Origin of the sequence: Ornithinibacter aureus (assembly GCF_009858245.1) — a bacterium.
GTDB lineage: Bacteria > Actinomycetota > Actinomycetes > Actinomycetales > Dermatophilaceae > Fodinibacter > Fodinibacter aureus.
Genome location: NZ_VMSB01000001.1, coordinates 2,795,516 through 3,023,013, shown reverse-complemented (window position 1 = coordinate 3,023,013; position 227,498 = coordinate 2,795,516). Strand labels below are relative to the sequence as shown.

Genomic DNA, 227,498 nt, shown 5'->3' with positions numbered 1-227,498 from the left:
TCACGGCGAAGTGCAGTGCTGTCATGGGATACACGTCATGCTCCTTCTGGTCACTCGGACAGGCGCTTGTGGCTGAAGCGGAAGACCACGAACTCGGCCGGTTTGGCCGGGGCGATGGCCACTTCGGTGATGACCAGGCCGACGTCGATGTCGGTCTCGGTCATCGTCTCCCCGAGCCCGACCCGCACCCGGTAGGCCTCCTCGGGCCGGGTGCCGGCGAGCGCTCCGGCCCGCCACTGCTGGTCCAGGAAGTTCTCGACGGAGACCTTGATGCGGATCCACGTCGACGCCGTGTTCGGCTCGAAGACCACCCACTGCGTCGAGCGGTCGACGCTCGTCTCGATCATCGAGAACAGCCGGCGCACGTTGACGTAGCGCCAGGTGACGTCGTCGGTGGCGTTGCGCGCCCCCCAGATCCGCGTGCCGCGGCCGGGGAAGGAGCGGATGAGGTTGACGGCGTTCGGGTTGAGCAGGTCCTGGCGACGCTGGCTGTACTGCTCGGACAACCCGACGATGCCGTTGACGCGCTCGTTGCCGGGCGCCTTGTGGACCCCGCGCTCGCGGTCGGTGCGGGCGAAGACCCCGGCGACGAACCCGGAGGGCGGCACCATGGTGAACCGGTCGGGCGCGTCGGGGTCGATCGTCACGATCTTCAGGAACGGCGCGTAGGCAGCCGCGTAGGTCGAGCTGAGGGTGGCGTTGCGCCAGTCGACGAGGGCCTTGTCGCGCTGGAAGTCGGCCACGCTCGACAGGTCGGGGCCGTCGATGATGGCGAAGCGCCGGAACTGCTCGCAGTGGCGCACGACCTTGCCGATGAGGTCCGCCTGCAGCAGCGGGTCCTCGACCTTCACCGAGTCCGGGGCGATGACCATGGCCGGCTCGTCGACGGTCTCGAGCTTCTCGAGCGCACTGACGTAGTGCTGGTTGGTCGCCGGCTGGTCGACGCCGTCCTGGGTGCGGGTGGCACCCGACGGCATGGTCGCGAGGCTGATGGCCGGTGCCCCGGCCTCCCGGGGCGCGAGCCGGACGTGACCGGAGATGCCGTTCACGACCCCGTCCTTGGCGAAGTACCGCGGGTGCGACGGGTGCAGGGCCAGACCGGCGAAGGTCTCGACGGTGGCCCCGTCGTCGTCGACGGTCAGGGTGAAGCGGGCCGGGAAGGCGGTCGTGGGGGCGACGCCGATGAGGGCGAACCTGCCGGCGTCACCACCGGTCTCGCCGGCCAGGGTCGTGGTCTCGGCGAAGTCGAGCACGTACACGTCGCCGTCGACCGGGGACACCGCGGTGATCCGGAAGGTCTTCGTCCCGGAGAAGGCGACGAAGTCACCGACCTCGGGGGCGACCGGGCAGCGGACGACGACCCCGAGCGAGGCGTCACTGGGCAGCACGAACGTCGCGCTCGTGTACGTCGGCCCGAAGGCGTCACCGCCGCGGGTGCCGTCGGCGTTGGTCACCCCGGCGCCGGTTCGGGCGACGGTCGTCGTCGCCGTGCCGTTGGTCAGGCTGAGCGTCGTGCCGACGGGCAGGAAGGAGTAGCGCGCGAGCACCTCGGCCACGTCGGCCGGGGCGAACGACGTGGATGCCGTGTACGTCGCCACCCGCACCTGCGCCTCCGCCGTGATCGGGCCCGGGGCCACGTCACCGCCTCCGGCCACCGCGAAGGTCGTGCCGGTCCACGTCGCCGTGCCCCCACCGGGGAGGGTGACGCGGGCGTTGTCGAGCTGGCTGTCGGCGTTGCGCGGCCCGGCGTCGGCGACGTCCCACTGGATCCTGCTGAGCGGCAACGTCCCCCCGGTGTTGCCGGTGGTGCGCCCGGTGAAGGTCGTGCGCCGCCTGGCGAAGCCTGCGGCGGTGACGGCGGCGCCGAGCGGTGCGGCCAGGGTCACCGTCATCGCCGGGCCGTCCTGGGCGACCGATGCGACCAGGGCGCTGACCTTCGACCCGTCCGGCCGCTGGATGACCAACAGGTCGTGGGCACGAACCCCGGACCCCGCGGCGAAGACGAGCGTGGAGGGGGCGGCCACGGTCGTGAGGGCGACGGCATCCCCGGCGGCGAGGGTGATGCTCGCCCCGGTGTTGTTCACGCCGATCGAGGTCGCGGACACGGCGGTGACCGTCGCGGGGCTCGTCGCGGCGCGGGAGGTGAGGAGCACGGCATCCCCGACCGCGAGCCCGCCGCTCGCCACGACCGGGATCGTGGCGGCGCCGACGGCTGCCGTGACCGGGCCGGACACGGTCGCGCGGGCCATCGTCCCGAGACCGCCCGAGCCGTCGGGCGAGATGCGCAGGGACACGGTGTTGGCCCACGAGCCGGGGCTGGCCGCCGTGGCGAGGAAGCTCGTCGCGGGGGCTCCCTGGCCGTCGCGCACGGTCCACTCGGCGGCGATCGAGGGGTCGACGCGCACGATCCACGCCGCGGGGCCGCCGTTCTCGAAGAAGCCGAACACCGACTCGGCGCACACCCCCCTCGAGGTGGCCGGGCCGAACACGCGGACGTAGTCCGACCAGCTCGTGACCCTGGTCGGGCTGAGCACAGGGCCCTTGCGGGTCGTGCCGAGCACGGCGACGACACTGGTCGATGCGGCGGCGATCGGTTGCGGCCCCGACGGGACCTCCTCGATGTACACCCCGGGTGACTGGTAGCTCACGGTTGCCTCCTTGGCGATCAGGTCGGGTCGACCACGTGGATTCGGGTGTCGGCGCGCGTGACGTCCACGGCGACCTTGCGCACGCTCTGTCCGTCGACCCGCAGGTCGCCGGGGTGGTGGTCGGCGGTCCAGGTGCGGGCCGTCGAGCGGTAGGTGCCGGGGGTGGCGGTCTCCGGCAGGGCGATGGTGGTTCCTGAGGTGCCGCGCACGGCGACGGTGCGGCCGGTGCCGGGCGTGGTGCCGCCCTGACCGGTGAGGACGACGGTGAGGGTCATCGGCACGGGGGCGACGGGCACCTCGATCTCGGGTGGCCCGGGTGCGCCGAGGGCGACGCGGATGGAGTTCGGGGGCTGGTCTGGTGCCGGTGCAGGCAGGGCCAGGACGTCGGCGAGCGCCCCGTCGACGATGACCACGTCGACGGTGGTGGGGGCAGGGCGCGCCGCGCTCCCGGCATCCGAGGTCGTCGCGGTGATGATGACGTCGGGGCCGACCACCCGCGCGAACCACCCGAGTGCCAGCGGTGCGGGGGCCACGGCGACGGGGGTGATCGGCTGGCCGGTGGTGGCGTGGACGAGCCGGATGCGGTGGCGCAGCTCGGTGGTCGTGGTGCCCAGGGTGATGGTCATGCGAGCACCTCGTAGCCGACCCGGTGGGTGCGCACCCGGCCGGCCCCCTCGCGCTCGATGACCTCGACAGGGGCGACGTCGACCTCGTAGAACAGGGCCAGTCGCCCGGGGCGGCCGAGGGTCGACCAGATCTGGTTGCGTTCCTCCGCGCTCGGGCTGAGCAGTCGCACGGCGATGCTGTCGACCGCCGTGGACAGCGGGGGTTGGAGCATCGAGCGGTCGATGATCGGGGTCGTGTGGAAGACCTGCACGATGCGGGCGATCTTGGTCTGCGCCTCGTCGTGGGCGCCGAACACCGTCACGAGGTAGTGCAGGCGCAGCGCCAGGGGTGCTCGCACGAGGCCCGCGGCCCGTTCGACGAGGGGACGGTTCACCAGGTGCGGGTGGGGGGCGACGGCGAGCAGGGCCAGGGCGGCCTTGGTGGTGTCGGGGCCGGAGTCGGCCGAGTTGAGCGAGTGCAGCGCCACCCAGTCGCCGAGGTCGGGCGTGTTCTGGTGGATGACGTCGACCAGGGCCTCGCTCACCGCGCGGATCATGACCGCTCCCACCGGCGGGGCGTGATGCCGCCGTCGTCGAGGCTGCGGTCGAGCACGGCCTCGATCTCGGCGATCGAGCCGACGAAGGTCGTGTCGTCGGTGCTCATGTCACGAACCCGGGCCCGCAGGATGCGCGGCAGCCCATCGACCGCTCGCGGCTCGGCCCAGACGTCGAGCAGGAACCTGCGTCGCCATGCGCTCACCGCCATCCGCGTCTCCCTCTGTGTGGCGGCCCACGCTGCCGTGTCGGTGTCACGGGGGCGTCGTGGCCGCGCGCGGGGGCGGTCACGGGGGCGTCACGGTCGGCACGGCGCCCGCGAACGCAGAAGTGCCGTCGCGTCAGCGGGCGGATGCCGTCGCGTTGCGGCGGTTGAGCGCCCGCCGGCGCGCCTCGCGGATGCGGCGGGCCACCTCGGCGGGCTGATTGAGGTCTGACCAGACGAGGCGCACCACCTCGTAGCCGCAGTCGACGATGCGTGACTCCCGCGCCTTCTCGGCAGCCAGTGCGGCCCGGCCGTCCTGACCGCCGTACTTGACCAGCCCGTCGAACTCGACGACGACCAGGTCCTCGACGAGGAAGTCGACCCGGCCCACGAAGCCCTGTGCGTTGGTGATCGGGTGCTGGCTGACCACGCTGAAACCGAGGTCGTGCAAAAGGAAGCGGGTCCTGGTCTCTCCGACCGATTCACACGTCTCGTCGGTGAGCTCGATCGCCCGGTTCACGGCGTCGCGGCTCTGCTTTGGCAGCAGGTCGACGGCTGCCCGGAGCTGTTCCGTGGTGACCCGCTGGTCGTGCAGGGCGTCGTCCATCGAGCACACGGCCGCGATCGTCCCGGAGCCAGCCACCATCTGGCACAGGGCAATCGGCAGCTGCACGACCCTGTGGATGCCGGTGGTCGCCGCCGCCAACCCCACGCCGGGGTGGGTGCGAAGGCCGCTGCGGACGCGTGGTGACTTCACCGTGGCGATGACGTCGACGACGGTGAGGTCGACGCCGTGGGTGTCGACGCCGCACATGAGTACCGATGCGTGGTGGCTCGCGGCATCGACGGTCGGCCGGGTCCGCAGGATGGCCATGGTGCGCAGGCGGTAGCGCTCCTCGGGGTTACCGGCATCGTGGAGCTCGCGCAGGACGTAGGCACCGCGGCGCACGCGCACCAGTTCGCCGGACCGCACGAGTGCGTCGAGCGCGACGGCCGAGACCTGCACCCGGGCAGCATCCCGTGAAGAGACCACTCCCCCCCTGGGCTGCCAGAACCACCGCCAGTCGTTCATCCATCGGTCCACCGTGCCGCGGTTGGAGACCTCCCGCCACGGCAAACCCGTCACCTGTGGACAACTCGAACGCAGCAGTTCAGATCGCACGCAGAAGTTCGACTCCGACGCACCACTTCGGATCCGACGCAGAAGTTCAGATCCCACGCGGTAATTGCCGGACGGCATCCGAACTTCTGCGTTCCCCGCAAGGTACCTGACGGCATCCGAACTTCTGCGTCCCCGACGAGGCGCGAGCGCAGCTCAGGTCAGGTGGCCGAGGTGATCCAGCGCGCGGTCGATGACGAGCGAGAGCCGACCGAGGTCGCGCCGAGCCGCCTCGAGGTCGCCGACCAGCGCCAGGACGGTCAGGTCGGTCGAGGGGGCCCGACCCCGGCGCAACCGCGCGTAGAGCGCCACCGTCTCGGGCATGGGGTCCGCTCCCAGCTCCTCGACGAGCAGCCTGCGACACCGTTCGAACTGCCGCTCCACGAGGTCCTCGCGCCCGGCCGCGCCGTAGGCGGCCATGAGGTGACGGTGCAGGTCCTCGCGCAGCGGCTCGATCGCGAGCGCCAGCTCGCCGTACTTGCCGACCGCACCGAGCTCGCCCCGTGCACCGTAGTGGATCAGCAGGTAGTCCAGCGCCGTGAGGTAGAGGTTCTCGAGCCGGGTGCGGTCACCGAGGACCCACTCGTCGTGGCAGGACTCCACCAGCAGGCCACGGTGCAGGCTGACCGCCCGCTCGAGGCGTGCCACGGCGTCGTCGTCCAGGCTTTCGGCACGGGTGTCCAGCACGGGCCGCACCAGCGCCTCGAACTCGACCGAGTCGATGGTCAGGCCGACCTGCGGGCTGAGCGTCAGTCGCTCCGTGCCGGCCTCCACGAGGTCGTGCCCGGTGACGGCCCGCACCTCGGTGCGCAACCGCCACACCGCGGTGCTCAGTCGACGCCTGCCGACACCGACCGGCGAATCGGCGAAGAGCTGGGTCGCGGCGACCTCGCGGTTGCGCCCCTCCGCGGGGCCGAGAGCCAGGTACGCGGCGACCATGGCCGCACCGGGCGAGATGGCGACGGGGCCCGCGGTGCACGAGAGCGCAGGAGTCCCGAAGAGGTTGAGAGACAGCAGGTCACGACTCATCGCGGACCTCTCGAACAGGCCGGGGAAACCACAACCGACGCCAGGGCACACCGGTGAGGCTGCCAAGGGCCGAACGGGCCACTCCCGAGCATCGCCGTGCCTCCTCGTTGCCGCGAACGGGTGTCCGCGGTCGTCGCTCCCTGCAGGGGGGAGGAGCAGCCCGGGCCCGCCCTGATACCGCCACGTCCCGATACCCACGGGCCTCGATACCCGGGTGCCTCGCGATCGGCCTCGGCCACGCGTTCCCCCGTCACGGGTGACGCGCGCAGCAAGCACCGGGGGTCGACTGTGACGGTGACCAATCCACCGCAGTCGCACGCGCCCGCGCCCGGCCACGACCCGACCCACCCAGTCGGTTCGGTGTCGACAGGGGGTGACGCATGGACGTGAAGGCCCTCGTGGTCGTCAGCGCGGTGCTGTTCGGGTGGGGGCTGGTCTCCGCCCGCGCCCGCCGTGCCGGTCTCACGCCACCGATCGTGTTCGTGGGCGTCGGTGGCCGCCTGGTTCTTCCCTGACCTCGGCATCTGGCTCGCCCTGTTCATCGGTGCCGCGCTGGCACCGACGGATGCCGCGCTCGGCGTTCCGGTGGTGACCAACCCCGCCGTCCCGCGTCGGATCCGCGAGCTGATCACCGTCGAGAGCGGGCTCAACGACGGCATCGCCACGCCCGTGGTGATGTTCGCCATCGCCGGCGCTGCCGCCGCCTTCGGCCTCGAAGCGCACCACAGCAGCCTCACGCCCCGTCGTCCAGCTGCTCCTCGGGGCGGTCGTCGGGTCTGCCGTGGGTGCCCTCGGCGGGTGGTTGATCCGCAGCGCCCGCCGGCAGGGCGGCGCGGCCGAGGAGTACGTCGGGATCGCGGTGCTGGCCCTGGCACTGCTGGGTTATGCCGCAGCGGTGGCGATCGGCGCCAACGGGTTCGTTGCGGCATTCTGCGCGGGCCTGGCCTTCGGTGCCTGCGCCGGCCGCCGAGGGCCCCGAAGAGCCGGGTCGAGCCCTGACCGATCAGGCCAGGGCACGCCTCAGGGCATCCATCCGCAGCGCGCGGATGCGGCGCGACAGGGCGGCCTCGGGCGCGAACGTCTCGCTCGCGTGGTACGCGCCGGGGTGCACGTGGAACTCACACGGCGCGCCGGCCTGCATGAGTCGCTGCGCGAAGGCGATGTCCTCGTCGCGGAAGAGGTCGGCCGTCCCGACGTCGATGAAGGCCGGCGGCAGCCCGGACAGGTCCTGCGCCCTGGTCGGTGCGGCGTACTGGTCGGGCTCGTTCCCGGCGAGGTACCAGCCCCAGGCCTCGAGGTTCGCGTCACGGTCCCAGATGCCCACGTCGGTGATCTCCATCGAGGATGCCGTGGTGTTCGTGTCGTCGATCATCGGGTAGATCGGCATCATGAAGCTCAGGCGCGGCCCGCTGCGGTCGCGCGCGAGCAGCGCGGTGCCGATGGCCAGCCCGCCGCCGGCGCTGTGGCCGTGGATGGCGATCCGCTCGGGGTCGATGCCGAGCTCGTCGGCGTGCTCGGTCATCCAGACCAGCCCGGCGTAGCAGTCCTCGACCGGGGCGGGGTGGGGGTGCTCGGGCGCGAGCCGGTACTCCACGGACACCACGACGGCCTTGACCTCGTCGCAGACCAGGGTGGCGGTCGCGTCCTCCCCGGCGACGGTGCCGAGCACCATGCCGCCACCGTGGATGAAGTAGATCCCCGGCAGCGTCCCGTCGACCCCGACGGGTCGGTAGATCCGCACCGAGATGTCCGGCTCACCCTCCGGCCCGGGGACGGCGCGGTCCTCCGACACCACGTTCGGGTTCTCCGGCGCCGGCATCGACGCGAGCATCTGCTCCACCGTGGCCCGACGGGCGACGATGTCCGGAACCGCGTTGAATCCGCCGGGCAGGAACTGGAGCAACTGGTCGAGCGGGGCCTGCGACTCGGGGTCGAGCCTGACGGAGCTGGACATAGGGATCCCTTTCCTCAACGGTCGACACTGACCCCGCCGGGGCGGGAGGTGACCATCGTGGACCGCGGGTGCCGCTCACGTCGAGGGTTGGCCGGCCGTGAGCTGCGCTAGGTTGCCTGTCGTGAGCGAGGTGGACCCGGCCGGAGCATCGTCCGTGGACATGGCCCGGGCTGAGCGCGCCCTCGACGACCTGCTCGACCGGGGCGGGGCCGCAGCACCCCACCAGCTCCCCCGTCTCGTCGACGACGCCGCGCTCGCCCTGGGCGCTGTCGCGGCCGTCATCCACCTCGTCGACCTCCAGCAGGTCGCCCTCACCCCCCTCCCCGGCCCCCGGCAGCCACCTGCGACGCAGCGACCCACCCCGCTCGCCATCGACTCCACGATCGCCGGTCGGGTCTACCAGCACGACGAGGTCATCGCACAGGCGACGTCGGATGCCGGTGCACCGGTCACCGTGTGGCTCCCGTTGCGCGACGGCGCGGATCGTCTGGGGGTGCTGGCCGTGGCCCTGCCCGAGCCGTCGCTCGTCGAGGATGCCGACTCCCCCACCTCCCGCCTGCTGCGCAGACTCGCCGCCATCACGGGCGACCTCATCGCCCAGCGCTCGCGGTACGGCGACAGCATCATCGCCGCGACCCGCACCACCGAGGTCACGCTCGCGGCCGAGATCCAGTGGGGGCTGCTCCCGCCGCTGACGTTCGAGTCCACCCAGGTGGCGGTTGCGGGGTTGCTCGAGCCGGCCTACGACGTCGCGGGCGACTCGATCGACTACGCGGTCGACCCCGGGGTCGTCCACCTCGCCATCTTCGACGGCATGGGCCACGGGCTGCGCAGCGCGCAGCTGGCCATCCTCGCGATGTCCGCCTACCGCAACGCCCGCCGCAGCGGGCGCTCCCTGACGACAACGGCATCCGACGTCGACCAGGCCGTCGAGGCGGGGTTCGGTGGCGAGGCGTACACCACCTCGGTCCTGGCTCAGCTCGACACCGACACCGGCTACCTCAGATGGGTCAACGCCGGTCACCCCGAGCCGCTGCTGCTGCGCGGCGGTGCGCTCGTGCGCAGCCTGCACACCGGCCCCGACCTGCCGTTCGGCATCGGCCTGCGCGAGAGCGACGCCCCCTACGAGGTCGGGTCCGAGCAGCTCCAGCCCGGCGACCACGTGCTCTTCTACACCGACGGTGTGGTCGAGGGGCACGCCCCCGGCGGCGAGCAGTTCGGCGTCGAGCGGCTCGTCGACCTGCTCGCACGCAACGTGGCGGACAACCTGTCCGCGGCAGAGTCGATGCGCCGCGTCGGGCGGGCCCTGGTCGCCCACCACTCGGCCCACCTCGCCGACGACGCGTCGATCCTGCTCGTGCACTGGCCGGGCCCGGGCGACGGCCAGTGACCTCGGCGAACCCCCGGCGACCAGCAGAGCGAATCTTCCCGAAAGTTTGTTGTACGGAGAACCCTTTTGCGCACCATCAGGCAATAGTGTTCGCGCACCGTCCCACACCCAGGACGGTTCCCTCTCGCTGGCCCTGGTGACCATCGAGAACTTCACCTCCACGTGTGAGACCGACGGGCGCCTGCTCATCGTCGACCTCGCGGACAGCCGGGAAGGACAGGCCTGGAGCTCCACTCCCGAGGACCCGTACCGCCTTCCGGTCGTCTCGGAGTGGAGCCCGTTCGGCAAGCCCGGCAGCCTGCCCAACGCCGGCTGCTCGGCGCACTACTTCCAGCTGCGTGACGGAGTGCTCGCCCAGTCCTACTACGGTCAGGGCACCCACTTCATCGACGTGAGCGACCCCGCGAACCCCGAGCAGGTCGGCTACTTCCGTGCCGACGGCGGGTCGAACTGGGCGCCGTACTGGAACGGCGACGTCATGTACATCGCCGACGGCCGCCGTGGCGTGGACATCGTTCGTCCGATCATCCCCGCGAAGGGCTGATCGATGACCCGAGCCGAGAGGCCGTCCCGACTGCTTGCGGCTCGGGTCGCCGCCGTCGTTCTCGCGGTGGGGGTGTCGGTGTCAGCGTGCACCGACACCCCCACCGCGGGCGACGCGGTATCCGGCGATCATGCCGCGGCCGACCACGGCGCGTCAGCGAGCCCGTCGCCCGGGGAGTCCGCGGGGCACGAGCACGGTGCGGAGGAAGAACCCGCAGCCGCTATGACCGGCCCGCCACGCCCTGCCGACCCGGCGTTGGGCTGCGGCACGACCGTGGAGCCCAACGGCGAGCAGGTGACGCGCTACTGCAACGAGGGGTTGGCGACGTTCATCGTCGCCGACGGTGAGGGCACCGACGTCAAGGGCGCCTCGTGCGAGCAGCGTGGCGTGATCTTCCTCGCCCACTTCGGTGCGAACTACTCCGACGAGGCCTCGGGTCGCGGGGAGTACCTCGGTCTGGCCCTCGAGGACATGCCTGCCAAGGAGGGCCGCGCCTCCATCTACGCGCTGGAGATGACGTTGGCCGGCTACCGGCAGTCGCTGTCCAAGGCCACCGTGGACGTGACCCGCAAGGGCGACGTCGTCGACTTCCACCTCGTCGGCGCCCTCGCCGATGGTCGCGACGTCACCGTGACCGCGAGCTGCCACACTCACGAGGCATGACCCCCCTACCCCCGCCGACGATCGCGTAGCTCGAGCAGGAGGAGCGCGACCTCGTCCTGCCACGGTTCACCCACGACGAGGTGTGGCTGCTCGGCTCGCGCCTGGCCGAGCGCGCCCGCCGGGAGCGCCTTGCGGTGATGATCGACATCCGCCGCCCCGGGAGCATCCTGTTCAGGGCAGCGATGTCGGGCACGACCGGCGACCAGGACTGCTGGGTCGAGCGCAAGTCCGCGACGGCCTTGCGCTTCGAGGCGAGCACCCTGCTCGTCGGGCTGCGCCTCGAGGCCGACGGGCGCGATCCGTTCGCGGACGGGTGGTTGGATGCCGTGCGCTACACCCTCGCCGGCGGCGCGGTCCCGATCCGGGTCGGCGGCGCCGGGGTCGTCGCGGTCGCCACGGTCTGTGGGCTGGCCTCGCAGGACGACCACGCGCTCGTCGTCGACGGGTTGCGGGGACTGGTCACCGGCTGAGGAGCCGTGCCTGCCCGAAGGGGGCGACGGCGAATCCGCGGCTAGGGTGACGGGCATGCGCGGAGAACTCCTCACCAAGTCAGAGCGGTCGGGCGAGCCCGGCCGCTTCATGCTCCAGAACGAGCGGATGCTCAAGGTCGACCTGGCCGGCACGGGCGGGTTCTTCTACGCCCGTCAGGGCTCGATGGTGGCCTACCAGGGCGATGTCGACTTCGCCTACGAGGGCGCCGGCGGGCTCGGGAAGATGTTCAAGAAGGCCCTGACCGGGGAGGGCATGTCGCTGATGAAGGTCTCCGGCAGTGGCGACGTCTTCCTGGCCCAAGACGCCGACGAGATCTTCATCCTCGAGCTCGAGGACGAAGCCGTCACGGTCAACGGCCGAGCGGTCCTCGCGTTCGAGAGCAGCCTGACGTGGGACATCAACCGCGTCGAGGGTGCCTCGATGATGAGCGGCGGCCTGTTCAACACCACCTTCACCGGCCGCGGGATGATCGCCGTGGTCACCCACGGCACGCCGGTGGTGCTCCAGGTCGACGAGCCGACCCACGTCGACATGCAGGCCGCGGTGCTGTGGTCGGCCGGTCTCCAGTCCTCGATCCGCAAGACCGCCAAGCTCGGAGCCGTCATCGGCCGCGGCTCGGGCGAGGCCTACCAGCTTGCGCTGCAGGGTCACGGCATCGTCGTCGTCCAGGCCTCCGAGGGCCACCCGATCCCCCAGGGGTAGCACGGGGCCTCCGGCTGGCGCCCGGTGCCCGGTGCACGAGGGGCGCCGGGTCAGGTCAGGGCGAGGTGGGCCAGGAATCCCCGCACGAGGAGGTAGACGCCGACCAGGGCAAGGATCCAGCGCACCCCGACCTTGGCGTACCGCTCGACAGCGGTTCCGAGGGGCAGCAGCAGCCGCTCCCCCGCCCCGCCGGGGAGGAGGGAGAGCATCAGGGGAATGGTTGCGGGAAGCGTGGCGAGCGCCAGGAGCACCGCCACGGCCAGGACCTGCTCGGGGCGTGGTGCACCCGTGGCGATGACGTCCTTGACGGCCACGAGCAGGACCGGCCACGTCGTCGCGTTCGTGCACATCGACACCATCCCGAACCCCGACGACCGAGCCGCGCCCAGGCCGTCGGCGCCGAGTGACGGCATCCTGATGGTGCCCGCCTCAGGGGTCGGGCCGCCGCGCGCGCACCGTGAGGGTGACGGCGGCTGCGAGGAGGACGAGCCCGACGAGGATGTCGAGTCGGGCGTCGAGGTGGGGAAGCCGCGGAAGGTTCACCGACTGGCCGATCACCGCGACCGCGCTCACGAGCCCGAGCAGCACCAGGCCGGTTCCGGCGGCGTACCGGGCTCCGTCGCGGCGGCCTCCCGGGCCAGCGACGACGATGGCTTCACTTCCTCACCGTCGTGACCAACTCTGCGCCGGGTGGGGTGCCCGTCGGACACGGCACCCCACCCGATCGCGAGGCTCAGAAGCGGCCGTACCCGCTGACGCCGGAGAACACCGGACGCTCGGAGGTGGACTTGCCCGGCTTGGGCGAGTCGATCATCATGCCGTTGCCGGTGTAGATGCCCACGTGCCAGGCCGGGGAACCGAAGAACACCAGGTCACCGGGCTTGGGGTTGCTGACCCTGGTGGCCGCGCGCTGCTGGGCCGAGGCCGTGCGCGGAATGGAGATGCCGGCCTTGCCGAAGACGTACTTGGTGAACCCGGAGCAGTCGAAGCCGGACGGGGTCGAGCCGCCGTAGACGTAGGGGATGCCGAGCAGGCCGCGGGCGATGTTCACCACGCCACTGGCGGACTGCGGGACGTTGCTGGACGTCGCCGTCTTCGCGGTCGAGGCCTTCTTGGTGCTCGTGGTCGAGCGGGCGGGGGTGCTGCGGGAGGCGGAGGTGTTGCTGCGGCGAGTGGCGACCTCGTCGGCATCCGCCTGCGCCTGCACCACGACGGGGCGCGGCTTGGGCTTGGGCTTGGCGACGGCGGTGACGCCGACGACACCCACGACCTCGGTCGCCACCGGGGCTGCGACGGCCGGCGCGACGACCGACGGTGCCAGCGCCACCGGGGCTGCGACTGCGGCGGGGGCTGCGGCGGCCTCAGCGGCTGCGGCGGCGTCGGCACGCGGCTCGGCCTGGGCCGGGAGGGCGAAGGTCGCGACCAGGCCGCCGGAGGCAGCGAGGACGGCCGTGGCCTTGACGCCGTTCTGGCCAGCGCTCCTGACGATGGTCGAGAGTTCGGACCAGGGGTTGTACCGGGCGGCGCCGCGGTGGCGCCCCGAAGTGGCAGTGTCGAGAACAGTGAGCCTCTCAGTGCCTACGGGGTGAGCTGTCGGGTTCGGGCTGAGGTTGCCCGGCCGGGTCCGACCCGCAGGTCGTCACCGGCTTCACCCCAAGGAGTCGCGATGGTGCCGGACTCCGAAAGTGGTTCCCCCGCTCCTGCCGGCGGTGATGCGTGGTGCCTCACGGTGACTGACAGGACTCGGCGGTGACTCCGTGAGCACCTTCCACGGATGGGAAGGCCACACGAACGTAGCACCGCCGGGCAAAAGTCACAAAACGATCACGGGCGAGTCGCGTCACACCCCGCCCAGGCCGCCGTACACAGCGAGAAGCCGGGCCAAGACCGTGGGGACGGCGTGTTGCCCGGCTTCTCGCGAAACGGTCAGGACGGCGTCAGTTGACGGTGACGTGCACGTGGTCGTAGTGGTTCGCGGTGATCGAACCGCGATCCTCCATCATCCGCCAGGACTTGCCGGGCGCCCAGTAGCGCTGACGCCAGATGACGTACTTGACGTCGTAGGCACCGGCGTTGGCCTGGACGAACGCGGCCACCGCGTCACCCTTGCTGCGCGAGACCATGAAGTCGATCGCCTCACCCGTGCTGTGCTCGCCGGCGTTGGGTCGGTAGCCACCGATCGAGGAGACCCCGAAGGTCTTCTGCACGGCGGTGCACAGGCGGGCTGCGTTGCTGTCCAGACCGATGCTGCCGCACTTGGAGGAAATGGCCCCCGAGCTGACGTTGACCTTGCGGGCCGACGACGAGGACGACGACGAGGCCGACGACGAGGACGATGAGGATGAGGAGGACGACGAGTCCTTCTCGGCAACCGGCTTGGGCTTCGGCTTCGGCTTCGGCTTGGCGACGGCCTTCACGCCAGCGACGCCGACGGCCTCGGGCGCAGCCGGGGCGGCATCTGCGGGAGCCTCGACGGCGGGTGCGGCCGGCGCGGCGGCGCGGGCCTCGGAGCGCGACGCCGTCAGGGCGGCCGTGCGGCTCTGGCCGTCGCTGCTCGCGACGGTGGGCAGCGCCAAGGTGCTCGGGCTCGCCGAGACCGGAAGGGACACCGCGAGGGCGGCTCCGCCCACGACTCCGACCGTTGCGACGGTCTTGGCGGCCCAGGTCGCGCCAAGGCGCGGGAAGCCGTCGGGCAGACGCCGGACGGCGCCGGGGGCGCGGCGGCGCCCGGGCATGGTGTGGCGTGACACGAGGGTGGAGGACCTTCCGAGGGGGGTACGAATTCCCTCCACGGTAACGGGGACGTCAGGAAAAGTCACATTCTGGTAACGAGACGACCGTCACCAGATGTCAGAAACAGCCACCCGACACACCGCTGACCTGCACGGACGCCGGCGCCGCTGCGAACTGAGCGAAGCTCAGGTCACCTGCACGAAGACGTGGGAGGCGATGTCCCCGGGCAGCGAGACTCCGGTCGACTCCTGCGACCCGTCGCGCCACGCGACCACCCGCACCCCGTCGCGCCGCACCCGGGCGGGCTGCCCCGGCACCAGACCGACGGTGGTCAGCAGGCCGAGCGCCTCGGAGTCGACCTGCACCGGCTCGCCGATCCGCCGAACCACCACGGTCGCAGGCTCGTCACCGGCCACCTCCTTGAGCGTGGACAGGCCGCTGCGGAAGTCGATGCGCTCGCCGAAGTCCCCGAGCTCCTCCAGCCCCGGGATCGGGTTGCCGTAGGGCGAGAGCGCGTGATCGGGCAGCATCGCGAGGATCTTGCGCTCGACCCGGTCGGACATGACGTGCTCCCAGCGACAGGCCTCGTCGTGGACGTACTCCCACTCCAGACCGATGATGTCGACGAGCAGGCGCTCGGCGATGCGGTGCTTGCGCATGACGCGGGTCGCGAGCGTGCGCCCCTCCTCGCTCAGCTCGAGGTGCCGGTCGCCGGCCACGGCGAGCAGCCCGTCGCGCTCCATCCGTGCCACGGTCTGCGAGACGGTGGGGCCGGAGTGCCCGAGACGTTCGGCGATGCGGGCGCGCAGGGGCGTGATGCCCTCCTCCTCGAGCTCGAAGATCGTGCGGAGGTACATCTCCGTGGTGTCGATGAGGTCGGTCACACAGGTAAGCCTAACGGGACGGCAGCCCGGCACCTTCTACGTCGCCCGCCGACGGCGCCTCGGGTCGTACTCGGGCAGCCATCGCGCGAGCCATGCGCCCCCGACCAGTGTCAGGGCGCCGACGGCCACGCTGGCGGCCGCGATGGACGCCACGGCAGCCACGCCCGCGACCACGATCGCGGCCCCGTTCGTGCCCACGAGGGAGAGCAGCCGCCACACACCGAGGAAGGGTGCCCGCCCGACCGTCGGCGCGGCATCCGCCCCCAGGGTCATGACGATGCCCGAGCCGATCCCGTTGCCGACGCCCATGACCAGTGCGACCACGGCCACTCCCACGAGCGTGGCCGTCAGGGGCAGCACGAGCAGACCCCCACCGAGGAGCAGCGCAACCGGCACGGCCACCCACACCCGTCCGTACCGGTCCATGACGCTGCCGGCCGGCCAGAACAACAGCACCTCGATGAATGCGGCCGCAGCGAACACGAGAGAGGTCTGCGCGGCATCCAGACCGATGCTCTCGGCCCACAGCGGCACGACGACCACCCGTGAGGCGCGCGCCAGGCCGATCGCGAGCACCCCGAGCCCGACCGTGAGCAGCACCCGCCGGTGCTCCGCCACGACCCGGGCCACCGGCACCCGGGCCCGCCCACCCTGCGCGCTCTCCTCGTGCGCGGTGAGATCGGTTGTCCGCCAGGCGAGGAGCGACGCGAGCGACCCTGCGGCGACGGCGACGCCGAACGCGGCCTGTGGCCCCCACACCGCCACGACGGGCGCTCCGACGACAGGCCCGATGAACAGCCCGATCCGGGTGACCCCTCCCAGGGTCGACATGGCCCGGGCCCTCAGGTGCACCGGGGCGGCCGCCGTGAGGTAGCTCTGTCGGGCCAGCAGGAAGATCGCCGCCGACGGCCCCATGAGCAGCACCGCCAGACCGAGGACCCACAGCGAGGGCGCGACGAGCGCCAGCAGGCACGCGACGGCATCCACCACGCCCGCGAGCACGATGGCCCGCCGCTCGCCGATCCGCTCCACCAACACCCCGGCGGGCACGGCGGCCGCGATCTCCGCGAGGCCGGTCAGCCCGACGAACAGGGCCGCCACGGCGATCGAGGCCCCGAGCCCACGGGCGCTCAGCGCGACGACCGGCAGCACGGCCCCCACCCCGATCGACCAGATCGCCGACGGGCCGAAGGCCGGAACCGCGATCTGGCGCAGGGAGAAGCCCTCTGCCATCGCGATCCACCTCCGAAAGTCTCTCGATGTCAAGATATCTCGCGAGGTGCGCTCCTGGGGGTTTTGAGCCCCGCTCCTCAGGTCGCTCTCGGCCGCGTGAGTAGGTTGACCCCGTGGAGATCACGATCGCCCGACGCTTCTGCGGCCCACCCGAGTCTGGCAACGGCGGCTGGGTCAGCGGCACCCTCGCCACCCACGTCGCGACCACCGACGAGCACCCCACCGTCACGGTTCGCCTGGCCGCACCTCCACCGCTTGACCGGCCCCTCACGCTCGTCGTCGAGTCCCCCGTCTCGGATGCCGTCGCACCCGTTCCACCGTCGGCCCACCTCCTCGACGGCGACCACCTCGTCGCGAGCGCCACGGCATCCGCGCCGTTGTCCCGGGAGGCACCGGCCCCGGTCACCGTGGAGGCCGCTCGCGCCGCCGAGGAGCGCTACGAGGGCCTCGCCGACCACCCGTTCCCGACGTGTTTCTCCTGCGGCACGGCGCGCGACCCCGCCGACGCGCTCTGCCTGCGCCCGGGGCCGCTCGATGACGGCACCGGGCGCTACGCCACCACCTGGGAGCCGCGCGAGGCGTCTGTGCCGCTGGTGTGGGCCGCGCTCGACTGCCCCGGCGGATGGTCCGCGGGCATCGCCGGGCGCCCGATGGTGCTCGCAACGTTGACCACCGAGGTGCTGGCCCTTCCTGCACCCGGCGTCGCCCACACGGTTCTCGCGTGGCAGCGCGGGTCGCAGGGTCGCAAGCACTTCTCCGGCAGCGCCCTCTTCGCACCCGACGGGCGGGTGTTGGCCCGTGCCGAGGCCACGTGGATCGCCGTCGACCCCACCACGATCCGCCCGAGGGAGATCTCATGACCGACACCACCCGCACCGCCGTCGTCACCGGAGCGAGCAGCGGCATCGGCGCCGCCACCGCCCGGACATTGGCGGCCGAGGGCTTCCGGGTGGTCTGCGCGGCCCGACGGGCCGAACGGCTCGAGTCACTCGTCGCCGAACTCGGCGACGCAGCCGTTGCCGTCGCGTGCGACGTGACCAGCGACGAGGACGTCGCCCGTCTGGCCGAGGTCGCGGGCGGCCGGGTGCACGTGCTCGTCAACAACGCCGGCGGGGCGCTGGGGCTCGAGCCGGTGGCCCAGGGCGACGTCGCCCTCTGGCAGCAGATGTACGACACCAACGTGCTCGGCACGCTGCGCGTGACCAAGGCCCTGCTCCCGGCGCTCGTCGCCGCCGACGGTGAGGGCGTCATCGTCAACGTCGGATCGGTGGCGGGCTTCACCGCCTACGAGGGCGGCGGCGGCTACACCGTGGCCAAGCACGGCGTGCACGTCATGAGCGAGACCCTGCGTCTCGAGCTCGTCGACCAGCCGGTGCGGATCACGGTCGTGGCACCGGGCATGGTGCAGACCGAGGAGTTCTCGCTGACCCGCTTCGGCGGGGACAAGGAACGCGCGGATGCCGTGTACGCCGGCGTCCCCGGACCTCTCGTCGCGCAGGACGTCGCCGACGCGATCGTGTGGATGGCGACCCGGCCGGCCCATGTGAACGTCGACCTGCTCGTCATCAAGCCGCGGGCCCAGGCGGCGGCCCACAAGGTCCAGCGCCTCCCCTGAACCGACTCATTGCATTTCAGCCACCCCCACACCCCACCGACTTCGTGCGACTTGCGTGCGCCCAAACCCCGATTTCGGGCCTTTCAGCGCACCGAAACCGCACGAAGTCGCAGGAGGGGACGAGTCAGGGTTGGCGGCGGCTGACCGACCAGGATGCCGCGTCGCCGAGATCGCCGTCGCCGACCCGGGTGAAGACGAGGCGGTCGTGCAGGCGGTTGCGGCGACCCGCCCAGAACTCGACCTCGTCGGGCACGACCCGGTAGCCGCCCCAGAAGTCGGGCACGGGCACGTCCGACTCGGAGCCGGTGTCGGGGAACTCGGCGGCCCGGCGGGCGTAGGCCTCCTCGAGGTCGGTGCGCGTGCCCACCGGCTCGGACTGCTGCGAGGTCCACGCCGAGATCCGCGACGCCCACGGCCGGGACTGCCAGTACTCGAGCACCTCGGCACGGTCGACCATCACGGCCCGGCCGCGGAAGCGGATGGCCCGGTACATCGGTGGCCAGGTCAGGGCCACGGCCATGACGGGGTTGGCCGCGATCTCCCGCCCCTTGGCAGACGTGAGCGCGGTGACGAACCCGGGCCCACGTTCGTCGAGGAAGCGCATCAGGACGGTGCGCACGTTCGGTACCCCGGCGGCATCCACCGTGGCGACGGACATGGCGAGCGGTTCGAAGACGTCCTGCTCCACCTGTGAGCGCGCGACCGCGTCGTCGACCCAGCGGCGCGCCTGGGCGTAGGGCGTCGCGAGCAGCTGCTCCTCGGCCAGGCCATCACCGTCGTAGTCGAAGCGTGCCGCCGCGATGCGCCCGGCGTCGTCGTCGCCGCGTCCCTGGTTCATGGCCCGATCGTAGGCCGCAGCCGTCCGGCGCCCCAGCTCTGCACCACAAGGTTCACCTCGACACCACAACGGTTCCCCTGCGAACGTGAACCGTCGCGCACCGGGCGAGAACGTTCCGCTCAGGGGGTCGGATGCCGTGCGTCGTACCGCAGGAAGTGGCGGTGCCGCAGCGACAGCGCCCCGATCGCGACGATGCAGGCCACACCGCCCCACACCGCCATCCATCCCTCACCGATCCGCTCCGCGACGACGCCGCCGAGCATCTCCCCCAGCCTCGGCCCACCAGCCACGACGACGATGAAGACGCCCTGCAGGCGCCCGCGCATCCGGTCGGGTGCCGCCGACTGGAGGATCGTCGTGCGAAAGACCGCGCTCACGGCATCCGACGCCCCCGCGAACGCCATCGCGACGAGCGCACCCCACAGTGCCTGCTCGCGCGTCAGCCACTCCCCTGCACCGAGCAGCGCGACCCCCAACCCGCTGATGCCGACGCCCCACCCGACGATGCTCACCATGATCGCGACGCCCTGCCGCCGCACCGACCCCAGCCGCCCGGAGACCAGGGTCGCTAGCACCGCGCCCACCGCGGATGCCGCGTACAGGTAGCCCACCGTGCGCGCCCCGCCCCCGAGGATCACGGCCCCCGCCGCCGGGAAGATGACCCGGGGCTGCGCCAACAGCATCGCCGCGATGTCGGCCACGAACGTCATCCGCACGTTCGGTGCCGAGCGCAGGAACCGGAACCCGTCCACCACCGAGGCGAACCCCGCCCGCGTCGCGCCTGCCTCGGTGTGCGCCTCGGGTGGCAGCGACTGCAACCGCCACAACCCCCACAGCGCCGCCATCGTGATGAGCGCGTCGACCGTGTAGGCGGTGCGGAACCCGCCCCAGTCGACGAGCAGGCCGGCCAGCAATGGACCCACCATCATCGCCGTCGACATGGCGAACACCCCCAGCGCGTTGGCCGCCGGCAGTTGCTCGCGCGGCAGGATCCGCGGGTAGATGCTCGAGCGTGCAGGCGAGCTGACCCCGAAGGCCCCGTTCCACACCGCGACGATCGCGTACAGCACCCACACGTTCTCGTTGCCGAGCCAGGCCTGCGCCGCGCACGCGATCGACGTCACCCAGGCGACGGCGTTCGCCACCAGCGCCACCGTGCGCCGGTCGTGGTGGTCCGACAACGACCCGCCGTACAGGCCCATGACGACGAGCGGCACGAGCGCGAACAGCCCCACGAGCCCGACCGAGGCCGTCGACCCGGTGATGTCGTACACCTGGAGGCCGATGGCCACGACCGCCATCTGCGACCCGACGTTGGACAGCGTGAACCCCGCGTACAGGCGCCGGTACGCGGCGTTCTCGCGCAACGGCGTCAGGTCCGGCAGGTGGGAGCGCAGCACCGGCCGATCATGCCCGACCGGCGTCTGCGGGTGGCGGACGGGCACTTCGCACCGCAACCTTCAGCTCGACACCACAAAGGAAGTGGGGCGGACCTGAACCTTGCAGCATCGGGCGAGAAAGTTCACGGGGCCGGGCATAGGGTCCGGGCATGGACAAGCCCGACCAGATCGCCCTGCTCATCGACGCTGACAACGCGACGGCAGCGCGCATCGACGTCATCCTCGACGAGCTCTCGCGGCACGGGGAGACCAACATCCGGCGGGCGTACGGCAACTGGACCAAGACCGGCCTGAAGTCGTGGCAGGAGGTGTTGCACGACAACGCGATCCGCCCCGTGCAGCAGTTCGACCCCAGCAAGGGCAAGAACGCCAGCGACATCGCCCTGGCCGTCGACGCCGTCGAGATCCTGCACACCCAGCGGCCCGACTGGTTCGCCATCGCCTCCTCCGACGCCGACTTCACGCCGCTCGTCATGCACCTGCGCGAGCACGGCGCCAAGGTCTACGGGTTCGGCGACGCCAAGACGCCGCAGCCGTTCCAGAGCGCCTGCACGCGCTTCCTCGTGCTCAACCGCCTCGCAGCGGCGAGCCCACTGCCGGATGCCGTGGCACCGGTCGCGCCCGAGCCGGCACCTGGGGAGCCCGCGGCGTCCGCGGCATCCGCCACTGCGCCCGCGAAGAAGACGACGGCGCGCAAGAAGGCAGCCACCCTCGCAGCCGCGGAGAAGGCCGCGGAGAAGGCCGCCGAAACCGCCGCGGAGAAGGCGACCGAACGGGCCGCCACCCCCGAGACACCCGCCCGACTCACGCGCAACCAGCTGCGCAGCGACGCCAAGCTGGTCGCCCTCCTGCGCCGCACCGTCGAAGGTGCCGCAGACGACGCCGGCTGGGCCCGGGTCAGCACGGTCGGGCAGCGCATCTCCAACCAGAGCTCGTTCGACCCGCGCAACTACGGCTACGCCAAGCTGAGCAAGTTGCTCGAAGCGACCGACCTGTTCGAGCTGCGCGACGTCGGCGCTCCAGCCATGTCCGTCAGGGACCGACGGATGTCCACCCACGGGACGGCCGGTGGGGCCAACTGACGCGCGGCGTGCACAATGGGGCCGCCCGACAACGGCGACCGGCACACGATTGGGGATCCCCATGAGCACTGCAGCAACGACCGACCCCGACTTCCGTCCCGGGCTCGAAGGCGTCATCGCGTTCGAGTCCGAGATCGCCGAACCCGACAAGGAGGGCGGGGCGCTGCGCTATCGCGGCGTCGACCTCAAGGACCTCGTCGGCCGGGTCTCCTTCGGCCAGGTCTGGGGGCTGCTCGTCGACAACGAGTTCGACCCGGGCCTGCCGCCCGCCGAGCCGTTCCCGCTGCCGGTGCACTCCGGCGACATCCGGGTCGACGTGCAGTCGGCGCTGGCCCAGCTGGCCCCGGTGTGGGGGTTCAAGCCGCTCCTGGACATCGACGACGCCGAGGTGCGCGACAACCTGGCCCGGGCCTCGGTCATGGCCATCTCGTTCATCGGCCAGTCGGCTCATGGCCAGGCCACCCCGATGGTGCCCCAGAGCGAGGTCGACAAGGGCCGCACGATCGCCGAGCGCTTCATGATCCGCTGGCGCGGCGAGCCCGACCCCAAGCACGTCGAGGCCATCGACGCGTACTTCATCTCCGCGGCCGAGCACGGCATGAACGCCTCGACGTTCACCGCCCGCGTCATCGCCTCGACCGGCGCGGATGCCGCGGCGTGCCTCTCGGGCGCGATCGGCGCCCTCTCGGGCCCCCTCCACGGCGGGGCCCCGAGCCGGGCCCAGCACATGATCGAGGGCGTCGAGCAGATGGGCGACGCGCGCCGCTACGTCAAGGAGGTGCTCGACCGCAAGGAACGCCTCATGGGCTTCGGGCACCGGGTCTACCGGGCGTACGACCCGCGGGCCGCGGTGCTGCGTGACACCTGTCAGCGCCTGGGCGCCCCCCGCTACGAGGTCGCCCTCGAGCTCGAGAAGGCGGCCATCGCCGAGCTGGCCGAGCGCTACCCCGAGCGGCGCATGGAGACCAACGTCGACTACTGGGCCGCGGTGCTGCTCGACTTCGCCGACGTCCCCGGCACGATGATGACCCCGCTCTTCGCAGCGGCCCGCACGGCCGGCTGGTCGGCCCACGTGCTCGAGCAGAAGCGCACCGGGCGGCTCATCCGGCCGAGCTCGCGCTACGTCGGTCCCGGTCCGCGCCCCCTCGAGGACGTCTCCGGGTTCGACCCGCAGCGCTGAGGACCGCTGAGGAGTTCCACGTGCTGGAACTCACGTCCGGCATCCGGGCATCGTGGGTGAAGATGGATGCCGGTCACGGGTCGCCGACGACGTCGGCCCGCAGTCACCGTGTCCCGCTTCCTCACCGCAGCGGATGACCGCAACCACGACTCACCCCACGCCGATCTGGAGAACCCTCGTGAGCGACGCCCCGATCACCATCCCCGCCGACCTGCTTCCGGCTGACGGCCGTTTCGGCTCGGGCCCCTCGAAGGTCCGCCCGGCCCAGATCGAGGCCCTCAGCGCGATCGCCACCACGGTCATGGGCACTTCCCACCGGCAGAAGCCGGTGCGCGACATCGTCGCCCAGGTCCGCTCGGGCCTGGCTGACTTCTTCTCGCTGCCCGAGGGCTACGAGGTCGTCCTGGGCAACGGCGGCGCGACGGCGTTCTGGGACGTCGCCGCGTTCGGCCTCGTGCGCGAGCGCGCCCAGCACCTGACCTTCGGTGAGTTCTCGAGCAAGTTCGCCACCGTGACGAAGAACGCCCCGTTCCTCGGTGAGCCGACGGTGATCTCCAGCGAGCCGGGCACCCGCCCGCAGCCGCGCGCCGAGGCCGGCGTCGACGTCTATGCCTGGGCGCACAACGAGACCAGCACCGGTGTCATGGCTCCCGTGCACCGGGTCGAGGGTGCGGATGCCGACGCCCTCGTGCTCATCGACGCCACCTCGGGTGCCGGTGGGCTCCCCGTCGACGTGGCCCAGAGCGACGTCTACTACTTCGCCCCGCAGAAGTCCTTCGGCTCCGACGGTGGCCTGTGGATCGCCCTGTTCTCGCCCGCCGCGCTCGCCCGCGTGGAGGAGATCACGGCATCCGGCCGGTGGGTCCCCGACTTCTTCAGCCTGCCGACGGCGATCAGCAACAGCCGACTCGAGCAGACGTACAACACCCCGGCGCTGGCGACCCTGGCCATGCTCGCCAACCAGGTGCAGTGGCTCAACGGGCAGGGCGGTCTGGAGTGGGCGAGCGCTCGCACCAAGGACTCCTCGGGCCGGCTCTACGACTGGGCCGACGCGAGCAGCTACGCCACGCCGTACGTCACCGACCCCGCGAACCGCTCGCAGGTCGTCGCGACCATCGACTTCGACGACGCGATCGACGCCTCGGCCATCGCCAAGACGCTGCGCGCCAACGGTGTCGTGGACGTCGAGCCCTACCGCAAGCTCGGCCGCAACCAGCTGCGGGTGGCCTGCTTCCCGGCGGTCGAGCCCGACGACATCAGCAAGCTCATCGGCTGCATCGAGCACGTCGTCGAGCACCTGGGCTGAGCCGCCCCCATCCCGCGTGGGTCAGCGGGTGAGCGCGTAGACGGCGGCCACGGCGATCAGCACGCCGAGCACACCGAGAGTCATCCGCCGCCGGAACAGCGGGGTCATCGAGCCGGCTCCGGTACCGGGGCGATCGACGCTGCCGGCGTCGCCAGGCTGGTGACGGCGACCCGCACCCTCGGACGTCGTTGCGACTCGTAGCTCACGCGCACATTCTGCGACCTCGCGAGCCACACGGACACACCGACCAGCGTGATCCCCATCGCCACCGCCCCGATGCCGATGGTCCAGCGGGGCCCGAACGTCTCGGAGATCCACCCGATGAGCGGTGCCCCCGCGGGGGTCCCACCCATGAAGATCGCCATGTAGAGCGCCATGACGCGACCGCGCATCTCGGGCGCCACCCGGGTCTGGACCATGGCGTTCGCCGTCGTCAGCGCCGTGAGCGCCGAGAACCCGACGGGCACCAGGGCCAGGGCGAACGTCCAGTACGTCGGGGCCATCGCCGCCACCGTCGCGGCCACGGCGAACGCCACGAGGGAGACGAGCAGCACCCGCAGGCGCGGCGTCTTGCGGCGCGCCGAGCCCAGAGCGGCGGCCAGCGAACCGATGGCCATGATCGAGCCGAGCAGCCCGAACTCACCGGCCCCCTTGTCGAACACCTTGGTCGCCATCAGCGCCATGGTGATCTGGAAGTTCATCCCGAACGTGCCGAGCACGAAGACGAGCAGCATGACGAGCTGGAGGTCGCCACGGTCCCGGACGTAGGCGAAACCCTCTCGGATGCCGCCACGCGCCTTCGCGAGCGGCGCGGGCCTGAGCTCGTTGGCACGCAGCAGGAGCAGGGCTGCGATGACGAACACGAAGGTCACGGTGTTGAGCAGCAGCGCCTGACCGGTGCCCCACGCGGCGATGACGAGTCCGGCGACGCCCGGCCCGATGAGGCGACCGAGGTTGAAGGATGCCGAGTTGAGCGACACGGCATTCGCGAGCTTGTCGTTCGGCACCATCTCGGAGACGAAGGCCTGACGGGCGGGGTTGTCGATGGCCGTCGTCACGCCTTGGAGCAGGGCGATCACGTAGACGTGCCAGAGCTGGGCGAGGCCGGTGACGGCGAGCACCCCGAGCAGCAGACTCGAGACGGCCAGCATGGTCTGGGTCAGCAACAGCGTGCGGCGCTTGGGAAAGCGGTCGGCGATCAACCCGGCCCACGGGGCCAGCAGCAGGAACGGCAGGAACTGCAGCCCGGTGACGACACCGAGGGCGGTCGCCGAGCCTGCGGTGAGCACGGTGAGCACGAGCCAGTCCTGGCCGACCCGCCCCATCCAGGTGCCGACGTTCGACACGAGGGCACCGGCGAACCAGATGCGGTAGTTGCGGACCTCGAACGAGGTGAAGGTCGGACTCATTCGGCAGCCACCCGTTCCAGCAGCGCGGTGGCCTGCACCAACAGGGCGCGCTCGTCGTCGGTGAGGGTCTCGAGCCGGCTGGCGAACCACTGGTGGCGCCTGCGGCGGGTCTCCTTGATGGTCTCCAGACCGGCCGGGGTCAGCGACAGGATGACCTGGCGACCGTCGGTGGGGTCGTCGGCGCGGGCGACGAGCCCGAGGTCGACGAGGGCGTTGACGGTGCGGGTCATGCTCGGGGCGCTGACCTTCTCGATGGTGGCGAGGTCCTTGGGGGTGCTGGGCCGCTCCTCGAGCCGGACGAGTACGGAGAACTGGTGCGGCGCCACGAGGGCGTCGCTCTCGAAGCGCACCCGACGGGCGATCCGCATGCAGGCCATCCGCAGGTCACTGGTGAGCCGGTCGCGCTGGGCGCGGGTCATCGGCCGGGGTGCCGCGGTCGGGGAGGTCTGCGTCGACGAGGGTGCCACCGGAGCGGTGATGGGGCTCATGGAGGTCTCCTCAGACAGGGAAGTCAGATACTTACCCAAACTCATTACCTGCGCTAACCATTCCCTCCGTACCCACACCGACCAATAGGTCACTCGGGGTACACCCTCCTCCGTACCTACATCGACCTATTGGTCGATCTCGGTACACACGCGGGACCGCGGTTACAGTGGGCGGGTGACCCCGACGGACCCGGCTCCCGAGCAGCGCGCGACCCCTCTCGGGAAGTCCGCGCCGGTTGACCCGCTCATCGTGCCGACCCGCACGATCGTCCTCGTCGGCACCGCGATCTGGGCGGTTGCCCTCGTCGTCACCCTGCTCGTCCCGGATCTGCACACGGGCGAGCGCTCGTGGTGGCCCTGGGCCTGTGTCAGCGGGCTGGGGCTCGGCGCCTTCGCCTGGTGGTACGTCAGCCGCACCCAGGGCGTCGACGACCCCACGTGACCGAGAGCGGATGCCGTGGCACGGCATCCGCTCACCCCTCCCGTCGCGCCCACCCCTCCCGTCGCGCCCACCCCTCCCGTCGAGAGTAGGCGAATCGCCGCGCGCCCCACAGGGCTCGCGGCGATTCGCCTACTCTCGACTGTTTGAGTGGCCGTCAGACGGGGTCGAGCTCGAAGTCATCGAGGATCGGCGCAGTGACCCGCTCGGGCTCGGGAGCGTCCATGTCGACCTCGGAGTGTGCGCCACAGCCGTGGTCCAGGCTGACGACACGACCGTCCGAGGGGGACCACTCGCTCGCGCAGACCCCGAAGACCGAACGCAGGGCGCCGGCCATCGGCACGAAGAACCCGCACGACGAACACGGCGCCGGTGCTTTGACGGCGATCGGCGCGCTCGGCCCCGACTCCCCCTCGTACCAGCGGCGCGCCGCCGCCTCACGCCCTTCGGCGGACAGCACACGAGCACGACCGAGACCGAGCTCCCAGATCGCGACCTGGTCGACGTCGTCGTCGCCCGTGGCCTCGAACCCGGCAACGAGCATCGGGTCATCGGCAATGAGCGGGGTGACGTCACCGGGGCCGACGTCACCCGGGGCCAGCCGCTCGGCGTAGGGCAGCCACTGCGGAGACAGCAGCGACTCCTCGCCGGGCACGAGGTTGGTCTCGCTGACCGTCACGGTCTTCGAGCGGGGCACCCGGGCAACGGTGATCGCCCAGCGCCACCCGCGGTAGGCCAGGGCGGCACACTCGAAGTAGTGAGTGGCGACCCGGTCCTGCACCATCTCCATGCCGAGGTGGGCGCCGACGGCATCTGCCTCGGCGATCGACACGGCCGCCTCGCGCGCGGTCTCGACCGCCGCCGCGAGCGTCGCGTCCGTCTTCACGGCCGACTTCACCGCGGTGCTCACAGCTCGAGGTCGCCCGCCACCGCGTGCAGCACCTGGGCGATCTTGTTGCCGTGGGCCTTGTCGGGGTAGTGGCCGCGGCGCAGCCCCTCGGAGACCGAGTCGAGCAGCTTGATGACGTCCTCGACGATGACGACCATCTCGTCGGCGGGCTTGCGCCCGGCCACTCGACGGTTGTCCGCCACCGAGGGCGTGGGGTCGAGCAGCCGCACGGACAGGGCCTGGGCGCCGCGCCGGCCCTCGGCGATGCTGAACTCGATGCGTTGACCGCCCTTGAGGCCGGTCACGCCCTGGGGCAGTGCGCTCGACGGGACGAACACGTCACCCTCGCCGGAGTCGCCGGCGACGAAGCCGAAACCCTTGTCGGCGTCGTAGAACTTCACCTTGCCAGTCGGCACGGTCCACCTCATTGTCCAGATCGCGGAGAACGCCCGAGCGGGCGCAACCTCAAGGCTAACCGGTCCCCACCCTCCCGCGCGCCTGCGTTGATCGAACGCCCGGATGCCGTGTGCGTCGCGTGGTTTCGCGGGGCCTTGTGTGGTCGCTCAGGAAACCCGGTCGCCGCTGTCACCGCGTCATGGCACGGTGTGCGCCATGGACACCACCGCCTCGCGCCTCACCCTGCGGGGCTTCTGGGAGTCGCTCCCGACTCCCGGGCGGTGGCTGCTCTCGACCACCGCGATCTCGACGCTCGGCCGGGGGATGACCCTGCCGTTCACGATCATCTACGTGCACGAGGTGCGCGGCATCGAGCTCGATGTGGCCGGGCTGCTGATGAGCCTCATCGCCGGGGTCGCACTCGTCGTGACCGGCCCGGTCGGTGCCCTGATCGACCGTCTGGGCTCTCGCGTCATGGTGATCTGGGGCAACCTCGCCCAGCTGGTCGGGGCGGTGATCCTGGCCTTCGCGACCTCGGTGCCGGCCTTCGTCGCCGCGTTCACCCTGATCGGCATCAGCTTCGGCATCGGCTGGCCCGGCTTCAACGCCCTGACCTCGAGCATCGTCTCCGGTCCCCTGCGCACCCAGTTCTTCGGCATCAACTTCGCCCTGGTCAACCTCGGGATCGGCATCGGTGGGGTGCTCAGCGGCTTCCTCACCGACGTCGACCGCCCTGCGACCTTCACGGCGATCTTCCTTGCCGACGCTGCCTGCATGCTGATCCCCATCGCCCTGCTCCTCGGGCCGTTGCGACGAACCGGCGGCCCACCCCCGGCCGGCGCGCACAGCGGCCCACAGGACACGGCATCCGACGCGCCCGGCGTCAGCTATCTGACGATCCTGCGCAACCCCGCGGTCGTGTGGATCACCGCACTGACGTTCCTGTCGAGCTTCGTCGGTTACGGCCAGATGGAGGCTGGGTTCCCGGCCTTCGCCCGCGAGGTCAGCGAGGTGTCGACGCGCACCATCGGCCTGGCGTTCGCGGCGAACACCGCAGTGATCGTGGGCATGCAGTTCCTCGTGCTGCGGATCATCGACGGCCGTCGCCGCACGCGGGTCTTCCTGGGGTTGGTGGCGCTGTGGGCGGCGGCGTGGCTCATCCTCGGCGCCACCGGCCTGGTCGCCGGAACGCTCGCAGCGGCTGCCGGGGTCATCGTGTTCCACGTCTTCTTCGGCCTCGGCGAGACGATGCTGCAACCCACCGTGCCTGCGATCGTCAACGACCTCGCCAGCGACCGGGATCGCGGACGGTTCAACGCGGTGTCATCGGGGGCGTTCCAGGGCGGGGCCATCACGGCGCCCATCGTCGCCGGGGTGCTGCTGGACCGCGAGCTCGCCGGGGTGTTCATCGGCCTGCTCATCGCCTGCCTCGCGGTCGTCGCCCTGCTGGCGCTGGCGCTCGAGCGCCGCATCACCCCCGAGGTCAACGGCCTCACTCCACCGACAGGCGAGTGACCTTCATCCCCTCCTTGGCTGCGATGACCTGCACCTGGGCTCCCGCCGCGAGGTCGGCCGCGCCACGCATCGAGGCGACGGCCTCGTCCAGGGCGTAGGTGGCCTCGAAGCCGTCCGAACTCCTGACCGTGAGGCTCTTGCCGGCGGTGTACGCCGTGACCTGACCCGACTGCACGACCATGACGGTCGGGGTGCCGGTGACGTTCGTCGTGAACTCCCCGTGCAGCACGTCCGGCGCGCCCAGGCCCTGCCGCCCCATCCCCATGCCGTTGCCCATGCCGGGCGCTCCACGGCCGTTGCCCTGACCCTGCCCGGCGCCGGGGCCACCCTTGCCGTTGCCGTTCCCGCGACCCGGTGCGCCCTCGGCCTCGCCCCGGCCCTGGCCCTGGTCGTCCCCGCGACCCATCCCCCGCTGCTTGTCGTGACCGAGCGCCAGCCCCTTGCCCTGACCGGGTCCACGATCAGACACCGGCATCCGCCCATCGTCGCCGTGGGCGTACAGGACGCCGCCGACGACCGCCGCGGTCGCCAGACCAACCCCCGTCACCAGCAGCAGGGTCGTGAACACGGCACCCAGCACGAGGGCGACCTGGCCCCCGGTCGTGGACGCCGCCCGGGCGAACCACCCGTGCGAGCTCGGGTCGGGCGCAGGTGCTGGCGGACTCACAGGTGCAGAGCCGGGCTGGGGGGCGGGGGCGGCCGGGTCACTCATACCGCCATGAACCACCCGCAGGCAGCGAAAGTCCCGACCTCAGCACAGACTCACAGGCAGTTCACATCACAGTCGAGGCCGTGCACCGGGACACCTCAGCAGGTCAGGCGCCGGTGAGGGCACGCACGACCCGCGAGGGCGACGGCCGGCCGAGGTGTCCGGCCATCCACGCACTGGTGGCCACCAGTGCATCGAGGTCGACGCCGGTGTGTACCCCAGCGCCATCGAGCGCCCACACGAGGTCCTCCGTGGCGAGGTTGCCCGTCGCGGACTTGGCGTACGGGCAGCCCCCGAGCCCCCCCGCGGCGGCGTCGACGACGGTGACCCCCTCCCGCAGTGCCGCCAGCGTGTTCGACAGCGCCTGCCCGTAGGTGTCGTGGAAGTGCACCCCGACGCGGTCAACGGTGATGCCCACGGCATCCAACCCCGCCAGCAGCCGGTGCACATGGCCCACCGTGCCGACCCCGATCGTGTCGCCGAGCGAGAGCTGGTCGCAGCCCAGGTCCATCAGTCGCCGGCACACCTCGACGACCTGCTCCACCGGCACGGGGCCCTCCCACGGGTCGCCGAAACACATCGAGACGTAGCCGCGAACCCACAGCCCCTCGGCCCGAGCACGCTCGACGACCGGCGCGAACATGGCCAGCGACTCCTCGACGCTGCGGTTGAGGTTCTTGCGGGCGAACGTCTCGGTGGCGCTGCCGAACACCGCGACCGCCCCCACACCCGCGGCCAGCGCCCGGTCCAGCCCACGCTCGTTGGGCACGAGCACGGGTCGCTGCGCACCGCGCCCCTGCTCGTCGAGCAGGCCGAGCACCTCCTCGGCATCAGCCAGCTGCGGCACCCAGCGGGGGTCGACGAACGACGTGGTCTCGATCGTGCCCAGACCCGCGCCGGCCAGGCGGCGCACGAACTCGGCCTTCACCTCCGCGGGCACCACCGACGACTCGTTCTGGAGGCCGTCTCGTGGCCCGACCTCGTAGATCGTCACGGAGTCGGGCAGGGTTGCGTCGGGCTCGACCTGCGGCAGCGGAAGTCTCACCCGCCGATCCTGACACGCCGCACGCTTCGTGGCGACGCCCGCACGCTCTACCCTCGTCTCGGCGCGCCATCCGGTGTCGCTGGGGGACGACGCAGGACTCGAGGGACAACGATGAGCGACAGCACGGATCGGCCGCAGGACACTCCGATGGACCCGACGGCACCCTCGGATGCCGGGTGGTCGGCACCCGCACCCGAGTCACCGTCCAGCGACCCGGCGCCCGACGCACCGGCCCCCCAGGTGGCGCAGCCCTCACCGTACGAGGCTCCCCCTGCGTCGGCCGAGGCTCCGCCCTCGCCGTACGACGCTCAGCAGCCACCCGCCTACGGGCAGCCCCCGGCTTACGGTCCGCCTCCCGCCTACGGTCAGCAGACCGATCCGTACGCGCAGCCCCCTGCCTACGGCGCGCAGGCCAACCCCTACGCCCAACCCCCTGCCTACGGGAGCCAGCCCACCCCGTACGGCCAGCCGGCATCCCCGTACGGGCAGCAGCCGGACCCGTACGGTGCTCCCCCGGCCTACGGGAAGCCCCAGCCGGGCTATGGCCCGGGGCCGTACGCAGCGGCTCCTCAGACCAACGGCAGCGCGTTGGCCCTGACGATCATCTCCGCGATCGGCGCCCTGTCCTGCTGCCTGATCACCCTCCCTTCGCTGATCTTCGGCATCATCGCGCTGTCCAAGCAGTCGAGCGACCCGGTGCAATCGGCGAAGATGGCCAAGTACGGCTGGATCGCCTTCGGCATCTGCGTGGCGCTTGCCGTCCTGGCGGCGATCGGCTTCTTCGCGGCCGGCTCAGCAGGCTGGTTCGACGACGGCGGCTACTCCGACTACGAGTACGACAGCTCGTACTGACGATCAGGCGCATCTGAACGCAGAAGTTCAGATCGCACGCAGCAATTACCGGTCGCGCTCCGAACTCCTGCGTCCGAATCGAAGTGCTGCGTCCGAATCGAAGTGCTGCGTCTGGATCGAACTCCTGCGCTCGCCGGGCCGGGCTCGGCGGCAAGCACCCCATCGCGGCCATCGAGTTCAGCCGATGTCCAGCGAACTCACAGGATCACGCGCCAGACTGACCCCGTGACCAGCACCCCGACGCCCGAGGCCCGCCTGCTCGTCGTCGAGGACGAGCCCAACATCCGCGAACTGCTCGCGACGTCGCTGCGCTACGCCGGGTTCGACGTCGCCACCGCGGCCAGCGGCACCGAGGCGCTGCGCGTGGCCGACTCCCACGACCCCGACCTGTGCGTCCTCGACGTCATGCTCCCCGACATGGACGGGTTCACCGTCACCCGCCGGCTGCGCGAACAGGGCCGCCAGCTGCCCATCGTGTTCGTCACGGCCCGCGACTCCGTCGACGACAAGATCAAGGGCCTGACCGTCGGCGGCGACGACTACGTCACGAAGCCGTTCAGCCTCGAGGAGGTCGTCGCGCGCATCCGAGCCGTCCTGCGCCGCACCCGGGGCGATGCCGAGCAGGACAGCCTCGTGCTGACCTTCGAGGACCTCGAACTCGACGAGGACTCGCACGAGGTTCGTCGCGCCGGTCGCGTCATCGAGACCAGCCCCACCGAGTTCAAGCTGCTGCGCTACCTCATGCTCAACCCCAACCGGGTCCTGTCGAAGTCACAGATCCTCGACCACGTCTGGGACTACGACTTCCGCGGCGAGGCCGGGATCGTCGAGTCCTACATCTCCTACCTGCGCCGCAAGATCGACATCGAGGGTCTGCCCCCGCTCATCCACACCAAGCGGGGCGTCGGCTACGTGCTGCGCCTGCCACCCCAGGCCTGACCGTGTCGAGCGCCTCCCCGGCGACCACCCCACCGGCATCCGACCAACCCGTACCCGGCCAACCGGCGACCACTCCACCGGCATCCGACCAGCGCACCCCCAAGGACGGCCCGGTCGCCCGCGTGGTGCGCCACCTCGAGGCGGTCCCCCTGCGGCGCCGCCTCGTGGCGATCGTCGGGACCCTCGTCGGGGCCGCGCTCATCCTCACGAGCCTCGCGACGGCCTACCTCATGCGCTCGGACCTGCTCGACCGGGTCGATTCCGAACTGCGCTCGGTCGCTCGCCCCGTGGCCACTCAGGTGTTCGACGACCTGCGCAGCACCGGCTCGGCGCTGCCCACGGGGTATGCGTTCCACCTCCAGGGTGCCCGCGGCACGATCACCCGCCTGCCCACCGGGGAGACGGCGCGGCCGGTCCTTCCCGTGCTCACCGTCGACGACCCGCGCGTGACGAGCGGCGAGCCGTTCACCGTGCCGTCGGAGGGGGGCCGCCCGCAGTGGCGCTTCATCGCGGGCCGGGTCGTCGGCGAGGACTCCACCTTCGCCGTCGGCGTCCCCCTCGACACCGTCAACGACACCGTGACCCAGCTCGTCATCACGACGGGACTGATCAGCACGCTCGTCCTGCTCGCCTCGCTGGCGATGGCCCGGTATGCCGTGCGGCGCGCCTTCCGGCCGCTCACCCGCATCGAGGACACCGCCGCGGCCATCGCCGCCGGCGACCTCACGCAACGCATCCCGGTCCGCCAGGCCGACGACGAGGTGACCTCGCTGTCGCGCAGCCTCAACACGATGCTCGCGCGCATCGAGTCCTCGTTCGCCGTGCGAGAGGCCAGCGAGGAGCGGATGCGCCAGTTCGTCGCCGACGCCTCCCACGAGCTGCGCACCCCGCTGGCGACGGTCCGCGGCTACGCCGAGCTCTACCGTCAGGGCGCGGTGCGTGACCCCGAGGCGGTCGGCGGCGCGATGGAGCGGATCGAGGCCGAATCCGAGCGGATGAGCGGTCTCGTCGAGGACCTCCTCATGCTCGCCCGCATCGACGACGCCCCCGAGGTCGAGCTGGCTCCCGTGGACCTCACCGTGCTCGCCGCGGATGCCGTGGCCGACGCGCGCGTGCGCGCCCCCGAGCGTCGGATCAGCCTCCTGGGGCTCAACGGCCCGGTCGCGCCGACGGTCGTCGTGGGGTCCGAGCCGAAGCTGCGCCAGGTCGTCACCAACCTCGTCGCCAACGCGCTGCGGCACACCCCGGCGGGCACCCCTGTCGAGGTCGCCGTCGGCCTCGACGCGCACGGCGCGACCCTCGAGGTGCGCGACCACGGGCCGGGGGTCCCGCCCGAGGTGGCGACGAAGGTCTTCGAACGGTTCTACCGGGCCGACCCCTCGCGTGGCCGAACGGCTGGCGGCGGAAGCGGTCTGGGGCTGGCGATCGTCGCCGCGATCGTGGCCCGTCACCAGGGCCAGGTCGGGGTGGCGCGCACCCCCGGGGGCGGTGCCACCTTCGTCGTGCGCCTGCCCCAGCGGCCGTCATCGCCCCATCAGCGCCCCATCGCACAGCGCACTCCCAGCAACTGATCAGAGTGCTCGCAAGTCGGCGGGCTTGACTGGAGTCAAGCCAGTCACCCCCGCCCGAAGGAGCGTTCGCCATGACCGACCAGAACCCCACCCCCCAGTGGTACGCCCCCCGAGGCGGCACCACCACCGACCCTCGCCCCGTGGGGACGTTCGGCCAGCCGACCGAGCCCGTGCCGACGTGGCCCCCGGCCCCGCCGGCCCCTCCGGGCCCCCCCTCGGTGCCGGCGATTACCACTCCCCCGGCGCCCAAGCGAGGCCGTCGCCTGGCTGAGCTGACCGCCGTCGCGGTGATCACCGGCCTCATCGCCTCGGGCAGCACGCTCGCCGTCACCGGCGCCTACGACGGCACCGACGCCGCGACGACCACGGGCACCTCGCAGTCCCTCGGCCGCGACACCGACACCGCGCCGGTCATCCAGGCCGACGGCTCGGCACCCAACTGGACCGCGACCGCGAGCGCCGTCGCCCCGAGCGTCGTCGCCATCACCGCGACATCTGCGCAGGGCGGCGGCCAGGGCTCCGGGGTCATCATCGACTCCTCCGGCCACGTGCTGACCAACAACCACGTGGTGGCCGGCGCCCAGGAACTGACCGTGACGACCTCGGACGGTCGCACCTTCGCGGCCGAGATCCGCGGCACCGACCCGTCGACCGACCTGGCCGTCATCACCATCACGGGCAACCCCAGCAACCTCACGCCCATCGCCGTCGGCGACTCCGACGCCCTCGCGGTCGGAGACCCGGTCATGGCCGTCGGCAACCCGCTGGGCCTGGCCGGCACCGTCACCACCGGCATCGTGAGCGCGCTGAACCGTCCCGTCACCACCCAGGGTGAGAGCAGCGGCCAGGACCAGTTCGGCCAGGGCCAGTCGCAGGCCGAGCCCGTCGTCACCAACGCCATCCAGACCTCTGCGGCGATCAACCCCGGCAACAGTGGTGGAGCGCTCGTCAACGCCGGGGGCCAGCTCATCGGCATCAACTCCTCCATCGCCTCGCTCGGGTCGTCCTCGGGCCAGTCGGGCAACATCGGCATCGGCTTCGCGATCCCGGTCAACGAGGCCACCTCGATCGCCGAGCAGCTCATCGCCAAGGGCACGGCCGTGCACGCCTACCTCGGGGTGACCCCGCAGGACGGCTCGGCCTCCGACGGCTCGGCCACGCGCACCGGCGCCGAGATCACCTCGGTCGGTGCCGACACCCCCGCCTCCGAGGCCGGGCTCCAGGTCGGCGACGTCGTGACGGCCGTGGGTGGCGAGCGGGTCGAGTCGGCCCTCTCCCTCGTCGCCCACATCCGCGAGCGCAACGCCGGTGACGAGGTCACCCTCACCGTCCTGCGCGACGGCAGGACGATCGACGTCAAGACCACCCTCGCCGCCAAGCCGACCTCCACCACCCCCTGACCCGGACGTCCGGCAGGTTGGTGGCTTCACCAGCCTGCCTGACGGACGTCGTGACAGGTTGGGCGCGACTCTGAGTGCCAAGGCTCAGGTGTGGAGCCTCGTCGCGCGCGAGACTGTGCCCATGAGCACCCGCGCCCAGATCCAGCAGCTCGAAACAGAGTTCGCCGAGGCGATGACCCGCATGTACACCGTCGGCAACGGCCTGGCCCGCCTGCGCAGCCAGCTCGAGCGCGAGGAGGGGTACGGCATCCCGGATGCCGCCCGCCCGGCTCCCGTTCCCCCTCCCGTCGCCCGCCCGGCAGGTTCCCCGGCGGCACCCGCCGCGCCGCCACTCACTGCGCCGCCGCTCACCGCGCCGTCGCTCACCGCGCAGGCGCCGGCGCCGCAGCCCCCGGCGATGCGCCAACCGCCCGCCGCCACACCGGCACCGGCCGCGCCGCCCCAGGGTCCGTGGCAGCAGCCCGCCCCGGCGGTGCCGTGGTACCGCCGCGAGGGAGCCGTGACGCGGGTGCTGGCCATCGCCGGCGCCGTCATCACCATGGCCGGGGTCGCGATGTTCCTCGTCCTGGCCGCCCAGCGCGGCTGGTTCGGCCCGGAGGCACGCGTCGCCGCCGGAGCCCTGCTCGCCGCGGTGCTCATCGGGCTGGGCGTGCGAAGTGGTCGCGCCGACCTGCGTGAACGCGCCGCGGCCGCAGGCGCCCCCGACACGACTGCAGCCACACCCGCAGGGGTCGAGGGCGCACCCGCAGCGGTCGGGGCCGCCCCCGTCGCCCTGGTGGCCACCGGTGTCGCCACCGCCTACCTCGTCGTCGTCGCCATGACCACCGGCTACGGCTGGGTGCCGACCGCGCCGGGCCTGGCCCTCGCCGGTGCGGTGGCGCTCGCCGGGTTGCACCTGGCCCGCAGCTGGCGCAGCGAGCTGCTCGCGGTGCTCGTCGTGCTCGGTGCGGCCGTGCTGGCTCCCGTGGTCGCCCAGGGCGGTGGCTGGGTGGTCACCGGCTACCTCGCCATCCTCTGCCTCGCCGGCTGGTGGGCCTCGGGCGACCGGACCACCCAGGTGCTCACCCTGGCCCGGGTGCTTCCGCTGACGCTGGCGCTGCTCGTGAGCTCGGTGTCAGGAGGTGGCACGGCAGACGACGTGGGCAACCTCGCGATCGCCGGCCTCGCGCTCGGCGCCACCCTGCTCACCTCGACCCTGTCGGTGCGCCGAGACCGCGGCGACGTGGCCGCCTCCATCGCGGTCGCGCTGCTCTCCGTCGGGCTGTTCGCCGCGACGACGACCTTCGACAACCCGGCGCGCACGCTCGCCCTCGCCACGGCATCCGCCGCGCTGCTCCTCACGGCAACCACGCTGGGTCGCGGCCCGGTCGGCCCCGTGGCAGGCCACCTGGTCGTCACCACGGGCGCAGCGGGCACGGTGTTCGCCGTGCTGGCGGTCGTCGCGGGCGCACCGACCCGGTTCATCACGACCGGGCTGCTGCTGCTCGCGATCGTGGGCCTGGCCGTCGCAGGCATCACGCGTTCCCGGGTGAACCTCGCGCTGGCGGCAGGTGTGACCCTCCTGGGCGTCGTCGGGTGGCTGCAGTACCCGCTGACCGTCGCGGCGTCTGCGCGCACCCTGCGCGGCGACATGGCGGCGGCACTGCTGGACAGCATCGTGCTCGCCGGGGTGCTCGCCATGGTCGTCTGGGCGATGGGCCAGCAACGCGGTCTGGGGCGTGAGCTGCGCGTGATGGTGCGGATCGCCGTCTGGGTGCTGGGGCTGGCCGCCTCCGCGACGGCCCTGGCCGCGGCTGGCACGCTCGTCGGCGCGCGACTGGGCGACCCGACCCTGGGGTTCACCATCGGGCAGGCCGTCGCCACGATCACCTGGATGCTGGGAGCCGCATGGTTGCTGCTGCACGGCCTCGAGCGTTCGCCTGACGCCGACCTGACGCTGCGCACGGGCCTCCTGCTCGCCGCCGTCAGCGTGGCGAAGCTGTTCCTCTACGACCTGTCGTCGCTGAGCGGCATCGTTCGCTCGGTCGCCTTCATCGCCGTGGGTCTGCTGCTGCTGGCGATGGGCAGCCGCTACGCCAAGGCGTACGAGCGGTCGCGTCCAGCCTCGTGACGCGAGCCCGTGGTGGGTGGCACAGTGGCCCGATGCGTGCGCTCCAACGCCGGTGGGTGGCCGACTGCGCCGCGGCCGCTCCCCGGGCGCCACGGGAGGTCGTCGACGACGTGGGGCACGACCTGCTCAATCGCTGGAGCGAGAAGCACCGGCGCTACCACGGCCTCACCCACCTCAGCGAGGTGCTCGCAGCGCTCGACCGGCTGTGCGCCACCCGCGCGGTCTCCGCCGAGGACGCAACGGTCGCCGTTTTGGCCGCCTGGTTCCACGACGCTGTCTACTCGGTCATCCGTGAGACGCCAGACCGTCCCGGCACGTCGGGGGCAGCCGCGGCCGCAGGGGCAGCCACCGTGAGCAACGAGGCCGCGAGCGCAGACCTGGCCGAGCACCACCTGAGCGCGCTGAGGGTGGCGGCGACGACGCGACGGCGCGTCACGGCATCCGTGCTCGACACCGAGCACCACGATCTGGGCAGCACCGCCGGTGAGGACCCTGCCCGGGTGCTGCTGCATGACGCGGACCTGTGGATCCTCGCGGCTCCGGTGGTTCGGTTCGACGAGTACTGCGCCCAGGTGCGCGCCGAGTACGCGCACGTGCCCGCGGCGGTCTACGCCCGTGAGCGCTCTGCCGTGCTGCGACCGTTCCTCGCGCGGGACAACGTGTACCGCACCCAGTACGCGCGGTCGACGTGGGGGCCGGCGGCGCGTGAGAACCTCGCCCGCGAACTCACCCGGCTGGCGGGCTGAGGGTCGCCTCGGCGAGCGCCCACCAGAACTGGCGGGAGCACAGGGCCTCGAGCTCGTCCCAGGTGACCCACTGGTGGTGTGACGTGTCGTCGAGTCCAGGGGTGAGGGCGGGTCGGATGCCGGGGACGCTCACCTCGTAGACCTGGAGCAGGTCCTGCCCCTCGCGCCACAGGCCGCCGGAGGATCGGTGGTGGAAGCGCTCGTAACCGATCGGGATGAGGTCGTGGGGGGCCACGCACAGGCCGGTCTCCTCACGGACCTCACGAACGGCGTTCTGACGCACCGACTCCCCCGGCTCGCGCCAGCCACCCGGTGCACCCCACTCGCTGCGGCGCACGGAGTGCACGAGCACGAAGTCGCTGGTGTCGTCGCGGACGAAGGCCATCGCCGCGAACACTCGTGCCTCGTCGGCCTCGCGAGGGGAGGCGATGAGGTCGACGTCGGCGCTCGTGCCGTCGACGAAGCGGATGCCGGTGACCTTGGCGACGCCGGTGTCGCCGCGGCGCTTCTGCAGGCGCAGCCCGCTGCGCTGGAGCCGTCGGACGAGGTCACGTGCCGGGATCGGCTCTGCCCCGGCTGCGACCACGGCGGCGTAGCGCTCCTCGGGGATGTCGTAGTGGTCGCCCTCGAACGCCCTGCGGGGGATGCCGGCCGCGCGGGCGAAGGCGTGCAGCTCCTCGGTGCTGGTGTCGCTGATCAGGTGCGACCACCGGCGGCCGTGCGCCTCGGGGCGCGGCGGGTCGATGAGGATGGCCACGCCCCGATCGTAGGCCGGGGCGACGCGAGTGCCGGACGTGACCAATAGGTCAGTTCCGGCACAGGTCCGACCCCCTCTCGGCCGGCTCGGTACCCGGTGAGGTGTCGACGGCGGGGCCCAACTCCCGATGTGCGCCCTTGCTCCCGATGTGCGCTGCTGCAACGACGCACATCGGGAGTAAGGATCTGCGACGGGAGTAAGGCCCAGCCATCGAGCCGGCCGCCCGCCACCACCGATACGCAGCGCACCCGGATGCGCAAGGGCACGCCCCTCGACCCAGCCCTGTGGATAAGTCTCGGGGCCGTGTCGCGAATCGTCCTAGTGTCGTCAGCAGCGGGTGCGCCACTCGGGTGCAGCCCTGAACGAGGGGGATTCCCATGGCAGCACAGTTCACCGTCGACACCGAGCGCATCGCGGGTGCAGCCGGCGACATCGCGCGCATCTCCGCCGAGATCGAGGGCCAGGTCGCCACGATGATGGCCCGGCTCAACGGCCTTCAGGACGCGTGGACCGGCACGGCGTCGGCGCAGTTCCAGGGTGTCGTCTCGCAGTGGCGGGGCACGCAGCAGCAGGTGCGCACCTCGCTGGACTCCATCGGCCAGGTGCTCGGCGCCGCGGGCACCCAGTACGCCGACGCCGAGGCCGCAGCCACGCGGATGTTCACTCCCTGACCGCGCTCATCAGCCGAGCTCGGCCCCCCGCCAGCTCGGCTGAGCCGGTCAGTCGCTGGCGATGGCGCGCAGGATGTCGAGCTTGGCGGCGCGGCGGCCCGGCCACAGGGCAGCGAGCACCCCGACCACGGCGGCCACCGCGACGAACAGCGCCAACTGCCCGACGGGGATGGCGAGCACGTCGATGCCGTCGTCGATGAGCGAGCGCTGCAGCGCCAGGGCAAACGCGAGGCCGAGCGCGATGCCGAGCACCGCCCCGAGCAGTGCGATCGCCACCGACTCCAACCGCAGCATCGTGCGCAACTGGGTGCGGCTGAGGCCCACCGCCCGCAGCAGCCCGATCTCACGCACCCGCTCGATGACCGACAGGGCCAGCGTGTTGACGATGCCGAGCACGGCGATGACCACGGCCAGACCAAGGAGTGCGTAGACGATGAACAGCAGCTGGTCGATCGGCGCGCGCTGCTCCTGCGCGAAGGTCTCCTGGTCGTTGACCGTGACGGTCGGCAGGTCGACCACGACGTCCTTCAGCGCAGCGCCCAGCACCGCCCGGTCGACACCGGGGGCTGCCACGACGTAGACCGTGCGATCGGTCGGCGGCACCCCGATCGCATCGAAGCCCTCCAGCGACATCGTGACGTCCGACTGCAGCACGGCACCCTCGACATAGGTCGCGACGACCGTGGCGTCCGACGTCGTCCCGGCATACCCGATCTTGACGGTCGACCCGACCGCCCACCCCCGATCCGCAGCGAGCTCGCTGGAGATCGCCACCGAGGTCGCGTCGAGATCAGCCAGGGCGCCGGTGACGATCTCCGGCCGTGCCACGGCATCCACGGCCGACGGGTCGACCGCCGACGCGAAGTCGCGGTCGCCGTCGACCTGGAGCACCGCACTGCGTACCCGGGCGAGCGCGGCAACCCCGTCGACCTGCTCGATCTCGTCGGCGACCGTCGAGGAGAAGGCCTGCCCCACGGCATTGGACACGACGAAGTCGGCCACGATGTCCTCGGAGAGCGACTGGTCCAGGCTGGCCTTGGCCGACGCACCGAGCACGGACATCATCGTCACCAGGGCGACGCCGATCATCAGGGCGGATGCCGTGGCCGCCGTGCGTCGCGGGTTGCGGCGGGCGTTCTGCTCGGCCATCAGCCCCACGGCTCCGAAGGAGCGGCGGTAGAACCACCCCAGGGCGGCCAGCACCGGCCGGCCGAGCACGGGGCTCAGCAGCGCCGTGCCGACGAGGACACCGAACGCACCCGCACCGAGGACGTACGTCGGCTGCGACCCGAGGCCGGCGAGCCCGGCCGCCATGGCCGCGATCCCGGCGGCGAGGAGCGCCGCACCCACGACGAGGCGCCAGCGCAGCCCGCTCTCGGCGAGGGCGACGTCGTCCCGCATCGCCGCGACCGGGGGAACCCGGCCAGCCCGACGAGCCGGCAGGTACGCGGCGGCCAGGGTGACGAGGATGCCGACCACGAGTGCGACGACGACCGTGCGCGGCCGCAGCACGAGCTCGTTGGCGCTGAGGTCGAGCCCGATCCGACTGAAGAGCAACTTGATCCCGACGGCGAGCACGAAGCCCATCGCGATACCCACGGCGGATCCGACGAGGCCCACGACGCCGGCCTCCGCAAGCACCGACCGCGCCACCTGGCGTCGGCTGGCACCGATGGCCCGCAGCAGCGCCAGTTCACGGCTGCGCTGGGCGACGAGGATCGAGAAGGTGTTGACGATGAGGAAGGCGCCGACGGTCAGGGCGACCCCGGCGAAGACGAGGAGGAACGTCGTGACGAAGGACAGTGCCTCGTCGATGCGGGTCGAGGCGCGCTCGGAGGTCGCGTCGCCGGTCGCGGCCCGGAACCCCTCGGGCAGCGCCTCCTTGACCGAGGCGAGCAACTGCTCCTGGCTCGTGCCCGGCGCCGCGGTCACCCACACCGCGGAGAAGGCGTCCTCACCACCGAGGTACACCTCCTGGGCCTTCGAGGTCTCGAGCATGACGACGCTCGCACCCACCAGGGCCGACCCGCCGAAGCTCGCGGTCCCGACATAGGTCAGCTCGATCCGCGGCACCTCACTCGTCGTGACGAGCGGGATCCGCTCCCCCAGCAGGTAGCCGGCCTTGCGTGCCGTCGACGGGTCGAGCACGACCTCGTCGGGCGCCTCGGGCCAGCGTCCGCTCTCCAGCGTGGCCAACGGGATGCCGTTCGCGGCCGGCCCCTCGCTGCGGTTGACGGCGATCCCGGGCGGGCCCTGGCCACCGATGAGCTTGCCGTCCTTGCCGACGACGAACGTGCCGAAGTTCGACACCCGCCCGTCCGCGCGGGCCGCCCCGGGAACTGCGCCCAGTTCCTCGACCAAGGATGCCGGGACGGTGCGGCTTCCGAGGGCGCCCAGACCGGACGCCTCCTCGCCATCGCTCGACCCGGGCTGCACGATGACGTCCCCGACGGCCCCGCTCGTAAGGCCGGTGAAGGCCCGGTCGAGGGTGTCGGTGAAGATGTAGGAGCCGGCCACGAACGCCACACCGAGGATGACGGCGAAGGCGCTGAGGAACAGCCGCACCTTGTGCGCGAAGACATTGCGCCAGGTGGCCTTGAGCACGGGTCAGGCCCCGACCGGCCGACCGAGGGCGGCCATCTTCTCCAGGACCAGCTCGGGGGTCGGCTCGCGCAGCTCGTCGACCACCTTGCCGTCGGCGAGGAAGACGACCCGGTCGGTCCAGCTGGCCGCGCCGGGGTCGTGCGTCACCATGACCACGGTCTGGCCGTGGGTGTCGACGACCCGCCGCAGGAAGCCCAGGACCTCGGCGCCCGACGTGGAGTCGAGGTTGCCGGTGGGCTCGTCGGCAAAGACGATGTCGGGCCGCCCGACGAGCGCGCGGGCGCAGGCGACGCGCTGCTGCTGGCCCCCGGACATCTCGCTCGGGCGGTGCCCGAGTCGGTCGCGCAACCCGACGGTGTCGACGACCTCGTCGAACCACGCGGCATCCGGCTCGCGTCCGGCGATGGCCGCCGGGAGCACGATGTTCTCGCGGGCGGTGAGCGTGGGCACGAGGTTGAAGGCCTGGAACACGAACCCGATGCGGTCGCGCCGCAGCTCGGTGAGCGCCCGCTCCTTGAGCGTCGTGAGGTCGACGTCCCCGACGAAGACGTGCCCGGCGCTCGCCTCGTCCAACCCTGCCGCACAGTGCATCAGCGTGGACTTCCCCGACCCCGACTTGCCCATGATCGCGGTGAACTCCCCCGCGTACAGGTCCAGGGTCACGTCATCGAGCGCGACGACCCGGGTCTCCCCCGAGCCGTACACCTTGCTCAGCCCCTCGACCCGGGCGGCGGCCAGGCGCGGCGTCGTCTCGCGGGCGGTGGTTTCGGCGAGGGTCATGGCAGTCCTTGTCAGCGTGGCCGGCACGAAACCCGGCAGGGGATCAGGAGGGCGCACACGCGCACCCACTGCCCGCCCAACGGTAGGCGAGGCCCACCGTGTTCCGCGCTGGCTGTCAAACCTTAGACAGACCCTCGACCAACCGTGGTGACGGCACCAACGGCGTGATGCGGGCGGCATACACGGTCTGCAACGCCGGATGGTCCACGTCATCAGCGACGACCCCGGTCACCCACGACAGCTCCAGCGCCCCCTCGCCGACGGTCACGAGGGCGAGGTTGTTGTCGAACCACGGCCCGTCGGTGATCGTCCACGGGTACGCCGGGTTGGGCACCCGCCGCGACCGGGCGGCGATGAACCGCATCGGGCGCACGAGCGAGCGGGCGAACAGCGACATGACGACTCGCACACCCCGCGGCATGGGGTTGCGGATCGGGGAGCACACCGCCTGCACGATCCGCGACGAGGCGCCAAGACGCCGCGGGTCGCTCACCTGGGCCAGGTAGGAGTTGTGCACGTCCCCCGACAGGAAGGTCACGGTCTGCGGCGCCGCGCCCCGCTCACCACGGGCGACCGCCATGACCATCTCGAACACCTCGTCGAACCCCTCGTTGAAGGCCGCCCAGTGCTCGAGGTCGATGCGTCGGCGAACGCGCTCGGCAGCCCTGGCCACCCGTCGCCCGTGCGACCCCTGCGCCATCGCCTCGTTCATCGCCTCGAAGTCGTGCAGACCGGGCGGCAGGAGGAACGGCAGCGAGGTGCCGATGAACAGGTGGCGCACCCCACCGCGCATCACCCCGTCGAGCCAGCGCATCTCGTCGGCGTCGAGCATCGAGCGGCCGTCGGGGCGCAGTTCACGAGCCGCGCGCGAGTCGACGACGACGAGGGCGCAGTCCCCGAGGGCTCGGGCGTAGCTCCAGCGGTAGGTCGACGGTTCCTCGTCCGCCCGGGCGGCCACGGCATCCAGCACGTCCGAGAGGTCGAGCTCACCGGCCTCCCCGGATGCCGCGTGCGCGCTCACGTGGCGCCACACCTCCTCGTCGGCGAGCTCGGCCGGCGAGAGGTTGCCGATGTGCTGGTGCACCCAGTAGGCCCCGAGCCCGGCGACGATGCGTTCCTGCCACCACGTCGTGGCCCGGATCTCGCGGCGCCAGGACCACGAGGTGTTCCAGTCGTCGCGGATGTCGTGGTCGTCGAACATCATCGCCGAGGGCACCGTCGACAGCACCCAGCGCACGACGTCGTCGCTCCACGCGAGCCGGTACAGCTCGGCGTACTCGACGAAGTCCTTGATCTCGTCCCCGGGTGGCAGCGACAGGTCGCGCCGCGACGCCATGAACTCCTCGAGCTCGGGGTGCGGGGTGGTGTCCGCGTACACCTGGTCACCGAGCAGCAGGAGCAGGTCGGGCCAGTGCGTCGTCGGGTCGTCCCTCAGGGCGATCGCGAAGGAACGCAGCGCATCGACCCCGTGGGCCCGGTTGCCCACCTCGTCGTGGCTCCCGGTCGTGCGGCAGGTGCCGAAGGCCAGCCGCGGTTCGCGGGCCGGGTCCAGCGTGCGAACCCGGCTCGGCGGCATCCCCTCGCGTGGCCAGACGGGGATGCCGTCGAGGCGCACCTCGTACGCGTCGTCGCTGCCGGGCTCGAGCCCGTCGAGCACGACGAGCGCGAAGTGAGAGCCGTGGACGGCGAAGGTCGGGGCACTCCAGACGTGCCCGGCCCGCTCGACGGTGACCAGCGCGGGATCCGCCGTGCGAACCCAGATCGTCGCCGACGACTCGTCGACGTAGCGCAGCAGGGGTCCGAGGACGAGCGGGTCAGTGGCGGTGGCCGTGGTCATGGGTCGATCCTGCCTCGCCTTTCCCACCAGATGCTGGGCACCCCCTGAATGGTTGCTGAGCGCACGGCGTCTACGTGGCGACTACCGTGTTCGCCATGGCAGGCGCGCGGACATGACGACCCCGAACCACCCGGCGGTCGACGAGTGGCTCGCCCGACTCGACACCGAGGCGTCGGCGCTGCCGGCGGAGCGGCGGGCCGAGCTGCGCACGAGCATCGACGAGTACCTCGCGGATGCCGTCGGCACCACCCCCCGCTCGGAGGCCGCGGTTCGCCAGGTGCTCGCCGACCTCGGGGATCCTGCCGACCTCGTCGCCGAGGCCAGCGGCCAGGCGGTGGCTCCCGAGATCGAGTACCTCGCACCCGACCCGTTCGGCGCCCCGGTGACCGGGCCCCCGTGGCTGGAGGTCGTGACGATCACGCTGCTCGCGGCATCGGTCGTCCTGGCGCTCGTGCCGGCGACCTCGGCGTTCGCACCGCTGCCGTGGCTGATCGGCTGTGTGCTCGTGCTGCTCTCGCGGCGCTGGGGCGCCGCCGACAGGGCGCTGGCCGTGGTCTCCTTCGGCGTGCTGGGCGTGCCCCTGCTCCTCCTCGGCCGTGACGAGCTGCCGACGACCTCGAGCCTGGTGGTCGCGGTGGCCCTGGCCGCCCTGTGGCTGGGCACTGCGGTGCGGTTGCTGCTGCGGGCGCGGACCCCGGTCGACCAGGGCCGCGGCCTGCGCATGACCTGACGGACATGCCACGAGGGCGGCCCCGCTGTGGGGACCGCCCTCGTGCGGTGAGACCTGGGTGGCTCGGGTCAGAAACCCATGCCGCCCATGTCGTCGCCGCCGGGCATGGCCGGCGGGTTCTTCTCCGGCTTGTCAGCGATGACGGCCTCGGTGGTGAGGAACAGCGCGGCGATCGACGCAGCGTTCATCAGCGCCGAGCGCGTGACCTTGGCCGGGTCGATGATGCCCGCGGCGATGAGGTCGACGTACTCGCCGGTCGCGGCGTTCAGGCCCCAACCGGAGTCGAGGTTGCCGACCTTCTCCGCGACGACTCCACCCTCGAGACCGGCGTTGATCGCGATCTGCTTGAGCGGGGCCTCGATGGCGACGCGCACGATGTTCGCACCGGTCGCCTCCTCACCTTCGAGCGCGAGCTTGGCGAAGGCGGCCTTGCCGGCCTGGATGAGGGCGACGCCACCACCGGCGACGATGCCCTCCTCGACGGCGGCCTTGGCGTTGCGCACGGCATCCTCGATGCGGTGCTTGCGCTCCTTGAGCTCGACCTCGGTGGCCGCGCCCGCCTTGATGACGGCGACGCCGCCGGCGAGCTTGGCGAGGCGCTCCTGGAGCTTCTCGCGGTCGTAGTCGGAGTCCGACTTCTCGATCTCGGCACGGATCTGGTTGACCCGACCGGCGATCTGCTCCTCGTCCCCGGCACCCTCGACGATGGTCGTCTCGTCCTTGGTGACGACGACCTTGCGGGCGCGACCGAGCAGGTCGAGCTCGGCGGTGTCGAGCTTGAGGCCGACCTCCTCGGAGATGACCTGGCCACCGGTGAGGATGGCGATGTCGCCGAGCATGGCCTTGCGGCGGTCACCGAAGCCGGGGGCCTTGACGGCGACCGACTTGAAGGTGCCACGGATCTTGTTCACGACGAGCGTGGACAGGGCCTCGCCCTCGACGTCCTCGGAGATGATGAGCAGCGGCTTGCCCGACTGCATGACCTTCTCCAGGAGCGGGAGCAGGTCCTTGATCGACCCGATCTTGGAGTTCGCGATGAGGACGTAGGGGTCCTCGAGCACGGCCTCCATGCGCTCGGTGTCGGTGACGAAGTAGTGGCTGATGTAGCCCTTGTCGAAGCGCATGCCCTCGGTGAGCTCGAGCTCGAGGCCGAAGGTGTTGCTCTCCTCGACGGTGATGACGCCTTCCTTGCCGACCTTGTCCATGGCCTCGGCGATCATCTCGCCGATCAGGGGGTCAGCGGCGCTGATCGACGCGGTCGCGGCGATCTGCTCCTTGGTCTCGACGTCCTTGGCGGCGGCGAGCAGCTCGTCGGAGACGGCCGCGACGGCCTTCTCGATGCCGCGCTTGAGCGCCATCGGGTTGGCCCCGGCGGCGACGTTGCGCAGGCCCTCGCGCACGAGCGCCTGGGCGAGGACGGTCGCCGTCGTCGTGCCGTCACCGGCGACGTCGTCGGTCTTCTTGGCGACCTCCTTGACGAGCTCGGCGCCGATCTTCTCGTACGGGTCGTCGAGCTCGATCTCCTTGGCGATCGAGACGCCGTCGTTGGTGATCGTGGGGGCGCCCCACTTCTTCTCGAGCACGACGTTGCGGCCCTTGGGCCCCAGGGTGACCCTGACGGCGTCGGCGAGCACGTTCATGCCCCGCTCGAGACCGCGGCGCGCCTCTTCATCAAAAGCGATGATCTTGGCCATTCGGGTGGTTCCTCCACGCGAATCGAAGGTGGAGACCGGGCGGTGCCCGCGACGGACGAGTCGGATGCCGTCAGCTCACGCGCCGGGGCACCCCACCCTCACCGGACCGGTCAGGATTGTCACTCTCATGGTGAGAGTGCTAACGCCATTATTGGCACTCTCCCCATGAGAGTGCAAACGCCGGGCCGCCCTCAGGCGGGCCACGGTGACCGACACCCTCCCTGCCGGGCGACCCGGGAGGTCAGGTGCGCGCGACGACCGCGGACGGCATCCGGCCCCACCCGCTGGCGCGCCGGGCGACCCGGTCGATGCCGAGGCCGAGCAGCAGGGCCGCCACCACGCCCAGGACCGATCCGAGCAGCGGGTTGCCCTCGAGCCAGTGGCCGGCCAGGGCACCCACCCCGACCGACCAGGCGGCCCAGGTCGTCGCGGCCACTGCCGCCAAGCCGACGAAACGACGGGGCGGGAACCCGGTCGCCCCCGCGGTGAGGTTCACGGCCACCCGGCCGAGCGGGACGTAGCGCGCCGAGAGGATGACGACGGCACCGCGCCGGTCGAGCGTGTCCGAAGCCCGGCTCAGGGCTCGCTGAGCGGAAGGCCGGGTGATCCGGTGCAGACGCTGCGGACCGAACCGCCGACCGACGACGTAGGTCAGGGAGTCACCGAGGAAGGCCCCGACGCCGGCTGCCACCGCGAGCGCCATCAGGTTCGGCCCGTCACCGGCGACGGCGACAGCCGCCAGGGCGACGACGATCCCCTCACTCGGCACCGGCGGGACCAGGGCGTCGAACACGGCCACGAGCAGCACCACGGGCAGCACCCACGCCGCGGCGGCACCAGCCTCGACGAGCGCGGTGAGCGTGTCGAGCACGGGCTACCTCCGACGTCCACGGGCCCGTCGATCACGCGCGGGAGCTCCGCACGCATCCGGCCGGGAGTCCCAACGACCGAGGATGCCGTTTCGTCCCCTGCCGCGTCGGCGTTCAGAGCGCGGGGGCGTGGCCTTCGAACGTCGCACGCATCGACCCGTCGGCCTCGGAGGTCACCGGGTCGTCGAGGTCGGCCACGAAGACGGCCACCGCCTCCCGAGCCGGATTGCCCTCGAGGTCGGCCAGCGCCGCGCGCCAGGCCGCGAGGTTGGGGTGCTCGACCTCCGTGCAGGCCTGCGCGGGGGCCAGCGACTCGACGGCCGCGGCCAGCTGGTGCGCCGTCACCGGGAGCGAGGCGGTCGAGCCGTCGTGACCGAGGATCGTCGCGAGCACCACCGCGGGCAGCCCGTGCCGCCCGCCAGGGGTGTTGACGTGGGCGAAGTCCCACTCCGGCGAGGACGACGCGGGGCTCAGACCGACGGCGTACGCCACCGGCTGGCGCCACCCCTCGATCCGGGCCGCGAGGTGCTCGCGGATGGCGGCGAGCCCGTCCACCGTGCTCCAGTCCAGGTCACTCATCGGCGCATCCTGTCACCGCGTGCGACGGCAGGTGCCACGAGCGATGATGAACGAGAGGTGAACAACACCCCTCCGCTTGGCGAACTCGAGGTTTCAGGACCAGACTGAAGGATCGTGGACGCTGCGACCCTCACTCTCGTGCTCGTCATCGTGACAGCACTGGCCTTCGACTTCACGAACGGCTTTCATGACACGGCCAATGCCATGGCCGCCTCCATCTCGACCGGGGCGCTGAAGCCGAAGGTGGCGGTGGCCCTGGCGGCCATCCTCAACCTCGTCGGTGCCTTTCTCTCCGTCGAGGTGGCGCTGACGGTGTCCAACGCCGTCATCAACATCCAGGACAAGTCCGGCGCACCCAAGGAGGAGTTCCTCTCCGACGGCGGCCAGGGGCTGCTGCTCGTCATCCTGTGCGGTCTCGTGGGCGGCATCATCTGGAACCTGTTCACCTGGCTGCTGGGCTTGCCGTCGAGTTCGTCGCACGCCCTGCTGGGTGGGCTCACGGGAGCCGCGGCGGCCGCCTACGGGCTGTCCGGGGTGAAGTGGACCGGCGACGGCACCAAGCTCGACGGCGTCGTCGGCAAGGTCCTGCTGCCGAGCTTCCTGTCCCCCGTGATCGCCCTGATCGTCGCCTTCATCGGGTGCTGGCTCGTCCACCGCATCACCAACTCGATCGTGCACAAGCTCGGTGAAGGCACCTTCCGCTGGGGCCAGATCGGCAGCGCGTCGCTGGTCTCCCTCGCGCACGGCACCAACGACGCGCAGAAGACCATGGGCGTCATGACCCTGGCCCTGCTCGCGAGCGGCCACTGGACCGACACCTCCTCGGTCCCGTGGTGGGTCAAGGTGAGCGCCGCCCTGGCAATCGCCGCCGGCACCTACCTGGGCGGCTGGCGCATCATCCGCACCCTCGGCAAGGGTCTGGTCGACATCACTCCTCGCCAGGGCATGGCCAGCGACGGCGCCACCGCAGCCACCCTGCTCGCTGCGAGCCACCTCGGCTTCGCCCTCTCCACGACCCACGTCGCCACCGGATCCGTCCTCGGCGGAGGGCTCGGCCGAGGCACCCACGTGCGCTGGAACACCGCCGGGCGCATGGTCACCGCGTGGGCGACCACCTTCCCCCTGGCAGCCCTGGGCGGAGCACTCACGTGGTGGCTCGGGCACAGCATCGGTGGAGCGCTCGGCTCGGTCGTCGTGTTCATCGTGCTCTGCATGGCCTCGGCGTACATGTTCTGGCGGTCCAAGCAGGACGACGTCGGCGCCCACAACGTCAACGACGAGTGGGACACCCCCGACGACCTGCTCGACAAGTTCCCGCCGGCACCCGAGACGCCCGAGGACCCCGCCGGCACCACGACCCACCGCACCAAGAGCCACTGACCGAAAGGACCCAGCAATGCGCAGCATCGAACTTGCACTCCAGGGCGCGGCCAGTGTCCTCATGGCCGGCCTGATCTTCGGCGCCGGCCTCCCCGTGGTCTACGCGCTCGCGATGCGCGCCCTCGTCACCGGAAGCACGGTGACCGAGGACGCCAGCGGCCACACCACCGTCCACCACACCGTGCTCGGCCGAGCCGTCGCCGGCGTGCTGTTGGCCGTGATCGTCGGGGCCGTCGCGCTCGGCATCACCATGATCGCCGCCTCCGGCTTCGGCAAGACGGTGAGCTTCAGCGGCGACGGCATCCTGCCGACGATCGTCGACAAGTAACGAAAGCGGAGTCCACCCACGCCATGGTCGACACGAACAGCCAAGCCCTCCGGTACCTCGCCGAGGCCTACCCCGACGGCGTCCCGGAAGAGGATGCCGCCCCCCTGCTCGCGCTGCTGCGTCAGCGCATCGGGTCCGCCCGCACGCTGTCGGTCGCGCTGGCGCTGGTCGCCGGCGGGGCACTGAGCGCCGACCACGCGGCATCCGGGAGCGCCCCGAAGGCGCCACTGCCGCAGAGCGACCTGCGCAGGGTCGCCGCCCGACTGGTCATGGGCGGGTGGCCGCTCGGCAACCCGCCCGGTGACGACCTCGACGACGAGGACGACACCGAGCCCGGCTCCTACCTGGGCCGCATCGTCGCGTGGCTGCGTGAGGGCTACCCCTCCGGGGTGCCCGAGCACGACTACGTCCCCCTGTTCGCCCTGCTCGAGCGACGCCTGACACGGGGCGAGGTCAAGAAGGTCGCCAAGGCCCTGCGCCGGGCGTCCATCGCCCCGGCCAGCCCGGACGACATCGCGGCGGCCATCGCGGACCTCACCCACTCCGAGGCCACGCCGGACGACCTGCGGCGCGTGCGCGACCGGTTGGCCGCCAAGGGATGGCCGGTGGACTTCCCGGACCCGGGCGAGGACTGACCTCAACTCGGGCCCAGACCCTGGCCCAGGCCCACACCCAACCCCAGACCCAACCTGCCGCAACGTCACGTATCCACATCGACCAATGGGTCACCACAGGTACAGCTCGCCCACCAGAGGCGTACCCACATCGACCAATAGGTCACCGCAGGTACAGCAACGCCCGTCCGGCTTCCCTCACGGACGGGCGTCGCTGGTTCTTGGGGCTGGGGCTCAGGGCTCCATGCCGAGGCGCCGGGCAGAGCGCGCGCGCTGGCGGCTGGCGCGCAGGCGACGAAGCCGCTTGATGAGCATCGGGTCGTGCTCGAGGGCGCCGGGGTGGTCGATGAGGGAGTTGAGCACCTGGTAGTACCGGGTGGAGCTCATGTCGAACAGCTCCTTGATGGCGGTCTCCTTCGAGCCCGCGTACTTCCACCACTGACGTTCAAAGGCGATGATCTCGCGGTCGCGCTCGGTGAGCCCGGCCGCGGGCGCGTCGGTGCTGAGCTGTTCGGAGGCGGCGCTCACGTGTGTTCCTCGACCCTTCGTTGCTGACCGTGCGTGAGCGCCCACTGTAGCCGGGAAATCACACGCCTGTCATTCGCTCGGGCCGCCGTTCCGCGCGTCGGGCCACCGGGCACGGGCCCGGTCACGACACCCCAGCCGCACCCGTCACACGAGCCACACGAACCCCGCCAGGGCGCCACCAGACCGGCAACCAGCAGGCGTGTGCGGATCCTCGCACCGGAAGGTTCTGCTCCGTTTGGGAATGTTCTGGTGCGAACCTGAACCTTCCGGCATCGGGCGAGAAAGTTGCGGGACGGGCGGGCGGGGGAAGCAGTCCAGTCAGGCTCGGTCGGCTACACCATGGTGTCGAGGATCGCGGTGATGTCGTCCTCGCTGGTCTCCGGGTTGACGATCGCGAAGCGCGCCAAGGTCTCCCCGTCGTGGCTCGTCGGCACCACGAAGGCGAACTCCTCGGCCAGCATCCGGTCCGACCACGCGGCGTAGTCCGCGGGCTCCCAGCCGAGCCGGCGGAAGACGACGACGGACAGGTCGCGCTTGCGCACCAGCTCGAGGTCGGGGCGGCGCAGCACCTCCGCCTCGGCGAACCGCGCGACATCCAGGGTGTGCTCGATGGCCGCCTCGTAGGCGTCGCTGCCGTTGACGACCAGCGAGAACCAGAACGGCAGGCCACGGGCCCGACGGGTCAGGCCCACCGAGTAGTCCGTGGGGTTCCAGTCGGGGGCGTCGGTGAGGACGTCGAGGTACCCCGCCTTCTGGGTATGGGCCGCCCGCGCCAGCGACGGCTCCCGATACAGCAGGGCGCAGCAGTCGAACGGTGCGAACAGCCACTTGTGCGGGTCGACGATGAAGGAATCGCAGTGCTCGATCCCGGCGTACAGGCCCCGCACCGAGGGCGCGGCCAGGCCGGCCCCGCCGTAGGCACCGTCGACATGGAACCAGATGCCGTACTCGCGACACACCTCGGCCACCGATGCCAGGTCGTCGATGACCCCGAAGTTCGTCGTGCCGCACGTCGCGACGACGGCGAAGAACGTCTCCGGGCCGTTCTCCTCGAGCACCGCCCGCAGGTTCCCGCCGGTCAGGCGCCACGCGTCGTCGGCGGGGACGCCGACGAACTGGGCGTCCATGACGTCGCAGGCCGACGCGATCGACGAGTGCGCCCCGGCCGTGGCCGCCACCCGGTACGGCCGGTCGCCCGGCTTCGCGCAGGCGCGCGCGGCGTGCCGAGCAGTCACCAGCGCCGAGAGGTTGCCGATCGTCCCACCGGGGGTGAACACGCCGCCGGAGCGCGACGGCATCCCGACGAGGTCGGCGATCCAGCGCAACGCCTGGTTCTCGGCGTACACCGCGCCCGAGCCCTCGAGCCAGGACCCCGCATAGATCGAGGAGGCACCGACGACCAGGTCGAACATCACGGCGGCGTCACTCGGCGCGCACGGGATGAAGGACAGGTAGCGCGGGTGGTCGGTGGACAGGCAGGTGGGGGCGAGGTCCTGCGCGAAAAGGCGCATGGCGTCGACGCCGCCGATCCCACCGGGGGTGATCGTCTCCCCGACCCGCGAGCGCAGTTCGGCCTCGGACACCGGGCGGTCCAGCGGCGGGGCCATGCGCACCCGCTCCTCGGCGTAGGCCATGACCGCGTCGGCCAGCGCTGCCAGCTCGACGTGCTTGTTCTCCTGGTAGGTCTTTCCGCGCACGGCGGCGACTCTAGCCCTCGGGGTGGCCCAGCAGATACGCCGTGAGGTCCCCCACGGTGTCGACCAGGGCATCGGGTCCGGTGGCCTCGAGGGCGGCGCGCTCGGCTGCGCCCCAGCTCACGGCGACCGCGGCCATACCGGCGGCCCGGGCCGCGAGGACGTCGACCGTGGCGTCGCCCACGTAGACGCATTCGGCGGGCTGGGCACGCAGGGAGGCCGCGGCGTGCAGCAGCGGGTCGGGTTCCGGCTTGTGCCGGGTCGTGTCCTCCAGCCCGGCCGCGACCTCGATGAGGTGGTCGATGCCGACGCCCTCCAGTGCCAGGCGTGCGGTCTTGCGCCGCTTCGACGTCGCGACCGCCATGCGCACACCGGCGGCGGTCAGGGCGTCGAGCATCTCGGGGACACCGTCGTAGCGCTGGATGAGGCGGGCGGTGTTGGCAAGGTTCCACTCGCGGTAGGACGCGTCGAGCACGTGCCCGTGCTCGGGCGACTCCTCGAGCAGCGCGGCCAGCAGCGGGCGGCCGATCCACGCGCGGGCCGTGGCCTCGTCGATCTCCTCGCCGAGCACGGTGCGGAAGGCGTGCTGGTACGAGGCGACGATGAGGGGAATGGTGTCGGCCAGGGTGCCGTCGAGGTCAAAAAGGACGGTGTTGAAGCGGGGGCGCATCGGGACAGTCTGTCAACCCCTCGCAGGGTTCAGGCGACGGGTTGGACACCCAGGCTCTCGAGCAGGCCGAGCACGCGGACCCGGATCTCGTCGCGAATCGGACGCACGGCATCCACGCCCTGGCCTGCGGGGTCCTCCAGGGCCCAGTCCTCGTAGCGCTTACCCGGGAAGACCGGACAGGTGTCGCCACAGCCCATGGTGATGACGACGTCGGACTCGCGCACGGCATCCGTGGTCAGGATCTTCGGCACCTCCGCGCTCATGTCGATGCCCTCCTCGAGCATCGCCTCGACGGCAGCCGGGTTGACCGACCCGGCCGGGGCGCTGCCGGCCGAGCGCACCTCCACGGCGCCACCGGACAGGTGCTGCACCCACGCCGCCGCCATCTGCGAGCGGCCGGCGTTGTGGACGCAGACGAAAAGCACCGACGGGCGGGTGGTGGTGGACGGGTCGAACGACAGGTCAGACATGGCGGAACCTCTTTCGCAGGGCAAGGGAGACGTAGACGAGGCCGACGAGCACCGGCACCTCGATCAGGGGCCCGACGACCCCCGCGAGGGCCTGCCCGGACGTCACCCCGAAGGTGGCGATCGCGACGGCGATGGCGAGCTCGAAGTTGTTGCCGGCGGCCGTGAAGGCCAGGGTCGTGGTGCGCTCGTACGTCATGCCGAGCGCGGCCCCGAGGGCGAAACCGCCACCCCACATGAGGGCGAAGTACGCGAGGAGCGGCAGCGCGATCCGCGCGACGTCGAGCGGGCTGGTCGTGATCTGGTCGCCCTGGAGGGCGAACAGGATGACGATGGTGAACAGCAGGCCGTACAGCGCCCACGGGCCGATGCGCGGGAGGAACGACGTCTCGTATGCCGTTCGCCCCCACCGCTTCTCACCCACCGTGCGCGACAGGTAGCCGGCGAGCAGCGGCAGGCCGAGGAAGACGAGCACCGACCCGGCGATCTGCCACGGCGAGACGTCGAGGTCCGCCTGCGGCAGGCCGAGCCAGCCGGGCAGCACCGAGAGGTAGAACCAGCCGAGCAGCCCGAACATGAGCACCTGGAAGACCGAGTTGAGCGCCACGAGAACGGCCGCGGCCTCGCGGTCACCGCAGGCGAGGTCGTTCCAGATGATGACCATGGCGATGCATCGGGCCAACCCGACGATGATCAGGCCGGTGCGGTACTCGGGCAGGTCGGGCAGCAGGAGCCAGGCCAGGGCGAACATGAGCGCGGGCCCGATCACCCAGTTCAGGGCCAGGCTGGCGCCGAGCATGCGGTGGTCGGCCGTGACGGTGTCGAGCCGGTCGTAGCGCACCTTGGCCAGCACCGGGTACATCATGACGAGCAGGCCGATGGCGATGGGGAGCGAGACCCCCTCCACCTCGACCGCGGACAGGGCCTTCCCGAGCCCCGGTACCAGCCGGCCGAGCACGAGCCCCACGAGCATCGCGAGGCCGATCCACACCGGCAGGAAGCGGTCGAGGGTGGACAGGTGCCTCGGCTGGTCGGGAGTGGCGGATGCCGTGTCGCGCGCGGGGGATGCGGTGGTCACGATCAGCAGGCCTGAGCCTTCTCGGGGGCCGGCTCGACCGGTGTGGCGTCGGCACTCGGGGAGCAGCAGGCACCGGCCGTCGGCCCGCCGAGGATCTCCAGGCTCGCCGTGGCGGGACGGGCGTCGAGCGGGTTCTCGTCCTTGACGGTGTAGACCTCCCACGGCGCCCCGGCCGGGTCGTGCACCCAGACCTTGTCCTGGAGGGCGTAGCAGCAGGTGGTGTCGTTCTCGTCGAAGGAGGCCAGACCGGCATCCGAGAAGCGGGTGCGCGCGGCGGTGACGTCGTCGGTCGAGGGCACCTCGACGCCGAGGTGGTTCAGGGCGCCCGCCGTGCCGGTTCCGCGGGCGGCCTCGCTCGTCTCGATGAGCACGAGCTTCAGGGGAGGCTCGGTGATCGCGAAGTTGGCGTACCCGGGGCGGCGCTTGTGCGGCTCGACCCCGAACATGGCGGAGTAGAACGCGATGCTGGCCTCCAGGTCGCTGACGTTGAGGGCTAGCTGCACCCGGCTCGTGGTGGCGCTGGTGGTGTTCACGACGGACCTCCTAAATATCGACTACCATCGATGTGTTGCCTCACAGTCGATCACAAGATATCGACGTTCGTCAATATTTCATGCGAGGAGCTCCCGTGCCGACCACCACCACCGCTCCCCCGGTCACGGCCGGGTCGGTCACCGACGACTGTTGTGGCATCGGTGTCGACGGGGGCCTGACCCGCGAGGCCGCGGAGACCAGCGCAGCGCTGCTCAAGGCCGTTGCCGACCCCGTGCGGCTCCAGCTGCTGAGCGCCATCCGGGCCACGGCCGACGGCGAGGCCTGCGTCTGCGACCTCACCCCCGTCGTCGGGCTGTCCCAGCCCACCGTGTCGCACCACCTCAAGGTGCTCGTCGAGGCCGGCCTGCTCGAGCGCGAGAAGCGCGGCACGTGGGCATGGTTCCGATTGGTGCCCGCGCGACTCGACGACGTGACCGCGATCTTCCGCTGACGGCATCCGACATCGCCTTCCCCGACTTCTTGCACTCCAGCCACCCGCGGCCACTTGGCTCAGGTGGCTGGGGTGCAATCAGTCGTGGGTGCGCGGGGCGGGATACGGTGGCATCGATGACACCGACGGATGCCGCACGCCCCCTTCGTGACCTCGTCCACCCGTCGTGGGCGCGGGCCCTGGCACCCGTCGAGCCGGTCGTCGCGAGGCTGGGTGACTTCCTGCGGGCCGAGGTGGCCAGCGGGCGCGGTTACCTGCCGAGCGGCTCCAACGTGCTGCGCGCCTTCCAGCAACCCCTGGATGCCGTGCGCGTGCTCGTCGTCGGCCAGGACCCGTACCCGACGCCCGGGCACGCGGTGGGACTGTCGTTCTCGGTCGCCCCCGACACCCGGCCGGTGCCCCGCAGCCTGGCCAACATCTTCACCGAGCTCGAGGCCGACCTCGGCCTGCCCCGGCCAAGCAGCGGCGACCTCACGCCGTGGGCCGACCAGGGCGTGCTGCTGCTCAACCGCGTCCTCACCGTCACCCCGGGCGCCCCCGGCAGCCACCGCGGGCGCGGCTGGGAAGAGGTCACCGCCTGTGCGATCTCGGCCCTGGTCGAGCGCGGCGGCCCGCTCGTCGCCATCCTGTGGGGCCGCGACGCTCGTGGCCTGGCGCCCCACCTGCCGGGGGTTGCCCTCATCGAGTCAGCGCACCCGAGCCCGCTGTCGGCGCGCAACGGCTTCTTCGGCTCGCGCCCCTTCAGCCGCACCAACGACCTGCTCGCCCGTCAGGGCGCCGACCCCGTGAAGTGGAGCCTGCCGTGACCGCCCCCGTCTGGACCCGCTACGTCGCGATCGGTGACTCCTTCACCGAGGGGATGTCCGACCCCGACCCCGTGACCTCCGACGCCTACGTCGGGTGGGCCGACCGGCTGGCGGTGCAGCTCGACGCCGTGGCCGAGGAGGCCCACGTGCCCTTCGCGTACGCGAACCTGGCAGTGCGCGGCCGCAAGCTCGACGACGTCGTCGGCCCGCAGCTCGACAAAGCCCTGTCGCTGGCGCCCGACCTCGTGTCGATGGTCGGTGGCGGCAACGATCTCCTTCGCCCCAGCGTCGACCTCGACTCGCTGGCCAGTCGCATCGAGGATGCCGTGGTGCGCCTTCGTCGAGCCGGCGCCGACGTGTTGCTCGCCACCCCGGCCGACCCCCGCGACGCCGGGCTGTTCAAGGCCCTGCGCCCCCGCCACGCGGTGCACTCGGCCAACATCTTCACCATTGCGCAGCGTCACGACTGCTTCGTGCTGAACCTCTGGGGCATCGCGGCACTGCGTGACTGGCGGATGTGGGGCGAGGACCGCATCCACCTCAGCACCGAGGGTCACAGCCGGGTCGCCCTGGCAGCGCTCACCGCGCTCGGGCACGGCACCGACGCGGCGGAGTGGGCCACGCCGCTGCCGCCCGCTGCGCGGGGAGCTCGGCGCGACGAGTTCCGCGAGCACGCCCAGTGGGCCAGGACCCACGCCGCCCCGTGGGTGCAGCGCCGGCTGCGCGGCGAGTCGTCAGGAGACCGCCTCGCAGCCAAGCGCCCGACCCTCACGTCCCTGCGCGACCCTGAACTGGAGCCGGCCCACGGGTCACTGCCCGAGGGGTGACCGCTCCTCCTCGCAGATCCTTACTCCCGATGTGCGCTCTTGCTCCCGATGTGCGCTGCTGCAAGGGCGCACATCGGGAGTTGCGATCTGCGGCGGGAGCAAGGCCCAGCAATCCGGAGCAAGGACGCCCAACCGGCCTGTACCCCGAGTGACCTATTGGTCGATCTGGGCACAGCCCGTCCCCGAATCACCTGTACCCCGAGTGACCTATTGGTCGATTTGGGTACGCCTCGCCCCCTCCCAGGCGTCCCACCACGTGCCGCTACCCTCGCAGGTCCGCAGATGCGGAGGTAGGGTCAGCTCCATGTCGCAGATTCGGATCTTGGATGCCGCCGCCCTCCTTGGCGTGTCCGATGACACGGTGCGCCGCATGATCGACGCGCAGCGCCTGCCCAGCACCCATGACGGCTCCGGGCGCATCGTCGTCGACGGTGCCGACCTCGCCGAGGTGGCCCAGGAGCTCGCCCGGCCGGCCCCCGTGGGCGTCGTCGCCGACGAATCGGCCCGCAACCGGATGCGCGGCATCGTCACCCGGGTGCTCAAGGACACCGTCATGGCCCAGGTCGAGCTCCAGTGCGGCCCGTTCCGCGTCGTCTCTCTCATGTCCCGTGAAGCCGTCGACGACCTCGGCCTCGAGGTCGGTTCGGTGGCCGTCGCCTCGATCAAGTCCACGAACGTCGTCGTAGGAGTCCCCCGATGAAGGCCAAGTGCCTCTCCCTGGCCGCCGCGACCGCTCTGGCCGCGCTGCTCGCCGCAGGGTGCAGCTCGAGCGACTCCGGCACCACTGACGCCGGCAGCACCGACTCCGCGAGCCGCGGGTCGTCCGGCACGCAGTCGGCCTCGGGCGGCCTCTCCGGCACCGTCACCGTGTTCGCAGCGGCGTCGCTCCAGGAGTCGTTCACGACGTTCGAGGAGCAGTTCGAGCAGGCGAATCCCGAGGTCGACGTCATCCTGAACCTCGGGGCGAGCTCGGCCCTGGCCACCGGCATCACGCAGGGCCAACCAGCCGACGTGTTCGCCTCCGCGAGCCAGTCGACGATGGACACCGTCATCGCCGCCGGAGCCGCGGAATCGGCGACGGCCTTCGCGAAGAACACGATGCAGATCGCGGTCCCACCGGCCAACCCGGCGGGGATCACCGCGTTGTCCGACCTCACGAGGTCGGGCGTCAAGGTGGCCCTGTGCCAGACCCAGGTGCCGTGCGGCAAGGCCGCCGCAACGGTGTTCGACAACGCCTCGCTCACGGTGGTGCCCGTGAGCGAGGAGTCGGACGTCAAGGCGGTGCTCACCAAGGTCAGGCTGGGCGAGGTGGACGCCGGCATCGTCTACGTCACTGACGTCCGGGCCGCCGGCGGCGAGGTCACGGACATCGACATCCCGGCCGACGTCAACGCCAGCACGACCTACCCCATCACCACGCTCACCGAGTCGGAGCACCCCGCCGCTGCCCGCGCCTTCGTCGAGCACGTCCTCTCCGACGAGGGAGCCGAGGTGCTCGCGTCAGCAGGGTTCTCCACCCCGTGACGCGATCGGTACGCCAGCCGATTCGCCGATCGACGGCGCCGTGGCCACTCGCCGTTCCGGCTGCCGTCGGCGTCACCTTCCTCCTCGTCCCGCTCGCGGCCATGCTGCTGCGCACGCCCTGGAGCAGCCTGCCCGACGTCCTTCGCGACCCAGCGGTGCTCGATGCCCTGCGACTGTCCCTGGTCACCGCGACCAGTTCGACAGCCGTCGCCGTCGTGCTCGGGGTGCCGCTGGCCTGGGTCCTCGCCCGAACCCACTTCCGAGGCCTGTCGCTGCTGCGGGCCCTGGTGACCCTGCCCCTCGTGCTGCCCCCGGTCGTCGGTGGCGTCGCGCTGCTCCTCGCGTTCGGGCGCCTCGGGGTGGTGGGCCGCTGGCTCGACGAGTGGTTCGGGTTCACCCTGCCCTTCACGACCCTCGGGGTGGTCCTCGCACAGTGCTTCGTGGCGATGCCGTTCCTGGTCGTCACCGTCGAGGGCGCCTTCCGGGGTCTGGACCGCGGCTTCGAGGAGGCCGCCTCCACCCTGGGGGCATCGCGGCTGGCCACCTTCCGGAGGGTGACGCTGCCCCTGATCGCGCCGTCGCTGGCTGCGGGGACCGTGCTGTGCTGGGCACGAGCCCTGGGCGAGTTCGGCGCCACCATCACCTTCGCCGGCAACTCCCCCGGCATCACCCAGACGATGCCGCTCGCGGTCTACCTCGCGATGGAGAGCGACCCGGAGGCGGCGATCGCCCTGTCCCTCGTGCTGCTCACCGTCTCGGTCGCGGTGCTCGCGCTGCTGCGCGACCGCTGGCTGCGGCCCGGGAGCACCTTGTGACCGGGGGCGCCGCAGGCTTGGTCGTCGACGGCCTCATCGAACGCGGCTCGTTCTCCCTGCGCCTGCGGGCGGCCGTGGAGCCGGGAGAGGTCGTGGCCGTCCTGGGCCCCAACGGCGCCGGCAAGTCGACCCTGTTGCGCGCGCTCGCGGGTCTCGTCGAGCTCACGGACGGCTCGATCCGGCTCGACGGGGCGGTGCTCGATGACGCCGCGACCGACACATGGGTCCCGCCGGAGCAGCGACCGGTCGGCATCGTGTTCCAGGACTACCGGCTGTTCCCGCACCTCGACGTCCTCGACAACATCGCCTTCGCCCCCCGATCCACGGGCGCGAGCCGGGCGGCATCTCGCGCCACCGCCCGGGAGTGGGTGGGCCGGCTGGGCCTCACCGACCTCGCCCACCACCGGCCGGGGCAGCTGTCCGGGGGGCAGGCCCAGCGGGTCGCCCTGGCACGGTCCCTGGCCGCCGATCCCCGCCTGCTCCTGCTCGACGAACCGCTCGCGGCCCTCGACGCCCGGACGCGGCTCGACGTCCGCACGGCGTTGCGGGCCCACCTCGAGCAGTTCACCGGCCCCGTGGTCGTCGTCACCCACGACCCGATCGACGCCATGGTCATCGCCGACCGGATCATCGTCATCGAACAGGGGCGGGTCGTGCAGGAAGGCACCCCCGCGCAGGTCGCCCGCCACCCTGCGACGGACTACGTCGCCCGCCTCGTCGGACTCAACCTCTACGCGGGGACGCGTGACACGGCATCCGCGGTGGTGAACCTCGACGGTGGCGGAACCCTCACGGTGTCCCCGACGCCGGGCACCGATGCCGAGGCGCGGCGCCTGCTCGTGGCGCTGCCTCCGGCAGCGGTCAGCCTGTTCACCACGCCCGTCGAGAACACCAGCGCGCGCAACGTGTGGACCGGCGCCGTGACCGGCATCGAGCTCCTCGGTGACCGCGTTCGCGTCGAGGTGACCGGCGCCCCGTCCTGCCTGGTCGACATCACGCCTGCGGCGCTCGCCGACCTCGGCCTCGAACGCGGCACCCGGGTGTGGTTGACGGCGAAGGCGACCGAGACCATCGCCTACCCGGCCTGACCGCAGGACGACCCCGGTAGGGTCGGGCCATGGCAGCGACGCGGCTGATGCCCACCGAGGAGGGTCAGGACCTCATCGATCTGACCCGCGAGATCTGCGACAAGGAACTGCGGCCCAAGGTCGACGACGCCGAACGGGCCGCGGCCACCGACGAGTCCTTCCCCACCGAGGTCTTCCGCACGCTGGGCGCCGCGGGCCTGCTCTCCCTCCCCCACCCCGAGGAGTTCGGCGGCTACGGGCAGCCCTACGAGGTCTACCTCCAGGTCGTCGAGGAGATCGCCTCCGCGTGGATGAGCGTGGCCGTCGGAGTCTCGGTGCACTCCCTGACCGCCTACCCGGTCACGACGTTCGGCACCCCCGAGCAGCAGAGCACCCTCCTGCCCGACATGCTCTCGGGCGAGCAGCTCGGCGCCTACTGCCTCTCCGAGCAGCAGGCCGGCAGCGACATCGGCTCGATGACCACCCGAGCCACCACCGACGACGCCTCCGGCGAGTACGTGCTGCGCGGTCGCAAGGCCTGGATCAGCCACGCCGGGCACGCCGACTACTACACGACCTTCGCGCGCACCTCCGATGACGGCGGCAAGGGCCTGTCCTGCCTCATCGTCCCCGGCGACGCCACCGGCCTGTCCTTCGGCACCCCCGAACGCAAGATGGGCCTGCACTGCGACACCGTGCGCGAGGTGATGTACGACGACGTGCGCGTCGACGCCTTCCGCCGCATCGGGGCGCAGGGGCAGGGCATGGCCATCGCCCTGTCGGCGTTGGATGCCGGTCGCCTGGGTATCGCTGCCGCCGCCACCGGGCTGGCCCAGTCGGCCCTGGACCTCGCGGCGTCGTACGCGAAGGAGCGCCAGCAGTTCGGCCGCGCCATCGGTGCCAACCAAGGCCTGGCCTTCCTCATCGCCGACATGGAGGCCGCGGTGACCAGCGCCCGCGCGACCTACCTGCACGCCGCCCGCCTCAAGGACGCCGGCCGCCCGTTCTCCAAGGAGGCTGCGGTCGCGAAGCTGACGGCGACGGATGCCGCGATGCGGGTCACGACGGATGCCGTCCAGGTTCTCGGTGGGGCCGGGTACACGCAGGACTTCCCCGCGGAGCGATTCATGCGCGAGGCCAAGGTCACCCAGATCTTCGAGGGCACCAACCAGATCCAGCGCCTCGTCATCAGCCGACACGTCCTGCGCTGATCGCGTGTCCACCATGAACCTGCGACTGGCTGCCGCACTCGTCACCGCCCTCGTGGCGACGGGCGGGTGCGCCGCATCGACGCAGGAAGGCACCGACGCCACGACCTCGCCAAACCCCGCGAGCACGACGCCCGCGGCATCCACGACACCCGGTTCGACGGCATCCGAGAGCCCTTCTCCCGGAACGGGTGGCACCCTGCCAGCCGACATCCGCACCCGCCCCGAGGTGGCCGCGGCCATCGCGGACACCGCCCAACGCGCGCAGGTCGACCCCGACCAGGTGCTCGTCGCGGCGTGGTCGCCGGTCACGTGGAACGACGGTTCGCTGGGCTGCCCCCAGAAGGACATGCTCTACACGCAGGCCCTCGTCGACGGTGAACTGCTCATGCTGCGCGTCGAGCAGGCCCTGTTCCAGTACCACTCCGCCCGCGGCGGCCCGTTCACGTACTGCGCCGCCCCGGACGCCAGCTATACGGTCACCGGCTGACCCTCGCGCGGCTCCTACACTCGGGTGGTGACCCGACCCGTGCTGCGCCAGGTGCACAACATCGGCCGTCGCCGGGCCTGGGTGATCTGGCTGGTCGCGCTGTCGGTCTACATCCTGGCCGTCTTCCACCGCACCTCGCTCGGCGTCGCGGGGCTGCTCGCGGCCGACCGCTTCGGCATCACGGCCGCGCAGCTCGCGACGTTTACGGTGCTCCAGCTCGCGGTGTACGCGGCGATGCAGATCCCCGTCGGGGTGCTGATCGACCGGTACGGCTCGAAACGCCTCATGGTCACCGGGCTCACCCTGATGACCGGCGGCCAGATGTGGTTCGCCTTCGCGGGGACCTTCGAGGCCGGGATGGCCGCCCGCGTCCTGCTCGGCGCGGGCGACGCGATGATCTTCACCTCGCTGCTGCGCCTGGTCGCGGTGTGGTTCCGGGTCAAGCAGGCCCCGTTCATCACCCAGCTGACCGGGATGGCCGGGCAGCTCGGGGCCATCGCGGCGGCCACCCCGCTGGCAGCCGCCCTGGCCACCTGGGGCTGGACCCGCTCGTTCGCGACCGCGGCCGGCATCGGAATCGTCCTCGGCGTGCTGCTCCTCGCCGTCGTCAAGGACTCCCCGTACCGGGGCGAGTCGGTCGAGCGGATCAAGGTCCGCGCCCTGGCTCGGACCCTGGCCGAGGTGTGGGGCAACCCCGGCACCCAGCTCGGCCTGTGGGTGCACTTCACCTCGCAGTTCGGCGCCACCGTGTTCGTGATGCTGTGGGGGTTCCCGTTCCTGGTCAGCGGTGAGGGGGTCGACGAGGACGTCGCGTCGTGGCTGCTCATCGTCATGACCGTCACCGGCATGGCTGCCGGCCCGGCCGTGGCGGCCTTCACCGCGCGCATCCCCTACCGTCGCTCGCAACTGGTGCTCGGCATCGTCGGGTCGATCATGGCCGTCTGGGCGGTCGTGCTGCTGTGGCCGGGGCCGGCGCCCTTGTGGCTGCTCGTCGTGCTCGTCGTCGTGACCGCCCTCGGCGGCCCCGGGTCGATGGTCGGCTTCGACCTCGCGCGCACCTTCCACCCCTCCTCGCACCTGGGGCGCGCCACCGGCGTCGTCAACATCGGCGGCTTCGTCGCCTCGCTCGCGACGATCGCGCTGATCGGCATCGTCCTCGACCAGCTGGCTCCGGGTGGGCCCTCGACCTACACCCTCGAGCACTTCCGCATCGCGATGTCGGTGCAGTTCCTGTTCTGGGGCGTCGGCGTCATCCAGCTCGTGCGGTACCGCCGCAAGAGCCTGCGCCACCTCGAGGAGGTGCACCCCGCCGCACTCGACGCGCTGCGCTCGGGTGAGACCCTGCTCCCCGGCATCTCACGCCCCGAGGACCCGCGTCCCTGACCTCGCGGGAACTGCTCGTCGGGCGTTCACGCGGATGCCGCGTGTCGGTCACCTGATCGCGCGCTCGCCTCGCCCAGACTTGTCCTGACCGGGCCAAGTATGAGTTGGCCCGGTCCATTCACGTCCGGGGTGAACGCTCCTCGTTGATGCTGTTCCCGCCGTCGACGACGAGAACCTGGCCGGTGACGTACCCGGATCCGGGGGAGGCGAGGAAGAGCACGGATGCCGCGACCTCCTCGGCGGTCCCCGAGCGACCCAGCGGGGTGCTCAGTCCCTCACGGGCTTCGGATGCCGTCTGCGAACCCGTCGCGATCCACCCGGGGGCGACGGCGTTGACCGTCACCCCGTGGGCGCCTTCGTCGACCGCCAGGGCCCGGGTGAGCCCGGCCAGCCCCGCCTTTGCCGCGGCGTACGCGACGTCCGAGCGCATCGCCATGACCGGCCCGGTCACCGACGTCACCATGACCACTCGTCCGGACCCGCTCGCCCACAGGTGCGGCAGGGCGGCCCGAGTCATGAGGTAGGCCGTGTCGAGGTTGCGCGCGAGCGACGCCGACCACCGCTCGGGTGGTGTGCCGAGCAGGTCGCCCTCGAGGTAGTCGCCGCCACCGGCCACCGAGACCATGCCGGCGTTGTTGACCAGCACGTCGAGTGAACCCCCGAGCGCGAGAGCGGCATCGACGACCGCATCCGCACCCTCTGGGGTCGTGAGGTCCGCGATGACGACGGCGACACCGGGCAGGCTGGACGCGCCGGGGGCCCCGGACGCCCCGGAGGTGGTGTGCCCGGCATCCCGAAGCTCGGCGACCCGCTCGTGCACCCGATCGGTCGTCGCGCAGACGACGACCGAGGCACCACAGGCCATGAGCAGTCTGGCGCAGGCCATCCCGATCCCGCTCGGCGACCCGGCGCCCGTCACGACCGCGGTGCGGCCGCCCAGGTCGAAGGCGGCCGGAAGGGTCGCTGTCACCGTCAGCCGACGGCTGCGGTGAAGGACTCCTCGAGGACGTCCATGCCCTCGTGGAGCAGGTCGTCGGAGATCGACAGCGGCGGCAGGAAGCGGAAGACGTTGCCGTAGGTGCCGCAGGTCAGGGTGACCAGACCCCGCTCGTGGCACCCCTTGTTGACGGCGCTGGTCAGTGCGGCAGCCGGCTCCTTGCTCCCGGCGTCGGTGACGAGTTCCATCGCGATCATCGCGCCGCGACCGCGGACCTCGCCGACCTCGTCGTACTTCTCCGCGAGGCGGCCGAGACGGTCGGTGAGGATGTCGCCGATCTCGCGAGCCCGCGCAGCAAGGTTGTCGGCCTCCATCGATTCGATGGCCGCGAGCGCGGCGGCGCAGGCCACCGGGTTGCCGCCGTAGGTGCCGCCCAGACCACCCGGGTGCACGGCATCCATCAGCTCCGCGCGCCCCGTGACCGCGGCCAGCGGCATGCCACCGGCGATTCCCTTGGCGGCGGTGATGAGGTCGGGGACGACGCCCTCGTGGTCACAGGCGAACCAGTCGCCGGTGCGGCAGAAGCCGGACTGCACCTCGTCGGCGATGAGCAGGATGCCGTGCTCGCGGCACCAGTCGGCGAGCCCCGGCAGGAACCCCTCGGGGGGCACGATGAAGCCACCCTCGCCCTGGATCGGTTCGATGATCACGGCGGCCGTGTTGCTCTCGCCGACCTGGGCGTGGATCTGGTCGGTGACCGTGCGCAGTGCCTGCTCGGCACAGTGCTCGGCGCCGCCCGGCCAGCGGTAGGGGTAGGCCATCGGCACCCGGTACAGCTCGCTGGCGAACGGGCCGAAGCCGTGCTTGTAGGGCATGTTCTTGGCGGTCAGGCCCATCGTGAGGTTGGTGCGGCCGTGGTAGCCGTGGTCGAAGGCGACGACCGCCTGACGACCGGTGGCGTGGCGGGCGATCTTGACCGCGTTCTCGACGGCCTCGGCCCCGGAGTTGAACAGGGCCGACCGCTTCTCGTGGTCGCCCGGGGTCAGCTCGTTGAGCTTCTCGCAGACCTGCACGTAGCTGTCGTAGGGCGTCACCATGAAGCAGGTGTGGGTGAACGCGGTGATCTGCTTGGTGACGGCGTCAATGATGCGCTGGTTGCCGTTGCCGACGGTGGTCACGGCGATGCCGGAGCCGAAGTCGATGAGCTGGTTGCCGTCCGCATCCCGCAGGATGCCACCCGACGCCTCGGTGACGTAGACGGGCAGGCCGGTGCTCACGCCGGCCGCGACCGCGGAGACCTTGCGCTGCTGCAGCGCCTGACTGGCGGGGCCAGGGATGGACGTTGCGAGGATGCGCTTCTGCTCGATCATGTGGCCGATACTATCCGCGCCGAAGGGGCGCCGAAACTACGAAATCCGTTGCCTCGCCAGCCGTCTGCGGCACGCTCCCGTGACCGGCCACTGACTGGTCACCTTGGTAAACGCCTCGGTATCGCACCGTCACTGACTCAGGATCGGACTGACCCGTTGAGACTGTTGCTGGTCGAGGACGAACGGTCCCTGGCTGCCGCTCTCGGTGACGCCCTGCGCGATGACGGCTGGGTCGTCGACCACACCGTCGACGGGCGCGAGGGGCTGCGACTCGGCTTGCACGGGCAGTACGACGCGATCGTCCTGGACATCATGCTGGCGTCCATGAACGGCTACGACGTGCTGAAGAACCTGCGCGCCGGCAAGGTGTGGGCCCCCGTGCTCATGCTCACGGCCAAGGACGGCGACTACGACCAGACCGACGCCGTCGACCTCGGCGCCGACGACTACGTCACCAAACCGTTCAGCACCCCGGTGCTCCTGGCGCGCCTTCAGGCCCTGGCCCGGCGCGGTGCACCAGAACGACCTGCCGCCCTGTCGGCCGGGGGGCTGTCGCTGGACCCCCGCACCCGCACCGTCGTGCGTGAAGGCCGTGAGATCCAACTGACCGCGCGCGAGTACGCCCTGCTGCACCACCTCATGCGCAAGGTCAGGCAGGTGCAGAGCAAGGCCGAGATCCTCGAGAACGTGTGGGACTCGGACTACCCCGGAGCGGACAACGTCGTCGAGGTCTACATCGGCTACCTGCGACGCAAGATCGACGCACCGTTTCGGACCCGGTCCCTGGAAACCGGGCGCGGCCTCGGCTACCGCCTCAATCCGGTACCGCAACGGTCGGGATCCTGACGACGAAGCGACACCAGCCGTCGGGGGCCTCCTCCGCGACGACCGTGCCGCCGTGGGCTCGCACGATCTCGGAGACGATCGCCAGCCCCAGGCCCGTGCCACCGGCGGCCCGCGTGCGTGAGTCGTCCGGGCGCACGAACCGCTCGAAGATGCGTCGTCGGTCCTCGATCGCGACGGGCGGCCCGTCGTTGTCGACGACGAGGACGGCGTGCGCCCCCTCGCGGCCGAGGCGCACGCGCAACGCATCCCGGCGGTGACGCTCGGCGTTCTCGAGCAGGTTGCGCACCACCCGGCCAAGCCGACGCTCGTCACCGAGCACCCGGACGGGGTGGACGGCCACGTCTATCGCCAGCCCCCGGGCCCGCAGCGCACGGGTCTCGTCGAGCACGACGTCGTCGAGGTCGACCTCCACGGTTGACAGGCTGGGCTCCTGCTGGTCGGCGGAGGCCAGGGTCAGCAGGTCGTCGACCAGCAACGCCAGCCGTTCGACCTCCGCTCGAGCCCGGTTGGCCACGATGCGGCGCTCCTCGGGGGTGCGCTCCTTAGCGAGCCGGTCGACGAGGATCCGAATCGTCGCGAGCGGGCTGCGCAACTCGTGCCCGGCGTCCGCGACGAACGCCCGCCTCGAGGCATCGGTGCGCCGCAGTCGCTCGAGCAGCCCGTTGAGGGTCTGCGCGAGCACGGTCAGTTCGTCGCGGCCCGCAGGCACCTCGAGCACCGGGCCGGGCCGCCAGACCGAGGCCCCTCTATCTGGCGGCGCATCCGTTCCACCGGGCGCAGCGCCTGCCCCACCGCGATCGTCGTCACCGTCGCGAGGATGAGGATGATGCCGATGAGCCCGAGCACCCCGAAGGTCACCGTGGGGCCGATGGCGGAGGCACCCAGGTCGGTGGGCACGGCGACGAGGACGACGCGGCGTTGGCCACCAATCGTCGTCGCTAGCGCGCGTCCCGGCGCAGCAAGCGGACGCCCTCGGCGTAGCCGTGCCACGGCCCGGACGGGGCTGCGGCGTCCGGGACCGCGCGCTGGGTGCGCCCGACGAGGAGCACCGTGGCGAGCATGCCCGCCACGAGCAGCGCCGCGATCGCGGCACCCATGATGAGGTAGCTGCGGTGCTCGCCGCCCGCGGCGTCACGGATGGCGGGGCCGCCGGCACCCATCGCGAGGATCGCCAGCGCGAGCACGGCGATGCGCCAGCTGAGCAGCCGGGTGCGCTCGCGGTAGCCGTCGGTGAGGTCGGCCGGCAGCGCGATGTAGGGCACCTGGAACAGGCTGAACGACGTCGTGGCCAGCACGAATGCCACCGCGATCCACACCGCGGACGCGCCGGGCGCAAGCCCCGTCGGCACGGCGAACATGCCCAGGAAGCCGACCGGCAGCGTCACTGCCCCGAGCGCCACCAGCCGGGTGCGGGTGCTGCGGCGGCGGGCCTCGGCGTCGGAGAGGGCGCCGACGAAGGGGTCGATGGCGACGTCCCAGACCTTGGGGAGCAGCACCACCAGCGCGCCCAACGCGGGCGCCACCCCGAGCGTGTCGGTCAGGTAGTAGGCCAGCACGAGCCCGGGCAGCGTCCCGAACCCCCCGGTGCCCACGCTGCCGGCGGCGTAGCCGATCGTCTCGCCGCGGTGACGGTGCGTGCCATGCCGGACACCGTAACCGTCCGGGCCCGGTGATGGCCCCCCTGATCCGTTGCATCATGCGCACCGCTGCGTAGTGACTTGCGCAACGATTGTACGTACGCTGGGCCTCATGAGTGACGCACCCACCGAGCGCCGCGCGCTCCTGGTCAACTCCACTGTGGCCGCAGTGCTGGGCGCCGGCCTGATGGTGCTGGCCCACGAGCTCAGCCACCTGGTCGCGGGCTTGGCGATGGGCATCCCGGGCACCCTGTACTCCTACGGCGTGGCCCACGAGGGGTCCCCCGTCCAGAACGCGATCATGGCGGGGGCGGGACCGATGTTCAGCCTGCTCACCGGCCTGGTGATGGCACTGTGGCAACCATTGCGCGCCACGCGGTCGTTCTGGCACCTGCTGTGGCTGTGGTTCGCCTACTCCTCGATGATGGAGGGCATCGGCTACCTCGAGATCACCCCGTTCGGGGCCGGCGACACCGCCGCGGTCGCCAGCCACCTCGGCTGGCCGCCCGCGGTCGGTTGGGTGCTGCTCGCCGGGGGCATCGCCGGCCAGTTCGCCCTGGCCTGGGGTTTCGCCCACCCGGTCGGCCGCATGGCGGGCGCGGACCGCGGCGCCCGCCTCGACGCGACCCTGTGGCCGTGGCTGCTCGGCACCGTGGTCAACCTCGGCCTGTCGGGCCTGTCGATGGCGACCCACCGGGCGGCCCTGTCCCCCGGTGAAGTGACGGTGATCCTGGCGGCCGGCTCCGCCACGCTGGTGTTCGCGCCGATGGCCATGATCTTCCAGCGCAAAATGAACGCGCAGCCCTACGAGCCGCTCAAGCTCAAGCCGATCCCCGTCGTGGGCCTCGCCCTCCTCGCCGGACTCATCCTGCTCAACCAGGCCCTCAATCTGGGCGTCCAGATCGGCTGATCACCCCCAGCCGGGGTCACGCTCGGCGAGAGCTGCGTGGCGACTGGCGTTGATCACCGCGTCGGCGTGCCCGGTGGCGGCGGGCCCGAGCAGGGCGAGCACCCGGCCGAGCGCCTCGCCGAGGCGACCGGCGGGCCAGTCCTCGGGCAGTGCCACCCGGGGCAGCGAACCCTCTTCCCCCAGCAGCTGGTACGCCTCCGAGCTCGCCTCGTACAGCGACCGGAAGGCGACCAGCGGGTCGGCCTCCGCGGTCTTGATCGCGTCGAGCCTGCTGATCACGTCGCCGTAGCGTCCGGCGAGGGCCGGAAGGTCCCAGGCGTGCTCGATGAGTCGGGTGGAGGCACTCGCGTCGACGTCGAGCCAGCCCGTGACCGCGGCCGCAGCCGACAGCAGATCACCCAGACCCGCCGACGCGTCCCGCAACGCCACCACCACCCCGGGCCGCAGCTGCCGATAACCGAACCGCGCGGCCGCAGACAGGAACGCCTCGCGCAGCGCACGTCGCGATTCCGGGACGTCGTAGACGAGCACGTGGAAGCGGCCGTCCCAGTCGGCGCTCGCGCCCGCCCCCCGGAGCTGCTCGAAGTTCGCGCGCAACTGCCCCGCCAACCGATAGACGCCGACGCGGCCGTGGCGCGTGAGGTCGAGCAAGCCATACCCGGCGACACGATGCACCAAGGCCTTGGCGGCCGACTGGGTCAGGCCCAGATCGCCGAGCAGCGCGACGAGTACCGGGCCCGGCAGCGCGGACGCCCGGCAGACTCCGAAGATGTAGGGGACGGCGCCGATCATCGATCCCGGCGCTCGTCGCCCCGGCTGGCGAGAACCGGTTGTGGTGACCACCCGGAACCCATCCGCCATGACGCGCACCCCCTCACGTCCGATCCTACGGCGCGGTCGAAGGGAACGAGGACGGTCGCCAAAGGCGTGCCACGCTCAGGGCGTTTGGCCTCCGACTCACGCCGGGGAGTAGCCCTCAGGCCCGCTCCGCCGCCCGGCGGCCGAACCAGTTGGCCAGGAGCTTCGCGACCAGGGCATCCTCACCGAGGACGAGTTCGCCGCCCAGAAGGCCAAGCTGCTCGGCTGACCGGCCCGCACGCCGGATGACGACGAGAGGTGGTGTTCGGCGTGGCCGACCTCAGTCCCGCTGAGCGACGCAAGCACGGAGAGTCGGCCCGCACCCACGCCCCGCTCGAGGGCCAGGCGCAGGTCGGCGAGGCACAGGGCATCAGCCTCGACACCGTGAACACCCACGTGCGCTCGATCTACGCGAAGCTCGGAGCGGGCACGCGGCGCGATGCCATTACCGCTGCCCGCGACCTCGGCCTGCTCTGATCCCCGCACGCTCACCCACTACGCACGAGGCCGGGCCGGGCGCCTGCTGTCAGGCTGACCCGGAAGGAAGGTCCCCATGATGCAGGAAAAGGCACTGATGCGATGCCAGTTCATCGTCAGCGGATCGGTGTCCGACGAGGCCATGGCTGCCACTGACGCGTCAGGCCCGGCTCCCCGCAGGAGCCAGCACGCGGACGTACTCGACGTCCCCGAGGAGCTCCAGTCGCTGCCAGAGCACACTTCCCGGGACCGCTTGGCTGACGTGGCAGTGCACCGCCGTGAACTGGCAGCGACGGTCGACGGCGATGGCGGTGAGGTCGTGGAGCGGATGACCCGCGAAGGCCGCCCCGTCGGTGTCGTTCAGCACCCGGCTCACCTGCTGCGGCAGGGCCCACCCCAGCACCGGGATGCCGTGTCGAGCGGCCACGGCGAGCGCAGCCTCGGACGCAGCCCGGTGGTCGGGGTGGCCCGTGACACCGCCGAGCGGGTCGAACACGAGGATGCCGTCCGGTTGCGTCGCTCGGACCTCGGCCTCGACCTCGGCCTCGATGACGCGCACGTCGAGGTCGGCCAGGGAGCCGTCCGGGTGTGCGAGCAGGGTCGTGCGCGCACACCCCAGCACACGCGCGGCATCCGACAGCTCGGCTGTCCGCTGGGCTGCGAGGTCGCCCGTCCCGGCCCCGAGGCCTCTCCGCGCGTCAGGCACAGCACGCTCACCTCGGCGCCGAGACGGACGGAGCGGTCGATGAGCGCACCGAGTGCGAACGACTCGTCATCGGGGTGAGCGACGACGACGAGCACCCGCGTCCAGTCGGACCCAGGGCCCGTTACCGCCAGGGAAGACACCGGCGAACTCAGGCCTGCGGGCCCTGCACGATGGGAAGACCGGCCGCGATCCAGCCCGCGGTGCCGCCGTCGACGGAGACCGCGTCATAGCCCAGGGCGGTGAGCAGGTCAGCCATGGACCGGCTGCGGTTGCCGCTCTGGCAGATGACGTGCACGGTCTGGTCCTTGGGCACCCCACCGAGCGAGGCCGTGATGCGGCTCATCGGGGCCAGGATCGCGCCGGGGACGTGACCCCCGACGTACTCAGCGGGCTCACGGACGTCGAGGACAACGGCACCGTGGGCGTGCCGGGCCCGGAGGGTGGTGATGTCAATGGTCTTCGTCATGGGACCAGCATACCCCCAGGGGTATGTATGTCGAAAAACTCTTGACTTACTCAAGAAAAGCGGCAGACTCGTCGTTGTGCCGTCCTCCACCGATCTCGAGCAGCTGCTGCGCGAGCACCGACTCCGGGTCACCCGGCCGCGACTGGCCGTCCTCGGCGCAGTCCACGCCTCGCCCCACACGAGCACGGATGCCGTCATCGAGGCCGTCCGCGGCGAGCTCGGCGTGGTGTCCCACCAAGCCGTCTACGACGTGCTGCGCGCGCTCACCACCGCGGGCCTGCTGCGCCGCATCCAACCCGCTGGCTCCGTGGCCCGGTACGAGGCCCGGGTCGGGGACAACCACCACCACGTCGTCTGTCGCACCTGCGGGGCGATCGCCGACGTGGACTGCGCGGTGTCCGCGACGCCGTGCCTCACGGCATCCGACGACCAAGGCTTCGTGATCGACGAGGCCGAAGTCACGTACTGGGGAACCTGTGCGACCTGCGCACAGGTCGCACAGGCGGCACGATGAAACTGACCACCCACGCAGCCTGACCACCACCCTGACCCACCAGGCCACACCGGAAGGAAGAGCATGAGCGAGCAGAACCACGACGCCGTCGTCGGAGACATGAACTCGGAGGAGAGCGAGGGACTGTGTCCCGTCGTCCACACCGCCAACCACCCCACTGAGGGTGCTGGCAACCGCACGTGGTGGCCCGACCAGCTCAACCTGAAGATCCTGCGCAAGCACGCGCCAGCAGCCAACCCGATGGGTGAGGACTTCGACTACGCCGAGGCGTTCGCGAGCCTCGACCTCGACGCCCTGCGCGCCGACCTCACCGCCCTCATGACCGACTCCCAGGACTGGTGGCCGGCCGACTACGGGCACTACGGCCCGCTCTTCATCCGGATGGCCTGGCACAGCGCCGGCACCTACCGGATCAGCGACGGTCGCGGTGGCGCCGGAGCGGGGATGCAGCGTTTTGCGCCCCTCAACAGCTGGCCCGACAACGCCAACCTCGACAAGGCCCGCGCCCTGCTCTGGCCCATCAAGAAGAAGTACGGCAAGCAGATCTCCTGGGCCGACCTGATGGTCCTCACCGGCAACGTCGCACTGGAGTCGATGGGCTTCAAGACCTTCGGCTTCGGCGGCGGTCGCGCCGACGTGTGGGAGCCCGACGAGGACGTCTACTGGGGCCCGGAGGACACCTGGCTCGGCGACGAGCGCTACACCGGTGACCGCGAGCTCGAGAACCCGCTGGCCGCCGTGCAGATGGGTCTGATCTACGTCAACCCCGAAGGCCCCAACGGCACCCCGAGCGCGCTGGCCTCGGCCCGCGACATCCGCGAGACGTTCGCCCGCATGGCGATGAACGACGAGGAGACCGTGGCCCTCATCGCCGGTGGTCACACGTTCGGCAAGACCCACGGTGCCGCCGACCCCAACAAGTACGTCGGCCCCGAGCCCGAGGGCGCCTCGATGGCCGAGGTCGGCCTGGGCTGGAAGAACACCTACGGCACCGGGTCGGGCAATGACACCATCACCAGCGGCCTCGAGGGTCCGTGGACCCCGACGCCGACGACGTGGGACAACAGCTACTTCGAGACGCTGTTCAACTACGAGTGGGACCTCGCCAAGAGCCCGGCCGGCGCGTGGCAGTGGGTGCCCACCGACCCCGCCGCCAAGGATGCCGTCCCCGACCCGCACGACCCGACCAAGCGGACCGCTCCGGTCATGCTCACCACGGACCTCGCCCTGCGGATGGACCCGGCCTACGAGAAGATCTCGCGGCACTTCCTGGAGAACCCCGACGCGTTCGCCGACGCGTTCGCCCGCGCGTGGTTCAAGCTGACCCACCGCGACATGGGCCCGATCGAGCGCTACCTCGGCCCACTGGTGCCGCAGGAGGAGCTCATCTGGCAGGACCCGGTGCCCGCCGTCGACCACGAGCTCGTCGATGCTCACGACGTGGCCGAGCTCAAGGCGCGCATCCTCGCCAGCGACCTCACCATCTCCCAGCTGGTCGCCACCGCCTGGGCGTCGGCCTCGACGTTCCGCGGCAGCGACAAGCGCGGTGGCGCGAACGGTGCCCGCATCCGCCTGGCCCCGCAGAACGGCTGGGACGTCAACGACCCGGCGCAGCTCGCGACGGTCATCAGCGCCCTCGAGGGCATCCAGGCCGAGTTCAACGGCGCCCAGACCGGCGGCAAGAAGATCTCGCTGGCCGACCTCATCGTCCTCGGCGGCACGGCCGCGGTCGAGCAGGCTGCCCGCAACGCCGGCCACGAGGTGCAGGTCCGCTTCACGCCGGGCCGCACCGACGCCACGCAGGAGCAGACCGACGTCGACTCGTTCGCCGTGCTCGAGCCCAGCGCAGACGGCTTCCGCAACTACGCGGGCAAGGGTCACCGCCTCGGCGCGGAGTTCCTGCTCGTCGACCGCGCGAACCTGCTCAACCTCAGCGCCCCGGAGATGACCGTGCTCGTCGGTGGTCTGCGCGTGCTGGGGGCGAACACGCAGGGGTCCTCACTCGGCGTGTTCACCACGAACACGGGGTCGCTCAGCAACGACTTCTTCGTCAACCTGCTCGACCAGAGCACGAAGTGGTCGGCCACGACCGAGGCCGAGGACACCTTCGAGGGACGCGACCGCGCCACCGGCGAGCTGCGCTGGACCGGCACGCGCGCCGACCTCGTCTTCGCCTCCAACTCCGAGCTGCGCGCCGTCTCCGAGGTCTACGCCAGCGACGACGCGTCGACGAAGTTCGTCAACGACTTCGCCGCGGCCTGGGCCAAGGTCATGGAGCTCGACCGCTTCGACCTGAGCTGATGCGGTTGAGCTGAACCAGACCGCCCACACCTCGACTTCGTGCGACTTACCCGCGGTTCCAGCACCAGAAATGGTGCAGAACCGTAGGCAAGTCGCACGAAGTCGTGTGGGGGGTGGTGGGACGCAGCCGTCAGGGGGCGGTCGGCCTCAGCACCGCGAGGGTGTCGTTCCCAGCGTTGCCCAGCACAAGCCGATCGCCGTCCAGCTCGAAGCGCTTGGTCTGCTCGAGCGCCTTGAGGAACGCGGTCTCCTGCGCCATCGCGGCCTCGGGGCCGGCCATCCGCGTGCTCGCCAGCGGCGAGAAGGTGAGCTCGCCGTCAGCGGGCGACTCATAGGAACCACGGAAGGTGTTCACCCCGCCGTTGCCGGACACCTGGCCGTCCTCGAGGACGAGGGTGGACGTCACCGCGGGGTCAGCCGGCGTGAGGTCGGAGACTCCACCGAGAGATTCGAGGGTCCACGACCCGTCGAGTTCGGAGCTGTCCGTGTTCGCGGACGAGCCACCGCACCCCGACAGGGCCGTCAACAGGGCCAACATGGCGGCGAACGCAGCGAACTGCGAGGCGTGACGGGCGAGCTTCACGGACCGACCTCCGGGGTGGCGGCAAGAGATTTCTCGTCACGCTACCCCCGCGGTGTCAGGCCACGGGAACGTTCCTGATGATCACGTGGCGAGCGGGCGGCATCCGGCCGGGTCTGCCACGATGGCGCGATGGCGAAGAACGCGCGACTGAAGAAGGCCGTCTACGAGGCCGAGCTCGTCCGGCTCCAGGCCGAGCTGGTGACGATGCAGGAGTGGGTCAAGCGCGAGGGTGAGCGCGTCGTGATCGTCTTCGAGGGCCGTGACGCCGCCGGTAAGGGATCGGCCATCAAGCGGGTCACCGAGTACCTCAACCCCCGCTCGGCGCGGGTCGTCGCGCTGCCCACACCGACCGAGCGCCAACGCACCCAGTGGTACTTCCAGCGGTACATCGAGCACCTGCCGGCCGCCGGTGAGATCGTGCTGTTCGACCGCAGCTGGTACAACCGCGCCGGCGTCGAGCGCGTGCTCGGGTACTGCACCCCCCAGGAGCACCAGCGCTTCCTGCGCCAGTGCCCCATCGTCGAGCGCATGTTCGTCGAGGACGGCATCCGGCTGCTCAAGTACTGGTTCTCAGTGAGCGATGCCGAGCAGCAGCGCCGCTTCGAGTCCCGCCTCACCGACCCCATGCGCCGCTGGAAGCTGTCGACGACCGACGTCGAGTCGATCACCCACTGGGAGGACTACTCGCGGGCCAAGGACGAGATGATGGTGCACACCGACATCGCGGCCGCGCCTTGGTGGGTCGTCGAGAGCGAGGACAAGCGTCGCTCGCGGCTCAACATGATCGCCCACCTGCTCTCCCAGGTGCCCTACGAGCCCGTCGAGGCGCCGTTGGTCGAGCTCCCGCCGCGGCCACCGTCGAAGGGGTACGTGCGCCCCGACCGCTCGCTCCAGCAGGCGGTGCCCGACTTCTCGGCCACCCTCGAGGGCTGAGCGGGGCCGGCACGCCGAAGGTCGCCAGTCGGTCCTGCACGACCGTGATCCCCGACCCGGGCCCTCGGATCACGTCGGGTTCATCAGCTCGTTTCCACAGCGCAGGATGCCGGGCGCGCACATCGCGCCCACGTCCAGTGAGCCAACCCCCGTCACCCGGAAGGTGGCCGACTCCCCCGGCAGCAGCGTGACCAGCCCACGGTCGACCCGAGCGGAAGGATCGACCTTGTCGATCAGCAGGGTCAGGTCTCGCACGAGCGTCCGTGCGGTCACGGAGACGTCTAACCCGGCATCCGTCGCGGCCACGCTCACCTCGAGAGCCGCGGGAGGAAGCGCACTGTCCCGCGGCTCGCAGAAGAACCAGGAGCCTCGCGTCCCGAGGGCCTCGACGACCACCACCTCGGATGCCGGGTCGGCGGCTTTCGCGACCACCGCGGGGAGGTCGATGGTCACCGACCCACGGGCGGGCACGGTCACCGCAGCCTCGTGCGATCCACACTGCGTGCCGTCGAACCGCAACCGCCGACACGTGAGCGAGCCCTCCCACGGCACGTCCGTGTCGTTGCCGAGCGAGGCCACCAGACGGCCACCCCGGGGCTGGACCGACACCACCCGTGGCGCGAACGCGTTCTGCAGGGCGAAGTACAGCGGCTTCTCACGGCCGCTTCCGTCGATCGCCGCCCACGACGTGACCGGCCAGCAGTCGTTGAGCTGCCAGACGACGGCGCCAGAGCACGAGGGCGCCAGGGAGCGGAACCAGCCGAGGGCACAGGTGATGGCGTTGGCTTGGTTCAGCTGCATGGCCCAGTGCCAGGTCTGCATGTCGTCGGGCACCCGGTGGTGGCGCACGAGCCCTCCGACGAGCTTGGCATTGCCGTCGACGGCCTTCTGGTGGGCGAGCATGCCGGGCGACTCGGGGGTGAGCGGGTCGTCGCTGATCGCGGCGGTGAGGGTCGACCAGGTCGGGGGCCCCTGCCAGCCGAACTCCGCGACGAACCGCGGGGTGACGTCCCGGTAGGTCACCCAGTCCAAGGAGTTCCACTGCTCCCACAGGTGGGTGGTGCCGTGGCTCGGGTCGTTCGGGTGCTGCCCGCCCGGGCTGAAGGGACTGCCCGGGGCGTACGGCACGTGCGGCGCGACCTCGGCGACGACGGCCGGGAGCAGCTCGTCGTAGTAGTGCGCACCCCAGGTGCGGCCGTCGAGCCGCTCCTTCCATCCCCAGTCCTCGTAACCCCACAGGTTCTCATTGTTGCCGGTGAGCAGCGCCAACGAGGTGTGGTGCGCGAGCCGGGCCACGTTCTGCCGCGCCTCGGCCTCGACCTCGGACCGCAGGGGCTCCTCCTCCGGGTAGGCCGCGCACGCGAAGAGGAAGTCCTGCCAGGTCAGCAGGCCCAGCTCGTCGCACAGGTCGTAGAAGCTGTCGGACTCGTAGATCCCGCCGCCCCACACCCGCACGAGGTTGGCGTTCGCTGCCCTGGCCTGGGTGAGGCGCTCGGAATAGCGGGCTCGGTCCACGCGCACCGGGAAGGAGTCGTCCGGGATCCAGTTGACCCCTTTGACCAGGATCGCGCGGTCGTTGACGACGAGCTGGAAGGGGGTGCCCGCGGCATCCGGCGTGGTGTCCCAGCGCAGCGTGCGAAAGCCCACCCGCCGCCGGACGCGGTCGAGCACCGCACCGTCGCCGACCAGCTCGACCTCCACGTCGTACAGGGGCTGGTCGCCGTGCCCCGTCGGCCACCAGCGGTCGACCGTCGCGCACTCCACGGATGCCGTCGCCCCGCTCTCGCCGGCGGCGATCGTTGCCGACGCGCACGCCCCGGCGACGGACACGGTCACCGTGCGAACGGCATCCGAGGTCGACGCGACGCGAGCCACGACCTCGACGCAACCACCGTCGCCCACGGCATCCGCGCGCACGAGCACCTCGTCGAACCGCGCCCCGCTCCACGACTCCAGGTGCACCGGGCGCCAGATGCCGCTCGTGAACGTCGCCGGCCCCCAGTCCCACCCGAAGCTGCACGCCGACTTGCGGATCGCCTCGAACGGCATCGGGTACGGGCCGGGGCGCGCGCCGTAGGTCAGGCTCTGGGCGTTCGCGTACTTCACCGGGCTGCGCAAGCGCACCTCGAGCAGGTTGTCGCCCTCGGTGAGGATGCCGGTGACGTCGAGTCGGTGGGTGCAGTGCTGGTTCGCGACCTCGGCGATGACGTGCCCGTTCAGCACGACCGTGGCGACGGTGTCGAGCCCGGAGAAGACGATCTCGTGGCGCTGCGCCCCGGCGAGCTCGTCGGGACTCACCTCCACCGTCGTCGAGTACGCCCAGTCGACCAGGCCGATCCAGGTGAGCAGCGACTCGTTGAGGTCGAGGTGCGGGTCGGGGATCAACCCGGCCGCGAGCAGGTCGAGGTGGACCACCCCGGGCACGGTGGCCTGCACGCAGCCATCGACGAGTGCACCGGTGAGGTGGGCGGGCACCGGGCCGGCCATCGCACGCACCGTCCACCCGCGGTCGAGCCCCCGCAGCACGCCCATGCCCTCGCCTCCGTCTCCGCCGTGCGATCCCCAGGTCATGGCGGCGACGCTACTCGGCGCTGGCGACAGCGTTCGCGGCGCTCACGTCCCGAAGGGGCGGGCTGGGTGCCGACGGGTCACCAGCTCGAGCGCGCCATCCGGACGGCCCGCCAGATCAACGCCGCGGATGCGGTCAGCGTCGTGGGCCCGCAGGCTCACATCGAGGAGTCGAGACATGCCCGGGATCGCCCGAATTCGTCGGCGTGTTACGACTCCTCGACTGGCCGCCCTGACCGCCGACGGCTGCAACCACTGAGACGAGAGCTGGCGAAGGGACTCGAACCCTCAACCCCCTGTTTACAAGGAGTGTGGGATTTCGTTCCTCCCCCGTCCTGACCTGCGACGATGCGAAATCTTGGCGCCGAAAATGGCCTCGTGCGACAGCCGTGCGACGGTGATGTCCATCAATGTACACCTGTGTCGTGCGACAACGTCCTGGCCCTCTGGGAACTCACTAGGAACTTTCATGCGCCCCGCTCGGCTCCTCCTTCGACGATACGGGACCTGTCCGGCACGCCCAAGGCGTTGTGCCCAGACGGGCGACCTGGCTTCTGACCGCAGGGCGAACCGCCGCGGACGGCACACTGGTGTCCATGGCCGTCGAACCGCTTGACGAGGTACGCAACAACCTCAGCGACGTCATCGCCGCGTGGAGCAACGACGCGAGCGCGTCACCGTCACCCGCGACGGCCGCGCGGTGGCCGTCATCCTCAGCCCCGAAGACCTCGCCGAGCTCGAAGAGACGCTGGCGGTCCTCAGCGACCCTCAAGCCTTACCGGACATACGCGAATCGGATGCCGCGTTCGCAGCCAGTGATGTCGTCCGCGGAGTCGATGCCGTTCGCGCCCTGAGGTCGTGAGCGAAAGCAGCTACGAGCTCAGACGGTGAGAAGGTCGCGCTCGTTGACGAGAACGCCAAGCTTGGCAAGCCCTTGGTGCAGCGGCCGGTCCTCGCGAACCGGCAAGGGCGCCCACGACCGTTCCAACGGAGTTGGGGCGACGAGCCACCTGGGGATCGGTCGCCCGGCACACGCACTGTCCCTCAGCAGTTGGTAGGTGAGCGTCTTCCACGGGCCGGTCAGCCCACGGCTCGGGGACCCAGTGGCCCAGATGGCCTGCCTGGCCGGCGTGTTGAGCGCGAGCGACTGGTCCCGGCCCTGGAGCAGCATCCGCATCGCCAAGATCGGGTCTGTATCGGCGTGGTCCCCGACGGCATCGACCACGTCGGCCGCCCGCATCCAGGTGCGCTTGGACGCCTGCTCTGCGGCTTCCTCGAGATCGAGGAGAACCAGAGCCGAGGGGACCGTGCGCCCGGCGAGGTAGTCCCCGAGCCGGGACGGAGTGCGTCCGATCGCGAAGGCGGCCTGGGTACCTGTCATGCCCGCAGCGTCGATCAGCGACTGCAGTCGCGCACGGCGCTGGTCGGTCGTGGCCATCAAACGAGAGTACCCATATTCGGTGATTTCTAAGTGCCCCGACGAGCACCAGATCCGTCACCGCCTATACGAGAGTTCTACCGGGACGCCGCCAGAGCGGACATGCCCGAGACCACCCGGCTCGCCACCACCACCGAGACCTGGTGCCGGCCATCCACGTCGCACTTGCCCTCAAGGTCACCAACGCCTGGACCGAAGGCTTCAACCGGATCATCAAGAACACCAGGCGCGTCGCCTGCGGCTTCCGCAACCTCGGGAACTACCAGCGCCGAATACTCCCAACCATCTCGCTCACACGAGCACGACAAGACGCAGCATTGCCACGGCCGCCCGCGGAAATTCGAACAGCCAGCTTAGGGCTCCGAGCTCATGTAGCCGTTCCCCCAGGACAACGTATATATGAGCCGCAGCGAGGATTTCGACCTCGCATGGAGCGAACCTACACGAATGTCCGGATTAACGACCCGATACGTTTTGAAGCGGCGTTCCGGCTTAAACGAACCACTTCAGGGAACAAAAGTTGGTCTCGCCACGAACTATCGCGTGATGACCCGAACCCATTGGTAGTGCCCACCGTCAGGAGACCAGCTCCATGTGTCAAAGGCAACGACTTCGCCAAGAGCTTTTACGTCGCTTTGCACTTGATCGTCCGATCGGTGGATGAAGTAGCGCCCGTCCGGGCTGGTCCACTCTCGGTTGCGAAAGTGGCCCCACACCCCAATCTCGACGACGCCGCCACACCGCACCACGCGACCAAGCTCTCGGATCGCCTTTGAGAAGCCATCTCCGGGTAGGTGCATCAAGGTACTCATCGACCACGCAGCATCGAAGGAGTCGTCAGCAAAGGGAACCTCGGTTGCCGATGCCACGACCGCGTTGAGCTTCCTGTCACGGCACGTGCGGACAGCGACTGGCGAGAAATCGACGCCTACGTATGCGCATCCGCTCTGGCGCAAAATGACCCCGTCGCGCCCGGCACCGCACCCGACCTCGAGGACGAGCTGCGCTCGAACTGCGCGCAGTCCCTGCACAAAAGCATCGACCCGAGTCGTGCGTTCGAGACTAAGCATCCGGCCCGCGCGATCCATCATCTCGGCGGCATAAAACGCTTTCAGCCTCTGCTCCAAGACGCTCACCGTAGGAACCCTACCTCTTTGTTGGGATCGGGGCCCTGGCCAAGTAGGTCACGTCGCGGCTACTTGACAATTGAACCGCCCCGGGTTTGGTGGAGGGTCGTGACCTCTTCAGGGAGGCTGGAGCCATGCCTGCACCAAGGAAGTACAGCGAGCCGACCAACCGCAATTACTCGCCGGTGGCGCGGTGCGCCGTGGCCCGTCGGATGAAGGTGCCGGGCCTTCGAGGAGCTGTCGCCGGCGATCACAAGAAGCCGCGTCCCACGACCCCTGCCGTCGACCACCGCCTCGAAGACGCGTTGAGCCGGGGCTTCTCCGCCGCGGCACCCAACACTCGCTGGGTCGCCGACATCACCTACGTCCCCACCTGGGTGGGGTTCGTGTACGTCGCGTTCGTGCTGGACCTGTACTCGCGGCGGATCGCCGGCTGGCGGGTCTCGTCCTCGCTACCCACCGACCTCGCGCTCGACGCCCTCGAGCAGGGCATCTGGACCCGCCAACAGCACGGGCACGACCTCACCGGGCTGATCCATCACTCGGACCGTGGAGTTCAACGCAGGTTCAAGGGTCGTCGCAACACTGCTTGAGTTCTGCTGGGAAAGTGGCGTGCTCATGGCCTCGGCGGGAGTGCGCCATCCCAGGATCTTGCGGGGGCGGTCGTTCAAGGCGGCGGCGACAGCCTCGAGGTCGTCGATTGGGGTGCCGGCACAGGTCGGTGCCTTTGGGGAAGTACTGGCGTAGCACCCCGTTGGTGTTCTCGTCGGTTCCGCGTTGCCACGGGGAGCGCGGGTCACAGAAGAAGACCTTGATGCCGGACTCCAGGGTGAGCTCGGCGTGCTGGGCCATCTCCGCGCCCTGGTCCCAGGTCAGCGTGCGCCGCAGGTGCACGGGCCAGCGCTGCATCGCCGTGGTGATGGCCTGACGGACCGCCTGGGCGCCGTGCCCGGCCACGGGAGGGCCGTTCTTGAAGCGCTGCGCGGTGGCGAACTCCTCCATCCGGGGCAGGTGCAGCAGCATCGTGTACCGGGTGGTCCGCTCCACCAGCGTCCCGATCGCCGACTTGTCCAACCCGATGATCAGATCCCCTTCCCAGTGCCCGGCCTGTTCACGGTCATCGACCTCCACGGGCCGGTTCCCGATCTTCACCTCCTCGGTGATGAAGTGCCTCCCTGCACGGCGGCGACGTGCCCGGGGCACGCGCAGGGCCCGGCCCGTTCGTAGGCACGCGGTCAGTTCCCGGGACAGGCCACCTCGGCCGTGGATGAGCAGCGCCTGATAGATGGCCTCGTGGCGATCCGCATGGTCGGGTCGTCGGGGAAGTCGATCTTGCACCGGTTCGCGATCTGCGTTGGGCTCCACGCCCTGGCGCACCGGCGATCCGCTCGACGTCCGTGGCGGCGTCCCTTCCACCGGACCGTCGGACCAGCAGCCAGGTTCCCGTCGGGGCGGGCGATGGCCCCGCTCAACCGATCCTGGACGTACTGCCGCAGCCGCTCGTTGCACGCCAGCTTGGACTCCTTGGGACGGGCCGAGGACCGTAGCGCTTTACCACTGGGCGGTGGACGCCTTGTACGCCACCGTGCCCGAACGAGTCCCGGCGTTACGGCGCAGCTCGCGCGAGATCGTCGACGGATCCCGACCGATCGCCCGAGCGATCGCGCGCACCCCCTCACCGGCGGCCTGCAGCAAGGAGATCTCCTCACGCTCGGCAAACGACAGGTAGCGGCCCGACACCGGGGACGAAGGCACGTTGCGCATGCCGCCACACTGGCGAAACCACCGCGTCCCCACCGCCGGCGACACACCGACAGCAGCCGCCGCCTCCTCAGTAGAGGCGCCGAGGCCGACCTCATCCCAGAAGGCCGCAAGAACCTCCCGACGCGCGACCCCTGGACGCCCCGGCGACCGCACCGACGGCCTCCCCGTGACCCGCTGCGACCATCCCTGTGAACGACCCATCCCACACCTCCCGATAGAGGTGGTGCGACGACCGATTGAATCCGCCTAATACCTCGCGATTCGCTACACCGAACGCCTCGAGGAGCTCGGGATCGTTGCCTCTGTCGGATCCAAGGGCGACTCGTATGACAGTGCCAGCGCCGAGGCCCTCAACCGGCTCTTCAAGACCGAAGTCATCCGCCACCTCGGGCCCTTGCGATCACTGGAGCACGTCGAGTTCGAAGTCCTCACATGGGTCTGGGCGGCGTGCGAGGAACTCGAATGGGGTCCCCTCTGGGGCGAAATGGAGCATGCCCTACCCGCCCATCCCCAAGCTGCCGCGCGCCGCCTGGGAAGAGTTCGGGCCTTTCTCGCGCACGACGTCGAGATCCGCCGGGCGTTGCTCTGCACGAACGCGATCAAGTGCCTCAACGCCCGCTACCGCAGGGCGGTCGGGGCCTGGGGCCACATCCCGACCGAGCAGCCCTCCCTGAAGACGCTGTACCTGGTCGCCCGCGGGATGGACCCCAAGGGCACCGGGCAGGCACGCTGGACCATGAGGTGAAAGCCCGGCCCTGAACGCGTTCGCCGTCACCCCTCGCCGACCGTCGAGAACCTCTAACAAGATGAACGCCAGAACACCGTTGGTCGGACAGTCCCCAGAGATCAGCCTGTACCCCTGGGGAACTGGACGTGCCGTGAGCTTTGCTCTTGTATGTTCCTGCTATGAGGAACGTTTCGCAGTCAGGCATGCACAGGATCGTTGATGGCGCAGTAAGGCAACTTGCTGAGACTCAAACTCGCGTCGCTGACCCTCTTGGCGATCGCGCAGGCTGGCATGGACGGTTCGAGTCTGGCCGAATTGGCGCACCTGGAACTGCCATCCCGATGACCTTTCTGCGAGAGGTTGGACAGATCGCAGAGTTCAATCAGAACGAACTCGTGAACTCACTGCTAAGGGCCCGGCACGCACAGGCGGGCTGGCATGTGCTCGCCGTTTCCAATGCACCGAGCGTGGAGGGAACCGCTCCAGCCTTGATGGCCCTTCGATACTGTGATCATTCAGGCAGTCTCCAAGCCGTTCTTGAGGCCGAGTCTTGGCTGGCCGCCCAGCAACACCAATCTGGCGGCTGGGGGTCTGACAAGACTAATCAACCCAGGACCTACACGACGGCACTCGCACTCAGAGCACTCGCAGGATCCACAAACGTTTCGGCAGAGACGGTCGCCAAAGGGGCGCTCTGGCTGAAACAGTCCAAGCGGCAAGACGGTTCTTGGGGTGAAACACCCGACAAGGATGGGGGCCTGGCACATACTGCAATGGCCGTTCGTGCACTTTTTGTGGTCGAAGGCCCCAACTCCCATTCGGCTCAAGAGGGCGTCAAATATATCGAAGAGAACTGGAGGCCCGGGCGGGAGGGAATACGGCATGAGAGTTACGACTTCCACATCGGCGACCCGTATCATCGGATCACCAATATCTTTGACACAGAAGCCGAGATTGTGCTCGCTCTCACAGAGGGCGGGACCCTACGGCTACCTCACAAGGTCTTAAGTGTCGCCTCACGATGGGAGAGCGAGGCCTCCCAAAGCTGGTGGACGCGGTCCGACAACGGGAACTCGATGTCCTGCCTATGGACCTTGGTTCCGAGAGCTCAGGCCGCCGCAAGAATCGAGCGCTGGATCGGCACTGGACGGAAGGCGACCTGGAGCCAACGGGCCATCGCCACCTACACCGGGTCGATCACAAGCCTGTGGCTGTTGGCTCTGTCCTCATTGCGACCCGGCAGGCAGTGGAAGAGGCGCCTAATACAGGTTGCGTGTTTCGGATGGATCCTCACCTTCATTCTCCTTTGGCGCCAAGGCAGCATAGACCTACCTCAGACGGTCCTGAGTGTCATCCTGCCGATCCTTCTGCTGGCCATTCAAATTGACTCGTCGCCAGAACGAGGGGACTGAAGGAGAAGATTTTGAGCGTCAACGCAAGAGTTCAATTTGCTCAAAAGGCGATGATATTCCGCGGTCGCCACGAGGTGTTGTTGGTAGAGCGCCTTGACGATTCGGGTGGCACCCTAAGGTGGGAACTTCCCGGCGGTCGACTACAGGAAGGCGAAACTCTTGATGAGGCGTTCAGTCGTGAAATTCTGGAAGAGGTTGGCATAAACGCCATCTCAGGAAAACCTGTACATGTCTGGGCCTTCAGTACCGATGACGGAGAAAGTGTATTGGCTTTGGCGCGAGATGCCATCCAGTGGCATGGGCAATTGTCTCTAAGATACCGGGACGCATCTGAGAGGCTCGGTGAAAATCGATGGTTCCAGATCAGCGCACTTCCTGAATCAATAGACGAGAACTCGCGTGTCGCGATTGCGCGTTCGATGGCCCTTATTCCGAGAGGTGAGAAGGAGCAGAAATTCTCTGAATGTGTCCTATGTCAAGTACTAGATGAGAGCCCTGACGCGCCGATACGAACCTCTATGGATCAAGCCCAGCTACCCTCTGAGGTTCTTTGTGAGAGTGCCTTCTATGTTGCGGTCAGCGACGTCGCCCCCTTGACCCCCGGCCACTTGCTAATTGTGTCACGAGAGCATACGAAGGGACTGTTTTCTGGGCCCCGATCCCACTTAGTGGACCTAGAGGGAATCCTCGAATATTGCAGTGCAAGGCTTCAAGCCATTTATGGAAAGCGAGCGATTGCGTTTGAGCACGGCGCATGTGTCTCCGACCAAGGGTGCGGGATCAGCCATGCGCATCTGCACGTGCTGCCACTCGAGGCATCCCTGATGGGTTTGGCGGAGGATCTCAGCGGCTGGCGTGAATACGACAGCCTCGAATCTGCCAGCGACGCGGTACCTCCCGGAACGGACTACCTCTTAATTGTAGAGGGTCGCGTCAACGTGCGACTCGGCTCCGCTCCGTCTCAGGTTCTGCGGCGGAGAATCTCGGGCTTCTTGGGCACGGAGTTCTGGAACTGGAGCGACACTGTCCTTCTTGGAAGGATTCCCACCGATTCTATAACTGCCCTCCACGCCTCTTGGAAGTTGGGGCATCGCCATGGTGGTCGAGAATGAGCATCAAGAGAAGTGTCCCACAGGTGCTGCTTATGGGCGATTTGGTGCTAGATAGTTCCTTTCTTGTCGATGGTCCACGGATAGTCAGTTGGCCGCGGGACCACAGTCTCAGTTTCGCTTCAACGCGGAAGGATCATGCGGGCGGCACGGCCTTAGCTGCTGCGGTGGCTGCCCTTGAAGTGCCGAATGTTCGGCCCATTCCCTTTAGTGCAGTTGGAGATGATCTAGCGGGGCAGAGGATTGTCGGCTCTTCCCAATCGAGGGTGTAGGGCCTGACTTCGCCGTGGTCGGCGCGTCGGTGCGGGGATAGGCGTCGAGGCCTTCGCAGGATGGAAGTTCTGACGCTGCCCACCTGGAAGACCTCGACGTGCCTGACGCTACCTTCACCAGCCCTGACCTGACCACGTTCGCCCGCCTTGACGAGCTCGGCCTCGAGGCGGTGGGGCAGCGGGTGGAGCGTGACCGTGCGGTGATCGCGTGCCGGGTGGTCGAGCCTGATCAGTGGTGCCGGCGGTGTGGGTGCGAGGGCGCACCGCGGGACACGGTTACCAGGGTGTTGGCGCACGAACCGTTCGGGTGGCGCCCGACCACGCTGGTGGTGACGGTCCGTCGGTACCGGTGTGCGCACTGCGGCCACGTGTGGCGCCAAGACACCACCGCCGCGGCGGAGCCGCGGGCGAAGTTGTCACGTCAGGGGCTGCGGTGGGCACTGGAGGCGATCGTGCTCAAACACCTCACGGTGGCGCGGGTCGCCGAAGGACTCGCGGTCGCGTGGAACACCGCCAACAACGCCGTCCTGGCCGAGGGCAAACGGGCCCTGATCGACGACCCGGGACGCTTCGACGGCGTCACCGCGATCGGCGTCGACGAGCACGTGTGGCGCCACACCCGCACGGGCGACAAGTACGTCACCGTGATCATCGACCTCACCGGGATCCGTGACGGCACCGGTCCAGCCCGGCTGCTCGACATGGTCGAGGGCCGCTCCAAGGCGGCGTTCAAGACCTGGCTCGCGCACCGCCCCCAAGCGTGGCGTGACGCTGTGGAGGTGGTCGCGATGGACGGGTTCACCGGGTTCAAGACCGCCACCGCCGAGGAACTACCCGACGCGGTCACCGTCATGGATCCCTTTCACGTCGTGCGCTTGGCCGGGGACGCCCTGGACACCTGCCGGCGCCGCGTCCAACAAGACCTGCACGGCCACCGCGGCCGCAAGAGCGACCCGCTCTACCGGGCCCGGCGGACCCTGCACACCGGCGCTGACCTGCTCACCGACACACAGGCCGAGCGGCTCACCGCCCTGTTCACGCCAGACGAGCACGTGCAGGTCGAGGCGACCTGGGGCATCTACCAGAGAATGATCGCCGCCTACCGGCACGAAGACCGCGCGACAGGACGTGAGCTGATGGTCAAGCTCATCGACTCCGTCAGCACCGGCGTCCCCACCGCGCTGGTCGAGGTCACCAAACTCGGCCGGACCCTGAAGACCCGAGCCGCTGATGTCCTGGCCTACTTCGACCGCCCCGGCACCAGCAACGGACCCACCGAAGCCATCAACGGTCGCCTCGAGCACCTACGCGGATCAGCCCTCGGGTTCCGCAACCTCACCAACTACATCGCCAGATGCCTCCTCGAATCCGGCGGCTTCAGACCCCAACTCCTACACCCTCGATTGGGATGAGCCGGATTGTCGAGGAACTTGCTCACCTGGGGATTTCTACGGAGTTGGTCTGGACGGTAGAGGATCGAGAGACATTAACTTCGGTCATGATCTATTTCATGCAAGGGGGGGAGCGGCTGTTGCTGCGCCCAAAGGCAGCTGGCGCCGTAGGCTCGACTGATGAACTAATTGCCTCCGCGTGCGAACGAATTGGTGGCGGTGAAGTCCGCGCCGTTTTGTTGTCCGGATATTGGCTGGGGCTCGACCGCCCGACATGTAGGAAGGCCAGTCAAGCCATCTACCGGGAGGCGCGGCGATCTGGTGCATTCTTCATGGTTGACCTGGTGCCCCACGCATTCTTTGAGCAGGTTGGGGATTTCGATTTCGTGGAATCTGCAATCGGCGGGAAGCCGGACCTGGTGATCTCTGAGTATGAAACGCTGCAGGCATCCTTCGCGCTCCCAGAAGTGTGTACTCTCGAAAACCTTGCGGAAGCGGCACGCCGTGTGTCAGCCGAATTTGTTGGGGTTTTAGTGCAGGGTCGAATCGGTTTGAACCAGTATGGCCAGGCGCTTTCTTATGCTGGTGATTATGTGACGTCCGTGACTGGTTTCTCTGACGAGAACCGATGGGGCCTAGGTGATCGCATGGCTTTTGAGATCCTCGTTAATCGAGGGATTTTGTAGCGTACAACCCAAAGGGCCGTTCAGGGTCTTGACTTCCCCGTGTGGCGCCTGCGGGGCTGGACGCTCAAGAGGGTGCCGGGTGGGCGTGCAGTAGGCGCTGGGACGTAGCCCCAAGTGGGCGCAAGCACGCACGCCACTGACGCGGCGGGGTATGAGTCCCGTGGAGGGGCTTAGGGGTAGCGGTGTGGCTCTGAAGTGAGTGGGGTCATCGGCGAGATTCTTGGTGTGTACGGCCAAGCACTCACCGAAGGAGATCTCACCGATGGCCTCGTCTCAGTCTGCCCCGTCGCAGTTGTTGGAGGTGTTCCGCGCTGGGACCTGCGCCCCGACCGAGCCTCCCCGAACGGCCGATGTTCCTACCCCCCGACTCGTGCCACCGGGGTGTGTCACTGACCCGACTCGTGCCACCGGGGTGTGTCACTGAGCGCGGAGGTCGAGTGCGTCGAGGATCGTTTCTGCCGTTGGGGTGAGCGGGTCGTGGGCGAGGTGTTCATGGCCGGCGATGCGGACGGTGACGTGTTGCAGCGGCCGCAGGGTGTTGACGATCTTCTTGATGCTCATCCCCGTGGTGTCCTGCAGGTAGCGGGCGACGGCCAGCGCGGCGAACACGATGGTGAGGTGGGCCTCGATCGCGTCGCGGGTGTGGTGGAAGATCGGGCGGGCGCGTAGGTCGCTCTTGCTCATCCGGAACGACGCTTCGACGTGCCACAGCTCGTGGTAGCTGGCGATGACTTCACCGGCGGGCATCAGCGTCGCGGGGATGTTCGTGACGTAACCCTTGAGCCCGACCACGCGACGCGCTCTGGCCAGTGAGGTCTCGTCCAGGCTGCGTGAGCCGTTCTTGACGGTCACGAACCGCGGGGTGCGGGCGGCCTTCTCCCCGGCGATCACGGCTTTGGCGCGGTTCTCCTGCAGGGTCAGGGTCTTGGCGTCCCTGGCGGCGCGTTTGGCCGAGTACGACCACACCGCCCGCCACGAGCGTTCGTGCACGGCCGGGTCCCACACCGGCTCGGCCCGTTTCTGCTCGTCGTTGACACCGCGGGCGGTGGTGGTGGCCACCCGTGGGGTGATCGTGTCGATGACCTGACCGTCGGTGAACGCGTCCCCGTGCCAGCGAAAGTGCGAGGCCAGGTCAGCCGGGGCCTTGGTGGCCCGGGAGCCGACGATGAACCGCAGCCCCGCCTCGTGCAGGTCCTTGAGGTTGCCCGCGGACAGCATCCCCGCATCAGCGACCACGACCATGGCCTGAATGCTGTGCCGCTCCTGGAACTGGCGGATGATCGGGAGCATCGTGGTCGTCTCAGCCTTGTTGCCCTCCCAGCAGCCGATCTCCAACGGGAACCCGACCCGGTCCACCAGCAGCCCGACAATGATCTGCGGGTCCACGCGGCGTTCCTTGGAGTAGCCGACCTTGCGCAGCTCGTCCTCGTGTTCGGCCTCGAAGTACAACGTGGTCACGTCGTACAGGCACAGCGAGACGTCCCCGCTGGTGGAGGCGTGGGCGAAGCACGCGGACGCGACCGTGTCGCGGTAGCCGCGCTCCTGGGCGCGGGCCAGGGAGCGGAACATCGTGCGCAGCGACCCGTGCACCACCCCGAGCTCGTCGAGCACCCGCAGCGAGTCGGCCTTGCTCGTGGGCTCCACGATACGGGCGAGCACCAGCTGCTTGAACGCCTCGTCGCCCACCACGTCGAACCCCAGCCGCGCGTACACGCTCGACAGGACCTGCCAGAGCACCACGGACCGCTTGCCCGTGATCACTCCGGGCCGCTGCGGCAGGCCTTCCTGCTCCAGGCCCACCCCGTCCAGGTCGAACGCTTCCTGCCCGGGCCGCAGTCGTCGACGGGCCTCAGCCATCAGCACCGCCAACTCGCCCTCGCTGCGGGCCGTGCCCACGTGCTCAAGGACGACATCCCGGCCGGCACGACGCTCCGCGATTTGAACCTTGGTGCTCCCAGTGCGACCCGGGGACTTCCGCACGAACACCACGAGCCCGACACTACCGACCCCGGGGTGTGTCATCCCGACCACGACCGAGGCCCTGACCAGCACCTTTGCCGCTAGCGTCGCGCCCTATCCGTCAAGTGGCACGAGTCGGGCCGAACGGCCGATGTTCCTACCCGACGAATCCGAACGTTGTCGTGGCCCGCACACCTCATGCATCCGCGGCGGGCACCCCAGTCGTTGTGACGACTCATTCACCGGCTGAACACTCCAGCGATGTGGCCCCCAAGAGGCGTCCCGCATGCGTAGGGAAGTAGGGACACCAACCAGGAGGCGACGATGGAACGCAAGCTCAGGAAGCAGGCCAAACGGCAAGCGGCACGCCGCGCCATGCTCGACGGCATCCCCGCGAACCGGCAGGATCCTCGCCGTCGACCCGCGGAGCAGGTACCCACCACGAATCCCAAGTTCGAGCGCCGGCTGCCGCGAGCCCCGGGGGGCACGGTGGAGTGCGGCTGGTGCGGCGCAACGGTCACCGTGCCCAGCCGCGGCCGGATCCCCAAGTGGTGTTCCGTCACTTGCCGTCACCGCGCGTGGGAGCAGCGCCGGGCCGCAGACTCAGGACGTGCAGCCATCGAGGTCGTCGACCGACCGGTGGAGGTCGTGCGGACGATCACGAAGGTGCAGAGGGTCATCGTCGAGGCGCCCATCGCTGTCGCACCGCAGACGGTGGATGAATGGGCTGGCATTCTCGCGGAGCTCAGCGACCGGCTCGACCGCGGCCGCATCTACGACCGGGACGTTCCGGCCCTCCGGCCAGCCGTCGCCGCCCTGGTCGAGGCCTTCAACCGGCGCTGGACCTGACGGACGTCCCAACGCCAAGCGACTGGCACACACTGCGCGGCATAGGACGCAGGTGGACTGCGCTCATTCATGGGGACCGCTGTTGTTGCGAGGTCCCGCTGCGGCTCACGTTCTCTCGATGCGACCTGGGCTTCGAAGTCGGTTCTCGCGACGGATGGTCCTCACCATCGATGGGCCTCGTAAGGGGTGCTCTGACACATCTGGCCCACTTCATGCGTGACCAGCTGAACACCTACGAGGCGCTCTGCGCAGAGCTCGGCGCCACACCAACCCATGTGGCCCTGGCCCGGGTACTCAGCAACCCCGTGACTCCGCCGCCATCGTCGGTCCCGCAAGCATCGGCCAGCTCGACGCCCTCAACCCCACCCTCGAACCAGCAACAATACAAGCGCTCGACGAGATCTTTCCCGGACCAGGAGCAGCCCCACGGACCTACGCCTGGTGACGCCGCCGCGAGCGCCCAGTTCGCCCGAGCGCGCCGCAGTCAGCGGTTCGGGCTACTACCCCCGGGCGCCAATACAAGGAAACAGGAGTCAATGTGAAGGAAGGGCACGTCCTTCATAGATCCCGATAGCTGAGTCCAGAATCGCAACCGCCTCGTGCAGCATCATTGCGACGTTGCTGAGGTCCCCCTCCGAGCGGAAGTGGTAGGTGTCGGGACCGACCTTCAATCGAATGTTGGAACTCAGGACCTGGGTCGCCCAGAAGCGAGCATGGGCCATCCCAGAACAGAGGCGCCACATGGTCACAACTCCTTCGCGCCTCGTTCCTGCGACGGCCTCGGTCAACATCGTGGTCATGGGCACGCGGGCTGGCTTTGACATGCCCGGGTTGCGGTCGAGCACAGGCTGTACGCGACTTCGGCCTTGCGCCCGCATAAGTTCCCGATCCTCGTCTGAAGGGACTGCGACTGCCGCATCGAACGCGTCCTGTTGCGCCAACACAACGCTGCGAGCCACCCGAGTCATCCGATCTGCGGGACGTAGCAGCCAAAGGGCGGTGAGTGAAGCCTCGAGGGCGCCGCGCAGGAGTGTGTAGTCGGCGTAGATGTGCAGATGTCCGGTGATCTGTTCCGGGGCTTCTTGATTGGGTGCCAAAAGGATGCGCACGGCGGTGAGGTGGTCAATCGCCACTAAAAAGAGACGTTGAGCCGTGTGCGAGACCTGAACTGGCGACGACGCTTCGTCGTCCAAGTAGAGACTCGAGCCGGGTTGCACTTTCCAAGGCTCTCGTCGCTTGTCCACCGGAGTTTGCAGCTGGTCAATCCGACGAAATGTAGACGGCAGAAGCGCCACCATTGCCTGGCGTCCTGCGTCACGACGCGACTCGATCACGCGGTCAAGTCTATGGAGCCCACCCACGCTAGGCGTGCGCGAGCATTCAATCGTCGTCATCCAAGAACAGCGAGGCGGATGTGCGGTGGCGGTCTGATCGAGCGTCCACGCGCGCGTACAAGAGCTCCAACTGACCGTCTAGGTCCTGCTCTTCGCGGAAAGGCTCGCCCTCGGTGAGCACTTGCGTGATGATCGTGTCGAACGCGGACTGGCCGGGAGGGCTGAAGCGGAGTCGTACCCGTGCGTGCATGCCTGTACCGATGCGGTCTAGGACCGCGACGGCATTGGGCCGCACGCTTCTGTAGGTGCCGGCTTCCCCAGTTTCCTTCCACTCGATCTTGCCTGCGAGGGTCTGGGCGACAGTGCGTCGAACCAAGTCCAACTGCTCATTCAGGGGAAGATCATTTGACATCCTTGTCCACCAATCTGTTGTCGCCTGCCACGATCATGGCCTCGGCCTCGTCGGCATATGGTTCTAAGACGGATCGGAGCACGTGCCGGTTGTAGGTCCGCCAAGAGCCCGCTTCGTCCAATGCACTTCGAGCCACCAGCATTTCGGCCCGGACGTCCTCCAAGGCATGCATGAAGGGAGTCGCGGCGTGGCCTGTCTCGCCCTTGAGTAGTCCGTGGATCCTGTGGGCAGCCGTCAGCCACGCGCCGAGGTGGAACCTATACGCTGTTCGATTGGTCGTTTGCTCGGCGCTGATCCGACGGCCGACCTCGAGCGATTCCTCCAGTGCCCGCCTAAGCCTCGATCCACCGATGGGCAGGGTGGTAGTGGGCTGAGGAGGCGTGTCGGGACATGAGAATGCCCCTGTGTGGCAACAGAATTGGAGTTCTTCACGCTTCAGTTCGTCACACACGCAAGGGGCATCTCGTAGGTGAAACTCTCTCACACCCTCCCAGCGACCTCGGCGGTCTTCGACGACCCGAATCTTGTGTCGGCCGCCGGGTTGGTTCCGGTCTTGGCCCTGGCTGATCGGGCGGGGCTGCGACGCCTTGCGGATGAGCATCTGAGCGTGCCGGGTGACAAGGGCGCCAACGCCGGGTTGAAGGTCGCCTCGCTGGTCGCGGGGATGGTCGCTGGCGCCGACAGCATCGATGACATGGCGCTGCTGCGGCACGGTGGGATGGGCCGGGTCTTCGCCCGGGCGTACGCGCCGTCGACGTTGGGGTCGTTCCTGCGCTCGTTCACGTTCGGTCACGTCCGCCAGCTCGACGCGCTCGCCTCGAGGTTCCTCACACGCCTGGCAGCTCAAGGCGAGCGAGCCGCGCAGGTCGTCGGCGACGGCACCGGTGGCCGGGTGTTGGTCGATATCGACGACACGATCATTCAGGTGCACGGCCACGCCAAACAGGGTGCCGGGTTCGGCTACTCCGGGGTCCGCGGGCTGAACGCGTTGCTGGCCACGGTCACCACCACTGGGTCGGCACCGGTGGTCGTGGCGCAGCGGCTGCGGAAAGGGTCGTGCGGGTCCCCGCGCGGAGCCAAACGGTTGGTCGCTGACGCGCTCAAGACCGTGCGCACGTTGCACCCCGGTCAGGGCAAGCCGTTGCTGCGGGCGGACTCGGCGTTCTACGGGGCGCCCACCGTCGGTGCCGCGGTTCGCGCCGGGGCGCAGGTGTCGGTCACCGTACGCCTGGACCCCAAGGTCAAGGCCGCGATCACCACCATCAGCGAACACGCGTGGACCCCGATCGAGTACACCGACGCCGTCTTCGACGAGGTCAGCGGCACCTGGGTGTCGCGGGCTGAGGTCGCCGAGGTGCCCTTCACCGCGTTCTCCTCCAAGAAGGCGGCCGATCAGGTTCCCGGGCGCCTGGTGGTGCGCCGCATCCCCGACGTCAACGCCGAGAAGAAGAAGGCAACCGGGCAGGGCACCCTGTTCGACACCTGGCGCTTCCACGCCTTCTTCACCACCACCGACCCCACCGACCTGGACACCGTCGCCGCGGATAAGACCCACCGCGGACACGCGATCATCGAGCAGGTCCACGCCGACCTCAAGAACTCCGCCCTGGCGCACCTGCCCTCAGGCAAGTTCACCGCCAACGCCGCCTGGCTCGTGCTGGCCGTCATCGCGTTCAACCTCACCCGCACCGCAGCCACCATCGCCAGCGCCGACCTCGCCAGAGCCACCACCGCCACCATCCGCCGCAAGCTGATCACCGTCCCCGCCCGGGTGGCGTCCTCGGCCCGACGGGTCACCCTGCACCTACCGACCGCCTGGCCCTGGCAGGAAGCGTGGACCCGCCTGTTCACCCAGAACTGCGGCCCACCAGAACCGGTCAATCCCTGACCACCCAGCCGCCCCGGCCCGACCGAACAACCGACGTGGAACACCCTGACAGCCAGGTCAGGACAACAGCCACGCCCTCAAGCCGGAGCCGCGGCCCAAAGCGAAATCAGCTCACCCCACCCAGGACGTCGGTGGATCGAGGCTAAGGTCGGACGTTCTCAGAACTGTGGTGGTCCCTTCGGCAGCCGATCGGGCCGCCTCGGCCGCCCGACGGGTCCTGAGCAGCTGCCACACAGCGATCATCAAGCCGATCAGCGTAGCTACGCCTCCGGCGATGCTGATAACTCTGTCGGTGGTCCACCACGTGGCGAAACCATCGAGCAGCTCTGCCGAACTCAGCATGAGAGTAATCATGACGACCCCGCACCCCAGGCGGAAGGCCCGACTCGTGCCACCGGGGTACGTCACTGAGCGCTGAGGTCGAGGGCGTCGAGGATCGATTCCGCGGCGGGGGTGAGCGGGTCGTGGGCGAGGTGTTCGTGGCCGGCGATGCGGACGGTGACTTGTTGCAGCGGTCGCAGCGTGTTGACGATCTTCTTGATGCTCATCCCGGTGGCGTCTTGCAGGTAGCGGGCGACGGCCAACGCGGCGAACACGATCGTGAGGTGGGCCTCGATCGCGTCGCGGGTGTGGTGGAAGATCGGCCGGGCTCGCAGGTCGCTCTTGCTCATCCGGAACGACGCTTCGACGTGCCACAGCTCGTGGTAGCTGGCGATGACTTCACCGGCGGGCATCAGCGTCGCGGGGATGTTCGTGACGTACCCCTTGAGCCCGACCACGCGACGCGCCCGCGCCAGCGAGGTCTCGTCCAAGCTGCGTGAGCCGTTCTTGACCGTCACGAACCTCGGCGTGCGGGCAGCCTTCTCCCCGGCGATCACAGCCTTGGCCCGGTTCTCCTGCAACGTCAACGTCTTGGCGTCCCTGGCGGCGCGTTTGGCCGAGTACGCCCACACCGCTCGCCACGACCGCTCGTGCACGCCCGGGTCCCACACCGGCTCCGCCCGCTTCTTCTCGTCGTTGACGCCGCGTGCGGTGGTGGTGGCCACCCGCGGGGTGATGGTGTCGATGACCTGCCCGTCGGTGAATGCGTCGCCGTGCCAGCGAAAGTGCGAGGCCAGGTCGGCCGGGGCCTTGGTGACCCTGGAGCCGACGATGAACCGCAGCCCGGCCTCGTGCAGGTCTTTGAGGTTGCCCGCGGACAGCATCCCCGCGTCGGCGACCACGACCATGGCCTCGATGCTGTGCCGGGCCTGGAACTGGCGGATGATCGGGAGCATCGTCGCCGTCTCGGCCTTGTTGCCCTCCCAGCAGCCGATCTCCAACGGGAACCCGGCCCGGTCCACCAGCAGCCCGACGATGATCTGCGGGTCCACCCTGCGTTCCTTGGAGTAGCCGACCTTGCGCAGCTCGTCCTCGTGCTCGGCCTCGAAGTACAACGTGGTCACGTCGTAAAGGCACAAGGAGACGTCCCCGCTGGTGGAGGCGTGCTCGAAGCACGCAGACGCGACCTGGGATCGATAGTCCTCAACCCCAGCGCGCTTCAGGCAGCGGAACATCGTGCGTAGCGACCCGTGCCCCACCCCGAGCTCGTCGAGCACCCGCAGCGAGTCCGCCTTGCTCGTCGGCTCCACGATCCGGGCCAGCACCAGCTGCTCGAACGCGGCATCACCGATGGTGTCGAACCCCAACCGCGCGTACACGGCCGTAAGGACCTGCCACAGCACCGCGGACCGCTTCCCGGTGATCACCCCAGCCCGCCCCGGCACGGGCTCGTCATCGATCCCCAGGTCGAGCACCTCCTGCCCAGGGCGCAACCGCCGGTTCGCCTCGGCCATCAGCACAGCCAACTCAACCTCCGAGCGAGCCGTCCCGACATGCTCGACGATGTGGTTCCGCCCGCCGCGACGCTCGGCGATCTGCACCTTCGTGGCGCCAGAACGGCCAGCCGACTTCCGGATGAACACCACACAGCCGACCCTACCCACCCCGGGGTACGTCAAATCGCTCCCGCCCACGCCCCTGACCAGCACAAACACCAACAGAATCGACGATCAACCCTCAAGTGGCACGAGTCAGGGCCTCGGCCGCCCGACGGGTCCTGAGCAGCTGCCACACAGCGATCATCAAGCCGATCAGCGTAGCTACGCCTCCGGCGATGCTGATACCTCTGTCGGTGGTCCACCACGTGGCGAAACCATCGAGCAGCTCTGCCGAACTCAGCATGAGAGTAATCATGACGACCCCGCACCCCAGGCGGAAGGGGAAACGGACCCGCTATATGCATCCAGCACAAGTGGTGGCCGTTGCCCACGTGGAGTGCACAGGCGTCGCCGCCCCGCTCTGCAGTTTGGCTCCGGGCAGGAGCGAAGTCTTTCCGTGGCGCTGCCCGTTGCGCCTCTAGGTTGGCCCTGCCTCGGCGGAAAGGCATTCCATTATGGTCGCTGGGGGAGGCTTGTCAGCTCCCGAGCAGCAGCGCGAGCTGCTCGCTTCTGCCTAGTCGCGCACGGCCCCTTCGATTGCTCGATCGACTCCGTAGACGCCGAGTTCGAGCAGGCGATCAAGGATGTCAAGTAGCGCCGTGATGCGCCCTCGGTCGCGAGTCTGCGCCAACCCACGGACCACCAGATCCGAGATGTAGTGAGCATCCCCCGCAGCACCAGTCCTGATGTCGGCCACGTCTTCACCATGGACGTTCAGAAAGCGGTGTGCGGCAAGGTCCACGAGATCGTCGACCTTGCCGGGCGCTTCCTGCAGCGTGATGAGCAGTTGCGGGGTCGCGTGCACGTAGCTTGGTGACTCGATCAAGTCGGCCAAGAACTCGGCGTAAGGGCGCAGGTCGGCTCCACGCAGGTGACCGGCCAGAGTGCCAACTTTCTTCCGAACCTCATCGTCCTCGTCATGCATCAGGCGGCGCAGAGTCGAGAGCACGAGTTCTGAATCAGCGGATCGATCGACTCTCGCGGCGCAGACCTCAGCCAGACCGCCTCGAACTTGAACATCGCTGGTCACGGCGCGGTCCATTAGGGCTGAACGCCCCCATTGCAGCGCGGCGAAAGCCGCCATCCGACCCCCTGCCCTCCGAACCTCGGCATCTGTCGAGCTGAGCATGCGATCGATAACCGGATCGACTACTTCTGGATCGGCGTTGCCGATGTACATCATCAGGTCATCCAACCTATCCGAGGCAAGCAGGAGATCGTCGGCGTCGATGAGGCGTTCGAAGGCCGCGTATGCCCTTGGCCGTGCATGCCGTAGGCAGGCAGCGACGGTGTGGGCAACGCACGCGCGGACACTAAGTACCGGATCGCTCGCCAGCTCCACGAGATGCGGTGCCACGAGTTCCGTGCGCATTCCATCAGGATCATGGACCAGGAGATCGCCGAGCGACTCGGCCAAGCTCCCTCGCGAGGTGTTGTAGCCGTTCTGGAACAAGTCACGTCCGGGTTGGTGGTCGTCTCGGCGTTGGAAGACAGGCAAGTTGTCGACAGGGTCAGGAGCGTGCAGCGCCCGGTCGAGGACCAGCTCAACGATGTCCAAAGGTGCCTCGTCAGAGACGTGACGGACCGCCCAGCCAAGCCAGCGGTCACAGTCGTCGAGGCCGAGGCTCATGACATGACGGATGGCGTCGAAGACGGCGTGCTGCGCTTCCTCCGGGATAGACGCTTCTCCGAAGCCCCCCAAGATCGCGCCGGGATAGACCTCGTTGGTCTCGGGCGTCAACTCCATGGCCAATACAGCGAACCTGAGCGGATCCTCGGCCGTTCGCGCCTTTAGCTGCTGCGCCAACTCGCGAGCACCGCCTACCTCGCTGCCGAAGTCGCGGTCGTCGTTGTCGTGTTTTGCCATGGCCTGCAGCCACTGCGCGTTGCTCATCTTGCTTGTGGCTGGGCCACCAATCGGCGACCCGACCGTGTAGGTGATGATGCCGGTTGGTGGCTCAGGCAAATCGCGGTCGAACTTGCGTTGGTACTCCTGTAGCCGTCGAACTCCCAACGGTGTTAACCGCCCGGCATCGAGCGCTGAGAGGAACTTGAAGGCGGTGTAGCCGAACGACCGAAGCCTATGGTGGAGGTCGGAAGATTGGTATGTCGCGGGAAGGTCGCGAAAGAGCTCTTCGAGTTGCAGGTGGACCTCATCGCTGACAATCGGTGCGATAGCCTCGACGACCTCGCGCGAAAGCCAGTGCGAGTCGGATAGGTAGCCCGCTTTCAGGCGGTTGCCGCCTTGGAGAATCAGTTCAGCTGCCCACGGAGCAAAGGTCACGGCCCCAGCAATCAAGGCGCGATACAACAACGACTGCGCCGCTTCGTGTTCGTTATCGGCCAGGAGTTGCAACATCGACTCGATGGATTCCGGCGACGTCTGTGCCCATTTTCCGAGAGCGTCCGCCGCGCCGTCGTACATCGCGTCATCGACGTCGGAGTGCCTTGGCTCAATTCGAAGCCTCAGGCTGAAGTGCCGGTCACGAAGAAGATCCTGCTCGTGGCGGTCGTAGTGCGTCGCGTCCATGACTGCCAGCAGATGTGGCACGAACGCCTCGGCGAACGCTCGCGGCTCGGCTTTGCACGCTGCCTCGATCATCTGAGTGGCGCCGTACTCATGAATGCCGAGAAGGGCTACTTTGCCATCGCTACCGAGCACCAGAGCGGACGGACTCTCGACAAAGCAGGCCTTGAGCATCTCGATTGCCCAGAGTGGCTGGTGTTCCGCAAGTTCGTGTGCCGAGAGCCAGACGTTCCGATCGGCTGGGTTGATCTCGCCGGCACGGATCGCATCTAGCAACAGCTCGAACAGCCGCCGGTGGTGGTGCAGGTCGACGCGCTGCGTCACCCAACGGAGCCACGTCACGTAGTCGGGTGACTGGTTCCGCGCCGTCAAGAGGCCAGCCACCTCAGCGCCATACTTGGCGCCAGCGTTGCCCATCCAGTTGACGCACCGATCGCGTAGTGCGGCGTCTTCGCTGTCGAGCCACCCTTCCAGGTCGCCATGAGCGTAGAACGCTCCGAACCAGGTAGGGCGTGCGAGCTGCAGCCACAGCTGTTTCGTGAGCGTGGATTCCGTCTCGGCAAGGTGCAGCACAAGTTCGACATCCTCGAGCTTCGCATCACTGACGTTCGCGAAGACGGCGACCACCGTCTCCTTGATGTGAAACCGAACATCTGCGCTGCTTAGGACCGCCTCGATCTCCGAGCGGAACCGATCCGGATCCCGCTCACGGAGAAGCTCAAGGATCTGCCGTACCTGCGCGCGCCGGAATAGTTCCTGCTCCTGAGCACTGAGGAATTCGACCATCGACTGCTGTCGTGACAGCCACTGGCGGGCGAATGTGAAGTCGAAGAACGTCTCGTGGAAAAAGGAGACCCGGTCGTCCTCGATCGCGATGACCTGCTCGGAAGCAAGGACACGCGCATGTTTAGTGAAGTCGCCAGGACCGAGGATCTCGACGGGGACGGACAACGTCTGGTTGTCGCTCGCAGTGTTGGCGATACGGGCCAACACGTCGTTGAACAACGTACCGGGGCGTCGCTCCTCAGAGGTCTGTTCTTTGCGCTGCCAGAAGGCTTCGAAGAGGGAGCCTCGGGAAGTGAAGTTCAGGGCACCTGGCTGGCTCGCGATCGTCTCCAGTAGGACGAGGTTGAGCGGTGACCTGAGCAATGCTCGTTGCGGAGCAGTGAGCAAGTCCGGATCGAGACCCATGGCTGATACAGCGTCCGCCACTGATTCAACAGGTAGCGGCTCCACGGTCAGTCGCTCGACATCGTTTCGCGCATCAAGTTTGCGGATGCGATGATCGTTCTCGACGTCGAACAGTCGGCAGGCCAAGATTACGTACACCCCGTCAACCGCCGTCGCTTCTTGAATGAGATCGGCAATGACGTCGTAGCGCTCCGAGAGGCGCCCGGAAGCTAGCGACACGGCGTCGAGTTGGTCGATGATCAGGAAGGCTTCGCGGCCGTCTGCCGCCAGTCGCAGCGCCGCGACCGGCGAGGTTGGGAGGCCAAGCTGGATGCCCAGTTCGATGGTCGAACTGAAGGCGCCACGACGGTCGAGTCGGAAGGCCAGCACCTCAGCGCCCTGTGCCTCGAACTCGCCCGCCGCCTGGTAGAGAACCGAACTCTTTCCACCACCGCCAGCCCCAACGACAAGGGCAAGGCGGGTCGTAGCCATGAGGTCGACGAGGTCTGCAGCCTCCTGCCTTTCGATCGACGGCGAGAGCAGTTCGCGCTCGATCGTGCCGCGCCAGCTCTGGGTCGTAGCGACCACCTGCTCATGAGACGTTCGCCGTGCCAGGGAGTCGCGCGGTTTGATGCCGTCGCGAGCGAGAGCGTCGAGCAACTCGCGTCGCGTCATACGCGTGCGCAGGTTGTCGAGCAGCACTGCACCTATAGCAATTGCCACGAGTTCGCCAGTCGCTCCCTCCAAGCTAACTTCGGCGAGCATGGCGTTGGTCATGACCAACTGCTCTTCAACTTCAATCTCGATCCACATACCGCGCAGGGTCTGCCAGGCAGACTCAGAGCCTCCGAAGACATTCGCCGCGGTTAGCTCATCGAAGGTTGGCCTCAACTCGCGCGTGAGCAGATGAGCAACGAACTGTTGTTCGTCCGCCGATTGCCGTGACAGGGCAGCCAAGACGCGAAGCGCCCCGCTCGGAGTCATAGAACTGAAGTGGAAATTACGCCCAGCGGCAACGTGGCGAGCAGCTGCCGCTAGGACTCCGCGACCTCGGAGGGCTGCGATCGTCCAGTGATCGGTGATGTTGTTCTGGCGCTTCACCTGGGTCACCGAGATCTCGCCGTGCTCGTTGACGTAGGTGAACTCCGAGCCGTCAGCCAGCTCAGGGTCGATCTCTTCGAGTGTGAGACTACGACGCTCGTCCTGGATGCAGAGCAGAGCGTGACGGATGGCCCAGGCCAACTCGTATCTGTTCCCTAGCTTGTCTGCTACACCACCAGTGGAGCCGGCCATTCGGGTCGGCGCCGGATGCTTTGGTGTGGAAGTTGTCTCGCTGCTCGACTGTTCGGCCTTCACGCTCTTCCCTTCAGATGGATAGGGACAGGGGCGCTGGTCATAGCAACAGGCTAGTTTCGCTCGGCGACATTCGCCGCCGAGAACCGTCAGCGCCGCGCGTCAACTGGGGCAAGGACGCACGCCCCTGACGCGGCGGGACATTCGCCCTTCTCTTGAGCGGGTGCGCGTCGAGTCGAAGTCGAGCCCTCCCGTCAAGTGACCGGGTGGGCCCGGGGGCAGCCCCGTAGATGGCTAGTGGCTCTCGCGGGCGGCCATCGCGGAGAGGGCGGCGGCGATCTCCTTGTCCCGTCCCTGGGCCGCGTGCTGGTATCGCAAGGCCGCGGAGACGGAACTGTGGCCAAGACGCTGCTGGAGCTCGGCGAGGGTCGCCCCCGCCCGCGCCGCCATCGTCGCGCCGGTGTGCCGCAGGTCGTGCACCCGCAAGTCCGGGCGACCGGCAGCCTCGCGCGCCATGCGCCAGTTCCGGTGCAGCGTCGACGGCTGCAGGTGCGACACCCCGTCGCGCCCCGGGAAGAGCAACGCGTCCGGGCTCGCAGCCGTCATCGTCTCGAGGTGATGGGCAACCGCAGGGACCACGTGTGGCGGGATGGACACCACCCTCGTCCCTGCTGCCGACTTCGGTGTCCCCACGATGGGCTGGCCACCAACCCACGACACCGCCCGGACGACCCTCACTGTCTCAGCCGCGACGTCGACGTCCTTGCGCCGCAGCTCGAGGACCTCCCCGCTACGCAGCGCGCACCACGCGCACAGCAGCACCAGGGCACGGTGGCGGCTCGGGATGGCCTCGACGATCACCGCCAGCTCATCGATGGAGGCCGGGCGGATCTCCCTGGCCCGAGGCGTGTTCGCCGCGCCCCGGATACGACACGGGTTGCTGTCGATCACCTCGTCGGCGACGGCCGTGTTCATGACCGCCTTGAGCAGCGCATAGCTACGAGCCCGGACAGTCGGCTTGTCGGCCGGCAGCTGCGACCACCAGGTACGCACGACGCTGGGCGTGATCGTGTCGATGATCTGCGGACCGAGCACGGGGCTGAGGTAGCTGCGCATCAGGTGCTCGTAGCCCTCCCGGGTGCGGGGCTTGAGGTCACGCTCTCGCAACCACTGGGCCGCGTAGGCATCGAAGGTCAGCGGTGCCACCTTGGGCACCTTCACCGGCGGCTGCCACTCCCCCGCCATCACCTCCCCACGACGTCGCCCGAGCCAGCCCTCGGCATCCCCCTTGGTCTCGAACGTCTGCGGAGCGGGCCGCCGGACCAGGTCCGGGCCCACGAAACTTGCCTGCCAGCGCCCCGAAGGCAGCTTCCGAAGGCTCCCGAACCCCCTCCGGGACTTGCCCGCAGTCACCTCGACGCACCTGTCTGATGCCGCTGGCGTGCAACATACGTGCAACAACGGTGGCAATTTCTGTCCATCTGCGTCCACTCCTGTCCCCGTGGCGACGACACTGTCGCCACCTCAATAGCAGCACAGGACAGGGGTTTTCGGCAAGACCGACGTTGAGCTGGCGAAGGGACTCGAACCCTCAACCCCCTGTTTACAAGACAGGTGCGCTACCAATTGCGCCACGCCAGCACGCCCACCCCGCCACAGCGGACCGGACAGCCCCGGAGTCTACGGCCCACACCGGCCACCGCGAGAACGGCGTCAGCCGGCGTCGCTGCCCTTCGGCCGCTCGCCGCGCACCGAGGTGTCCCACCGTGACGTGAGGATCTCGCCGAAGACCGTGCCCGTCGCGATCGCGAGCAGCACGGCCCCGGCCGACAGCAGGGTCGTCAGGCCTGACTGGATCGTCAGCGACCCCGCTGACGCCCCGCCGACGGCCACCAGCTCGTACAGGCCGCGGAAGATCGTCAGACCCGGAAGCAGCGCGAACGAGGCCGGCACGATGATGACCATCGACGGCACCCGCAGTCCTGCCGCCACGACCCGCCCGACGGCACCGAGGGCGATGGCCGCGAACCCGGTGGCCGTGATGACCCCGAACTCCAGGGAGCGCTGCAGGATCGCCCCGATCGTGGCGGCACCCACCGAGAGCAGCCCGGTCGGCAGGATGAGTCGCGCCCGACTCTGCACGGTCACCGCGGCGCTGAGCCCGACGAACAGGGCGCCGAGCAGAGCAGTGACGAGCGCGCCCTGATCCGTGCGCAGTTCGAGCACCGTCGGCGAGACGAACTGGGTGTCGAGCACGGTCGTGATCCACAGCATGACCTTCAGGCCGGCGCCGATGCCGATGATCAGCCCCATGAGCGCGACCAGCACAGACAGCAACCGCCCCGCCCCGGTGAGCGGGAACCCGAACAGCACGTCCTCGATTGCCGCGGCCATCGTTCGCCCGGGCAGCATGGCGACGATGCCGCCCGCGACGATGAACGCGAAGTCCTGCTCCCCGAGCGGGGACCCGACGAGCGTCGCCACGGCATACGCCAGGCCTGCCAACACCGTGGCCACGAGCGCGTTGATCGCGTTGCCGTAGAACTCGGGCAGGTCGAACCCGGAGTGCACCCGGTTCACCCCCGTCACGACGAGCACGACGAGCACCGTGATGACGGCGGCCGCCGGGCTGGCACCGATCATCACCGCGACGGACGACGCCAGCACCGCGCTGGCCACGGATACCGCTGTGACGGAGAAGCGCCGCGGGGTGCGCTTGATCTCGCGCAGCAGACGATCGGCATCCCGGGAGTCGATCGACCCGTCCGCGAGGCCCTCGACGAGTTCGTGCACGGCGGCCAGACGCGCGTAGTCGTGCCGGGTGCGCCGCACGACGCGCAGCAGGGTGTGCGGTCGCCCGCTCGAGCTGCTGGCCTGGACGAGCAGGGACTGCAGGGTGATGTCCACCTCGATCACGTCGACACCCGCTGAGGCCGCGACCGCCGCGACGCTGCCGACGACCTGCGGGGCACCTGCACCACAGCGCAGCATGAGCTCACCGACCCGCGCGGCGAGGTCGAGCGCGCGCCTGACCTGTGCGTCCTCGGCCGCCTCGCCGGGGACGCGGATGTCGCGATACGGCGTCCCGCGCAGCAGGTCGTTCATCGGCATGGGTTCGGTCGGCTCCTCGCCCACCATGAAGCCACCGCGCCGCCAGCCCGGGACCCTGGCCGGATGCCGTTTCGGGGGCGTCGTCATCGCGTCACCGTCGTCGTGGCGGGACTCACGGCGCCGGAACCGTCGTGTCGACCCACGAGGGTGCCGTGGTGCGTGGCCACCAGGTCGCGCCGTCACCCGTCACGGTCACGGCGAGGATGCCGGCCGCGGCCACGAGCAGGAGCGCCGCCAGGACCTGACGCATCGTCTCACCGGGAGAGATGCCGCGCACGATGCTGCGGCTGCCCCGCCGGAGGCTGGCGCCGCCCGGACCCCACCACGCGGTGAGCCCCGCGAAGATGCCGGCCGCCACCAGGGGGATGGTCTGGCCCGTGCTGACATCGGCCCCGCTCGCGATCCCGAGCACGAGCGCGGTTGCGAACAGGGCGCACAGCCCCACGAACAGCGGGAGCACCGCGGTGAGCAGGGCGCCGATCGTGCCGACGACCAGGTGCCACGGGCTGCTCGCGACGGCCACGGCGACGTCGCTGCTGCGGGCTCCACGTTCGTGACGGCGCATGACGAGGGAGGTCACCGACCGGTCGGCCGTGCGCGCGAGGGCGATCCAGCCGAGCAGGGCCATCGCGGCCACCACCGGGGCGGCCGCCGACAGCGACCCGAGCAGCGCCAGCAGGGCGAGCAGCGTGCCCGCCCGGCTCGGTCGGCCGATGCGGGGGTCCGCGTAGGGACCAAGACCCTGACGAGCGGCATCCCAGTCCGACTCCGACTCCGGGACGGGGCCAGCCACCTGCCCCGGCACCGGGGCGGGCGCGGGGAGGTGCTGGTGGTAGCCGGGCGGCGGTTGCACCGGCGCGGGCGCGGACGCCCACTGCGGCGGTGGCGGCACGAGCGCGGGCGCAGCGGGAGGTGCAACCGGAGGTCCAGCAGGCGCGCGCGCAGCGGGAGGTGCAACCGGAGGTCCAGTCGGCGCGACCGCAACCGCAGGTGCCGCCGGGGGTGCTGGCTGCATGACGCTGGTCGGCACGACGGCGAGCACCTGCGTCGGTGGGCGCACGCGGCGCACCTCGATGGCCGCCGTCGCCGGGGCGCCGTGGGCGTAGCTCTCGAGCGCCGCGACGACCTCGTGGTGGTGCGGGCGCTGGGCCGGGTCGGGCGCGAGCGCCGCGTAGAGCAGGGGTTCGATGCGTGGGTCGACCGCGAGCAGGTCGGGCTCGCCCTGGGCGACCCGGGCGAGCACGGCGCTCATGGCCCCGCGACCGAAGGGCGGCACCCCGCCCGCGGCGAACGCGGTCGTCGCGGCCCACCCCCACCAGTCGGTCGCCGGCGTGACGTCCTGACCGCTGATGACCTCCGGGGCGAGGTAACCGGGGGTGCCCATGACCAACCCGGCCATCGTGAGCCGGACGTCGTCGGCGACGTGGGCGATGCCGAAGTCGATGAGCACGGGTTCGCCGTCGACGAGCAGGACGTTGGCCGGCTTGACGTCGCGGTGGATGACGCCCGCGCCGTGGATGGCGTCCAGCGCCTCGGCGAGGCCGTGGGCGACGCGGTACAGCTCGGCCGGTGGCAACAGCCCTCGCTCGGCGACCTGTTCGTCCAGCGAGGGCCCGGGGACGTAGCGCGTCACGATGTAGGGCCGCGGGCCCTCGACGTCGGCGTCGATGATCGGGGCGACGAACGGGCTGCTCACCCGGCTCAGGGAGTTGACCTCGCGAGCGAGGCGGGTGCGCGCATCCGGGTCGAGGGCGATGTGCGGTCGCAGCACCTTGAGGGCGACCGCCCGACCGTGGCGGTCCAGGGCGAGGTGCACCACGCCCATCCCGCCCTCACCGATGCGCTGGACAAGCCGGTACTGCCCGAGGCGCGTGTGTTCGCGGGGTTCCTCGAGCTCTTCGGCATCGTCGGGCACGGGGCCGTCGGCGATCGCGTCGGCGGTCATGGGGACCACGGTAGGCGCTCAGTCTGGGTCTGCGCTGGATGCGCGACCCGGCGCCCCTGCGGCGTCAGGACTGGATGTACGTGCGCAGCTGGTCGCGCTCGGCCTGGAGGTCATCGATCCGGTTCTTCACGACGTCGCCGATGCTGACGATGGCGACGAGCTTGCCGTCCGAGAGCACCGGCACGTGGCGGAACCGCTTCTCGGTCATCGCCGACTCGAGGTCGTCGAGGCTGTCCTCGGGCACGCAGGTGTGCACCTCGGCCGTCATGATCTGGTGCACCGGGGTCTCGAGCAGCGCCGCGCCGTCGGTGTGCAGGTGGCGCACGATGTCGCGCTCGCTGACGATGCCGTGCACCGTCTCTCCGTCGTCACTGACGACCACGGCACCGATTCGGTGCTCCGAGAGCAGCGCCAGCAACTCGGTCACGGAGGCGTCCGAACGCACCGTGACGACGTCTCCACCCTTGAGCCTGACCACGTCCGAGATCCTCATGAGCCGACGATAGGTGCGCGCGGGGGCGGCGCGCCAGTGGTTGACCGTGTGATGGACCACTGATTCCGAAGTGGTGACTCCCGCGAGACCGGACGCGCACAGCGCAACCACGTGAACGGCATCCGGCACGTGAACGGCATCCGGATGCCGTCAGCCGTGCGGCGGTGCCGCCCCCGTCGACCCTCGCACGACGAGCTCGGGGCGGAAGACGTACTCGGCGCGCGGGGGACCCTCACCGGCGATGTCATCGAGCAGCGCCCGCACCGCGGCGTCCCCCATGGCCTCCACCGACTGGCGGATCGTCGTCAGCGGAGGGTCGGTGAACGCCATCATCGTCGAGTCGTCGTAGCCGACCACCGAGAAGTCGGCAGGCACGCTGCGCCCCATGGCTCGCGCCTGACGGATGGCTCCGAGGGCCATGAGGTCGGAGCCGCAGATGACGGCCGTCGCACCGCGGGTGATGAGGCGACCGGCTGCGGCCGCGCCCCCCTCGAGGCTGAAGACCGTGTGGGTGATCAACCGTTCGAGGTGCGCCTGTTCGACGCCTAGGTGCTGGTGCATGGCGGCGGTGAACCCCTGCACCTTGCGGATCACGGGGGTGTAGCGCTCGGGCCCCAGGGCCAGGCCGATCTCGGTGTGCCCGAGCTGGGCGAGGTGGCTGACGGCGAGGTCCATCGAGGCGACGTCGTCGTTGGAGACGAAGGGGGCGTCGATGCCCTGGAGCCACCCGTTGACGAGCACGATCGGCAGGCCACGCTCGCGCAGGGCCTGGTAGCGGGCGGGGTCCGAGGTCGCGTCGGCGTGCTGCCCGGACAGGAAGATGATGCCGGAGACGCCACGGTCGATGAGCATCTGCACGTAGTCGTCCTCGTGTACCCCGCCGGGGGTCTGGGTGCACAGCACCGGGGTGAACCCCGCGGCGGCGAGCGCGGTCTCGATGACCTGGGCGAACGCGGGGAAGATGGGGTTGACCAGTTCGGGCATGACGAGCCCGACGAGCAGCGCCGACTTCGGCCGCAACCTGGCCGGGCGGTCGTAGCCGAGCACGTCGATGGCGGTGAGCACGGCGCGGCGCGTGGCGTCGGCCACCCCGGGCCGGTCGTTCAGCACACGGCTGACCGTCGCCTCGCTGACGTCGGCCTGGGCGGCGATGTCGGCGAGTCGCGCAGAGCGGATCTCGGCCACCCCTCGAATCTAACAAGCGCATCACTGGCGTCCCCGGAGTGACCTGTTGGTCGGTGTGGGGACGGGCCGCAGTGCGGACATGGGTGGCGCCGCCAGCACGGTCACGGCATACTGGCGAAACCGCTTACACCGATGTGGGCGGGAGCAACACCTTTACAACGGATCGTCCGGCACGTTCCTGCCGGTGAAGGAAAGGCAAAGACGCCCATGGCAACCGTGAAGTTCGACAACGCCACCCGGATCTACCCCGGCAACGACACCCCCTCCGTCGACAAGCTGAACATCGACGTCGAGGACGGCGAGTTCCTGGTTCTCGTCGGCCCCTCCGGGTGTGGCAAGTCCACCTCGCTGCGCATGCTCGCCGGCCTCGAAGAGGTCAACGGCGGCAAGATCTGGATCGGTGACCGTGACGTCACCGACCTGTCGCCCAAGGACCGCGACGTCGCAATGGTCTTCCAGAACTACGCGCTGTACCCGCACATGACGGTCGCCGACAACATGGGCTTCGCCCTGAAGATCGCCGGCGTCGACAAGGGCGAGATCCGCAAGCGCGTCGAGGAGGCAGCCGCCATCCTCGACCTCACCACCTACCTCGAGCGCAAGCCGAAGGCCCTCTCCGGTGGCCAGCGCCAGCGCGTCGCCATGGGCCGGGCCATCGTCCGCTCCCCCCAGGTCTTCCTCATGGACGAGCCGCTGTCCAACCTCGACGCCAAGCTGCGCGTGCAGACCCGCACCCAGATCGCCTCGCTCCAGCGCCGGCTCGGCGTCACCACGGTCTACGTCACGCACGACCAGATCGAGGCCATGACCATGGGTGACCGCATCGCCCTGCTCAAGGACGGCATCCTCCAGCAGTGCGCCAGCCCGCGCGAGATGTACGACAAGCCGAACAACGTCTTCGTCGCCGGCTTCATCGGCTCCCCCGCGATGAACCTCGTCTCGGTGCCGGTCACCGAGGACGGCGTCCAGTTCGGCAGCCACCGCCTGCCCGTCGACCGCTCGCTGCTCGGTGCCGCCGGGTCGCACGTGATCGTCGGCATGCGCCCCGAGGACGTCGAGGTCACCACCGACCGTGACGGGCTCGAGCTCGTGGTCGACGTCGTCGAGGAGCTCGGCGCCGACGCCTACGTCTACGCCACCCCGGCGAACCCCGACGTCAAGCTCGAGGGCGGTGGCGACGACGCCCTCGCCAAGCCGTTCATCGCGCGGGTCGACGGCCGCAACGTGCCCGACAAGGGCTCGAAGATCTACGTCTACCCGAACCCGAACCACATGCACGTGTTCAACAAGGAGACCGGCCAGCGCATGGGCTGACGCCCCACTGGCACCGGGACCGCCCGCGACGCCCCGGACGAGCACTCGTCCGGGGCGTCGCGCGTTCCCACCGCATCCGGCATCCCCGCTGCTCCCACGCGCACCAGCGCGACCCCGCTCGCACCGCCCTCCCGCACGCAAAGGCTCGCCCCCATGGCACTGGAGATCACCGCCGCCCGCCCGGACCCCGCCCTGCTGGACCTGCCGTGGCGCATCCCGCTCGAGGAGTGGCCCGAGGACCTGCTGGCCGCCCTGCCGCGCGGCATCTCCCGACACGTCGTGCGCTTCGTGCGCCTGTCGGGCCGGGTGCTGGCGGTCAAGGAGATCAAGGCCGACATCGCGCAGCGCGAGTACGAGATGCTGCGCATCCTCAACCGCATGGACATGCCCTGCGTCGAGCCCTTCGCGGTGGTGAGCGGGCGCGTCGCCGAGGACGGCACCGAGCTCGACGCCTGCCTCATCACCGTCCACCTGCAGTTCTCGCTGCCGTACCGCGCGCTCTACAGCCAGTCGCTGCGCAAGGGCACGGCCACGCGTCTCATCGACGCCCTCGCCGTGCTCCTGGTGCGCCTGCACCTGGCCGGGTTCTGGTGGGGTGACGTCTCGCTGTCCAACACCCTCTTCCGGCGCGATGCCGGGGCGTTCGCCGCCTACCTGGTCGACGCCGAGACCGGCGAGCTGCGACCCAGGCTCAGCGACGGGCAGCGCGAGCACGACCTCGAGATCGCCCGGGTCAACATCGCCGGTGAGCTGATGGACCTCGAGGCCGGCGGCCTGCTCCAGGAGGACCGCGACCCCGTCGAGGTCAGCGCGCGCATCGTCTCGCGATACCGCGAGCTGTGGGATGCCCTGACCGGCAGCCAACTCATCGCTGACGAGGAGCGCTGGCGCGTCGACGACCGCATCCGCTCGCTCAACGCCCTCGGGTTCGACGTCGACGAACTGGCCATCACGACCGACATCGACGGGACGTCCATCCAGATCCAGCCCAAGGTCGTCGATTCCGGGCACCACTCGCGGCGCCTGCTGCGCCTCACCGGCCTCGATGTCCGAGAGAACCAGGCCCGCCGCCTGCTCAACGACCTCGACGCATACACCGCCGGCACCGGACGCCAGGGCGAGGACGAGACGATCGTGGCCCACGACTGGCTGACCAACGTCTACGAGCCGGTGACCCGGCGGGTGCCGCGCGAGCTGGTCACCAAGCTCGAACCCGCCGAGGTCTTCCACGAGGTGCTGGAGCACCGCTGGTACATGGCCGAGCGCGCGCAGCACGACATCCCCATCGAGGACGCGATCGACGACTACGTGCGCTCGATCCTTCCCGGCAAGCCCGACGAGCAGGCGGTCCTGGGCATCGACACCCAGCAGTTGCCCGTCATCGCGAAGTCCAAGGGGCGGGGCTGACCACAGTGCGCCTCGGCCTGGACGTAGGGTCGATGCCATGAGTGAACAGTCCCCCCAGCCCCACGGCCCCTACGGCGCGGCGCAGCCGCCGGCCCCGAACCACTACGGTGGCGGCTACGGCCAGGCCCCCGCGTACGCCGGCGGCCCGGCCATGCACCCGGGCTCGCTCGGTTACGTGCAGGCCAACTTCGGTCAGGTCGCCACGTTCGGCCAGCGCGTCCTGGCGCTGCTCGTCGACGTGCTGATCAGCATGATCGGTCTGATCCCCATGATCATCGGGGTCATCATGCTGGTGGCAGCAGCGCCGTCCGAGCTCTACGTCGACGAGTACGGCATGACCCAGAGCGACGGTGGCAGCGGATCAGTGGCCGTGATCGGGGGCCTGCTCGTCGGCCTCGGGGTGCTGCTGTCGATCGCCATCAGCCTGTGGAACCGGGTCTTCAAGATGGGCCGTACGGGCCAGAGCGTCGGCAAGAAGGTCATCGGTCTCAAGCTCGTCGACGACAAGACCGGCCAGCCCATCGGCGCCGGGCAGTGTTTCCTGCGCGAGCTCGTCAGCAACATCGTCAACCAGCTGATCTACCTGTCGTACCTGTGGATGCTGTGGGACGACAACAAGCAGACCCTCGCCGACAAGGCGGTGCACTCCACGGTCGTGGTCGTCCCCAAGGGCTGATCGCGACCCCGCCCACGAGGGCGGCCGGATGCCGCAAGGGCGCCTCCCGCACGGGAGGCGCCCTTCGTCGTCGTCGGGGGCGCGGGGTCAGGGACCGCGCACCGCGTCAGGCCGGTGAGAGCCAGGTCCATCCCGGGATGTTGCGGGCGACGGTGAAGGCGACGAACGCGAGAGCCATGGCCCACGGCATCCACGTCGGCGGGTCCCACCGGAGGGTGCGACCCTGCCAGCGCGCGTAGACCCAGCGGGCGAAGAGCAGTGCACACCCGAGGAAGAGCGGGATCGTCAGCGGGTTGTAGGCGATCGAGGCGGCGACGTCACCGTTGACCAGCTGGTGGGTGGCCCGCAGCATCCCGCAGCCGGGGCAGTAGATGCCTGCCAGGGCGTAGGTCGGGCACAGCGGGTAGTGCCCCGGCTGGCTGGGGTCGACGGCGGCGACGTAGGCCGTGGCACCCAGGACACCGGCGGCGATCACCCCCGGAAGCACGACGGCGCGCACCCGGTCCGTGACCGGACCGGGGCGCGCCATCGTGCTGGTGGGGCTCACCTCAGGAGCTGCTAGGCGACAGCACAGCCATGCCACCCAGGAAGAGGAACCAGATGAGGGAGAGGACGAGCAGAACCATCGACACGATGCCGAGGATGCGGCCGATCTGCACGATCTGGCGGTTGCCGTAGCGACCCGGCTGGGCGTCGATCTCCTTGAGGGCGGTGTTGCCCATCACGAACGCGACGATGCCGAGCGGCGAGCAGCAGACGATGCCGAGGATGCCGAGGATGAGCACCGTCATCCCCTTGGGGTGGTCCACCGGGCCACCCATACCGCCGCCAACGGGCGGGGGCGCGGCGTACCCGCCGCCGTAGCCGCCATCGCCCGAGCCGGGCGGCGGGGGCGGAGGAGTTGATCCGTAGTCAGACATGAGTTCCCTCTCGATGCGAGTGTGGGGTTTGCGCACCCCCCAAGGGCCGGAGTGCTCCGGCGGCGCCGATCCTTCCACAGCCACAGGATCATCTCGACCCAAACCGCCGCAATACCGGGGGATGAACGCGGTCCGCCGCCCACCCGCATCCGGCCGTCACGAGCGGGTGGATCAGGCCTTGCGGCGCCTGCGGGCGACCTCGTAGAGGGTGACGCCGGTGGCGATCCCGGCATTGAGTGACTCCACCGCCGAGGACATCGGAACCGACACGATCTGGTCGCAGGTCTCGCGCACCAGCCGGGACAGACCCTTGCCCTCGGAGCCGACGACGATGACGATCGGCTCGGACGCGAGCTCCATGTCGGGCAGGTCGACGTCGCCGTCCATGTCGAGGCCGATCACGAAGAAGCCTGCCTTGCGGTAGTCCTCGAGCGCGCGGGTGAGGTTGGTCGCCTGGGCCACGGGGACCCGGGCCGCGGCCCCTGCCGACGTCTTCCACGCGGATGCCGTCATGCCCACCGAACGGCGGCTCGGCACGACGACGCCGTGCCCACCGAAGGCCGCGACCGAACGCACGATCGCACCCAGGTTGCGCGGGTCGGTGATGCCGTCGAGCGCGACGACGAGCGGGATGCCGGGCGCCTCGGGATCGATGAGGTCGCTGGGGTGGGCGTACTCGTAGGGCGGCACCTGCAGGGCCAGCCCCTGGTGGACCGCACCGTCGGTGAGACGGTCGAGCTCCCCGCGGGGCGTCTCCAGCACGGGGATGGAGCGCTCGGTGGCGAGCTTGAGCGCCTCACGCACCCGGTCGTCGGAGTCGATCCGGCCGGCGACGTACATCGTCGTCACCGGCACCTCGGCGCGCAGGGCCTCGAGCACCGAGTTGCGCCCGGCGACCATCTCGCTGCTCGCCTTGTTCTTGCGCGTGCTCGTGCGCCCACCCGTGGCCCCGGCGCGGCGGTCGGCCGCCTTGGCCATCTTGTGGGCCTTGTGGTTCGGGCGGTCGGCCGCCTTGGGCGTCGGGCCCTTGCCCTCGAGCCCACGGCGGCGCTGACCGCCGGAGCCGACCTGCGGGCCCTTCTTGCTCGAACTGCGCATCGCGCCGCGGCGCTGGGAGTTACCGGCCATGGGTCATTCGCTCCGTCCCCGCGCCAAGGACCAACGGGCCCCGGCTGCGGTGTCCTCGAGCGCGATGCCTGCGGCGGCGAGCTCGTCGCGGATGGCGTCCGCGGTGTCGTAGTCACGAGCGGCACGGGCGTGCGCCCGGGCCGTGAGGCGTTCCTTGACGAGGGCGTCAAGGCTCGCGAGGGCGTCCGCCGCCGAGGAGTCACCGGCGGACCATGCGGGGTCGAGCGGGTTGACGCCGAGCACGTCGGTCATGGCGATGACGACGCGGGCCACGGCGGCGGCATCCTCGTGGTCACCGTCGTCGAGCGCGGTGTTGCCGGTGCGCACGGCCTCGTGGATGACCGCGAGCGCCCCGGAGACCCCGAGGTCGTCGTCCATCGCCTCACGGAAGTCCTCGGGCAGCGTCTCGTCGCCCGTCGGAACGGCGGTGAGGATGCCGGGCAGCGCGCGCCGCAGGAATCCCTCGATCCGCTCGACGGCGGTGTCGGCCTCCTCCAGCGATCCGGCGTGGAACTCGATCGTCGAGCGGTAGTGGGCGGCCGTGAGGTAGTAGCGGACCGCGAGCGGGCGGTGCTCCTTGACGACCTCGCTGACCCGCAGCGAGTTGCCGAGCGACTTGCTCATCTTCTCGCCGTGCAGCGTCACCCAGGCGTTGTGCAGCCAGTAGTTGGCGAAGCCGAGACCGGCCGCGCGCGACTGTGCGAGCTCGTTCTCATGGTGCGGGAAGCGCAGGTCGACGCCACCGCCGTGGATGTCGAAGGTGTCACCGAGGTACTTGCGGGCCATCGCCGAGCACTCGAGGTGCCAGCCCGGGCGGCCGGGGCCGAAGGGGGTCGGCCACGACGCGGTCGGCGGCTCGTCGGCCTTGCGGCCCTTCCACAGCGCGAAGTCGCGGGGGTCGCGCTTGCCGCGCGGGTCGGCATCCTCGGCGTCGACCATGTCGTCGACCCGCTGGTGGGTCAGGGCGCCGTAGTCGGCCCAGCTGCGCACGTCGAAGTACACGTCACCGCTGCCGTCGGCGGCGGCGTAGGCGTGGCCGCGCTCGACCAGGGCGGCCATCAGCTCGACCATCTCGGGTACGTGCCCGGTCGCGCGGGGCTCGTAGGTCGGGGGCAGCACTCCGAGCGCCGCGAGCGCAGCCGAGGTCTCGAGCTCGTTGCGGTAGGACACCGCGTACCAGGCCTCGCCGGACTCCAGCGACTTCGCGAGGATCTTGTCGTCGATGTCGGTGACGTTGCGGATGAGGTCGACGTCGTAGCCGTGGCCGCGGGTCAGCCAGCGGCGCAGCACGTCGAACGCCACGGCGAAACGGACGTGTCCGAGGTGGGGTGGTGCCTGGGTCGTGAGCCCGCAGATGTAGATCCCCGCCTTGCCGGGCACGACGGGGACGAAGTCACGCAGCTCGCGCGTGAGGGAGTCGAAAAGCCTGAGAGTCACCCGGTAAGGCTACCGGCGCGGCGGGCGCGCCGATTCCGCGAAGCCCGCGACCGGCATCCGGCCCACCCACACCCCAGCCCGTGACCGCCAGCCGGCCCACCCACACCCCAGCCCGTGACCGCCAGCCGGCCCACCCACACCCCAGCCCACGACCGGCAGCCCGTCGGCGGAACGGGCGCGCCGGCCCCGAAACTTCTCACCCCCTCGGATGCCGTCCGTTCACTCCGCGCCCACGCTCACCCGGTCGACCGGCACGATTCGGTGAAGACCTGCCTGTGGACAACTCGGTGAGGCCTCCGCGAACCGGCACCATCGACGGATGACGGACCACCTCCTCGCCATGGCTGCGCGCCAGCACGGCATCGTCACGAGCGCCGATGTCGCCCGGGCGGATGTCAGCGCTCCCGACCTCGCCGCCCTCGTGCGATCCGGGGTCATCCATCCGCTGCGGCGAGGTGTCCACGTCGTGCGGGCCGACTGGGAGTCGGCAAGCCCGGAAGCGCGCCTCGCCCTGCGCACGAGGGGCATCCTGCTCCACCGGGATGGCTCGTCAGTGCGTGAGCACGGCGAGGTGGCCAGCCACCAGAGCGCGCTCGCCGTCCACGGGCTCCCGCTCCACGGAGTCTCCCTCGAGGTGGTCGACCTCATGGGCGACGTGGCTCGGGTTCGCCGCGACGGAACGCTGCGCGTCCACCCCCGCGACGCGCGGCTGGCCGCCGTGGTCATCGACGGATGCCGCACGGGTCACCACCGCGGCCGCCCTGGCCCAGGTGGCCGTGCGCGAGGGGCGGGTGCCCTTCGTCGTGGCGGCCGACGCGGCCCTGGCGCGCAGGCGCACCCCCACCGAGCAGATCGCCGAGGCCGTGCTCCACCTCGCGCGGACGCCACGCCAGGCCGTCCGCGCTCAGCGGTGGATCGGCGAGTGCGACCCGGCAAGCGAGTCCGTCGGGGAGAGTCGCACCCGGCTGCTCCTCACCGATCTCGGACACTGCCCGCGCACCCAGGTCAGGGTGGCCGACGACAGTGGGTCCGTCTTCGCCCGGCCGGACTTCCTCATCGGTGACCGAGTCATCGTCGAGTTCGACGGGCTCGTGAAGCACGCCGGCCTGGAGGAGCGTGAGGCCCTGGCCGCCGAGAAGATCCGCGAGGACCGGTTGCGCCACCGGGTACGAGGTTGTTCGGTTGACCTGGGCCGACCTCGACAACCCCCGCCGGATGGACGCCTTGATCCGGGCTGCGCTGGCCAGGGCAGCGGACCGGGGTCGGTGACCGGCTTCCTGAACGGGGCGAAACTTCTCCGCCGTCACTGGGATGGCGGGGTTGTTTCGCCAGGACGGGGATATATCTGCGTCACGGGCAAACTTCTCCGTCATCACTGGGATGACGGACCGGCGTCCCGCACCCCCCGCTACCGGCATCCGAGCGTGGCGGCTAGCGTGACGCCAGCGCCCACCCGGGCCCGTCAGCAGCGCCGCCGACCCGAGGAGTACCCGTGCCACAGACCGTCAAGGGAGTCATCGCCCGCGCCAAGGGAGCCGAGGTCGAGCTCGTCGACATCGTCGTTCCCGACCCCGGGCCGGGTGAGGCCGTCGTCAAGGTCGAGTCGTGCGGGGTGTGCCACACCGACCTGCACTACCGCGAGGGTGGCATCAACGACGACTACCCCTTCCTGCTCGGCCACGAGGCCGCCGGCACGGTCGAGGCGGTCGGCGAGGGCGTCACCGAGGTGGCACCGGGCGACTTCGTCATCCTCAACTGGCGGGCCGTGTGCGGGCAGTGCCGCGCCTGCCTCAAGGGCAAGCCCTGGTACTGCTTCGCCACCCACAACGCGAAGCAGAAGATGACCCTGACCGACGGCACCGAGCTGAGCCCGGCCCTGGGCATCGGCGCCTTCATCGACAAGACCCTCGTCGCCGCCGGCCAGTGCACGAAGGTCGACCGGGCGGATGCCGCCGCCGTCGGCCTCCTCGGATGCGGGGTCATGGCCGGCTTCGGCGCAGCCGTCAACACCGGCGGCGTCGGCCGGGGTGACTCGATCGCGGTCATCGGCTGCGGCGGGGTCGGCAACGCCGCCATCGCCGGGGCCAGGGTCGCCGGTGCGACGACGATCATCGCCGTCGACGTCGACGCCCGAAAGCTCGAGGCAGCCAAGACCTTCGGCGCCACCCACACGGTCGACTCGAGCACGCAGGATGCCGTCGAGGCGATCCGCGCGCTGACCGGTGGGCACGGCGCCGACGTCGTCGTCGAGGCGGTCGGCCGCCCTGAGACCTACGAGCAGGCCTTCTACGCCCGCGACCTCGCCGGCACGGTCGTGCTCGTCGGGGTGCCGACCCCCGACAAGCAGGTGACCCTGCCGATGATCGAGATCTTTGGCCGTGGCGGCTCGCTGAAGTCCAGCTGGTACGGCGACTGCCTGCCCTCGCGCGACTTCCCGATGCTCGTCGAGCTCTACCGCCAGGGCCGCTTCGACCTCGACGCCTTCGTCACCGAGCGCATCGGCATCACCGACGTCGAGGCCGCCTTCGACAAGATGCACCGCGGCGAGGTGCTGCGCTCGGTCGTCGTCATGGGCGAGGGCCAGTGAGCTCGCACAGCCGGATGCCGGTCGCACCGTCCCCGGGTGGCGTTCGGGTCGAGCGGGTGGTCACCTCCGGGGTGTTCGAGCTCGACGGCGGCTCGTGGGAGGTCGACAACAACGTGTGGCTGGTCGGTGACGACACCGAGGTGCTGGTCGTCGACGCCGCGCACGATGCCCCAGCCATCCTCGAGGCGGTCGGCGGTCGACGGGTCGTCGCGATCGTGTGCACCCACGGCCACAACGACCACGTCAACGCGGTGGGTGACCTGGTGCGCGCGACCGGTGCCACGGCATCCCTGCACCCGGACGACCGGGTGCTGTGGGACCAGACCCAGCCCGAGCCGCCCGGTGGAGAACTCGCCGACGGTCAGGTCTTCACCGTCGGCGACGTCGACCTGACCGTGCTGCACACCCCGGGCCACGCGCCCGGAGCGTGCTGCCTGCACGCCCCGGCCCTCGGCGTGCTGCTGAGCGGCGACACACTGTTCAGCGGAGGGCCTGGTGCGACCGGGCGTTCGTTCAGCGACTTCCCGACGATCATCGACTCGATCAGTGAGCGCCTGCTGACCCTGCCGGCCGACACCGTCGTGCTGACCGGCCACGGCGACACGACGACGATCGGCGACGAGGCCCCGCACCTGCAGGAGTGGCTCGACCGCGGCCACTGACCCGAACCGCCGTCCGCCTCTGCCTCCTCCTCTGCCCCTGCCTCTGCGAACGTGGGTGAAAATCGTCGTCCAGCCGGCGATTTTCACCCACGTTCCGAGGAAGGGGCAGGGGTCAGCGGGTCCCGCGGGACAGGGATGCGGGTTCAGCTGGCAGTCACGACGAGAGCGGTGGCGATCGCCGCGACCCCTTCGCCCCGCCCGGTGAGACCCAAGCCGTCGGTCGTGGTGCCGCTCACCGACACGGGCGCGCCCACGGCATCCGACAGCGCCTGCTCCGCCTCGGCCCGCCGGGTGCCCACCTTCGGCCGGTTGCCGATGACCTGAACCGCGATGTTGCCGATCTCGTAGCCGGCGGCCCGCACCAACCGGGCCGCCTCGGAGAGCAGGGTCACCCCGGACGCCCCGGCGAACTCCGGCCGACCGGTGCCGAAGTGCGCCCCCAGGTCACCGATGCCGGCGGCCGAGAACAGCGCGTCGCAGGACGCGTGCGCGGCGACGTCGGCATCCGAGTGGCCGTCGAGCCCGCGCTCCCCCGGCCAGAGAAGCCCGGCCACCCACAGCTCGCGATCGGAGCCCTCGGGCGCCAGCGCGTGCACGTCGACCCCGACGCCGACCCGTGGCAGCTGCATCATTCGCCCAGTGTGGCAGCCCGGTCGAGCAGCCACTGCGCCCGCTCGAGGTCGTCGGCGGTCGTCACCTTCGTGCCCAGTGGATCACCCTCGACGACGACCACGTCATCACCGCAGAGCTCGACCAGCGCGGCGTCATCGGTGGCCTGGAGCCCACTGGCGTGAGCGCGCTCGAGCACCTCTCGTCGGAACCCCTGCGGCGTCTGCACCGCCCGCAACGTCGAACGCTCAGGTGTCCCCGTGATCACCCCGTCGGCGTCGACGGTCTTGACCGTGTCGACCACCGGCAGGCCGGGCACCGCACCCGCCGCCCCCGCACGAACCGCCTCGACCACCCGCGAGAACACGGCGAGCGGCATCAGGCAGCGCGCGGCATCGTGCACGAGCACGATCTCGCAACCCTGACCCAGAGCTGCCATCCCGGCCGCGACCGAGTCGGTGCGTTCGGCACCTCCGGGCACGACCACCGCACCGGCCGGCAGCACCACCCCGGACCACAGCGGGCCGCCCGGGTCGGTGAGGCCCGCGGGGGCGACGACGACGACCTCGGCGCGCCCCGGCATCCGGGCGACGGTGTCGAGCGCGTGGGCGAGCAACGGGCGGCCGGCCAGGTGGACGAACGCCTTGGGCACGTCCGCGCCCAGCCTCGACCCGGAACCGGCCGCAACGACGACGACGCCGACGCTGCTCGGGGCAGCGTCGGCGTCGGTCACGTCAGTGTGGAGTAGGCGTGAGCCCGGCGTCAGGACGCGAGGACCTCGTCGAGGATGACCTCGGCCTTTTCCTCGTCGGTCTTCTCGGCCAGGGCCAGCTCGGACACGAGGATCTGGCGAGCCTTGGCGAGCATCCGCTTCTCACCGGCGGACAGGCCACGGTCCTTGTCGCGGCGCCACAGGTCACGCACGACCTCGGCGACCTTGATGACGTCGCCGGAGGCGAGCTTCTCGAGGTTGGCCTTGAAGCGGCGCGACCAGTTGGTCGGCTCCTCGGCGAACGGGGTGCGCAGCACCTCGAAGACCTTGTCGAGCCCTTCCTTGGAGACCACGTCGCGGACACCGACGAGGTCGCAGTTCTCGGCTGGCACCTCGATGACGAGATCGCCCTGGGCGACCTTCAACTTGAGGTACAGCTTCTCCTCTCCGCGGATCGTACGAGTCTTGATCTCTTCGATTCGTGCTGCCCCGTGGTGGGGGTACACGACCGTTTCGCCGACCTTGAAAACCATGTGTTGTTGGCCCCTTTCGCGACACTCAGGGTACCACGCAGAATCTGGCCACCGAAATGGAAGGACGACCCATTTGCGCAGGTCAGGGGCAGGGAGACCGCTCCACAGGGCGTGAATCGGGTCTTGACAGAACAGCGCTTTCCATGCATAGCGCTCGCCCCACGCGCCCGTGGTGGACACGGCGTGGACACGGCAGGGCCGGTCGTTGGACGCCGCGCACCCACTCATGGATATCCTTGCGGCGTGACCACACGAGCCGCCCACGCCCTGCGCGCCACCGCCCTGCTCGCGGCCGGCCTCCTGCTCTCCGGGTGCGCGGTCTTCTCGCCCACGCAGACCGACTACGACTACCCGGCATCCGACGGGGTGGCGCTGTCCATCCCCGGCCTCGAGCTGCGCAACCTCGCGTTCGTCGTCGAGAACCGCGGCGGCCCGGCGGTCCTCATCGGCCAGGCCGTCAACAACGCCACCTCGGCCGTCGACGTCACCTTCGGCGTCGAGGGCGCCTCGTCCACCGAGACGGCCGCCGTGCCCGCGTTCTCCGGCAAGTCGCTGTCCGAGCCCGGTGCGCTCATCGAGTTCGACTCCCTGCCGGCCAACCCGGGCGACACCATCACCCTGACCGTCTCCACGCCCGAGGCCGGGCAGAACGTCGTCACCGTGCCCGTGCTGTCAGGTGTCGACCACAACGCCACGATCTTCGGCTGAGTCGGCTTCCCCGGCTGAGTAGGCTTCCCCGGCGTGGGCCGAGCCGGCGCCCCCGGCTCAGACCTCGAACTTGTAGCCGAGCCCTCGCACGGTGAGGATGTGCACCGGGTTCGCCGGGTCCGCCTCGACCTTGGCGCGCAGCCGCTTGATGTGCACGTCCAGCGTCTTGGTGTCGCCGACGTAGTCGCTGCCCCACACCCGGTCGATGAGCTGGCCACGGGTCAGCACGCGCCCCGCGTTGCGCAGCAGCATCTCGAGCAGCTCGAACTCCTTGAGCGGGAAGGGCAGCTGGCCCCCGCGCACCGTCACGACGTGTCGCTCGACGTCCATGCGCACCGGCCCGGCCTCCAGGGTCGTCGGCAGCAGCTCCTCCGGTTCGGCCAGGCGCCGCAGCACCGCCTTGATCCGGGCGAGCAGCTCGCGTGAGGAGTAGGGCTTGGTGACGTAGTCGTCCGCCCCGAGCTCGAGCCCGACGACCTTGTCGATCTCGCTGTCCTTGGCCGTCAGCATGATGACCGGCACGTTGGAGCGCTGCCGCAGGGCCCGGCACACGTCGACCCCGGACAACCCCGGCAGCATGAGGTCGAGCAGCACGAGGTCGGCGCCGGCACCGTCGAAGGCGGTCAGCGCGTCGTGACCGTTCTCGGCCACCGTGACGTCGTACCCCTCCTTGCTCAGCAGGTACGACAGCGGGTCCGAGAAGGACACCTCGTCCTCAACGATCAGGATGCGCGTCATGCAGGGCCCTTTCCCTCTCCACATCGGATGCCGTCCGCCACGGGTCGGCGTGGTCGCGCACCTCGGGTGACCCGAGGGTCTGCGGGTGCGGCTGCTCGGTGCCCACTCGCGGGCGGTCGGCCGCGGCGGGAAGTGTCATCGTGAAGGTGGACCCACGCCCCTCCTGGCTCCAGACGCTCACCCGCCCACCGTGGTTGGCGCACACGTGCTTGACGATGGCCAGGCCGAGGCCGGTGCCGCCGGTCGCCCGCGAGCGCGCGGCATCCACCCGGTAGAACCGCTCGAAGATCCGCTCCTGCTCGGCGGCCGGGATGCCCTCGCCCTGGTCGGTGACGCTCACCTCGATGCTGTCGCCGTTGCGCCGTGCACCGATGCCGACGTGGGTGCCGGAGCCGCTGTAGTTGACGGCGTTGGTCACGAGGTTCGCGATCGCGGTGGTGAGCAGCTCGGCATCACCGAACACGCGCAGACCCTCCTCACCGACGAGCGTGAGCTGGATGCCGTGAGCCTCGGCGGCGACGCGGACCCGGTCCACAGCCTCGGCGGCGACGGCGCGAACGTCGACGATGACGGGCTCGTGCAGGGTGTCGGCGACCTGGAGCCGGGAGAGGTCGACGATCTCCTTGACGAGCCGGGTCAGGCGAGTCGACTCGACGAGGATGCGCTCGGCGAAGCGCTCGACGGCATCCGGGTCGTCACGGGCGTCGAGCACGGCCTCGGCGAGCAGCGAGATGCCGCCGACGGGCGTCTTCAGTTCGTGGCTGACGTTGGCGACGAAGTCGCGCCGCACCTCCTCGACCCGGCGGGCCTGGGTGTGGTCCTCGGCGAGGATGAGCACGTGGGACACGGCGATCGGGGCCACCCGCACCCGCATCACGGTGCTGGCCTGGGCGTTCGGACCGCGGGGCAGGTCGAACTCGGCTTCGCGGATCAGGCCGTCACGGCGCACCTGCCGGGCGATGTGCCGCAGTTCGTGGTGCACGAGCTCACCGTGACGCACGAGGCCGTAGCTGACGGCGGACGCCGAGGTGTTGACCACGGCGTCGCTGGCGTCCAGGACCACCGCGATCGACTTCAGCACCGACAGGACGTCGCCGACCCCGCGGGGCAGCGGGGGGTCGACAGGGTCGGGCGCGGCGGTGCTGCGCTCGGACCACCGTGTCGCCAGGACGGCGACGGATCCGATGACGAGCCCCACCGCCCCGCCGAGAATCGCCGCGAGCACAGGGTCCACGACGTCAGGGTACGGCCCGGGTGTGACCCGGTTCGTCCACGAACACCTCCCGCCGCTCCAGCCTCGCCAGAAGTTCACCTCGGGTGCCCCTGCGGTTCACGCCCGGCTGTCAGGGTCGAGGGCAGCAGCCGCAGCCCCCACCGGCCCGGCCCCGTCACCCATCACCCCCATGCCACCCGAAGGAACCACCCCTGATGCGCAAGGCCTTCCACGAGGAGCTCGACCGGGTCGCCGAGACGCTCGTCGAGATGACGCACCTCGCGTCCTCCGCGATGAACCGCGCGACCACCGCGCTGCTCGACGCCGACATCCACCTCGCCGACTCCGTCATCGCCGCTGACGCCGAGATCGATGCCCTGCGCGCCGACCTCGACCTGCTCTCCTTCGACCTGCTCGCGCGCCAGCAGCCGGTCGCGACCGACCTACGGGTCATCGTCACGAGCATGCGGATGAGCAGCGACCTCGAACGGATGGGCGACCTCGCGCGGCACGTGGCCAAGGTCGCCCGCCTGCGCTACCCGGCATCCGCCGTACCTGCCGAGCTGCGCTCGACCATCCTGCAGATGGGGCACGTCGCCGAACGCATCGTCGAGAAGGCCGGCTCGGTCATCGCGGCGCGCGACCTCGAGGCGGCCCAGCAGATCGAACGCGACGACGACGCGATGGATGACCTGCACCGCGAGCTGTTCGCCCGGGTCACCGACCCGAGCTGGCGACACGGCACGGAGGCGGCGATCGACATCACCCTGGTGGGTCGCTACTACGAGCGGTTCGCCGACCACGCGGTGAGCGTCGGCCACCGGGTCATCTGGCTGGTCACGGGCGAGTTCGACCCCGCCAGCGAGGGCAGTCACGAGGACGCCGAGGACGGCGCCACCGTGGGTGCCTGAGCGCACACCGAACCGCCGCGCGGACACCGCGCCACTTGGCTAGTCTCAAGGTCGTGAACGATGACACGCGACTGTCGGTGACCGAGGACTACGCCGAGGAGATCGAGGAGCTTCACGATCTCGAGGAGGCCGACGGCGTCGAGATCGACGTCAAGGTCGGCAAGACCTGGCAGCAGGGGTACCCGTACGACAAGAAGCTGCCCCGCGACGAGTACGAGCGCACCAAGCGCAAGCTCCAGATCGAGATGCTCAAGCTCCAGTTGCACGCCAAGGAGACCGGCGCCAAGGTCCTCGTCATCTGCGAGGGTCGCGACGCCGCGGGCAAGGGCGGCGCGATCAAGCGGTTCATGGAGCACCTGAACCCCCGCGGTGCACGGGTGGTCGCCCTCGAGAAGCCCACCGAGATCGAGCAGACCCAGTGGTACTTCCAGCGCTACATCCAGCACCTGCCGAGCGGCGGCGAGATCGTGTTCATGGACCGCTCCTGGTACAACCGGGCCGGCGTCGAGCGCGTCATGGGCTACTGCACCCCCACCCAGTACCTCGAGTTCATGCGTGAGGTGCCCGACCTCGAGCGCATGCTCGTCAACTCCGGGATCACGCTGGTCAAGCTGTGGTTCTCCGTCAGCCGTGAGGAGCAGGCCGCCCGGTTCGCCTCCCGCCAGAACGACCCGGTGCGCCAGTGGAAGCTCTCCCCCACCGACCTCGCGAGCCGCGACAAGTGGGACGCCTACACCGAGGCGAAGGAGGCGATGTTCTTCTACACCGACACCGGTGACGCGCCGTGGACGGTCATCAAGAGCAACGACAAGAAGCGCGCCCGCCTCGAAGCCTTCCGGGTGCTGCTCAACCGGGTCGACTACGCGCAGAAGGACGCCGCCATCGTCGGCCAGCCCGACCCCCTCATCGTGGGCCCGGCGTCGAAGATCTTCGAGGCCGGCGAGCACACCGACCGGGTCCTGCCACGCCTCTGAGCGCTCAAGGTGACTTCGCCGAGTTCGTGTCCGCCCGCTGGCCCGAACTCTGCTCCGTCGCGCACCTGACCCTCCTCGACACCGAGCGCGCCAGCAACGTCACCGCCGACGCCCTGGCCCGGCTCAACCGCACCTGGAACGACGTCGTGGATGCCGGCCGCCCCGGCGAGCAGGCCCGCGTCGCCGTCCTCGGTGCCGCCCTCCACGCAGCCACTGCCACACCCGCCGCACTGGACGTCAGCGACGACGCTGACAGCACCGACGACCCCGTCGTGACGGCACTCGTCGTCGCCATCCGCTCCGCACCACCGATCGAACGCGCCCTCCTGGCCACCCACCACCTGTGGGACCTGAACCCCGACGCCGTCTCCCACCTCCTTCGACAGGCCCCCACCCGCCGCCGGGCCACCCACGACACCGACCCCGCCACCCTCACCGACCACGCGGCATCCCTCGACGCGCGGCTCACCGCAGCCCACGACGCCGCGCACCTCGCCGAGGGCCGCGACCCCTCCCCGTGGCGTCGAGACCGCGATGTCACCGAGGCCATCGACCACCTCCTGCGCGACACCCACGACCCACCAGACCCCGCCGCCCTCGTCGCCACCCGCACCACCGGCATCCGACGACGCATCCTGCTCACCGCAGGTGCCACCACCCTCGCCCTCACCGCCGCCGGCGCCGCTCTGGTGCGCCGCGGCAGCGCCGACGCCCCCTCGATGTCCTCGACCACCAGGCCCCGCCTGGCCCCTGATGACCCTCGGTGGGCGTCGGCGACGCAGTGGACACCCCGCGGTCCTCTGGCCGACGACCCCGCGGTCATCGCCCTGGCCCTGCGGTCGGGCGATCCGCGCAACCGCCTCCTGTGGGCCGGAGACATCGGCACCCAACGGGCCGTGCTGATGCTGTCGTACAGCTCAGCCGAGGGCACGGACAACGACGGCTTCACCGACGAATCCTCGGTGACCTATTCGCAACCGTTCGTCGCCGTGTTCCAAGGCCCCCGCGGCATGGACCCGGCACGCCTGACCCCGAGGATCCTGGTCACCGGCGGAAACCTCGCCACCAGCGCCGACGGCGACGTCGTCGCGGTCACCCTGGCGCCCGACCCGGAGGGCCCAGCACAGGCGGCTCTCGTGGTGCTGGCCCGCCCCACGGTGCAGTCCGCATCGGTGTCGTCGGTGCTGCGGCCGCGTGCCGACGGCACGACCGAGCGCGACTGGGGTCCGCTGCCCCTGGATGGCGGCGTCGCCACCCTGAACCTGGCCACCGATCTCCCGCTGGCGACGCGCCTGCGCGTGGGTTCGTGGGAGGGGCCGCCCGAGTCCTTCACCGAGATCCTCACGGCCATCTCCGAGGGCCCTGCTCCGACCACGTCACCGGGGTGGGCGCACCGGTGCATCAGCGCGATCACGGGCATCCCGGCGGGCGACCTCACGACCACGGTGTTCGTGGACGCGGAGATTCCCCGCGGGCTCTTCGAGTGGCCACCACCGCCGGATGCCGTGCCGGCTCGCCTGGTCTCGCTGCTCACCACCACGCCTGAGGGCGGGGTGTTCCGCACCACGGCGTACACCGGCGACGGGTTCACCTGGGCACTCGAGCCGGCCCTCGTGCTCTCGCGCGACAGCGCGCGCGACCCGCTCGTCGTGTGGGCCTCCGACGAGCGAGTCGGGGTGGCGCGCTTCCTCGTCGCGGCACCAGGCGCCGCCCAGGTGCAGCTCATCTCGACCAGCCCCGACGGCTACCCGGTGTCCAAGGTGGTGCCGACGCGCGGGCAGGACGCTGTGATCGTCCCCGTCGTGAACGGGGCCGACGCGGCCGAGTACCGCATCGTCACCAAGGATGCCGACGGGCGGGTGCTCTTCGACGGCGTGCCGGACCAGGGTCGGCACCCGACGGACGGCTGAGCTCAGCGGCCCTGGTTGGCCACCGCCGCCGCTGCCGCAGCTGCTGCCTCGGGGTCGAGGTACTCGCCCGGACCGGTCGGCATGAAGTCGTCGCCGAGGCGGTAGACGAGCGGCATGCCGGTCGGGATGTTCAGGCCGGCGATGTCGTCGTCGCTGATGCCGTCGAGGTGCTTGACCAGGGCGCGCAGCGAGTTGCCGTGGGCGGTGACGAGCACCGTCTTGCCGTCCGCGAGGTCGCTGCGGATCTCGTTCTCCCAGTACGGCATCATCCGCGGGATGACGTCCTTGAGGCACTCGGTGAGCGGCACCTCGATGCCGGCGTAGCGGGGGTCGTTGGTCTGGTCGAACTCGCTGCCGACCTCGATGGGCGGCGGCGGGGTGTCGAAGCTGCGACGCCACAGCATGAACTGCTCGTCGCCGTACTTCTCGCGGGTCGCCGCCTTGTCCAGACCCTGCAGCGCGCCGTAGTGCCGCTCGTTCAGGCGCCAGCTGCGGTGCACCGGGATCCAGTGCCGGTCAGCGGCATCCAGGGCGAGGTTGGCCGTCGTGATCGCGCGACGCTGCACCGAGGTGTGCACGACGTCGGGCAGGATCCCGGCATCCTTCATCAGCTGACCACCGCGCGCGGCCTCGGCGCGGCCCTTGTCGGTGAGGTCGACGTCGACCCACCCCGTGAACAGGTTCTTCTGGTTCCATTCGGACTCGCCGTGGCGCAGCAGGATGAGCGTGTGTTCGGTCATGTCGCCAGCCTAGCCACCCGCGGCCGTCAGGGTCAGGTGGGCGCGGATCCCGGATCGGGGTCGCCCGGCCTGGCGAGGATGCCGCGGAAGGCCTCGAGGTTGCGCAGGCTCTCACCGCGCGAGACCCGCCACTCCCACTCCTTGCGCATGGAGGACAGGAAGCCCATGACGAGCAGCTCGTTGAACGGCTCGTCGCACGCCGTGAGCACCACCCCGAGCAGCTGGTCGAGGGAGTCGACGTCGACGCCGGCAGCCGGCAGCCGGCCGGTGACGAACACGTCGCCCGCCTTGTCGACCGAGTAGGCCAGCCCCGGCAGCCGCAGGTTGCGGCGCAGGAGAAACCGGTAGACCTCGGCGTGGTTCTCGTCGGGGTTACGGATGACGAACGCCGACACCGACAGCGCCGTGTCCGAGACGATGAGCGAGGCGATGGTCTTCAGCTTCTTCTCACCCGGCAACGCCACGACGTACTCGTCGTCGCGGGCTCCGGGCTCCCACTCGAGACCGGATGCCGCGAGGAACGCCTCGATCGTGGCCCGCATCGCGCCCCTGCCCGTCACGGGATCACCGCCGTGGGGATGCCGGCGAGCAGCTCGGCGTCGTGGATGGGCACCTCGCGCGGGTGGTCCATCGCGTCGGCGTAGACCTCGGCCAGGCGCTGCGCCGTTCGCGCCCACGAGAACCCCGCCGCGTGCTCGACGCTGGTGCGGGCCAGCACCGCGGCACCGCGGGGGTCGCCGATCACCGACTCGAGGGCGGTCGCCCAGTCGGCCGTGTCGTGGCCGTCGACGAGGACTCCCGCGGGCCCGACGGCGGTGGGCAGACCGCCGACGTTGGCTGCCACGACGGGGGTGCCGCAGGCCTGGGCCTCCACCGCGACGAGCCCGAAGGACTCGCTGTGCGACGGCACGGCCACGAGGTCGGCGGCGCGGTACCACTGCGCGAGCGCCGACCGGTCGACGGGCGGCACGAAGCGCACGAGGTCGGCGATGCCGAGCTGCTGGGCCAGCTCGGTCAACCCCATGGGGTTGCGCACCCCGGTGCCGCTGGCCCCGCCGAGGATGCCGACGACGAGGCGTGAGCGCAGGTCGGGTCGGCGCCGCACCAGCTCGGCGGCGGCGCGCACGAGGACGTCGGGCGCCTTCAGCGGTTGGATCCGTCCGACGAAGAGGAGGAGCACGGCATCCGAGGGAATCCCGACGCGGGCCCGCGCCTCGTCCCTCGACCCGGGGCTGAACACCGCGAGGTCGACGCCGGGTTCCGCCACGGCGACCCGCGCCGGGTCCGCGTCGTAGAGCTCGATGAGTTCGCGGGCCTCGCGGTCGGTGTTCGCGACGAGCCGGTCAGCGGCCTCGACGACCTGCGCCTCACCGATCTCACGGCCTCGCGGCTCGGGCTCGTCCCCGTCGGCGAGGTGGAGGTTCTTCACCCGCGCCATCGTGTGCATCGTGTGCACCAGCGGCACACCCCACCGGTCGGCGGCCAGCCAGCCGACCTGCCCCGAGAGCCAGTAGTGCGAGTGCACGAGGTCGTAGTACCCGGGCGGCGCGTGCGCGGCGACCCGCATCATCCCGGCCGCGAAGGCGCACAGCTGACCGGGCAGGTCCTCCTTGGACAGGCCCTCGTACGGGCCAGCCGCGAGGTGGCGCACGACGACCCCCGGCTCGACCTCGACCACGGGCGGTTGGGCCGCGCTCGTCGTGCGGGTGAACAGGTCCACGGCGATGTCACGACGGGCCAGCTGTCGGGCCACCTCGAGCACGTAGACGTTCATGCCACCGGCATCACCCTCTCCGGGCTGGGCCAGCGGCGAGGTGTGCACGGTCACCATCGCGATGCGGTGCAGGCGGCGCTGGCGTGGGTGCGTGCTCATGACCACCGAGTCTGTCACGGCATCCGCGGGGTGTCCGTGACGGTCACCACCGCACGGGGGGCCCAGACGTGGACCGCGATCCGCCCGTCCTGACGAAGGTCGACGGCACGAGGCACCTGGACCGGGCCGATCGTCACGTCGGTGCCGAGCACCCACGTGAACGCGGGTTGGGCGATGACGGTCGGGTCGACCCAGTACGCGCGCTCGCGCAGGTTGCGCTCGGGCAGGGCGGGCGCGATGCCGGTCGTCGCCGGCCGCCAGTCGAGGTGGATCGCCAGGGCATCGACCGCCGGCACGAGGACGTCCATGCGGATCGACCCGTCCGTCGGCTCGAACTTGATCCGCAGCGGTCTGCTCGTCGAGGAGTCACGCACCACACCGATGTACTCCACCACGTCGCCGACCCGGCGCACCGCGTCGATGCGCACGGTGGACAGCACCCCGCTCATCGTCTCGCGCGGATGTTCCCCGCCCTCGCTCACCGACCCGAACATCGCCGACACCGGGGCACCGCGGGTCACCGTGTCCGCGAGCACCTCGCTCCCCCGGGCGAGCCGGAACCCCGAGGTGAACAGGGACACCGACAACCCGGCCCCGAGCGACTGCACCCCCCGCGCTCCCTGCGCGACCTCGAGCAGCCCCGGCTCGACGTCGACGATCCCGATGCCGCGGGCCATGACCCGCGGAACCCACGAGGTGAGCCCGAGCACCAGCGCCCCGCTCAGCGAGAGGACCAGGGCCAGCATCGACAGGCTCACCCGCCCGTCGCGGCTCCGTCGAACCCACCAGTCCAGCACCGCCTCAGCCTACGTCCGGGACGGTGCCGGCTCGAGCCACCGAACTGCCGCACGTACGCTGGCCGGGTGACACGGCAGCGGCCACACGGGGTCATCACCCGGGGCACGACCAACCCCAACCGGTTGCGACGCTGTGACCGCTGGCTCGCCGGTCCGCAGGGGTGGCGGCTGCGCGCCCACCCGGGCCCGCCGGTCGTCGTCGACCTCGGGTACGGCGCCTCCCCCGTCACCGCCGTCGAGCTCCATGACCGGCTGAGCGCGGTTCGCCCTGACGTCGAGGTCGTCGGCATCGAGATCGACCCCGCTCGCGTGGCCGCCGCCCGCCCCCTCGAGCGCCCCGGCCTGCGGTTCGCCGTCGGCGGTTTCGAGGTCCCCCTGCCGCAGGGTCGCCGGCCGGTCATCGTGCGGGCGTTCAACGTGCTGCGGCAGTACGACGAAGGTGAGGTCGCCGCCGCGTGGGACGCCACGGCATCCCGTCTGGCGCCCGACGGCCTGCTCGTCGACGGCACGTGCGACGAGCTCGGGCGGGTCGCGGCGTGGGTGGCGCTCACGGCATCCGGGCCGGTGAGCCTCACGATCAGCCTGCGCCTGCGCGATCTGGACCGGCCCGGGATCGTCGCCGAACGGCTGCCCAAGGCCCTGATCCACCGCAACGTGCCGGGCGAGCGGGTCCACCGGCTGCTGAGCGACCTCGACGACGCGTGGGCGCGGCAGGCACCCCATGCGGCCTACGGGGTGCGGCAGCGGTTCATCGCGACGGCCGGGGCGCTCCGGGATGCCGGGTGGCCGGTTCTCGACGGACCCGCACGCTGGCGGGTCGGCGAGCTCACGCTCGCGTGGGATGCCGTGGCACCGCGCGCGCTCTGAGGCCCTCGCCCCGCGCGGTGGCCGGGTCACCAGGGGCCGTAGGGCCCCTGGTTGCCGCTGCCGCGACCCATGACCTGGTCGAGTGCCGGCTTGACGTCGGCGAGGTAGACCCCGGCGGCGACGATGGCGATGATCGCGAGGAAGCCCACCCCACCGAGGGCCACGAATCCGAGGAGCACCGCGAGACCGGTGATAAGCATCCAGAACTGCTTGGTGCGCTTGCCGGCCGCCACGAAGGCGTCGGGGCGGCGGCGCAGGCAGTCGACGAAGGCCCACGCCTCGACGCCCAGTGCCACGACGGACAGGGCCAGCACGATGTAGCTCTGGAGGGTGGCGAGCGCGTTCATGGGCTCAAGCGTAGGCGGCGCCGGCCGATCAGACGTCCAGGAGGATGGTGACGGGCCCGTCGTTGACGAGCTCGACGGCCATGTCGGCCCCGAAGCGGCCGGTCGCGACCTCGACACCGCGATCACGCAGCGCCTGCACCACCTGCTCGACGATAGGTTCGGCGACCGGTCCCGGGGCGGCCGCGTTCCACGACGGGCGGCGGCCCTTGCGGGTGTCGGCGTAGAGGGTGAACTGGCTGACGACGAGGACGGGGGCACCCTCGTCGAGCACCGATCGCTCACCGTGCAGGATGCGCAGGTCGGCGATCTTGCGCGCCAGGGTGTCGACCTGGGCCGGCCCGTCGTCGTGGGTGACCCCGACGAGTGCGACCAGGCCGGGCCGGGTCAGCTCGCCGACGACCTCGCCGGCGACGACGACCCGGGCGCTGGACACCCGCTGGAGCACGGCTCTCATCGCGGCGTCACCCCGCGTGGGTGGTCGAGCCGCCGACGCTCATGGTGCCGTCGAGGTCCGCCGCCACGACAGCGCCCACCGGTTGCCCGTGACCGAGGATCGGGGCCGACTCGAGCCGCTCGAACGCGCTGGACTCCACGCCCAGGCGGCGCAGGACCGCGGCCAGCACGACCGGGCGGGCCCGCTGGCCACCGTCGGCGATCTTCAGGGCGACCCCACGGCCGTCGGGCAACCCCACGGCGTACACGGCCTCGGCGCCGTCCTTGGCGATGACGCCCCGGGTGCCCCGGATCAGCGCCGTGACGTCGCGCCGGGTGCCACCGAGGTACTCGGGGTGCTGGCGGATGGCGTCGGCGACGCGCCCCTCGTCCGTGGTCGGCTCGGCTGCGGCCACGCGCCCGAACGCCCGCGCCAGACCGGCGAGCGAGATCGCCATGACCGGCGCGCCGCACCCGTCGACGGCCGTGGCCGCGACCGGCTCGCCCGCGAGGTCGGCGATGGTCTGCGCCATGAGCTGCTGGAGCGGATGCCGTGGGTCGCGGTACGTCGCGATGTCCCAGCCGTTGACCCGGCAGGTCGCGAGCATGGCCGCGTGCTTGCCCGAGCAGTTCTGCGCCAGCGAGCGCGGGGCGTGCCCGGCGGCGATCCACACGTCGCGCTCGTCCGGGTCGTAGGGCAGGTCGGGGGTGTTCTGCAGGTCGGCCTCGGTGAGGCCGGCGGCGGCGAGCATCTCGCGCACGGCGTCGAGGTGGAAGGGCTCGGCCGAGTGGCTCGCGCTGGCCAGGGCCAGGTGGTGCGGGGGCAGGTCGAGCCCCGCGCGCACCATCGCCACGGACTGCAACGGCTTGTTCGAGGAACGCGGGAACACCGGGTCGTGCGGGTCACCCCACGCCTGGAGCACGGAGCCGTCGGATGCCGTCACGGCGACGCTGGCGCGGTGCACCGACTCCACGACCGCGCCGCGGGTCACGTGGGCCAGCACCGGCGCCTGCGCGAGCGCGGGTGGTGTCACCGTGGAGACCTGGTCACCTGACGGATGGGCTGAACTCGGGGTCTGCTGGGGCACGCAGGTGACCCTATCCGCGGGACGGGGCGGACGGCATCCACCGACCGCACCCACCGCGTCGGTCGTGCCGGCGCCCGCAGACACGAACGACCGGGGCCGGCAGGGCCGGCCCCGGTCGTCGGGGTGTCACCGGGAAGGGGTGGACCGGTGACGGTCAGGTCGGGCGTGGCCGACCACGTGGTGTCGCTCAGGCGGTGACGGTGACGGACGCGGACGCGGCCGGCTTGTCAGCGGTCTTCGCGGCGGGCTTCGCAGCCGGCGCGGAGGTGCGCTTGGCGGCGGGCTTGGTGCTCACCTTGACGGTGCGCTTGGCCGGGGTGCGCTTGGCGACCGGCTTGGTCGCGGGGACGTCGCCGACCTTCTCGGCAGCCTTCTCGGTGGCCTTCTCCGCGGCGACAGCGGTCTTGCGAGCGCTGGTCGTGGCGGCCTTGGCCGAGCTGACGGCCTTCTTGGAGGCGTTCTTGGTCGTGGTCGACGTGCGCTTGGCCGCGGTGCGGGTGCGCTTGGCCGACTCGGTGACCTCGGCCTCGACGGTCTCGAGACCCTCGACGACGGAGCCGGTGACGACCTCGGCCAGCTTCACGGCCTCCTTGCGGGTCGTGGTGAGGGTGGCCTTGGCCGAGCGCTCGATGTCGGCCGCCGCGTTGCGGGCGGAGGTGACGGCACCCTTGGCCTGCGCGACCGAGGTCTCGGCCTGCGCGACGAGGTCCTTGGTGGACTTCTGGTTGCGGATGCGGTTCACGAGGTTCTTGCCGCGCACGGCGAGCTCGTCGTAGCCCTCGGCGACCTTGCCGCCCACGACCATCGTCTCGTTGAGGACGACCGCGGGGATCTCCTTGACGCCGTCGACCAGGGTGGTCGCACGGGCCTGGACCTTGGCCGGGGCCAGGTCGGCGGAGAGCTCGACGCGGACCTTCTCGGCGCGAACGCGGGCCTCGCGGACCTTCTCGACGGCCAGGTCAGTGGCGCCGACAGCGGCGAAGAAGGGGGTGGCGTCGACGGTGTTCTTGATGTCGGTCATGACTGACATGGGTTTCTCCTTGGTGGTGGTGCGTGAGTTCAGGGGGGTCGGCATCATTGCCGTGGGTTGTCCTCGACGTAGGACTCGTAGATGTCCAGCAGGGTCTTGCGCTGCCGCTCGGTCAGGGCCGGGTCGGCGGCGATGGCGCCTCGGACGTCGGGGGTCTCGGAGGGCGGGGTGACCTCGGCGTCCAGGATTCCGGCCTTGACGTAGAGGCTCTCGGCCGAGACCTCGAGACCCTTCGCGAGCTGCTGGAGGATCTCGGCGCTCGGCCGCTTGAGCCCCCGCTCGATCTGGGACAGATAGGGGTTGGACACCCCGGCGAGCTCGGACAGCTGACGCAGGGACAGCTTGGCGGCGGTTCGCTGCTCTCGCAGGTAGTCGCCGAGGCTGCTGCCCAGGTCGTTCAGCGGGTTCTTGCTCACGTGACAAGTATGCTTGCTCTAGTTAGCAAAATGCAAACTGGAGCAAGCGTGAGCCCGCTCACACCGGTTGAGCGCTCACCTTTCCCCGGAGGAGACGGGGGTCGAGAGCAGGTGCGATCAGACCCCGGCGGGCTGGCGCTGGCGCAGCGAGATGTCGTTGCACGCGGCGCAGGTCTCCTCGGGCACCAGGCCCGCGCGCATGAGCAGGCCGAACGCGTAGCAGCCGGCGCAGAAGCCCAGCGCCGACTCCAGGGTGGCGAACACGAGCAGGATGGCGAGCAGCGCAGTCGTCACGGCAGGCAGGCCGGCCACGAGGAAGCCCGTGGCCACGAGGGTGAGCACCAGGCCGATGGCCTGGGCAAAACGCTTCGGCGGCCCGGGGACCATGACCGGCTCACCGAGGCGGGGGGCGATCACCGTGGTCGCGAGCAGCCCGAAGGGGTCGAAGCGCGGGCCACTGGCCACTCGCAGGGCGAAGCCGACGGCGAGCACGGCGCTCAGCCAGAGCCAGCCGGTGAGCAGGGCCAGCGCGGCCACGAGCACCACGAGGCCTGCCACGACCCGAGCGGCCTTCTCGTTGACGATAGCCGGGAATTCAAAAGGAGTGCGCACCTCAACCATAACCAGTGATTATGCTCCAGACATTCCCGATGGCCAGGCACCCGTCCGAGTAGCGGATGGGGCCGAACGTCTCCGCCGTCACTCCTGCGACGGAATCGTCGTCAGCGAGTGCGGCGGTCCTTGACCCCGAGCAGCTCACGGGCCGCCTCGGTGCCGAGCGGCGGGCGCTGCATGAGCGTGGCCAGCTCCGCAGCCCGGGCCACGAGCTCGTCGTTGTGCTGCACGACCTGGCCACGGGCGAACACGACGTTGTCCTCCATGCCCACGCGCAGGTGACCACCGGCCGACAGGGCCGCGGCCATGATCGGCAGGTGACCCCGGCCGATACCCGTCGCCGACCACGAGGTGACCTCGGCGGGCAACATGGCGACACCGGCCATCAGGGCAGCCGTCGTCGCCGGCATCCCACCCGGCACGCCGGTCACGAAGTCGACGTGCACCGTCCCGCCGAACGGCAGGCCGTGGGTGTCGATGAGCCGCCGCAGGGCGTGAACGTGGCCGAGGTCGAACAGCTCGAACTCGGGCACGACCTCGCGCTCCTGGGCCATGACGTACAGGTCGCTCATGAACCCCCACGGGTTCAGGAAGACGTCGTCACCGAAGTTCGTCGTCCCACACGTGAGCGAGCACGAGTCCGGCTCGGCGTCGAGCACGGTCAGCCGCGTCTCGAGCGGGTCGTGCACCGAGCCCCCCGTCGACAGCTGGACGATGAGGTCGGTCTCCGAGCGCACGGCATCCACCGACGCCCTCAGCAAACCCCGGTCCAACGTCGGCGCGTGGTCGGCGTCGCGGATGTGCAGGTGGATCAGCGCCGCCCCGGCCGCCTCGCAGCGCCTGGCGGTCTCGACGAGCTCGTCGAGGGTCGTCGGCAGCTGGGGCAGGTCCGCCTTGGCGTGCTCGGCGCCCGTGGGGGCGACGGTGATGAGGGTCCCGACCGGGGTGGATGAGGTGGCCATGGCCCCCATCATGTCAGGTCATCGCCGAAGATTCTTCGGGGATCAGCCACTCACGACGACGGTCTGCGATGCCGCCGTCTCCCTGACGAGAAGATCCACGTCCTCGGGGATCGAGCGCTTGATGACCGCGAGCGCGACCGGGCCGTCCTCGTGGTGGCGCGCCACCGTGGTGATCCGACCCACCTCCCGGTCGCCGAAGCGCACCGGCGCACCGGCATCCGGGAGCACGTGACCCGACCCGTCGAGGTGCAGGAAGACGAGCCGTCGCGGGGGCCGCCCGAGGTTGTGGACGCGGGCGATGGTCTCCTGACCGCGGTAGCAGCCCTTGTGCAGGTGCACCGCGGTGCGCAGCCAGTCGACCTCGTGCGCGATGGTGCGGTGATCGGTCTCGGCCCCGAGCCGCGGGCGCCACGCCATGACCCGCAACGCCTCGGCGGCCCAGGTGCCGGCCAGCGGTCGGTCGCCGACCGCGGCCTCGAGGTCAGGGCGCGCCACGATGAGCTCACGCCACGCACGTCCCTCGCCGGGGTGCCCCTCGACCGGCCCGTATGCCGCCGTGTCACCCACGAGGGCGGGCCACGCGTCGACCCACGCGAGCGGCTCCCCCTGAGCGGACTCGGCGCCGATGGGCTCGCCGAGCACTGCCCAGTGCGCGGTGCCGTCGGCGACCTCGACCCGCAGCATGAAGCGCATCGAGTTCAGCCACGCCACGAGGGCGGGCGCTCCCCCGGGCTCGACGGTGATCCACGTCGTCTCCCCGTCGTCGACGAGGTGCAGGGCGTGCTCGATGTGCCCCTTGGGCGAGAGCACGAGCGACTCGCGCGACGTGCGAGGTGCCAGGCCGGTGAGGTGCTGGGTGGTCATCGAGTGCAACCACGTGAGGCGGTCGGGCCCGGTGACGGTGACGACCCCGCGGTGCGACAGGTCGACCACGGCGAGCCCTTCGGCCAGCAGGCGCTGCTCACGCATGGGGTCGCCGTAGTGGGCCGCCACCCCGGCGTCGGCGCCCTCACCCTCGACCGCGCCCTGGCGATCGAGCAGGGGCGAACTCACGGTGGACGTGGTCATGGTGTGGCCTTCGGGGACTCGGGGGGTGCGGACGACACCGCGGCGGATGCCGGGTGGTCACCGGCGTGGTGCGGCTCACCGGCGTGGTGCGGGTCACCGACATCGGGCAGGTCGGCGGAGCGACACTGCCCGCACAGCCCGTGCACGGCGGCGTGCGACACCTCGGCGGCGAACCCCAAGGACTCGTCGAGCCGGGCCACCAGTTCGTCCGCCGCGGTGAGCGGGGCCTCGCCCACCCAGCCGCACCGCCGGCAGACGACGTGCAGGTGGGTGGCGTGCTCGGCGAGGTGGTAGCTCGGCGCACGGTGGTCGACGTGGGTGTGCCCGACCAGACCCAGCTCCTGAAGTGCATCGAGGGCGCGGTACACCGTCGACGCGGCAACCTGTCCGCCCCCGTCGCGCGCCACGGCATCCACGATCTCGTCCGGGGTCGCGTGACCGAGCCGCCCCACGGCGCCGAGCACCCGCTCACGCTGCGAGGTCAGCCGCTTGCCGCAGGCCCGCAGTCGCTCGCCGAGATCGCTCACCCCACCAATGTATGTCGCCGCCACGCCGGGCCATGCATCCCCGCGCCCCGGGCAGATGCGGCGGTACCGGCTGCGGAGCGTCCAGCGGGCGTCCAGACAAGGCTCGTAGACTGGGTGGGTGAGTGATAACGGCGTGGGGTCCCTGATCGAAGGGCTTCCTGATACTCAGGAGACCCGCCGCGAGCAGAAGCGGCGTGATCGTCGGGGCTCCCGGCGGGCGCTCATCGTGATGCTCAGCATCTTCGGCCTCATCGTCGGAACCGGTGTGGCCTACGTCGGCTACCTCGCGTTCACGGTCGGCAACAACATCGACCAGGGCATCGACCTCGGCGAGCGCCAGCCGGTCACCGCCCCCGACGGCGAGCCGGTCGCAGAAACCGGCACCGGCACCAACTTCCTCGTCATCGGCTCCGACACCCGCCCCGGTGACGCCGGGCGGTCCGACGTCATCGTCCTCGTGCACGTCCCCGAGGACAACAGCGCGGTGCAGATGATCCACTTCCCCCGGGACCTCTACGTGGACATCCCCGGGCGCGGCAAGAACAAGATCAACGCCGCCTATGCCTTCGGCCGCGAACCCCTGCTCGTCCAGACCATGGAGCAGCTGCTCGGCGTGCGCATCCACCACGTCGCCCGCACCGACTTCGAGGGGTTCAAGAACATGACGGATGCCGTGGGTGGCGTTCGCGTGTACGCCGAGGAGGGCGGCGCCGACGGCATCGTCAAGGGTTGGAACGACCTCAATGGCGAGCAGGCGCTGGCCTTCGTCCGTGAGCGCTACACCCTGAGCGAGGGTGACATCTCGCGTGGTCGGCGCCAGCTCGCCTTCATCAAGGCGCTGATGCTCGAGGCGACCAAGCCCGAGAACATCGCGAACCCGATCACCGTCGCCAAGTTCGCGAACGCCGCCACCGAGAACCTCGTCGTCGACAAGGGCCTGACCACTCGCGCGATGACCGACTACGCGATCGCGCTGCGCAACGTGCGCGGCGGCGACGTCATCTTCGCGACGGCACCGTTCTCCGGCTACGGCACCTCGCCGCAGGGCGCCTCGATCGACATCGTGGATGAGGCCGGGATGGCCGAGCTCGGTGAGGCGCTGCGCACCGACTCGATGGACACCTACCTCGACGTCTTCGTCACCCCCTGACGCACAGCCCCCGACCCGCACGGCGGGGTCACTCGACGCGCTTGAGCTCCGCGGAGATGTGCGACTGCAGCGGCTGCCCCATGGCGGCCATGTCCATGACCCACATGAGGTTGCTGTTGACGTTGCCGTACATGCGGTGGCCCGCGGTGTACTCCTTGGCGAACGGGCTGCGCATGACGCCGTCGGTGCGCAGCTCGACCTTGGCGGGTGAAGCCACCCCGGCGTACATCTCGACGAACCCGGTGTGGTGGGTCAGCAGCAGCTCGGCGTTCGTGCCGTCGTCGTGGGGCGGCACCATGCGCCAGAAGCCGACCTCCGTCGCGAGCGGGCGCACCTGGTTGCCGTCGTCGTCGAGCAGCCAGGTCTGGGACCGCCACTCGAGGAACGGGCGGCCGTCGTGGCTGCAGACGATCTCCTGGCCGAAACGGGCCGACTCGATCGTCGGGTAGCCGACGAGACCGGCACCGGCCCAGCGGCCGACGAGCCAGGCCAGGGGCGCGAGATCCGGGTGCAGGCTGGTGTCGAGGGTGAAGACCATACGCTGCATCCTATGGACTCCGCGCAGCCCTCACTCGTCGTCAAGGTCACCTGCGGCACCGAGGCCCTCGAACGGCTCAACCAGGGTTTCACCGTGGCGGCGACCGCCCTGGCCGCCGGAATCGAGGTCAGCCTGTGGCTCACCGGCGACGCGTCGTTCATGGCCGTGCCGGGTCGAGCCGAGCTGGTCGACCTCCCGGATGCCGTGCCGCTGGCCGAGCTTCGCGACCTCCTTCTCGAGGGGGCGAGGGTCACGGTGTGCGGCCAGTGCGCGGCCCGCCGCGGGCTCACGGCATCCGACCTCATGACGGGGGCCGGCATCCGTGGGGCGGCGGCCTTCGTCGAGGAGGTCATGGCGCCCGGCGCCCGCTCCCTCGTCTACTGAAGCGCCGGGCGCAGGCCGTCAGCCGATGATCAGCAGGGACAACCCGTAGGCCACGACGCCGGGAACGAGCAGCGCAGCGGCGGCGCTGGACATCTGGCTCTTGACCGTGGTGATGGCCGGCAGCACGCTGTGGACCCGGCGCATCGCGTGCGAGACCGCGGCGCAGACGAACCCCACGAGCGCTGCCGGAGCAACGCCCGGGCCGTCGATGACCGACGCGGCGATGATGGCACCCAGCCCGCCGAGGAGCATGGCCGCGGGCAGCATCCACGGCCGAAGCGCTGCCATCCCGGCACCGAGGTCGGCGAAGGATGCCGTGGCGATGGCCACGAACGCCACCACGGCGATCTGCGTGGTGAAGTCGCCGCGCGACAACGGCAACCACGTCGTCCCCAGGGCGATGACGGCCAGGCCGAACGAGGTGACCCCGATCGAGTCGGTGAGCCGTGGCCGACCGTCACGACGCAGGATCTGGTGCCCGAACATGATGGCGAGCCCGATGATGAGGGCGACCGGGACGAGCCGCAGGTAGGGCTCCTCGGGACTGGCGACCCCGGCTGCGGGTGCGAGAACGGCCGGGACTCCGATCGCCAGCGACGACCCGAACCGGCTCGACGAGCCGTGCACGGCCGGCCATCCCCAGGCGACGACGATGCCGGCCCAGGCCAACCCGGCAGCCAGGAGCACGGGGTCGGCGACGAGGGCGAGGATGAGCAGACCGGCGAGGACGACGGTCGCGGCGACGGTGACGGGCCGCGGGACGGTGGCCAGGGCCGGTAGCACCGGCTCGTGGAGCACCGCGTCCCGGCGGGCGCGGCGTGCTGCTCGCGTCTCCGGCTCGGGCTGGGCCCCGGGCGCAGGCTCCGGCTCGGGCACCAGCGCAGGCACGGGCACGGGCGCCGACGCAGCCGCCGGCGCCACGGCATCCGACGTCGTGCCCCCAGCCTCAGGCGTCACGTCGCTCGAATCCTCGTCCACGCGCGGCATCCTCCCATCATCCCCCGGCAAAGGGCGGGAGAACCTCGACGACCGCGCCGGGCGCGATCTGGTCCGCGCCCGTGCTCGCTCGCCCACCGACGAGCACCGAGCACACCGGCAGGACCGCGAGCAGGCCGGGGCGGGCCGTCGACAGGTGGGCGACGAGGTCGTCGACGGTGGACACCCCCGCCAGTCGCTCCTCCGCGATGCCCGCGGCAGCCCGAGCCCCCGCCCAGTAGCGGACCGTGACCATCTCAGCCGGATCGGTGCCGGGACCTGACGTGTGCATGACCACCTATCCTGATGGGCAATGGCCCACCTGCTGCTGCTGACGAACACCTTGGCGCCCAGCGCCGAGGTCGTTCCTGCGCTCGGGCTCCTGAGCCACCATGTTCGCATCCTGCCCGCGGAGGCCTCCGTCCTGGTCGACGCGCCACAGGCTGACGTCGTCATCGTCGACGCCCGTCGCGAGCTCGCGATGGCCAAGTCGCTGTGCCGGGTGATCTGCACGACGGGCATCTCGATCCCGCTCATCGTCGTCGTCACCGAGGGGGGCCTGGCCGGGCTGACGAGCGACTGGGGCATCGACGACGTCATCCTCGACACCGCCGGCCCGGCTGAGATCGAGGCCCGCCTGCGTCTGGTCATGGGGCGCACGAACGAGGCCGCCGAGGACGAGACCGGGCCGATCACCGCCGGCGCCCTCGTCATCGACGAGGTGACCTACTCGGTGCGCCTTCGGGGGCGGCTGCTCGACCTCACGTACAAGGAGTTCGAGCTGCTGAAGTACCTCGCGCAGCACCCGGGGCGGGTCTTCACCCGGTCGCAGCTGCTCCAGGAGGTGTGGGGCTACGACTACTTCGGGGGCACCCGCACGGTCGACGTCCACGTGCGGCGGCTGCGCGCCAAGCTCGGCACCGACTACGAGGTGCTCATCGGGACCGTCCGCAACGTCGGGTACCGCTTCGTCCCCGAGGTCGCCGACTCCTTCTCGGAGATCGAGTCCTGACGTGACGCGCCGCCCGCGCACGACCCGCCTGTCCGCGATCGATGACGCGACGGCATCCGAGGTGCGCGACCTGCTCGCTCGGGCGCAGAACGCCGACGGCGTCGAAGCCGTCTCCGAGTCGTTCCGGTTGGCGATCGGCCCGGCCCGCGAGGGCGTGGTCCACCTGGTGCGCCTGGACGAGGACGACGCCGTCGTCGGGTACGCGCAGGTGGCTCAGGCGGGCGGGCCGGATGCCGTGGCCGAGCTCGTCGTGGACCCGCGGCATCGTCGTCGCGGGCACGGTCGGGCCCTGCTCGACGAGGTGGTGGCGCAGGGTGCCCGCAGCATCTGGTCGCACGGCATGCTGCCCGCCGCGACGGCGCTGGCTGCTGCCGCCGGGTTGGTCGTCACGCGTGAGCTGTACGTCATGGGCCGGCCGCTGACTGCCGAGGACGCGGTCGATCCGGCTCTGCCGCAGGGGTTCTCGGTGCGCCCGTTCCAGCCCGGGGTGGACGACGAGCGCTGGGTGGCGCTCAACGCCGCCGCGTTCGCGAGCCACCCCGAGCAGGGCCGGCTCACCGTCGCCGACCTGCACGAGCGGATGGCCCAGCCGTGGTTCGACCCGGCGGGGCTGCTCCTCGTCGTCGACGACACCACCGAGGAGGTGGTCGCCTTCCACTGGACCAAGGTCGAGCACGTCACCCCGTCCGCCGTCCCACGGGGAGAGGTGTACGTCGTCGGGGTCGATCCGGCGTACCAGGGCCGCGGGCTCGGGGGGCCGGTGACCTCGCTCGGTCTGGCCCACCTAGCACGGCTCGGCCTGGCCGAGGTCGATCTCTACGTCGACGGCGACAACACCGCGGCCCGTCGCACGTACACGCGCCTGGGCTTCCGGGACACCGCGGTGCACGCCCAGTACGGCACGCAGACGCACCCGAGCGCCGACCTCACCGAACCTGACAGGATTGCCCCATGACGGCAGACACCGAAGTCACGCACGAGGACGTTTCCCAGGCGACGCCGATCACCGCGCGCGATGCCGCCGCCGACGCCTCGGCCGACGCGAGCATCATCAGTGAGGTCTCGATCGTGAGCGCCGCCGCCGAGGAGACGCGAAACCACCAGCCCCGTGGGTCCAACGGGAGGTTCGTCGGCCGCCCCGCCGGCGCGGACGGCATCCCGGATGCCGAGGACGAGGCCCTGCCGGCCGACCGGTTCCTCGACCGGGAGATCTCGTGGCTTCAGTTCAACGAACGGGTCCTGCAGCTCGCCGGTGACGACAACATCCCGCTGCTCGAGCGCTGCCGCTACCTCGCGATCTTCGGGTCCAACCTGGACGAGTTCTTCATGGTTCGCGTCGCCGGCCTCAAGCGTCGGATCGCGACCGGCATCGCCGTGCGGTCGGCATCCGGCCTGGAACCTCGCGAGGTGCTCGAGCAGATCTCGCTCGTCGCGTCCGAGCTGATGTCGATGCAGGCTCGCGTGTACCGCGACCAGGTGCGCCCGGCATTGGCGACCGAGGGCATCACGATCGTGCGGTGGGACGAGCTGTCGCCCGAGGAGCACGAGCGCATCGGCCAGATGTTCACCAGCCGCGTGTTCCCGGTGCTCACCCCGCTCGCCGTCGACCCGGCGCACCCGTTCCCGTACATCTCCGGCCTCTCCCTGAACCTCGCGGTCGTCCTGGTCAACCCGCGCACCGGCAAGGAGCACTTCGCCCGGGTCAAGGTGCCGCCCGTGCTCCCCCGGATGCTGCGGGTCGCCGACAGCGCGGACGAGTCGCCGCTGGCGGACATGTACGCCACCAGGTTCGTGCCGCTCGAGGACGTCATCGCCGCCCACCTGGACCACCTGTTCCCCGGCATGGAGATCCGTGAGCACTTCACCTTCCGGGTCACCCGCAACGAGGACCTCGAGGTCGAGGAGGACGACGCCGAGAACCTGCTGACGGCGCTGGAGCGTGAGCTGACCCGACGCCGGTTCGGCCCGCCGGTCCGTCTCGAGGTCGAGGAGGACATGGACGACCACGTCCTGGACCTGCTCGTGCGCGAACTCGGCGTCGCCGGGTCCGAGGTGTACCGCCTGCCGGCCCCGCTGGACCTGCGCGCGCTCAACGTGATCGCCGACCTCGAGCGCTCCGACCTGCACTTCGACCCGTTCGTCGCGCGCACCAACCCCGACCTCGCACCGACCGAGAGCTCGAAGGCCCGCGACATCTTCGCCTCGATCCGCAAGCAGGACGTGCTGCTCCAGCACCCGTACGACTCGTTCTCGACGTCGGTGCAGGCATTCATCGAGCAGGCCGCGGCCGACCCACGGGTGCTCGCCATCAAGCAGACCCTGTACCGCACCAGTGGTGACAGCCCGATCATCGACGCCCTCATCGACGCCGCCGAGGCCGGCAAGCAGGTGCTGGCCGTCGTCGAGATCAAGGCACGCTTCGACGAGGAGAACAACATCTCCTGGGCGCGCAAGCTCGAGCACGCCGGTGTGCACGTCGTCTACGGCATCGTCGGCCTGAAGACCCACGCCAAGCTCTGCCTCGTGGTGCGCCAGGAGGCAGAGGGGCTACGCCGCTACTGCCACGTCGGGACCGGCAACTACAACCCCAAGACGGCTCGCCTCTACGAGGACCTCGGGCTGCTCACCGACGACCCGCAGGTCGGCGAGGACCTCACCCGCCTGTTCAACCAGCTCTCGGGGGTTGCCCCCCGCAGCCGGTTCAAGCGACTGCTCGTGGCCCCCCGGTCGGTGCGCTCGGGGCTCATCGACCTCATCGACGCCGAGATCGCGAACGAGGAGCGCAAGCCCGGCAGCGGCCTGATCGCCTGGAAGGTCAACTCGATCGTCGACGAGCAGTTGATCGACGCGCTCTACCGGGCCTCGCGCGCCGGGGTGCGCGTGCAGCTGTGGGTTCGCGGCATCTGCGCCCTGCGCCCCGGCATCCCAGGTGTGTCCGAGAACATCGAGGTGCGCTCGATCCTGGGCCGCTTCCTCGAGCACTCCCGCATCTTCCTGTTCGGCGGCGGAGGCGACACGGTGGCCCTCATCGGCAGCGCCGACATGATGCACCGCAACCTCGACCGCCGCGTCGAGGCGCTCGTTCACCTCGTCGACCCGCGCCACCTCGCCGACCTCGAGGCCCTGATGAAGCGCGGCATGAGTGATGAGTACATGCACTGGAAGCTCGGCGCTGACGGCCGCTGGATCCGCCACCACCTCGACGCCGAGGGTGCCCCGCTCACCGACCTTCAGACCGCGATGATCGAGATGCACGCCAAGCGGCGCCGCAAGGCCCGCCGACGGTGACCGGCTACCCGAGGGCTGTTCGCACGGTGGCGGCCCGATGAGGATTCCCGCGGCAGGCACCCTGCCGTGGCGGCTGCGCGACGGTGAGCTCGAGGTCGCCCTCGTGCACCGGCCCCGGTACGACGACTGGTCCTGGGCCAAGGGCAAGCTCGACCCGGGGGAGTACTGGGCCGTTGCGGCCGTGCGCGAGACCGTGGAGGAGACCGGGCTCGTCGTGCGCCTGGGGCCGCCGCTGCCCGAGGCCCGCTACACCCTGCTCGGCCGCGACGGCACCCCTGACGACAAGGTCGTGCGCTACTGGACCGCTCAGGTCACCGGAGGCGACGGCCACCTCGTCAACGAGATCGACGAGGTGGTCTGGCTCGACGTGCCGGCCGCCCACACGCGGTTGGACTACGCCCGGGACCGCGACCAACTGCTGGCCCTCGTGCGGCTGCACCAGACGGCGCGCCTGGACACCTGGCCGCTCGTTCTCGTGCGGCACGCGCACGCGGTCGCCCGGGGTGAGTGGTCGGATGCCGATCCGTTGCGCCCGCTTTCGGCCGACGGGCGCCGCCGTTCGGCTGCCCTGGTCCCGGTGCTCTTGGCCTACGGCGTGAGCCGGGTGCTCACCTCACCCTCGGAGCGATGCGTGCGCACCGTGGAGCCGTTCACCTCGGCAGCCGGGGTGCGCCTGCGGACCAGGTCGGGGTTGTCGGAGGAAGGCTTCGAGGCCGACCCCCGCACCGCCCCTGCCCACCTCGGCCGGCTGCTCGACCGGGGCGAACCGGCGGTGCTCTGCACCCACGGCCCGGTGCTGCCCAGCCTGCTCGACGACCTCGAAGACCGGTTGGACCTCGACCAGCCCGCCTCGGTCGAGGTCGTCGAGGAGTTCGCCGAGGCCCGCGACGACCGTCTCGCAAAGGGTGAGGCGCTGGTCTGCCACGTCGTCGGCACCGGGGATGACGCGCGCATCGTGGCGGTGGAGCGGCACCTGCCGTAGGGCGCGAGCCTTGACCCTCTGGATGAAAGATGTCCGGATGCCGTTCACGGTGCGTTCACCCGCCACGGGCCGACGCGTCACCCGGCGTGCTTAGCGTCTCCTGCGTCGGGCAGTGCGGCTCGATCCAATGACCCTTGTCCTCCGAGAGGTACACACCGTGAAGATTCAGCGTTTCGGCGTCTCCGCCGCATTCGTCCTGGCCGGGGCACTTGCCCTGTCCGCCTGTGGCGGCCAGCAGGCCGAGAGCGGCAGCGGCTCCACCGGCACCGACGGGGCAGCCGCGCTCAGCGGCTCGATCGCCTCTGACGGCTCCAGCACCGTTGGTCCACTCACCTCGGCCGCGGCCGAGCTGTTCATGACCGAGAACACCGGCGTGCAGATCACCGTCGGCACCTCCGGCACCGGCGGTGGCTTCAAGAAGTTCTGTGAGGGCCAGACCCAGCTCTCCAACGCCTCGCGGCCGATCAAGGACGAGGAGAAGGCGGCCTGCGCCGCGAACGGCATCGAGTACCAGGAGGTCATCGTCGCCAACGACGCGCTGACCGTGGTCGTGAACAAGGAGAACGACTTCATCACGTGCCTCACCACCAAGGAGCTGGCCACTCTCTGGGGCCCGGAGGCCACCGGCAAGATCACGACCTGGAACCAGGTCAACCCCGCCTTCCCCGCCGAGAAGATCAAGCTCTACGGCCCCGGCACCGACTCGGGCACCTTCGACTACTTCACCGATGAGATCAGCGGCGAAGAAGGCGCCTCGCGCACCGACTTCGAGCCGTCCGAGGACGACAACGTCATCGTGCAGGGTGTCTCCGGCGACAAGAACGCGCTCGGCTACTTCGGGTTCACCTACTTCGAGGAGAACGCCGACAAGCTCAAGGCCGTCGAGATCGACAACGGCGCCGGCTGCGTCGCGCCGAGCTCAGACACCGCCCGCGACGGCTCCTACGCCCCGCTGGCCCGCCCGCTGTTCGTCTACGTCGACAAGAAGGCCTTCACGTCGAACGCCGCGCTCAAGGGGTTCATGAACTTCTTCGTCGAGAACGAGAGCACGATCGCCGAGGCGGCTCAGTACATCCCGCTGAGCGACGAGCAGAAGAAGACCGCCCAGGACGAGCTCGCCGCCCTCGGCTGAGCACGAACCGACCCACCGCAGGAGTCCTTCCTCGTGTCAACCATCAGCGCCGGCGCGGGCCCCTCGACCAGGTCGAGGGGCCCGCGCCCGTCCCCGCAACCGCCGACGTCACTCCGTTCAACGCGTCCCCGACGGCTCGAGAAGGCCGGCATGGGCTTCCTCGTGGTTGCCGCCGGCGTCTCGATCCTCACCACGATCGGCATCGTCGTATCGCTGCTGTTGCCGGCAATCCAGTTCTTCCGTGAGGTCAGCATCACCGAGTTCCTCACCGGCACCTCGTGGACGCCGCGATTCCAGGACCCGACCTTCGGCGTCCTGCCCCTGATCACCGGCACGATGTGGACGACGGCCATCGCGTTGAGCGTCTCGATCCCCATCGGCCTAGGGGCGGCGATCTACCTCTCGGAGTACGCCTCGACGCGAACGCGAAAGTTCTTCAAGCCGACCCTTGAGCTGCTCGCCGGCGTGCCCTCGGTGGTGTACGGCCTTTTTGCCGTCACGTTCGTCGGGCCCGTCGTGCTCAAGGAGTGGCTCGGCATCGAGGTCGCCACGTTCTCCGTTCTGGCGGCCGGCCTGGTCCTTGGCGTGATGATCATCCCCACGGTGGCTTCACTCGCCGAGGATGCCATGTCCGCCGTTCCGCGCGCCCTGCGTGAGGCGTCATACGGCCTCGGCGCAAACCGCATGCGCACCGTGCTGCGCGTGGTCTTCCCAGCGGCGGTATCCGGTATCGCCGCAGCAATCGTGCTCGGCCTCAGCCGCGCAGTGGGCGAGACGATGATCGTCGCCATGGCCGCGGGGAGCCAAGCGAAGATGGTCACCGACCCGCTCGAGGGCGGGCAGACCATGACCGGGTTCATCGCTTCGGCGGCGCTCGGCGACAGCGTCCAAGGCTCGCTGCAGTACAACACCCTCTTCGCCGTGGGCCTCACTCTCTTCGTGTTGACGCTCATCATCAACATCATCAGCATCCGCCTCGTCAACCGCTTCCGGGAGATCTACTGATGGCCGCCATCACCGCCGAGCCGACCGCTGTCACCAGGCCTCTCACAGCGGCATCCCACGGAGAGCGAAACCCCCAGTCGCTGATCTTCCTGATCTTGCTGTGGGCCAGCCTTGCCTTCGGCATCCTCGTGCTTGTCGTCCTCCTCGTGAACACGGTCCTCGAGGGCAGGTCCCGCATAGACGCGGCGCTGTTCACGAACTACACCTCGCAGATCGACCCTGCCACCGCCGGGGCGCGGGCGGCGATCCTCGGAACTGCCTGGGTCATCGGGACCACCGCTCTGCTGGCCATCCCCATTGGCGTTGCGGCAGCGGCATACCTCGAGGAGTTCGCCTCCAAGACCAGCCGATTCGCGCGTCTCGTCGAACTCAACGTGCAGAACCTCGCGGCCGTCCCGGCGATCATCTACGGCATGCTCGCTGCCGCCGCGGCTGTCGCGGTGGGAATCCCGCGCAACACCGTCATCGCGGGCGGCCTCGCCCTCGCCCTGCTGATCCTGCCAGTGGTGATCGTCGCCACTCGTGAAGCACTGCGCGCTGTCCCTCAGGAGATTCGACAGGGCTCGCTCGCGCTCGGGGCGAGCCCCATGCAGACCCTCACCCGGCAGACCCTGCCCGCTGCGGTGCCCGGCATTGCGACCGGCACGATCTTGGCTCTGTCCAGGGCGATGGGCGAGGCAGCCCCGCTGCTCCTGCTCGGTGGCCTCGTGTTCGTCAAGTTCGACCCGAACGGCCTCCTCAGCGGTTTCACGACGATGCCGATCCAGATCTTCGACTGGGCAGGACGATCGCAGGTCGCCTTCCAGGAACTCGCGGCTGCAGCGAGCATTCTGCTCCTCGTCCTGGTCATCGCCATGAACGGGCTGGCCATCATCATCCGCAACAAGTTCACGACCGGCCGATGAACGATCCAACCGCCGCGCCGGCATCCGACCCGACCGTGACCCGCCCACCCGCGACCCCCCAGCCCGACGACACCTCAGGAGAGTCCACCGTGGACACTACTTCGACCATCACGATCCCCCGGATGGACCCCATCGACGCCGGCCGCATCACGGCATCAGAGGCCCCGCGCGCGGTCATCACCACCACCGACGTCAGCTGCTACTACGGCAGCTTCCGGGCGGTCAACGAAGTGACGATGGACATCGGCCTCCACGAGATCACCGCGCTCATCGGCCCGTCCGGCTGCGGCAAGTCCACCGTGCTGCGCGCGCTCAACCGGATGAACGACCTCATCCCGGGCACCCGCGTCACGGGCACGATCGCCTACCACGGCATGGACATCTACGGGAAGGACGTCGACCCGATCGAGGTCCGCCGTCGCATCGGGATGGTGTTCCAGAAGCCGAACCCGTTCCCGAAGTCGATCTACGACAACGTCGCCTACGGCCCCAAGGTCACCGGCATGAAGGTGTCCAACATGGACGACGTCGTCGAGGAGAGCCTGCGCGGCGCGGCCCTCTGGGACGAGGTCAAGGACAAGCTCAAGCAGTCGGCCTACGGCCTGTCCGGTGGCCAGCAGCAGCGCCTGTGCATCGCCCGCACCATCGCGGTCAAGCCCGAGGTGATCCTCATGGACGAGCCCTGCTCGGCCCTGGACCCGATCGCGACCTCGCGCATCGAGGACCTCATGATGGAGCTCAAGGAGGACTACACGATCGTCATCGTGACGCACAACATGCAGCAGGCGGCCCGGGTCGCCGACCGCACGGCGTTCTTCACGGCCGAGGCCGCAGAGGGCCACGGTGACCGCACCGGCCACCTCGTGGAGTTCGACGAGACGACGAAGATCTTCAGCAACCCGGCCGACTCGCGCACCGAGGACTACATCTCCGGCCGCTTCGGCTGACCCGTCCCGGCCGCATCACCAGCGGGCCGAGGTGATGTCGCTCGCGGATCCGGGCGACATCACCTCGACTGCGCGGGCACCGGGGGCTTGACGGCGCGGATGATCGCCCCGTGGATGCCGTCCGCCACCTCGTGCGTGAACGTCACCTCCGCCTCCACGAAGCCCGCTGCGGCCAGGCCGTCGAGGTACTCCCGACGCGACATCGCCCCGGCGATGCAGCCGGCGAAGGAGCCCCGTTCGGCACGCTCGGCGGCGCTGAGCCGGTCCTCGGCGACGACGTCGGAGAGGCCGATGCGCCCTCCCGGCCGCAGCACCCGGTGCATCTCCGACATCACGGGGCGCATCGGTCGACAGGTTGAGCACGCAGTTGGAGATGACGACGTCGACCTCGCCGTCGGGCAGGGGCAGGTCCTCGATGAAGCCCTTCCTGAACTCGACGTTCTCGACACCCGCCGTGCCCGCGTTCTCCCAGGCCAGGCGCAGCATCTCGTCGGTCATGTCGACGCCGTAGACGAAACCGTCATCGCCGACCCGCCGCGCCGCGAGCAGCACGTCGATCCCGCCGCCGCTGCCCAGGTCGAGGACCCGCTCCCCCTCGCGCAGCTCGGCCAGCAGGATCGGGTTTCCGCACCCGAGGCTGGCCCCCACCGCGGCCACCGGCAGGTCGACCAGCTCTGCCGAGGAGTACAGCGAGGCGCCGAAGGTCGGCCCCGGGGCGGCCTCGGCCCCACAGCAGGTGCCCGAGCCGGCAGCCTGGCCCGGGGTCGGCCCGCAGCACGTCGCCCCACCCGTTGCGGGGACCGCCTCCTCGGCAGTAACGAGCTGGGAGGCAACCCGTGCGTAGTGGGAGCGGACCTCGTCGCGGAGGTCTTCGCGCACTGTTCGTTCGGCCATGCCTCCAGCGTCCCCCCGCGCCCCCCGGCTGTCTATATCGATGATTGTCGATATCTCGTGGCGTTGCTCACACGCGGCGTCCGGCCGGACGCCGACCGGCGTATACGTGGGGTGTGAGGGTCCCGACGAGCATCGCGAACCGCCCACGGACCGAGCCGGTCCTGTGGCTGGGCCTCGCGCTCGCAGCGGTTGCCTGGGGGGTGCTGTGGTGGGCGAACGAGCGGTTCTGGACCTGGCTGCTCGGTGACCTCGGCGGTCTCGACCTCGGCACCCGGCTCGGCGGCGGCATCCACTTCTTCCTCTACGACACCGTGAAGATCTTCCTGCTTCTGGCCGGCCTGATGTTCGTCGTCGGGATGCTGCGCGCCAGCCTTGACCTCGAGCGGGCGCGCGACTACCTGGCGGGCAAGGGCCTGTTCACCGGGCTCGTCCTCGCGGTCGTGCTCGGCGCCGTCACGCCGTTCTGCTCGTGCAGCTCGATCCCGCTGTTCATCGGGTTCGTCGCCGCCGGCATCCCCCTCTCGATCACCCTGACCTTCCTCATCGCGTCCCCGCTCGTGAGCGAAGTCGCCGCGATCATGATCGGCGACCAGTTCGGCTGGGGCATCGCGGCCGCGTACGTCGCGGCCGGGTCCGCGATCGCCCTGGCGATCGGCTGGGTCTTCTCCAGGTTCGACCTCGACCGGTGGGTCGAGGACATGGTCTTCGCGACGCGGATCACCCGGCTGCGGGCGCAGGGACGCGTCCCCACCCTCGCCGAACGGGTCGACGCGGCCGTCGGGGAGTCGCGTGACGTCATCACCTCCGTGTGGGTCTGGGTCGTCGTCGGTGTCGCGATCGGTGCCGCCATCCACGGCTGGGTGCCCGAGGACTTCTTCGCCACGTACGCCGGCGCCGACAACCCCTTGGGCGTGATCGTCGCCGCACTCGCCGGTGTCCCCCTGTACGTCAACGGCGCCGGGGTCGTGCCGATCGCCGAGGCGCTGTGGTCCAAGGGCATGCCGCTCGGCACCGTCATGGCCATCACGATGAGTGCGATCGCCCTGTCGATCCCGCAGGCCGTCATGCTGCGCCGGGTGCTCCGGCCGCCGCTGCTGGCAGCCTTCTTCGGCGCGGTGGCGGTCGGCATCATCGTCATCGGCTACCTGTTCAACGCCCTCTTCCCGTGACGTACCCCACCCGACCCAGAGAGGAATGCCGCGATGATCATCAAGGTCCTCGGCCCCGGCTGCCACAACTGCCACACCCTCGAGAAGAACGTCCGGGCGGCCCTGGCCGGTCTCGGCATCGAGGCGCCCATCGAGTCGGTCACCGACTACGGCGAGATCGCCGGCTACGGCGTGCTGCGCACCCGGGGCTCGTCGTCGACGAGGAGGTCGTCGTGTCGGGGCGCGTGCCGAAGCCCGATGAGATCGCCGGACTGCTCTCCTCCCGCGCCTGACGGCGCAGGGCCCGACGGCGCAGGCATCGCGGCCCACCCGGCCCCCGGCCCCCCGGTCCTCAGGTGACCAGGGTGAGCAGCTCGTAGGCGACCACCGCGGCGAGGCCTGCGCCCGGGAAGGTCAGCACCCAGGCGATGACGATCGACCGCGCCACCCCCCATCGCACCGACTTGGCCGACCGGGTCGCGCCGACGCCCACGATCGCCGAGGAGATCGCGTGCGTCGTCGAGATCGGGGCACCGGTGGCGGTCGCGACGTAGAGCACCGTCGCCGCCGTCGCCTCGGCCGCGAACCCCTGCGGCGGCGTCAGGTCGATGATGCGGCTGCCGAGGGTGCGGATGATCCGCCACCCCCCGGCGTACGTCCCGAGGGCGAGCACGACGGCCGACGAGGCGATGACCCACCACGGGATCGACAGGTCGTCCGGTGACCGGTGCCCGCTCGCCACGAGGGTGAGGGCCACGACACCGGCGGTCTTCGCGGCATCCTGCATGCCGTGGCCGAAGGCCATGGCGGCCGCCGACACCGTCTGGGCATAGCGGAAGCCGCGCGCCGTGGGCCCGGGGGCCGACCGACGGAACAGCCACAGGATCGCGGTCATGACGGCGAACCCGCCGAGGAGGCCGAGCACCGGCGAGAGCAGCATCGGCACCAGAACGTTGTCCAGGATGCTCTGCCACTTCACCGTGGCGCCGGCCGCACCGGCCGCGAGCGCCGCGCCGCCCAACCCGCCGATGAGCGCGTGCGACGAGGAGGACGGCATCCCTCGCCACCAGGTGAGCATGTTCCAGCAGATCGCCCCCACGAGGGCAGCGGCACACACGGCCACGCCGGCGCCCCCCATGGGCACCGAGATGATGTCCGCGCCGATGGTCTGCGCCACCCGGACCCCGGCGAACCCGCCGAGCAGGTTCATGGTCGCTGCCAGCCCGAGCGCGATCTTCGGGGTCAGGGCCCGCGTCGACACCGAGGTCGCGATGGCGTTCGCGGCGTCGTGGAAACCGTTCGTGTACGTGAAGCCCATCGCCAGGGCGACGACGAGCGCCACGGGGACCCAGTCCACGGGCCTCAGGACTCCCGGACGGCGATCGCCTCGACCTTGAGCGCGACCGCCTCGAAGCCGTTGGCCGCCGCCTCGAGGGCGTCGATGATGTCCTTGTGCTTCATCACGGTGATGGGGTCTGCGCCGGGAGTGTTGAACAGCTCGGCGAGCATGCGGCGGTAGGCCTTGTTTGCGCGGTTCTCGAGCCGGTCGACCTCGACCCAGTAGGCCGTGAGCCCCTTCATCGAGCGCAGCCGGGTCATGGCGTCGGCGGTGATCTCAGCCATCCGCGAGATGACCTCGACCTGCTTGGCCACCCGTGGCAGCACCTCGTCGACCCGGTACAGCACGATGAGGTCGACGGCGGCCTCCATCAACCCCACGCAGGTGTGCAGGGCGACGGCGAGCGCGTGCATGTCGGTGCGGTCGAACGGGGTCACGAACGACCCGTTGACCTTGCGGACGATCTCGTGCGTGGACTCCCCCGAGGCCGCCTCGATCTCGTGCATGCGCTTCAGGGTCAGCTCGCGCTCCTCCGCCGATGCCCCGAGCAGCGCCGTCAGCTCACCCGCACCCTCGACGAGGTGCCGCGCGGCAGCGGCGTAGAGCTCGAAGAAGTGCGGGTCCTGCGGGGTGAGGCGGATGCCCAAGATGGTCTCCGGGGAAGGGGCCGATCAGTCAGCGACAGCGTAGGACGTCTCTGCGGATGCCGGGTAGCCGGGGACCGCTCGGGCCTCCCGTCGCGCTCGCGCCGGGCCCTGGTGCGCTCGTGACACGCACAGGAGGCGGCATTCTGCGCCCTCTGCATGTCACGAGGGCGGATGCCACCAAGGAGTGCGGGTGCCGGACCGGGAGCGCCTCACGGCGCGTGGCCGCTCGTAGCGGCTGATGTTGGGACCCGGGGCTGCCGCGGTCCGGCACCCACGGGAGACACTAACGCCTCATCGCCGTCCAGGTGTTCCCGACGTCATCACTTCGTTGAAGGTCGCCCGCTCACGAGCACCCGCGACCCCACGACATCACGACCTCAGTGGAGGTCGCCGGCCCGCCAGAGCCGGGCGCAGGCCCGCAGGTCCTCCCCGGTGGTGAGCATCGCCAGGGCCGTGCGGGTGAGGTCGCTCGCGCCCTCGGGGTCGACGTTGTCGCGGTCGTGCGCGAGCTCGGCACGGCCCGCCGCGACGACGGAGCAGAACGCCGAGGCCCGCTCCAGGGCGACGGCCAGGTCGCCGTCGAACACCCCGGTGAGGATCTGGTCGGCGACCCGCTGGAGCTCCTCGGGGCGCGGGGGCTCGGCGATGCCGGCGACGGCGTGGGCGACGTCGGTGAACCGGATGCCAGCGGCATACTCGCGGCTGGCCTGCTCGGGGCTGCGCTGCACCCACTCGCGCAGCGCGTACAGGCGCCACAACGTGCCGGGCAGCGAGCGCGCGGGTCGCCCGCTCCACAGGTCGGCGACGATCGACAGCCCGAGGTCGTCGACGAGGGTGACCAGCCGCCCGGTCACCTCGGGGTCGTAGGTGGCGCGGCCGGCACCGACGAGGATCGCCGCGCTCTGGTGCGCGATCTCGGTGACCTCGGCCGGCCCGGGCAGGGTGCCGCCGACCGACTCCATCGCGTCGGGGCCCAGTGGCTGGGGCCGGCGCGGGAGGGGTCGTCCGCCATCGGTGCTCACCGCCTCATCATCCCAGCACCGGGGCAGATCTCAGGTCGGCTGATCACTGGGGCCCCGGATGCCGGGTCGCGGGCTAGGTTTGCCGGGTCACGACCGTGCGCCACGGCATCCGTCGTGGTGGCGGTGGCCGTCAGCGTGAGGAGCACGACGACATGGAGCGGCAGCGATTGACGTTCACCCTGCGCGGTGCCGTCGCGGAGTTCCAGCGTGACCACGCGACCGACCTTTCCGCGGCGCTGACGTACTACTCGGTGCTGTCGGTCTTTCCCGCGATCCTGGCCCTGGTGTCGCTGCTCGGGGTGTTCGGTCGGGGCGAGGAGACCACCCAGGCGATGCTCGACATCCTGCGCGAGCTGGGGCAGTCGGACATCGCCGCCCAGCTCGAGGAGCCGATCGCCGCGATGGTCGGTGCGCAGCGGGCGGGCACTGCGCTCATCATCGGTCTGGCCGGTGCGCTCTGGGGCGCGTCGGGGTACGTCGGGGCGTTCGGGCGGGCCCTGAACCGCATCTACGACGTCGAGGAGGGGCGCCCGGTCTGGAAGCTGCGCCCCCTCGTGCTGCTCGTGACGATGGGGATGGTGGTCATGGCAGCGGTCGTGCTCGTCGGCGTCGTCGTGAGCGGCCCCCTCGCCCAGGCCATCGGTGACGTCGTCGGCCTGGGCGATCAGAGCGTCTTGGTGTGGAACCTCGCGAAGTGGCCGTTCCTGCTCGGCATCGTCATGGCGATGGTCGCGGTGCTCTACTACGCGACGCCCAACGTCAAGCAGCCGAGGTTCCGGTTCGTGACGGTGGGGTCCGCGACGGCGATCGGCATCTGGGTGGTCGCCTCACTGGGGTTCGGGTTCTACGTCACGAACTTCGCCCGCTACAACACGCTCTACGGCTCGATCGGCAGCCTCATCGTGTTCCTGCTGTGGCTGTGGCTGACCAACGTCGCGCTGCTCTTCGGCGCCGAGGTCGACACCGAGCGCGAGCGGGTACGGCAGCTGCGGGCCGGCATCGAGGCCGAGGAGAGCCTTCAGCTGCGGCCGCGCGACGACTCCGGGCTGGTCACGGCGGAGAGCAAGTGGGAGGAACGCGTGGAGCAGGGGCGGGCGCTGCGGCTGGAGGCGGAGCGGGCGGAGGGCGCGACGGATGCCGCGTCGCCGGGGGATGCCGCGTCGCCGGGTGGAGCGGGTGGTCGCGTCGACACCGGCTCGGTCTTCGAGCTCGAGCCGCTGCCCTCGCAGTCGCGCAGGCGCTGAACGGGTTACTGTGGGCGGATGCCGTTGGGTGCAGGGGGCAGGCGACGCAACGCACCACCAGGTTCTGAGCACGGGGCGGCCGGATCGGGGTCTTGGGTGGCCTACGCTGAAATGATGATTGCGACGACCCACCGGTGAACCGGTTCCACGAGGGATTCGTCCTCGGCGACCGCTACACACTGACGGGCCGGATCGCGTCCGGGGGGATGGGCGACGTCTGGGAGGCCAGCGACAGCGTGCTCGAGCGTCAGGTGGCCGTGAAGATCCTGCGGCCGAGCCTGGAGGATGAAGAGGTCTTCGCGCGCCGCTTCCGCGCCGAGGCGCTGCACACCGCGAACCTCGCCCACGTCAACGTCGCGATGGTCTTCGACTACGGCGAGGAGGACGACCTCGCCTACCTCGTCATGGAGCTCGTGCCCGGAGAGGCCCTGTCGGACCTCGTGCGACGCGAGGGCGCCCTTCCGCCCGACCGGGTACGCGCGATCCTGGCGCAGGCGGCCCTGGCCCTCGGGGCGGCCCACGAGGCCGGCGTCGTCCACCGGGACGTCAAGCCCGCGAACATCCTCGTCATGCCCGACGGCACCGTGAAGCTCACGGACTTCGGCATCGCCCGGGCCGTCGACGGGTCGGGGCACACCCAGACCGGCGAGGTGCTCGGCACCCCGCACTACCTCTCCCCCGAGCAGGCCCTCGGCGAGGCGGCAACCGGAGCGTCCGACCTGTACGCCCTCGGGATCGTGGGCCACGAGCTGCTCACCGGACAGCGGACCTTCGACAAGGGGACGCCGGTCGCCACGGCACTCGCCCAGGTCAACGACCCGCCCCCGCCGCTGCCGACGCACGTTCCCCCGGGCCTGCGGTCGCTCATCGAACAGTGCCTCGAGAAGAAGCCGTCCGACCGGCCGGCGAGCGCCCGTGAGCTCGGTGAGCGTCTCGGGCTGCCCGAGGCGGACCTGCCCGTTGCCACCGAGGACGCTGCGCAGGTCGTCGGTACCGCCGCGGCGCAGGAGCAGAGCGCCGACGAGCACTCGGCCAGCGAGCACTCGGCCGGGGAGCCGTCACCCGACGACCCGACCTTTACCCCGCGGCACTGGTCCGGCGGCGACCCCACCCCCACCCCGTCGAGCCTGCCGCCCGTGCCGAAGGGCCACGTCCACTGGGCCTGGGTGCCCGGGTTCAGCGTCGCCCTGCTCGCCGTCCTGGCCGCGTTCTACCTGTTCACGCGCTGAACCGTGGACGCCCGGTCCCGGGCCGGGCGGCGTGATCCGGGCCCGGCTACGCCATACTGTGCGCGGACGCGTGCGGCCCCGAACCCCGGATGCCGTGGCGCACGGTGCGTGGATGCCGTCTCGTCCTCCGGGCCTCTAGCTCAATGGTCAGAGCTGCGGACTTTTAATCCGTAGGTTGTGGGTTCGAGTCCCACGGGGCCCACTTCACGCACAAGGCTCGAACCCTTGCCAACGGCAAACGTTGGTCGAGGTTCGGGCCTTGTGTGCGTCTGCGGCCCAGGTCAGAGCGTTGGCGTTGACCTGCGGATCGAGCAGCATCTCGAAGGGTCGATTGTGCTCGACCCGCAGCTCGTTGTCCTCGTCGATGAAGACCTTGGTGAAGAACGCCTGGTTGCACAGCCGTCGGTTGGTGTCGTCGCAGCGGGTGTAGATGTCGGCACAGTTGGCAAGCAGTCCGAGCGCGTCGTCGAGGTGGGCGCGGGCGTCGGCGTAGTCGCCGAAGTGGGCGTCGATGCGACGGGTCACCTGGTCGAGCTCAGCGACGATGCGGTCCTGCTCGCGCTTGAGCACGGAGAGCGGGATCGCGTCTGCGTAGTGCGCCTGCATGAGGCGGTCCTGCTCGCTTTCGAGCCGGTCGCGGTTGGTGGTGAGGCGTTCCAGTTCCTCGGTTTCGGCGGCCATGAGCCGGTCGAACTCGTGGTGGAGCATCCCCGCGAGCGCGTCCTGCTGGGCGGGCGTGATCTGGACGCGGGTGTAGTAATCCTCGACGAGCTTTTCGACGTCCTCTATGAGCATCGCCTGGCGCGTGCAGTCGGTGCGCTTGGAGTGCCGACCGGAGCACACGAAGTAGCAGTACACGTTCCCGTGACGGTTCTTCGCGTTGGACACGATGAGCCGGGAGCCGCACTGGCCGCAGTGGATGGTGCCTTTGAGGTAGTGGCCGTGGACTTGGGTTGCCTCGACGGCGCACTGGTGCGCGGTGAGCACGGACTGGACCTGATACCAGACCTCGGCAGGCACGAGCGCTGGGTGGTTGCCCTTGTAGCGGGTGCCTGGGACTGCTGCACGGATAGGTGACAGGTTGGGTCACGCGGCCTGGGTGGCCGGTGTGGTCATGATGGTCTCGTACTCGATGGGGGTCAACTTGCCGAGGCGGGCTTGGCGTCGTCGGCGGTGGTAGGTCCGTTCGGTCCAGGTGACGATGGCCAGCTTCAGCTGGTCGCGGGTGTCCCAGGTGTGGCGGTCCAGGACGTTCTTCTGCAGCAGGGCGAACCAGCTCTCCATGGCGGCGTTGTCCGCGCTCGAGCCGACCTGGCCCATGGATCCGAGCAGGTCGTGCCGGGACAGGGCGCGCAGGTATTTGCGGGACCGGAATTGGGACCCTCTGTCGCTGTGGACGATGCACCCGGCCACGTCGACGCCCGCTCGGGCGCGGGTGTCCACGGCGTGTTCCAACGCCTGCACGGCCAGGCGGGCCTTCATCCGCGAGCTGATGGAGTACCCGACGAGCCGGTTGGACCACACGTCCTTGACGGCGCACAGGTACACCTTGCCCTCACGGGTGCGGTGCTCCGTGATGTCGGTCAGCCACAGCTGGTTCGGGCCGGTCGCGGTGAAGTCACGCTGGACGCGGTCATCGTGCGCCGGCGGGCCGGCCCGGCCCTTCTTCGAGCGCTTCTTCCCGAACACGCTCCACCACGCGTTGCCCGAGCAGATCGCCCACGCGGTGCGGTCGCACATGTCCTGCCCGGCGTCGCGGGCCTCGTCCGCGAGCAGCCGGTACCCGAACTCCGGGTCATCACGGTGCGCGTCGAACAACGCGTTCGCGCGGTGCGCCGCGACCCAGTCGGCGTCGGTCACCGGGTTGGCCAGCCACCGGTAGTACGGCGCTCTGGCAAGGTTCAGCACCCGGCACGTCACCGTCACAGGAACCCTGATCCGGGCATCCTGGGCGGCCAGCTCACGGACGAGCGGGTACATCATTTTCCCGGCAGGTTCGCCTGCGAGAGGTACGCCGCTGCGCGGCGTAGCACCTCGTTCTCTTGCTCGAGCAACCGGATCCGACGACGAGCGTCACGCAGCTCACCAGAGTCGCTCACGGCCGTGGCGGGTTTGTTCCCGTCCTGCCGGTCAGCGATGGCGAGCCAGTTAGTCAGGCAGGATTCCGAGATCCCGAAATCGGTCGCGATCTCCTTCAACGTCGTCCCTGCCTCACGAGCGCGAGCCACCTCGATCACGTTCTGTCGGAACTCCTTGGGGTACGGCTTGGGCATGGTGCACATCCTCTCCCGTGGCACCCCACGGCACCACAGAGTCGTTGTCACCTATCCGTGCAGCAGTCCCCGACTCGGTGCGGTAGTCGCTGGGAGTGAAACCAAGCACGCTTCGGAAGTCGCCGGTGAGGTGGGCGTGGTCGGTGTAGCCGAGGTCAACAGCGATCGCCGCAAGGGAAACGTCGGGTCGCTCGCGCACCTGGCGAGCAGCGTCCTGCAGTCGGCGACGTCGGATAATCGCGGCCGGAGGTAGACCGATGTACCGGTGTGTCATGCGTTGCAGCGTGCGCAGCGACACCGCAAGCCGCACGGCCGCCTCGGTGGGAGTGTTCGCGCCGCCCTCGCCGATAAGCACTTCCAGCATCGTGTTCGCGCGCCGAGCATCGGAAGGGACATCGAACGTGCGGGCGCTGAGCCATCGTGCTAAAGAGTCGACGGCCTTCTCATGTCGCTCCCTTGCACCACCCATCACCGCGACAACCTGCGCGTGAAGAGCGGGAGCGTCCACAGGTTGCTCGGTATCGACAAGCGAACTCGGATTCACGGTCAACGTACGCACGACAGCGGGTCGCAGAAGCGCACCCACTGCCCAGCCGCTACCGCGCAGCATCCTTTCGGTCATCCGCGTCGTTGCACCCACAAGCGATACCCCGTGCGGCTCAACGACGAGGTTCAGCGCGGGATAGCTGACGACGGTCTGGCGCGAAACGACGCCCGGTTCGAGGTCCCACTCCGGAATCCAAAACCACTGAACCAACTCCTCCACCGATTGCGGGGGCGCGAATCGGTGGAATGCCGGCAGCCGCGACGGAAATAGCACCCCTCGCGACCGGTCGAACATAGTTCTAAGGTAGACGACCGGACAGGGTGGCGGGGAGGCCCCGGTGTTTGACAGAGCGTACGAGTGTCGGGCTGGACGTGCACGCCCGTTCGATCGCGGCGCACGGGATGGACGAGCTGACGGGTGAGGTGTCACCGCCCGGCTGTGTCCCGGCGTGCAGGTGCGGGATTGGCTGGCGGGGCTGCCCGGCCCGGTGGCGGTGTTGTACGAGGCCGGACCTACCGGGTTCGGCCTGGCTTGGGAGCTGCGTGGGGCTGATATCCGGTGTGAGGTCGCGGCACCGGCGAAGTTGCAGCGTCCTTCGGGGACAGGGCCAAGACCGATGCCCGGGACGCCGAGCTTCTGTGCCGACTGCTGCGGTTGGGCGAGTTCACAGCGGTCACGGTGCCCGACGCCGCGGCAGAGTCGGCCCGGAACCTGGTCAGGTGCCGGGAGGACTGCCGGACCGATCTGATACGGGCCCGGCACCGCCTGTCGAAGCTGCTGCTGCGCCATCGGGCCGTGTGCTGCGACGGGAACGCCTGGACCGGCCGCCACCTGGGGGCCCTGACATGGCCGGCGCGGCAGCGGTTCGACTGATGCGAACCTGCACTGACCGTCGAGGAGCACTTGGATCAGGTGCTGGCCACCTCCGCCCGCCGGGATCGGCTCGACGCCCGGATCGAACAGCTGGCCGCCGACTCGGGATGGACCCCGATGGTGCACAGGCTGGGTTGCCTGCGCGGGATCTCCACCCTGACCGGGTTCGCGCTCGCGGTCGAGATCGGCGACGGGGCCCGATTTGACGGCACCAGCATCGGCGCCTACCTCGGACTGATCCTTCGGGGCACTCGGGTGCCAGCAAAGTCCGCGCAAGATCACCCGTACCGGAAACGGCCACGTCCGCCGGCTCCTGGTCGAAGCCTCCCTGCACCACATGCACCTCCGCCGACAACAAGCTGTTGATCACGGTGCCGAACAGGTGACGCATCAGGTCCGGGGACGCGTCGGCCAGCGCCTGGCCCAAGACGCCGGCAGGGTTCGACAATGCGAGGTGCGCCGTCATCGCGATGCTCCGTTCGAGAGGTGCTGTGAGAGGTGAACTCGAAGGATCACGCGGTGACTTTAGTCGTCTACGACGAGCCGGCCAGCGGCGCTACACCACCATCAGGGACGCAACTGGTGGCGCGCATCTCCAAGCGGCCGGCGCAGTCACGCCCGTACGGTGGCCGGATGACACAGAAAGAGACACCATGCCGGGGAGTCACCGGCTCATTCACAACCGAGGGTCGGCCTCACAGCATGACCTCAATTACCCCGTTCCTAGCGCTGACGGATGCAGCTGGCGCGATCGAGTTCTACCGCGACGTCTTCGGCGCACGCGTCATCGACGTCACCGAGATGGACGGCCAATTGGTTCACGCCGACCTCGACTTCGAACTCGGCCAACTTCAACTAGGTGTTCCCAGCCCGGACTATCGGCTTGTGCCACCTCCGGAAGACGACAAGGCCTGCTACTCCCTCGGACTATATGTCCCTGACGTCGATGCCGTCGTCGCGCGCGCGGTCGCGGCCGGAGCAACGGTACGCGAAGAAATCTCCACCTTCGTGTCGGGCGACCGCTACGCCAGCATCCGCGACCCATTCGGAGTACGCTGGTCGGTTATGAGCCGTGTTGAGGACCTATCCGAAGATGAGAGTTCCCGCCGGGTCGCAGAGTGGGCAGCGTCGTACTCCTCCGAGCGCCAAGAGTGAGCAGCGGCGAGCAGGCCCGGATCTTGCTTGAGATCACTCGAACGGTCGGCCTGCGCAAAGTACTCCGCACACGAGCGTGCGAGCTTCGCTGCAGCTCGACACCGGTCGGCCATTGCCGTGGCTTCGAGGGCACGCGCCACATGGTGAACCATCCCCCTAACGACGCTGGAGCGCCAAGGATTGGTCGAAGCGGCGAAAGCCCCACTTGGGGCGGCATCACGGAGCTGATAACTCAGCGGCGGGCTCGACAGGTGGTCGTGTCGCCGGGCGTCTTGCACGACCAACGGATCGACCCCGCTGCTGTCGCCAACCAGCTCTCCGCTCCATACCTGATTCGACGGCACGCTGGTGGCATCCCATCGGCCCCGGCGAGGACGACGTGACTATGCAGGCGCCACGTGTAAGCGATGAACCTGACTTCAAGGTGGGACTGCGGGTCGGCAACGTTCCTGCGGCGGCAGACTTCTACGCAGGCCTCGGCTTCGAGCGGGTTGCCGGGATACCTGGCCCCGACGGCCGCACGATCATGGCCATTCTGCGTCGAGGCAACCTGCAGCTGCTGGTCGATGCCCTCGTGGGTATGCCGTTCCCGGACAGCACGCGGGAACGCATGACCGTGGCAGGCCCGCGTGGACTGGGGATGGTGATCGGTATCACCGTCGACGACGTTGACGCTGCGGTCGACTATGTCGTGGGTGTCGGGTGCGAGCTGACGGCAGCGGCTCAGGACTCGTCATGGGGGGAGCGATACGCCGAGTGCATCGACCCCTATGGCTACGCCTGGAAACTCTTCTGTCCTATACCGGGAGCTGTAGATGATGGTCTTGATGCCACCCGCGAGCAATGGTTCGGCACTGAACGGTGACCCAGCCAGGAAGTCACCGACGAGCCCCGCCATGTAGCCGACGACGTCACAGACCTGACCGCTGCTGGCCACTCGGGCCGAGATGGGCAGTTCCAGACCTTCCATCGCGGATGCGAGGACCGGCTGGGACAAGGCCCACCAGCCGTCGTCTGACAGTTGTGAGGCTGCTCGGACACGGTCGAGGCCAAGCTGCCATCGGGTAGCGCCGGTGGCCATGTTGACGATGGTCGTGACCACGTGGTCCATGGCCTCTCAGCGATCCCGGCCGAAGGGTTGTCCAGAGGTTTACCCGGGGCGAGAGAAGCCGCGCTCAGGGAGGGCGACGTCACTTTGCAGGAGGGTCGGGTGCTGGGCGTCTTGGGATCAACGGTGCAGGAAGACCACAATGGTGCGGCTGCTCACGACACTGACGCGCCCCACGCGAGGCGTTGCCCGAGTTCGCCGGCACTGTGCATGACCTCTCCCACGCGACACCCACACCGGGGCGCAACTTCGTACACGAATTGATCAGGGACTTTCAGACCCGGAAGGAGATCGTCGATGTGTCCAGTGTGACGCGCGGAACCGCGGATGAAGGCGGCACGAGGTGGACACTCGTGGGCGTGCCGTCGAGTGTCGGCGGTCACACTCCGGGGATGGACTTAGGGCCGGCGGCTATCCGTGAGGCCGAGCTGGCGCGGCTCCTGCGCGCGGCCGGCGACGAGGTGGTCGACGGCGGCGACGTGCGAGGATTTAGGCGGCGGCCCGATCCTGCGCACCTTGATCGGCAGAACATCCAGGAGGTCGCACGCGTAGCCGACGAGACGGCGACCGCGGTAGCATCTGTGCTCGCTGCATGCCGGGTACCCCTCGTGCTGGGCGGCGACTGCACAGTCACGGTGGGCGTCGTTGCCGGCTTCCGACGTGCAGGGCATGAGGTTGCCCTGATGTACGTGGACGGCGGTCCGGACCTCTACACGCCTGGACTCATCGAGTTTGGGAACGTGGACGCGATGGGTGTCGCGCACATGCTCGCGCTCCCCGGAAGCGACGAGGCGCTGACCACGATCGAAGGTTCCCCGCCTCTGCTGCGCCCGGACCAAATCGTCTCCTACGGTGACGCACTTCCGGAGGAGAGTGGTGACCTGGAACTGGCTCTGCTCCACGAACTAGGCATCGTGCGGATTCCCGCGAGATGCGTTCACGACGACCCAGACGCGCCGGCACTGGCGATCCAGGCCATCGCGAGTGCTGGCCTGCGATTCGTCGTGCATGTCGATGTCGACGTGCTCGCGCACTACCAAATGCCGCTGGCGAACATGCCGAACCCGGACAGCGAACCTTGGGGGCTCACCATTGACGAGCTAGTGGAGGCGCTCCGTGCGTTCACCACTGACGATCGGTTCGCCGGTCTCGTGCTCACGGAGGTGAACCCTGGAAATGCCCCCGACGTAACGGCACTCGACGACTATGTGCAGATGATTGTGGCGGGAGTCGGGCGAGCTGGACGTGTCTCGAGTCGCAGTGGGCACACCCCTCGCGCGCCTCACGACGACTCGGTGCGATAGTCGCTGGGAGTGAAACCAAGCACGCTTCGGAAGTCGCCGGTGAGGTGGGCGTAGTCGGTGTGCTGAGATGAGCAGCGACCGCCGCAAGGGAACGTCGGGTTGCTCGCGCACGTGGTGAGCAGCGTCCTGCAGTCGGTGACGTCGGAAGATCGCGGCCGTCACCTGTCCTGAGATGTCCGGCCACCGATCTTGGGGGAATGATCTTCTCGTGAAGGAGTCCAGGAGATGCCTGCACCGAAGTCGCCGGAGTTCCGGGCGCGTGGCGTGGAGCTTGGCCGGCTCAGGGAGAAGCCGACCGCGCCCAGACCTCAGACCTCGTCGATCCCGCCCGGCTCCCACAACTGGACGCTGTTCCCCTCGGGATCGTGGAGGTCAGCGAACCGTCCATTGGGGTAACCCTCTTCATGGACGCGAACGTCGACCCCTAGGCTCCTGAGCTGGGCGACCATCGCGTCAAGGTTTGACACTCTGAAGTTGAGCGCCCATGACCGACCAGCGGGCAGGTGTTCGGGATGAGCGTTCATGGGGGCAAAGACGGTCGGGCCAGCCTCTTGCCGCCATGACCGACGCTCATAGGTCAGAGGGGGTGAGTCGACTCCCAAGCAACGCGCATACCAGGCTGACAGCGCGGCTGGATCCCTCGCCAAGACGAAGACTCCGCCGACCCTGTGCGTCAGGCTGAGGTGAGACACGACGACTGAGTTCCTTCCCTTGCACGGGGTGAGAAGCGAGTAGTAGCTGATGACGATGACTTTGGCCGATGGGGCCGTTGATGATGGGGTCATGGGACCTCGAGGTGACCGGCCCAAGCGGCGGGTGTTCACGGCGGAGTACAAGGCGCGGATCCTGGCCGAGTACGACGCGGCCGAGCACGGTGGGCGGGGTGCGGTCCTGCGCCGGGAAGGGCTGTACTCCTCGCACATCGTGGAGTGGCGTCGAGCGGCTGACGCCGGTGCCCGGGCTGGTTTGGGCCCGGTCTCGCGGGACCGCCGCGACCGGGAGATTGAGGAGCTCACGGCCCGGGCCGAGCGGGCCGAGGCCGAGCTGGTGCGCACGAGGGCGGCGCTGGACCTGGTGGGAAAAGCACACGCGCTCTTGGAGACGCTCTCCGAGGGCGCGGAGCCGACCAAGCGGTCGCGGCGGTGATCAACCCGCTCGTGGACGTGCTGGCGGTGCACACCGGCGTCAAGACGGCGTGCGCGCTGCTGGGCCGGGCGCGGGGTAGCCACTACCGGGCCAAAGCTCCTCGCCCGGTGAGGGATTCGGCGCCGCGCCCGGCCCCACCCAACGCGCTGACCGACGCCGAACGGGCGCAGGTGCTGACGGTGTTGACCAGCGACCGGTTCGCCGACAAGTCCGTGGCCCAGGCGTGGGCGACGCTGCTCGACGAAGGCACCTACCTGTGCTCGCGGTCCACGATGCACCGGATCCTGCGCGCGAACGACGCCGCGGGTGAGCGCCGCGCCCAGGCCACCCACCCGCCCCGGGTCAAACCGGAGCTGGTGGCGACCCGGCCCGGGCAGGTGTGGTCCTGGGACATCACCAAGCTGCGCGGGCCGCAGCGCGGGGTGTACTACGACCTGTACGTCGTGATCGACATCTTCTCCCGCTACGTCGTGGCGTGGACCGTCGCCGCCCGCGAAGACGCCGAGATCGCCAAGGCCATGCTCGAGGAGGCGATGGGTGTGCACGGGATCCCCGACGTGGTCCACGCGGACCGGGGTACCTCGATGACCTCCAAACCCGTCGCGCAGCTGCTCGTCGACCTGAGCGTGACCCGCTCGCACTCCCGCCCGCACGTGTCCAACGACAACCCCTACAGCGAGGCCGCGTTCAAGACGTTGAAGTACGCCCCGGCCTTCCCCGGCGAGTTCGGGTCCCTGGCCGACGCGAGAGCGTTCGGGGAGAGGTTCTTCGGCTACTACAACCACGAGCACCGCCACGCCGGGATCGGGCTGCACACCCCCGCCTCGGTCCACTACGGCACCGCCACACAGGTCCGCGCCCAGCGGCAGACCACCCTCGACGCCGCGTACGCCGCCCACCCCGACCGCTTCGGCCATCGACGCCCCGCGCCACCGAAACTGCCCACCGCCGCGTGGATCAACCAACCCTCACAGGAGGCCCTCATACAAAGCGCCTGACCGCAGATGTCTCAAACGGCTTGACACCTTCCGGCTCGGCGGGAGAAGGTCAGCGAGCAGTCCATCGGGCGGTGGAAGGCTGACTTCCTCGAGGCGGGGAAGACCGCGTTGGCGGCGGGCCGGTCCGGCCCGTCGACGCGGGAGGAGCAGCTGGAGGCGCAGGTCGAGGATCTGACGCAGGCCCTGGGTGAGGCGGCGGTCGAGATCCGGGTCTGGAAGAAGAGCGCCGAGGGCCGGTTGGGCCCTTTGAGGACCTCGAGGTGATCAGACAAGAGTCTGGGATGTCGACCGCGAGGTGGTGCAGGAGGTTCGACATCCCGGAACGGACCTGGCGGCGGTGGCAGGCCAAGGCCGACCGTGGCCTTCCTGCGCGTGGTCCGTGGCCGCGGCCGGCCCGCGGTGCCGCGCGGGACCGAGTGCTGGTGCATGCGTCTGCTCATCCGGCGTGGGGTCATCGCAAGATCTGGGCGTTGGTCCGCCACGACGACCATGTCGTGTCCGAGGCGACCGTGCTGCGGATCCTGCGCGACGAGGGCCTGATCCTGCCCGATGAGTATCAGCGGGAACGCCGCAAGCTGGCCGAACGTCGCAAGGCCGCGTTCGCCAAGGAGCCCACGGGCGCCAACCAGGTCTGGCAGCTGGACTTCAGCGAGTTCGAGACCACCACGGGTGGGACGTGGCGGATCGCGGGGTGCCGGGACTACTGGTCCAAGTACGAGCGCCGATTCCATGTGTCGCCGACAGCGAATCAGCACGACGCGATCGATGCGGTCGAGCTCGCGCTGGCCGAGTACGAGGAGCTCTTCGGGCATCCGATGATCGATGACTGCCCGGTCGATGAGCACAGCGGTGAGGTGCTGCCGGTGGTCACGATCGTCACCGACAACGGCGGTCCGTTCCGATCGTTCCGGTTCGAGGCGTTCATCGAGCTCCATCCCGAGCTGGCGCACGTCCGCACCCGCGTGAAGTCGCCGGGGCAGAACGGATCACGCGAACGTGGGTTCGGGACGCTGAAGTATGAGCGGCTCTTCATCGACGAGATCGACGACGCCGTCATGCTCGCCGAGCACGCCGAGGACTACCGCATCGAGTACAACGAACTGCGACCGCACGAGGCCATCGCCTGGAACCGGCCCAAGGAGGTGCACCTGGGCCAGGCCGACCCGAGCATCCCCAACTTTCAGAACAAGGAAATCCTGCCAATTCTTTGATGCGGGACACGCTGACCCCGAGCACGGCGTGGACTCGGCCGAATCACGACGCCAGTCCCGGCCAGTGCGCTTGGCGGCCTGCTGGCTGACCCGAGTGGTCGGCATGCGGGGGATCAGCGATGCTCTGACGGTCCTGGCCCGTAGACTTGGGACAACACGCAGCGTACGGCGGGAGGTGAGTGGTGGCCGGATCAGGAGAGCACTTCAAGGCGCTCGTACGAAGCCACGGGAGCGGCGACGACGAGGCGTTCTACTCAGTCGCGCTACAGGTTGCCGCTCAGGCGGCTCGGCAGGGGCATCACCATCTCGCGGCTGACCTCAAAGCCGCAGTTGATCACTCACGTGTCGAGCGGCCAAAAAAGGTCACCTCAATCGCTCAACCGCGAGGCGATCTTTCAGAACTCGTTATCGCCTCTCACCCAGCCGTTGGCTTGAAAGACTTGGTCCTGCCGGATGAGCTGGCCGCGCAGGTGCGACGTGTCCTCAGCGAACAGCGCCAACGCAAGCAGCTTCTGGATCACGGCTTTGAGCCTGCGCATCGCCTCCTGTTCGAGGGGCCGCCTGGTACGGGCAAGACGATGACCGCGGCAGTCCTGGCTCACGAGCTCTCTCTGCCTTTGCTGACGATCAGGCTCGACAGCCTGCTGAGCAAGTTCATGGGCGAGACCGCCAGTAAGCTGCGCGTCATCTTCGATGCAGTGGGCGCGCAGCGCGGGGTGTACCTGTTCGATGAGTTCGACGCGCTCGGTGGCGACCGAGCAGGAAACGACGTCGGTGAGGCCCGACGCATCCTGAACTCCTTCCTGGTGTTCCTGGAGAACAGTTCTCCCGAGAGCATCGTCATCGCTGCCACCAACCACCGGTCGATTCTGGACAAGGCCCTGTTCCGACGTTTCGACATGGTTCTCAACTACTCACTGCCGGACGCGAAACAGGCCGCCGCCGTGATGCGCGGCAGGCTCGGGTCTCTCGCCAAGGGCGTCCGTTGGGCCGCACTGGCAGAGCACATGGCAGGGCTCTCCCATGCGGACCTCGTAAGGGCTGCGGAGTCTGCCGCCAAGAGCGTCATCCTCGCTGGCGGAACACGAGTGAGTGCCGACGACATTCGACAGTCGCTCAAATCGCGGCAGGCGGCGAGCCTTGGCTGAGGGGCAGGAACACCTCAGTCACCTTCTGGTAGAAGATCGAGCGGCAGACGAGGAGTTTCGCCGACGGGGTGGACCGGACCCGAAGATTCGTCCGGTCGAAGACCGTGCCGGTCACGGCGGCGGGCGGCTGAACGAGTTGCAGTCCGCGTTCTCTAGCGGTGACGAGACCCGTGAAGAACAACTCCCAGACGACGAGCTACGTGCCTTGGGCACCATCATCACGTTGGAGGGCTCTGACCCCGCCTATCCGCTCAAGCTCGACACTCTCCAACAGCTCACCTCGCACCGCGATTCGCAGCGCAGGCGCCCCAAGTGGCTCCTTCTCTCGGTTCTCCCCGCGGACTCGGGTTCTGGCATCCCCGAGCGAGCGACCGTCTGGGTCAGCGACGACTACCGTGCGAAGTTCCTGCAGCTCTTCGAGGACTACCTGGCGAAGGAGTCACCGAAAGGCAAACCTCGCAACAACGAACTCGTCGCGAACATCGCACGCATCCGTGCCACCATCCTGGGTGACCTTTGGCAGTCCGAGGGTCGCCCTCCAGAAGGTACGACGACATGGTGGGAACTATGGCTACGCCCAAACGCTGACGGCCCCGATCTGCTACGGCGCTTCGCCGAAGCCTCCGGACTGACCATCTCGCAGCGTCTCCTCCGGCTCGTCGACCGCGACGTCATGTGGGTCGAGGCGACGTGGGCGCAGCTTGAAGTCCTACCGTTCACCGCGGTGCCGCTGGCCGAAATCCGGCGCCCGGAGTTCATCGACTCCATAGAAGACCTCACCGCCGAGGAGCAAGCCGACTACGTCGACGACCTGGCCAAGCGACTGGAACCTGCCGACGAACTCCAGCCCGCCGTCTGCCACCTCGACACGGGCGTAGCGAGAACTCACGTCCTCATCGAGCAGTCCCTGGCACCCCAGGACCTGCACACCGTGATCGGCGTCAGCGGCTTCGATCAAGACGGACATGGCACCAAGATGGCCGGCATCGCGCTGCTGGGAGCCGCGGTCGACCGCCACCTGCTCGGATCGGACTCCGTTGTGCTGCGACACCGACTGGAGTCGGTTCGCATCCTTCCGACCAAGACCGAGAAGCCGCACGAACCCCGCGCGTACGGAGACGTCACCGCCCAAGCCGTCTCGCTGCCCGAAATCGCAGCGACACGGCGCCGGGTGTTCTGCATGCCGGTCAGCACCAGTACCGACACCCCCGGCAGCCCAGGTCAGCCCACGCTGTGGTCGGCCACCGTCGACGCACTGGCCGTCGGCGCCAACGTCGTCAGCAACGGCGACGAACTCCGGCTACTCGCGCCACCAGACAGCGAAGCAGCAAGACTCCTGATCGTGTCCGCCGGAAACGTAACCGGCTACGTCGCCGACCACCTCGCCGAATCCGACACCTCTCCGGTTCGAGATCCCGGCCAAGCCTGGAACGCACTCACCGTCGGCGCCTACACCGACCTCGACGCGGTCCCGACCGATCCGGCCTTCGCAGGCTGGACCCCTGTCGCGCGGAAGGGCGACCTCTCGCCCCACAGTCGCACGTCTCTGCCGTTCGGGAACAGGCGCTGGCCGATCAAGCCCGACATCGTCATGGAAGGCGGCAACGTCCTCCATGACACCGCCTCCATGTTCGAGCCGAATCACCCGGCGCTGTCCCTGCGAACCACCGGGCACACAAACGACCAGGCTCTGGCATCGGCCAACGCAACCAGCGCCGCGACCGCGCAAGGCTCCCGGCTCGCAGCCCTCGTCATGGCCACCTATCCCGAGTACTGGCCCGAGACGATCCGAGCACTCCTTGTCCACTCCGCGCAGTGGACACCCATCATGCGCGACGAAATCGATCGTGCGGGGCAGAGCGGACTTCAAGCCAAACAGATGCTGCTACGCCGATACGGCTGGGGCGTCCCGACCGAGGAACGCGTGTTGTTCTCCTCCGATCGGTCCGTAACCCTGGTCGTACAGGACGAGTTCACCCCTTTCGAGGGCGATGAGTTCAAGGTCCCGTCGTTCCGACTACACGACCTTCCTTGGCCGCGCGAAGTACTGCAAGACCTGGGCTCCGCTTCCGTGACTCTGCGCGTCACCCTCTCCTACTTCATCGAGCCGACGGCTTCCCGACGAGGATGGCGGCAGCGGTACAAGTACGCATCACACGGACTCCGGTTCGAGCTACAAGACCCCCTTGAATCTGAGGCCCATTTCATTCAGCGAGTGAACCGTGAAGCCCGCACCGAGGAAGCCGGCGGGCGCCCCGCAAGCGGACAAGTGTCGTGGCTCGTTGGCGCCAACCAACGCCTGTACGGCTCACTGCATCAAGACATCTGGGAGACCTACGGTTCAGCACTCGCCGACACCGGAAAGATCGCCGTCTACCCCGTCGGCGGCTGGTGGAAGAACAACAAGAACCGCGAACGCGTCGACCGGAAGATCCGCTACGCCCTCGTCGTATCACTCCAGACTGACGCCACCGACGTCGACCTGTACACACCAGTGGCGAACCTCCTCCACACCCCGATCGAGATCCCGATCGAGTGATGTCCGATTCGCTCCGAATCCCACGGATAACGGATGACACCGCCGGACTCGCAGCTCAGACGTTCGATGCGACGGCTTTTGCGCGCCGACCACCCGGTCGAATCGTGACGCCCTCTGCGGCCAGCGCGCGTCGGACAGCTTGCTGGCTGACCCCGTACCGCAGCCCGACTTCCATTAGCGTAAGGCCCTCGTCGTACAGCTCGACCGCTTCGGCGAGATGGCACTCATCGAGCCCCCGCTGGCGTATCCCTGTGCGTCAGGCTGTGGTGAGACACAACGACTGAGTTCCTTCCCTTGCACGGGGTGAGAAGCGAGTAGTAGCTGATGACGATGACTTTGGCCGATGGGGCCGTTGATGATGGGGCCATGGGACCTCGAGGTGACCGGCCCAAGCGGCGGGTGTTCACGGCGGAGTACAAGGCGCGGATCCTGGCCGAGTACGACGCCGCTGAGCATGGTGGGCGGGGTGCGGTCCTGCGCCGGGAAGGGCTGTACTCCTCGCACATCGTGGAGTGGCGCCGAGCGGCTGACGCCGGTGCCCGGGCTGGGCTGGGCCCGGTCTCGCGGGACCGCCGCGACCGGGAGATTGAGGAGCTCACAGCCCGGGCGGAGCGCGCCGAGGCCGAGCTGGCACGCACGAGGGCGGCGCTGGACCTGATGGGAAAAGCACACGCGCTCTTGGAGACGCTCTCCGAGAGCGCGGAGCCGACCAAGCGGTCGCGGCGGTGATCAGCCCGCTCGTGGACGAGCTGGCGGGGCATGAGGGTGTCAAGTTCTCTGTGTAAGTGAGGTGGGTCACATGGGGTTAGAGGTAGGTGTTGATGCGGTCGGGGTAGACGAGGGCGAGCTCGCCCAGGGCGGCTTTCCAGCCTTGGATGAGCGAGCCTTCGACGAGTTTGCCGGGGGCTTTTCGGGGGCTGCCCTTGGGTAGGCCGGCTTCTTTGGCGCGTTGCCGGGCGCGTTTGTCCTCGATGGTGCGGATAGCCAACCAGAGCAGCTTGATCGCGGCGGCGTCGTTGGGGAAGTGGCCGCGGTTCTTGATGATCTTGCGCAGCTGGTAGTTCAAGCTCTCGATGCTGTTGGTCGTGTAGATGACCTTGCGCAGGGCTGGCCCGAACGCCAGGAACGGGGTGAACCGGTCCCAGGCGTTCTCCCACGACGCGACGGCGGCGGGGTACTTCTTGCCCAGGTTGGAGTCGGCGAACGTGGCCAGGGCGATCAGCGCGGCGTCCTCGTTGGCGGCGGTGTAGATCGGGCGCAGCATCGCGGCGACGGCCTTGCGGTCGCTGTAGGACACGAACCGCATCGAGGCCCGGATCAGGTGCACCACACACGTTTGGACCATCGCCTGCGACCAGGTGCCCTCGATGGCCTCGGGGAAGCCGGTCAGCCCGTCGCAGCACACGATCAGCACGTCCTTGACGCCGCGGTTGGCCAGCTCGGCGCACACCGACGCCCAGAACTTCGCGCCCTCGGCGGCTTGGACCCAGATGCCCAGGACGTGCTTGACCCCGTCCATGTCGACCCCGACGGCGATGTGCGCGGCCCGGTTGGCCACGTGCGCCCCGTCGCGGATCTTGACCACGAGCGCGTCGAGATAGATCACCGGGTAGAACGCCTCCAACGGGCGGGTCTGCCACGCCTTGACCTCCTCGGCGACCGCGTCGGTGACCTTGCTGATCGTCTCGTGCGAGAGCTCGGTGCCCAGCGTGGACGCCAGGTGGTGCTGGATGTCACGGATCGTCATCCCGCCGGCGTACAGGGAGATGATCATGTCCTCCAGCCCGCCCAGGCGGCGGGCGCCCTTGGGCACCAGCGCCGACGCGAACGTGGAGTTCCGGTCCCGAGGCTGGTCCAACGCGATGTCACCAACCTCGGTGCCCACCGTCTTCGGGGTGGACCCGTTACGCGAGTTGCCCGACCCCTTCCCGGCCGGGTCGCCCTTGTCGTAACCCAGGTGACCGGTCAGCTCGGCCTCCATCCCCGCTCGAGAACGGCCTTGATCATCTCCGGCAAGAACCCGCCCTCACCGGTCAGCGACAGGCCACGCTCACCCGTCGCAGCCATCAACTGGTCCAGCATCTCGTCGGTGAACAACTCCCGACGCAACCGGCGAGCCTCAGGCTCGACAGCGTCCGTCTTCGCTTCCTTGGTCATGCTCACAGTCAAACTCCTTCAGGGTTGGAGACCCCCTCGCTTACACAGACCATCTGATACCCCCCGGGGCATACTGGCGTCAAGGCCGCGTGTGCGCTGCTGGGCCGGGCGCGGGGTAGCCACTACCGGGCCAAAGCTCCTCGCCCGGTGAGGGATTCGGCGCCGCGACCGGCCCCACCCAACGCGCTGACCGACGCCGAACGGGCGCAGGTGCTGACGGTGTTGACCAGCGACCGGTTCGCCGACAAGTCGGTGGCCCAGGCGTGGGCGACGCTGTTGGACGAGGGTACCTACCTGTGCTCGCGGTCCACGATGCACCGGATCCTGCGCGCGAACGACGCCGCGGGTGAGCGCCGCGCCCAGGCCACCCACCCGCCCCGGGTCAAACCGGAGCTGGTGGCGACCAGGCCCGGGCAGGTGTGGTCCTGGGACATCACCAAGCTGCGCGGGCCGCAGCGCGGGGTGTACTACGACCTGTACGTCGTGCTCGACATCTTCTCCCGGTACGTCGTGGCGTGGACCGTCGCCGCCCGCGAGGACGCTCAGATCGCCACGGCCATGCTCGAGGAGGCGATGGGTGTGCACGGGATCCCCGACGTGGTCCACGCCGACCGGGGCACCTCGATGACCTCCAAACCCGTCGCGCAGCTGCTCGTCGACCTGAGCGTGACCCGCTCCCACTCCCGCCCGCACGTGTCCAACGACAACCCCTACAGCGAGGCGCAGTTCAAGACGTTGAAGTACGCCCCGGCCTTCCCCGGCGAGTTCGGGTCCCTGGCCGACGCGAGAGCGTTCGGGGAGAGGTTCTTCGGCTACTACAACCACGAGCACCGCCACGCCGGGATCGGGCTGCACACCCCCGCCTCGGTCCACTACGGCACCGCCACACAGGTCCGCGCCCAGCGGCAGGCCACCCTCGACGCTGCCTACGCCGCGCACCCCGACCGCTTCGGCCATCGACGCCCCGCGCCACCGAAACTGCCCACCGCCGCGTGGATCAACCAGCCCTCACAGGAGGCCCTCATACAAAGCGCCTGACCGCAGATGTCTCAAACGGCTTGACACCTTCCGCTGCGGGGGGTCGGTGACTGTGCAACCGCCGTCAGCGAGTATGAATCGCCGATCGTGCTCAAAGGGCCTCTCCCAACACTCGTCGACCTGGGCTGGCGGGGCTGTCCTGGCCTACTTCGAGCGCCCCGGCACCAGCAACGGACCCACCGGAACCCATCAACGGTCGCCTCGAGCACCTCCGCGGCTCCGCTCCCGGGTTCCGCAACCTCACCAACTACATCGCCAGATGCCTGCTCGAATCCGGCGGCTTCAGACCCAGCTCCTACACCCTCGATTGGGATGAGCCCCCATGCCTTCCAGCTTCGATGTGGGAAGGGGCTGGGAATCGCGGGGGGCGGCATGTGTGGTTCCCCCCGAATCGTGGAGGTTGTCTCTTAGGCGGCTGCTCTCGGGGTGAGGGCAGCGTTTTCGTAGTTGATGGGTGACATCATCGATGCGGCGCTGTGGCGGCGGTCGGTGTTGTAGAAGTTCCAGCACCAGTCCGAGACCACGGTAGCGGCTTCGGTGGTGTTTCGGAACTCGTTGCGGGAGAGGACTTCCCACTCGAGGCTGGAGAAGAACGCCTCCGCGGCCGCATTATCGAAGCACGATCCGACGCGTCCCATGGATTGGCGGATCCCGAGGTTTCGGCATGCGCGGGTGAACAGATCCGCGGTGTAGGTCGAGCCGCGGTCAGAGTGGAAAATGACCGCTCTGATTCCTCCTCCTTCCAGATCGCCTCTTTGCCGCCGCGGACCGTTACGGCCATGGTGATCGCGGCCTTGGCCAGTTCCGCGTTCGGGTGCAGCGACGTCGCGGCCCCGATCAGTCGGCGGGAGTACAGGTCGATCACGGTGGCCAGGTACAGCTTCCCGGCCGCGGTCGGGATCTCGGTGATATCACCGACCCAGCGCTGGTTGACCGCGGTCGCGGTGAAGTCCCGGCGAATCAAGTCCGGGAACGGCGCCTTCGACTTATCTTGCTTCGTTAATCCGTTGCGGCGCTTGATCTTCCGAGCGATCAACCCTTGCCGGCGCATCGAGTTCGCGACCGTCTTCTCACTGACCGTCCACCCCTCCTCGCGCAGGTCGAGCACCAGCCGCGGGGACCCGTGCAACCCGCGGTTTTTGTCGAACATGACCTTCACCGCCCGGTCCATGGTGTCGCGGCGCAGGTCCCGCTTGGTGTACAGGCCGGTCGCGATGGCCGTCCGAGGTAGCCACTTGTAGAACCACGAGATCGAGATCCCGAGCAGCGCGCAGGTGAACGCGACGGGCACCTGGTAGTTGGTCCTCTGGTCGACCACGAAGCGTGCCACGCTCACTTCGTCGCCTCCTTCACCCACAGGACCACGGATCGCTTGAGGACATCACGCTCCATCCGCAGCTCGGCGTTCTCCGCGCGTAGCCGCTTCAACTCCTCGATGTCACCGGCCGACATTTCGCCGCGTCCCTCACGCTCGGCGCGAGCCCGGGTAACCCAGTTGCCCAGGGTCCCTTCGTTGACGCCGAGATCGCGCGCGACGGCAGCGATCGGCTTGTTGGTCTCCTCGACGATCCGTACAGCCCCCTCACGGAACTCACGGTCGTACTTCTTACGTGTCTCAGGCACAGCATCTCCTTATAGCTGATACCTACACGCTTCGGGGGGAAGTCCACATGGGTCGTGCAGACGGCGAAGCCAGCCGACACCCGCACCCCAGACTCGTTGCCCATTGACACCATTCACGCGATCGGCACATGATCGGAGGCCGCCGGGAAGGGGTCTCTAGAATAGACAGCATGGACACGGCGAACACTGACAACAGATGAGTCGGACCATCGCCTACGAAACGGCTGGATCACCGGCATCCATCCGCTGCCACCGAACGTATCGATCCCTGCGTCGCTCAACCGATTCGCCCTGGCAGACGCGATAGGAGCCTGATCTGGAAGAGCTGCGGTGCGGGGTGCAGGGGCCGCCTCCCGCACACTCCAACGACACGACGACAAAGGGAACGCCGCAGTGAATGATCTCTCCTCACCGCGGCTGCATGTATTCATCGACGGCGCTACCGCACCCGCACGTGTGCTGACCGGCTTGAAGGATGCGACGGGGCTGGGGTTCAGCGAACTGCGGGTGCTGATCGCCGTGGGCGCTCCGGTGCTCGATGTCGAGATGTTCACCAACGACTGGTACGACAGCGGCGCGGCAGGCATCTTGGACCTACTGTCGGGCTGGGATGCCCAAGGCTTCGGCTACATCCTCTGCGATACGTTCGCCGAACCCGACGACGGGGAGGTAACGGGTGACGCCTCGCGGATCACCCTGGATGAGCTACGCAACATCATCCGCTCCGGTGAAGAAGAACGTGCTCGTCAGGAGGAGCTCGACAACCTCAGATACGGCGTGCCCGTGACTGAGCACCGGACAGCCCCCGAGAACGCCGCGCCGGAATCATCTCGTCGGTTACGTGTGGTCATGTACGGAATCGCCGGGCTGCTGCTGCTCGGCGCCGTCGTCGTGCAGCTCATAGCTCCGGAGCGTGCGAACGTGGAGATGCCGACACGCCGGAACGGGCGAGGGCAGATCGATGTCGGACTGTGGGCGCTCTATCTTCCCTTCGCCCTGGCGCTGCTCGCCGCCTGGTACGCGACCGCACGGCTCCCGCACACACGACTGGGAAGGCGTCGCGTCCGGTGGATCCTTCTCCTCGCTATGGGCCCGGCCGTGCTCTTCGCGATTGTCGCCTTCGATGCACTCGCCTGAGGAACTACAGGGATACGACCTCCGTGGGAGAGGTATCGCCCAACCATGAAGGGATCATCATGCGTGACGACGTCGCCGCGATCATCCAGCACGATTGCACTGAACACGCTCAATTGCCGAGTCTGGTCGCTGCCCTTCCCGACGAGGGAGCGCTGTGGGAACTGATGAGCGCGTACAACTGGGACGACGGGTTCGCAGTTCCGCTCGCAGTGGTCTCGCATCCGCGATGTGATCGTGCACTCGCGTTGCGCCTCTTCTGGGAGCTGGATGACACCGCGCGAACCCATTACGAGGATGAGGAGACGGCTGTTCGCGAACTGTACGCGAGTGACGCCGAACGCGATCCGGACAGCTTTCGCACGCTCCTTGCCTATTGCACCACGCTCGTCGATCGCCTTCGCCAGCAGAGCTTCCCGACCGGCGAGAACCGTTTCGACACTGGCTACTTCAACCTCGAAAACCCGACTCTGACCGAACGCCAGCGAACGATCCGCGCCATACGTACGAAACGCGCCCAGAAGCAGTTCGAGGATGTGTTCCTGCGCCCCGTACCGTGACGCGCGCAATGACCGAGGCGAGCAAACGCAGAAGGACGCCGACGGGGGGATCAGGAGTCCTGAACCCAAGGGTTTTCGCCCTTCCTCCGTTCGGTGGTGTCGAACGCGGTGAGTTCGGCCGGGTGAAGTTGGTGGTGGACGACGAAAAGCGTTCTTTGATGCGCCAGAGCCCTTGCCCGGTGCCGAGCCCTGGGAGGAGTTTCTGTTCAGGTGCCGGTGAGGCCGAGGGCTGCGGCGGTGGCTCCGAGCTGGTCGAGTTCTTGCCCTCAATGCCGCGCCCACCGTCACGGCGCACTCTGCAAGACTCGTACGTCCCCTCATGCCGCGATCCGAGCGGCCACGTTCCTGCTCGAGCACCGCTCAAGTCAAGGTGCGGACCCCGACATGGAGGGTGGGGGAGGTCGCGAAGACGAAGACGCGGCCCAGTGGTGAGAATCCGCAGGCTCGTGGCGCCTCTTCGTCATCGACAACGAACCCACTACCGTTGGGCCCGGCCAACTCCACACCCCGAGGGGTCATTCGGCAGCTCCAGCCGTCACGCGTCGTCGAGGACAACACGCCACCCCATAACCCGGCCACGGGCACCCGGTGTAGCCCCTCACCGTCCTCGTAGAACGCGGTCGGTGGTGGCTCGTGGAACCACGCGTAGTCACCTGAGGGATCTTCAGACCTGTCGAGCACAGCACCTGTCGCCGCATCCAGAACGCCGAGCCCATCATGGCTCCCGACGATGATGCGCTGCTCGTCCAGGAATCCGACCGCCACGAGACCACCAACACGTAGCGGCCTGATCGATCCCCAAGGCGTCACACCGCCACGCTACCGTCGGCGGCGAACTGTCAGAGGGAGAGTCGCCGAACGGTGTTTCTGGCCCGACACGCCAACATGGCCGCGGGATCGGTAAGGACGTCACCGGCCCCGAGTGCCTGTCGAAGCCGATCACCGCGACGGTGCTCCCGAACCAACACGGTGACGACCGACGCCACCTGTGAACAAGAGGTTCTCTCGATTCAGACCCTGGCCAGGCCTTCGGCAGCGGGCGTCAGGCGGAGCGCGGCGCGTACATGATGACCGCGACGCCGACGAGGCAGAGCAACGCGCCGGCCACGTCGTAGCGGTCAGGGCGAAAGCCGTCGAGAACCATGGCCCAGGCGAGCGATCCCGCCACGAAGACGCCCCCGGAGGCCGCGAGGATGCGCCCGAAGTTAGCGTCCGGCTGAAGGGTGGCGACGAACCCGTAGAGCCCGAGCGCCACGACCCCGGCGCCGATCCACACCCACCCACGGTGTTCGCGTACGCCCTGCCAGATCAGCCAGGCACCACCGATCTCCGCGACGGCAGCCAGCACGAACAGCAGCACCGACCTCAGAACTGTCATGGACGAGGTCAGAGTCGGACGATCATCTTGCCGGTGTTCTCGCCCCGCAGGACCCCGAGGAAGGCGTCCACCGCGTGGGCGATGCCGTCGACGAACGTCTCACGCGACTGCAGTTCACCCGAGGCCAACCAACCGGCCGCCCGCTTGGCGTACTCCCCCGCGAGGTCGTAGTGGTCGCCGACGAGGAAGCCTCGGATACAACCGCGGGTCTGGATCAGCCGGGCGAGGTTTCGCGGCCCTGGAGCAGCCTCGGTGTCGTTGTAGACCGAGATCATCCCACAGACGGCGATGCGGCCAGCGAGGCGCAGCGACCCGATCGCGGCCTCGAGGTGCTCGCCGCCGACGTTGTCGAAGTAGACGTCGATGCCGTCCGGCGCGGCCTCGCGCAACTGCCCCGATACCGGAGCAGCCTTGTAGTCGAACGCCGCGTCGAATCCGAGGTCCTCGACGACGTGGCGCACCTTCTCGGGCGACCCGGCGCTGCCGATGACGCGGCTTGCCCCGAGCGCCTTCGCGATCTGGCCGACCGCGCTGCCCACGGCACCGGCTGCGCCCGAGACGAAGACGACGTCACCGGGCTGAAGCGCGGCGATACGGGTCAGGCCTGCGTAGGCCGTCAACCCCGTCATCCCGAGAACGCCGAGGTACGCCGAATCGGGAGCCGCGGCATCCACCCGACGCGCCGACGCGGCATCCAGCACAGCCACCTCACGCCACCCGAGCCCGTGCAGCACGTGGTCACCGACGGCGAACCCGTCGGCGCGCGACTCCTCGACGACGCCGACGGCGCCGCCGGTCATCGCCTCCCCGATCACGTAGGGGTCGGCGTAGGACTTCGCGGCGCTCATCCGCCCGCGCATGTAGGGGTCGACCGACATGACGGTGTTGCGCACGCGAATCTGCCCATCACCCACCTCGGGCACGCAACTCTCGACGACCTCGAAGTCGGCGTGCGTGGGCCAGCCGACAGGGCGCGAGACGAGGCGGACTTCGCGGGGTGTGGGGGTGCTCATAAGTGTTGCCTCCGGTGCTGGTTCGATGGGTGTGCTGAGCGCTTCGCCGGCCAGGGCGCGACGGGACACGGGTGGGTGACCGCGACATCGCCTGAGGGTTGCGCCGGGTCCACCGTGTCATGCGGCAGGTTCAGTCCCGCCGGGAACTGTCCCGTCGTGACCGGCGCCCCGTGGTCGCGCCACTGCTGCGCGAGGCGGCTGAGCCTTGAGGGGCAAGGGTGGGATGCGCGTGAAGACGATGTCGAAGGCGCCCTCGAACCTCTCGGGCACGGCCTTCAGCGAGATGGCCGAGGCCACCGCGATGTTGACGGAGGCGACGGACCAGTCGCGCAGCTGTTCCGCGGTGAGGTCCTCGACATCGCCGACCGGGACGATCGACGGGCCGATCGCCACGGCGACCAGGAGCGGCGCGAGCACGAACCCGGTCACGCGCAGAACGCATCTCGTGGGCTGCGGGCCGTGGTTCGGCCATCGTGGTTTGCCCTCCAGGACGTCGCTGACGCGATGATGCCGGTCAGTCGGCCTCGCGGGCGAGCCTTGCATCGCGGGCGGCGGCGACCTTGGCCTCGCGCTGCCGGATGAGCCGGGCCTGCGGGTCGTTCTCGGTGCCGAGCTGGGCGGGGCCGAAGACGTGCAGCCCCGCGTACTTGATGCGCCACATGATCCGGTAGCCCAGTGAGAGCCCTTCACGGTCCGCCTTGGCCATGTCTGTCCTTTTGTTAGTCCACTAACTGTTCGGCCCCTAAGTTAGCGGCCCGCAGCCGTAGGATGAAATCCGTGAGCCCGCAGACCTCCACCCCCCCTACCGACAAGACCCCGGATGCCGGGAACCTCCTCGCGCTCGATCGTCAGGTCTGCTTCGCGCTGGCCGTCGCCTCGCGCACCGTCATCGGGCTCTACCGGCCACTGCTGGAGCCGATGGGGCTGACCCACCCGCAGTACCTCGTGATGCTCGCCCTCTGGGAGAGCGAGCCGCTGCGGGTCTCCGAACTCGCCGAGCGACTCAACCTGGAGCCGGCGACGCTGTCTCCCCTGCTCAAGCGCCTCGAGACCAGCGGCTTCGTCGTGCGCGACCGCGACCCCCGCGACGACCGCGCCCTCGCCGTCAGCCTCACCCCGGCCGGGCGCCGCCTGCGGCGCAAGGCCGAGAAGATCCCGCAGGCGATCATCGCCCGCCTCGGCCTGGAGGTCAGCGAGCTCGAGGACATCCGCGACCGCGTCACCACCCTCGTCGACGCCGCGCAGAGCACGACCTGAGCGCGCCCCTGCGCCCCTGAGGCGGCTCCCACTGTGAACAGTTGTTGACCAACGCAGTTGACCAACCTAGTCTGATTGGTATGACCACCGTCAAGGTTCAGTACGCCAAGACCCATCTGTCAGCGCTGCTCGCTGCCGTGGAGCAGGGTGATGAGGTCGTCATCGCGCGCGGCGACCAACCCGTGGCGCGACTGGTGCCGGCCCGGCCCCGTGGCGAACGCGAGCTCGGTTTCATCGATTACCAGGTGCCAGCAGAATTCTTCGCTGATCTTCCCGGGGTCGAGATCCAGGCCTGGGAAGGCGAGGCGTGACCTACCTCCTCGACACCCATGCGATGCTGTGGGCCCTGACGGACCCGGCGTCGTTGGGAACACAGGCGAGGCGGGTCATGGCGGATGCCGACCAGCGCCTTGTGGTCTCGGCGGCCACTGCGTGGGAGATCTCCACGAAGCAGCGGCTCGGCAGGCTCCCCCAGGCTGACGCGATCGTGTCGACGTATGCACGCGCCCTCGACCGTCTGGGTGCCTCCGAACTACCGATCACGGCAGCACACGCGATCCTCGCCGGGCGCCTTGAGTGGGAGCACCGAGACCCCTTCGACCGCATGCTCGCGGCCCAGGCCATGACGGAGTCACTGACCCTGATCACCAAGGACAGAGCGTTCTGCGGGCTCCCCGGCATCCGGACGCTCTGGTGATCTGCTGAGGGTGACCAGCCCAGCGGACCTCACCAGCACCGTCACCGATGCGGGGGAACGCTGGCCGCGCCCGTACCCTCGAGCAGTGGATGAACAGCCCCGGGGGATCGACCCGGACGACCTCGCGACCACCCTTCGCGTCCTGGAGGAACTGACCGAGCTACCCGCGGGCCACCCAGACATCCACGTCGTCAAGCAGGCGACCGGCCGGATGTACCGCAAGATCCGCAAGTCCCGCCGCGCCCACGCCCGCCGTCCCCAGCAGGAGGCCGACGCCGCGGTGCTCGCCAGCACCGCCACCGGCTCACCCATGCGCATCGACGACGAGACGCGCGGCATCCGCCTCGTGTCGAGCGCACCCGGCGCCTACGCCGGCGAGCTGAACACCCCCCGCGGCTGCTACATCTGCCACGCCGACTACACCCTCGTCGACGCGTTCTACCACTGGCTGTGCCCGGCCTGTGCCGCGATGTCGCATGTCAAGCGCGACCAGCGCACCGACCTCACCGGCCGCCGCGCCCTCCTCACGGGGGGGCGCGCCAAGATCGGCATGTACATCGCGCTCATGCTGCTGCGCGACGGGGCGCACATGACGATCACGACCCGCTTCCCGCGTGACGCCGTGCGCCGCTTCACCGAGCTCGCCGACAGCCCCGAGTGGATCGACCGGCTGAAGATCGTCGGCATCGACCTGCGCGACCCCACCCAGGTGATCGCCCTCGCCGACGACGTCGCCGCCGCCGGGCCGCTCGACATCCTCATCAACAACGCCGCACAGACCGTGCGCCGCAGCCCGGGCTCCTACTCCCACCTCGTCCACGGCGAGGACGAACCGCTCGACACCCACGAGCCGATGCCCGAGCTCGTCACCTTCGACCGGATCAGCGAGGCCCACCCCGCAGCCCTGCTCGGCAGCCTCGCGAAGCACCCCGTCCCCCACGCCGACCTCGACGCCGCCTCGATGACCAAGCTCGCCCTGCGCGCCGGGCAGGCCAGCCTCGAGGCCCACGTCGCCGGCACGGCCATCGACGCCGGCGGCTTGCTGCCCGACCTCCAGCGCACCAACTCGTGGACCCAGACCGTCTCCGAGGTCGACCCGCTCGAACTGCTCGAGGTACAGCTCTGCAACTCGACCGCGCCGTTCCTGCTGGTCTCGCGGCTACGGCCGTCACTGGCGGCCTCGCCCGCTCGACGCACCTACGTCGTCAACGTGTCGGCGATGGAGGGCCAGTTCTCGCGGCGCTACAAGGGAGCGGGTCACCCCCACACGAACATGGCCAAGGCCGCCCTGAACATGCTGACCCGCACCAGCGCCGCCGAGATGCTCGAGACCGACGGCATCCTCATGACCGCCGTCGACACCGGGTGGATCACCGACGAACGCCCGCACGACGAGAAGCTGCGGATCGCCGCCGAGGGCTGGCACGCACCCTTGGACCTCGTCGACGGCGCCGCCCGCGTGTACGACCCGATCGTGCGCGGCGAGGCCGGCGAGGACCTGCACGGCGTCTTCCTCAAGAACTTCGCCCCCCACCCCTGGTGATCGCCGCCTCCTCCCTTCCACCTCGCCGGAGACACCCGTGAACGCCCAGCAGACCGAATCCGTCACCGTCCAAACGCAGCTCGTCATCCCCGTCGAGGTCGCCGGTCGCCTCGCCGTCTCCGTGGCCGTCGCCGACCACCTCGCCGAGCAGGCGGCGAGCACCGAGTCGGTGACGCTCACGGCATCCGACGGCACCGTGGTGCCCCATCGCGAGGTGCCGCTCGACCGCGGAATGCGGCTGCACGTCATCGACGCCCCGCAGGGCGAGGTCACGCTGACCTACGACGCGACCGTCGCGGTGGCGGGAGCAGCCACCCCCGAGCAGGTCAGCGACGCCGACGCGTTCTCCTACGTGCTGCCCAGCCGCTACTGCCCGAGCGACCGGCTCAGCGGGCTCGCGAGCGCGGAGTTCGGGCACATCGAGTCGGATGCCGAGCGCGCTCGCCGGATCGTGTCGTGGGTGCACGACCGCCTCAGCTACACCCCGGGCAGCACGGTCGCGACCGACGACGCCCTCACACCCCTGCTCGGTGGCCTCGGGGTGTGCCGCGACTATGCCCACCTCGTCGTCGCGCTGGCACGCGCCGTCGGGATGCCGGCCCGCTACGTCTCGGTGTACGCGCCGGGTCTGTCGCCGATGGACGCGCACGCCGTCGCCGAGATCGCCGTCGACGGGCAGTGGTTCCTGTTCGACGCGACCCGGCTCGCCCCACGTCGCTCAATGGTGCGCATCGGGACGGGTCGGGATGCCGCGGACGTGGCCATCCTCAGCAGCCTCGGCGGCGTGAGCGGGCCGACGACGTTCGAGGTCACCGCGACGGCTGCGCCCGGGCTGCCGACCGAGGACCCCGACGACCTCGTCGCCCTCGCCTGAGGCTCGTTCTCAGGACGCAGTCGAGAGTAGGAGAATCGCCGTGCAGGGCAGAGGGCAGACGGCGATTCGCCTACTCTCGACTTGGGCCAGGACCCGGGGTTGGCGCGTCAGACCGCGGGCGGTGCCGGTCAGACGGCGAGGGGTGTCGTCAGGGCTCCGGTGCAGTGGTAGACGTCGGGCCGGCCGGGCCACACCTGCGTGCCCTGCTCCATGTTCTCGTCGAGCTCGTTGCGCCAGGCACCGTTCTCGTCGATGAAGTAGCGGGCCGCGTGGTCCCACAGCCGCCGGTACCAGCCCTCCCAGTGCTGGTCGCCGGTGCGGCGCAGCAGGTACGCCGACGCCTGGATGCCCTCGCAGATCGGCCAGTGCAGCCGCACGTCGGCCACGGCGTCGCCGTCCCAGTCGACGGTGTAGACCAGCCCGGGGCGGCCGTCGACCTCCCAGCCGCCGTCGAGCGCCCGTCGGGTCAGCCCGTCAGCCGCCTCCACCAGCCACGACGGCGACTCCACGAGCGGTGACTCGTCGAGCTGGAGCAGGAAGCGGGCCCACTCCAGCGAGTGCCCGAACGTCGCCCCGTACGGGCGGAACGGGTGGTTCGGCTCGTCGATGTTGTAGTCGGGCAGCACCGTCCAGTCAGCGGTGAAGTGCTCGGGCAGCAACCAGTCCTGCTCCCGCGCAGCGACGTTGATCAAGCGGTCAGCGATGGCCAACCCGCGACGGTGCCACACGGCATCCCCCGTCGCCGTTCCCATCGCGAGGAACGCCTCGAGGCCGTGCATGTTGGCGTTGGCTCCGCGGTAGTCCTCGCAGTCCGACCAGTCGGGGGCGAAGGACTCGAGCAGGGTCTGCGTCGACTCGTCCCACAGCCGCGTGTCGATGACCTCGATGACCTGCTCCAGCAGCCCGGCGGCCAGCGGGTGCCCGACCGTGAGCGCGTTGGCCGACGCCAGCCCGACGTGCACGTGGTCGTACGTCGCCTTGCGGGTCACGGTGCCCGGCTGCGTGAACCAGCCGCCGTGCTCGGTGTCGGCGTGCAGCCCGACGAGCGACTCCATCGCGTGGTCGAGCAGCTCGCCGGAACCGGGGATGCCGTGGCGCACCCCGATCGAGGAGGCGTACGCCATGCGGGCGGTGAGGAAAAGCTGCGGCGGGCGTCCCGGCATCGGTGAGCCGTCGGCATCCTGGTAGGCGAAGCCGCCGCCGGGCAGGATCGAGGGCAGCGCGAAGGTCAGCACGTCGGCGAACCGGAAACGCAGCCACTCGCGGTGGCCGGGGGTGTCCAGCCAGGACTGGGCGGGGGACACGGCGGCGTCAGCAGTGGAGGCGGCAGGGTCAGTCATCGGACTCGAGCTCCAGTCGGTAGGTCAGCGTGTGCGACTCCCCCGGGGCGAGGGTCACGGCGTTCTCGAGGACGTTGGCGGCCTCGATGCAGACGAACTGGCTCCAGTCGTCGTCGCCGATGTCGGCCACCTCGCGGGCCTTGGCGTCCCACGGGTTCCAGATGACGAGGTTGCCCGCGCCCTCGGTGCGCACGATGAGGCGGCGCTCCAACCCCGGGTCGTGCAGCATCACCGGCCCGCTGCTGCGGAACACCGAGTCGGTCTCACCGGCGAACTCGAGGATGCCGTGGTGCACCTTCTCCGTCCCCGTCACCTTGTCGAAGTAGGCGGCGCCGTCCAGGCCCTCGACGGCGATCTCGCGCACGTCGCCGACGGCGAGGTAGGTGTGCAGCGCCTCGTCGATCTCGAAGGGCTCCGGCCCGGTGTTGGTCGTCGTCAACGACACCTCGAGGGTGGCGCCGAAGCGCGACCGCAGCTCCACGGCATACGGCTGCGGGAAGTGCGCAGAGGTGGCGGCGTCGGAGGTCAGGCGGTGCACGAAGGTGACCTCGCCGGTGGCGGCGTCCTCCGTGCGGTCGACGAGGGCCCAGCGCGCCGTGCGGGCGAATCCGTGCGCCGGCTCCATGCCGGGCCGCTGCCCCGCGCCGAACCACGGCCAGCACACCGGGATCCCGGCGCGAATCGACCGCCCCGGCGCCAGACGCACGGCGCTGCTCACGTAGAGCGCCGGCGCAGCCCCCCGCGGTGCCCACCGGGTGACCTGGGCGCCCTGGTCGTGGATCTCCCCGGTGCACGCGGAGGTGTCGACGACGTGCGGCGGCGGCAGGGCGGCATCCATAAGTGCCAACCTAGCGCCGCGACGAGGCCGGCCGCCCATGACTGGACGACCGGCCCCGGATGCCGTGGCGTTGGCGCTCAGACCTCGGCGCGGTCGCGCTCGGCGCGGTCGCGCTCGGCGTCGCTCGCCTCGGAGTCGCCAGCATCGGCGCCGGCCAGCTCGCGCCGTGCTTCGCGACGGTTGGCGAGGATGCTCGTCGTCGTGGCCAGGGCGAGGATGCCGACGATGACACCCAGCGAGAGCAGGGTCGGGACCTCGGGGATCCAGGTCCACACCCCGTGAGCCCAGTGGAGCACGAGCTTGACGCCGATGAAGGCGAGGATCGCGGCAAGGCCGTGGCCCAGGTGACGCAGCGAGCCCAGCGCCCCTTCGACGACGAAGTAGAGGGCGCGCAGGCCGAGCAGGGCGAACGCGTTGGTCGCGAAGACCAGGTAGGGGTCACCGGTGATCCCGTAGACCGCGGGCACCGAGTCAACCGCGAAGACGATGTCGGTGGCGAGGATGGCGACGATGACCAGGGCCAGCGGGGTGAGGGCGCGGCGGCCGGCCTGCTTCACCATGAGGCGGGTGCCCTCGTAGGTGTCGGTGACGGGCATGAACCGACGGATGAGGCGGACCGACTTGATGGAGCCGATGTCGATGGCCTTGTCCTCGTGAGACATGGCATCGCGCAGCACCTTGACGGCGGTGACGAGCAGGACGGCACCGAAGAGCAGGAAGGTCCACGAGAACGTCGCGATCATCTGGGCGCCGAGGGCGATGAAGATGCCGCGCAGGATGAGCGCACCGATGATGCCGATGAGCAGCACTCGCTGCTGGAGCTCACGCGGCACGGCGAAGGCGGTGAGGAGCAGGAGGAAGACGAACAGGTTGTCGACGGACAGCGACTTCTCGACGAGGTAGCCGGTGTAGTACTCCAGACCGGTCTGGCCGCCGAAGGACTGCCAGATCCACACACCGAAGGCCACCGGGATGGCGATGTAGAACGCCGACCAGCCCAGCGCCTCCTTCATGGAGACCTCGTGCGGCCGGCGGGTGATGAGGAAGTCGACGATGAGCAGCACGATGACCGCGCCGATGGTCAGCGCCCAGAGCGTGGGCGTGCCGATCGATTCGATGGCGGTCGCGGGCTCAGCGGCCGCGGGTGCCGCGGCAGCGAGCAGGGACGAGGGCAAAGATGTGAACACGGGTCTCCTCAAGACGGAACTGCGGTCTTGAGGTCTCCTTCACCGACCGGGGTCGGCGCCGCACCGAGACCACCTCAGGGTGGACGTATTGACCGGCGCGAGCTTGGGAAGTACTCCCCTCGTGCGTCACAGGCTACGGAACGCCACGGGAGTTTCACAACCCGAAGGTGCGGAAAAGGTCGCCAACCTTAGACACGGCATCCGCGCCGTTCCGCGGGTCAGGACTTGCTTGCCTGGAGGCGGTCGAGGGCTTCGATGCGCTCCGCCGCGTGGTCGACGATCCGCGCGGGGTAGCCGTGGGCGTAACCGTCGGCGACGTCCCACGGCTCGTGCGCCGCGGCACCCGGCACGTGCGCCAGCTCGGGCACCCACCGCCGCACGTAGTCACCGTCGGGGTCGAAGCGCAGCCCCTGCGTCACCGGGTTGAACACCCGGAAGTACGGCGAGGCGTCAGTTCCGGTGCCGGCCACCCACTGCCAGCCGTGGTTGTTCGAGGCGATGTCGCCGTCGATGAGGTGCTCCATGAAGTGCCGGGCCCCGAGCGGCCACCACACGTGCAGGTCCTTGGTGAGGAAGCTGCCCGCGATCATCCGCACCCGGTTGTGCATCCACCCCTCGGTGAGCAGCTGGCGCATGCCGGCGTCGACGATCGGGTAGCCGGTGCGACCAGCCTTCCAGGCCTCGATCGCGTCCTCGGGCTCGTCGTAACGCATCCCTGCCATCTCGGGCCGTAGGTCCTCCCAGGCGGTGCGCGGGTGGTGCCACAGCACGTCGGCGTAGAACTCGCGCCAGGCCAGCTCGTTCTCGAACGTGTGCGCCCCCTTGCCCGTCTCCCCCGCGAGGTCGGCGAGCAGCGTGCGCGGGTGCACGACACCGAGCTTCAGGTACGGCGACAGCCGCGAGGTGCCGTCGAGGTCGGGCCGGTTGCGGTCGTCGGCGTATGCCGTGAGCGCCCGTTCCCGCCACTCGCGCCACCGCGCGAGGGCCGCCTTCTCCCCGGCGGGGGGCAGTTCGGGAAGGCCGGCCGCCTCGAGGGCAGCGGCCACCGCAGCGATGGCCTGCGGGTCGCTGTCGACTCGCCGCAGCGGGAGCTCGCGCGAGGTGGGCGCCGGCGCAGGCCACCCGTGGGCACGCCACGCCTTCGAGAACGGCGTGAAGACCTTGTACGGGTCCCCCGAGCCGCTCACGACCAGACCCGGCCCCACGGCATACGGCGTCCCCGTCTCGACCCACTCGACCCCGGCGGACCGCAGCGTCCCGGCCACGACCTCGTCCCGGCGTCGCCCGGCCGGGGTGGTCTCGCGCGACACGTGCACCGACGTGGCCCCCACCCGGGCGGCGAGCTCGGGGATGACCGTTCGAGGGTTGCCGTGGAGCAGTGTCAGGGCGCCGTCGTAGGCCTCGTCAGTGGCCTTCAGGGTGGCCGCCAGCCAAGCGCGCCGCGCGGCCCCTCCCCCGTCCCACAGGCGCGGGTCGACGACGAACGCGACCACCAGGTCACCCCCGGATGCCGTGGCCGCCTCCCGGGCGGCGAGCAGGGCGGGGTGGTCGGCACGGCGCAGGTCGCGGCGCAGCCAGAGGATCGCGGTCATGCGGGGCCTTTCACGACAGGGCGTCGAGCACGGGCGGCAGGAGGAAGAGCATGCCCAGCGACCAGGTCAGGTGCGTGACGATGGGGCCGAGGATGCCGCCGGTCACCCGCCGCTGGAAGGCGACGACGAGCCCGACGAGGGCCGCGGCGAGCACGAGCAGGGGGATGCCGGCCGCGGCGGTCACGAGGGCGTAGACCACCGTGGTCACCGCCACCGCGTGCCGGCGCCCGACGGCGGCGTAGAGGGCTCCGCGGAAGTACAGCTCCTCGGCGATGCCGTTGACGACGGTGATGAGGGCAACCAGGGGCAGCGAACCGACCCGGGCGTGGTCGAGCAGTTCCTGGACGGGTTCGCGCAGCACCGGGATGCGGGCCACGACCAGCGCCCCGACCATGAACAGCGCCAGGAGCATCACCCCGAGGGCGAGCGACTGCACGACGGCACGGCTGGACCCCGAGCCGCCTCGGGTGTGGGCACGGCCGAGGTGCAGCGGGCCGGAGAGGAAGGCTCCACCCGCCCAGACACCGGCCAGTGCGAAGGTGGCCCCGTAGAACCGCGGGTCACCGGGCTCGATGCGCAGCGCGAACGCCAGGATCACCGCCCCAATGACCAGCGTGACGGCGGCGACGACCCGGCGACGGCGGAAGGCGGCATCGCTCTCGGTGTGGTAACGCTCCACGGGCGTCACGAGGGCGGCACGCAGGAACGCCCGGAACTCGGCGACGACGTTCACGACTGACGGCGCGGGCGGCGTCCCCCGGCCCAGTCGGGGTCTGCGGCGGTGATGCGCGCGGGGTCGGCGGTGCCCGGTTCGGGGCGCGGGTCGACCCCGTCACCGGCGAGGGCGTCGGCGACGGCCCGGTCGTAGTCGAGGTAGCCCTGGGGCGGGGCACCGACCAGGTCGTCGATGTCGTGCTCGGTGCACACGACCTCGTGGAGCAGGCTGCCGACGAGCGGCTTCGCGACGCCCGTGGGCACCGGCGTCACGAGCCCCACCCACTGGCTCGCGAGGTAGGGGGTGAGCACCGGCACGGAGACGATGAGCCGCGGGCGCAGGCCGGCAATCGTGGCGAACCGGTTGATCATCTCGCGGTAGGTCAGCACGTCCGGGCCGCCGATGTCGAAGGTGCGGTTCTCCTCGGGTGGCAGGTCCGCGGCCGCGACGAGCAGGTGCAGCACGTCGCGCACGGCGATCGGCTGGATACGGTTGTCGAGCCACTTCGGCGTGATCATCGCCGGCAGGCGGGTCGTCAGGTGGCGCAGCATCTCGAACGATGCCGACCCCGAGCCGAGAATCACCGCGGCCTGGAGCACCGCCGTCGGCACCCCGCTCGCGAGCAGGATGTCGCCGACCTCGACCCGGGAGGCGAGGTGGTCACTCAGCTCACCGTCGTGGGGGTGCAGCCCCGAGAGGTAGACGATCCGGCCCACCCCGGCATCCGCGGCGCACCGCCCGAAGGTCTGCGCGAGCTCGCGGTCACGCTCGACGAAGTTGCCCTGGCCGTCCATCGAGTGTAGGAAGTAGTAGGCGACGTCGACGTCGGAGAGCGCGCGTGCGAGCGTGTCGGGTGACGCGGCATCCCCTTCCACCACCTCGACCCGGTCACGCCAGGCGCGCGGCGCGACCTTGTCGGCGGAACGGGTGAGCACCCGCACCTGCCAGCCCTCGTCGAGCAGACGGGGGACGAGGCGCGAGCCGATGTAGCCGGTGGCGCCGGTGACGAGCGCGCGCCGGGGCGTGGTCGAAGGGTCGGTCACAGCCGGTCCAACGTGCTCTTCAGCTGCTCCGCGGTGCGGTCGCCGAGGCGGTCGAGCAACGGCTTCATCAGCGGCGCGACATGCTCGAGGGTCTGCGTCGTGTACTCCAGCTCGACGGTGGTGCCGGCGAACTCGGAGACGTTGCGGTAGACGGTGCCGGGGCCGCCGTCACCGAGGACCACCTCGCAGGACGTCGTCCCCGAGTCCCACTGCTTCGCGTTGCGGAAGTCGGTCAGGTACGCGAACACCCTGTCTGGGTCGGTCGCCGTCATCACCCTGCGCTCGATGGTCGTGGTCATGGCCGCGGCCCGATGCCGGCGCAGGACTGGGGGAGCATGACTCGACAGTATGCCGACCTTCAGCAGCGCGTCAAATGTTTGGCGAACCTTGTGTTGAGTGTTTGTCAAAACTCTGTCTCAGGTCTACGGTGACCCTCGTGAAGAGTTCGATACCCCCGACGATGCGGATTGGTGAGCTCGCCGCCAGGGTGGGCGTCAGCACCCATGTCCTTCGGGCATGGGAAAGCCGCTACGGGCTCTTGCGCCCGCAGCGATCGGCCGGGGGCTACCGCCTGTACGACCACGAGGACGAGCGCCGCGTTCGCGAGGTCATCGCCCTGCGGGATCAGGGCGTGAGCGCCGTTGAGGCCTCCCGCCGAGTGCTCGAGGCCGACCGGTCCGGCCTGTCAGCCATCGACGACGACATCGACGACGACGCGACCAACGCCAGCGGCTCCTCCTTCGCCGCGGGCCACGCAAGGGCCGGGGGGCGCGCCCGAGCCGTGGGCACGGCATCCGGCATGGGCGTAAATACGAGCGTCCCCCTGCGCTCCGATCCGCCGGCCCTCGTCGCGCAGCTGCTCGAGGCGGTGTCCGCCCTCGACGAGGACCGGGCCCACGCGGTGCTCGACGTCGCGTTCGGCGAGCGCTCCGTCGACAGCGCGATCGTCGACGTGCTGCTGCCGTTGTTCGTGCGGGTCGGTGAGCTGTGGGAGCTCGGGCGCATCGGCATCGCGCAGGAGCACTTCGCGAGCAGCCTCGTGCGCCGCCGCCTCGGGGCGATGTCCCTGACGTGGGGTGTCGGCAGCGGGCCGGTGGCGGTGCTCGCCTGCCCGCCCGGCGAGTTCCACGACATCGTGCTGCTGAGCTTCGGCGTGCTCCTCGGGCGCACCGGGTGGCGGATCCGCTACCTCGGGCCGGACACCCCGGTGCACTCGCTGGCGGCGGCCGCGCAGCTCACCCAGGCGGATGCCGTCGTGCTGGCCTGTCGTCGGCCCTCCGGTTTCCGGGCGCACGCCACGGCGCTGCGGCGACTCGGCGAGGACTACCCGGTGTGGCTGGCCGGCCGCGGCGCGACGCCGCGGGTGCTCGAGGAGGTGGGCGTCCGATACCTCGGGGCCGACCTCGTCGGAGCAGTGGCCGAGCTGACCGCAACCGCCCGCGACCGCCGAAACCAGCGTGAGGCCGCGGCCCGACCCGACGGCGACGGCATCCCAATCGACGACAGCCGCGCCAACGGCAACGGCAACGGCATCCAAGGCGACGGCATCCGGACCGACGGCATCCAAGGCGACGGCATCCGGACCGACGCGACCACCCCGACGTCCGCCACCGCCTGACCCGCAGCGAGCCGGCGTACCCAGATCGACCGATAGGTCACCGCTGGTACACCCAGCCACTCAGTTCGCGTACCCACATCGACCAATAGGTCACCGCAGGTACACCCAGCCAGTCAGCGCGCGTACCTGGATTGACCTATTGGTCGATGTCGGGACGCGGCGGCGTGTCGTTGAGGGCTCGAGGGTCAGCCGAGCGCCTGGGCGACCCCGTGGATCACCAGTCCGGCGAGCGCCCCGACGATCGTGCCGTTGATCCGGATGAACTGCAGGTCCCGGCCGACGTGCAGCTCGATGCGCTCGGCGGCCTCCTTGCCGTCCCAGCGATCGACCGTGACCGAGATGACCTCGGCCAACTCGCTGCCGTAGGTGTTGACGAAGAAGGACACGGCCTCCCCGAGGCGGGCCTCAAGCCGGGCCCGCCACACCTCGTCGTGCACGAGGTGGTTGCCGAGGTTCTCGAGCAGCTCGTCACCGCGGGTGTGGAAGTACGAGGTCTCGTCGTCCATCGCCGTCGTCAGGGCGGTGCGGAACGACTGCCACAGCCCGAGCACGGTCTCCGGGACCTGCGGGTGGGTGAGCAGCAGCTCCTTGAGCGCCTCCGCGCGGGCCATGACCTCGGGGTCCTGCTGGAGGTCCACGGCCAGGCGCCGCAGCAGGTCGTCGAAGGCCTGGCGCGCGGGGTGGCGCGGGTCGTTCTCGATGTCCCGCAGCCAGGCGATGACCTGCTGGTAGGTCCAGCCGATGACCTTGTCGTCGACCCACGGCGGCGACCACCACGGGGCGCGCTCGCCCAGCACCGCCGCGTACGTGCCGGGGTTGTCGGCCAGCCACTCGCGCAGGTGCTCCAGGGCCAGGTCGACCAGCCCTTGGTGGGTCTGCTGCTCGACGACCCCCTCGAGCAGCGCACCGGCGATCGGCGACACCGGCTCCTTGACCAGCCGCGGCACGAGGAAGTCCTGCACCAGCGCGCGGACCTCGTCATCCGACAGCCGCCCCAACCCCGCACGGCCGACCCGCACGGCCTCGGCCATCACGCGGCGGCGATTGGCCGGCATCCCCAACCACTGCCCGACGCGCTCACCCACCCGCGCGGTCGCCAGGCGCTCGCGCGCGATCTCCTCGGTGAGGAAGTTCTCGGTGACGAACTCCTGGAGGTTGCGCCCGATCTCGTTCTTGCGCTTCGGGATGATCGCCGTGTGGGGGATCGGCAGGCCGAGCGGATGCCGGAACAGCGCCGTGACGGCGAACCAGTCGGCGAGCGCCCCCACCATCGCCGCCTCGGCCGCGGTGTTGACGTAGCCCCACACGCCGTCGTGGTCCAGGCGCAAGGTGGCGAGGAAGACGGCAGCCGCGAACGCGAGCAGGCCGAGCGCGACGAGCCGCATCCGCCGCAGCCCGGTGCGGCGTGCGGCGTCGGCGGGGGATGCTGCCATGAGACTCACGCGCCCGATCCTGCCTCATGGGTCCGCCCAGCCTTGCGGGGGCGGGCTGTACCCGCAGTGACCTATTGGTCGATGTAGGTACAGGAGCCTCGTGGGCGGGCGTACCTGGAGTGACCTATTGGTCGATGGGGGTACGCGAGGTCGGATGCCGTCGCTCACCTCCCGCCCCGCTCTGACCGCCCGCTCGGCCCCCGTCTCCCCCGCGGCTGGTATCCCCCCGCCGTACGCTGGGTGGGGTGCGCTTCCTCAACGACCTCCAGCCGCAGCACGACCTGACCTACGACGACGTCTTCATGGTGCCGAACCGGTCCTCGGTGACGAGCCGGCTCGACGTCGACCTGACCTCGGTCGACGGCACGGGGACGACCATCCCCCTCGTCGTCGCGAACATGACCGCCATCGCCGGGCGCCGGATGGCCGAGACCACCGCCCGCCGCGGGGCCATCACGGTCATCCCGCAGGACATCCCGGCCGAGATCGTGCGTGACGTCATCGCCTGGCAGAAGTCGCGCCACCTCGTCTACGACACCCCCATCACGCTCACCCCGAGCACGACCGTCGGCGAAGCCCTCGTGCTGCTGCACAAGCGGGCCCACGGTGCGGCGCTGGTCACCGACGGCGACCGCCCGGTCGGCATCGTCACCGAGACCGACCTCACCGGGGTCGACCGGTTCACCCAGCTCGAGGACGTCATGGTGCGCGACATGGTGTCGCTGCCCGACGGGGTCGACGTCGAGTCGGCCTTCGACACCCTCTCCCACGCCCGGCGCCGCCTTGCACCGGTGGTGACCCCCGACGGCCGGCTCGTCGGCATCCTCACCCGCCCGGGCGCCCTGCGCGCCCACCTGTACTCTCCCGCCACCGACGGCACCGGCAGGCTGCGGATCGCCGCGGCGGTCGGCATCAACGGTGACGTCGCCGCCAAGGCGGCCGACCTGCTGGATGCCGGTGCCGACACCCTCGTCATCGACACCGCCCACGGCCACCAGGAGAAGATGATCGAGGCCCTGCGTGCCGTGCGGGCGCTCGACCCCCAGGTCCCCGTGGTCGCGGGCAACGTCGTCTCGGCGCAGGGCACCCGTGACCTCATCGAGGCGGGCGCCGACATCGTCAAGGTCGGGGTCGGGCCGGGCGCGATGTGCACGACCCGGATGATGACCGCCGTCGGCCGCCCGCAGTTCTCCGCGGTGCTGGAGTGCGCCGCTGCGGCGCGCGAGCTGGGAGGGCACGTCTGGGCGGACGGGGGCGTCCGGCATCCGCGCGACGTGGCGTTGGCCCTGGCCGCCGGGGCGAGCAACGTCATGATCGGCTCGTGGTTCGCCGGCACGCTCGAGTCGCCCGGCGACCTCTACACCGACGAGGCGGGCCGTCAGTACAAGGAGTCGTTCGGCATGGCGAGCTCGCGGGCGGTGCGCCACCGCACGGCCAGCGACACGGCCTACGAGCGGGCGCGCAAGGCGATGTTCGAGGAGGGCATCAGCTCGGCCCGCATGTACGTCGACCCGGCCCGCCCGAGCGTCGAGGACGTCATCGACGAGATCGTCGCGGGGCTGCGCAGCAGCTGCACGTATGCCGGCGCCCGCACCCTCGGCGAGTTCCACGAGCGCGCGACGGTCGGCATCCAGAGCACCGCCGGGTTCGCCGAGGGCCGCCCCCTGCACACCTCCTGGTGACGTGAGCGTCCGGCACGGTGGTTTCTCGGGGCACCAACCTGCCGGACGTCGTCGGGATTGAGGCAGGATGCCGGGTATGCCGTTCGACGTCGCCTCGGTCCGTGCCCGCTTCCCCTCGCTCGCCGAGGGTGGTGCCCACTTCGACGGGCCCGGTGGGAGCCAGGTGCCCGACGTCGTCGGCCGCGCGATCGCGGACACCGTGACCGCCGCGATCTCCAACCGCGGCACCTTCACCCCCTCGGAGCGGCGGGCGGATGCCGTCGTCGCCGACTTCCGCTCAGCGATCGCCGACTTCCTCGGCGCCGACCCGCGCGGCATCGTCCACGGCCGCAGCGCGACCGCGCTCACGTACGACTTCTCGCGCACGCTGGCCAAGAACTGGGGCCCCGGTGACGAGATCGTCGTGACCCGCCTCGACCACGACTCGAACGTGCGCCCGTGGGTGCAGGCGGCGCAGGCCGCCGGCGCCACGGTCCGCTGGGTCGACTTCGACCCCGCCACCGGCGAGCTGACCGCGGATGCCGTGGCGGCCGTCGTCACCGAGCGCACCCGCCTGGTCGCGACCACCGCGGCCTCCAACCTCATCGGCACCAAGCCACCGGTGTGCCACATCTCCCGGCTGGCCCACGCGGTCGGGGCGCTGCACTGGGTCGACGGGGTGCACGCCACCGCGCACGCCTCGGTCGACATCGCCGCCCTCGGGGCCGACGTCTGGACGTGCTCGCCGTACAAGTTCATGGGGCCGCACTGCGGGGTGCTGGCTGCCTCCCCCGACCTGCTCGAGACGCTGCACCCCGACAAGTTGCTGCCCTCGACGAACGACGTCCCCGAGCGGTTCGAGTTCGGCACCCTGCCGTACGAGGCGCTCGCCGGGGCCACCGCGGCCGTCGACTTCATCGCGGGCCTGGACGCGTCCGCGGAGGGTGACGACCCGGCATCCGGGACGCGTCGCGAGCGCATCGAGGCCTCGATGTCGGCGGTGCGCGCGCACGAGCGCGCGCTGCTCGACGTGCTCGAGCCGGCGCTGCGCGACCTGCCGGGAGTCACCGTGCACAGCAACGCGGCCAAGCGCACGCCGACCCTGCTCTTCACCGTGGAGGGGCGCGACCCGCAGGAGATCCTAGGCCTGCTCGCGCAGCGGGGGGTCAACGCCCCGGCCGGGCACTTCTACGCCATCGAGTGCTCGCGCCACCTCGGACTCGGCGACGTCGGCGGGGTGCGCGTGGGGCTCGCGCCGTACACGAGCGCCGACGACGTCGACCGGCTCGTCACCGGCCTGCGCGAGATCCTCTGAGCCGCAGGGCAACAGTCGATGGTCGCCCTGCTCGACCCGCTCGAGGCGCCGGTCCACCCGATCGAGGCACTGCGCCGCGTCGCGTTCCTCCTCGAGCGCACGCGGGCCGGCACGTACCGCGTCGAGGCCTTCCGCAACGCCGTGAAGACGCTCAAGACCCTGGATGCCGGTGAGCTCGCCGAGCGTGCCGAGGAGGGCACCCTCCAGGAGATCCCCGGCATCGGGAAGTCGACGAGCGGCGTGATCGCGCAGGCCCTCGCCGGTGACCTGCCCACGTACCTGGCCGCGCTGGAGGCCAAGGCCGGCGGGCCGCTGGTCGAGGGCGGGGAAGCGCTGTACGCCGCGCTGAAGGGTGACTGCCACCTGCACTCGGACTGGAGCGACGGCGGCTCCCCCATCGACGAGATGGTGCTCACCGGCCTCGAGCTCGGCCACGAGTGGCTCGTGCTCACCGACCACAGCCCGCAGCTGCGGGTCGCGAGCGGGCTGAGCGCCGAGCGGCTCACCCAGCAGATCGGCATCGTCGAGGCCATCGACCGCTCGCTCGGTGGGGCGTTCCGGCTGCTCAAGGGCATCGAGGTCGACATCCTCGACGACGGGGGCCTGGACCAGAGCGACGCGATGCTCGCCAGGCTCGACCTCGTCACGGCATCCGTGCACAGCAAGCTGCGGATGAACGCGGGGCCCATGACGAAACGCATGGTGACGGCCGTGTCGAACCCGCGGGTGAACGTGCTCGGTCACTGCACCGGGCGGCTCGTCGAGGGCTCGCGTGGCACCCGCCCGCAGTCCGACTTCGACGCCCGCGCCGTGTTCGAGGCGTGCGCCGAGCACGGCACCGCCGTCGAGATCAACAGCCGGCCCGAACGCCGCGACCCACCCGATGACCTGCTGCTGCTCGCCCTGGAGATCGGGTGCCTGTTCGCGATCGACTCCGACGCCCACGCACCCGGGCAGCTGGACATGAAGGCCTACGGCTGCGAGCGGGCCGAACGACTCGGGGTGCCGGCCGAGCGCATCGTCACGACGTGGGATGCCGACCGCCTCCTCACCTGGGCGAACCCGTGAGCGGCCCGGTGCGCACGGCGATGGGCGGGCTGGTGCGGGTCGACCCGGCGTCCGGTGAGGCCCCGTTCTGGCAGGTGCGCCGACAGGTGTCCGAGGCGATCGCCGACGGCCGCCTGCCCGTCGGCACGAAGCTGCCACCGATCCGCGGGCTCGCCGACGACCTCGGCCTCGCGGCGAACACCGTGGCGCGCGCCTACAAGGAACTCGAGGCGGCCGGCCTCGTCCTCACCCGCGGGCGTCTCGGCACCGTCGTCGCCTCGGATGCCGTCGACGGCCTCGGCGCGGACGCCGCGGTGCGTCTCGCGGCCGGTGACTACGCCCGCGCGGCTCGTGCGGCCCGCATCCCGGACGACGATGCCGTGGCGCTGGTTCAGGAGGCGCTCACCCGCCTCCCGTGAGACCGGGGCAGGGATTCCCGGACTCGTTTTGGTGCGGGCGGGATTCGTCCCCTATGCTTCCAAAGTCCTCAACGGATCCGAACGCTGCGGTCTGCGTGACGTTGTGGATCTGACTGAGGTCGGGTCCCCATCGTCTAGCGGCCCAGGACCCCGCCCTTTCACGGCGGTAGCACGGGTTCGAATCCCGTTGGGGATACGCAATGCCACAAGGCCTTACACAAGGCCCCGTAGCGCAGTTGGTTAGCGCGCCGCCCTGTCACGGCGGAGGTCGCGGGTTCGAGTCCCGTCGGGGTCGCTTCGAGGAGAAGCGGTCGGAGAGATCCGGCCGCCTCACTCGTCCGGCCAGGTAGCTCAGTTGGTACGAGCGTCCGACTGAAAATCGGAAGGTCGGCGGTTCGACCCCGCCCCTGGCCACACAAAACCGCAGGTCACAGGCTTGCTGGGGACCAGCGACATTCAGTCGTTGCTAACGCTTGCTAACACAACGGTGGGACGTAACGCTTTCAGCCGTCCCGGCGATTCTGGTGAATGCACCCCGGCTCGGAGCCGCAGGAGGGCGCACCGGAGCCCTGGCCCTGGCCTTTGGGTTCGCTTGACAGGGGCGGAGCCGTGGGGTTGTCGCACCCAGCTCATTCGCTGGGTCAGCGCATGGACTGGAACGGCTGGCCGCCGGTGGAGGCAAGGATTGTCCGGTCGTTCGCGACGAGGATCTCCAGCTGCTCTCCTTCGCCTGATGCGTGCAGTGCTTGCGCGTCGGGTGCGAGGAGTTCGGTAGCGCGCCAGGTCTGACCGGCGTCGGTGCTGGTGTGGACCTGTCCATCGGGTGTGAGACCGGCGACGGTGGTCCCGTCACCGAAGGCCACCATCAGTAGAAGGGGCGCCTGCTCGCTCCAGCGCCAGCTGAGCCCGGCATCTGTGGAGTGCGTCAGGCCCTCTGGCGTGGTCGCGAGAACCGTGGCCCCGTCGCGTGAGCCGGCCAGGGTCCGGGGTTGGGCGTCGAGGTTCCCGTCGCGCCAGGTCCGGCCGTCGGCAGTGCTGCGCAGGACGCCGTCGAATCCGACGACGGTGCTGCCTGCGGTGGTCAGTGCATGGAAGTCCGAAGCGCCTCCGCGGGACAGGACGGTCCACGTGTTCCCGCCATCGCGTGACTCGATGAGCCCGACCGGTTGCGGGAGGTCGGTCGCGGTCCCGGGGTGCCCGGAGGCGTAGTAGTGGCCGGGTCCGGCCACGGTGAACCCCATGAGGTCGATGACGGGCCCGACCCGCTTCGGCGTCGCCCCGTCATAGACGTACAGCCCGTCGTGTGCGGCGACAACCACGTTGCCGCTGCCGGGGTCACGGGCGATGGCATGGACGTGCGCTGAGGGAAGCCTCAGCTCGTCGGCGCCCGGGCTGGCTGACGGGCCCACGGGTTCTGGACTTGGCGTGCCGCCCCACGCGTCGCTGGTGGCGGCCGCGGGGGCGGGTGCCGAAGCAGGTGAGGCGGAGCACGCCGCCACGAGCCCGATGGAGATCACCGCGACGAGCAGGCTGAGTGGTCGTGACAGGGAGAGTCGCTCACGCATGGTCAGCCGAGCATCCCCTTCATGGTGGTGATCTCCTTCTCCTGGCCTTGCACGACCGCCGTCGCCAGCTTCTCCACCTCAGGGTTGGACGTGGTGGCCAGCACGTCCTGAGCCATCTCGACGGCGCCCTCGTGGTGCTCGATCATCATCGTGAGCCACATCTGGTTGAACTCGGGGCCGGAGATGCCCATCAGTGAGCTCATGTCCTCGTCGCTCATCATCCCGCCGTGATCCATCTGGCCTGCGCTCTCCGAGGCCCCCCACTGGGCGAGCCACCCCTTCATGGTCTGGATCTCGGGATCCTGCGCGGCCTTGATCTGGCCAGCCAGGGCCTTGACCTCCGGCGATGCGGTGTCGCTCGCCAGGGCCAGGTCGGCCATCTCCACGGCCTGCTCGTGGTGCGGGATCATCATCTGAGCGAACTCCACGTCCCCCGTGGCGCTGGTGGTCGCGCCCTCAGCCGTGGACGAGGAGGTGGTGCCTGCACCGGACATCGTGCTGTGGGAGTCGTCACCGGAGCCGCAGGCGCTCAGCGCAAGGATGAGGACGGCGGACGCGGCGGGGATGGCAAGTCGAGAGGTCAGACGCACGAGCGGTCTCCTGGAACTGGGGCTGGAGCAGGAAGCATGATCCTGTCCGGCGGACCGTAGAGGTCACCTGGTGGTTTCATGAAGGTTCGATGAAGGTGCGGGCCGGGTCGTTGTCGTCTGCCGTCTCTGCATCGGGGTGGGGCAGCCGGAGCCGTTTGAGCATGAGGGCGTTGACGGCGACGATGACGCTGGACCCGGACATGGACAGGGCGGCCATCTCGGGGCGCAGGACCAGACCCCAGTTGGCGAAGACCCCGGCCGCGATGGGTAGGGCGATCGCGTTGTAGCCCACCGCCCAGGACAGGTTCTGCCGCATCTTGCGCAGCGTGCCCCTGCCGATGCGCAGCGCCGTGGGTACGTCCAGGGGGTCGGAGCGCATGAGGACTACGTCAGCTGTCTCGATGGCTACGTCGGTTCCGGCGCCGATGGCGATGCCGAGGTCTGCCTGCGCCAGCGCCGGGGCGTCGTTGACGCCATCCCCGACCATGGCGACCTTGCGGCCGGCCTGCTGGAGCCGGGCCACCTCGGCGGCCTTGTCACCGGGGAGCACCTCAGCCAGGACGGTGTCGATGCCGAGCTGGGCGGCGATGCGTCGCGCGGTGGCCTCGTTGTCGCCGCTGAGCATGACGACCTGCACGCCCATCTCGTGCAGGGTCGCGACGGCGGCCGCGGAGGTGTCGCGCACGGCATCCGCCAGACCGATGACTGCGACGGCCCGGCCGTCGACGGCGACCAGGACCGCGGTGCGTCCGCTGGCGGCCAGCTTGTCGCGACGTGCGGTCATGGCCGACACGTCGATGCCCTCGTCGTCCATGAGCCTGCGGTTGCCCACGACCACCCGCCGTCCGTTCACCAGGGCGACGGCGCCGTGGCCGGGGACGTTGCGGAACTCGGTGGGGCGCTCGGGGACGACCCCTCGCTGCGCGGCATGGTCGACGATGGCTGCGGCCAGGGGGTGTTCGGACTCGTTCTCGAGGGCGGCGACCAGGGCGAGCAGCTCGGTCTCGTCGATGCCGTCGACGATGACGTCGGTGACCTCCGGCTCGCCCTTGGTCAGGGTGCCGGTCTTGTCCATGACGACGGTGTCGATGCGGGCCGAGGCCTCCAGCGCGGTGGCGTTCTTGACGAGCACGCCGCGTTGGGCGCCCAGGCCGGTGCCGACCATGATCGCGGTCGGGGTGGCCAGCCCGAGGGCGTCGGGGCAGGTGATGACCACGACGGTGATGGCGAACAGCAGAGCAGTCTCGACGCTGGCACCGGAGAGCAGCCACACCGCGAAGGTCAGCAGGCCGCCGAAGAGCGCGACCAGGACCAGCCAGAACGCGGCCCGGTCGGCCAGTCGCTGCCCGGGGGCCTTGGAGTTCTGCGCCTGCTGCACCAGGGCGACGATCTGCGCCAGCGCGGTGTCCGAGCCGACCTTGGTCGCCCGCACCCGCAGCGTCCCGGTCGTGTTGATCGAGGCGCCGATGACCGTCGAGCCCGGCGTCTTGGCGACGGGCAGGCTCTCCCCGGTCACCATCGACTCGTCCACCTCTGACGTGCCGTCCTCGACGGTGCCGTCCACCGGGACCTTCCCGCCGGGACGGATGAGGACCAGGTCGCCGACGAGGACGTCAGCGGTGAGGACCTCGACCGGCTCACCGTCGCGAACCACGGTGGCCATCGGCGGGGCCAGGTCCATGAGGGCGCGCACTGCCTCGTTCGCGCCCCCGCGGGCACGCATCTCGAACCAGTGGCCCAGCAGCACGAATGCCGTGAGCATCGCCGCGGCCTCGTAGAACACCTCGCCGCCACCGGTCAGAGTGATGCCGACGCTGTACAACCAGCCCGCAGCGACCGCGACCGCGACGAGGACCATCATGTCCAGGGTGCGGTTGCGCAGAGCCCGGTAGGCGCCGTCGAAGAAGATCCAGGCCGAGTAGAACACCACGGGCAGGCTCAGCAGCAGCGCGAACACGTCATCGCGCAGCCCGAACGGTGCCGGGGCCGTGAAGCCGAGCATGTCGCGGCCCATGGGCGACCACAGGGCGATCCCCACCGTCATCAGTGCGGCAACGACGAACCGATTGCGCATGTCGCGGACCATGTCGTCCATGGACATGCCGCCGTGGCCGCCGTGGCCGCCGTGGCCCATCATCTCGTGCGGTGAGTGCTCAGCCGCAGTCGTTGCCGTGGTGACAGCCGTGTGTCCCGCGTGGGTGGCGTCGACGTGAGCGGCCGGGTGCCTCGCCTGATCGGCGTGGTGCGCGTGTGCGCGAGCAGCCTCGGGCACTGGGTCCTCGTCCATTGGCTCGCACACGTGCATGGGGACGGAGCGGCCAGCGCAGTGGTAGCCGCACTCGCGCACCCACTCGGCCAGTTCGGCCACGGAGGTTCGGTCTGGGTCGTAGGTGACCGTGGCGCTCTGGTTGGCGGCGTTGGCCTCGACCGCTTCGACGCCTTCGCGCCGCGACAGGATGGACTCGATGGCGTGTTCACTGGTGGCCCAGTGCAGTCCGCCGACGTGCAGAACCGTGGTCTGACTCATGGTGATCTACTTCGCTTTCAACTGGTTCCCGAGGTGCTTCTCTCCCGTCCAACCTGATACCCCCTGGGGGTATTCCCGGGGAGGTGTCTCCGACCTCGTAGCGGATGGCTGCAGTGCTCGTGATGCGCCCGCCGGCTGTGTGAGTTGCCGGCTGTCCCGGGCACGCCGCCCGCAGCGCGTGACGCTGCACCAGCCGGCACGCAAGGGTGAGATTGGCGGCGCGATCATGCTCGAGCTGCGGACGCGGCCGGCAACTCAGCGGAGCCCTCGGTGAGTCGCCCTGGCACCGAGGGGTGCGCTCAGTGCCGATCTCCCCGCATCAGCATCATCATGGCGGCCATCATCGCGGTGCAGAGCACGGCGTATCCGATTGCTCCAGCGCCGGCAACGCCGGTGATGACCAAGGCGCCGACGATCACCAGCATGGGCAGGCACATGACCATCATCAGCAGGTGGTGGCGCCACGGGCGTTCGTGCTTCTCAGGGCCTGGCTGCGGTTGCGCCCCGAGGCTGCTTCCTGTGGCGGGTAGGTCGGCGTGCACGTCGCCGTGGGCAGGGTCGATGGCATGGTTGTTCATGGGGGACGTCCTTTCAGGGTTCGCGGGTTGTGATCGAGCCGCGCTACGGGCGCGTACTCCGTTCGAGCCGGCGGCGCCGGAGGCGAGTGACGGGAGCGCGGTGGGGCTCCGGCTGGATGCGCCGAATTGTCACCGCCCGCCCGGTGGGGCCGCAGCTTCAGGTGAGCTTCGCGAGCTGCCCGTGAGCGCGGGTGAGTTCTCACCGGCGGCCTCGCCACGTTGGTGTCAGCAGGTGTGGGCGGGGTCCCACATCGAGATGCCTTGGTGCATGCCCGGGTTGTGGTTCTGGTCGAAGCCCATGGACTGGGCGCAGTCGCGCACGTGCTGGCCGTACATCGCCGCATCTGCGGGTGCTGCCGATGCCGAGGAGGCCATTACCAGGCCCAGGGTGACGGATGCGGCTGTGGCGGCGAACCTCAGGGCGAAGCGGGTCATGACGGGTTCCTCATTCTCGTGATGGACGTGCGTGAAGGGTGGAAGCTGCGGCCAGCGCGGGAGCGCTGACCACGGGTGGCCCCTGACGTGGCAGGCGCACCGTGGTGGGTAGATCCCGGCCTGTCCGAGGACGTTCTTTCGATGCCCGGTTCATCCGTGAGTGGACAGGATGCTCTGTCGGGAGCGGTACTCCTCGGCGTCGATCTCGCCGCGGGCGAACCGCTCGTCCAGGATCTTCCGGGCATCCCTGTCACGAATTCCGTCGCGCGGCCCCGAGCCTCCGCTGCCGCGGAAGAGTGCCACGATCCCGAAGACGACCACGGCCCAGAAGGCCACCGTCGTCAGGGTCATCAGGAGCCAGCCGCCCCATCCCATGCCATTGCCCCACGTCATGGTGCTCACCTCTTCGTGTCGGGTCGATGGGGCCACCCTCCTCGGCCGGCCCCTGCTGCGCGGTCACGGTTCCATGAAGGTTCGCTGAAGATGTGCGCGAAGACCCCGTGTGGGCCGTGAACGGTGCGGCTCGGCTGCGACGATGACGGCATGCCCGCCACTGACCGCGACCCCAGGTCGGTGCCCGGCGACGCCGAGCCCGTCGCCCGTGTCGCCACCAGGGCGCTGGTTGTGGAGGACGAGGTCGAGATGGCCCAGGTGATCGGCAGCTACCTCGAACGTGAGGGCTTCGAGGTCCACCTCAGCCACGACGGCCTGGATGCCGTGGCAAGGGCTCGCGAGGTCGACCCCGACATCGTCGTGCTCGACCTCGGCCTGCCCAGCCAGGACGGCCTCGAGGTCTGTCGGCAGCTGCGGACCTTCTCTGACGCCTACGTCGTGATGCTCACCGCGCGCAGCGACGAGGTGGACACCCTGGTCGGCCTGTCGGTCGGCGCGGACGACTACCTCACCAAGCCGTTCAGCCCGCGCGAGCTCGTTGCCCGCCTGCGGGCGATGCTCCGCCGCCCCCGACCCATCGGCAACGCAGCACCCGACGCAGAAGGGTTCAGGGTGTTCGGACCCTTGACCATCGACCCCACCGGGCGGGATGTCTGGCTGCACGACAAGCCGATCGCCCTGACCCGCACCGAGTTCGACGTCCTGGCGGTGCTGTCCGAGCGCCCCCGACTGGCCTACACCAGGCGCCAACTCATCGACGCGGTCTGGGGGCAGACCTGGGTCGGCGACGAGCACCTCGTCGACGTCCACATCGGCCACCTGCGCCGCAAGCTCGACGACGACGCCAGTGCGTCACGGTTCATCCGCACCGTGCGAGGTGTCGGATACCGGATGGGCTCGGGCGAGTGAGCGGTCAGAGCTGGCTGGTCAGGCGGCGGAGCGCTGCGCCGCTGTCCACCCGACTGCTCGTCGCTCAGGCCTTGGTCCTGTTCGCCGGCGCGGTCACCGCGTGGGTGGTGGCCTCCGTCGTCGCACCCGGGATCTTCCACGACCACCTCGTCCAGGCCGGTGTCGGGCATTCCGGGTCAGAGGCCGCCCACGTCGAGGAGGCGTTCGGCTCTGCGCTGCTCATCTCGTTCGCGGTCGCGCTCCTGACCTCGGTCCTCATGGCCCTTCTGGTGACGGGATACTTCACCCGCCGGGTGCAGCGCTCCACAACCCAGGTGTCTCATGCCGCGGCCAGGATCGCCGAGGGCCAGTTCGGGGCACGCGTGCCCAACCCCGGTCTCGGCCCCGAGTTCGACCAGCTCGCCGACACCGTCAACGAGCTGGCCGAACGCCTCGGCGACGTCGAGCGAACCCGCCGCCGCATCCTGGCCGACCTCGCCCACGAGATGCGCAACCCGCTGGCCACGATCGAGACGCACCTGGAGGCGCTCGAGGACGGCGTGCGCGACCTCGACGAGCCAACCCTTGCGGCGCTGCACGGCGGCACCCAACGGCTGCACCGCCTGGCCGAGGACATCAGTGCCGTCTCACGCGCCGAGGAGGGCCAGCTGGACTCGCGGCCCGTCCGCACCAGCCCCCACCTGCTCCTGAGGGCGGCCGCGGCCGCCGCCCAGGACGCCTATGACACCGCTCAGGTACGGCTCACCATCGAGGCGGGCGGCACGGTCCCGGACGTGCACGTGGACCCCGAACGGATGGGGCAGGTCCTGGCCAACCTGCTCGACAACGCACTGCGGCACACCCCACCAGGTGGGTCGGTTCGCCTCTGCGCCACCCGACCGGACCAGCACTGGGTGGAGCTGGAGGTGGCCGACACCGGTGAGGGCATCACCGCCGAAGCCCTCCCCCACGTCTTCGAGCGGTTCTACCGCGCCGACCCCGCCCGCCTGCGCCAACCCGGCAACAGCGGCAGCGGCATCGGCCTGACCATCAGCCGCGCCCTGGTGGAAGCCCACGGCGGTGGCCTGTCCGCACACAGTGCCGGACCAGGGCAAGGAACCACGTTCCGCATCCGCCTGCCAGCCGTCGCCGGATGACGACCACGACGCAAGGAATACACCCCCGGGGGGTATCGTTGACAGGGGTGAGCGAAGGAGCACCATGACCGACCACGCGCCACACCCCGCCACGATCCCGGGCTACATCGACGACAAGGACAGCCACCTCACCCGGCTGCGCCGCATCGAAGGACAGGTGCGCGGGTTGCAGCGGATGGTCGAGGCCGACACGTACTGCATCGACATCCTCACCCAGGTCTCCGCGGCCACCAAGGCCCTCGAAGCCGTCGCCCTGGGCCTGCTGGATGACCACCTGCGGCACTGCATGGTCCACGCCGCGAACGACCCCGCCCACCTCGAGGAGAAGCTGAGCGAGGCCTCCTCCGCCATCGCTCGACTCGTCCGATCCTGAGCCAGAAACCCACCAGCAGCATCCCAAGGAGACACCAGATGAACACCCAGACCTTTGACGTCACCGGCATGACCTGCGGCCACTGCGTGAGCGCCGTGAGCAGCGAGATCCAGCAGATCCCCGGCGTCACCGACGTCACCGTCGACCTCGCCGCCGGAGGCACCTCAACCGTCACGGTGACCAGTGACACCCCGGTCAGCGAGACCGACGTGGCCACCGCCCTCGACGAGGCCGGCGACTACCACCTCGCCACCATCTGACAACGCAGCACAGGCCCTCGACCAGGGTCGGAAGGACAGCAATGACCACGCACGTGGACGACACTCAGCAGCACGACCGCGACGTCGAGCTCGTCATCGGGGGCATGACCTGCGCGTCCTGCGCCGCGAGGGTCGAGAAGAAGCTGAACAAGATGCCCGGCGTCACGGCCACGGTGAACTACGCGACCGAGAAGGCCAAGGTCAGCTTCGCCGCCGACGTGGACCCGGCCGACCTCGTCGCCACCGTCGAGGCCACCGGCTACACGGCAACCCTGCCTGCCCCACCCACCACGGACACCACCAGCGCCCCGGTGGATGCCGCGCAGCGCGCCAAGGACGAAGAGGCCGCCTCGTGGCGCCAGCGCCTGGTCGTCTCGACCGTCCTGAGCGTGCCGGTGCTCCTGATGTCCATGGTGCCGGCCCTGCAGTTCGACAACTGGCAGTGGCTCTCCCTGACCCTGGCCTCCCCCGTCGTCGTGTGGGGCGCCCTGCCGTTCCACCGAGCGGCCTGGGCGAACCTGCGCCACGGCGCAGCCACCATGGACACCCTCATCTCGGTCGGCGTGGGCGCTGCCTACCTCTGGTCGCTGTGGGCGCTGTTCTTCACCGACGCCGGCATGACCGGCATGCGGATGCCGTTCGACCTCTTCCCCGGCCGCTCCGGGGCCGAGGAGGCACACCTCTACCTCGAGGTCGCCGCCGCGGTCACGACGTTCATCATCGCCGGGCGCTACTTCGAGGCCAAGGCCAAGCGCACCTCCGGTGCCGCGTTGCGCGCGCTGCTCGACATGGGCGCCAAGGACGTCGCCGTCCTCCGGGACGGCCCCAACGGCCCGGTCGAGATCCGGATGCCGGTCTCGCAGCTGGCCGTCGGCGACCGCTTCGTCGTGCGACCCGGAGAGAAGGTCGCGACCGACGGCACGATCATCAGCGGCACCTCCGCCATCGACGCCGCCATGCTCACCGGCGAGTCAGTCCCCGTCGAGGTCGCCCCCGGCGACAGCGTCGTCGGTGCCACCGTCAACGCCGGAGGACGCCTGGTCGTCCAGGCCACGCGCGTCGGTTCCGACACCCAGCTCGCCCAGATGGCCCGGCTCGTCGAGGACGCCCAGAACGGCAAGGCCGACGTCCAGCGACTCGCCGACCGTGTTTCAGCCGTGTTCGTGCCCATCGTCATCGGGCTGTCGCTGACGACCCTGGCTGCGTGGCTGGTCACCGGGCACTCCGCGACCGCGGCCTTCACCGCGGCCGTCGCCGTCCTGATCATCGCCTGCCCCTGCGCGCTCGGGCTCGCCACTCCCACGGCGCTTCTCGTCGGCACCGGTCGCGGCGCGCAACTCGGCATCCTCATCAAGGGCCCACAGATCCTGGAGTCCACCCGCCGCGTCGACACCATCGTGCTCGACAAGACCGGCACCGTGACCACCGGCCACATGGGCGTCAGCAAGGTCCACCCAGCCGCGGGCGAATCCATCGCCGCGGTGCTCACCATCGCCGGTGCCCTCGAGGACGCCTCGGAGCACCCCATCGGTCGCGCCATCGCCAAGCACGCCAGCGAGAGCGGCATCGACCTGGCCACCGCCCATGACTTCACCGGGCACGGTGGCAACGGCGTCTCCGGCGTCGTGGACGGCCACGCCGCCCAGGCCGGTCGCCGCTCCTGGCTCGCCGACCAGTGGTCGCTGACCGCCCCCGAGGACCTGGTGCCGCTGGCCGAGGCCGCCGAGACCGAAGGCCGAACCCCGGTCTGGATCGCCTGGGACGGCGCCATCCGGGCGGTCGTCGTCGTGTCCGACACCGTCAAGGACAGCTCACGCCCCGCCATCGCGGAACTGCGGCGCCTCGGGCTGCGCCCGGTGCTCCTCACCGGCGACAACGAACGCGCCGCCCGCGAGGTCGCCCGCCAGGTCGGCATCGACCCGCAAGACGTCATCGCCGAGGTTCTCCCGGCGGACAAGGTCGACGTCGTCAAGCGCCTGCAGTCCGAAGGAGCGGTCGTGGCCATGGTCGGTGACGGCGTCAACGACGCCGCAGCCCTCGCGCAGGCCGACCTCGGACTGGCCATGGGCACCGGCACCGACGTCGCCATAGAGGCCTCCGACCTCACCCTGGTCAGCGGGGACCTGCGAGCCGCCCCAGACGCCATCCGGCTTGCCCGGGCCACTTTGGGCACCATCAAGGGCAACCTGTTCTGGGCGTTCGCCTACAACGTCGCCGCGCTCCCCCTGGCCGCGCTCGGGTTGCTCAACCCCCTGATCGCCGGCGCTGCCATGGCGTTCAGCTCGGTGTTCGTCGTCAGCAACAGCCTGCGCCTGCGTCGGTTCGACCCCTCCCGCTGAGCGTGCCCGTCGTGCCGGGATGGATCGTTGAGGCCCCGGCAGAGCGGCATCGTCAGCACATTTTGACCTACCCCCCACGGTGACCATCGGGTCGCTTCGCAAATGTTCGACGCCCCCAGGGAACCGTCGAGGAAGCGCCCTCGTTCACGCTACTTGGCCCGCAGCACGAGTCCGTCCGGCCAGCAGAGGCCGAGCCGTGGGGATGTCGCACCCAGCCCGAGCCGCGGCAACATCGGTGCGTGCGCTCACAGCCACACCTGGAAGTTGTTGACGAGCTCGATCTGGAGCCACCGGTTGATGTCCTCCCATACGCCGGTGAGCAACAGCACACCCACGAGCACAAGCATCACCCCACCGACGACCTGGATGCTGCGCTGGTGGTGTCGCAGCCAGCCCGATGCCCGTCCGGCCCGGTCCAACCCAGCTGCGATGAGGATGAACGGCAGGCCCAGCCCGATGCCGTAGGCCGCGGCGAGCGTGACGCTTCGACCGACCTGGGGGTCGGAGGTGGCGCTTGACATGACGAGGACCGCGGCAAGGGTGGGGCCCGTGCACGGCGCCCAACCGAGCGCGAAGACGGCACCGAGTACCGGGGCCCCGGCCAGCCCGGCACGGGGGCGCCAGGCGATCTTCGCCTCTCGCTGGCCGCCCAAGCCCAGGAACATCAGGCCCATGACGACGACGATGACCCCACCCACGCGCATCAGGACAGTGCGGTGCTCGATAAGAGCCCGTCCGGCGGTGGTCACGAAGATGGACCCGAGAACGAAGACCCCCGTGAATCCCAGAACGAACAGCAGGGCGCCGAGCACCATCCGCCCCCGCGACCGGTCAGCCAGGCGCTCAGAGGTGAGTCCCGTGACGTAGCCGAGAAAGCCCGGAACGAGAGGGAGCACGCACGGGCTCGCAAAGGACACGAACCCCGCGAGAGCCGCGACCGCGACCGCGACCGGCAACGCACCGGACGTGATGGCGTCGCCCGCCGCGAGCACGAAGGCTGGGGTAGCCGCGGCGACGATCACGAGGCGGTGGGGCCGTGCAGGGTGGTCGCGCAGCCCGGCCCGTTGACGTCAGTGGCACCCCGGCACTCCGTGTCGAGTTGGAGGGTTGTGCGGACGGTCGGCGCCTTGTCTTGCAGCTCACGGATGAGCGCAGGTGGCTTGTCCCTGAGGCTGGAGTAGGTGGAACCAGCATTCATCATGAACGCTCCTCCGCGAGCAGGCTCCTGGCGGACGTCGGCGCGCACGAACTGCACCCGGCAGTCCGCTGCTTGCAGTCCCTCCCAACCCAATGCAGGCCAGCGTCATCGCCGACGCAGGGCGCCCGCCACGAAACCCACACGTTGAGCACGAACATGTCGTCGCGGGCGGCTGGCCTGGCTGACAGTGTGCCGTCGAGCAGCTCACCCCTCATCTCGACAGGCCCCGTGCGGTCTGCCTCGGGGGTGGACTCAACGGCTCGGTCGCCGAAGACGTCTCCCCGTTGATCCCAGGCCTTGAACCGAGCAGCAACAGAGCCGGGGTTCCAGCTGCGCGCTTCGGAGTCAAGGACCACGATCGCGGCGAGGCACCCGGCACATCGCGCGGCGGCGCGCGCGGTCATGCCTGCGCCACGGGCTCGGGATGGTGCAGGGGCGACGACACACGACGTGCCTCCACCCCGCCCCCGTCTGCATAGCCATGATGACTCAGTGGGCCAGCGGCACCCGAATAGTCCGTGGTCACGCCACCCAGCGCCGACTCCGGCGTGCCATCTGCGCCCAGATCACGTGACCGGCGAGCCCGGTGGCATACCTCGCGCAGGGACCGACGCGGCAATGCGAGGACTTCGCTTGACACGCTCGGCACTGCAACGCTCTGAAGGCGGCACGATCTGGCCCTGAGGACACGTGCTCGGGACGCAGGTCCCAGTGGCGCAGCCGCCGGAGAGATCATCCTCAGACTGTCGCCGTGCCAGCAGTCGCGAGGCGTCAACATTCCATGAAGTTTCAATGAAGACCCTGCCCTCGTGCCATGTCACTCACTGAGGCCTGGTCGATGAACGCAGTCCTGGCATTGATGGCGGTGGAGAGTCTCGGCGGCCGGCATGGGGTTGACGAAGGTGGCGGCGAGAGCGTTGGGTGCCGGTTCCAGCTCATGGCCCAGCATGCCTGTGCGGTGCCTTTGGGGTCCAGTTCGTGGACCAGGTAAAGGCTCGTGCGATCCCCCCTAGCATGACGCGCGCCCGTGATTGACATGAGTGCGACCTCAGGGATTTGACTGAAGAGTCAACAATGGTCTTGCGCGGGGCCGTCGCAAAGCGCCCAGTTCCCTCAGGGCAGCTGGGTCCACATGTCGAGCGAAAGGTCCTGGGTCTGTTACAAATGGTGCTCATGGGACGAGGGCGTACTCCTTCGCGGGCTGCGAATCATCGCATCGTCGGTACCGCCGGTGTGGCGTTGCTGTGTGCAGGCGCGTTGGCGATCACGACGGCCCAGGCCACTCCGTCGGCTGCCGACCCCAACAAGGAGAAGCTGAAAGTCGACGCGCGGGTGGAGCAACTCAAGGAGCTGCTCGATGACACCAGCCAAGACCTCAGTGCCGCCTACGTCGCGCTCGAGGCGACCAAGGGCAGACTCCCGGCCGCCCGGATCGCGTTGGCAGACGCCGTCTCCAAAGCACTGGCTGCAGATCGAGCGAACTCCGTCGCGGCTCAGGAGTTTGAGGCCGCGAAGGCGAGCGAGGACAAGGCTCAGGCCCAGCTCAGTGCCACGACGATGCAGGTCTCGGCCAGCCGAACGCGGGTCGCCCAGTTCGCTGCGCAGGTTTACCAGGAGCAGGGCTTTGGGCAGCTTGACATGGCCCTGTCGAGCACCGACCCGCAGCAGTTCGCCGACCGGCTGGCACTCGTCGACACCGTTATGGGCGTTCAAGGCGAAACGATGGAGCGGCTGGCCACCGAGCAGGCCAGCCTGACCGCCCTAGAGGACCACCTGTCCGCCCTGCGCGCGGACTCGGCGGAGAAGAAGGAGCAGGCCGAGGCCGCCCTTGCCCGCGCCGAAAGCGCCCGGGATGATGCCGCCCGGGCCAAGGCCGACCTCGACCAGCTCGCAGCGAACCAGGCCGCACAGGCCCGCGCCGTCGCGGACAAGCTCGTTGCGAACAAGGCCAGGCTCGCCACGATGCAGGCCGAGCAGGAACGCCTCAAGAAGGTACTCGCCCAACGCGCTGAGGAGGCTCGCAGGGCGGCAGCAGCTCGACGCGCTGAAGAAGCTCGCAAGGCGGCGGCAAGCCGACGCGCGGCGGGCGGCGGGAAGACGGCCACCAGTCCTGGCGGCTCTTCCGGTGGGGGCGACGAGGCCCCAGGACGCTCCGGCGGGTACCTCAGCGCCCCGAGCAGCGGTCGGATCAGCTCTGAGTTCGGTCAGCGCTTTCACCCGATCTACCAGTACTGGAAGCTGCACGCGGGTCGCGACTACGCAGCGCCGTGCGGCTCGCCAATCCGGGCTGCCGCCGATGGCACCATCATCATGGCCGGCGACGGAGGTGGATATGGCAACCGGGTCGTCATCGACCACGGCATCGTCTCGGGCGACGGCTTGGCGACCACGTACAACCACATGCAGAGCATCCGCAAGCGAAGTGGCAGCATCTCGCGCGGCGACGTCGTGGGCTACGTCGGCACCACCGGGACCTCGACCGGGTGTCATCTCCATTTCGAGGCTCTACAAGACGGAGACTTCGTGGACCCACGTCGGTGGCTGTGAGGACGTGGTCAACCATCGCTGGCTGGCCCTGCGGTGGGCGCCCCTGTTTGTCAGATGCCCGCTGAGCGGGATCACTCCGCGCGGTCGAGCCTCCCGGTCAGGCACCCATGACTCCCCGGCTGCGCAACCATGAGGCTGGGTTCATCGGGTTGTCGACCCCGGCGGCGGGGTGGATCTCGAGGTGCAGGTGCGGTCCGGTCGAGTTTCCGGTGCTTCCGACGCGGCCGACGATGTCACCGGGCATGACCGTGTCACCGGCACGCACCAGGCGGGCACTCATGTGGGCGTACCAGGAGACGGAGCCATCCCAGTACTTGATCTCGATCTTGTTGCCGAAGGTGGGGTGCAGGAAGGAGCGGACCACGGTTCCCCGGGACATGGCATAGAGCGGGGTACCGGAGGGGGCTCCAATGTCCAGGCCATCGTGGTTTCTGCCCCAGCGTGGCCCGAAGTCGGAGGTCAGTCGCCCGCCGCGCAGCGCCTCAACCCACCGCTTGCCCTCCTGCTCGGCCTTGGCGCGGGCGGCCTTCTCGGCGGCGGCCTTTCGCGCAGCGTTGCGCGCTGCACGCAGCTGGCTTTCGGCGCGTCCCTGCAGGGCTGCGCTCTGCATCGCAGAGGCCTGGCGGCGGGTGGCCAGGTCGGAGACGGTGGCCTCTTCCGCGGCTTCCTCGGAGCGGGCGACTGCCGCCTCCTGTTTCGTGAAGTCCAGGGTCAACGCCGGGGGCGACTCGGCCACGCTCGCGCCCGTGGCAGTCACTACCAGGGCTGCGGCGGCCAGCGTGGGCAGCACGAAGCTGGAGGACAGGGCGCGAGGCAGGCGCGCGCTACGGCCTGACACGCGGTGGCGTCCGGTGTGGTGGCGCCCCCGGTATGAAGTGCTCACAGGATGACGGACCTCGGGACGGGCACGGGGGCGAGAAGCATTCGAGAACCGTAGCGTGACCTGTTCGTAACCTAAAATCCGACTGTTCGCTGTGAGTTCGCTGACAAGCGGACATGGTAGAGAAGCTAGGGAGGCGAGGCCCTGTCCACTCATCGGCACCGGCGACCGAGACACCGTCCCCTGTGGGACCTGCGTCCCCGCCGGGATTGGGGGTCAGTGCTCGGGATGGGTTGGGCGCCTGAGGCACTGAGCGACAGCCGAGACGTCGTCGCCGATTCCTTCGTCGTCACCTTTGCCCAGTCCGCCCACTGCCACCACGACAGTTCCCTCCCGCTGACCGGGCGAGCACCGCACGAAGATCCGGCGGCGGCGTACGACGAGGGACACCACGAGCCCCACGAGCGCCACCATCGACGAGACGAGGGTGAGAATCTTGCCCGGGTCGGTGCGGATCGAGAAGCCGGCGAACCGCTGCACGCGCTCGAACGTGATGGACCCGCGACCGCCCGGCAGTTCGAAGCTCTGCCCGGGGCGCAGAAGGATGCGCAGCTGGTCGGCGCCGTCCTTGCCGGGGATCGGGGTCATCGTCGCGGTGTCGAGCTGGTAGACCGACTGGGGTCGCCCGTTGCTGAACAGCTCGCCCTCAAAGGCGGTGATGGCCAGCTGAGGATCCAGCGCGTCAGGAAAGACCGAGACCGGTCCTCGATCGGCGTCTATACGCCCGGTGGGGAGGAAGAACCCGGCGAAGCCGAGCTGCTTGGGCGAGGCGCCGGATACCTTGATGGCGCCCACCGAGGTGTAGGTGTTGTCCTGGGGAAGGAAGGGCGTGGCGTCCGAGTACAGCACCGTCCCGGCGGCGTCCCGCACGGTGATCACCGGCGCGTAGCCGTTGCCCAGGAGGTAGATCGTGCCGTCACCGGTCTCCAGGGGGCCGTTGACCCGGATCGCTCGTCGCTTGGGTTCCGCTTCGGCCGGGGTGAACGTCGTGGTGGCCTCGAAGTCGCGGGGGGCACCGAACTGCCCACGGCCGGTTGTCCCGCTCTCGAAGTCAGCGGTGAAGCGGTCCAGGGTGATCGTCCACGGCTGAAGGTCGTTGACGTCGACCCATGCCCCGGGCTTGAAGGTGTCGTACCGAGACAACGTGTTCGCGAACGTCTTTCCTTCGGGGAGGATGACATCGCCGCGCCACCCGAGCAGCTGGGTGGCCGACATCCCCACCAGGACGCCGATGAGGGCGATGTGGAAGGCGAGGTTGCCCGCCTCGCGCAGGTAGCCCTTCTCGGCCGACAGCGATGTCCCGTCGTGCGCGTGCACCCGGTAGCGGCGGCGGCGTAGGGCGGCCCGCAGCTGTGCGATGACGTCTTCCGTCTCACCTTCGACGTCGACCTCGACATGGGCGGCGAGCCGCTCGAGCCGACGGGGGACCCGCGGCGGCCGCGAGCTCAGCTGTCGCCACAGAATGCGGGTCCGCGGCACCACACAGCCGACGAGCGAGGTGAAGAGGAGCAGGTAGATCGCGGCGAACCACGGTGAGGAGTAGACGTCGAAGAAGCCGAGCGCATCCAGGATCGGTCCCGCGGTCGGGTTCTCGGCGATCCACTGGGCGCTCCGGGAGGCGTCGATGTTGCGTTGGGGGAACGTCGAGCCGGGCACTGCTGCCACAGAGAGCAACAGCAGGAGGAACAGGGCCGAACGCATGCTCGTCAGCTGACGCCAGGCCCACCGAACCCAGCCGACGACGCCGAGGCGCGGCTCGGCCACCTCCTCACGCTGCGTCACCGCGGCAGACCCCTCCCTCGCGACGCCCCGGGTGGGCTGTGGAGTCACTCTGCGACCGCGTCGTCGACGAGCCCGCGCAGTGTCGTGGGGTCCACGGGGCCGTTGACCCGCGACGCGATCCGGCCCTCGCGGTCCAGGACGAGCGTGGTCGGGACGGTGGGTGCCTTGCCCTGAAGATCCAGGATGAGCGTCCCGGACTCGTCACTGAGGCTGGGATAGGTCACGCCCATCTTGGTGACGAAAGCGAGCCCGCGTGCAGGGTCCTCGCGGAAGTCGATGCCCATGAACAGCACGGGGGCGCCCTCTTTCTCCAGGCCCGCCCAGACCTCTTGGAGGTGCGGGGCCTCCGCGACGCATGGCGCGCACCACGACCCCCAGACGTTGAGGACCACCACCTGCCCCCGAGCAGACTCGCTGGCCCACCTCCCGCCACCCAGGAGATCCCCCTCCAGCTCCACGGGCTCCCCTCGTTCGGTCGCTGCGATCGTCTCGACCGTGCCGTCGCCCGACACAAAGCCCTTCTGGTCGCCAGCCTTGGCCTGCGCGGCAACCGAGTTCGCCTCGCTGGAGCACGCCGATGCTCCCAGCGCGACAGCTGCGGCCGCGAGTGCGGCGACACCAGACCGCAGGCAGGTGCGACGCGAGGGCGGAGGGCCACTGGCGGACGGGCGGGTCTTCATGGGAGTCCTAGTCGACGGCACGGGAAGCAGTGCAGCGTAACACCTGAGCATTTGTTCAGATGAGAGCTGTCAGGGTCTGCGGATGCAGCCGTGCACCCAATCCCACCGCGCATGCGGGCGAGGCCGTGAAGGCCGAGCCCTGTCACTTGAGGGTGTGGTTGGGGAGCCGTGTTCCACGTACCCTTGCCGAAATGCGCGGCTCGTTCCCTGGCCGGGCGACGTCGACTGAGGAGCAATTGGTGTCCCCATCCGGTAGTGCTAACAAACAAGCCAGATCGAGTGCCCAGGAGAAGCTGTCAGACCTTCGGGGCCAGCAGGCCCGACGGGAGCGTCGGCAGCGGTTGACCATCTGGACTGCCGCGATCACGGCTGTCGTCGTGGTCGCTGGTGTGGTGGCCGCGACGGTGATCGTGGATCTCCGAAACACCCCCACGCTGGACGCGGTGGCGACGTATACGCCCGAGTCGGGGCACACGGAGGACCCTGTCACCTACGAACAGACACCCCCAGCGGGTGGTGAGCACGCCCCGGCCTGGCTGAACTGTGGCACGTACGAGGCCCCGGTCACCAACGAAAACGCGGTGCACTCGATGGAGCACGGCGCGGTCTGGGTCACATACCGTCCCGACCTGCCCGCCGCCCAGGTCGAGACGTTGCGTCAGTCGGTGCCCGACACGTACATGGTGCTATCCCCCTTCGATGGCCTTCCCGCGCCGGTCGTCGCCTCCGCGTGGGGCAAGCAGCTGACCCTGGAGGGGGCGGATGACCCCCGCCTGACGGAGTTCATCCGCGAGTTCCGGCAGAGCCCGCAGGCGCCCGAACCGGGGGCTGCCTGCACTGGGGGCATCGACGGTGGGCAGGGCTCATGAGCGAGGTGGGCGTGCGCGGACACGTTGCACACGCATCGTCCGGCGCCCCGGTCGAGACGGAGGCTGAGCCGGATGGTCATGACGGCCCGGCCGGCGAGTCGACTCCGAAGGGACCGGGTCACTGGGGAAAGCTCGAGGTGACCCTGGTGGCCACAGCGCTCGCTCTTGTGGCGCTCCTGGCCGCAGGCCTGGTGGGCGCCGGGGTGGCGAAGCAGTGGGCTAGCCCCGGCGATCACAGCCCCGAGGCAGGCTTCGCCCGGGACATGCAGACCCACCACGCTCAGGCGGTAGAGATGTCCCTGATCATCCGCGACAAGACCTCCGATCCGACGCTTCGGGCCGTCTCCTACGACATCATCACCGCCCAGCAGCAGCAGGCGGGCCAGATGTATGGCTGGCTCACCCAGTGGGGGCTGAACCAAACGAGCCCGGACGGCGCAATGTCCTGGATGGACACGACCACATCCATGAGTGACATGGAAGGTTCCGCGACGCCGGAGGACGCAGCGCTGCAGGCCGACGGGCTCATGCCCGGCATGGCCAGCGAGACCGAGATGGATCTGCTCGAGGCGGCCACTGGCCAAGAGGCGGAGCGCATGTTCCTCACCCTGATGATCAAGCACCATCAGGGCGGCATCCAGATGGCCGACGCGATCCTCGAACAGACCGACCGCGGCGAGGTTGTCGCGCTGGCGTCGGCGATCCGGAGCGCCCAGAGCACTGAGATCAAGCAGCTGACGTCGCTCCTGTGAGGAAGGGACTTCGTGAGGAACGGCTCCTCCGCCTACGTGATTCCCCCGTCAGTGCCTGAAGCGGACCGCCGCGAACGCCAGGCGTTGGCGCGACCGGAGGTACCGCGCGGGTCGTCCGCAGCATCCGAGGGCCTCGGCGCGTCAGACGCCAACAGGTCAACTGCCAACCGAAGACTCCGCATCAGGCGGGCTGGCGTGAACGCAGCCCTGCGGCTCGTTGGAGCCGCGGTGGCGGGGATCGCTCTGGACGCAGCATTTCCCGGGCTCGGATGGTGGCCGCTCGCGCCGGTCAGCCTCGCGATGCTGTTCCTGCTCCTGCGGGGCCAGCCAGTGGCTCTGGGGGCCCTTGTGGGCATGGTCTTCGGCCTGGCGTTCTTCGTGCCACACCTGTCCTGGTCCGGCATCTACGTCGGGCCGGTCCCGTGGCTGGCGCTGGCCTGCCTACAAGCTCTCTACGTTGGCGCGTTCGGGGCTGTTGTCACCCTTGCGGGACGGTGGGTGGGTACATCTTGGGCCCAGGTTCTGCTGTGCGTACCCTTGTGGGTGGCTCAAGAGGCTGTCCGGGCGCGTACGCCCTTCGGCGGCTTCCCGTGGGGGCGGGTCGCGTTCTCGCAGGCGGACGGCCCGGCCGTGGGCTGGGCCTGGGTCGGTGGCGCTCCGATGGTCACGTTCGTCATCGCAACCGCGGGGGCCCTGACGGCGTTGGCCGCGCTGCGGCTTCGCTCCGCCGGCCTGGGTCGCTCACAGGGTGCCTGGCGTCCGGTGGCACTGCTGGCTGCCGCTGCGGTACTTCCCTTGGCGGGCGACCCGTTACGCACGGCTGGTCAGGAACCCCCGCAGGATCAGGTCACCGTCGCAGCGGTGCAGGGCAACGTGGCCCGACCCGGCCTGGACTTCAACGCTGAGCGCCGAGAAGTCTTGGGCAACCACGTCAAGGGCACACTGGCCCTGGCCGAGGACGTGCGGCGCGGACGTCTGCCCGCACCGGATGTGGTGCTGTGGCCGGAGAACTCCAGCGACATCGACCCCACGCGCGACAGCCAGGCCGCCACCGAGATCACCCTCGCGGCGGCCGCGGTCGGTGTGCCCGTCGTGGTGGGCGCGGTGTTGTCCGAACCCGCCCCGAACGTCTCGAACTCGACCCTCGTGTGGTCGCCCACAGGGCAGGTGACGGCCCGATACGACAAGCACCGCCCGGTGCCGTTCGCCGAGTACGTGCCCTACCGGTCCTTCTTCCGGACCTTCAGCACGGCCGTGGACCTCGTGCGCACCGACTTCGCGGCGGGCAGCGGACCCAACATCGTGCAGGCCGGGCCGGTACGGCTCGGGGTCGCCATCTGTTTCGAGGTGGCCTTCGACGACCAGCTGCGCACCGCGGTCCGCCAGGGGGCGCAGGTGCTGTTCGTCCCGACCAACAACGCCACCTTCGGTCGAACGGACGAGAGCGTGCAGCAGCTGGCGATGTCCAGGCTCAGGGCAGTGGAGCTCGGCCGACCCGTGGCGCACGTGTCCACCGTGGGGGTGAGCGCGTTGATCCGCCCGGACGGGAGCTTCGTGGGCAAGGGCGGGCACTTCACCTCCGAAGTCTTGAGCGCCTCGCTCCCGCTGTCGACGAGTTCGACTCCGGCACTTCGGCTCGGCCCTGCGCTGGAGCTGGCGATCGTCGCTGCGGGATTCGCCATCCCGGCACTGATGGCCATCAGGCGTGCTCGACGCCCGGATGGTCGCCGTGCTCAGCCAGCAGGGTCGAGGACAGCCAGGTGGGGCCACCTCTCTCTCGTGAAACCGCGACGCGGTAGCGACCACCCCGCTTCTGCCGCCGCGAGGCGACCTGGGTTGTCTCGCCGTGACGAAAGCGGCGCAGAGCCAAGGACGACATGACGGCCGACGGCAGCGCCGCGCGGCGACGCGGGGAGCCATGTTCAGCTCGGTCGCAGGCCGAACGGCGGGAGCAAAGCCAGGCAGCCGAAGAGCACCAAGAACCGCACGAGGGGCTCGCGCATCACGGGTTCACAGCCCCGAGTACGAGTGCATGCCGACCAAGAACATGTTGACGACGGTGTAGTTGAAGATGATGCAACCGAACCCGGCGAGGGCGATCCACGCGACGCTCTGGCGTCGCACGCCCGTGGTCGCGCGCGCGTGGAGGTAGCCGGCGTACACGGTCCAGATGACGAACGTCCACACCTCCTTGGGGTCCCAGCTCCAGTACGCACCCCACGCTTGGCGGGCCCAGATGGCACCGGCGATGAGGGTGAAGGTCCACAAGGGGAACGCGACGACGTGGATGGAGTAGGTGAGTCGCTCCAGCGCCCGGGAGTCGGGGAGTCGGTCCATGAAGGAGGCGGGCCTGGGGTCCGCGGCCTCGAGGCGGGCCTGGATGAGATAGATGATCGCGAGTGAAAACCCGATGGTGAAAAGCGCCACCGACAGGGTGGCGACCGAGACGTGGATGGCGAGCCAGATGGAGCGCAACGACGGCATCAGTTCGGAGCCGTCGGTGTACCACGCAGTGACGGCCAGTCCGAGCGTCAGCAGGACCGGCCCGACAACAAAGAGCCCCAGCCAGCGCAGGTCCCGCCGGCTGGCCCACGCAACGTAGGTCAAGAGCGTCAGCATGCAGCCGACGATGGCGAACTCGTACATGTTGCCAAGCGGCCACCGGCGCACCTCAAGGCCCCGCAGGACCACGCCAGCCACGGTGAGCAGCGTGCCCAGCAAGGTCAGCATCCACGCGATGCCGCCCGCCCTGCGCGCGCCCATCGACACGGGCTCGGCGTCGACTGCTGCCAAGCCCGGTCCGTTCGTTGCCGCGGGCACCTCTGCGCCCCCCACAGCGACAAGTTCGCGGTCGTCGGCGACCCGGGAGTTCGTCCGCGTCGGAGCAATGCGGGCGAGATAGACCGAGTACATCACCATCGCCAAGGTGAGCACGCCCATCGCCGAGTACACCGCGAGGCTTGACAGCTGGGCCAGCGTGGTGCCTGTCACCGAGGCTCCTTCACGTCGTCAAATGATGGCGCTGCTCGCGCTGCCGTCAACGCCGCCCCGACGAGTCCGACGAGTCCGACGTCACGCACCACGGTAGAGCCGCTCTCCGCATCGCGCGAAGCATGATGATACCTGTCGACCTCGAAGACGAGTGAGAAGGATCCCGACAGCGTGGCAACCGCTGGATGAGCGCCAACGCTCTGGGCTGTCGGTGCGGGCGCGAACGCGGCACCGCTGGAGCAGTCGGGTAAAATGGTCCCGGGCAAGCCCCGATCTCGACGCCCGTCAGCACGATAGTGCGACCGTTCCATGCAACGAGGGTCCACCGACGCGCGCTCAGCCCTGAGTTTCGCACTGCGCAGAGACGATCTTTGCAGCGGCCCTCTTGACATTTCGTCAGCCGCCGCTTCGGATGGCTTCTGACCGCCGTTCCCCGATCGCACAGCGCCTAGGCTGCTGCCCGACACACATGGCGGGCCCTTTTCTCCCTCTACGCCTCCCGATCACCGACGAGAGTGAGCACCCGATGAGCGCCGCCACGGAGTCGACCATGTTCCGGACGACCGATGCGCCAGCGACCACGCGCCGCATCGCGCCGGGGTCCACGGTGGTGAAGTGGGTGACGACCACTGACCACAAGGTGATCGGCAACCTGTACTTCATCACCTCGTTCATGTGGTTCATCATCGGCGGTCTCATGGCGTTGGTGATCCGGGCCGAGCTGATGGCTCCGGGCCTGCAGGTCGTGGACAACCCCGACCAGTACAACCAGATGTTCACGATGCACGGCACGATCATGCTGCTGCTGTTCGCGACGCCCCTGTTCGCGGGCTTCGCGAACGCCCTGATGCCGTTGCAGATCGGCGCGCCCGACGTCGCGTTCCCGCGGCTGAACATGTTCGCGTACTGGCTCTACCTGTTCGGCGGGCTTATTGCGGCGGGCGGGTTCCTCACGCCCGGTGGTGCGGCGGCGTTCGGCTGGTTCGCGTACGCGCCGCTGTCCGACAGCGCTTTCAGCCCGGGCCTGGGTGGTGACCTGTGGGTCTTCGGCCTGGCCCTGGCTGGTTTTGGCACCATCTTGGGTGCGGTCAACTTCATCACGACGATCCTGTGCATGCGGGCCCCCGGGATGACGATGTTCCGGATGCCGATCTTCGTGTGGACGGTGCTTGTCACCTCCATCCTCGTGCTCCTCATCTTCCCCGCGCTGGCTGCGGCCCTGTTCGCGCTCGGCGCTGACCGTCGCTTCGGTGCGCACGTGTTCGACCCGGCCAACGGCGGAGCAATGCTCTGGCAGCACATCTTCTGGTTCTTCGGGCATCCAGAGGTCTACGTCATCGCTCTGCCCTTCTTCGGGATCATCTCCGAGGTCCTCCCGGTCTTCTCCCGCAAGCCGATCTTCGGCTACAAGACCCTGGTCTACGCGACCATCGCGATCGCCGCGCTGTCGGTGAGTGTCTGGGCGCACCACATGTACGTCACCGGTCAGGTGCTGTTGCCGTTCTTCGCGATCATGACGATGCTGATCGCGGTCCCGACGGGGGTGAAGTTCTTCAACTGGATCGGGACGATGTGGGGGGGCAAGCTCTCCTTCGACACACCGATGCTGTGGTCGATCGGCTTCCTCGTGACGTTCCTGTTCGGCGGTCTGACGGGTGTCATCTTGGCCAGCCCGGCGTTGGACTTCCAGCTCTCGGACAGCTACTTCGTGGTGGCCCACTTCCACTACGTCGTGTTCGGCACCGTGGTCTTCGCGATGTTCGCCGGCTACTACTTCTGGTGGCCGAAGCTGACCGGTCGGATGCTCGACGAGCGGCTGGGCAAGATCCACTTCTGGATGTTGTTCATCGGCTTCCACACGACCTTCCTCGTCCAGCACCTCATCGGCATGCAGGGCATGCCCCGCCGCTACGCCGACTACATGCCCGAGGACGGGTTCACCCTCGGCAACCAGATCTCCACGGTCGGGTCGTTCATCCTGGCGTCCTCGATGTTGCCGTTCTTCTACAACGTCTGGAAGACGTGGAAGACCGCGCCGCTCGTGGAGACCGACGACCCGTGGGGCTACGGAGCCTCACTGGAGTGGGCGACGTCCTGCCCGCCGCCGCGCCACAACTTCGACAGCATGCCGCGCATTCGCTCGGAGCGCCCGGCCTTTGACCTGCACCACCCCGAGGCGGCGCCCGCAGGGGTCCACGACGCGGCCATGGCCGGCGACAACGCCCTGGTCTCGGCGCTGGGGCCTGCCGACCTCGGCGGCAACGCCTTCGCCGACGAGAACAAGGAGGGCTGAGCGATGCTGCGTCGGCATGCTGGATGGCAATTGCCCCCGCCTTATCCGTCCTCGCCATTCTGATCGCGAATCCGGGCCAGCACCCCCCAGCGTCCGCGTCGGGCTGCGCTGCGGACGGTCGACTGTGCACGATTCCCTGACGCTTCGCAGGTCGCAGAGGGACACCTCCGCCGTCATCCTCCCGAGCGCTCGGTCTCGGTTTCTTGGCGGAGGCGGGACAGGTGCTCGTTGTACGCGCGTAGCTGGGCGTCGCCGTCGCGGTCGGCCTGCCGGTCCAGACGCCGCGACTCCTGCTCGTCACGGCGGAACCACTGCACAGCCACCATCACGGCGAGCACGAGCGTCGGTGCCTCCCCGACACCCCACGCGATCTCACCGGCTCGCTGCTGGTCGGCCAGCGGGTCGGGCCCCCACGGCAGGTTGAGCTGCGCGAAGAAGTCGGGCGCCAGCAGGGTGTCGCTGCCGGTCAGCGCCACCCCGAAGAACGCGTGGAAGGAGATCGTCGCGAAGAGGATGACGAGCAGCATGAGCGGGTTCCACCGCGGGACACCGGGATCGATGCCGATGAGCACCCACGTGAAGAGGTACCCGGTCAGCAGGAAGTGGGCGATCATCAGCAGGTGCCCGGTGTGGGTGGTCAGCGAGAGCTCGAACAGCCCGGTCCAGTAGAACGCCGCCAGGCTGAAGAAGAAGAAGCACGCCGCGACCACCGGGTTCGCCAGCACCTTCATCGCCCGGGAGTGCACCACCTGGAGCAGCACCTCGCGCGGCCCCCACGTCTTGTCGGGGCGAGCCTTGAGGGTGCGCAACGCGAGGGTCACCGGTGCACCGGGCACGAGCAGCAGCGGCACGATCATCGCCACGGCCATGTGCATCACCATGTGCACGCTGAACAGCACCCGCCCCCAGATGCCGGGCGCTCCACACGTGGCCCACACGAACAGTGCCCACCCGAGCACCCAGCACACCGTGCGCAGCACCGGCCACGCGTCCCCGCGCCGCCGCAGCCGCACCACCCCGGCCAGGTACAGGCCGACCGCGAGCACCGCGATGCCGACGAAGAGCCAGTCCATCCGCCAGGCGCTGAACCAGTGGCCGGACATCATCGGCCCGGGGTCGGGGTACCCGGTGAGCTCGAGGATGCGGCTCGGTACGGGCGGGGCGTCGTCCACTGGCGGCGCGCTGCGGGCGAGCACCGCCGCAAGCCCGGTCGCGCCACCCATGACCGCTAGCTCGACGACCGCGAGCCGGGCGAAGGCGCTGCCGTCACCCGGGTCGGCGGTCAGCC

General features: G+C 69.8%; 218 protein-coding genes, 5 tRNA genes, 16 pseudogenes and 1 riboswitch (2 of these 240 running past the window's edge). Of the genes and pseudogenes, 116 read left to right on the top strand and 123 right to left on the bottom strand.

The genetic code is table 11. From position 1 onward, the window contains the following. From C8E84_RS14435 to C8E84_RS14405, 7 genes are all read right to left on the bottom strand, one after another. Positions 1 to 25, bottom strand: the beginning of a protein-coding gene (locus C8E84_RS14435) for a phage tail protein (protein WP_159903176.1). 404 nt of this gene lie to the left of the window's left edge; 25 of the gene's 429 nt are visible here — the first part of the coding sequence; it begins with the start codon at positions 23 to 25; its stop codon lies off the left edge, out of view. Between the two features lie 25 nt (positions 26 to 50). Continuing rightward, positions 51 to 2,648 carry a phage tail sheath subtilisin-like domain-containing protein gene (locus tag C8E84_RS14430; protein WP_159903175.1) on the bottom strand — a complete coding sequence of 866 codons (2,598 nt, stop codon included), beginning with the start codon at positions 2,646 to 2,648 and terminating at the stop codon, positions 51 to 53. Between the two features lie 17 nt (positions 2,649 to 2,665). Further along, entirely contained in the window at positions 2,666 to 3,274 is a 609-nt protein-coding gene (locus C8E84_RS14425; RefSeq protein ID WP_159903174.1) for a hypothetical protein, read from the bottom strand. Then, positions 3,271 to 3,798: a Pvc16 family protein gene (locus C8E84_RS14420; protein WP_159903173.1), complete on the bottom strand. Its 528-nt coding sequence runs from the start codon at positions 3,796 to 3,798 to the stop codon at positions 3,271 to 3,273. Before C8E84_RS14420 ends, C8E84_RS14425 begins: the two co-directional genes overlap by 4 nt. Before the next feature lie 8 nt (positions 3,799 to 3,806). After that, a complete protein-coding gene (locus tag C8E84_RS14415) occupies positions 3,807 to 4,019 on the bottom strand; it encodes a hypothetical protein (RefSeq protein ID WP_159903172.1) in 213 nt (70 codons plus the stop codon). 130 nt (positions 4,020 to 4,149) lie between these two features. Further along, positions 4,150 to 5,085 (bottom strand): type IV toxin-antitoxin system AbiEi family antitoxin domain-containing protein, encoded by a 936-nt coding sequence (locus C8E84_RS14410; RefSeq protein WP_159903170.1) that lies wholly within the window; start codon positions 5,083 to 5,085, stop codon positions 4,150 to 4,152. Between the two features lie 243 nt (positions 5,086 to 5,328). Then, positions 5,329 to 6,201: an AfsR/SARP family transcriptional regulator gene (locus C8E84_RS14405; protein WP_159903168.1), complete on the bottom strand. Its 873-nt coding sequence runs from the start codon at positions 6,199 to 6,201 to the stop codon at positions 5,329 to 5,331. A gap of 380 nt (positions 6,202 to 6,581) precedes the next feature. Between C8E84_RS14405 and C8E84_RS18405 the strand changes: the two genes are divergently transcribed. The 3 genes and pseudogenes from C8E84_RS18405 to C8E84_RS18600 form a co-directional block, all read left to right on the top strand. Then, the gene (locus C8E84_RS18405) at positions 6,582 to 6,716 is read left to right on the top strand and encodes a hypothetical protein (protein ID WP_281348948.1); all 135 of its coding nucleotides are present in this window, start codon (positions 6,582 to 6,584) and stop codon (positions 6,714 to 6,716) included. Continuing rightward, a pseudogene (locus C8E84_RS18605) lies at positions 6,655 to 6,837 on the top strand (hypothetical protein); the annotation flags it as partial. The gene C8E84_RS18405 and the pseudogene C8E84_RS18605, both read left to right, overlap by 62 nt. Before the next feature lie 58 nt (positions 6,838 to 6,895). After that, positions 6,896 to 7,093, top strand: a pseudogene (locus C8E84_RS18600) (hypothetical protein); the annotation flags it as partial. 111 nt (positions 7,094 to 7,204) lie between these two features. Here the strand turns inward: C8E84_RS18600 and C8E84_RS14395 are convergent. Next, a complete protein-coding gene (locus C8E84_RS14395) occupies positions 7,205 to 8,155 on the bottom strand; it encodes an alpha/beta hydrolase (RefSeq protein WP_159903166.1) in 951 nt (316 codons plus the stop codon). 121 nt (positions 8,156 to 8,276) lie between these two features. Here C8E84_RS14395 and C8E84_RS14390 point away from each other — a divergent pair, with 121 nt between their 5' ends. From C8E84_RS14390 to C8E84_RS14370, 5 genes are all read left to right on the top strand, one after another. Then, on the top strand, positions 8,277 to 9,545 hold the full coding sequence (locus C8E84_RS14390) for a PP2C family protein-serine/threonine phosphatase (RefSeq protein ID WP_159903164.1): 1,269 nt from the start codon (positions 8,277 to 8,279) through the stop codon (positions 9,543 to 9,545). 136 nt (positions 9,546 to 9,681) lie between these two features. After that, complete coding sequence (locus C8E84_RS14385) at positions 9,682 to 10,089, top strand: LVIVD repeat-containing protein (RefSeq protein ID WP_159903162.1); 408 nt, start codon at positions 9,682 to 9,684, stop codon at positions 10,087 to 10,089. Positions 10,090 to 10,092: 3 nt separating this feature from the next. Then, on the top strand, positions 10,093 to 10,752 hold the full coding sequence (locus tag C8E84_RS14380) for a hypothetical protein (protein ID WP_159903160.1): 660 nt from the start codon (positions 10,093 to 10,095) through the stop codon (positions 10,750 to 10,752). 56 nt (positions 10,753 to 10,808) lie between these two features. Further along, positions 10,809 to 11,222, top strand: coding sequence for a heme-binding protein (locus tag C8E84_RS14375; RefSeq protein ID WP_159904980.1), 414 nt, complete (start codon positions 10,809 to 10,811; stop codon positions 11,220 to 11,222). 55 nt (positions 11,223 to 11,277) lie between these two features. Beyond that, a complete protein-coding gene (locus tag C8E84_RS14370; protein WP_159903159.1) occupies positions 11,278 to 11,946 on the top strand; it encodes an AIM24 family protein in 669 nt (222 codons plus the stop codon). 50 nt (positions 11,947 to 11,996) lie between these two features. Here the strand turns inward: C8E84_RS14370 and C8E84_RS14365 are convergent, their stop codons facing one another. The 6 genes from C8E84_RS14365 to C8E84_RS14340 all read right to left on the bottom strand — a co-directional run bounded on the left by C8E84_RS14365 (position 11,997) and on the right by C8E84_RS14340 (position 16,796). Continuing rightward, positions 11,997 to 12,359, bottom strand: coding sequence for a GAP family protein (locus C8E84_RS14365; protein ID WP_159903157.1), 363 nt, complete (start codon positions 12,357 to 12,359; stop codon positions 11,997 to 11,999). A gap of 16 nt (positions 12,360 to 12,375) precedes the next feature. Next, on the bottom strand, positions 12,376 to 12,534 hold the full coding sequence (locus C8E84_RS14360) for a hypothetical protein (protein ID WP_159903155.1): 159 nt from the start codon (positions 12,532 to 12,534) through the stop codon (positions 12,376 to 12,378). Positions 12,535 to 12,679: 145 nt separating this feature from the next. Further along, a complete protein-coding gene (locus tag C8E84_RS14355) occupies positions 12,680 to 13,273 on the bottom strand; it encodes a C40 family peptidase (protein WP_246196960.1) in 594 nt (197 codons plus the stop codon). Positions 13,274 to 13,509: 236 nt separating this feature from the next. Continuing rightward, positions 13,510 to 13,665, bottom strand: a riboswitch (cyclic di-AMP (ydaO/yuaA leader). A gap of 218 nt (positions 13,666 to 13,883) precedes the next feature. Then, positions 13,884 to 14,696 carry a VldE C-terminal domain-containing protein gene (locus C8E84_RS18205; RefSeq protein WP_159903153.1) on the bottom strand — a complete coding sequence of 271 codons (813 nt, stop codon included), beginning with the start codon at positions 14,694 to 14,696 and terminating at the stop codon, positions 13,884 to 13,886. Positions 14,697 to 14,864: 168 nt separating this feature from the next. Then, entirely contained in the window at positions 14,865 to 15,563 is a 699-nt protein-coding gene (locus tag C8E84_RS14345) for an iron-dependent transcriptional repressor DtxR (RefSeq protein WP_159903151.1), read from the bottom strand. 36 nt (positions 15,564 to 15,599) lie between these two features. Next, entirely contained in the window at positions 15,600 to 16,796 is a 1,197-nt protein-coding gene (locus C8E84_RS14340; RefSeq protein ID WP_159903149.1) for an MFS transporter, read from the bottom strand. A 113-nt stretch (positions 16,797 to 16,909) separates the two neighbouring features. On the opposite strand from C8E84_RS14340, the gene C8E84_RS14335 reads away from it, so the two are divergent. Together C8E84_RS14335 and C8E84_RS14330 are read left to right on the top strand one after the other, a co-directional pair. Then, on the top strand, positions 16,910 to 17,656 hold the full coding sequence (locus C8E84_RS14335) for a hypothetical protein (RefSeq protein ID WP_159903147.1): 747 nt from the start codon (positions 16,910 to 16,912) through the stop codon (positions 17,654 to 17,656). Beyond that, a complete protein-coding gene (locus C8E84_RS14330; RefSeq protein ID WP_159903145.1) occupies positions 17,653 to 18,411 on the top strand; it encodes an SDR family oxidoreductase in 759 nt (252 codons plus the stop codon). The genes C8E84_RS14335 and C8E84_RS14330 overlap by 4 nt, the downstream gene beginning before the upstream one ends. Before the next feature lie 124 nt (positions 18,412 to 18,535). Here the strand turns inward: C8E84_RS14330 and pdxH are convergent, their stop codons facing one another. Beyond that, the gene (gene pdxH / locus C8E84_RS14325) at positions 18,536 to 19,249 is read right to left on the bottom strand and encodes a pyridoxamine 5'-phosphate oxidase (protein ID WP_159903143.1); all 714 of its coding nucleotides are present in this window, start codon (positions 19,247 to 19,249) and stop codon (positions 18,536 to 18,538) included. A 119-nt stretch (positions 19,250 to 19,368) separates the two neighbouring features. Then, the gene (locus C8E84_RS14320; protein WP_159904976.1) at positions 19,369 to 20,646 is read right to left on the bottom strand and encodes an MFS transporter; all 1,278 of its coding nucleotides are present in this window, start codon (positions 20,644 to 20,646) and stop codon (positions 19,369 to 19,371) included. A gap of 152 nt (positions 20,647 to 20,798) precedes the next feature. On the opposite strand from C8E84_RS14320, the gene C8E84_RS14315 reads away from it, so the two are divergent. The 3 genes from C8E84_RS14315 to serC all read left to right on the top strand — a co-directional run bounded on the left by C8E84_RS14315 (position 20,799) and on the right by serC (position 24,217). Beyond that, entirely contained in the window at positions 20,799 to 21,731 is a 933-nt protein-coding gene (locus tag C8E84_RS14315) for an NYN domain-containing protein (protein ID WP_159903141.1), read from the top strand. A 61-nt stretch (positions 21,732 to 21,792) separates the two neighbouring features. Further along, on the top strand, positions 21,793 to 22,911 hold the full coding sequence (locus C8E84_RS14310) for a citrate synthase 2 (protein WP_159903139.1): 1,119 nt from the start codon (positions 21,793 to 21,795) through the stop codon (positions 22,909 to 22,911). A 178-nt stretch (positions 22,912 to 23,089) separates the two neighbouring features. Beyond that, on the top strand, positions 23,090 to 24,217 hold the full coding sequence (serC, locus tag C8E84_RS14305) for a phosphoserine transaminase (protein WP_211675604.1): 1,128 nt from the start codon (positions 23,090 to 23,092) through the stop codon (positions 24,215 to 24,217). Between the two features lie 104 nt (positions 24,218 to 24,321). Here serC and C8E84_RS14300 read toward each other — a convergent pair whose 3' ends face one another. Then, on the bottom strand, positions 24,322 to 25,626 hold the full coding sequence (locus C8E84_RS14300; RefSeq protein WP_159903135.1) for an MFS transporter: 1,305 nt from the start codon (positions 25,624 to 25,626) through the stop codon (positions 24,322 to 24,324). Then, a complete protein-coding gene (locus C8E84_RS14295; protein ID WP_246196959.1) occupies positions 25,623 to 26,114 on the bottom strand; it encodes a MarR family winged helix-turn-helix transcriptional regulator in 492 nt (163 codons plus the stop codon). The genes C8E84_RS14300 and C8E84_RS14295 overlap by 4 nt, the downstream gene beginning before the upstream one ends. 175 nt (positions 26,115 to 26,289) lie before the next feature. Between C8E84_RS14295 and C8E84_RS14290 the strand changes: the two genes are divergently transcribed. After that, positions 26,290 to 26,556: a DUF2530 domain-containing protein gene (locus C8E84_RS14290; RefSeq protein ID WP_170296287.1), complete on the top strand. Its 267-nt coding sequence runs from the start codon at positions 26,290 to 26,292 to the stop codon at positions 26,554 to 26,556. A 154-nt stretch (positions 26,557 to 26,710) separates the two neighbouring features. Here the strand turns inward: C8E84_RS14290 and C8E84_RS14285 are convergent, their stop codons facing one another. Both C8E84_RS14285 and C8E84_RS14280 read right to left on the bottom strand, forming a co-directional pair. Next, positions 26,711 to 27,463, bottom strand: a complete 753-nt coding sequence (locus C8E84_RS14285) for a DUF3027 domain-containing protein (protein ID WP_246196958.1) — start codon at positions 27,461 to 27,463, stop codon at positions 26,711 to 26,713. After that, positions 27,460 to 27,858 carry a cold-shock protein gene (locus C8E84_RS14280; protein ID WP_159903133.1) on the bottom strand — a complete coding sequence of 133 codons (399 nt, stop codon included), beginning with the start codon at positions 27,856 to 27,858 and terminating at the stop codon, positions 27,460 to 27,462. The genes C8E84_RS14285 and C8E84_RS14280 overlap by 4 nt, the downstream gene beginning before the upstream one ends. A gap of 196 nt (positions 27,859 to 28,054) precedes the next feature. Here C8E84_RS14280 and C8E84_RS14275 point away from each other — a divergent pair, with 196 nt between their 5' ends. Further along, entirely contained in the window at positions 28,055 to 29,353 is a 1,299-nt protein-coding gene (locus tag C8E84_RS14275) for an MFS transporter (RefSeq protein ID WP_159903131.1), read from the top strand. Here the strand turns inward: C8E84_RS14275 and C8E84_RS14270 are convergent. Together C8E84_RS14270 and C8E84_RS14265 are read right to left on the bottom strand one after the other, a co-directional pair. After that, positions 29,331 to 30,020, bottom strand: a complete 690-nt coding sequence (locus C8E84_RS14270; RefSeq protein ID WP_159903129.1) for a hypothetical protein — start codon at positions 30,018 to 30,020, stop codon at positions 29,331 to 29,333. The genes C8E84_RS14275 and C8E84_RS14270 overlap by 23 nt on opposite strands. Positions 30,021 to 30,168: 148 nt before the next feature. Beyond that, positions 30,169 to 31,107: a hydroxymethylglutaryl-CoA lyase gene (locus C8E84_RS14265; protein ID WP_159903127.1), complete on the bottom strand. Its 939-nt coding sequence runs from the start codon at positions 31,105 to 31,107 to the stop codon at positions 30,169 to 30,171. A 111-nt stretch (positions 31,108 to 31,218) separates the two neighbouring features. Between C8E84_RS14265 and C8E84_RS17895 the strand changes: the two genes are divergently transcribed. From C8E84_RS17895 to C8E84_RS14235, 6 genes are all read left to right on the top strand, one after another. Further along, on the top strand, positions 31,219 to 31,959 hold the full coding sequence (locus C8E84_RS17895; protein WP_159903125.1) for a hypothetical protein: 741 nt from the start codon (positions 31,219 to 31,221) through the stop codon (positions 31,957 to 31,959). Between the two features lie 225 nt (positions 31,960 to 32,184). Then, entirely contained in the window at positions 32,185 to 32,898 is a 714-nt protein-coding gene (locus tag C8E84_RS14255; protein WP_159903123.1) for a response regulator transcription factor, read from the top strand. Positions 32,899 to 32,900: 2 nt separating this feature from the next. Next, entirely contained in the window at positions 32,901 to 34,469 is a 1,569-nt protein-coding gene (locus C8E84_RS14250) for a sensor histidine kinase (protein WP_246196957.1), read from the top strand. Positions 34,470 to 34,540: 71 nt separating this feature from the next. Further along, positions 34,541 to 35,869 (top strand): S1C family serine protease, encoded by a 1,329-nt coding sequence (locus C8E84_RS14245; RefSeq protein ID WP_159903121.1) that lies wholly within the window; start codon positions 34,541 to 34,543, stop codon positions 35,867 to 35,869. Between the two features lie 121 nt (positions 35,870 to 35,990). Next, positions 35,991 to 37,979, top strand: coding sequence for a DUF2339 domain-containing protein (locus tag C8E84_RS14240; protein WP_159903119.1), 1,989 nt, complete (start codon positions 35,991 to 35,993; stop codon positions 37,977 to 37,979). Between the two features lie 32 nt (positions 37,980 to 38,011). After that, positions 38,012 to 38,725 carry an HD domain-containing protein gene (locus C8E84_RS14235; RefSeq protein ID WP_159903117.1) on the top strand — a complete coding sequence of 238 codons (714 nt, stop codon included), beginning with the start codon at positions 38,012 to 38,014 and terminating at the stop codon, positions 38,723 to 38,725. Here C8E84_RS14235 and C8E84_RS14230 read toward each other — a convergent pair. After that, on the bottom strand, positions 38,706 to 39,482 hold the full coding sequence (locus C8E84_RS14230; protein WP_159903115.1) for a DUF4031 domain-containing protein: 777 nt from the start codon (positions 39,480 to 39,482) through the stop codon (positions 38,706 to 38,708). The two genes, C8E84_RS14235 and C8E84_RS14230, sit on opposite strands and share 20 nt — an antisense overlap. A 377-nt stretch (positions 39,483 to 39,859) precedes the next feature. Here C8E84_RS14230 and C8E84_RS14225 point away from each other — a divergent pair, with 377 nt between their 5' ends. Beyond that, positions 39,860 to 40,153 carry a WXG100 family type VII secretion target gene (locus C8E84_RS14225; protein WP_159903114.1) on the top strand — a complete coding sequence of 98 codons (294 nt, stop codon included), beginning with the start codon at positions 39,860 to 39,862 and terminating at the stop codon, positions 40,151 to 40,153. A 48-nt stretch (positions 40,154 to 40,201) separates the two neighbouring features. Here the strand turns inward: C8E84_RS14225 and C8E84_RS14220 are convergent, their stop codons facing one another. The 3 genes from C8E84_RS14220 to C8E84_RS14210 all read right to left on the bottom strand — a co-directional run bounded on the left by C8E84_RS14220 (position 40,202) and on the right by C8E84_RS14210 (position 45,374). After that, entirely contained in the window at positions 40,202 to 42,757 is a 2,556-nt protein-coding gene (locus C8E84_RS14220; protein WP_159903112.1) for an ABC transporter permease, read from the bottom strand. 3 nt (positions 42,758 to 42,760) lie between these two features. Beyond that, complete coding sequence (locus C8E84_RS14215) at positions 42,761 to 43,537, bottom strand: ABC transporter ATP-binding protein (RefSeq protein WP_159903110.1); 777 nt, start codon at positions 43,535 to 43,537, stop codon at positions 42,761 to 42,763. 115 nt (positions 43,538 to 43,652) lie between these two features. Then, the gene (locus C8E84_RS14210; protein ID WP_159903108.1) at positions 43,653 to 45,374 is read right to left on the bottom strand and encodes an alkaline phosphatase D family protein; all 1,722 of its coding nucleotides are present in this window, start codon (positions 45,372 to 45,374) and stop codon (positions 43,653 to 43,655) included. 112 nt (positions 45,375 to 45,486) lie between these two features. Between C8E84_RS14210 and C8E84_RS14205 the strand changes: the two genes are divergently transcribed. Next, positions 45,487 to 46,104 carry an HAAS signaling domain-containing protein gene (locus C8E84_RS14205; protein ID WP_159903106.1) on the top strand — a complete coding sequence of 206 codons (618 nt, stop codon included), beginning with the start codon at positions 45,487 to 45,489 and terminating at the stop codon, positions 46,102 to 46,104. 68 nt (positions 46,105 to 46,172) lie between these two features. Here C8E84_RS14205 and groL read toward each other — a convergent pair whose 3' ends face one another. The 3 genes from groL to C8E84_RS14190 form a co-directional block, all read right to left on the bottom strand. Beyond that, complete coding sequence (groL, locus tag C8E84_RS14200; RefSeq protein ID WP_159903104.1) at positions 46,173 to 47,798, bottom strand: chaperonin GroEL; 1,626 nt, start codon at positions 47,796 to 47,798, stop codon at positions 46,173 to 46,175. A 241-nt stretch (positions 47,799 to 48,039) separates the two neighbouring features. Next, complete coding sequence (locus tag C8E84_RS14195; protein ID WP_159903102.1) at positions 48,040 to 48,669, bottom strand: DedA family protein; 630 nt, start codon at positions 48,667 to 48,669, stop codon at positions 48,040 to 48,042. 112 nt (positions 48,670 to 48,781) lie between these two features. Beyond that, the gene (locus C8E84_RS14190) at positions 48,782 to 49,246 is read right to left on the bottom strand and encodes a hypothetical protein (protein ID WP_159903100.1); all 465 of its coding nucleotides are present in this window, start codon (positions 49,244 to 49,246) and stop codon (positions 48,782 to 48,784) included. A gap of 114 nt (positions 49,247 to 49,360) precedes the next feature. Here C8E84_RS14190 and C8E84_RS14185 point away from each other — a divergent pair, with 114 nt between their 5' ends. From C8E84_RS14185 to C8E84_RS17890, 3 genes are read left to right on the top strand one after another with little or no spacing between them, the layout of a single operon-like run. Beyond that, positions 49,361 to 50,626: an inorganic phosphate transporter gene (locus C8E84_RS14185; protein ID WP_159903098.1), complete on the top strand. Its 1,266-nt coding sequence runs from the start codon at positions 49,361 to 49,363 to the stop codon at positions 50,624 to 50,626. Between the two features lie 16 nt (positions 50,627 to 50,642). After that, complete coding sequence (locus C8E84_RS14180; RefSeq protein WP_159903096.1) at positions 50,643 to 50,954, top strand: hypothetical protein; 312 nt, start codon at positions 50,643 to 50,645, stop codon at positions 50,952 to 50,954. A 23-nt stretch (positions 50,955 to 50,977) separates the two neighbouring features. Continuing rightward, positions 50,978 to 51,589 carry a DUF3349 domain-containing protein gene (locus tag C8E84_RS17890; protein ID WP_159903094.1) on the top strand — a complete coding sequence of 204 codons (612 nt, stop codon included), beginning with the start codon at positions 50,978 to 50,980 and terminating at the stop codon, positions 51,587 to 51,589. A gap of 213 nt (positions 51,590 to 51,802) precedes the next feature. Here the strand turns inward: C8E84_RS17890 and napA are convergent, their stop codons facing one another. The 6 genes from napA to C8E84_RS14145 all read right to left on the bottom strand — a co-directional run bounded on the left by napA (position 51,803) and on the right by C8E84_RS14145 (position 56,538). Next, positions 51,803 to 52,141, bottom strand: coding sequence for a nucleoid-associated protein NapA (gene napA, locus C8E84_RS14170; protein WP_159903092.1), 339 nt, complete (start codon positions 52,139 to 52,141; stop codon positions 51,803 to 51,805). 287 nt (positions 52,142 to 52,428) lie between these two features. After that, positions 52,429 to 53,730: a pyridoxal phosphate-dependent decarboxylase family protein gene (locus C8E84_RS14165; protein ID WP_246197087.1), complete on the bottom strand. Its 1,302-nt coding sequence runs from the start codon at positions 53,728 to 53,730 to the stop codon at positions 52,429 to 52,431. Positions 53,731 to 53,803: 73 nt separating this feature from the next. Next, a complete protein-coding gene (locus C8E84_RS14160) occupies positions 53,804 to 54,460 on the bottom strand; it encodes an HAD family hydrolase (protein WP_159903088.1) in 657 nt (218 codons plus the stop codon). A 29-nt stretch (positions 54,461 to 54,489) separates the two neighbouring features. Beyond that, the gene (locus C8E84_RS14155) at positions 54,490 to 54,930 is read right to left on the bottom strand and encodes an arsenate reductase ArsC (RefSeq protein WP_159903086.1); all 441 of its coding nucleotides are present in this window, start codon (positions 54,928 to 54,930) and stop codon (positions 54,490 to 54,492) included. Beyond that, positions 54,923 to 56,005, bottom strand: coding sequence for an ACR3 family arsenite efflux transporter (gene arsB / locus C8E84_RS14150; RefSeq protein ID WP_159903084.1), 1,083 nt, complete (start codon positions 56,003 to 56,005; stop codon positions 54,923 to 54,925). Before arsB ends, C8E84_RS14155 begins: the two co-directional genes overlap by 8 nt. Positions 56,006 to 56,007: 2 nt before the next feature. Further along, positions 56,008 to 56,538, bottom strand: a complete 531-nt coding sequence (locus C8E84_RS14145) for an ArsI/CadI family heavy metal resistance metalloenzyme (protein ID WP_159903082.1) — start codon at positions 56,536 to 56,538, stop codon at positions 56,008 to 56,010. Positions 56,539 to 56,618: 80 nt separating this feature from the next. On the opposite strand from C8E84_RS14145, the gene C8E84_RS14140 reads away from it, so the two are divergent. The 10 genes from C8E84_RS14140 (at position 56,619) to C8E84_RS14095 (ending at position 65,110) form a co-directional block, all read left to right on the top strand. Then, complete coding sequence (locus C8E84_RS14140) at positions 56,619 to 56,990, top strand: ArsR/SmtB family transcription factor (protein ID WP_159903080.1); 372 nt, start codon at positions 56,619 to 56,621, stop codon at positions 56,988 to 56,990. A 116-nt stretch (positions 56,991 to 57,106) separates the two neighbouring features. After that, positions 57,107 to 57,796, top strand: a complete 690-nt coding sequence (locus C8E84_RS14135) for a uracil-DNA glycosylase (RefSeq protein ID WP_159903078.1) — start codon at positions 57,107 to 57,109, stop codon at positions 57,794 to 57,796. Beyond that, positions 57,793 to 58,623 carry an SGNH/GDSL hydrolase family protein gene (locus C8E84_RS14130; RefSeq protein WP_281348946.1) on the top strand — a complete coding sequence of 277 codons (831 nt, stop codon included), beginning with the start codon at positions 57,793 to 57,795 and terminating at the stop codon, positions 58,621 to 58,623. Before C8E84_RS14135 ends, C8E84_RS14130 begins: the two co-directional genes overlap by 4 nt. A 304-nt stretch (positions 58,624 to 58,927) precedes the next feature. Further along, the gene (locus C8E84_RS14125; RefSeq protein WP_159903076.1) at positions 58,928 to 59,323 is read left to right on the top strand and encodes a TOBE domain-containing protein; all 396 of its coding nucleotides are present in this window, start codon (positions 58,928 to 58,930) and stop codon (positions 59,321 to 59,323) included. Then, positions 59,320 to 60,147 (top strand): molybdate ABC transporter substrate-binding protein, encoded by an 828-nt coding sequence (gene modA, locus C8E84_RS14120; protein ID WP_159903074.1) that lies wholly within the window; start codon positions 59,320 to 59,322, stop codon positions 60,145 to 60,147. The genes C8E84_RS14125 and modA overlap by 4 nt, the downstream gene beginning before the upstream one ends. Beyond that, positions 60,144 to 60,962 (top strand): ABC transporter permease, encoded by an 819-nt coding sequence (locus C8E84_RS14115; protein ID WP_246196956.1) that lies wholly within the window; start codon positions 60,144 to 60,146, stop codon positions 60,960 to 60,962. Before modA ends, C8E84_RS14115 begins: the two co-directional genes overlap by 4 nt. Continuing rightward, entirely contained in the window at positions 60,959 to 62,050 is a 1,092-nt protein-coding gene (locus C8E84_RS14110) for an ABC transporter ATP-binding protein (RefSeq protein WP_159903072.1), read from the top strand. The genes C8E84_RS14115 and C8E84_RS14110 overlap by 4 nt, the downstream gene beginning before the upstream one ends. 29 nt (positions 62,051 to 62,079) lie before the next feature. Continuing rightward, positions 62,080 to 63,240 carry an acyl-CoA dehydrogenase family protein gene (locus C8E84_RS14105; RefSeq protein WP_159903070.1) on the top strand — a complete coding sequence of 387 codons (1,161 nt, stop codon included), beginning with the start codon at positions 62,080 to 62,082 and terminating at the stop codon, positions 63,238 to 63,240. Positions 63,241 to 63,244: 4 nt separating this feature from the next. Continuing rightward, the gene (locus C8E84_RS14100; RefSeq protein ID WP_159903068.1) at positions 63,245 to 63,727 is read left to right on the top strand and encodes a hypothetical protein; all 483 of its coding nucleotides are present in this window, start codon (positions 63,245 to 63,247) and stop codon (positions 63,725 to 63,727) included. A gap of 27 nt (positions 63,728 to 63,754) precedes the next feature. After that, a complete protein-coding gene (locus C8E84_RS14095; RefSeq protein ID WP_159903066.1) occupies positions 63,755 to 65,110 on the top strand; it encodes an MFS transporter in 1,356 nt (451 codons plus the stop codon). A gap of 118 nt (positions 65,111 to 65,228) precedes the next feature. Here C8E84_RS14095 and C8E84_RS14090 read toward each other — a convergent pair whose 3' ends face one another. Together C8E84_RS14090 and gabT are read right to left on the bottom strand one after the other, a co-directional pair. Further along, positions 65,229 to 66,080 carry an SDR family NAD(P)-dependent oxidoreductase gene (locus C8E84_RS14090; RefSeq protein ID WP_246196955.1) on the bottom strand — a complete coding sequence of 284 codons (852 nt, stop codon included), beginning with the start codon at positions 66,078 to 66,080 and terminating at the stop codon, positions 65,229 to 65,231. Between the two features lie 2 nt (positions 66,081 to 66,082). After that, positions 66,083 to 67,417: a 4-aminobutyrate--2-oxoglutarate transaminase gene (gabT, locus tag C8E84_RS14085; protein ID WP_159903064.1), complete on the bottom strand. Its 1,335-nt coding sequence runs from the start codon at positions 67,415 to 67,417 to the stop codon at positions 66,083 to 66,085. A 156-nt stretch (positions 67,418 to 67,573) separates the two neighbouring features. Here gabT and C8E84_RS14080 point away from each other — a divergent pair, with 156 nt between their 5' ends. Continuing rightward, entirely contained in the window at positions 67,574 to 68,263 is a 690-nt protein-coding gene (locus C8E84_RS14080) for a response regulator transcription factor (protein WP_159903062.1), read from the top strand. On the opposite strand, the gene C8E84_RS14075 is transcribed toward C8E84_RS14080, so the two are convergent. From C8E84_RS14075 to C8E84_RS14065, 3 genes are read right to left on the bottom strand one after another with little or no spacing between them, the layout of a single operon-like run. Beyond that, on the bottom strand, positions 68,232 to 68,945 hold the full coding sequence (locus tag C8E84_RS14075) for a sensor histidine kinase (protein WP_159903060.1): 714 nt from the start codon (positions 68,943 to 68,945) through the stop codon (positions 68,232 to 68,234). The two genes, C8E84_RS14080 and C8E84_RS14075, sit on opposite strands and share 32 nt — an antisense overlap. Positions 68,946 to 68,947: 2 nt before the next feature. Next, positions 68,948 to 69,160: a hypothetical protein gene (locus C8E84_RS14070; RefSeq protein WP_159903058.1), complete on the bottom strand. Its 213-nt coding sequence runs from the start codon at positions 69,158 to 69,160 to the stop codon at positions 68,948 to 68,950. A gap of 41 nt (positions 69,161 to 69,201) precedes the next feature. Next, the gene (locus C8E84_RS14065) at positions 69,202 to 69,876 is read right to left on the bottom strand and encodes an MFS transporter (protein ID WP_159904952.1); all 675 of its coding nucleotides are present in this window, start codon (positions 69,874 to 69,876) and stop codon (positions 69,202 to 69,204) included. 136 nt (positions 69,877 to 70,012) lie between these two features. Between C8E84_RS14065 and C8E84_RS14060 the strand changes: the two genes are divergently transcribed. Next, positions 70,013 to 70,810 carry a zinc metalloprotease gene (locus C8E84_RS14060; RefSeq protein ID WP_159903056.1) on the top strand — a complete coding sequence of 266 codons (798 nt, stop codon included), beginning with the start codon at positions 70,013 to 70,015 and terminating at the stop codon, positions 70,808 to 70,810. Here the strand turns inward: C8E84_RS14060 and C8E84_RS14055 are convergent, their stop codons facing one another. Beyond that, positions 70,811 to 71,602: a hypothetical protein gene (locus tag C8E84_RS14055; protein ID WP_159903054.1), complete on the bottom strand. Its 792-nt coding sequence runs from the start codon at positions 71,600 to 71,602 to the stop codon at positions 70,811 to 70,813. Between the two features lie 229 nt (positions 71,603 to 71,831). Between C8E84_RS14055 and C8E84_RS18595 the strand changes: the two are divergent. Next, a pseudogene (locus C8E84_RS18595) lies at positions 71,832 to 71,897 on the top strand (SHOCT domain-containing protein); the annotation flags it as partial. 41 nt (positions 71,898 to 71,938) lie between these two features. Continuing rightward, the gene (locus C8E84_RS14045) at positions 71,939 to 72,145 is read left to right on the top strand and encodes a helix-turn-helix transcriptional regulator (protein ID WP_159903052.1); all 207 of its coding nucleotides are present in this window, start codon (positions 71,939 to 71,941) and stop codon (positions 72,143 to 72,145) included. 160 nt (positions 72,146 to 72,305) lie between these two features. Here C8E84_RS14045 and C8E84_RS14040 read toward each other — a convergent pair. Then, positions 72,306 to 72,946 (bottom strand): annotated as a pseudogene (locus tag C8E84_RS14040) (PIG-L family deacetylase). 53 nt (positions 72,947 to 72,999) lie between these two features. Beyond that, on the bottom strand, positions 73,000 to 73,317 hold the full coding sequence (locus tag C8E84_RS14035; RefSeq protein ID WP_159903051.1) for a rhodanese-like domain-containing protein: 318 nt from the start codon (positions 73,315 to 73,317) through the stop codon (positions 73,000 to 73,002). Between the two features lie 76 nt (positions 73,318 to 73,393). Between C8E84_RS14035 and C8E84_RS14030 the strand changes: the two genes are divergently transcribed. After that, a complete protein-coding gene (locus C8E84_RS14030; protein ID WP_159903050.1) occupies positions 73,394 to 73,831 on the top strand; it encodes a Fur family transcriptional regulator in 438 nt (145 codons plus the stop codon). A 63-nt stretch (positions 73,832 to 73,894) separates the two neighbouring features. Then, entirely contained in the window at positions 73,895 to 76,132 is a 2,238-nt protein-coding gene (gene katG, locus C8E84_RS14025; protein WP_159903049.1) for a catalase/peroxidase HPI, read from the top strand. Between the two features lie 130 nt (positions 76,133 to 76,262). Here katG and C8E84_RS14020 read toward each other — a convergent pair whose 3' ends face one another. Next, positions 76,263 to 76,715, bottom strand: a complete 453-nt coding sequence (locus C8E84_RS14020) for an META domain-containing protein (RefSeq protein WP_159903048.1) — start codon at positions 76,713 to 76,715, stop codon at positions 76,263 to 76,265. A 129-nt stretch (positions 76,716 to 76,844) separates the two neighbouring features. On the opposite strand from C8E84_RS14020, the gene ppk2 (C8E84_RS14015) reads away from it, so the two are divergent. Beyond that, entirely contained in the window at positions 76,845 to 77,648 is an 804-nt protein-coding gene (ppk2, locus tag C8E84_RS14015; RefSeq protein ID WP_159903047.1) for a polyphosphate kinase 2, read from the top strand. A 69-nt stretch (positions 77,649 to 77,717) separates the two neighbouring features. On the opposite strand, the gene C8E84_RS14010 is transcribed toward ppk2 (C8E84_RS14015), so the two are convergent. Further along, complete coding sequence (locus C8E84_RS14010; protein WP_246196953.1) at positions 77,718 to 80,219, bottom strand: glycoside hydrolase family 2 protein; 2,502 nt, start codon at positions 80,217 to 80,219, stop codon at positions 77,718 to 77,720. 649 nt (positions 80,220 to 80,868) lie between these two features. Here C8E84_RS14010 and C8E84_RS14005 point away from each other — a divergent pair. Then, complete coding sequence (locus C8E84_RS14005) at positions 80,869 to 81,078, top strand: type II toxin-antitoxin system Phd/YefM family antitoxin (RefSeq protein WP_211675597.1); 210 nt, start codon at positions 80,869 to 80,871, stop codon at positions 81,076 to 81,078. 18 nt (positions 81,079 to 81,096) lie between these two features. On the opposite strand, the gene C8E84_RS14000 is transcribed toward C8E84_RS14005, so the two are convergent. Continuing rightward, positions 81,097 to 81,654 carry a helix-turn-helix domain-containing protein gene (locus C8E84_RS14000; RefSeq protein WP_159903046.1) on the bottom strand — a complete coding sequence of 186 codons (558 nt, stop codon included), beginning with the start codon at positions 81,652 to 81,654 and terminating at the stop codon, positions 81,097 to 81,099. Positions 81,655 to 81,797: 143 nt separating this feature from the next. On the opposite strand from C8E84_RS14000, the pseudogene C8E84_RS18590 reads away from it, so the two are divergent. Then, positions 81,798 to 81,917 (top strand): annotated as a pseudogene (locus C8E84_RS18590) (transposase); the annotation flags it as partial. 273 nt (positions 81,918 to 82,190) lie between these two features. On the opposite strand, the gene C8E84_RS18200 reads toward C8E84_RS18590, so the two are convergent. Continuing rightward, positions 82,191 to 82,790 carry a class I SAM-dependent methyltransferase gene (locus tag C8E84_RS18200; RefSeq protein ID WP_159903044.1) on the bottom strand — a complete coding sequence of 200 codons (600 nt, stop codon included), beginning with the start codon at positions 82,788 to 82,790 and terminating at the stop codon, positions 82,191 to 82,193. A gap of 125 nt (positions 82,791 to 82,915) precedes the next feature. Between C8E84_RS18200 and C8E84_RS13985 the strand changes: the two genes are divergently transcribed. Then, the gene (locus C8E84_RS13985; protein WP_159903043.1) at positions 82,916 to 83,374 is read left to right on the top strand and encodes a DDE-type integrase/transposase/recombinase; all 459 of its coding nucleotides are present in this window, start codon (positions 82,916 to 82,918) and stop codon (positions 83,372 to 83,374) included. On the opposite strand, the pseudogene C8E84_RS13980 reads toward C8E84_RS13985, so the two are convergent. Continuing rightward, a pseudogene (locus C8E84_RS13980) lies at positions 83,354 to 84,746 on the bottom strand (IS30 family transposase); the annotation flags it as partial. The gene C8E84_RS13985 and the pseudogene C8E84_RS13980 overlap by 21 nt on opposite strands. 49 nt (positions 84,747 to 84,795) lie before the next feature. On the opposite strand from C8E84_RS13980, the pseudogene C8E84_RS18195 reads away from it, so the two are divergent. From C8E84_RS18195 to C8E84_RS13955, 6 genes and pseudogenes are all read left to right on the top strand, one after another. Then, a pseudogene (locus C8E84_RS18195) lies at positions 84,796 to 84,984 on the top strand (IS3 family transposase); the annotation flags it as partial. Between the two features lie 82 nt (positions 84,985 to 85,066). Then, positions 85,067 to 85,321 (top strand): annotated as a pseudogene (locus C8E84_RS13975) (transposase); the annotation flags it as partial. Positions 85,322 to 85,451: 130 nt separating this feature from the next. Continuing rightward, a complete protein-coding gene (locus C8E84_RS18585; protein ID WP_425495958.1) occupies positions 85,452 to 86,684 on the top strand; it encodes a prenyltransferase/squalene oxidase repeat-containing protein in 1,233 nt (410 codons plus the stop codon). A gap of 11 nt (positions 86,685 to 86,695) precedes the next feature. Further along, positions 86,696 to 87,796: an NUDIX domain-containing protein gene (locus tag C8E84_RS13965; protein WP_159903039.1), complete on the top strand. Its 1,101-nt coding sequence runs from the start codon at positions 86,696 to 86,698 to the stop codon at positions 87,794 to 87,796. 367 nt (positions 87,797 to 88,163) lie between these two features. Further along, entirely contained in the window at positions 88,164 to 89,477 is a 1,314-nt protein-coding gene (locus C8E84_RS13960; RefSeq protein ID WP_159903037.1) for an ISL3 family transposase, read from the top strand. Further along, on the top strand, positions 89,474 to 90,142 hold the full coding sequence (locus C8E84_RS13955; protein WP_159903035.1) for a hypothetical protein: 669 nt from the start codon (positions 89,474 to 89,476) through the stop codon (positions 90,140 to 90,142). Before C8E84_RS13960 ends, C8E84_RS13955 begins: the two co-directional genes overlap by 4 nt. Positions 90,143 to 90,559: 417 nt before the next feature. Here C8E84_RS13955 and C8E84_RS13950 read toward each other — a convergent pair whose 3' ends face one another. Continuing rightward, positions 90,560 to 92,131 (bottom strand): IS1634 family transposase, encoded by a 1,572-nt coding sequence (locus C8E84_RS13950; RefSeq protein ID WP_159903033.1) that lies wholly within the window; start codon positions 92,129 to 92,131, stop codon positions 90,560 to 90,562. 294 nt (positions 92,132 to 92,425) lie between these two features. On the opposite strand from C8E84_RS13950, the gene C8E84_RS13945 reads away from it, so the two are divergent. Next, positions 92,426 to 92,950, top strand: a complete 525-nt coding sequence (locus tag C8E84_RS13945; protein ID WP_159903031.1) for a hypothetical protein — start codon at positions 92,426 to 92,428, stop codon at positions 92,948 to 92,950. Positions 92,951 to 93,483: 533 nt separating this feature from the next. Here C8E84_RS13945 and C8E84_RS13940 read toward each other — a convergent pair. The 3 genes from C8E84_RS13940 to C8E84_RS13930 are packed head-to-tail and all read right to left on the bottom strand — an operon-like array spanning position 93,484 to position 95,147. Continuing rightward, complete coding sequence (locus C8E84_RS13940) at positions 93,484 to 94,284, bottom strand: hypothetical protein (RefSeq protein WP_159903029.1); 801 nt, start codon at positions 94,282 to 94,284, stop codon at positions 93,484 to 93,486. A gap of 46 nt (positions 94,285 to 94,330) precedes the next feature. Beyond that, a complete protein-coding gene (locus tag C8E84_RS13935) occupies positions 94,331 to 94,696 on the bottom strand; it encodes a hypothetical protein (protein WP_159903027.1) in 366 nt (121 codons plus the stop codon). Continuing rightward, the gene (locus C8E84_RS13930) at positions 94,686 to 95,147 is read right to left on the bottom strand and encodes a hypothetical protein (protein ID WP_159903025.1); all 462 of its coding nucleotides are present in this window, start codon (positions 95,145 to 95,147) and stop codon (positions 94,686 to 94,688) included. The genes C8E84_RS13935 and C8E84_RS13930 overlap by 11 nt, the downstream gene beginning before the upstream one ends. Positions 95,148 to 95,165: 18 nt before the next feature. Between C8E84_RS13930 and C8E84_RS13925 the strand changes: the two genes are divergently transcribed. Beyond that, entirely contained in the window at positions 95,166 to 96,584 is a 1,419-nt protein-coding gene (locus C8E84_RS13925; protein WP_159903023.1) for an IS1380 family transposase, read from the top strand. Positions 96,585 to 96,988: 404 nt separating this feature from the next. Here C8E84_RS13925 and C8E84_RS13920 read toward each other — a convergent pair whose 3' ends face one another. From C8E84_RS13920 to C8E84_RS13885, 8 genes are all read right to left on the bottom strand, one after another. After that, positions 96,989 to 98,551 carry an IS1634 family transposase gene (locus C8E84_RS13920; protein ID WP_159903022.1) on the bottom strand — a complete coding sequence of 521 codons (1,563 nt, stop codon included), beginning with the start codon at positions 98,549 to 98,551 and terminating at the stop codon, positions 96,989 to 96,991. Between the two features lie 526 nt (positions 98,552 to 99,077). Further along, positions 99,078 to 103,616, bottom strand: coding sequence for a hypothetical protein (locus C8E84_RS13915; RefSeq protein WP_246196951.1), 4,539 nt, complete (start codon positions 103,614 to 103,616; stop codon positions 99,078 to 99,080). 231 nt (positions 103,617 to 103,847) lie between these two features. Then, complete coding sequence (locus C8E84_RS13910) at positions 103,848 to 104,966, bottom strand: tyrosine-type recombinase/integrase (RefSeq protein ID WP_159903020.1); 1,119 nt, start codon at positions 104,964 to 104,966, stop codon at positions 103,848 to 103,850. Between the two features lie 155 nt (positions 104,967 to 105,121). Then, a tRNA-Thr gene (locus tag C8E84_RS13905) sits at positions 105,122 to 105,194 on the bottom strand. Between the two features lie 72 nt (positions 105,195 to 105,266). After that, positions 105,267 to 106,751, bottom strand: a complete 1,485-nt coding sequence (locus C8E84_RS13900; RefSeq protein WP_159903018.1) for a threonine/serine exporter family protein — start codon at positions 106,749 to 106,751, stop codon at positions 105,267 to 105,269. Between the two features lie 25 nt (positions 106,752 to 106,776). Next, the gene (locus C8E84_RS13895) at positions 106,777 to 108,609 is read right to left on the bottom strand and encodes a serine/threonine-protein kinase (RefSeq protein WP_159903016.1); all 1,833 of its coding nucleotides are present in this window, start codon (positions 108,607 to 108,609) and stop codon (positions 106,777 to 106,779) included. Positions 108,610 to 108,673: 64 nt separating this feature from the next. Next, on the bottom strand, positions 108,674 to 109,102 hold the full coding sequence (locus C8E84_RS13890) for a CBS domain-containing protein (RefSeq protein ID WP_159903014.1): 429 nt from the start codon (positions 109,100 to 109,102) through the stop codon (positions 108,674 to 108,676). A 150-nt stretch (positions 109,103 to 109,252) separates the two neighbouring features. Next, entirely contained in the window at positions 109,253 to 110,278 is a 1,026-nt protein-coding gene (locus tag C8E84_RS13885; protein ID WP_211675788.1) for a LacI family DNA-binding transcriptional regulator, read from the bottom strand. 216 nt (positions 110,279 to 110,494) lie between these two features. Here C8E84_RS13885 and C8E84_RS13880 point away from each other — a divergent pair, with 216 nt between their 5' ends. The 3 genes from C8E84_RS13880 (at position 110,495) to C8E84_RS13870 (ending at position 113,684) form a co-directional block, all read left to right on the top strand. Further along, positions 110,495 to 111,601, top strand: a complete 1,107-nt coding sequence (locus C8E84_RS13880) for an ABC transporter ATP-binding protein (protein ID WP_159903010.1) — start codon at positions 110,495 to 110,497, stop codon at positions 111,599 to 111,601. A 153-nt stretch (positions 111,602 to 111,754) separates the two neighbouring features. Next, on the top strand, positions 111,755 to 113,008 hold the full coding sequence (locus C8E84_RS13875; protein ID WP_159903008.1) for a DUF4032 domain-containing protein: 1,254 nt from the start codon (positions 111,755 to 111,757) through the stop codon (positions 113,006 to 113,008). Between the two features lie 37 nt (positions 113,009 to 113,045). Next, positions 113,046 to 113,684: an RDD family protein gene (locus tag C8E84_RS13870; protein WP_159903006.1), complete on the top strand. Its 639-nt coding sequence runs from the start codon at positions 113,046 to 113,048 to the stop codon at positions 113,682 to 113,684. 106 nt (positions 113,685 to 113,790) lie between these two features. On the opposite strand, the gene C8E84_RS13865 is transcribed toward C8E84_RS13870, so the two are convergent. The 4 genes from C8E84_RS13865 to cysS all read right to left on the bottom strand — a co-directional run bounded on the left by C8E84_RS13865 (position 113,791) and on the right by cysS (position 117,169). Further along, positions 113,791 to 114,231 carry a DUF2752 domain-containing protein gene (locus C8E84_RS13865; RefSeq protein ID WP_159903004.1) on the bottom strand — a complete coding sequence of 147 codons (441 nt, stop codon included), beginning with the start codon at positions 114,229 to 114,231 and terminating at the stop codon, positions 113,791 to 113,793. A 1-nt stretch (position 114,232) separates the two neighbouring features. Then, complete coding sequence (locus tag C8E84_RS13860) at positions 114,233 to 114,604, bottom strand: DUF4190 domain-containing protein (RefSeq protein WP_211675595.1); 372 nt, start codon at positions 114,602 to 114,604, stop codon at positions 114,233 to 114,235. A gap of 171 nt (positions 114,605 to 114,775) precedes the next feature. Further along, positions 114,776 to 115,732 carry a 23S rRNA (guanosine(2251)-2'-O)-methyltransferase RlmB gene (gene rlmB / locus C8E84_RS13855; protein WP_159903002.1) on the bottom strand — a complete coding sequence of 319 codons (957 nt, stop codon included), beginning with the start codon at positions 115,730 to 115,732 and terminating at the stop codon, positions 114,776 to 114,778. Positions 115,733 to 115,735: 3 nt separating this feature from the next. Beyond that, complete coding sequence (gene cysS, locus C8E84_RS13850; protein WP_159903000.1) at positions 115,736 to 117,169, bottom strand: cysteine--tRNA ligase; 1,434 nt, start codon at positions 117,167 to 117,169, stop codon at positions 115,736 to 115,738. Positions 117,170 to 117,488: 319 nt separating this feature from the next. On the opposite strand from cysS, the pseudogene C8E84_RS18580 reads away from it, so the two are divergent. After that, positions 117,489 to 117,617 (top strand): annotated as a pseudogene (locus C8E84_RS18580) (type IV toxin-antitoxin system AbiEi family antitoxin domain-containing protein); the annotation flags it as partial. 102 nt (positions 117,618 to 117,719) lie between these two features. Here C8E84_RS18580 and C8E84_RS18190 read toward each other — a convergent pair. Further along, complete coding sequence (locus C8E84_RS18190) at positions 117,720 to 118,013, bottom strand: hypothetical protein (protein ID WP_246196949.1); 294 nt, start codon at positions 118,011 to 118,013, stop codon at positions 117,720 to 117,722. Between the two features lie 648 nt (positions 118,014 to 118,661). Here C8E84_RS18190 and C8E84_RS13840 point away from each other — a divergent pair. Continuing rightward, positions 118,662 to 119,756, top strand: coding sequence for an S-(hydroxymethyl)mycothiol dehydrogenase (locus C8E84_RS13840; RefSeq protein WP_159902996.1), 1,095 nt, complete (start codon positions 118,662 to 118,664; stop codon positions 119,754 to 119,756). A gap of 14 nt (positions 119,757 to 119,770) precedes the next feature. Next, entirely contained in the window at positions 119,771 to 120,418 is a 648-nt protein-coding gene (locus tag C8E84_RS13835) for an MBL fold metallo-hydrolase (RefSeq protein ID WP_159904942.1), read from the top strand. A gap of 143 nt (positions 120,419 to 120,561) precedes the next feature. Here C8E84_RS13835 and ispF read toward each other — a convergent pair whose 3' ends face one another. From ispF to C8E84_RS13820, 3 genes are read right to left on the bottom strand one after another with little or no spacing between them, the layout of a single operon-like run. After that, entirely contained in the window at positions 120,562 to 121,050 is a 489-nt protein-coding gene (gene ispF / locus C8E84_RS13830; protein ID WP_159902994.1) for a 2-C-methyl-D-erythritol 2,4-cyclodiphosphate synthase, read from the bottom strand. Further along, positions 121,047 to 121,760, bottom strand: a complete 714-nt coding sequence (gene ispD / locus C8E84_RS13825) for a 2-C-methyl-D-erythritol 4-phosphate cytidylyltransferase (protein WP_159902992.1) — start codon at positions 121,758 to 121,760, stop codon at positions 121,047 to 121,049. Before ispD ends, ispF begins: the two co-directional genes overlap by 4 nt. A 29-nt stretch (positions 121,761 to 121,789) precedes the next feature. Next, entirely contained in the window at positions 121,790 to 122,272 is a 483-nt protein-coding gene (locus tag C8E84_RS13820) for a CarD family transcriptional regulator (protein ID WP_159902990.1), read from the bottom strand. 243 nt (positions 122,273 to 122,515) lie between these two features. On the opposite strand from C8E84_RS13820, the gene C8E84_RS13815 reads away from it, so the two are divergent. Further along, positions 122,516 to 122,980, top strand: a complete 465-nt coding sequence (locus C8E84_RS13815) for a hypothetical protein (RefSeq protein WP_159902988.1) — start codon at positions 122,516 to 122,518, stop codon at positions 122,978 to 122,980. A gap of 57 nt (positions 122,981 to 123,037) precedes the next feature. On the opposite strand, the gene C8E84_RS13810 is transcribed toward C8E84_RS13815, so the two are convergent. Together C8E84_RS13810 and C8E84_RS13805 are read right to left on the bottom strand one after the other, a co-directional pair. Then, on the bottom strand, positions 123,038 to 123,718 hold the full coding sequence (locus C8E84_RS13810; RefSeq protein WP_159902986.1) for a response regulator transcription factor: 681 nt from the start codon (positions 123,716 to 123,718) through the stop codon (positions 123,038 to 123,040). After that, on the bottom strand, positions 123,696 to 124,952 hold the full coding sequence (locus C8E84_RS13805) for a sensor histidine kinase (protein ID WP_159902984.1): 1,257 nt from the start codon (positions 124,950 to 124,952) through the stop codon (positions 123,696 to 123,698). The genes C8E84_RS13810 and C8E84_RS13805 overlap by 23 nt, the downstream gene beginning before the upstream one ends. A gap of 194 nt (positions 124,953 to 125,146) precedes the next feature. Between C8E84_RS13805 and phoU the strand changes: the two genes are divergently transcribed. The 3 genes from phoU to C8E84_RS13790 are packed head-to-tail and all read left to right on the top strand — an operon-like array spanning position 125,147 to position 128,726. Next, positions 125,147 to 125,842, top strand: a complete 696-nt coding sequence (phoU, locus tag C8E84_RS13800) for a phosphate signaling complex protein PhoU (protein ID WP_159902982.1) — start codon at positions 125,147 to 125,149, stop codon at positions 125,840 to 125,842. A gap of 53 nt (positions 125,843 to 125,895) precedes the next feature. Then, on the top strand, positions 125,896 to 126,816 hold the full coding sequence (gene ppk2, locus C8E84_RS13795) for a polyphosphate kinase 2 (protein WP_159902980.1): 921 nt from the start codon (positions 125,896 to 125,898) through the stop codon (positions 126,814 to 126,816). Positions 126,817 to 126,842: 26 nt separating this feature from the next. Then, positions 126,843 to 128,726: a hypothetical protein gene (locus C8E84_RS13790; protein ID WP_159902978.1), complete on the top strand. Its 1,884-nt coding sequence runs from the start codon at positions 126,843 to 126,845 to the stop codon at positions 128,724 to 128,726. Positions 128,727 to 128,728: 2 nt separating this feature from the next. Here the strand turns inward: C8E84_RS13790 and C8E84_RS13785 are convergent, their stop codons facing one another. The 4 genes from C8E84_RS13785 to C8E84_RS13770 are packed head-to-tail and all read right to left on the bottom strand — an operon-like array spanning position 128,729 to position 132,136. After that, complete coding sequence (locus C8E84_RS13785) at positions 128,729 to 129,466, bottom strand: phosphoglyceromutase (RefSeq protein WP_159902976.1); 738 nt, start codon at positions 129,464 to 129,466, stop codon at positions 128,729 to 128,731. A 32-nt stretch (positions 129,467 to 129,498) separates the two neighbouring features. Further along, the gene (locus tag C8E84_RS13780) at positions 129,499 to 130,008 is read right to left on the bottom strand and encodes a type III secretion system chaperone family protein (protein ID WP_159902974.1); all 510 of its coding nucleotides are present in this window, start codon (positions 130,006 to 130,008) and stop codon (positions 129,499 to 129,501) included. A gap of 14 nt (positions 130,009 to 130,022) precedes the next feature. Further along, positions 130,023 to 131,339, bottom strand: a complete 1,317-nt coding sequence (gene mshA, locus C8E84_RS13775) for a D-inositol-3-phosphate glycosyltransferase (RefSeq protein ID WP_159902972.1) — start codon at positions 131,337 to 131,339, stop codon at positions 130,023 to 130,025. Positions 131,340 to 131,353: 14 nt separating this feature from the next. Further along, positions 131,354 to 132,136, bottom strand: coding sequence for a hypothetical protein (locus C8E84_RS13770; protein ID WP_159902970.1), 783 nt, complete (start codon positions 132,134 to 132,136; stop codon positions 131,354 to 131,356). A gap of 66 nt (positions 132,137 to 132,202) precedes the next feature. Between C8E84_RS13770 and C8E84_RS13765 the strand changes: the two genes are divergently transcribed. Continuing rightward, positions 132,203 to 133,003 carry a class I SAM-dependent methyltransferase gene (locus C8E84_RS13765; protein ID WP_159902968.1) on the top strand — a complete coding sequence of 267 codons (801 nt, stop codon included), beginning with the start codon at positions 132,203 to 132,205 and terminating at the stop codon, positions 133,001 to 133,003. A gap of 26 nt (positions 133,004 to 133,029) precedes the next feature. On the opposite strand, the gene C8E84_RS13760 is transcribed toward C8E84_RS13765, so the two are convergent. The 9 genes from C8E84_RS13760 to C8E84_RS13720 form a co-directional block, all read right to left on the bottom strand. Then, the gene (locus C8E84_RS13760; RefSeq protein WP_159902966.1) at positions 133,030 to 133,350 is read right to left on the bottom strand and encodes a DUF2516 family protein; all 321 of its coding nucleotides are present in this window, start codon (positions 133,348 to 133,350) and stop codon (positions 133,030 to 133,032) included. A gap of 28 nt (positions 133,351 to 133,378) precedes the next feature. Continuing rightward, positions 133,379 to 133,804 (bottom strand): D-aminoacyl-tRNA deacylase, encoded by a 426-nt coding sequence (gene dtd / locus C8E84_RS13755; protein WP_159902964.1) that lies wholly within the window; start codon positions 133,802 to 133,804, stop codon positions 133,379 to 133,381. A gap of 7 nt (positions 133,805 to 133,811) precedes the next feature. After that, positions 133,812 to 134,870, bottom strand: coding sequence for an asparaginase (locus tag C8E84_RS13750; RefSeq protein ID WP_159902962.1), 1,059 nt, complete (start codon positions 134,868 to 134,870; stop codon positions 133,812 to 133,814). 187 nt (positions 134,871 to 135,057) lie between these two features. After that, entirely contained in the window at positions 135,058 to 135,900 is an 843-nt protein-coding gene (locus tag C8E84_RS13745; protein ID WP_211675575.1) for a hypothetical protein, read from the bottom strand. A gap of 44 nt (positions 135,901 to 135,944) precedes the next feature. Next, positions 135,945 to 136,316 carry a helix-turn-helix domain-containing protein gene (locus C8E84_RS13740; RefSeq protein ID WP_159902960.1) on the bottom strand — a complete coding sequence of 124 codons (372 nt, stop codon included), beginning with the start codon at positions 136,314 to 136,316 and terminating at the stop codon, positions 135,945 to 135,947. Positions 136,317 to 136,433: 117 nt separating this feature from the next. Continuing rightward, entirely contained in the window at positions 136,434 to 136,937 is a 504-nt protein-coding gene (locus C8E84_RS13735) for a DUF4395 domain-containing protein (RefSeq protein WP_159902958.1), read from the bottom strand. Positions 136,938 to 137,038: 101 nt separating this feature from the next. Further along, positions 137,039 to 137,893 carry a beta-keto acid cleavage family enzyme gene (locus tag C8E84_RS13730; RefSeq protein WP_159902956.1) on the bottom strand — a complete coding sequence of 285 codons (855 nt, stop codon included), beginning with the start codon at positions 137,891 to 137,893 and terminating at the stop codon, positions 137,039 to 137,041. 42 nt (positions 137,894 to 137,935) lie between these two features. Next, the gene (gene ygfZ, locus C8E84_RS13725) at positions 137,936 to 138,961 is read right to left on the bottom strand and encodes a CAF17-like 4Fe-4S cluster assembly/insertion protein YgfZ (protein ID WP_159902954.1); all 1,026 of its coding nucleotides are present in this window, start codon (positions 138,959 to 138,961) and stop codon (positions 137,936 to 137,938) included. Next, positions 138,958 to 139,488, bottom strand: a complete 531-nt coding sequence (locus C8E84_RS13720) for a Fur family transcriptional regulator (RefSeq protein ID WP_159902952.1) — start codon at positions 139,486 to 139,488, stop codon at positions 138,958 to 138,960. The genes ygfZ and C8E84_RS13720 overlap by 4 nt, the downstream gene beginning before the upstream one ends. Positions 139,489 to 139,606: 118 nt before the next feature. Here C8E84_RS13720 and C8E84_RS13715 point away from each other — a divergent pair, with 118 nt between their 5' ends. Beyond that, on the top strand, positions 139,607 to 140,638 hold the full coding sequence (locus C8E84_RS13715; RefSeq protein WP_246196948.1) for an LCP family protein: 1,032 nt from the start codon (positions 139,607 to 139,609) through the stop codon (positions 140,636 to 140,638). Positions 140,639 to 140,666: 28 nt separating this feature from the next. Here the strand turns inward: C8E84_RS13715 and C8E84_RS13710 are convergent, their stop codons facing one another. After that, a complete protein-coding gene (locus tag C8E84_RS13710) occupies positions 140,667 to 141,176 on the bottom strand; it encodes a heme-binding beta-barrel domain-containing protein (RefSeq protein ID WP_159902950.1) in 510 nt (169 codons plus the stop codon). Positions 141,177 to 141,188: 12 nt separating this feature from the next. On the opposite strand from C8E84_RS13710, the gene C8E84_RS13705 reads away from it, so the two are divergent. Next, entirely contained in the window at positions 141,189 to 141,560 is a 372-nt protein-coding gene (locus tag C8E84_RS13705; protein ID WP_159902948.1) for a DsrE family protein, read from the top strand. Positions 141,561 to 141,578: 18 nt separating this feature from the next. On the opposite strand, the gene C8E84_RS13700 is transcribed toward C8E84_RS13705, so the two are convergent. After that, positions 141,579 to 142,538 (bottom strand): hypothetical protein, encoded by a 960-nt coding sequence (locus C8E84_RS13700; protein ID WP_159902946.1) that lies wholly within the window; start codon positions 142,536 to 142,538, stop codon positions 141,579 to 141,581. A gap of 16 nt (positions 142,539 to 142,554) precedes the next feature. Then, the gene (locus tag C8E84_RS13695; protein WP_246196947.1) at positions 142,555 to 142,827 is read right to left on the bottom strand and encodes a MoaD/ThiS family protein; all 273 of its coding nucleotides are present in this window, start codon (positions 142,825 to 142,827) and stop codon (positions 142,555 to 142,557) included. 21 nt (positions 142,828 to 142,848) lie between these two features. Between C8E84_RS13695 and C8E84_RS13690 the strand changes: the two genes are divergently transcribed. The 8 genes from C8E84_RS13690 (at position 142,849) to pstB (ending at position 151,806) form a co-directional block, all read left to right on the top strand. After that, positions 142,849 to 143,547 carry a winged helix-turn-helix transcriptional regulator gene (locus C8E84_RS13690; RefSeq protein ID WP_159902944.1) on the top strand — a complete coding sequence of 233 codons (699 nt, stop codon included), beginning with the start codon at positions 142,849 to 142,851 and terminating at the stop codon, positions 143,545 to 143,547. A 1-nt stretch (position 143,548) separates the two neighbouring features. Continuing rightward, positions 143,549 to 144,502: a mycothiol synthase gene (gene mshD / locus C8E84_RS13685; RefSeq protein ID WP_159902942.1), complete on the top strand. Its 954-nt coding sequence runs from the start codon at positions 143,549 to 143,551 to the stop codon at positions 144,500 to 144,502. Then, positions 144,499 to 146,835 (top strand): RNA degradosome polyphosphate kinase, encoded by a 2,337-nt coding sequence (locus C8E84_RS13680; protein WP_159902940.1) that lies wholly within the window; start codon positions 144,499 to 144,501, stop codon positions 146,833 to 146,835. Before mshD ends, C8E84_RS13680 begins: the two co-directional genes overlap by 4 nt. Before the next feature lie 37 nt (positions 146,836 to 146,872). Continuing rightward, positions 146,873 to 147,817, top strand: coding sequence for an NUDIX hydrolase (locus C8E84_RS13675; RefSeq protein ID WP_159902938.1), 945 nt, complete (start codon positions 146,873 to 146,875; stop codon positions 147,815 to 147,817). 157 nt (positions 147,818 to 147,974) lie between these two features. Then, the gene (locus tag C8E84_RS13670; protein ID WP_246196946.1) at positions 147,975 to 148,949 is read left to right on the top strand and encodes a PstS family phosphate ABC transporter substrate-binding protein; all 975 of its coding nucleotides are present in this window, start codon (positions 147,975 to 147,977) and stop codon (positions 148,947 to 148,949) included. A 150-nt stretch (positions 148,950 to 149,099) separates the two neighbouring features. Continuing rightward, a complete protein-coding gene (pstC, locus tag C8E84_RS13665; RefSeq protein ID WP_159902934.1) occupies positions 149,100 to 149,954 on the top strand; it encodes a phosphate ABC transporter permease subunit PstC in 855 nt (284 codons plus the stop codon). Next, on the top strand, positions 149,954 to 150,859 hold the full coding sequence (gene pstA / locus C8E84_RS13660) for a phosphate ABC transporter permease PstA (protein WP_159902932.1): 906 nt from the start codon (positions 149,954 to 149,956) through the stop codon (positions 150,857 to 150,859). Before pstC ends, pstA begins: the two co-directional genes overlap by 1 nt. A 122-nt stretch (positions 150,860 to 150,981) precedes the next feature. Further along, positions 150,982 to 151,806, top strand: coding sequence for a phosphate ABC transporter ATP-binding protein PstB (pstB, locus tag C8E84_RS13655; RefSeq protein ID WP_159904936.1), 825 nt, complete (start codon positions 150,982 to 150,984; stop codon positions 151,804 to 151,806). A gap of 15 nt (positions 151,807 to 151,821) precedes the next feature. On the opposite strand, the gene C8E84_RS13650 is transcribed toward pstB, so the two are convergent. Next, positions 151,822 to 152,700, bottom strand: a complete 879-nt coding sequence (locus C8E84_RS13650) for a methyltransferase domain-containing protein (protein WP_246196945.1) — start codon at positions 152,698 to 152,700, stop codon at positions 151,822 to 151,824. Between the two features lie 113 nt (positions 152,701 to 152,813). Between C8E84_RS13650 and C8E84_RS13645 the strand changes: the two genes are divergently transcribed. Both C8E84_RS13645 and C8E84_RS13640 read left to right on the top strand, forming a co-directional pair. Beyond that, a complete protein-coding gene (locus C8E84_RS13645) occupies positions 152,814 to 153,869 on the top strand; it encodes a permease (RefSeq protein ID WP_159902930.1) in 1,056 nt (351 codons plus the stop codon). A 33-nt stretch (positions 153,870 to 153,902) separates the two neighbouring features. Then, positions 153,903 to 154,208 carry a thioredoxin family protein gene (locus C8E84_RS13640; RefSeq protein ID WP_246196944.1) on the top strand — a complete coding sequence of 102 codons (306 nt, stop codon included), beginning with the start codon at positions 153,903 to 153,905 and terminating at the stop codon, positions 154,206 to 154,208. Here C8E84_RS13640 and C8E84_RS13635 read toward each other — a convergent pair. The 3 genes from C8E84_RS13635 to C8E84_RS13625 form a co-directional block, all read right to left on the bottom strand. Then, positions 154,201 to 155,205 carry an inorganic phosphate transporter gene (locus C8E84_RS13635; protein WP_211675572.1) on the bottom strand — a complete coding sequence of 335 codons (1,005 nt, stop codon included), beginning with the start codon at positions 155,203 to 155,205 and terminating at the stop codon, positions 154,201 to 154,203. The two genes, C8E84_RS13640 and C8E84_RS13635, sit on opposite strands and share 8 nt — an antisense overlap. Positions 155,206 to 155,210: 5 nt before the next feature. Beyond that, positions 155,211 to 155,834 carry a DUF47 domain-containing protein gene (locus C8E84_RS13630; protein WP_159902928.1) on the bottom strand — a complete coding sequence of 208 codons (624 nt, stop codon included), beginning with the start codon at positions 155,832 to 155,834 and terminating at the stop codon, positions 155,211 to 155,213. 377 nt (positions 155,835 to 156,211) lie between these two features. After that, a complete protein-coding gene (locus C8E84_RS13625; protein ID WP_159904932.1) occupies positions 156,212 to 156,796 on the bottom strand; it encodes a hypothetical protein in 585 nt (194 codons plus the stop codon). A gap of 155 nt (positions 156,797 to 156,951) precedes the next feature. Between C8E84_RS13625 and C8E84_RS13620 the strand changes: the two genes are divergently transcribed. The 3 genes from C8E84_RS13620 (at position 156,952) to C8E84_RS13610 (ending at position 159,531) form a co-directional block, all read left to right on the top strand. Then, on the top strand, positions 156,952 to 158,100 hold the full coding sequence (locus C8E84_RS13620) for a YihY/virulence factor BrkB family protein (protein WP_159902926.1): 1,149 nt from the start codon (positions 156,952 to 156,954) through the stop codon (positions 158,098 to 158,100). A gap of 134 nt (positions 158,101 to 158,234) precedes the next feature. Continuing rightward, positions 158,235 to 159,329 (top strand): serine/threonine-protein kinase, encoded by a 1,095-nt coding sequence (locus C8E84_RS13615; RefSeq protein WP_246196943.1) that lies wholly within the window; start codon positions 158,235 to 158,237, stop codon positions 159,327 to 159,329. A gap of 129 nt (positions 159,330 to 159,458) precedes the next feature. Beyond that, positions 159,459 to 159,531 (top strand) — tRNA-Lys (locus C8E84_RS13610). Between the two features lie 2 nt (positions 159,532 to 159,533). Here the strand turns inward: C8E84_RS13610 and C8E84_RS13605 are convergent. From C8E84_RS13605 to C8E84_RS13595, 3 genes are all read right to left on the bottom strand, one after another. Beyond that, positions 159,534 to 160,349, bottom strand: a complete 816-nt coding sequence (locus C8E84_RS13605) for a recombinase zinc ribbon domain-containing protein (protein WP_159902924.1) — start codon at positions 160,347 to 160,349, stop codon at positions 159,534 to 159,536. A 66-nt stretch (positions 160,350 to 160,415) separates the two neighbouring features. Continuing rightward, a protein-coding gene (locus C8E84_RS13600; protein ID WP_159902922.1) for an IS3 family transposase occupies positions 160,416 to 161,602 on the bottom strand; the annotation gives its coding sequence in 2 pieces (ribosomal slippage) (positions 160,416 to 161,315 and positions 161,318 to 161,602; 1,185 coding nt in all). Beyond that, positions 161,541 to 162,443 (bottom strand): AraC family transcriptional regulator, encoded by a 903-nt coding sequence (locus tag C8E84_RS13595; RefSeq protein ID WP_159902920.1) that lies wholly within the window; start codon positions 162,441 to 162,443, stop codon positions 161,541 to 161,543. The genes C8E84_RS13600 and C8E84_RS13595 overlap by 62 nt, the downstream gene beginning before the upstream one ends. Before the next feature lie 309 nt (positions 162,444 to 162,752). Between C8E84_RS13595 and C8E84_RS18575 the strand changes: the two are divergent. From C8E84_RS18575 to C8E84_RS13575, 4 genes and pseudogenes are all read left to right on the top strand, one after another. Then, a pseudogene (locus C8E84_RS18575) lies at positions 162,753 to 163,022 on the top strand (IS110 family transposase); the annotation flags it as partial. A gap of 633 nt (positions 163,023 to 163,655) precedes the next feature. Continuing rightward, entirely contained in the window at positions 163,656 to 164,177 is a 522-nt protein-coding gene (locus tag C8E84_RS13585; RefSeq protein ID WP_159904928.1) for a VOC family protein, read from the top strand. Positions 164,178 to 164,562: 385 nt separating this feature from the next. Further along, entirely contained in the window at positions 164,563 to 165,042 is a 480-nt protein-coding gene (locus tag C8E84_RS13580; RefSeq protein WP_159904926.1) for a VOC family protein, read from the top strand. A 428-nt stretch (positions 165,043 to 165,470) separates the two neighbouring features. Next, entirely contained in the window at positions 165,471 to 166,589 is a 1,119-nt protein-coding gene (locus tag C8E84_RS13575; RefSeq protein ID WP_246196942.1) for an arginase family protein, read from the top strand. A 308-nt stretch (positions 166,590 to 166,897) separates the two neighbouring features. On the opposite strand, the gene C8E84_RS13570 is transcribed toward C8E84_RS13575, so the two are convergent. After that, a complete protein-coding gene (locus tag C8E84_RS13570) occupies positions 166,898 to 167,374 on the bottom strand; it encodes a VOC family protein (protein WP_159902918.1) in 477 nt (158 codons plus the stop codon). Here C8E84_RS13570 and C8E84_RS13560 point away from each other — a divergent pair. The 5 genes and pseudogenes from C8E84_RS13560 to C8E84_RS18570 all read left to right on the top strand — a co-directional run bounded on the left by C8E84_RS13560 (position 167,331) and on the right by C8E84_RS18570 (position 174,360). Next, a pseudogene (locus C8E84_RS13560) lies at positions 167,331 to 168,733 on the top strand (IS3 family transposase). The gene C8E84_RS13570 and the pseudogene C8E84_RS13560 sit on opposite strands and share 44 nt — an antisense overlap. A 281-nt stretch (positions 168,734 to 169,014) precedes the next feature. Then, positions 169,015 to 169,944: an integrase core domain-containing protein gene (locus C8E84_RS13550; RefSeq protein WP_281348944.1), complete on the top strand. Its 930-nt coding sequence runs from the start codon at positions 169,015 to 169,017 to the stop codon at positions 169,942 to 169,944. Positions 169,945 to 170,126: 182 nt separating this feature from the next. Then, a complete protein-coding gene (locus tag C8E84_RS13545) occupies positions 170,127 to 171,092 on the top strand; it encodes an AAA family ATPase (RefSeq protein ID WP_034228238.1) in 966 nt (321 codons plus the stop codon). Continuing rightward, positions 171,085 to 173,631 carry a S8 family peptidase gene (locus C8E84_RS13540; protein ID WP_159902912.1) on the top strand — a complete coding sequence of 849 codons (2,547 nt, stop codon included), beginning with the start codon at positions 171,085 to 171,087 and terminating at the stop codon, positions 173,629 to 173,631. Before C8E84_RS13545 ends, C8E84_RS13540 begins: the two co-directional genes overlap by 8 nt. 366 nt (positions 173,632 to 173,997) lie before the next feature. Beyond that, on the top strand, positions 173,998 to 174,360 hold the full coding sequence (locus tag C8E84_RS18570; protein ID WP_211675568.1) for a hypothetical protein: 363 nt from the start codon (positions 173,998 to 174,000) through the stop codon (positions 174,358 to 174,360). A 76-nt stretch (positions 174,361 to 174,436) separates the two neighbouring features. Here C8E84_RS18570 and C8E84_RS13530 read toward each other — a convergent pair. Next, a pseudogene (locus C8E84_RS13530) lies at positions 174,437 to 175,713 on the bottom strand (IS256 family transposase). A 150-nt stretch (positions 175,714 to 175,863) separates the two neighbouring features. On the opposite strand from C8E84_RS13530, the pseudogene C8E84_RS13525 reads away from it, so the two are divergent. Continuing rightward, positions 175,864 to 176,826, top strand: a pseudogene (locus C8E84_RS13525) (IS3 family transposase); the annotation flags it as partial. Between the two features lie 136 nt (positions 176,827 to 176,962). Then, positions 176,963 to 177,142, top strand: a pseudogene (locus C8E84_RS13520) (transposase); the annotation flags it as partial. A 91-nt stretch (positions 177,143 to 177,233) separates the two neighbouring features. Here C8E84_RS13520 and C8E84_RS18565 read toward each other — a convergent pair. From C8E84_RS18565 to C8E84_RS13510, 3 genes and pseudogenes are all read right to left on the bottom strand, one after another. Then, entirely contained in the window at positions 177,234 to 177,464 is a 231-nt protein-coding gene (locus tag C8E84_RS18565; protein ID WP_425495957.1) for an integrase core domain-containing protein, read from the bottom strand. Between the two features lie 125 nt (positions 177,465 to 177,589). Next, positions 177,590 to 177,997, bottom strand: a pseudogene (locus C8E84_RS18560) (DDE-type integrase/transposase/recombinase); the annotation flags it as partial. 161 nt (positions 177,998 to 178,158) lie between these two features. Further along, on the bottom strand, positions 178,159 to 178,449 hold the full coding sequence (locus C8E84_RS13510) for a transposase (protein WP_159899521.1): 291 nt from the start codon (positions 178,447 to 178,449) through the stop codon (positions 178,159 to 178,161). A 393-nt stretch (positions 178,450 to 178,842) separates the two neighbouring features. Between C8E84_RS13510 and C8E84_RS13505 the strand changes: the two genes are divergently transcribed. Further along, positions 178,843 to 179,586, top strand: coding sequence for a hypothetical protein (locus tag C8E84_RS13505; RefSeq protein WP_159902910.1), 744 nt, complete (start codon positions 178,843 to 178,845; stop codon positions 179,584 to 179,586). A gap of 59 nt (positions 179,587 to 179,645) precedes the next feature. Further along, positions 179,646 to 180,143 carry a DUF4274 domain-containing protein gene (locus C8E84_RS13500; RefSeq protein WP_159902908.1) on the top strand — a complete coding sequence of 166 codons (498 nt, stop codon included), beginning with the start codon at positions 179,646 to 179,648 and terminating at the stop codon, positions 180,141 to 180,143. Between the two features lie 50 nt (positions 180,144 to 180,193). On the opposite strand, the pseudogene C8E84_RS18175 reads toward C8E84_RS13500, so the two are convergent. The 5 genes and pseudogenes from C8E84_RS18175 to C8E84_RS13480 form a co-directional block, all read right to left on the bottom strand. Continuing rightward, positions 180,194 to 180,406: pseudogene (locus C8E84_RS18175) on the bottom strand (ATP-binding protein); the annotation flags it as partial. 779 nt (positions 180,407 to 181,185) lie between these two features. Beyond that, on the bottom strand, positions 181,186 to 181,521 hold the full coding sequence (locus C8E84_RS13495) for a YnfA family protein (protein WP_159902906.1): 336 nt from the start codon (positions 181,519 to 181,521) through the stop codon (positions 181,186 to 181,188). An 8-nt stretch (positions 181,522 to 181,529) separates the two neighbouring features. Continuing rightward, the gene (locus C8E84_RS13490) at positions 181,530 to 182,534 is read right to left on the bottom strand and encodes an NADP-dependent oxidoreductase (RefSeq protein ID WP_159902904.1); all 1,005 of its coding nucleotides are present in this window, start codon (positions 182,532 to 182,534) and stop codon (positions 181,530 to 181,532) included. 117 nt (positions 182,535 to 182,651) lie between these two features. After that, the gene (locus tag C8E84_RS13485; RefSeq protein ID WP_159902902.1) at positions 182,652 to 182,963 is read right to left on the bottom strand and encodes a hypothetical protein; all 312 of its coding nucleotides are present in this window, start codon (positions 182,961 to 182,963) and stop codon (positions 182,652 to 182,654) included. An 85-nt stretch (positions 182,964 to 183,048) separates the two neighbouring features. Continuing rightward, on the bottom strand, positions 183,049 to 183,240 hold the full coding sequence (locus C8E84_RS13480) for a hypothetical protein (protein ID WP_159902900.1): 192 nt from the start codon (positions 183,238 to 183,240) through the stop codon (positions 183,049 to 183,051). Between the two features lie 71 nt (positions 183,241 to 183,311). On the opposite strand from C8E84_RS13480, the gene C8E84_RS13475 reads away from it, so the two are divergent. The 5 genes from C8E84_RS13475 (at position 183,312) to C8E84_RS13455 (ending at position 186,905) form a co-directional block, all read left to right on the top strand. Beyond that, positions 183,312 to 183,791, top strand: a complete 480-nt coding sequence (locus tag C8E84_RS13475; protein WP_246196941.1) for a MarR family winged helix-turn-helix transcriptional regulator — start codon at positions 183,312 to 183,314, stop codon at positions 183,789 to 183,791. A gap of 80 nt (positions 183,792 to 183,871) precedes the next feature. Further along, complete coding sequence (locus tag C8E84_RS13470) at positions 183,872 to 184,102, top strand: type II toxin-antitoxin system Phd/YefM family antitoxin (RefSeq protein ID WP_159902896.1); 231 nt, start codon at positions 183,872 to 183,874, stop codon at positions 184,100 to 184,102. Continuing rightward, the gene (locus C8E84_RS13465) at positions 184,099 to 184,488 is read left to right on the top strand and encodes a type II toxin-antitoxin system VapC family toxin (RefSeq protein WP_281348943.1); all 390 of its coding nucleotides are present in this window, start codon (positions 184,099 to 184,101) and stop codon (positions 184,486 to 184,488) included. The genes C8E84_RS13470 and C8E84_RS13465 overlap by 4 nt, the downstream gene beginning before the upstream one ends. Before the next feature lie 85 nt (positions 184,489 to 184,573). Beyond that, entirely contained in the window at positions 184,574 to 186,031 is a 1,458-nt protein-coding gene (locus C8E84_RS13460; RefSeq protein ID WP_159902894.1) for an SDR family oxidoreductase, read from the top strand. Positions 186,032 to 186,068: 37 nt separating this feature from the next. Next, on the top strand, positions 186,069 to 186,905 hold the full coding sequence (locus C8E84_RS13455) for a transglutaminase-like domain-containing protein (protein WP_159902892.1): 837 nt from the start codon (positions 186,069 to 186,071) through the stop codon (positions 186,903 to 186,905). A gap of 128 nt (positions 186,906 to 187,033) precedes the next feature. On the opposite strand, the gene C8E84_RS13450 is transcribed toward C8E84_RS13455, so the two are convergent. The 7 genes from C8E84_RS13450 to C8E84_RS13420 form a co-directional block, all read right to left on the bottom strand. Then, entirely contained in the window at positions 187,034 to 188,245 is a 1,212-nt protein-coding gene (locus C8E84_RS13450; RefSeq protein ID WP_159902890.1) for an AGE family epimerase/isomerase, read from the bottom strand. Next, positions 188,238 to 189,083, bottom strand: coding sequence for a D-hexose-6-phosphate mutarotase (locus C8E84_RS13445; protein WP_159902888.1), 846 nt, complete (start codon positions 189,081 to 189,083; stop codon positions 188,238 to 188,240). Before C8E84_RS13445 ends, C8E84_RS13450 begins: the two co-directional genes overlap by 8 nt. 77 nt (positions 189,084 to 189,160) lie before the next feature. Next, the gene (locus tag C8E84_RS13440; protein ID WP_246196940.1) at positions 189,161 to 190,270 is read right to left on the bottom strand and encodes a TerC family protein; all 1,110 of its coding nucleotides are present in this window, start codon (positions 190,268 to 190,270) and stop codon (positions 189,161 to 189,163) included. Between the two features lie 218 nt (positions 190,271 to 190,488). Next, a complete protein-coding gene (locus C8E84_RS13435) occupies positions 190,489 to 191,862 on the bottom strand; it encodes a cryptochrome/photolyase family protein (RefSeq protein WP_159902886.1) in 1,374 nt (457 codons plus the stop codon). Positions 191,863 to 191,872: 10 nt separating this feature from the next. Further along, positions 191,873 to 192,595: a CPBP family intramembrane glutamic endopeptidase gene (locus C8E84_RS13430; protein WP_159902884.1), complete on the bottom strand. Its 723-nt coding sequence runs from the start codon at positions 192,593 to 192,595 to the stop codon at positions 191,873 to 191,875. Then, complete coding sequence (locus tag C8E84_RS13425; protein ID WP_159902882.1) at positions 192,592 to 193,620, bottom strand: NAD(P)H-binding protein; 1,029 nt, start codon at positions 193,618 to 193,620, stop codon at positions 192,592 to 192,594. The genes C8E84_RS13430 and C8E84_RS13425 overlap by 4 nt, the downstream gene beginning before the upstream one ends. Then, entirely contained in the window at positions 193,617 to 193,919 is a 303-nt protein-coding gene (locus C8E84_RS13420; RefSeq protein ID WP_159902880.1) for an SRPBCC family protein, read from the bottom strand. The genes C8E84_RS13425 and C8E84_RS13420 overlap by 4 nt, the downstream gene beginning before the upstream one ends. A gap of 137 nt (positions 193,920 to 194,056) precedes the next feature. Here C8E84_RS13420 and C8E84_RS13415 point away from each other — a divergent pair, with 137 nt between their 5' ends. Next, positions 194,057 to 195,238: a MerR family transcriptional regulator gene (locus C8E84_RS13415; protein WP_159902878.1), complete on the top strand. Its 1,182-nt coding sequence runs from the start codon at positions 194,057 to 194,059 to the stop codon at positions 195,236 to 195,238. Between the two features lie 185 nt (positions 195,239 to 195,423). On the opposite strand, the gene C8E84_RS13410 is transcribed toward C8E84_RS13415, so the two are convergent. Beyond that, positions 195,424 to 196,671, bottom strand: a complete 1,248-nt coding sequence (locus C8E84_RS13410) for a DUF445 domain-containing protein (RefSeq protein ID WP_343041820.1) — start codon at positions 196,669 to 196,671, stop codon at positions 195,424 to 195,426. 245 nt (positions 196,672 to 196,916) lie between these two features. Here C8E84_RS13410 and C8E84_RS13405 point away from each other — a divergent pair, with 245 nt between their 5' ends. From C8E84_RS13405 to C8E84_RS13375, 7 genes are all read left to right on the top strand, one after another. Beyond that, positions 196,917 to 198,353 (top strand): GuaB1 family IMP dehydrogenase-related protein, encoded by a 1,437-nt coding sequence (locus tag C8E84_RS13405; protein WP_159902876.1) that lies wholly within the window; start codon positions 196,917 to 196,919, stop codon positions 198,351 to 198,353. A gap of 76 nt (positions 198,354 to 198,429) precedes the next feature. Continuing rightward, the gene (locus C8E84_RS13400; protein ID WP_159902874.1) at positions 198,430 to 199,647 is read left to right on the top strand and encodes a cysteine desulfurase-like protein; all 1,218 of its coding nucleotides are present in this window, start codon (positions 198,430 to 198,432) and stop codon (positions 199,645 to 199,647) included. An 18-nt stretch (positions 199,648 to 199,665) separates the two neighbouring features. Next, positions 199,666 to 200,715: a PHP domain-containing protein gene (locus C8E84_RS13395; protein WP_159902872.1), complete on the top strand. Its 1,050-nt coding sequence runs from the start codon at positions 199,666 to 199,668 to the stop codon at positions 200,713 to 200,715. Next, positions 200,712 to 201,113, top strand: a complete 402-nt coding sequence (locus tag C8E84_RS13390) for a GntR family transcriptional regulator (protein ID WP_425495956.1) — start codon at positions 200,712 to 200,714, stop codon at positions 201,111 to 201,113. The genes C8E84_RS13395 and C8E84_RS13390 overlap by 4 nt, the downstream gene beginning before the upstream one ends. 123 nt (positions 201,114 to 201,236) lie before the next feature. Further along, positions 201,237 to 201,309: transfer RNA gene (locus C8E84_RS13385), tRNA-Glu, on the top strand. Between the two features lie 25 nt (positions 201,310 to 201,334). Then, a tRNA-Asp gene (locus C8E84_RS13380) sits at positions 201,335 to 201,408 on the top strand. A gap of 45 nt (positions 201,409 to 201,453) precedes the next feature. Continuing rightward, a tRNA-Phe gene (locus C8E84_RS13375) sits at positions 201,454 to 201,527 on the top strand. 227 nt (positions 201,528 to 201,754) lie between these two features. Here the strand turns inward: C8E84_RS13375 and C8E84_RS13370 are convergent. From C8E84_RS13370 to C8E84_RS13345, 6 genes are all read right to left on the bottom strand, one after another. Further along, a complete protein-coding gene (locus tag C8E84_RS13370; protein WP_159902870.1) occupies positions 201,755 to 202,678 on the bottom strand; it encodes a F510_1955 family glycosylhydrolase in 924 nt (307 codons plus the stop codon). Positions 202,679 to 202,680: 2 nt separating this feature from the next. Continuing rightward, positions 202,681 to 203,268 (bottom strand): DUF305 domain-containing protein, encoded by a 588-nt coding sequence (locus C8E84_RS13365; RefSeq protein WP_246196938.1) that lies wholly within the window; start codon positions 203,266 to 203,268, stop codon positions 202,681 to 202,683. A gap of 76 nt (positions 203,269 to 203,344) precedes the next feature. Next, on the bottom strand, positions 203,345 to 205,795 hold the full coding sequence (locus tag C8E84_RS13360; RefSeq protein ID WP_159902868.1) for a heavy metal translocating P-type ATPase: 2,451 nt from the start codon (positions 205,793 to 205,795) through the stop codon (positions 203,345 to 203,347). Positions 205,796 to 206,094: 299 nt separating this feature from the next. Further along, entirely contained in the window at positions 206,095 to 206,373 is a 279-nt protein-coding gene (locus C8E84_RS13355) for a hypothetical protein (protein ID WP_159902866.1), read from the bottom strand. A gap of 225 nt (positions 206,374 to 206,598) precedes the next feature. Continuing rightward, a complete protein-coding gene (locus C8E84_RS13350; protein WP_159902864.1) occupies positions 206,599 to 206,808 on the bottom strand; it encodes a hypothetical protein in 210 nt (69 codons plus the stop codon). Positions 206,809 to 206,958: 150 nt separating this feature from the next. Continuing rightward, complete coding sequence (locus C8E84_RS13345; protein ID WP_159902862.1) at positions 206,959 to 207,201, bottom strand: SHOCT domain-containing protein; 243 nt, start codon at positions 207,199 to 207,201, stop codon at positions 206,959 to 206,961. A 150-nt stretch (positions 207,202 to 207,351) separates the two neighbouring features. Here C8E84_RS13345 and C8E84_RS13340 point away from each other — a divergent pair, with 150 nt between their 5' ends. The 5 genes from C8E84_RS13340 (at position 207,352) to C8E84_RS13320 (ending at position 212,218) form a co-directional block, all read left to right on the top strand. Beyond that, a complete protein-coding gene (locus C8E84_RS13340) occupies positions 207,352 to 208,110 on the top strand; it encodes a response regulator transcription factor (RefSeq protein WP_211675564.1) in 759 nt (252 codons plus the stop codon). Beyond that, on the top strand, positions 208,107 to 209,246 hold the full coding sequence (locus C8E84_RS13335; RefSeq protein ID WP_246196937.1) for a sensor histidine kinase: 1,140 nt from the start codon (positions 208,107 to 208,109) through the stop codon (positions 209,244 to 209,246). Before C8E84_RS13340 ends, C8E84_RS13335 begins: the two co-directional genes overlap by 4 nt. 64 nt (positions 209,247 to 209,310) lie before the next feature. After that, positions 209,311 to 209,619, top strand: coding sequence for a metal-sensitive transcriptional regulator (locus C8E84_RS13330; RefSeq protein WP_211675562.1), 309 nt, complete (start codon positions 209,311 to 209,313; stop codon positions 209,617 to 209,619). Positions 209,620 to 209,657: 38 nt separating this feature from the next. Continuing rightward, entirely contained in the window at positions 209,658 to 209,879 is a 222-nt protein-coding gene (locus C8E84_RS13325; RefSeq protein WP_159902860.1) for a heavy-metal-associated domain-containing protein, read from the top strand. 41 nt (positions 209,880 to 209,920) lie between these two features. Beyond that, a complete protein-coding gene (locus tag C8E84_RS13320; protein WP_159902858.1) occupies positions 209,921 to 212,218 on the top strand; it encodes a heavy metal translocating P-type ATPase in 2,298 nt (765 codons plus the stop codon). Positions 212,219 to 212,463: 245 nt separating this feature from the next. Here the strand turns inward: C8E84_RS13320 and C8E84_RS13315 are convergent, their stop codons facing one another. Further along, positions 212,464 to 213,210, bottom strand: a complete 747-nt coding sequence (locus C8E84_RS13315; protein ID WP_159902856.1) for a cytochrome c biogenesis CcdA family protein — start codon at positions 213,208 to 213,210, stop codon at positions 212,464 to 212,466. 1,370 nt (positions 213,211 to 214,580) lie between these two features. Here C8E84_RS13315 and C8E84_RS13310 point away from each other — a divergent pair. Further along, positions 214,581 to 215,963: a M23 family metallopeptidase gene (locus C8E84_RS13310; RefSeq protein ID WP_159902855.1), complete on the top strand. Its 1,383-nt coding sequence runs from the start codon at positions 214,581 to 214,583 to the stop codon at positions 215,961 to 215,963. A 97-nt stretch (positions 215,964 to 216,060) separates the two neighbouring features. On the opposite strand, the gene C8E84_RS13305 is transcribed toward C8E84_RS13310, so the two are convergent. The 3 genes from C8E84_RS13305 to C8E84_RS13295 form a co-directional block, all read right to left on the bottom strand. Continuing rightward, positions 216,061 to 216,801: a M23 family metallopeptidase gene (locus C8E84_RS13305; RefSeq protein ID WP_159902854.1), complete on the bottom strand. Its 741-nt coding sequence runs from the start codon at positions 216,799 to 216,801 to the stop codon at positions 216,061 to 216,063. A 258-nt stretch (positions 216,802 to 217,059) separates the two neighbouring features. Next, a complete protein-coding gene (gene resB, locus C8E84_RS13300; protein WP_246196936.1) occupies positions 217,060 to 218,625 on the bottom strand; it encodes a cytochrome c biogenesis protein ResB in 1,566 nt (521 codons plus the stop codon). Between the two features lie 44 nt (positions 218,626 to 218,669). Then, positions 218,670 to 219,305, bottom strand: a complete 636-nt coding sequence (locus C8E84_RS13295; RefSeq protein WP_159902853.1) for a TlpA family protein disulfide reductase — start codon at positions 219,303 to 219,305, stop codon at positions 218,670 to 218,672. A gap of 341 nt (positions 219,306 to 219,646) precedes the next feature. On the opposite strand from C8E84_RS13295, the gene C8E84_RS13290 reads away from it, so the two are divergent. The 3 genes from C8E84_RS13290 (at position 219,647) to lnt (ending at position 222,807) form a co-directional block, all read left to right on the top strand. After that, positions 219,647 to 220,174 (top strand): thioredoxin-like domain-containing protein, encoded by a 528-nt coding sequence (locus tag C8E84_RS13290; RefSeq protein ID WP_246196935.1) that lies wholly within the window; start codon positions 219,647 to 219,649, stop codon positions 220,172 to 220,174. After that, on the top strand, positions 220,171 to 220,926 hold the full coding sequence (locus tag C8E84_RS13285; RefSeq protein ID WP_159902852.1) for a DUF305 domain-containing protein: 756 nt from the start codon (positions 220,171 to 220,173) through the stop codon (positions 220,924 to 220,926). Before C8E84_RS13290 ends, C8E84_RS13285 begins: the two co-directional genes overlap by 4 nt. A gap of 195 nt (positions 220,927 to 221,121) precedes the next feature. Further along, on the top strand, positions 221,122 to 222,807 hold the full coding sequence (gene lnt, locus C8E84_RS13280) for an apolipoprotein N-acyltransferase (protein ID WP_159902851.1): 1,686 nt from the start codon (positions 221,122 to 221,124) through the stop codon (positions 222,805 to 222,807). A 129-nt stretch (positions 222,808 to 222,936) separates the two neighbouring features. Here lnt and ccsB read toward each other — a convergent pair whose 3' ends face one another. Then, positions 222,937 to 223,917: a c-type cytochrome biogenesis protein CcsB gene (ccsB, locus tag C8E84_RS13275; protein WP_159902850.1), complete on the bottom strand. Its 981-nt coding sequence runs from the start codon at positions 223,915 to 223,917 to the stop codon at positions 222,937 to 222,939. 550 nt (positions 223,918 to 224,467) lie between these two features. Between ccsB and ctaD the strand changes: the two genes are divergently transcribed. Beyond that, positions 224,468 to 226,210 carry an aa3-type cytochrome oxidase subunit I gene (gene ctaD, locus C8E84_RS13270; RefSeq protein ID WP_246197081.1) on the top strand — a complete coding sequence of 581 codons (1,743 nt, stop codon included), beginning with the start codon at positions 224,468 to 224,470 and terminating at the stop codon, positions 226,208 to 226,210. A gap of 173 nt (positions 226,211 to 226,383) precedes the next feature. On the opposite strand, the gene C8E84_RS13265 is transcribed toward ctaD, so the two are convergent. Next, positions 226,384 to 227,498: the 3' portion of a bifunctional copper resistance protein CopD/cytochrome c oxidase assembly protein gene (locus C8E84_RS13265; protein ID WP_159902848.1), read on the bottom strand. It continues 874 nt past the right edge of the window; the window shows 1,115 of its 1,989 coding nt (coding positions 875–1,989); its start codon lies beyond the right edge, outside the window — the gene reads right to left on this strand; its stop codon occupies positions 226,384 to 226,386.

Coding starts and splice junctions, on each gene's coding strand:
- C8E84_RS14425 (WP_159903174.1), bottom strand. CDS start 3,274: ATGACCATCACCCTGGGCACCACGACCACCGAGCTGCGCCACCGCATC.
- C8E84_RS14415 (WP_159903172.1), bottom strand. CDS start 4,019: ATGGCGGTGAGCGCATGGCGACGCAGGTTCCTGCTCGACGTCTGGGCC.
- C8E84_RS14410 (WP_159903170.1), bottom strand. CDS start 5,085: ATGAACGACTGGCGGTGGTTCTGGCAGCCCAGGGGGGGAGTGGTCTCT.
- C8E84_RS14405 (WP_159903168.1), bottom strand. CDS start 6,201: ATGAGTCGTGACCTGCTGTCTCTCAACCTCTTCGGGACTCCTGCGCTC.
- C8E84_RS18405 (WP_281348948.1), top strand. CDS start 6,582: ATGGACGTGAAGGCCCTCGTGGTCGTCAGCGCGGTGCTGTTCGGGTGG.
- C8E84_RS14395 (WP_159903166.1), bottom strand. CDS start 8,155: ATGTCCAGCTCCGTCAGGCTCGACCCCGAGTCGCAGGCCCCGCTCGAC.
- C8E84_RS14380 (WP_159903160.1), top strand. CDS start 10,093: ATGACCCGAGCCGAGAGGCCGTCCCGACTGCTTGCGGCTCGGGTCGCC.
- C8E84_RS14370 (WP_159903159.1), top strand. CDS start 11,278: ATGCGCGGAGAACTCCTCACCAAGTCAGAGCGGTCGGGCGAGCCCGGC.
- C8E84_RS14365 (WP_159903157.1), bottom strand. CDS start 12,359: ATGCCGTCACTCGGCGCCGACGGCCTGGGCGCGGCTCGGTCGTCGGGG.
- C8E84_RS14340 (WP_159903149.1), bottom strand. CDS start 16,796: ATGGCAGAGGGCTTCTCCCTGCGCCAGATCGCGGTTCCGGCCTTCGGC.
- C8E84_RS14330 (WP_159903145.1), top strand. CDS start 17,653: ATGACCGACACCACCCGCACCGCCGTCGTCACCGGAGCGAGCAGCGGC.
- pdxH (WP_159903143.1), bottom strand. CDS start 19,249: ATGAACCAGGGACGCGGCGACGACGACGCCGGGCGCATCGCGGCGGCA.
- C8E84_RS14315 (WP_159903141.1), top strand. CDS start 20,799: ATGGACAAGCCCGACCAGATCGCCCTGCTCATCGACGCTGACAACGCG.
- C8E84_RS14310 (WP_159903139.1), top strand. CDS start 21,793: ATGAGCACTGCAGCAACGACCGACCCCGACTTCCGTCCCGGGCTCGAA.
- C8E84_RS14300 (WP_159903135.1), bottom strand. CDS start 25,626: ATGAGTCCGACCTTCACCTCGTTCGAGGTCCGCAACTACCGCATCTGG.
- C8E84_RS14295 (WP_246196959.1), bottom strand. CDS start 26,114: ATGAGCCCCATCACCGCTCCGGTGGCACCCTCGTCGACGCAGACCTCC.
- C8E84_RS14275 (WP_159903131.1), top strand. CDS start 28,055: ATGGACACCACCGCCTCGCGCCTCACCCTGCGGGGCTTCTGGGAGTCG.
- C8E84_RS17895 (WP_159903125.1), top strand. CDS start 31,219: ATGAGCGACAGCACGGATCGGCCGCAGGACACTCCGATGGACCCGACG.
- C8E84_RS14245 (WP_159903121.1), top strand. CDS start 34,541: ATGACCGACCAGAACCCCACCCCCCAGTGGTACGCCCCCCGAGGCGGC.
- C8E84_RS14240 (WP_159903119.1), top strand. CDS start 35,991: ATGAGCACCCGCGCCCAGATCCAGCAGCTCGAAACAGAGTTCGCCGAG.
- C8E84_RS14235 (WP_159903117.1), top strand. CDS start 38,012: ATGCGTGCGCTCCAACGCCGGTGGGTGGCCGACTGCGCCGCGGCCGCT.
- C8E84_RS14225 (WP_159903114.1), top strand. CDS start 39,860: ATGGCAGCACAGTTCACCGTCGACACCGAGCGCATCGCGGGTGCAGCC.
- C8E84_RS14215 (WP_159903110.1), bottom strand. CDS start 43,537: ATGACCCTCGCCGAAACCACCGCCCGCGAGACGACGCCGCGCCTGGCC.
- C8E84_RS14210 (WP_159903108.1), bottom strand. CDS start 45,374: ATGACCACGGCCACCGCCACTGACCCGCTCGTCCTCGGACCCCTGCTG.
- C8E84_RS14205 (WP_159903106.1), top strand. CDS start 45,487: ATGACGACCCCGAACCACCCGGCGGTCGACGAGTGGCTCGCCCGACTC.
- groL (WP_159903104.1), bottom strand. CDS start 47,798: ATGGCCAAGATCATCGCTTTTGATGAAGAGGCGCGCCGCGGTCTCGAG.
- C8E84_RS14190 (WP_159903100.1), bottom strand. CDS start 49,246: ATGAGTGACCTGGACTGGAGCACGGTGGACGGGCTCGCCGCCATCCGC.
- C8E84_RS14180 (WP_159903096.1), top strand. CDS start 50,643: ATGCGCAGCATCGAACTTGCACTCCAGGGCGCGGCCAGTGTCCTCATG.
- C8E84_RS17890 (WP_159903094.1), top strand. CDS start 50,978: ATGGTCGACACGAACAGCCAAGCCCTCCGGTACCTCGCCGAGGCCTAC.
- C8E84_RS14165 (WP_246197087.1), bottom strand. CDS start 53,730: ATGGCCTACGCCGAGGAGCGGGTGCGCATGGCCCCGCCGCTGGACCGC.
- C8E84_RS14160 (WP_159903088.1), bottom strand. CDS start 54,460: ATGCGCCCCCGCTTCAACACCGTCCTTTTTGACCTCGACGGCACCCTG.
- C8E84_RS14155 (WP_159903086.1), bottom strand. CDS start 54,930: ATGTCTGACCTGTCGTTCGACCCGTCCACCACCACCCGCCCGTCGGTG.
- C8E84_RS14140 (WP_159903080.1), top strand. CDS start 56,619: ATGCGAGGAGCTCCCGTGCCGACCACCACCACCGCTCCCCCGGTCACG.
- C8E84_RS14135 (WP_159903078.1), top strand. CDS start 57,107: ATGACACCGACGGATGCCGCACGCCCCCTTCGTGACCTCGTCCACCCG.
- C8E84_RS14125 (WP_159903076.1), top strand. CDS start 58,928: ATGTCGCAGATTCGGATCTTGGATGCCGCCGCCCTCCTTGGCGTGTCC.
- modA (WP_159903074.1), top strand. CDS start 59,320: ATGAAGGCCAAGTGCCTCTCCCTGGCCGCCGCGACCGCTCTGGCCGCG.
- C8E84_RS14105 (WP_159903070.1), top strand. CDS start 62,080: ATGGCAGCGACGCGGCTGATGCCCACCGAGGAGGGTCAGGACCTCATC.
- gabT (WP_159903064.1), bottom strand. CDS start 67,417: ATGATCGAGCAGAAGCGCATCCTCGCAACGTCCATCCCTGGCCCCGCC.
- C8E84_RS14060 (WP_159903056.1), top strand. CDS start 70,013: ATGAGTGACGCACCCACCGAGCGCCGCGCGCTCCTGGTCAACTCCACT.
- C8E84_RS14055 (WP_159903054.1), bottom strand. CDS start 71,602: ATGATCGGCGCCGTCCCCTACATCTTCGGAGTCTGCCGGGCGTCCGCG.
- C8E84_RS14035 (WP_159903051.1), bottom strand. CDS start 73,317: ATGACGAAGACCATTGACATCACCACCCTCCGGGCCCGGCACGCCCAC.
- katG (WP_159903049.1), top strand. CDS start 73,895: ATGAGCGAGCAGAACCACGACGCCGTCGTCGGAGACATGAACTCGGAG.
- ppk2 (WP_159903047.1), top strand. CDS start 76,845: ATGGCGAAGAACGCGCGACTGAAGAAGGCCGTCTACGAGGCCGAGCTC.
- C8E84_RS14010 (WP_246196953.1), bottom strand. CDS start 80,219: ATGACCTGGGGATCGCACGGCGGAGACGGAGGCGAGGGCATGGGCGTG.
- C8E84_RS14000 (WP_159903046.1), bottom strand. CDS start 81,654: ATGGCCACGACCGACCAGCGCCGTGCGCGACTGCAGTCGCTGATCGAC.
- C8E84_RS13985 (WP_159903043.1), top strand. CDS start 82,916: ATGCCTGCACCAAGGAAGTACAGCGAGCCGACCAACCGCAATTACTCG.
- C8E84_RS18585 (WP_425495958.1), top strand. CDS start 85,452: ATGAGGAACGTTTCGCAGTCAGGCATGCACAGGATCGTTGATGGCGCA.
- C8E84_RS13955 (WP_159903035.1), top strand. CDS start 89,474: ATGAGCCGGATTGTCGAGGAACTTGCTCACCTGGGGATTTCTACGGAG.
- C8E84_RS13945 (WP_159903031.1), top strand. CDS start 92,426: ATGGAACGCAAGCTCAGGAAGCAGGCCAAACGGCAAGCGGCACGCCGC.
- C8E84_RS13935 (WP_159903027.1), bottom strand. CDS start 94,696: ATGTCAAATGATCTTCCCCTGAATGAGCAGTTGGACTTGGTTCGACGC.
- C8E84_RS13900 (WP_159903018.1), bottom strand. CDS start 106,751: ATGACGACGCCCCCGAAACGGCATCCGGCCAGGGTCCCGGGCTGGCGG.
- C8E84_RS13895 (WP_159903016.1), bottom strand. CDS start 108,609: ATGACCGCCGACGCGATCGCCGACGGCCCCGTGCCCGACGATGCCGAA.
- C8E84_RS13890 (WP_159903014.1), bottom strand. CDS start 109,102: ATGAGGATCTCGGACGTGGTCAGGCTCAAGGGTGGAGACGTCGTCACG.
- C8E84_RS13880 (WP_159903010.1), top strand. CDS start 110,495: ATGGCAACCGTGAAGTTCGACAACGCCACCCGGATCTACCCCGGCAAC.
- C8E84_RS13875 (WP_159903008.1), top strand. CDS start 111,755: ATGGCACTGGAGATCACCGCCGCCCGCCCGGACCCCGCCCTGCTGGAC.
- C8E84_RS13870 (WP_159903006.1), top strand. CDS start 113,046: ATGAGTGAACAGTCCCCCCAGCCCCACGGCCCCTACGGCGCGGCGCAG.
- C8E84_RS13860 (WP_211675595.1), bottom strand. CDS start 114,604: ATGTCTGACTACGGATCAACTCCTCCGCCCCCGCCGCCCGGCTCGGGC.
- rlmB (WP_159903002.1), bottom strand. CDS start 115,732: ATGGCCGGTAACTCCCAGCGCCGCGGCGCGATGCGCAGTTCGAGCAAG.
- C8E84_RS13835 (WP_159904942.1), top strand. CDS start 119,771: ATGCCGGTCGCACCGTCCCCGGGTGGCGTTCGGGTCGAGCGGGTGGTC.
- ispF (WP_159902994.1), bottom strand. CDS start 121,050: ATGATGCAGCTGCCACGGGTCGGCGTCGGGGTCGACGTGCACGCGCTG.
- C8E84_RS13820 (WP_159902990.1), bottom strand. CDS start 122,272: ATGGTTTTCAAGGTCGGCGAAACGGTCGTGTACCCCCACCACGGGGCA.
- C8E84_RS13810 (WP_159902986.1), bottom strand. CDS start 123,718: ATGACGCGCATCCTGATCGTTGAGGACGAGGTGTCCTTCTCGGACCCG.
- phoU (WP_159902982.1), top strand. CDS start 125,147: ATGCGCAAGGCCTTCCACGAGGAGCTCGACCGGGTCGCCGAGACGCTC.
- C8E84_RS13785 (WP_159902976.1), bottom strand. CDS start 129,466: ATGACCGAACACACGCTCATCCTGCTGCGCCACGGCGAGTCCGAATGG.
- C8E84_RS13780 (WP_159902974.1), bottom strand. CDS start 130,008: ATGCGGGCCACGATCGAGGCGTTCCTCGCGGCATCCGGTCTCGAGTGG.
- mshA (WP_159902972.1), bottom strand. CDS start 131,339: ATGAGCACGCACCCACGCCAGCGCCGCCTGCACCGCATCGCGATGGTG.
- C8E84_RS13760 (WP_159902966.1), bottom strand. CDS start 133,350: ATGAACGCGCTCGCCACCCTCCAGAGCTACATCGTGCTGGCCCTGTCC.
- dtd (WP_159902964.1), bottom strand. CDS start 133,804: ATGAGAGCCGTGCTCCAGCGGGTGTCCAGCGCCCGGGTCGTCGTCGCC.
- C8E84_RS13745 (WP_211675575.1), bottom strand. CDS start 135,900: ATGTCAGTCATGACCGACATCAAGAACACCGTCGACGCCACCCCCTTC.
- C8E84_RS13735 (WP_159902958.1), bottom strand. CDS start 136,937: ATGGTTGAGGTGCGCACTCCTTTTGAATTCCCGGCTATCGTCAACGAG.
- C8E84_RS13730 (WP_159902956.1), bottom strand. CDS start 137,893: ATGGCCACCTCATCCACCCCGGTCGGGACCCTCATCACCGTCGCCCCC.
- ygfZ (WP_159902954.1), bottom strand. CDS start 138,961: ATGACCACGTCCACCGTGAGTTCGCCCCTGCTCGATCGCCAGGGCGCG.
- C8E84_RS13710 (WP_159902950.1), bottom strand. CDS start 141,176: ATGGTCTTCACCCTCGACACCAGCCTGCACCCGGATCTCGCGCCCCTG.
- C8E84_RS13705 (WP_159902948.1), top strand. CDS start 141,189: ATGGACTCCGCGCAGCCCTCACTCGTCGTCAAGGTCACCTGCGGCACC.
- C8E84_RS13695 (WP_246196947.1), bottom strand. CDS start 142,827: ATGCACACGTCAGGTCCCGGCACCGATCCGGCTGAGATGGTCACGGTC.
- C8E84_RS13690 (WP_159902944.1), top strand. CDS start 142,849: ATGGCCCACCTGCTGCTGCTGACGAACACCTTGGCGCCCAGCGCCGAG.
- C8E84_RS13680 (WP_159902940.1), top strand. CDS start 144,499: ATGACGGCAGACACCGAAGTCACGCACGAGGACGTTTCCCAGGCGACG.
- C8E84_RS13675 (WP_159902938.1), top strand. CDS start 146,873: ATGAGGATTCCCGCGGCAGGCACCCTGCCGTGGCGGCTGCGCGACGGT.
- pstC (WP_159902934.1), top strand. CDS start 149,100: ATGGGCTTCCTCGTGGTTGCCGCCGGCGTCTCGATCCTCACCACGATC.
- pstA (WP_159902932.1), top strand. CDS start 149,954: ATGGCCGCCATCACCGCCGAGCCGACCGCTGTCACCAGGCCTCTCACA.
- pstB (WP_159904936.1), top strand. CDS start 150,982: ATGGACCCCATCGACGCCGGCCGCATCACGGCATCAGAGGCCCCGCGC.
- C8E84_RS13650 (WP_246196945.1), bottom strand. CDS start 152,700: ATGGCCGAACGAACAGTGCGCGAAGACCTCCGCGACGAGGTCCGCTCC.
- C8E84_RS13640 (WP_246196944.1), top strand. CDS start 153,903: ATGATCATCAAGGTCCTCGGCCCCGGCTGCCACAACTGCCACACCCTC.
- C8E84_RS13625 (WP_159904932.1), bottom strand. CDS start 156,796: ATGGAGTCGGTCGGCGGCACCCTGCCCGGGCCGGCCGAGGTCACCGAG.
- C8E84_RS13595 (WP_159902920.1), bottom strand. CDS start 162,443: ATGTTCGACCGGTCGCGAGGGGTGCTATTTCCGTCGCGGCTGCCGGCA.
- C8E84_RS13585 (WP_159904928.1), top strand. CDS start 163,656: ATGACACAGAAAGAGACACCATGCCGGGGAGTCACCGGCTCATTCACA.
- C8E84_RS13580 (WP_159904926.1), top strand. CDS start 164,563: ATGCAGGCGCCACGTGTAAGCGATGAACCTGACTTCAAGGTGGGACTG.
- C8E84_RS13570 (WP_159902918.1), bottom strand. CDS start 167,374: ATGACCCCATCATCAACGGCCCCATCGGCCAAAGTCATCGTCATCAGC.
- C8E84_RS13550 (WP_281348944.1), top strand. CDS start 169,015: ATGTCGACCGCGAGGTGGTGCAGGAGGTTCGACATCCCGGAACGGACC.
- C8E84_RS18570 (WP_211675568.1), top strand. CDS start 173,998: ATGGGACCTCGAGGTGACCGGCCCAAGCGGCGGGTGTTCACGGCGGAG.
- C8E84_RS18565 (WP_425495957.1), bottom strand. CDS start 177,464: ATGGGACGCGTCGGATCGTGCTTCGATAATGCGGCCGCGGAGGCGTTC.
- C8E84_RS13500 (WP_159902908.1), top strand. CDS start 179,646: ATGCGTGACGACGTCGCCGCGATCATCCAGCACGATTGCACTGAACAC.
- C8E84_RS13495 (WP_159902906.1), bottom strand. CDS start 181,521: ATGACAGTTCTGAGGTCGGTGCTGCTGTTCGTGCTGGCTGCCGTCGCG.
- C8E84_RS13490 (WP_159902904.1), bottom strand. CDS start 182,534: ATGAGCACCCCCACACCCCGCGAAGTCCGCCTCGTCTCGCGCCCTGTC.
- C8E84_RS13480 (WP_159902900.1), bottom strand. CDS start 183,240: ATGGCCAAGGCGGACCGTGAAGGGCTCTCACTGGGCTACCGGATCATG.
- C8E84_RS13470 (WP_159902896.1), top strand. CDS start 183,872: ATGACCACCGTCAAGGTTCAGTACGCCAAGACCCATCTGTCAGCGCTG.
- C8E84_RS13450 (WP_159902890.1), bottom strand. CDS start 188,245: ATGACTGACCCTGCCGCCTCCACTGCTGACGCCGCCGTGTCCCCCGCC.
- C8E84_RS13445 (WP_159902888.1), bottom strand. CDS start 189,083: ATGGATGCCGCCCTGCCGCCGCCGCACGTCGTCGACACCTCCGCGTGC.
- C8E84_RS13435 (WP_159902886.1), bottom strand. CDS start 191,862: ATGACCGCGATCCTCTGGCTGCGCCGCGACCTGCGCCGTGCCGACCAC.
- C8E84_RS13420 (WP_159902880.1), bottom strand. CDS start 193,919: ATGACCACGACCATCGAGCGCAGGGTGATGACGGCGACCGACCCAGAC.
- C8E84_RS13410 (WP_343041820.1), bottom strand. CDS start 196,671: ATGGCAGCATCCCCCGCCGACGCCGCACGCCGCACCGGGCTGCGGCGG.
- C8E84_RS13400 (WP_159902874.1), top strand. CDS start 198,430: ATGCCGTTCGACGTCGCCTCGGTCCGTGCCCGCTTCCCCTCGCTCGCC.
- C8E84_RS13395 (WP_159902872.1), top strand. CDS start 199,666: ATGGTCGCCCTGCTCGACCCGCTCGAGGCGCCGGTCCACCCGATCGAG.
- C8E84_RS13370 (WP_159902870.1), bottom strand. CDS start 202,678: ATGCGTGAGCGACTCTCCCTGTCACGACCACTCAGCCTGCTCGTCGCG.
- C8E84_RS13360 (WP_159902868.1), bottom strand. CDS start 205,795: ATGAGTCAGACCACGGTTCTGCACGTCGGCGGACTGCACTGGGCCACC.
- C8E84_RS13355 (WP_159902866.1), bottom strand. CDS start 206,373: ATGAACAACCATGCCATCGACCCTGCCCACGGCGACGTGCACGCCGAC.
- C8E84_RS13350 (WP_159902864.1), bottom strand. CDS start 206,808: ATGACCCGCTTCGCCCTGAGGTTCGCCGCCACAGCCGCATCCGTCACC.
- C8E84_RS13345 (WP_159902862.1), bottom strand. CDS start 207,201: ATGACGTGGGGCAATGGCATGGGATGGGGCGGCTGGCTCCTGATGACC.
- C8E84_RS13340 (WP_211675564.1), top strand. CDS start 207,352: ATGCCCGCCACTGACCGCGACCCCAGGTCGGTGCCCGGCGACGCCGAG.
- C8E84_RS13330 (WP_211675562.1), top strand. CDS start 209,311: ATGACCGACCACGCGCCACACCCCGCCACGATCCCGGGCTACATCGAC.
- C8E84_RS13325 (WP_159902860.1), top strand. CDS start 209,658: ATGAACACCCAGACCTTTGACGTCACCGGCATGACCTGCGGCCACTGC.
- C8E84_RS13320 (WP_159902858.1), top strand. CDS start 209,921: ATGACCACGCACGTGGACGACACTCAGCAGCACGACCGCGACGTCGAG.
- C8E84_RS13310 (WP_159902855.1), top strand. CDS start 214,581: ATGGTGCTCATGGGACGAGGGCGTACTCCTTCGCGGGCTGCGAATCAT.
- C8E84_RS13295 (WP_159902853.1), bottom strand. CDS start 219,305: ATGAAGACCCGCCCGTCCGCCAGTGGCCCTCCGCCCTCGCGTCGCACC.
- C8E84_RS13285 (WP_159902852.1), top strand. CDS start 220,171: ATGAGCGAGGTGGGCGTGCGCGGACACGTTGCACACGCATCGTCCGGC.
- ctaD (WP_246197081.1), top strand. CDS start 224,468: ATGTTCCGGACGACCGATGCGCCAGCGACCACGCGCCGCATCGCGCCG.